Genomic DNA, 165,131 nt, shown 5'->3' with positions numbered 1-165,131 from the left:
CTTCTCGCTTCTCGCTTCTCGCTTCTCGCTTCTCGCTTCTCGCTTCTCGCTTCTCGCTTCTCGCTTCTCGCTTCTCGCTTCTCGCTTCTCGCTTCTCGCTTCTCGCTTATTTATCAGCGAGCTTTTCTTCAAGCTCAGCCAATTTCTTTTCCATCTCTGTCAGCTTTTGACGAGTACGCAGCAGAACTTGAGTTTGTACATCGAATTCTTCGCGGCTAACTACGTCTAGCTTGTTTAGCTGACCTTGGATTACTTGGCGAACTTTTTGATCAACATCCGCGCCTAGTTCTTTTACTGGCTGTGGCATTGATTCGTGAATTTGTTTAGCGATTTGCTCTAATTTCTTTGGGTCAAACATAGTGGCTAAAACTCCTTTTGATTTGCCCACATTCTATGTAAATGATACGGGAAAGTCGCCATTTAGATGGCAAAAAAGAGAGAAGCAATAAAAAAGGTCACCGAGGTGACCTTTTTCTTAGTGCTTTATGCTTACTTGTTATCAGCTAATTCGCGATGAGCAGCTTTTGCTTCATCCACTCGAGCTAGCTTTTCCAAGTCTTTGTCTTCAACAAATACTGGCAGTGGCTTGTGTTTCTCAGCTAGGTAGCTGTAAATCACAGGAAGTACGAATAGCGTAAACAGTGTACCGATCGCTAGACCAGCAACGATTACGATACCGATACTGAAGCGCTGAGCCGCACCTGCACCCGTTGCATACATCAGTGGGATCAGACCTGCAATCATCGCCGCCGTTGTCATCAGGATCGGACGTAGACGAACTTTCGCCGCTTCCATTACCGCATCGATACGAGACAGTTTGTTGTGTAACTGCTCTTCCTTCGCTACCTCACAGATCAAGATACCGTGCTTGGTAATCAGACCAACCAGAGTAATCAAACCAACCTGCGAGTAGATGTTCATCGAGGCCGTACCCCACGCCAGAGCAATCAATGCACCACATACTGCTAGTGGTACCGATACCATGATTACAATTGGATCGCGGATAGATTCAAATTGAATTGCCAGTACCAAGAAGATGATTGCCAGTGCCAAACCAAATGTGGCGTATAGTGCGCTACCTTCCGTTACAAACTGACGAGCCTCACCCATGTAGTCATGGTTGTAGCCTGCAGGTAGCTTGCTCTGTGCGATATCTTCGAACCAATTTATGGCATCACCCATCGCAACACCTGGTGATGGTACTGCACCAACTGTAGCAGAGTTCAACTGGTTGAAGTGAGGTAGAGAGCGAGGCTCTGCGACCACATCAATAGTAATCAAGCTACCAAGTGGCACAGCTTTACCATCAACAGAACGTACGTAGTAGTTCTTCATTGACTCTGGGTTTAGACGCCATTTACGTTCAACCTGAGGGATTACCTCATAAGAACGACCATTTAGGTCGATACGGTTTACGTAACCATCCGCCATCATAGTGCTTAGCGTTACACCAATATCTTGCATGGTCACGCCGTACGCGCCAGCTTTGTCCTTATCAATGCTGATCTTCATCGTTGCTGAATCGTAGTTTAGATCCAAGTCCGAGTAGACAAACATAGGGCTAGTTGACACATTCGCTAGAATATCACTTGCGATCGTAAACAAGCTTTCAAAGCTATTTGGCGTAGTAATAACGAACTGAATAGGCAGACCTGAACCTGCACCAGGAAGTTCTGGCATCTGGAATGCAGTAACAGACATACCCGGCACCTGAGAAACTAGCCCACCTACGCGTTTGGTTATCTCTGCTTGGCTTGCCTCACGTTCACTCCAAGGTTTTAGAGTCGCAAGACCGAACGCTTGGTTAGAGTTTGGTACACCGTTAAACACCTGAGCGTATTCCACTTCTGGTTGATCAGACAGAATCTTGTTTACGTCATTCATGGTATTTTGGATGTAATCCAAGTTCGCGTTCGATGGTGCAGTGCCCATCAGTACGACAACGCCTTTATCTTCTGAAGGAGCTAATTCACTTGGAATGAACTTAAACAGAATTGGGAGCGTTGCGAATACGATGATCGCGAAAGCGATGATCACTGGGCGGTGCGCCATAACAGCGGTCAGCATTTTCTCGTAGCGGTTGGTCATGCCATCCAATACGTGATGCACTTTTTGTTCAAACTTGCTTGGCTCTTCATTTGCCTTAAGCATTTTTGAACACATCATCGGCGACAGAGTCAGAGCGATGATACCAGACACAAACACCGCACCCGCTAGGGTTAACGCGAACTCTTTAAATAGTGAGCCTGTGATACCGCCCATTAGCGCGATCGGTGCGTATACCGCACCTAGTGTCAGTGTCATTGCAATTACTGGTACGGCAATCTCACGTGTACCGATGATGGCTGCGCGGAACGGCGATTCCCCTTCCTTGATGTGGCGGTCGACGTTCTCAAGAACCACGATCGCATCATCCACCACCAGACCGATGGCGAGTACCATTGCCAGAAGTGTCATCAAATTCCACGAGAAGCCCATCGCCTGCATTACCATCGCAACACCAATCAATGATAGTGGGATAGTAACGATAGGGATAATTACCGCTCGGAATGAACCAAGGAATAGGGTGATAACCACCAGTACGATGACCGCCGCTTCAAGAATGGTTTTCACAACTTCGTGAATTGACTCGTTGATAGCGATAGTAGAGTCGTACATCACGTTCATTTTGATGTTGCTTGGCAAGTTACGCTCTAACTGAGGCAGTAGCTCTAGCACATCTGCAGCGATGTTGATCGGGTTAGCACTTGGTGCCGCGTTAATCGCAGCAACCACCGCTTCCTGACCGTTTGCACTTGCGCGGTAAACATCGTGGCTCTTCTCTAGCGTTACTTTTGCAATATCGCCAAGACGAATTACGTCACCGTCACCCGTTTTTACAACCAGTGCTTCTAACTCGGCAACATTCGATACCTGAGTATCAGCACTACCGTTGTAAAGAACGAATTCACCTGTTGCTTGACCGGTCGCTGATTGGTAGTTATTGGCATTTAGAACGCCCATCACATCGGTTGCGGTCAGCTTAAGTGCACCCATTTTCGCTGGATCTAGCCATACGCGTAATGCGTATTTCATACCACCGTATAGGTCAACTTTTGATACACCGTTAACCGTGAATAGCTGTGGGTTGATTACACGTTCAAGGTAGTCGGTGATCTGGCTTGAAGACAGCTCATCACTAGTGAAACCAATATACAGAACCGCCGTTGTTGAACCCGTAGACATGGTTACTGTTGGATCTTCCGCTTCTTTTGGAAGCTGTGAACGAACCGAGTTGGTTTTGGCCAGAATATCAGATAGTGCTGCATTCGGATCGGTGTTCAACTTCATGTTGACGGTAATGGTTGATTTACCAAGTACCGACTGTGAAGTCATGTAGTCGATATTATCGGCCTGAGCCACCGCTTGCTCCAAAGGCTGGGTAATAAAGCCTTGGATCAAGTTGGCGCTAGCACCGTAATAGCTAGTAGTTACTGTAACTACCGTGTTTGTCATTTCAGGGTATTCACGAACCTGCATTTTGAAAACGGCTTGTAAACCAAGTAACGCAATCAAAAAGCTGATCGATACCGCTAAAACTGGACGTTTAATAAAAACATCAGTAAAGCGCATGATGCCTCCAATTAAAGCATTGGTGTTTCAGCAGGTGGTGTCAGTGCCGAATCTTCAACGATGGTCACTTTCGCATGGTTACTTAGACGGATTTGCCCCGAAGTTACCACCACATCACCTGGTTTCACGCCTTCTAGAATATGCGCGATGTCTTTAGTGCGTTCGCCAACTTTTACTACGTGTTGTTTAACGCGTTTTTCACCATCTTCTTCAGTCACGATGTACACGTTGTCACCGTAAAGCGTAAACGTGATAGCCGTTTGCGGTAGCGTTACTTGGTTCTCTAACTTAGGCAGAATAATGTTTGCACGCGCAAACATACCGCTGCGAAGTTTGCCATCGCTGTTTGGAATGTCAGCTTGAACTTGGATCAGACCACTTTGAACGTTAACCGCAGGTTCGATTGCCGAGATAGAACCTTTGAAAGGTCTGTCTGGGTAAGCATCAACGAAGATATCCACTTCTTGATCAAGTGTGATACGAGAGATATCTGTTTGCGGCACAGTGAAGCGCAGACGCATGACGCTAGTGTCTTCAAGGCGTACGATATCGGTACCTGCTTGTAGGTACTGACCAAGGTAAACGTTACGAATACCAACAACACCAGCAAAAGGTGCTTTGATTTCACGGCGGTCGATGGTTGCCTTCAGGCTCTCGATATCCGCTTTAAGTGAGAAGTAGTTTGCTTCAGCTTCGTCATACGCTTCTTTAGAGATAGAGCCTTTCTTGAAAAGACCTTGGTAGCGTTTGTACTTCGCTTGAGCTGCTGGTAATTTTGCTTGAGAGCTCTTAAGGTTAGCCTTTTCTACCTCAGAATCTAGGTGTACTAGAGGTTGGCCTTCTTCAACTTGAGTGCCTGAATCGAAAGAAATCTTATCAATGACACCGCTGGTTTCATTCGCAACAGTGACACCTTGGTTCGGCTCGATAAAACCAATCGCTTCGATCACCGGAATCCAATCAACCGCTTTTACATCTGTGACGGTTACTGGAAATTCTGGCTCTGGACGATTCGCCATGTATTCAGCAATTTTCTGTTGCTTGAATAAGTTGAAACCTATCACGCTTCCGAACAGAAGAATCGCGATAAGCAACATAAAGAAAGTCCACTTTTTCATTCTATTAAGAACTCCAAGTTAGTGTTTAATAATTGCATCCCAGCTGGCTTCAACGGCTGCTTCCAGCGCATCGTCATCCAGCTGATAAAATCCCAAAGCATGTTTTCTAGCAAGCGCAACACTAGCTTCGAAACTCAACCCTGAAAGAATTTCGTTATCAAGAGGTTTGAATACCCCTTCCGCTTTGCCTTGATTAAAAAGACGATCTACTTGGGCAAACATTTGTCGTTCAAGTTCCCTAGTATTTCCACGACTTGCACAAGGCAGTGATTCATATTGGACACGATTGCTTAAAGTGTCTAAGTTTGAACCAGCAAGGTGCCAAATGTTGAGCCACATAGTGCGGTAACGCTCTTTCAATGGCATATCGTCAGTCACATCTGCTTGAACGGCGTCCGCAATACGTTTGGTAACAGTAAGACGAACTTCTTCCAAAAGATGTTCTTTATCTGAGAAATATCGGTAAATCGTGCCTGCAGCGACACCGGCTTCAGTCGCAAGTTTTTGCATGGAAAGACCATGAAAACCTGACTCAGCGATTAAGCGTTCAGCAGCTGTAATGATTTGCTGGTATTTATCTCCAGTAGTGTTATTGGTCATAACCCCACCACCCAATGAATGAACGTTCATTCATTATAGCGTAAAGACTGGTCACTTATGCAACAAAATGTTGCAACTATCCGTGTAAAATTTACGTGAAAATCAGCGTAGCTTTCACAAGGACACCCCTTTATCATAGGCGCCACTATTTCCACCCGCAGAGAATTTTTATGAAGCTGAACCCTAGACAAGACGAAGCCGTTAAGTACGTATCAGGCCCATGCTTGGTGCTTGCTGGGGCTGGTTCGGGTAAAACTCGTGTAATTACCAATAAAATTGCTTATTTGGTTCAGCAGTGTGGCTATAAGGCTCGCAATATTGCTGCGGTAACCTTTACTAACAAGGCGGCGCGTGAAATGAAAGAGCGCGTTGGCCAGACGTTGGGTAAGAGTGAGTCGAAAGGTCTGATGGTCTCGACCTTCCACACCTTGGGGCTTAACATTATCAAGCGTGAGTACAAACATCTCGGCTTGAAAGCCGGTTTCTCACTGTTTGATGATCAAGACCAGCTTGCGCTTCTTAAAGAACTGACAGAAAAGCAGCTAGATGGCGACAAAGATCTGCTGCGCCAGTTGCTAAGTTGTATCTCTAACTGGAAGAACGACATGCTGACACCAGAGCAAGCCAAAGCGTTGGCTCAAGGTGAGCAACAACAGCTATTTGCGTTCTGTTTTGAAATGTATCAGAAGCAGATGAAGGCGTACAACGCGCTCGACTTTGATGACCTGATTTCTCTGCCAGTGCAATTGCTACGTAACAATGAAGAAGTGCGTCAACGTTGGCAGAACCGCATTCGTTACCTATTGGTGGACGAATATCAAGATACCAACACTAGCCAATATGACTTGGTGAAGTTAATCGTTGGCGAGCGTGGTCGTTTGACCGTAGTAGGCGACGATGACCAATCTATCTATTCATGGCGTGGTGCTAAACCGCAAAACTTAGTATTGCTTGGTGAAGATTATCCAAATTTGCGCTTGATTAAGTTGGAGCAGAATTACCGCTCGACCAGTCGTATTCTGCGTGCGGCAAACATCTTGATTGCCAACAACCCTCACGTGTATGAGAAATCACTGTTTTCGGAAATTCCTGACGGTGAAAAACTCAAAGTGTTGCTGGCGAAGAATGAAGAGCACGAAGCAGAACGCGTAACGGGTGAATTGATTGCGCACAAGTTCCTAAACCGCACCGATTATAAAGACTACGCGATTTTATACCGTGGTAACCACCAGTCACGTCTGATTGAAAAGTCACTGATGCAAAACCGTGTGCCATACAAGCTATCTGGTGGCACGTCTTTCTTTGCTCGTGCGGAAATCAAAGACATCATGGCTTACCTACGCGTGTTGGTGAACCCAGATGATGACAATGCATTTCTACGTATTGTGAATACGCCCCGTCGTGAAATTGGTCCGGTCACACTAGAGAAGCTAGGCAGCTACGCCAATATGCGTGGTAAGAGCCTGTTTGAAGTCAGCTTTGAGATGGGGCTGGAGCAGCACCTTACCGGCCGTGGCTTAGAAAACCTGCGCCGTTTCACGCAATGGTTGGTGGCGATTGCTGATCAAGCAGAGCGTGGTGATACGGTCGAAGCGGTGCGTTCGCTTGTGCGTGATATTCATTATGAAGATTGGCTATACGAAACCTCAGCAAGTCCGAAAGCGGCAGAAATGCGCATGAAGAACGTTTCTGATCTCTACTCGTGGATTGTGGCGGATTTAGAAGGCGACAACTATGACCAAGAAGAGAAAACGTTAAAAGAGGTCGTTCAACGCCTTACTCTGCGTGACATGATGGAGCGTGGTGAGGAGGATGAAGACAGTGATGCCGTTCAGCTAATGACATTGCACGCGTCGAAAGGTCTAGAATTTCCTTATGTTTACTTGATTGGTTCGGAAGAAGGTATCTTGCCGCATCAAACCAGTATTGATGAAGACAACGTTGAAGAAGAACGTCGACTAATGTACGTGGGCATCACTCGAGCTCAGCGTGAGCTTACCTTTACTATGTGTAAAGAGCGTCGACAGTTTGGTGAGCTGCTTAAACCAACTCAAAGCCGCTTTTTGGATGAACTGCCATTTGATGATGTTGAATGGGAAGCAAACAAGAAGCCAGTGTCGGCAGAAGAACGCATGGCAAAGGGCCAAGCACACATCGCCAATATTCGAGCAATGTTTAAGAAGTAGAACAACGTTGTTCTAACTTGCTAAAAACAAAAAGGCTTGCCAAGTGGCAAGCCTTTTTCGTTGATGTCTTTATTATAGACCTTCAATCATGTGGTCGATTGCCGCGATGATTTCGTCATCAGAACAATCCATACACGTGCCTTTTGCAGGCATTGCATTGAAGCCTTGGATTGCGTGGTTGTTCAACACGTCTTTGCCTTGTGCAATACGCGGCGCCCAATCTCCAGCATCACCAGTCTTCGGTGCGCCGTTTACGCCAGATGCGTGACAAGCAATACAGAAAGTACCATAAACTGACGCGCCATCGCGGGGACCAGTTGGTTCTGCTTTTACTGGTTCTGCACCTGCTAGATAAACATCACCGACAGGCTTGATGCGTTCTGCGATCGCATCGTATTCAGTTTGGCTGATGTCAGAAGCTAAAGCTGCCGTAGAAAAAGTTAAGGCAGCGAACAAAACGCTAATCATTCGTCGAGACATATCCATTAAACCCACTTCACATTCCAAAGGTAAGTGACTTACCTATTTATATAGTTAGAGTATTTAGCGCGGTTAGAGACAGTTTCGATGCATGGCTTGAATACTATGCAGAATACCATCTCTAACAGTCTAAAGTGATTGAACAATCTGGTTGCGACTGTTAAATCAATGTAAATAATGGGTGATTATATCCCGATAAGTTGTTGCAATAAACAACAAGTTATCCATGACAGGGCGTGAATCACATCAAAAATTCACTTTAAAGGCAGATAACTGTCGAAAAAGAGACCAAACGAGAAAAAAAGTAAAAAAAGTACTAGACGGCATAGTGTGATATCCGTATTATTCCTCTCCGCCGATGGGGCATGCGCCCGTAGCTCAGTTGGATAGAGCGTTGGCCTCCGGAGCCAAAGGTCGAAGGTTCGAATCCTTTCGGGCGTGCCATTCCGGAATACAAATTAACGGCACAAAATAGTGGTGGCTATAGCTCAGTTGGTAGAGCCCTGGATTGTGATTCCGGTGGTCGCGAGTTCGAATCTCGTTAGCCACCCCATTATTTAGGTCACTCATTAAATTAATGAAGTTTCCAGTTTTGATTCAGATATCCCAAGAGTCGAAACAAAATTCGTCGGTGAATAGCGCAGCTTGGTAGCGCATCTGGTTTGGGACCAGAGGGTCGGGGGTTCGAATCCCTCTTCACCGACCACTATTTAGTTTATGGCTATAATAGAGCGGTAAACAGTAAAAATTGATGGTGGCTATAGCTCAGTTGGTAGAGCCCTGGATTGTGATTCCGGTGGTCGCGAGTTCGAATCTCGTTAGCCACCCCATTAATTTAGGTGACTTCTTAGTTGAAGTATCCAGTCTGATTTGAGAGAATCAGCAAATACAGTTCGGTGAATAGCGCAGCTTGGTAGCGCATCTGGTTTGGGACCAGAGGGTCGGGGGTTCGAATCCCTCTTCACCGACCACTATTAGAAAGCCTGCTTTTTAGCAGGCTTTCGTCGTTTTATAGCTTATGATCTCGCTTGGACTAGATAAGTCGGCAGTATTTCAATGGGTTTGAACTCAAGTGGGGTTCGCCTGAAGCTAGAATATGGCTCTCCATCGACCGCTATTTGAAGCCTCAGTCGAAAGACTGGGGCTTTTGCATTTCTTACTCTCAAAAGCTCTCACTTCATTTTCAATTCCACCAAAATGTACAGCTCTGGGAGCTTTTGACCACCCATGATCCAAATGCTTTTCGAGCTGACAAAAGAAACCCCAGCACGGTGGCTGGGGCTTTGTATTTCTTGAGTTGAACGCTTTATTGAGCGAGCGTTTTTAAAATTTCTTTGAGCTCAACCGTCTCTTTCACTTCATAGTTTGGCTTGATATCGGTGGGATTTGCTGCGCCTGCCTCGTTGACCCATACACTCAGAATGCCCATATTGTTGGCACCCGCAATATCGGCTGGTAGAGAATCACCAATATGAATCGCTTCTTCTGGTTTCGCGCCAACAAGGTTGAGTGCTTTATGGAAGATACTTGCAGCAGGTTTCTCTTCAGGCTCTTCGCCACCAACGATAATGTGATCAACCCATTCGCTCATTTGTGTTGCTTTGAGTTTTGGATGCTGGGAGAAGATAGGGCCGTTAGTGATCACCACCAATTTGTAGTGTTGGCGTAGCTCAGTCAGCATTTCCTTCACGTTTGGGAAGAAGGTAAAAGCACCCATTCGAGCTGAATCGAAGAAGCTTTGTGCCTGCTGAGCTTGTTCTGCATCGATCTCGATACCTTGTTCTGCCAAGATGGTTTGGATTAAACCGCAGCGGAACGCATTTTCATCTGGCAGTAGAGCAATAAGCTGAGGGAATTCGTCGTTTAGCTTCTTATACACACCTTGTAAGTAGCGTTGCACGAAGGCCGTGGAGTCAGCGACCTGAGGGTAAGTTTGAGCAATCCAATCGGCAAACTCTTGTCCTGCTACTTTATCGGCTTGAGATGTGCCACATAAAGTCTCGTCCATATCAAAAAAAATCGCTTTAAGCACAGGGGCTCCTTCATTCACTACTCGACGTTAGAGTTTGATTATCTCTTATCTCACTCAAAATGACAGTGGAAAGCGCAAAACTGATGGCTGATCTTTTCTTTTCCCCCACCAAAGCCCCCAGTTCAGAGAGCGTTTTCAATCGATAGAAAATTAGCTTAATCACAAAATCGCATAACTGACGCATAACCTAGGTTAGGTGACAGATTTCATTTGTTTTGCAGATCTGCTCACGTTTTCACCTCTATGTGTGTAGGGGAATTTTGGCTTTTTATGTATGCAGACTATTTTGTTAGTAACATTTTATGTCGAAAAATCCTAATAAGAACGGAATATTGTTTGGTAAATGTTAATAATGGCGTGTGAATAATAGGGATACTATCAATAGTGAGTTTATGCGTAAATTTAGAGCATTTTTCTGTTTTTATTGGTGCGTAACGCACAAAAATGGTGTGCTATGAAAATGGTTAAATACTTGTTAATGCATTTCTATTCGCTCATTGTGCGTGTAAATAATGTTTTTTAGGCGGAATATACTTTAATTGTTGCTTTTTTGTGTAATTTTTGCCAAATTGTCTCCGCATTAAGATTTCAGAGTATTATTCTGAATTTGAACGGATTCATTCAGGTGATGAATGGCGCTTTTATTGCGCGATTCGATACCACAGACAAGGCAGTAGAGGTCTGAAATGTCACTATTAGAGGTGAAAAACCTTCGTATTGAATATCCATCCCGTCACGGTGTCCATGCGGCCGTGAAATCGCTTTCTTTTCATATCGATCGTGGCGAAATTGTGGGTGTTGTTGGCGAATCAGGTGCGGGTAAATCCACCGTTGGTAACGCCGTTATTGATTTGCTTAGCCCTCCGGGTCGTGTTGCCAGTGGCGATGTGTACCTTGATGGGGAGAAAATTTCTGGTTTAACACCGGAAGCGATGCGTAAGGTTCGCGGCTCTAAGATTGGCTTTATCTTCCAAGATCCAATGACCTCGCTTAACCCTCTATTCACGGTTGAGCAGCAACTAAAAGAGACCATCCACGCCAACATGAAGGTGTCGGATGAAGAGGCGTATCAACGCGCGCTTTCTCTAATGCAGCAGGTTGGCATTCCGCAACCTGAAAACCGTCTTAAACAGTACCCACACCAATTCTCTGGCGGTATGCGTCAGCGTGTGGTTATTGCTATCGCACTGGCTGGTGAGCCAGATCTGATCATTGCCGATGAGCCAACTACGGCACTCGACGTATCAATCCAAGACCAAATCCTAAACCTTATCCGTGAACTGTGTATCAAGAACAACGTAGGTTGTATGTTGGTGACGCACGACATGGGCGTGGTTTCAAACGTGACTGACCGCGTTGCGGTAATGTACCGTGGTGATTTGGTTGAATTTGGCCCAACCGCTAAGGTATTGGGCGATCCTGACCACCCATACACACGCAGCTTGATTTCTGCGGTTCCTCGTTCTGACATTAAACTCGATCGCTTCCCACTAGTGAGCTACATCGAAGAAGCGACAGAGCTACAAGAACTGGATATCAAGAACCACTGGCTAGGTCAAAGCCAAGACCAACGCGACTACACTGGCCCTCTATTGGATGTGAAGAACGTAAACCTACGCTTCGTGACCAAAGATTCGTTGTTTGAAAGCCGCCGCGAATACGTGCAGGCCTCGAACAATGTCAGCTTTGAAGTACACGAAGGCGAGACGTTTGGCTTGGTGGGTGAATCTGGCTCAGGTAAATCGACCATCGCACGTGTGATTGCTGGTTTGTACGAACCAAACTCAGGCCAAGTAAGCTTTGAAGGCATTGACCTAACGGCGCTGAAATCAGAAAAAGCGCGTCGTCCACTGCGTCGTCAAATGCAGATGGTCTTCCAAAACCCATACACTTCAATGAACCCGCGTATGAAGATTTTCGACATCATCGCGGAGCCAATTCGTTTCCATAAGCTCACTAAGAATGAAGCGGAAACGCGTCAGATTGTGAATGACCTGCTTGATCACGTAGGTTTGGGCAAAATGGCGGGCGTGAAATACCCTCATGAATTCTCCGGTGGTCAGCGTCAGCGTATTTCTATTGCGCGTGCACTGGCGACCCGTCCTCGATTACTGATTTGTGACGAACCAACATCAGCGTTGGATGTATCGGTACAGGCACAAATTCTGAACTTGCTAAAAGATCTGCAAAGTGAGCTCAACCTCACCATGTTGTTTATCAGCCACGACTTACCGGTTATTCGCCAAATGTGTGACCGAGTGGGTGTGATGCAGATGGGTACGCTACTGGAAGTGGCGCCAACTGAGCAGCTATTTACCGCTCCTCAGCATGAATACAGCAAGAAACTGATTTCTCTGATGCCTGAATTCACAGGTTTGAGAGAAGAAATCAAAACGGCATAAACCAAGTTTTTCGCTTGGCTGACCATCAAGGTCAACAAACCTTAGTCATAACAAAGACGCAAACACAACAAGGGATTCGAATTCCCGCATGAAGGAGTTATGCAAATGAAAACCATGAAAAGCAAATTAGCAGTGGCGCTAATGGCAGCGGGCCTAAGCTTTAACGCAATGGCAGCAGATATCAAAGTTGGCTACGCAGCTGACCCAGTATCGCTAGACCCGCATGAGCAGCTATCAGGCGGTACGCTGCAAATGTCACACATGGTATTTGATCCACTAGTTCGTTTCACACAAGACATGGACTTTGAACCTCGTCTAGCAGAAAGCTGGGAACGTGTGAACGATACAACGGTACGTTTCAAGCTACGCCAAGGTGTTAAGTTCCACTCTGGTAACGACATGACGGCGGACGACGTAGTATGGACTTTCGAGCGTCTACAAAGCTCTCCAGATTTCAAAGCTATCTTCGACCCGTACGAAAAAATCGTGAAGGTTGACGACTACACAGTGGATCTAGTGACTAAAGGGCCTTACCCGCTTGTGCTGCAAACGGCGACTTACATCTTCCCAATGGACAGCAAGTTCTACTCTGGTAAGACAGAAGATGGTAAAGACAAGTCTGAGCTAGTGAAGCACGGTAACTCATTTGCATCGACTAACGTATCTGGCACGGGTCCATTCATTGTGACTTCTCGTGAGCAGGGCGTAAAAGTGGAATTCGAACGCTTTAAAGACTACTGGGATAAAGAGTCGAAAGGTAACGTTGATAAGCTAACGCTTGTACCAATTAAAGAAGACGCAACTCGTGTAGCTGCGCTACTTTCTGGCGGCGTTGACATGATTCACCCAGTAGCGCCAAACGATCACAAACGTGTGAAAGATGCAGACGGCATCGACCTAGTCACGCTACCTGGTACTCGTATCATCACGTTCCAACTAAACCAAAACAGCAACGAAGCACTGAAAGACGTTCGCGTTCGCCAAGCGATTGTTCACGCAATCAATAACGAAGGCATCGTGAAGAAAATCATGAAAGGCTTCGCAACGGCGGCTGGTCAGCAAAGCCCTGCAGGTTACGTAGGTCACGATGACAAACTGGTTCCTCGCTACGATCTGAAGAAAGCGAAAGAACTGATGAAAGAAGCGGGCTACGAAGATGGCCTAACGCTAACGATGATCGCGCCAAACAACCGTTACGTGAACGATGCGAAAGTCGCGCAAGCGGCGGCGGCAATGCTGTCTAAGATCGGCATCAAGGTTGATCTGAAGACGATGCCTAAAGCGCAATACTGGCCAGAGTTCGACAAGTGTGCGGCAGACATGCTGATGATCGGTTGGCACTCAGATACGGAAGATTCAGCGAACTTCAACGAGTTCCTAACTATGACTCGTAACGAAGATACAGGCCGTGGTCAGTACAACTGTGGTTACTACTCAAACCCAGAAATGGATAAAGTGGTTGAAGCAGCGAACGTAGAAACGGATCCAGCGAAACGTGCAGCAATGCTGAAAGGTGTAGAAGCGACGCTATACAACGACGCAGCATTCGTACCGCTACACTGGCAAAGTGAAGCGTGGGGCGCGAAGTCTAACGTGAAAGCGGCAGACATCGTTAACCCAATGGTAATGCCTTACTTCGGTGACCTAGTGGTTGAATAATCACGGTTAGTCGATTTTGAGGAGGGATAGGTGTCCCTCCTCAACTTAAAGCACTCGACTCAGTTTTGTTTCAGTCGGACTGAGTTGGTTTTACAGACTGAATTTTCTCTCTGAATAGAGATCTATGGATAGTTAAGGGGCAAGGAATGTTTTCGTTTCTGGTCAAGCGCCTGTTTCAGGCACTGATAGTGATGTTTGTGATCAGTTTGGTGGCGTTTGCCATTCAGGATAACCTGGGTGACCCGCTGCGTGAGCTTGTAGGTCAGTCGGTTTCAGAATCGGAGCGCCAAGCGCTGCGTGACGAACTGGGCCTGAACGATCCCTTTATCACAAAGTACACTCGCTTTGTGGGCAATGCACTGCAAGGTGATTTAGGTACATCTTACTTCTTCAAGCGACCTGCGGTTGAGGTGATTCTCGATAAGCTGGTGGCTACGCTAGAGCTCGTGTTTGGTGCGACGCTCATCATTATTGTTTTTTCTATACCGCTTGGGGTGTATTCCGCGATCCATCCTAAGAGTATTTTTACGAAATTCGTCATGGCGATGAGTAGTGTGGGTATCTCGATTCCGGTGTTCTTAACCGCAATCATGCTGATGTATGTCTTCTCCATAGAACTCGGTTGGCTACCTTCCTACGGACGGGGCGATACCGCTAATGTGCTTGGTTGGGAATCTGGCTTCTTTACCATTGATGGTATCAAGCACCTTATCCTGCCGTGTATTGCGCTAGCGTCTATCATGCTGCCGTTGTTCATCCGTCTGGTACGTTCAGAAATGCTGGAAGTACTGAGCTCGGAATACATTAAGTTCGCCAAAGCAAAAGGCCTGAACTTACAAAAGATTTATTACCAACATGCACTTAAGAACACCATGTTACCTGTATTGACGGTCGGTGGTGTGCAGATTGGTACTATGGTGGCTTACACCATTCTTACTGAAACCGTGTTCCAATGGCCGGGCACTGGCTTCCTTTTCCTAGAGGCAATCAACCGTGTAGATACACCGCTGATCACTGCCTACGTTATCTTTGTTGGTCTGATCTTTGTGGTAACCAATACCATCGTTGACTTGCTGTACGGCATCATCAACCCAACTGTGAACCTAACTGGAAAAGGAGCTTAATCATGAGCCAATCAAATGTAACACCAGCTCCTGCACCGTCAGCGTGGCAGCGTTTCAAAGAGTCAGATTTTCTGTATTACTTCAAGCGCGACAAAGTTGCGATGGCAAGTTTTACCGTCTTTATGATGTTCTTAGTGTTGGCGTTGGCCGCACCAATTCTGGCACCGACAGACCCGTACGATCTGACGTCCATCGACATCATGGATTCTGAGTTGCCACCGTCTTGGATGGAAGATGGCGATGAGCGCTTTGTGTTAGGTACCGATGAGCAAGGCCGCGATATTTTATCGACCATTCTTTACGGCTCTCGCTTGTCTCTGACTATCGGCTTTCTTGCGGTTGGTCTTCAGTTAGTACTGGGCATCATCATTGGCTTGTCTGCGGGTTACTTCGGCGGCCGTATTGATAGCTTCTTGATGCGTTTTGCTGATGTGCAGTTGTCGTTCTCGACCATGATGGTGGCGATCATTGTCTCGGCAATCTTCAAAGCCAGCTTTGGCAGTGATTTTTACAGCCAATACGCGGTGGTCATGCTGGTGGTGATCATCGGCGTGGCAGAATGGCCGCAATACGCACGTACCATTCGTGCTTCGGTATTGGCAGAGAAGAAGAAAGAATATGTCGAAGCGGCGCGTGTGATGGGCTTTAAAGCGCCGCGCATCATGTTCCGTCACATTCTGCCGAACTGTCTATCGCCAATCTTGGTTATCTCGACAGTACAGGTAGCGAACGCGATCATGTCGGAAGCGGCACTGTCATTCCTAGGCTTAGGTCTTCCGGTAGACCAGCCGTCTCTAGGCGCGCTAATCAGCATTGGCTTTAACTACATCTTCTCTGGTGCATGGTGGATTACGGCCTTCCCAGGTATCGTGCTAGTAACGCTGGTACTGGTTATCAACCTATTAGGCGACTGGTTGCGTGACGTGTTCAACCCGAAAATCTACAAGGGTTAATCACTAAAATACGCACTTATACGTTGCCTATTTCATAAAATTCTTTCTAAACTGAGAGCCGGATGCAATTCCGGCTCTTTTTTTGCTTATCACTTTTTATTCATGTTTTATTGACGCTTTGTCGCGATAATTTCATCACCTACTGTTCAGAGTGAAGCGTATGGAAATGAAGAAGGCACAACATTCCTCTCGTATCGTCCAATCCGGCTTGAGCCTTGGATTGCTGTTGGCGTGCGCCCAATTTTCGACACCGGTACTTGCGGAGGGTTTTCTTTGCCAAGCCTCTCAAGCGAGTAACAAAGAACTGCCAGTACTTGAGCAATCTTGTCCGATCGGGAAAGGGGTATGGGGAAAGAAAGTGCCGCAGGGAGGCAATGATTTCTTCTGGATCCAGTGTGGTCTATTGCCAAAACCGATGTCTTTAGCCAAAGCCAAGCCGATCTACGGCAAAATCACCACCGATGTTTGGATGAAGCCAGAGCAAAAAGGCTACCGATGTCTTATTGGTCCTTATACTGAATTTGCCAAAGCCTCGCAGGATTTACAGCGAGTCAAAACCTTGTCGACCTATAAAGAAGCCTTCATTCGTGTGGTTGGCAAAGGTACGTCAGAGCCGGTGAAGCAAACTAAGCCAATGCCGAAGCCTGCCGCGAAGGCAAAGCCTGTGACACCCGTTGCTCCAGTAGCCGCGACTCGCCCGAATACGGACGCTTTCAAAGCTAAAGAGACGCCTGCTAAGGCAGCACCGAAGCAAGCTTCTCAACCAGCGGCGAAACCGACTCAAGCGCCTAAACCTGCTCAGCCTATTATCAGTAACGATACAGTGCAGGTACGATTGAAGACGATTCTGCAAGGTAAAACGTTTGTGGTGCCTTACTTGGTCGAGAACAACAACCAGTTCTACATGGAACATGGAAAGCCTTGGAACCGCTTAAACTATGCGAGCTCGAAAAAGGTCTGTCAGCAACTAAGTATGGACTTGGCGAGTGTCTCGGACTTCAAAACACTGCGTGCATCAGGGGTGATGGAGAAAGACAATTGGCCGCTGCAGTTGCCTTACTGGGGTAAAGATAAAAAGGGCTTGTTTGCTGACCGAGAGCCAAATCAGCTCACGGGCACTTCGTTACTTAACGTGATTTGCGTTAAGTAATTAAACGGATACAAAAGAGCCCCGCAAGAGCGGGGCTTTGTGTTTATTGGGCTCAAAGGTTATTCGTTATCGCCTTCGCCAGTCCACTCGATACTGAATTTCACTGCTTCGACGTATTCTGCATTTTCGTCTTTGGTTTTGCCGATGAAGCTATATACGTTGCCAATCTCTAGGTTCTGAATTCCTGACAAATCAAAGTATACGCTTGCGTACTCGACTCCATTTTCAAACTGCGTACTACAGCTGCCACCGATGTAATGTTGGCTGTACGGCGTTGTTAGATCATCACCAGAGAACGTAAAACTTCTGTAGAATTCGTTGATGGTATCGCAGTTAAAGTCTTTACCTTCTACGTCAAAATTCATGTACGCCTTGTAGCTTTGTGGGCCCTCAACTAAAGCAAAGCTCACCATGCCTAGATCGTAAGTGTTGTCTTGTTCTGCTGGTAGGTACATGTAGCCAAAACGTTTGTCGTAGCTATCATCCGATTTCACTTGAATGCGAGCTTCTGCATCAGACTCATCAGCAAAGTATGTGTAGCGTTCAGCCGTCTCGTTTAATGCGATAGGGCGATGAACGATGGTCTTTGCGCCTTGAGCTAGGTCATCGGCATTACCAGCAACATCAACTTCAAAAGATTCTGTCAGTGACTCACCATCTTCTTCAAATTTAAATGTTGCGATCAGGCGTCCATTTTCAACTTTGTAGGTCGCATCTTCCATTTGGGTGTCGGCATCAGTACATTCTGTGCGGTTTTCTGAACTGCGAACGTTACCGTAAACAATACCGCCTTCAAACTTGATTGATTCACACCATACACGAGAGTAGTCGAACTCATCGTTATCATTACCATCATCAGAGCCGTGCTCTAAGTAGTACCAAGTTTTGCCTTCTAGTGGGTGAGCTGCTGGCGGCGGCGTAGTGCCTTCTTTCACTTCTGGTAGTTTAAAGGTTACGCGAGCCTTGCCATCTTCGTTATCTTCTACGTTAACGGTAAAAGTTTGGCCTGCAGCGTAAGCTTTTTCTGGTGTACCTTCGATAGTGATGATTGCGTTGTCGTTTTCATCGATAGACAAGCCGTCGATAGAGATCGATTCCGCTGTATACTCTTCTAGTTGGCCATCTTCGTCTTTAAATAGACCAGAGATATCAAGAGTTTGCTCGAAAGCTTCACCTTGTTGTAGCTGCCAGCCATCAACGATAGTTTGAAGGCGTTTTTGCTCTTCTTCAATGACGATTGGTGCTTGGTTTGCTGTTTCGATGTCCAGCTCAAATACAGTGCTTACAGTAGAAAGCGCTTTGCCTGCAGAATCTTTATCCTCCGCTGTTAGGATGATTTCGAACTCACCTGCTTTGGTGACTTCAGCAGCTGACAAAAGAATCAATTGGTTGCCTTCAATGCGAACTTCGATACCAGTTCCACCTAGGTTGTGAGACAGTTTAGGCGTCACCAGGTTTTGGTCTTTGTCTTTAAATAGACCTTCAATGTTCAGTTCAACACCATCGAAGCTCGCGCCTTTTACGATTTCAGGTAGGTTATCTAGCTTCTCTTCGGCTGCTTCTTCAACGTCTTCGTTAACAACAAGCTTGTTGTTGACTACGGTTTCTGGCGCTAGGTTTTCGCTTTCTGGTGTGCTGTCAGTGATCACTGGGCGTAGGTTTGGATCATTGATATCTGCACCAGACTCCACCAGACGGTCTACTTCTTGATCAGCAGCTTGCGCGAATTCAGTCGCTTTTTTCTCGTAGTTCGCAGGGTTTTGCGCTTTAGATTCAGTCAGAATCTGAGCGGTTTTATGTAGTTCGGCACTTTTATCTACACCCGAAACGAAATCGCTGTATAGGTCGATAGGTGCTTCTTCCGTACCACCAAGTGCTTGGTTTACTTTTGCTACTGCTTCTTCTTCCGTTAGCGCACTGTCGTTTGCCATTTCAATTGCAACAAGGTCAGTGATTGGTGAGATAACGTTAGAAGAGTTTGGTGCGCGGAAAACCAGTTCGTGAGCCATCGCTTGGCTTGGGTGATCCATATCTACAGTGTAAGTACCTGCGTAAGTCGGATCTAAAGCGATAAGCTGTTTCTGTTTTGCACCGTTTGGCGTGATAGTTTGCAGTGCCAGAGTACTCTCTGGTTTTGCTTTGATTTTAAGCTGACCTTTCTCATCGGTTAGACCAAGGAATGTATCATTGGTGTCCCATTGACCATTGTTGTTCAGATCTTCAAACACAACTGCATTTTTGAAGTAGCCATCAAAGCCTGTGATCACTACGCCAGCATTACCGCCGTTTGAGCCACCATCTGAACCACCACAACCTGTTAGCGCGATAGCCACTGACGCTGCTAGTAAACTCACCTTATTCATTGTTTTAATCCTTGTTTCGTTTCCGAATGAGAAAGTCGCTTTTTATTGTTTTATCTTCAAATCTCACTAGTGAGATTGGAAAAGCAGCGCATTTTGGATCGTTTTTGGAAGCAGCTTCAAGATACGAAAAACCGAAAAAAAACCGTAAAAAAACTTTGAATATTTTTTTGTTGATCAGATTAATTGTTTAAATTGTCAATAAGAGTGCTAATTATGGAATACAAAGACTTATTTTGAGTTTTTAGTTAATTTCTGAGTGGTTTTTGTCCCAATCGGATCGTGATAAATCATATTGATTTTAAACTCTTCAACTTCACTGGCGTATTGAGGGAGCGGGCGCAAAATGTAGCTATACGTTTCGCCGTGGAGAAATACATCATTGGGGTGATACTCATTATTAAATATGACGAATGCGTACGTAGACAGTTTGGGAGCCGTCTGACAATCGGCCTTATCGGAGTAGGAGATGATATCACTGAACATACCTTCTCCTGCGATGATAGAGACATCCCAAAATGGGCACATTTCATGACCAAATAGGTCGCTGTATGACGTCACTACGTTGAGATCCGAGTCAAAGCTGTCATACCACTCACCATCTTGAGCGAAGTTTCGGTCAAAAATGTAGTTGCTAGCGGTAGCAAGACGGTAACCTCCCGCAGTAGGGATAAGCAAATCAAATAGTGTGGTTTGATATAGCTTCTCCCCTGTATTGACGTTCAAACGTTCTTCCATTGAGCGTTTGTTTTTTTGCATGGTGTAGCTTTCGAAACGATTATCATCGAAGACGGTAATGAAATAGTTTTCGGTCTCTTTATGCACTCGTGAGGTGTAGACCTTTTTCGTGGTCCAAATTTGTTGTGAGCCGTTTGCTTGCACTATTAATGATTCATCGCTGATCTGATACTGGCCGACTTTCTTTAGTTCCTGCTCTTCAGGACAACGAGTTTTGTTGTTGGAAGCCGCATAAAAGACCTCTTCTTCGACAAATTTAAATGCCTCACAGTACACCACTTCATAGGCATATTTCTTTCCACCAAGCAATGTTGTGGATTCAAGACGATACACAATGCCATCGATCAGAGGGTGCTCTGTATCATTTTGTTCTTCGGCTACTGCTGGCAGTTCAAAGCGCGTGGTAACCCAAGCATGGTCTTCTGTACCATGATGGTCATCGCGCGCAGATACCGCTAAGTAAGTGGTTTGATCGAACGCTTTTGGTGCGCCTTGCAACATGATCTGCCCTTGATTGAGAACACTCAGTCCATTGGCGTTTTCCAACCAGATTCGGGTCGTGAGAAGGTCTCCCTCGGGATCTTCAAACAGTTGCTCCAATCCCAATGAGTAGTTGATAGGGTTGTTTTGCGTCAGTTCCCAACCAAAGATGATGGTTTGTAATTGCTGCTCTACCGCAAGGTTAATGATCGGTTTGCCATTGTTAGTTGCATCATTGTTTATGTTGCTACTCACGTAGGTTTGAGTCAGGTCTCCGGAGTAATTGACCACCGATGATCCAAAAGCATCTTGAACCTGTTCAGGCTGATCTGACAAGGTCGATTCGAGCGCTTTTTCAAAGGCAAGATCGTTGTTTCTTTCTAGTACAGAGGAGGTTAAGGCTTGCTTTACTTCAATCAACGAAGTGCGTTCACCTTGGGACGTTTTTCTCTTATCTAGGCCATTTTGTGCTGGCTCTATATTGGCAGCCGCAGCGGCTGTTTGTTCATCTGAAAGCCAGTAGCTTGCCATCAAGCAGACACCCAGTGCGCCTGCAATCCAGTATTTTTTCGTCATGATATTACGCGTGCGCCATTCTTGATTGCAGCCAACTGCGCGAGAACTTAAGGTCTTTTTCAATCAAACTGGCGCTGCATTCGAGCAGTTCACAGATCTCTTGGTTTTTCATGCCCATCAGGTACTTGAGCTTTAGCGCGTTAGATTGGCGTGGATAGCGCACACTAAAGTTGTCGAGCGCTTTGTCCATGATGATGAGTTGCTCGAAACGATCTTCTTCCTCCTTCATCAAGGTGATGTGTTGTCGCTTCTGCGCTTGATGGGCGCGTGCATTGTCGATCAGGATCTGGCGCATCACTTTGGCTGCCATTAAGAAGAAATCACGCTTGGTTTCAATCTCACTCATGTCGCAGCTAGACATTTTTAAATACGCATCATGAATGAGCGCCGTGGTGCTGTTTACGCTATCGGCCAGTACCTTGTTGTCGGTGCCGTATTTCTCTGCGTTGCGCTCACGTTCTTGCTGAGCAATCTTACGCAGTTGTAGGTAAGCGAATTGGTACAACTCACTTTCCGCTTTTTTATCGCCGGCTTGCCACTGTTGGATAATTTGCGTCAGGGTAGATTTAGAAGCCATGGCTATACGTCCTCACTTACTTTTACAAACTCAGAGATAGAGTGGGTTTCAATGCGGTCAGACCCATCACGATTACGGCTGATGTCTTGCTGGTAGCGATACAAAATACCTTGCTCCCAGCTCTTGCCAGCAGGCAGGTATTCCCATGTGGTGTAGTTGATTTCAGAAGGTTTTGGCGACCAACGCACCATCACGTTCATTTGCGCCAACTCGGCGCTCGCCTGATCATTGTTGACCCACCACATATCCAAATACTCGTTGGTGACATCTTGGGTGTATAGGCTGGTATCTGTCGGGCAGGTAACGGCATCAACTGGTAGACGCAAGACTTGATTGTGACGCATCAGTAGACACGATTGTTTCATCGAGTCTTGTAGGTATTGAGTTTGTTGCCACACGCCTTGGTAGGCAATTTGGCTATCGATGGAGTCAGGGTAAGTGAACCACAACATTTCAGTGCGGTTGTGGTGTTTAACATGCTCGTTTTGCCCCAAACCTTGCACTTTTTCCATCAAAAGCTGGGTACTAGGGTCGAAGTTGAGCGCGACAGAGCGATATTTCCAGTCACCATCATCGTTGTAATCTTCTAATGAGAAGCCATTGAGATCATTACGAGTACAGCCTTTATCCGCGCAGCCAACCAAGCTTTCCCATTCTGAAAACTTTTCAATCGGTTCGACAATTTCTTCGGTTACGCTCTGGTTAAGTGCTAGGAAACAGCCTTGGAAGTAGTCGCCAACACTTGGATGCTGAATCAGGCTCTCTTTAGTGATGGTGAAGTTAATCTCGCCAATTGGTGGGCGGTAACGCGGGTGGTGTTGATAGCGAATATCGAATGCACAGGCGCGACCCTGCCAATCCTTTTTCTTGATAATGATGTTCTTAAAGCGCACATCACGAGGCTCGAAAATGATTTCATCTGAGGCGAAGTTCTTTTCGATGTAGCGTTGGCTTTCATTCAGGTGTTCAACCGCTTCTTGTACCGAAACCCAATCCAAGTTGAATTGGTGTTTAGCGTCATCTAAGAAGTTGAGGTCAAGACGCTTGAGCTGCGCTTGGAAGGCAGGGTCGGATAACACCTTGTTAGCTAGTACGATTTCTTGGCGATTTTCTGGTGTGCTGTCGAGAGAGAGCAACAAGCGGGTCATGTTGATGCTGCGACTTGGCTTGGTGGTCGCCATCGTCGGAGTAAGCACTTCTTGGCTCGACATCGTGGTGAGCAAGTAGCCGTTATCGTCATTGCCTAGGAAGAAGCTGATGACATCGCCAGGACGATACTGAAATGCGCCTTTGTTTGTGTGACCAGACAGGTTGGAACTGGTTTTGTAATACAGACCAGTTACCGGTGAATCGATGAAGAAACCTTGTTTTATGGTAGGCGCTGTCGCTTCTGCCGACGGAGTCGTAGAAGTAGAGTTCGCCCATGCTGGTGCTATCGCTAACGCAGACAACCAGATCGCAATGGAACGTGTGTACATTTTAATTTTTAAGCCTTTCTTATGTTTAGCCTTACTGTTGAGTGCGGTCCTTTGGTGCACAATTTGGCTGACAACTTATTGATTTAGTGAGGTGCTTCTCTGGCACCGGTGTCATCATCGCCAACAGCATTTTCTGTTTTATGTGTTTGGGGATATCTGGGTTAGACAGAATCCGCCTGCGTGTCAGTTCCATCATGGCACTGACGGACATATGCTCGACGTTTTGCCCTTTGGCATGAAAGACAAGGCGCGTCACTTCGTACATGATGTCTTCTGCAATCTTCTTCTCTTGTTGCAGTTGTATGTTCTTTTGAATCAGAGTGTTACCAAACAGCAAACCAGATAACACTAAGATTGCGGACAACAGCGACGGCAGCGGTCGGCGTTGTACTAAACGAAGCGTACTGTACAGTGGCCAGTGCTTCTTTTGCTCTATTGGGCGTCGTTCTAAAATACATTCAATATCTTGGCGCAGTGTCCGAACATTGAGGTAGCGCTGCTTTGCTTTGGTCCGCGTTGCGCGTCTCACCACCCAATAAATATCCGTCCACATTGGCTGATCAGGAAACATCAGCGCCAGAATCTTACCCAGTGAATACACATCACTTTGCTCAGTCAAAAACGCTCCGGCTTGCTGTTCTGGACTGGCGTATTTTTCACTGAAGGCGATCAATACTGGAGACGCATCATCACTGCTTGATTGCACTTTTTGTGTCAGGTTGAAATCGAGCAGTTTTGGTCGTTTATTGCGATCAATTAGGATGTTTTCTGGTTTGAGATCCGCATGCAGGACTTGATGCTGGTGGGCGTGTTCCATTGCCTGACAAATCTGCTTAAACAGCAACAACTTGTCATCGTCTTCCATTGGCGTGAGCAACAAATACGAGTCTAAGGTCTGACCAAAAACGCGTTCCATCACGATGTAAACCGAATCACCGTGCAAGCCGCCATCAAACACTTTGGCAATGTAAGGATGGTTCAAACGAGCCAGAAGCTGAGCTTCATCAAACAGCGCGCGTTTGCCTAATACATTACTGAGATTGGTTTGAATGAACTTGATCGCAAGGTCTTGCTCGAACGTCTCGTCAGCGCGCAGTGCCGCATACACCACCCCCATACCTCCACGCCCTAACTCGTGGGTGAGTCGGTACTTGCTAACTTCTTCGCCCGTTAGGTCGACCTCTTGTTTGGTTGCCAAATTCGCACCGAAGCCGAGCAACTGTGTCAGTTGTTCTTCTTCGTTTTCACTTGCTAAAAGAGGGGCAACTTGGAGGTAAAGCTCAGGTTGACTCTGCTGCAATTCGTTGAGGTATTGCTGCTTTTGAGAGTCGTCCAGATCAAGCAGGTGATAGTAAATCTGGGTTTCGCTAGAGCCTAACTGCACTGTACTTCGTATCTTATTGTTTTAGGTACGCTATTTTATAAGAAACTCAATATTAATGTCATTTATTTATTCAGCTTTGAATCACAATGTTGGAATTGCAATTTGATGGTTATTTGAGCGGTAAGATTATGATTTTATTAATGATGTAGCAGATGGATTTTGCCGAGCTTGTCGACGAGGAGTCTATTCGTCATAATGTTACTAGTAACATTACTGATAAATTAGATATTTATGGCTCAGCAGAATAAGAAAGCACGAACGACATTGCAGGATGTCGCAGACAAAGTTGGCGTAACAAAAATGACCGTCTCGCGTTACATGCGCAATCCAGACTCAGTGGCAGAAAAAACGCGAGTGAAAATTGCCGCTGTAATTGAAGAGATGGGCTACATCGAAAACCGTGCTCCGGCGATGCTGTCGAAGTCTTCCAGTAAAGCGATTGGTATTTTACTGCCTTCACTGTCCAACCAAATTTTTGCGTCTTTTGTTCAGGGCATTGAAACGGTCACTAAAGCTAATGGCTATGAAACACTGCTTGCGCACTTTAGTTATGACGAGCTGGAAGAAGAACGCAAAATCGCGTCGCTGCTCTCTTATCAAGTTGACGGCTTAATTCTAACTGAAAGCCATCACACTCAACGCACTTTGCAGATGATCAAAAACGCTGGCGTTCCTGTGGTAGAGACCATGGAACTACCAGAGCAGCCGATTGATATGGCGGTTGGCATGGATCACGAAGACGCTTCTTACAGCGTCGTAAAGCGCATGTTGGAATCGGGTAAACGTACGATTGTTTACTTCGGTGCTCGCTTGGATACGCGTACTAAATTGCGTATGCAAGGCTACGATCGCGCGATGACGGAAGCAGGGTTGGAGCCAAAACATGTGCTAACAGGTGATCACTCAAGCTTTTCGCTAGCGCATGATTTACTGGAGCGTGCACTGACAACCTACCCAGAACTTGATGGCGTATTTTGTACCAACGACGACATCGCAATTGGTACCTTGTTGAGTGCTCAGCAGCGCGGCATCAAAGTGCCAGATCAACTTGCGGTGGTGGGTTACAACGCATTAGACATCGGACAAACTATCAGCCCGAAACTGACCAGTGTGGATACACCGCGTTTCGAGATTGGTGAGAAAAGTGCCGAGCTACTGATTGCGCGCCTCAAGGGTGAAGAGCAAGCCGAGACGGTCGTGAACATGGGCTATCAAATTACGGCGGGCGAAAGCGTCTAACTCACTCACGTTTATCTTTCATCATTCGTTTCTGATAAGGACACGGGCATGCCACATCAACTTGATGCGTTAGATCTGAATTTAATGCGCTTACTTAAAGCCGTGGTGGATAACCGCAGCATCAAGTTGGCTGCGATGCAGCTTGGCATTTCGCAACCCAGTGCCAGCCGTGGGGTGATGAAACTCAAAGACGTGTTTGATGATCCGCTGTTTGTGCGTAAAGCCCATGGGGTAGAGCCATCCCCAATGGCGATTCGCTTAGCGGCGGAGTTCGATAACATGCTGTCGCCGCTAGAAAAAGTAGTGCAGGAGTTTTCGGACTTTGACCCACTCGAATACCAAGGTCAGATTGCGATTGTGACCGACCCTTATTTGATGGACGAACAAGGTCAGCGTTTATTGCGTGGTTGCCATCAGGCGTTTCCTCAAGCCTCGTTTGCCTTCTCAAGCTGGAACATTTATTCCCAAGACGAGATGCTAGAGGGCGAACACGATTACTGCATTCTCGACCAAGAAACCGAGTTGTCGAAAGACATCTACATGCGCCCTCTATTTGTTGAAAAGCGCGTGATTTTGGCGCGTAAAGACCATCCGACGTTGTCGCCAATCAGCAATGATTGGGATACGGTGTCGAAATTGCCACTGGTTTCTTTGCCTGCACCAGCATCCTACAACCCGTTGTGTACGGTGGAATCGGAATATCGCCGCATGGGTTACGAACCCGTTGTATTGCTCAAGTCCTACAACTTGCGCGTCGCTTGCCAAATGTTGCTTGAGACCGATGCCATCATGTATGCCAGCCAAAGTACTGCACATTTGATGCACGAGCTTGCCTCTTATCCAATGCCGATGGTCAACCGCGAGTTCAGCCAATTTGTTGTTTCGGGCGGTTATTTACAGACCTACCGTAATCATCCATTGCACCGCCATTTGCACCACGTGGTGCAGCAAACCCTCAATACACCATTAACGTGATCGGATTAGCAAACTGTCCTTTAAGATATTCAAAAATGAATATCTCAATTACCTGTCTGTTTCGCTGAAGAAGGGCTAATCTGACTACAAATAGTCAGGAGAAGCGGCTCTTTTTATCTTATCAATTCTTTGAATGTCTGATTCTTAAAGGACATTCACCATTCTCCGTTATGCAGTTTTTTAATTTCTGGGGAGGATGAATCATGCTCATTGCACGTCTATTTTTATTGCTCGCCATCGTTGCCGAAGTTGCTGGTACTAGTACGATGTCGTTTATTGGTGAAAGTAATGCGTGGGAAGGCTATCTGGTGATGTATGTTCTGATCGCCATTTCCTATTACTTCTTGTCGAAAGCGGCAAAGAAAATCTCTATCGGTGTCGCGTACGCAACATGGGAAGGTTTGGGTATCGCCTTGATTACCCTGGTTTCTATCGTTTTGTTTGACGCCAACTTAAGCACGCAGCAGTTGCTTGGTTTGGCGCTGGCAGTCGTCGGTATTGTGTGTGTGACGCTCGGCGAATCACACGGTCAGCCTCAACAGAAAGATGAGTTGCCAAGCTCATCGAATGCGAGGTGTTAATCATGAGCCAATTTTTCACTGTTTCATTTGGATTTGTTGTTATGGCGGCGTTGGTCGACATCATGGCGAACATGGCGCTGACTCGCTCTAAAGGCTTTAAGCACAGAGGGTGGGGCATCACTGCGATTGTATTGGTGATGGCGGCGTTTACCTTGCTTGCTCAAGCAGTAAAAGAGATCGACCTTGCGATCGCATACGCCTCTTGGGGTGCAATAGGTATCTTAGGTACCGCGATTGGTGGCGCTTTGCTGTTCAAACAAAAGCTTAAGCCGATTGGCTGGTTTGGTATCTTTGTGGTGATTGCGGCGGTTGTGGTGATGAAGACGGCTTGATGTTCTTTGCCTGAATCCTAGATATCGTCATTCTGAGCATCGAGGGATGAGCGCGATTCAGAATCTACCAACAAAAAGTGCTGTGGCAGAGGTGTTTCCTCTTGCTTCACAGCACTTTGATATTAGATTCCTGATCTCGCCTAGGCTCGTCGGAATGACGGGGTCTTTCTTCCCGTCTTAAACAATAAAGCTTGCGCCTTCTTCTGCGCTCGAAACGCTCTGACGAATCACGCTAAAGAAACCACGACCCCAAGTCTGTTGTTTCGCTTCAGTATCCATCTCTAACAATTCACGACCCGTAACGTCGCTTAGGTTATTCAGCTCGCCAGTTTGGCAATCAACGCGGATGATGTCGCCATTGCGCACCAAGCCAATCGCGCCGCCACGAATTGCTTCTGGAGAAACGTGGATTGCCGATGGAATCTTACCGGATGCACCTGATAGTCGACCGTCCGTCACCAGCGCGACTTTAAAGCCCGCTTTCTGCACGTTGCCAAGAATTGGCATCAGTTTATGCAGCTCTGGCATGCCGTTCGCTGCAGGACCATTGTGCGTCACAACCACGATGCAATCTTGGTTTAGCTCACCACGTTTGTACGCCGCTTCCACTTCGTGTTGGCATTGGAATACGATTGCCGGCGCTTCGGTGATGCGCTGATCTTCTTTCACCGCAGAGACTTTCACTACTGCTTTACCCAAGTTACCGTTAAGTACGCGAGTACCACCGGTGTTTTGGAAAGCTTGCGTTGATGCAGCGATCACTTCGCCGTCTTGGCTGCCACCACATGGTGTCCAAGTCAGTTTGCCGTCGACTAGTGTAGGTAGCGTCATTTGGTCTTCGAATTCGCCGAATGCCGGTTTTACGTCACGGTGAAGCAAGCCTGACTCGTTCAAACGATGCAATAGCGCAGGTACGCCACCCGCTTCTTGGAACGCGTTCATGTCTGCTGGACCGTTCGGGTAAACGCGCGCCAACAGTGGCACGACTTCAGATAGGTCACTGATGTCTTGCCATGTCAGAATCAAACCTGCTGCACGCGCCACTGCCAACATGTGGATAGTGTGGTTGGTACTGCCGCCCGATGCCAACAGCGCAATAATACCGTTGATCAGGCTCTTTTCTGTGACAACTTCAGACAATGGACGGAAGTTGGCTGAACCTGCATTCATTGCCGCGATTTTCAGAGCCGCGTGATCGGTTAATGCCTTGCGCAACTCAGTATGTGGATGGATGAATGCCGAACCTGGCAGCATCAAGCCCATTGCTTCAAACACAAGTTGGTTGGTGTTTGCCGTGCCGTAGAAAGTACACGTGCCAGCTGAGTGGTAAGCTCGACACTCCATATCAAGTAGCGCGTCTTTGCCTACTTCGCCCGCTGCGTATTTTTGGCGAACGTCGACTTTCTCTTCATTGCTGATGCCTGTTGCCATCAAACCTGCTGGCACAAACGCCGTTGGTAGGTGTGCGTAAGACAGCGCGCCCATCAATTGTCCTGGTGCGATTTTGTCGCAGATACCCAGAAGCAAGGTCGCGTCGAACACGTTGTGGCTCAGTGAAAGTGCTGTCGATTGAGCAATTAAGTCACGAGAAAACAGTGACATGTCCATGCCCGCTTGACCTTGAGTCACGCCATCACACATTGCCGGAACACAGCCAGCAACTTGCGCAGTGTGACCGTAACCAGACAGCACTTGCTTGATTTGATCAGGGTAGTGTTGGTATGGCTGGTGGGCACTCAGCATATCGTTGTAAGCACTGATCAGCGCTACATTCGAATGCGTGAAATCCAGAATGCTTTTCTTTTCTGAAGAACAAGATGCCGCAACAGCGTGAGCCAAGTTACCGCAAGACAGACCGACACGACCTTTGCCTGCTTCAGCTTGGACTTCAGTGCGAGCAAGAAACGCCGCACGCGCCTCTTTGCTGCGCTCAACTAAGCGCTGGGTAACGTCTAAAATTACTTGATGAGTCATGCCATTGCCTCGTCTTGCACTAGGATTAACTCAGCGGCATTCGACACAACGTCTTCGATGGTTGCATCAATGCTGACGAAAATGGTGCGAGGCTCATCTTCTGGGCGTTCTAGAGCTTCGAACTGGCTGTTGACCATGTTCTCTTTCATGAAGTGACCTTGGCGAGCACGCATACGCTCAAGGATCAGTTCTTTGCTGCCGTCTAGGAAGAGGAAGGTCACGTTCTCGTTGCCTTCGCGGATTTGGTCACGATAAATCTTTTTTAGTGCCGAGCAGACAATAATGCCGTGCTCATTTTTGCTTTCTAAGCTATAAGCAGCGTCGCGGATACGTTCTAGCCAAGGTTTGCGGTCGTCGTCGTTCAGAGGCTGACCTGATGCCATCTTCTGAATGTTTGCTCGTGGGTGAAGATCATCACCATCAATGAATTTACGTCCCAGCTTTTTCGCCAAGTGCTCACCAATTGTGGTTTTGCCACTCGCACAAACGCCCATAACGACGACACTACTACCAGCCATAACTTATCCTCATAACAAATTTGCGCGTGATCTCAATTTTTGAATTCACTTTAAAATATGGGTTTATCTTATTCATGTTATCGGTAACATGTTACCGGTAACTCAAATAAATGTGAACCACAACACAAACAATAATTTTTAAAGGTGAACCCATGGAACAGCTAACCCAAGCTCCAGACCCTACGTTCCTATTAACGATTGCAGTCCTCGCGATTGCGGCGTTACTTGTATTGATTATTAAGCTAAAAGTGCACGCTTTTGCTTCCCTAACTATGGTGAGTTTAGGTACTGCGATTGCGACTGGCGTTTCTTCTGACCAAGTTGTTCCAACCATGATGAGTGGTTTTGGTGGCACGCTGGCTTCAGTAGCATTGCTGGTTGGTCTTGGCGCAATGATCGGTAAGATTTTGGAAGTAACTGGCGGTGCGCAAGTGCTGGCAGATACTTTGATTGGACGCTTCGGTAAAGAGCGCGCACCATTTGCATTGGGTGTGGCTTCACTACTGTTCGGTTTCCCAATCTTCTTTGACGCTGGTCTCGTGGTCATGATGCCAATCATCCTAAGTGTGGCAGCACGCTTTGGTGGTTCGCCAATCAAATACGCACTACCAGCAGCGGGTGCATTTGCAGTAATGCACGGCTTTGTTCCTCCGCACCCAGGTCCAGTTGCAGCAGCAGAATTCCTAGGCGCAAACATTGGTCTACTGCTTGTTGTTGGTATCCTAGTGGCTATCCCAACTTGGTACCTAGGCGCTTACCTATTTGGTCTGTACGCAGGCAAGAAGTTCGATATCCCACTATCAAAAGCGTTCTTCAACGGTGAAACACAAGTTGATGAATCTAAGCTGCCAAAATTTGGCACAGTAATGACCATCCTAGTGCTGCCTGTACTGCTAATCTGTTTAGACACAGTACTGAACACGCTAGCGGTTGCGGGTGTGATTGATGGTAAAACAGCACTGGTTGAGTTCCTACGTATGCTAGGTAAAACACCGGTAGCCCTTCTGATTACTTTGCTAGTGTCTCTTGCGGTATTCGCGAAAGACTACGGCATGGCAAAACTTGAGAAGCTGTGTGGCGACTCATTGGCTCCGATCTGTGGCGTTATCCTAGTAACGGGTGCGGGCGGCATGTTTGGTGGCGTATTGCGCGCAAGTGGTATCGGTGATGCACTAGCAGACGTATTAACTGATACAGGTATGCCAGTGATCGTAGCAGCGTTTGTTATCTCTACCTGTCTGCGTGTTGCTCAAGGCTCAGCAACCGTGGCACTAACGACAACTGCAGCACTTATCGCGCCAGTAGTGGCAGCATCAACAGGTTTGAGCGAGCTAGACCTATGCTTTATCGTTATCGCGATTGCAGGTGGTGCAACAGTGCTTTCTCACTTCAACGACTCTGGTTTCTGGCTAGTATCTCGTCTACTAGAGATGGATGAGAAAGCAACGCTAAAAACTTGGACGGTAATGGAAACTTTACTTGGTGGTATCGCGTTTATTATCGTAGCAACATTAAGCTTTATTCTTTAGAGGTTACCCATGACAACACTTGAACAACGATTAAGAGAAATCAAAATCGTCCCAGTTATCGCAATCAACGATGTAGCACACGCTCTGCCACTGGCAAAAGTGTTGGTAGAAAACGGTTTACCATGTGCGGAAGTAACATTCCGCACTGAAGCGGCGGCTGAGTCGATCCGCATCATGCGTGAAGCGTACCCAGAACTGCTGATCGGTGCTGGTACAGTACTGACAACAGAGCAAGTGGACATCGCGATTGAAGCGGGCGTGGACTTTATCGTGAGCCCAGGTTTAAACCCAACCACAGTGAAATACTGTCAGCAACGCAACGTGACAATCGTACCGGGCGTGAACAACCCAAGCCTGGTTGAGCAAGCAATGGAAATGGGTCTACGTACCCTGAAGTTCTTCCCTGCTGAGCCTTCAGGCGGCGTAAACATGCTTAAAGCACTAACGGCAGTTTACCCAGTGGAATTCATGCCGACAGGTGGTGTAAGCCCATCTAACGTGGAAGACTACCTAGCGCTGAAATCGGTTGTCGCTTGTGGCGGTACTTGGATGGTGCCAACCGCTATGATGGACAACGGTGATTGGGAAGGTATTGCTGAATTGGTTCGCGCAGTTAAGTAAAACGCGCAAACGGCTCCGAAATACCCCCGAACGTTTTAAAACGTGAATAGAAAAAGGGTCATCAAGTAATTGATGACCCTTTTTGTTTATCTGCTTAAATCGCAAAGTGATTAACGCATCGTCACGAACTCTTCAGAGCCTGTTGGGTGGATAGCCACAACAGAGTCGAAGTCTGCTTTGGTTGCGCCCATCTTCATTGCTACGCCGAAGCCTTGAATCATTTCATCAACCGTGAAGCCGATGCCGTGTAGACCAACAACCGTTTCTTCTTCGCCAGCACATACTAGCTTCATCTTACATGGTTGACGGTGCTTAGTAACCGCGGTGTACATCGCAGTAAAGCCAGACGTGTAGACTTTGATGTTGTCTTTGCCGTACTTCTCTTCTGCTTCTTGAGTCGTTAGACCGATAGTGCCGATTGGTGGGTGGCTGAATACCACAGTTGGTACCAATTCGTAGTCCATCTTCGCGTTTGGTTTGTTGTTGAACAGACGTTCAGAAAGTTGACGACCCGCTTTCACAGCCACTGGGGTTAGCTCGATACCACCTTCCATGATGTCACCTACACAGTAGATGCCTTTCACGTTCGTTTCTTGGTATTCGTCTACCTTGATGTAGCCACGATCGTTCGTTGCAACGCCAGTTGATGCTAGGTTGATAGCGTCAGTTGCTGGGTGACGACCGATTGCCCAGATTAGGGTATCAACGTTTTGGCTCTCACCGTTTTCTAGGTGTAGAGTTAGGCTGCCGTCTGCTTCTTTTACCACTTCTTTTGGAACAGAGTGGGTGTGCAGAGTTGGACCTTCAGCGTCCATCACTTCTACTAGCGTTTCAATGATCATTGGATCGAAGCTACGTAGCGGTGATTCTTTACGAACGAATAGGTGTGTTTCTGTGCCAAGCGCATGCAGTACGCCAGCGATTTCAACCGCGATGTAACCTGCACCGATCACTGCAACGCGTTTTGGCTGCTCAGCAAGCTCGAAGAAGCCGTTTGAATCGATGCCGTATTCTGCGCCTGGGATGTTTGGAGTCGTTGGACGACCACCCACTGCGATCAGGATGTGATCCGCTGTGTAGTGTTCACCGTTTACTTCAACCGTTTTCTCGTCAACAAACTTAGCAAAGCCTTTGATAACGTTTACTTTGTTGTTGCCAAGAACGCGGTCGTAAGATTGGTGGATACGACCAATGTAAGCCTGACGACTCTCAACCAGTTTGCTCCAGTCGAAACCTTTTACATCTACATCGAAGCCGTAGTCTTCTGCGTACAGGTTCATTGCTTCTGCAACTTGCGCGCCGTGCCACATCACTTTCTTAGGCACACAACCAACGTTTACACAGGTACCGCCAAGGTCTTGAGCTTCGATAAGCGCTACTTTAGCACCGTACATTGCTGCACGGTTTGCTGATGCGATACCGCCGCTGCCGCCGCCGATACAGATATAATCAAAATGAGTCGCCATTACTTTCTCCAAGAGCTTATTAATTTTGTCTGACAATAATTACATTGGGGTGGTGGGTGATGAACTCAACAGCCCAACGGAATTGTTGTTAATTCCATGTCCCTATCATAAATCGAGTCTAGCAATTTCCTAAATGGGAAAAAGTGACATTGCTTATGACAAATAGCGATGAAAGGATAGTAAAGCGGAATAAGGCGCTATTCCGCTTGGTGTTTTTCATCCTCAGGGGAAGGGAAAACCATTAGCCGCAGCAGCTTGATGTGCCACAGCCAGACTGGGCTTGCACGTCTTTGCCGTCCGCAAGATAAGTGTTGGTGAGGTAGAAATCACTAAACAGCTGCACGAAGTCTTCCGATACGGTCTTCTCTACCAATCCTGATTCTAGGATGTGCTTTTGCCACGCCTGCATTTTTGGCAGACCACAGAAGAAGTCGTAACCAGAATGCGCTTTGACGATGGCAGCGCGGTGCAGAAGCGGCAGCCAAGCCATGTCTACATTGCTTAGTTCATCGGATTTAAAGAACTTGGTTTCACCAGACAGTTGGTTTTCTGCTTTTTGGAACGCTTTGATCAGCTTCTCTGTACGTTCTTCAAAGGTTGCTTGGTCTTTGCTGCCCATGGTGCCGCATTGTGCCAAGTAGTGTTTAGAACCTAGGTAGCTCCAAGCTCGGTCTAGTGCGCGTTGTTCGTTTGTCACGCCTTGCTCTAACGGACCATATTCGTCTTCGATGTATTCGATGATGGCATCCGATTCAAACAGTGCGGTGCCAGACTCTGTCACCATCACCGGTACTTGACCGTTTGGTGAGATGTCTAGGAACCATTGTGGCTTGTCTTTTAAGCTGATGTATTCAATCTCGTAAGGGATCTGTTTTGCTTCTAGTGCCGCAGTTACGCGTTGAACAAATGGGCAAATTTTAAAACTGATAACTTTAAGCATGGTCATTTCTCTCTATGTTTTAGCTTGTTTACATCCCTAAGACGCAGGCAAAAAAGAAAAGACGAAGCGAAGACGAAAATTTTTAGAAAATAAATAAAAAAAAGCGCAACGAGGTCATCGTTGCGCTTTAAGGTTCTGAAATTCAGTGTCTTTTATTCTGGAACGATCCAGTCGACTTTCCAGTGACCCGTTGCTGGCGCGATCGCTTCTTGTAGGAATGGCAGAATTTCTTTCATCTGGCTTTCCAGTTTCCAGGGCGGGTTAATCACGATCATGCCTGATGCCGTCATGCCGCGCTCGTTGGTATCTGGAGATACGCCCAATTCGATTTGCAGAATTTTGCGAATGCCAAGCCCTTCTAAACCTTCAATCATGTCTTCGATGTCATGGCGGTTTACTACTGGGTACCAAATCGCGTAGATACCCGTTGCCCAACGTTTGTGGCTTTGGTAAATCGCTTGTACGACGTCGCGGTACTCTTTCGCTAGTTCGTATGGTGGGTCAATCAGCACCAAACCACGACGCTCTTGCGGTGGCAGGCTGCCTTTCAGGCGCTTAAAGCCATCTTCTTTGTAGATGCTCACTTGACGATCGCGGTGGAACTCTTGCTCTAGTAGCGGGTGATCGGCTGGATGCAGCTCAGTCAGAACCATACGATCTTGTGGGCGGATTTGCGCACGCGCAACACGCGGTGAGCCTGGGTAGTAACGCAGCTTCTCACCGTTGTTCAACGTTTTGATTGAATCGATGTAGCTTGCGATCTCTTCAGGGATGTTTGAGTTATCCCAAATGCGCGCGATGCCTTGTTTGTATTCGCCCGTTTTCTCAGACCATTCGTGAGTCAGATCGTAGCGTCCCACACCCGAGTGGGTATCGTGATAAACAAACGGCTTATCTTTCTGCTTTAGTGCATCAAGAATGAGGCTTTGAACGATGTGTTTTACCACGTCAGCATGGTTGCCAGCGTGGAAGCTGTGGCGGTAACTTAACAAATTAAACTCTCGAAACACTCTTTGACTGAGTGTGGTCTGTGATTTTCGCGATATGGCGGTATTATACTCAAGTAACTTGAAGAAGTAGAACTTCGATTCAAATCAGTATCACTGATAGGGATTCGCTATTGAAATTTCTTTAAGTCACCCATACTTAGTATGAGTAAACAAATTGAACCTAAGTGGGATTGCGCCGCTCCAATAGAGTGCCAAACCGAACTTAGGCATAACAAGACTCAAGGACAGAGTAAGCGCTCTTTGACCCATTCGGTCATTGCTGCATCGAGAAAGGGAACGGAAATCCCCCCATCCATGTTGTCGGCTTGCCTGTGCATTGAGTTCGCCTACTGTTTTGCAAACACCAATAGGTTCTTTGCAAATGCGAATAGGCAAATACAGAGCCAAAACACAAAAGGAATTATTCATGTCTAATCCACTTCTTACGTTTACGGATCTTCCTCCGTTTTCGCAAATCAAACCTGAACACATTAAACCTGCAGTGGAGCAGGCGATTGCGGATTGTCGTGCCAAGATTGACGAGGTACTTAAAGACAACGCAAACCCAAGCTGGACCAGTGTGATCGCGCCAATTGAAGAAGCGGATGACCGCTTGAGCCGCATTTGGTCACCAGTGGGTCACATGAACTCAGTAGTGAACAGCGAAGCGCTACGTGAGGCTTACGAAAGCTGTCTACCAATCCTGTCTGAGTACGGTACTTGGGTTGGTCAGCACAAAGGTCTTTACGAAGCGTACAAAGCGATCAAAGCCAGCGAAGAGTATGCGACGCTAACGCGTGCACAGCAGAAGACCATTTCGGATTCACTACGCGACTTCGAGCTTTCGGGCATCGGTCTACCATCAGACGAGCAACATCGCTACGGCGAAATCAGCAAGCGCATGTCTGAGCTGAGCTCGAAATTCTCTAATAATGTGCTAGATGCAACCATGGGTTGGACCAAGCACGTTGCCGACGAAAAAGACCTAGCGGGTATGCCAGAATCTGCACTTGCAGCAGCAAAAGCGGCAGCAGAAGCAAAAGAGCTCGATGGCTACCTAATCACGCTAGATATCCCATCTTACCTACCAGTTATGACGTACTGTGATAACCAAGACCTACGTAAAGAAGTGTACGAAGCGTACGTAACGCGCGCTTCTGATCGTGGTCCAAACGCAGGCAAGTGGGACAACACAGAAATCATCACTGAGCAGCTAAAACTGCGTCATGAAATCTCTCGTATGTTGGGCTTCAACACTTACAGCGAGAAATCTCTGGCAACTAAAATGGCAGAGAACCCAGCGCAAGTTCTTGGCTTCTTGAACGATTTGGCAACCAAAGCGAAACCACAAGGTGAGCGCGAAATCGAAGAGCTACGCCAGTTTGCTAACGCAGAATTTGGTGTTAGCGAGCTAAACGTATGGGACATTGCGTACTACAGCGAGAAGCAAAAGCAGCACTTATTCCAAATCTCGGATGAGGAACTGCGTCCTTACTTCCCTGAATCAAAAGCGGTAAGTGGTCTGTTTGAAGTGCTAAACCGCGTGTTTGGTATGACAGTGACAGAGCGTGAAGGCGTGGATACTTGGCACGAATCCGTGCGTTTCTTCGATATCTTCGATGGCGAAGGCACACTGCGCGGCAGCTTCTATCTAGATCTATACGCACGCGAACACAAACGTGGCGGTGCGTGGATGGACGATTGCCGTGGTCGTCGCGTAACGCTATCTGGCGAGCTACAAACACCGGTTGCTTACCTAACGTGTAACTTCAACCGTCCTGTGGGCGACAAGCCTGCACTGTTTACGCACGATGAAGTGGTGACTCTGTTCCACGAGTTTGGTCATGGTATCCACCACATGTTGACGCAAGTAGAAACAGGCGCGGTATCGGGTATCAACGGTGTGCCTTGGGATGCGGTTGAGCTACCAAGTCAGTTCCTAGAAAACTGGTGTTGGGAAGAAGACGCGCTGGCGTTTATTTCTGGTCACTATGAGACTGGTGAACCACTACCAAAAGCGATGCTAGATAAAATGCTAGCCGCGAAGAACTTCCAGTCGGCGATGGGCATCCTACGTCAGCTAGAGTTCGGCTTGTTCGACTTCACTCTGCACACAGAATACGATCCAGAAGTGGGTGCTCGTGTGCTTGAAACCTTGGCAGAAGTGAAAGAGAAAGTGGCAGTTGTACCAGCGGTAGAGTGGGCGCGTTTCTCACACAGCTTTGGTCACATCTTCGCTGGTGGTTACAGCGCAGGTTACTACAGCTACCTATGGGCAGAAGTATTGTCTTCGGATGCGTTCTCTCGCTTTGAAGAAGAAGGCATCTTCAATAAAGAAACTGGTCTAAGCTTCTTGAACAACATCCTAGAAATGGGTGGCAGTGAAGAACCAATGGAGCTATTTAAGCGCTTCCGTGGTCGTGAGCCAGAAATCGATGCGCTATTGCGCCATTCAGGTATCGCAGCGTAATCTCGATTGAGAATGAAAATGGGCAGCCAAGTGGCTGCCCATTTTTTTATTCATAGATTCAGCTTTTAGTATCTGATTCAGACTGTTATGGATTTACGCTGCGATTGATCGGGTTTTGCAGCGAAATCAGTGTCTCGGTGGATTGCACTTCGTCGATCGCTTGAAGCTTATCAATCAATACAAATTGCAGCTCTTCAATCGACTTGCACATCAATTTGACGAATATGTTATACGCGCCAGTGGTGTAGTAAGCTTCTACCACTTCATCGAGGGCATTGAGCTTTTCTAGCGCTGAATGATAGTCGCGCGCGGCATTCAAGTTGATGCCGATAAAGCAACATACGTCATATCCTAGCTTTTTGGTATTGACGATTACCTCAGTACCTTCGATGATGTCTGCCGCTTTCATTTTCTCGATACGAACGTGGATGGTCGCTGGGCTGACATTAAACTGTTTTGCCATTTCCGCGTAAGGCTTACGCGCATCCGCCATCAGAGTTTTGAGAATCGCGCGATCGAGATCGTCGAGTTTAGGCAAGCTCGCATTCATACAATTATTTCCGTTGGGTATGAGGTTTAAAGTTCATTTTATACTCACAGCGGACAGGATTCACAAGGTTTACGCAGGGATAACCGCGAGGTAGCTCTGAAGTCATGGAGTTGATGTGCCATTTTTTCTGTTTTGCATAGCGATCATGTTCAGTGCTGTCGCTTCGGCGCAAGAGCAAAAAGTCCTCGTTGTTCACTCTTACCATCAAGGTTTCTTCTGGACTGATTCTATCCAGCGTGGTTTCACCCAGCAGCTTGAGGGGCGACAGCTTGATACGCGCGTGTTGTATCTCGATTCTAAGCGCAGTCAAAGCCAGCACTTCTTTAATCAGCTGGAGTCCCTTTATCGCACCAAACTGAGCGAAGAGCATTTTGACGCGATCGTGGTCAGCGATAACAATGCACTTGCTTTGATGCAGCGTTTGTCTTCGGTTATCAAAGATACACCGGTGATTTTCAGTGGTATCAATAACTATCATCCTGCACTGCATCAGGGGTTGAAGGCGACGGGCGTGATTGAAGACGTCGACCTGTCCGCCAACCTCGCCTTGATTGAGCGTCTGCATCCGACCCACAAACAAATCCTTATTGTCAGTGACCATTCTGTTACTGGTGCGGCACTTCGTGCTCAGATCGAAGACTTTCTTGATGATAACTCAGCATATCGCGACAAAATCCTTCATTTAGTGCCGGAAACGGTCGATGACTTAAAACAACAAGTGTCGCAAATGAACATCGATAACGTAGTGCTGTTTTGGACTTACTACCGCGATATTCACGGTAACGTTGCGACCGATAAAGACTGGCGGGATATCAACCAAGCCTCTAACGCACCGCTGTTTATGGTGCACGATATTGGACTTGGGCACGGTGCGGTTGGTGGTGTGATTCAAACTGGCTATCGCCAAGGTTTTGAAGCTGCGAAGTTATTGGCACAAGTGCTGGATAACCCGCAGCAACCTTTACCTGCGATTGTGCGTGCAGAATCGGACATCAAACTCGACTATCAATCGGTTGTGCGCTGGGGCTTAGGCGCAGAGCAAGAAGCTTCATCAGTGTTCTTCAATAAGCCAGTGGAATTTACTGAGCGTTACGCCCGAGAAATTAAACTGTTTGGCAGTGTGCTGGTGGCGATGACCATCGTGATTATGCTGCTTAGTTACTACTTACATCGCATTCGTCGCAGCGAAAGTATTGCTCGCGAGAGCCAGACGATTTTAGAGTCAGTGTTTGACCAGAGCATGCAGTACATGGGCATTCTCGACCAACATGGTTTGCTTAAATCCGGTAACGATCGTCTGCAATCGTTACTCAATCATCAGGATATGCGTCTCGATCGTCCGCTTTGGCATCATAAAAACTGGAGCGAAGAAGCACGCCAGTTACTTGCCAATTACTTCCAATCCAGTCATCGCCAAGTCTCCACTTTTGAAACAGAAATCTGGAGTAAAGAACATGGCGCTATGGTGCTGGAAGTGTCCCTCAAACCGTTTTCTCAGCAAGTGGCAAACCAAGAGCAATACTTGTTTGAAGCGCGTGACATTACCAGTCGTAAGGCGATGGAAGACAAGCTCTACCAACGTGAATCGAGTTTGCGTAACTACTACGAGCAGCAGCCGGTAATGATGGTGACGTTAGATAACAATAACCGCATTCAGGAAGTGAACCGTTTTGCTCAGCAGCTTTTGGGTTATCAACCGTTGGATATGCTGGGGCATCGCCTACGTGAGTTCTATTCGGACGAAAAAGCACTGATCCCGCGCCAAGTGTTATTGCAACCTCAGCAAGTGATGCACGGCGTTTGGCGTCGCGAAATCGAATATCGTCATGCGGATGGTCATCGCGTTTGGGTGCGTGAAAACATTCGCCCATTAAGAGATTCCGACCAACTGCTGATCGTTGGTGAAGACATTACTGAGACTAAGAAGCTCGCCAAACAGCTAGAGTACCAAGCACGCTATGACTTGCTGACTGACACCTACAACCGCAACTATTTCGAGTTAGAGCTACAAACCGCACTGCGAGAAGTAGAAAGCCACCGTCGTGTGCATGCAATGTTGTACCTCGATCTCGACCAGCTAAAAGTGCTTAACGATACCGTGGGTCATGATGCCGGTGATGCGGCTATTCAGTTCTGTGCCAGCATGTTGGAAGAGGTGCTCCCATACAATGCAGTCTTGGCGCGCATGGGCGGTGATGAGTTTGCCGTGCTGTTGAAAGATTGCGATGAGCACGGTGCTATTAACGTGGCGAAGCAAATTATCACGACCTTGAGCGAACAGCTTTTCCGTTGGGAAGACACGCAATTGTTTATGAGCTGCTCGGTGGGCATTCGTATTATTGACCACACCGCCGAAACGCCACAAATGGTCCACGCTCAAGCAGACTCGGCGTGTCATGTTGCCAAAGAGCAGGGGCGGAATCGCTACAACCTATTCAGCTTAGATAATGAAGAGCTGCAACGTCGCCAGTTAGAGATGCAGAGCGTTAATCTAGTGCATGAGGCGCTATCGAGTAAGCGTCTTGAATTGTTTGCTCAGCGCATTGTTAACTTGAGCGGAGAAGGCTCACCATTGTGCTTTGAGATTCTGGTGCGTATTCGTGATGCACAGGGCAATTACTTGTCTCCTGGTGTTTTTATCCCAGCTTCTGAGCGCTACAACATTGCGCACTGGATTGATAAACAAGTGATTACTCAAACCTTAGAGTGGTTTGAAGCTCGCCCAGAGATAGTAGAAAAACTCGGACGCTGCGCGATCAACTTGTCCGGTCAGTCGATGGGGAATCAAGAGTTTATCGACTTCCTGTTAGAGCGCCTGCAGTCGTCCTCGATTCCTTGTGAGAAGATCTGTTTAGAAATTACTGAAACTGCAGCGATGAGCAATATCGACCAAGCGCTCGGTTTCTTTACTCGCGTGCGCACACTGGGCTGTTTGATTGCGTTGGACGATTTTGGTTCTGGCTTGTCTTCTTTCGGCTACTTAAAGCAGCTTCCTGTCGATATCGTGAAAATTGATGGTCTTTTCGTGCGAGACATCAACGTAAACGAGATGGATCGCGTGATGGTGCGTTCAATCAACGACTTAGCCAAGCAGATGGGTAAAGTCACGGTGGCGGAATTTGTTGAGAATGACCAAGTCAGAGAGCTGCTGATCGAGCTGGGTGTCGACTATGGGCAAGGTTATGGCATTGGGCATCCTAAACCTCTAGCTGAGCTGGTCGACGAACTTCAGCAACTTTAACCATCCAGACGAACGTCATCTAACTTCTCCCCAACCTAGCAATTATAGGCGGGTTGGGTATACACTCAGCGCCAGTTAAACCGATTTTTACTGGAGCCTCCTTTTGCAACTGCAATTGATTTGTGAAGACCCATCTCAACAGTCTCACCTTGATGAACTCGCTGCGCGTTGGCAGCTTTCTCACACTGATGACAGTGACTTTGCTTTAGTCCTCACGACAGAGCGTTTAGAGCTGCGTAAAGTGGATGAGCCAAAGCTGGGTGCGATCTTTGTGGATTTGATTGGTGGTGCAGTAGGGCATCGTCGCAAGTTCGGTGGTGGTAAAGGTCAAGCAATCGCGAAAGCGGCGGGTTTGAACAAAGGCGCAACCCCAACTGTGCTTGATGGCACCGCGGGCTTAGGGCGCGATGCGTTCGTATTGGCGTCGTTAGGCTGTAAAGTCCAAATGGTTGAGCGTCACCCTGTAGTCGCTGCTTTGCTGGATGACGGTTTGGCTCGTGCGAAACACGATCCAGAAATCGGCACTTGGGTATCAGAGCGCCTGTCTTTGATTCACGCTTCTAGCCATGATGCACTGGAGCAATTGGCGCAAGATAAAGACTTTATCCAGCCCGATGTGGTTTACCTCGACCCGATGTACCCACACCCTGAAAACAAAAAGAAATCGGCATTAGTGAAAAAAGAGATGCGCGTCTTCCAATCTCTGGTTGGTGCAGATCTTGATGCGGATGGCTTGCTGGCGCCTGCAATGGCATTGGCGAGTAAGCGTGTGGTGGTCAAACGCCCTGATTACGCCAACTGGCTTGATGAGCAAAAGCCGAGCATGGCAATTGAAACCAAAAAGAACCGTTTCGATGTGTATGTGAAGGCATCAATGGCGTAATTCAACTAGGCTACAAACCTCTCGCCGCGATTAAAACGCTTTTATCTCGAACAAAATTTAACCGCAAAAGGTCAACAGACCCTAAACGCCTGACGACAAAAAATTTCTTCTCACAGCGTCTAATTTGGCGCTGTGTTTGTATCTGGTGTTTGCTCTGCTTGTTGATACTTTTCTCTTGCTAATTCGGCATACTGACTGTATATCTAACTAAGAATTATTATTATTTCACTTGTGTGATGCCGTAGAGTAAAACAGTCGAGAATTGGGAAGTTGGAGTAGTAGCATGGCGAAACGTTTATGTAAGATGAGCCGCAAACAGATTGCTGAGAGTTTGGGTGATATTCACCGCTTGGTGGTAGCACCTAAGTTTGTCTGCCGCTCTTGTGCTCGTTCTTCTGTCTCGAAAAACACCTTGTGTAAGCCTGCCGCGATTCCACCTCAAAAGTGCCAAGACAAACCGCTGTCCGAGCAACAGGCTTGTGGTCTATTGGCGGAAGCACTGCCAACCCCATCTCTAACTCAAGATACCCCAATCATCATGACGCCAGAGCAAAGCGCTGAGAAAGCCGCGATCGTTAAACGTGTTGTGGAACGAGTGAAAGAGAAGAAACTAGCAGCAAAAGTCGCAGCCGTAACCTCAACCACTAAGCTAGAGGCGCCAGATATGTTTGATTTATCAGATAAGAAAGCGCTGATAAAGGCGAAGAAAGCGGTTAAGAAACATTACAAGCAGCAGAAAAAGTTGCTTAAGTTAGCCAAAAAGCAGCAAAAATTGCTCAAACGCCAGCGTAAGCTTGAAGCGCGAAATGCCAAACTAGAGGTGTTGCTGCCAACGCCACCAAACACGTTGTTGAGCACAAGCTCGCAAGCCAAAGTGCATTAATCGAATCAAAAAAAACGCTCTCCAGTTGGAGAGCGTTTTTTATTGTCGAAATGTTTGTAGGATTAGCTGTGTTACTTGTTGGCGTAACTCATCTCTACGCGTTTTTTCACCCAAGTTTCGTTAATCCACAGCGATAGCATGATGATTGCACCACCAATGGCAAGTCGTGTCACATCAACATCGCGGTTCCAAATTACGATATTCACAATCAAACCAGCAGGGACGAGCGCGTTGTTCATTACCGCAAGTGCACCCGCGTTGACCATGGTTGCGCCTTTGTTCCACGCAAAGTAACCAAAGCCTGATGCAATCAAACCAAGGTAAGTCAGAATGCCCCATTGTGTTGCTGTGGTTGGCATCTTGTCTAAGTTACCCATCAGAGCAAAGGCGACGGTTGCCACGCACAATGCGCCCAAGTAGAAGTAACCAAATACCGTGTGCTGTGGCAGTTCAACCGATTCGGTTTCCATAATGTACTTATAGCCGACCTGACCGATGGCAAAACACAGGTTCGCTCCTTGTACGACCAAAAAGCCCATCAAGAAGTTTTCATTGATACCCGCAAACTTAATCCACGCCGCGCCCAGCACAGCAATTGCCGCCGTAACCAAATACCAAGGTGAGAATCGACCTTTCAAGAAGTCATAAATCAAGGTGACGTAAATAGGGGTAAACACGGTGAATAGCAGCACTTCTGGTACAGAAAGGAGTAGGAAAGACTGGTAGTAGAAGCAATACATTAAGCCGAGTTGGAAGCCGCCCACGATCATCAATTTCGCGATCAGAGATTTGCTTACGCCACGGAATTTTAAGAAAGGAATGAAGACTAGGCTCGCCAGCGCAACGCGCATGAAAACTGAGAACCAAGAGTCAACCTGACCGGCAAGGTAAACGCCGATCAGGCTAAATGAGAATGCCCAAAGTAGGGTAACTGCGGATAGATAAGCCATGGATGAGAATCTTTATCAACAACAAATGTGCCCGCAGTCTAACCAAGTTTTAAGGTCACGCCAACGCAAATCAGTCTTTTAGCGGTACGACCAGCATATCGACGGGTGAGCAGTTAATAAGCTGACGCGTCGACGAAAGAATCTTGCTCCAGAAATCTTGGTGATGACCACAAACCACCAAATCAATATTGTAGTCCTGAATGGTATCGCACAGCTCGTTACTCAAATCACCGCTACCAACTAACGTATGCGTGATTGGGTACTCTGCGTATTCTTCAAAATTCGCTAACTGTGTACGAGACGCTTCCATCGCTTGGTGTTGCGCCTCCGCCATGTTGATGTCGATAAGCCCGGTGTAAAGCTCGGCGTAATTCACATCGATATGAATGAAAGAGACTTTCGCATCCAGAGGTTTAGCCAGTGACACGGCTTTCTTAATCAACACTTTACTGTCGTCTGAGAGGTCGACTGCCACAAGTACGTGTTTGTAACTCATATTGCTATCTCCTTGATAAGGTCATAGTGTCAGATTAGCACTAAGTCTCAGATAATTTTGCTGAAGTGATCTCATATCAATATCGTAGGTACAAAGTGTTGCCACTGTAATCATGTTATAGTGGCGTTATACCCAAGTGACTTTGTTGTCTTTGAACCATCTCTTTTGAGGTTACTTGGGTATATTGCATGCACATAAATAGGAGTTAACATGCTGTCTCAAACTATGGTTGAACAATTGAATGAGCAAATTAACCTAGAATTTTTCTCATCCAATCTATACTTACAAATGAGTGCTTGGTGTGAAGACAAAGGTTTTGAAGGTGCGGCTGAATTTTTACGCGCTCACGCCGTAGAAGAAATGGAGCACATGCAACGTCTTTTCACTTATGTAAGTGAAACTGGCTCAATGCCAATCCTAGGTGCGATTGAAGCACCTAAGCATGACTTTGCTAGCCTTGGCGATGTTTTCCGTGAAACCTACGAACATGAGCAAATGATCACGGAAAAGATCAACAAATTGGCGCATGTTGCATTTACAAGCCAAGACTACTCAACGTTTAACTTCCTACAGTGGTACGTGGCTGAACAGCACGAAGAAGAGAAGTTGTTTAAAGGGATTTTAGATAAGATCGAATTAGTTGGTGAAGACGGTAAAGCATTGTTCTTCATCGATAAAGATCTAGCACAAATGGCAAAAGAAGGTTCATCTTCAATTATGGGTGCTCCAGCTGCATAACGTGTTCCCGACGCGGTAAGCAGCGGGTTAAGGACGAAGCATTGATCGTCTTTATCTCTTGAGCATCGTTGAAGATGTAGGGAGGAAAAGATGATCAGTGGAGACACAATCTTATTTGCGCTAATGGTAGTAACGGGAGTAAACATGGTCCGTTATCTCACCGCTCTTCGTTCTTTAATTTACATCATGCGTGAAGCGCATCCTTTGCTTTATCAGCAAGTGGATGGCAATGGATTTTTCACCACCCATGGTAACGTCACCAAACAGGTTCGACTGTACCATTACATTAAGAGTAAAGAGTATCACCATCATCACGATGAGATCTTTACTGGCAAATGCGAAAGGGTGCGCGGGTTATTCATTTTATCGACCGCTTTACTTGGTGTGACCCTACTGGCTGCCTTCATTCTTTAAGCCAGCAAGCTGTGCTTGGAATTTAAGCGCTTTTCCCGCTCGACTTTTGTCGTTAGAATAGCGCCCGTAGAAAGCAAGGATGTGCATTACGCACATCCTTTTTTATTTTTGGACTTATATACCCAAGCATCTCGAGGTTACTTGGGTATAAACCAATCTAAATAAGTAATTGAGCGTTACCCATGAGTAAGAAATTTGATGTTGTTGTAATCGGCGCAGGTGCGGCGGGTTTGATGTGTGCAGCAGAAGCTGGCAAACGCGGACGCAGTGTGCTCGTACTGGATCATGCGAAAAAGCCAGGACGTAAAATCCTTATCTCAGGTGGTGGTCGTTGTAACTTCACTAACTACGACGTCTCAGCGAGCAACTACTTATGTCAAAACCCACACTTCGTGAAGTCGGCGTTGTCTCAGTACACCAACTGGGACTTTATCTCGATGGTCAGCAAGCATGGCATCGAGTTTGAAGAGCGCGATCACGGACAGTTGTTCTGTGTTGATGCGTTTACTGCAAAAGACATTGTTAAGATGCTACTAGCAGAATGCGACATGTCAAACATCCAACAACGCTACCAATGTGATGTACATTCGATTGAGAAAACCGATGCGGGCTTCCGTCTGCATGCCGGTACTGAAAACATCGAATGTGAATCTTTGGTGGTGGCTACCGGCGGTCTGTCGATGCCTAAACTGGGCGCGACGCCATTCGGCTACAAGATTGCTGAACAGTTCGAGATCCCGGTGATTACCACTACAGCAGGTCTGGTGCCATTTACGCTGCATAAAGAAGACAAAGAAGATTTCGCTGAGCTATCGGGCATCGCGATCCCGGCGGAAATCACCGCGCAAGACGGTACTATGTTCAAAGAAGCGTTGCTGTTTACTCATCGCGGTTTGTCTGGTCCATCGGTTCTGCAGATCTCGTCATTCTGGAAAGCGGGTCAGAAGGTGACGATTAACCTTGTACCAAACGACGATATCGCCGAGCTACTAGAGCGCAGCCGCGAGAAGCATCCGAACCAATCGTTGAAGAACACGCTAGCAAAAGTGCTACCAAAGCGTTTGGTTGAAGTGCTGATTGAACGTAAAGAATTGGCAGACAAACCACTTAAGCAGTTCAACCCGAAAGAGATGGCAACCATCGTTGAGCGTCTAGAAAACTGGGCAGTCGCACCGAATGGCACAGAAGGTTACCGCACTGCAGAAGTGACTCTAGGTGGCGTAGATACCGATCACCTGTCTTCAAAAACCATGGAATGTAAGAACATCAAAGGTTTGTACTTCATCGGTGAAGTGATGGACGTAACCGGCTGGTTAGGTGGCTATAACTTCCAATGGTGCTGGTCGAGCGGCTTTGTTGCGGGTCAGTGGGTGTAAGCAAAATTTTCTTCAGGCTGAGCGTTGTCTCAGCTCAGCCTATCCTTCACTTCAAAACACCATATAGTCTCGTGGGCATGTTGCTTTGGTCGGGAACTTTTTTTCTGAGTTATGCAACTGTACATCGATGTGTGATATCAACGCCCAGCTATTTTCTATCTCATATTCAATATTGAACGTGATGGGCTCATCGTTTGAGTTTTTGCCATTCACGCTAAGGCAGCCATAGTCGTTGAAATGCACCTCATAGACACTGCTTGTTGACCTCATCAACTGTTTGAACATTTGTTATTGGAGAGCTTATCTCGATACCTGTGAGTGCCTCCTTCGAGAAATACTGCCAATAAGTCTCTGAGATATTTTCCTCTGATGCGTTTGCCAAATAGTTAGCATAGGTTGCGAGCAATGAGGGCGATGTTGGTTGGGCGTGCACAATGGTAAAGCCCATGATACTGAGCAAGAGTAATATTGAGTTCTTCATTTTTTGCTTCTTCCCCTTCGCAATTCAACAAGCCTGTGCAGTTTGGGCTTGGATGTCGAATTAATCAGAAGAAGTTTCGAGAAAGCCCAGATAAAACATGCTGATGTTTTATCCGAGCAGATTACTTTTGCGAACGATCTCTAACGAAACAACTTCTCTGCGCGAACTGGGGCGCTAAAGCGGAAGCCTTGTCCGTAGATACAGCCGCGCTCGAATAGGTATTGAGCTTGCTCGTCAGTTTCGATGCCTTCGGCGACTACTTTCAATGACAGGGTTTGTCCCATCGCGATGATGGCATTCACGATCGCATTGCTGTCGGTATTGCTTGGCACATCGCTTACGAAAGAGCGGTCGATCTTCAATTTGTTGATTGGCAAACCTTTGAGGTAAGACAGTGACGAGTAACCGGTGCCAAAGTCATCAAGGGAGATCTCAATGCCGAGCTCGCGCAGCAAGTTGAGTGATGCGATGGCTTGTTGTGGATCGATAAGTAGGAAGCTTTCGGTGATTTCCAGCTCTAGGCGGTGCGCCGGGAATTCAGTCTCTTTTAGAATAACCCCCAATTTGCTGATGAAGTCTGATTGTTGTAACTGAAGAGCCGATACGTTTACCGCGAGCTTGCCAAATTCAATGCCGTTATCTAACCATGCGCGACCTTGCAAACAAGCTTGCTCCAAGACCCATTTACCAATGCTTTGAATCAGGCCCGTTTTCTCTGCAATCGGGATAAAGTCCGCTGGAGAAATCATTCCAAGATCGGGATGTTGCCAGCGTAGCAGGGCTTCTACGCCCACCAGTTCGTTGGCGCTTAAGTTGTATTGCGGTTGGTACGCTAGGTGCAGTTGATTCTTCTCAATCGCTTCATGCAGAGCAGACTGCATACGCACGTGAGACACGGATTTATCAGTCAAATCTGGTGAGTAGAACGCGTAGCCGTTACGGCCGTTTTTCTTCGCTAAGTACATAGCGGTATCGGCGTTCTTGAGTAAGGTTTCGCTGTCTTGTCCGTCTTGAGGGTAACGTGCCACACCTACGCTGGTGGAAATACGTAAAGATTCGTTCTTGCTGACTTCAAAAGGACGGTTGAACAGGCAGAGTATGTCCTCAATGGTGTCGATCAGCTGTGAATCCGATTCGATATTCGGCAATATAATGACAAACTCATCGCCACCGATACGTGCCACATGAGCGCGCAAGTGCAGCACATCTTGCAGACGTTCAGCGAGTTTAGTTAGTAACTGGTCACCACAGAAGTGCCCCATGCTGTCGTTGATGTGCTTGAAGTGGTCGATATCGAGGAACAGAGTCGCAAACGCGTGTTGATGCTTCTGACCGTTCTCAATGTGCTGTTCTAGCAAGCTGATCAAATGAGTACGGTTAGGAAGGTTGGTCAATGGATCGTAAAACGCCATGCGTTGTAGCTTTTCTTCGTGCGCTTTTCGTACCGAGATGTCTTCGAATACACAGATGTAGTTGATCAGATGGTTCTTATCGTCCATCACCGCGCTGATGGTGGCGAGCTGTGGGTAAATGCTGCCATCTTTTTTGCGGTTGATGAATTCGCCTTTCCACTGACCTTTGCTTTCTAGTTGACGCCACAACTGTTGATAAAATTCGCGGTCGTGATGCCCAGAACGCAAGATATTCGGGTTCTTACCGATCACTTCTTCTGCTGCGTAACCAGTGATATGGGTGAAGGCACTGTTTACATCAAGAATGTTGGCTTTACGGTCGGTGATCACCATTCCTTCGTGGGAGTTATCGAAGATTTTCGACGCCAATGACAACTGAGTTTCCACCATTTTTCGACGAGTGACGTTGCGTGTCATACCCAAAATACCAATCAGCTCTCCGGTTTGATTGCGGATTGGCGATTTGATGGTTTCCAACCAGGTTGGGTTGTTGTTGTCATCAATGAGAGTGCACTCTTCCACCGTGTTTTGGCTGCCCGTAGCGATCACCAACTGGTCGGTATCAATGAACTTCTTCGCTCGACGGCTGTTGAACAACTCGAAGTCATTCTTGCCGACGATTTCACTGCCGGTCATTTGCCAAGAGTCCTCAACGCTGCGGTTGGTCATCGCGTAACGACCATCAGTGCTCTTTATCCACGTGTGATCTTCTAAGCAATCAATGAATTCTTGTAGGGATGGCAGTAACTCTGGCAATTGAACATCGTGACGCTGCTGCTCTCTATGGTAAGTCTGTGCAACATCAAAGCCGATACGTCCCGCTAATGCGCTTAACCACCCGGAAATAACAGTATTTTGGTTAGTTGGATGAACCAATGCGAAGGCAGCAAACAGCTCACCGCTCGGCAGCCATACCGGGCAGTAACTCAAGGTTTGGTTTTGAAAGGGTGTTTGTTCAACAACAAGCTGAGGATAGATAAAGTGCTCAGTGGCGGGTTCGAGAATTGCGACGACTTCACGATGATGTTGCGGTGACGTCGCCACCTCACTCAAGTGCCATTGGCGAGTGTAGCTGAAAGTATAAAGCTGACCGTGCGCCTGTGTGGCATCACAGCATTGTTGCAGAGCCTGTTTCCAGTCTGTCATCAATGCAGGGGAGATAGCGAAGCGAAACATAGTTAATAAAGCATCCTGAGCGCCCTTGGGTTTGTGTTGTTAACATCTAATTAGACGTTCATATCGGGCTTTGGCTATATCGTATCCAAAGCCCGAACAAATCCAAGCAAGGAACACTTCATTAATCGAGTAAACTGTTAGCTAGCTCTCTTTTTTATAAATCGCGTCTCATTTTTGCAATGGTTTCGGACGTCATCATTGAACGGTGTTCGCCTGTTTTTGCTTTTTGCCGAACTTCACTTGTTGAATCACCAAGCCGCTGATGATCAGCACTAAGCCAATCAAAGTGGATGGGTGAATCTCTTCACCAATGATGGTCGCAAGCAGCATGAGCGAGATGAATGGTGAAGCAAAAATCAGGTTGCTGATGCGTGCGGTGTTCTCGGTGAGCTTGAGTGCCGTTAGCCACAACACGAAGGTTACGCCCATCTCAAACAGACCAACATAAGTCACTGCCGCCCAACCTTTCGCGGTGATTTGGCTCCAGTCTGCGCCTTCATAAATGCTTAAGCCAATTGCAAACGGAATTGCGACCAGAAAGCCCAATAGTACGCCCATTACAGGGTCGGCTTTGTTTTTGGTGTTGAGAATCCAGTAACTTGCCCAAAGTAGTGTTGAAAGCAGTGCTAATCCCACACCAAGCGGACTTTCGAATTCCAGTCCGAGCACATTGCCTTTGGTGGCAATTACGATGACACCCAAGTAACTAAAGCCACAAGCAATCCAGTCTTTATTGCGGATCTTTTGACCCAAGAAAACTGCCGCCATCAAGGTTAGCGTGATCGCCCAACTGTAGTTGATCGCCTGCGCTTGGGAGGCTGGCAATAAGTCGTATGCTTTAAACAAGATAAGGTAGTACGCCAGTGGGTTAATCAATCCGAGCAGTAAGTAGTACCAAGGATTGGCAAGAAACGTTGAACTGAGTTGATTCAACTTGCCCTGCACGCCACATACCACGATGAGCGCGATGGCTGAGACAATACTCGCCATGGTCAGCATCTGAATCGGTGAGAATTCCGCCAAAGTCAATTTAAATGCGGTCGCTACTGTTGACCAAAGTAATACCGCTGATAGCCCAAATCCTAGGGCGCGACGCTCGTTCATGATGCCTCTGTGTGATGATGTACCGCTCATCGCTGTTGGTTTGAGCAGGTGTGAGTATGTTGTACGGAGCGCCTAGTGTATGCGAGGATTTTTCATCCAACAAACTGGACATTTATCCAGTATGTAAATACCATTATTAAAGATAAAAAACACAGGCTAACTCGCTATTATGCAATGGATTCTTGAGCATCAATCTCTCATTCTGTCTTCTCTTTTTACCGCGACCATCAGCGGTGTTGCAGTGGGTTGGTGGGTTAAACAACGCTTTGCCACACAAACTCAATTGCTCGAACAACAGCTCTTCTCTGAAAAACAGCTTCATCAACAACAACTTGAACAGTTGAAGCAAAGTCTCGCCGAAGCGCAGCAAGAATTGGATGAGCTTGATGACGAGCGCGATAAAGCGGCATTCGAGGTGCGCCAAACTCACGGTAAATTGATGGCGGCGATGGAAAAGCTACGCTATTTCGAAGCAGTGAAGCAAGAACGTCAGCAGTATTTTGATGAGCTAGGGCAGATGCGAGAGCATAAATCGCGTCTTGAAACCCAACTTGGTGAGCAGCAAGCACGCCACGAGCAAATTAACCAAGCTAATGCAGAAAAGCTGCAAATTCTTGAGCAAGCAGAAGTGCGTTTGAAGCAGCAATTTGAGCACTTAGCGAATCAGTTGTTCGAAGAGAAAACTGCCAAAGTCGATATGCAAAATCGTCAGAGTTTGGAAGGTTTGCTGTCTCCACTAAAAGAGCAGTTAGAAGGGTTCAAAAAGCAAGTCAACGACAGCTTTAGCCAAGAAGCCAAAGAGCGTCACACCTTGGTGCATGAGTTGAAGAACCTGCAACGCTTGAACGAGCACATGACCCGAGAAGCGGTCAATCTGACTCAAGCTCTGAAAGGTGACAACAAGCAGCAGGGCAACTGGGGGGAAGTGGTTCTGGCTCGTGTATTGGCAGAATCTGGCTTACGTGAAGGGCACGAGTACCAAACTCAGGTGAGCTTGCAAAATGAAGCAGGCAAGCGCTATCAGCCGGATGTGATTGTTCACTTACCGCAAAACAAACAAGTGGTGGTCGATTCGAAAATGGCGCTGGTGGCGTACGAGCGCTACTTCAACGCAGAGAACGACATTCAACGTGAACAGGCGCTGAGCGATCACCTAGCCGCGCTGCGCGCGCACATCAAAGGCTTGAGCCTTAAGGATTACCATCAGTTAAAAGGTATCCAGAGCTTAGACTACGTGTTGATGTTTATTCCGGTGGAGCCTGCATTCCAAGTTGCGATTCAAGCTGACCCAAGCTTGGTTAAAGATGCGATGGAACAAAACATTATTTTGGTCAGTCCTACCACTTTGCTGGTGGCGCTACGTACGATAGATAATTTGTGGCGTAACGAGCGTCAAAACGAAAACGCCCAATTGATCGCGGAACGAGCGGCGAAGCTGTACGACAAACTACGCTTGTTCATTGACGACATGGAAGGGCTGGGTGGCGCATTAGACAAAGCCAACCAAACGTACCAAGGGGCAATGAATAAACTGGCGACAGGGCGTGGCAACGTGATTCGTCAGGCGGAAAGCTTCAAGCAATTAGGAGTGGAGGTAAAACGTCCAATCTCGCCAGATCTTGCCCAGTTAGCGCAGAGTGAGTCATTTTCGGAAAATGCTTCTTTAGTAGAAAGACATCCGGCTGAGGATAAAGTAAACTAATCGCCCGCAGTACAGTGGGCGACCCTATTTGTTATCAACCGCCCCGAAGTGAGAAAGTGCTGCCCAAGAGGAATCAGAATGACGGACACAAGTGTGCAATCAAATACAGCGTTAGATAACGACACTACCCACTTTGGTTTTACCACAGTGGCAAAAGACGAAAAAGTGACCAAAGTTGCCGAAGTTTTCCACTCAGTGGCAGCAAAATACGACATCATGAATGACTTGATGTCAGGTGGCGTTCATCGCCTTTGGAAGCGTTTTACTATTGATTGCAGTGGCGCTCGTCCAGGTCAACGTGTTCTTGACCTAGGTGGTGGTACTGGCGACCTAACGGCGAAATTCTCGCGCATTGTTGGCGATCAAGGCCACGTGATCCTAGCGGACATCAACAACTCAATGCTGAATGTGGGTCGTGACAAACTGCGCGACAACGGTATTGTGGGTAACGTGCATTACGTTCAAGCGAACGCAGAAGAACTGCCGTTCCCAGATGATTACTTTGACGTAATTACTATCAGCTTCTGTCTACGTAATGTAACTGATAAAGACAAAGCGCTGCGCTCTATGTTCCGCGTATTGAAGCCAGGTGGTCGTCTGTTGGTGCTTGAGTTCTCAAAACCAATCCTAGACCCGCTATCAAAAGTGTACGACGCATACTCATTCCACCTATTGCCAAAAATGGGTGAACTAGTAGCGAACGACGCAGACAGCTACCGTTACCTAGCTGAATCTATTCGCATGCACCCAGATCAAGACACGCTGGAAGGCATGATGAAAGAAGCGGGCTTCGAAAACACCAAATACTACAACCTAACGGGTGGTATTGTGGCGCTGCACCGCGGCTACAAATTCTAAGGATAAGCGGTATGCCATTTGAACCTCTTATCACTGCCGTTATTGAAACGACACTAAATACGCTGATTAAAGACGATCCTGAATTGGGTCGTCGTTTGTCACGTCTTAAAGGTCAGGTGATTCAAATTCATCTGAAAGAAATCAATAAGACGCTGACGTTTATCTTCAGCCAGCAAATAGATGTTTTGGGCAATTACGAAGGTCAGCCAGATTGTTATCTGTCGCTGAATCTAAGCGTACTGCCTGAGTTGCGCGATCAAGCCAACATCACTCGCCTCATCAAGCAAGACAAACTTGAGCTTGAAGGTGACATTCAATTGGCGCAGAAATTCTCTCAATTGATGGTGGATTGCAAACCCGATATCGAAGAATGGTTGTCTCGCGTGACGGGTGATGTCGTGGCACATACTTTTGTGCAAGGCACCAAAAACGTCGGCGGTTTCTTTGCTTCTCAAGCAGAAAAACACCAGCGTCATCTTGCTCAAGTAGTAACAGAAGAGTGGAAACTGGCGCCAGCACCGCTAGAAATTGCCCACTTCTGTGACCAAGTGGATGACGTTCGTAGCCAAGCTTCTCGCGTTGAAGCGCGTCTAAACGCATTACTAAACAAATTCGATTCGGATAAGCCTGCGCTGGAGAACTCATGACTCCAGCAGAAATAAAGCGCTTATACCACATCATTAAAGTTCAGCTGGAATACGGCTTGGATGAGTTGTTGCCCGATCATCAACTGACCAAAGCGCCGCTTTTGATGCGCAAAAGCCTATTCTGGATGAAGAACAAGCACCCAGAAAAACCACTGGGTGAACGCCTTCGTCTCGCTCTGCAAGAACTTGGTCCTGTTTGGATTAAGTTCGGTCAGATGATGTCGACTCGCCGTGACCTTTTCCCTCCGCATATCGCTGATCCTCTTGCGCTTTTGCAAGACCAAGTTGCGCCATTTGATGGGCAGTTAGCGAAAGAACAAATGGAACTCGCTCTGGGCGGTCCATTAGAAAACTGGTTTACTGAATTTGATATCAAACCGTTAGCGTCTGCGTCGATTGCTCAGGTGCATACGGCTCGATTAAAAGACACTAACCAAGAAGTGGTATTAAAGGTCATCCGTCCAGATATTCGTCCGGTCATTGATTCAGATCTAAAACTGATGCACCGAATGGCGCGTATAGTCGCTGGAGCGATGCCTGAAGCACGTCGTTTGAAACCAGTTGAAGTGGTTCGTGAGTACGAGAAAACCTTACTTGATGAACTCGACTTGCGTCGTGAAGCGGCGAATGCGATTCAACTGCGTCGCAACTTCGAAGGCAGTGAAGAGCTTTACGTACCAGAAGTTTTTCCTGACTTTAGTAATGAAACTGTCATGGTTTCTGAGCGAATATATGGCATCCAAGTCTCTGATATTGAAGGCTTGGAAGCGAATGGCACCAATATGAAATTGCTCGCGGAACGCGGTGTGAGTGTGTTCTTCACTCAGGTGTTCCGAGACAGCTTTTTCCATGCCGACATGCACCCGGGCAACGTGTTCGTTAAACCGGAGCATCCAGATAATCCTATGTGGATTGGGCTGGATTGCGGGATCGTTGGTACACTTAACACTGGAGACAAACGCTATCTGGCGGAAAACTTCCTCGCTTTCTTCAATCGTGATTACCGCCGCGTAGCGGAATTGCACGTTGATTCGGGGTGGGTACCTGCCGATACCAATGTCGATGAGTTTGAATTTGCGATTCGCATCGTGTGTGAACCAATCTTTGCTAAACCACTGTGTGAAATCTCTTTCGGTCACGTATTGTTGAATCTGTTCAACACTGCGCGTCGATTCAATATGGAAGTGCAGCCGCAGCTTGTATTGCTACAAAAAACGCTGTTGTACGTCGAAGGACTGGGTCGCCAGTTGTACCCGCAACTAGATTTGTGGGAGACCGCGAAACCTTTCCTTGAAGAATGGATGATGAACCAAGTCGGTCCGCAAGCTTTAGTGAATGCCATTAAAGACCGTGCGCCGTTTTGGGCAGAGAAGCTACCGGAACTGCCGGAGCTGCTTTACGATAGCCTTAAACAAGGTAAAGTTATGAACCAACGTATGGATCAGCTTTATCAAGGTTACCGTCACAGCAAGCGTCAGCAGGCGACAGGAAAGTTTTTATTTGGTGTTGGAGCCACTTTAGTCGTATGCTCGGCAATATTGGTGGATAACGCTTATGAGCAGCTATCGATGGCCAGCGGTATCGCAGGTGTCACATTTTGGCTGCTTAGTTGGCGAGCTTATCGTCGATAGACGTTAAACTCTTGAAATAATTTTGTTTAAAGACCCGAGGTAAAAAGAATGGGTGGTATCAGTGTTTGGCAACTTTTAATCATTGCTGTAATTGTTGTATTGCTATTCGGAACTAAGAAACTGCGCGGTATCGGTGGCGATCTGGGTGGTGCCGTTAAGGGCTTCAAGAAAGCGATGAGCGAAGATGATTCTGCGAAGAAAGAAGACAAAGACGCAGACTTCGAGCCAAAAAGTTTAGAAGAGCAGCAAAAGAAAGAAGCTGCTCCTGAAACGAAAAAAGACAAAGAGCAGGCGTAAAACGTGTTTGATATCGGTTTTTGGGAACTGGTATTAATATCTGTTGTTGGTCTGGTCGTTCTTGGTCCCGAGCGTTTGCCACATGCCATCCGCAGTGTCTCTCGTTTTGTCGGAGCAGCGAAGAGTATGGCAAATAGCGTCAAAGACGAATTGTCACACGAGCTAAAAGTCCAAGAACTGCAAGAAAACTTGCGTAAAGCTGAGCAAATGGGGATGGATGATCTGTCTCCTGAGCTAAAGTCTTCTGTTGAAGAACTGAAGAAAGCCGCGCAATCTGTAAACCGCCCTTACGCGGAACCAACCAAATCAGACGCAGAGCCTAAACAAGAGGCACCTGCGACTGAAACCGTTGAGAAAGCGGAAGAGATTAAGGTTACAGCGGCAGATAAGAAAGCCGAATAGTCTCATTAGGAGGAGCTACTAGTGATTGGTAGCTCCTTTTTGATCAGGTTTTAAAAAAGAGGTTTGCCATGTCTACCGTCGAGCAGACACAACCTTTAATTAGTCATTTATTAGAACTTCGCAACCGACTGCTTAAAGCCATTGCTGCAGTATTGGTGGTGTTTGTTGGACTAATTTACTTCTCTAACCACATCTATGAGTTTGTCTCAGCCCCTTTGGTAGAGCGTCTACCTGAAGGTGCCACGATGATTGCAACCGATGTGGCTTCACCGTTTTTCACGCCTTTGAAGCTAACCTTGATTGCTTCGGTGTTTATTGCGGTGCCGTTTATCTTGTACCAAGTGTGGGCATTTGTTGCTCCGGGCTTGTACAAGCATGAACGTCGATTGATCATGCCACTGCTGTTCTCGAGCTCACTGTTGTTCTATTGCGGCGTGGCGTTTGCCTACTTCGTGGTATTCCCGCTGGTGTTTGGCTTCTTTACTGCTATCTCTCTTGGTGGGGTAGAATTCGCAACCGACATCTCGAGTTACCTTGATTTTGTTCTGGCGCTGTTTATGGCGTTTGGTATTGCGTTTGAAGTGCCTGTAGCAATTATCTTGCTATGTTGGACTGGCGCAACCACACCACAAGATCTGAAAGAGAAGCGTCCATACATCATCGTGTGTGCGTTTATTGTCGGCATGCTATTGACGCCGCCGGATATGATCTCGCAAACCCTACTGGCAATCCCGATGTGTTTGCTGTTTGAGGTAGGCTTGTTCTTCGCTCGTTTCTACACACGTAAAGATGAAGCAGAAGAGACGGAAGCTGAAGAATAACCTTTGCTTCGTACTATAGAAAAGCGGCTTTGTTAGCCGCTTTTTTTGTGTTTTTAAAACCTAGCCAAATTATTTCACGCGCTTGATGTATCCACATCGTGAGCAAACATACACCTCTTTAATCCCCACTAATTTCTCCCAAAGCCTGCGCTGACGACGTTGTAGGTAACCCCCATGTTCGCACATACATATCCCTATTTTTATTGTTGCTTATTTGGGGGGGGGGCTTTATGTGATGTTAGTTCCAATGTTAAATGGAGCTTCTATATGCGATTCAGTAGGTTACCTATCTAATCAATACGGTCATATTTAACGGAATAAAGTTCTAAATAGCTGGGGTGGAAGTATGGTGCACGTTTGAAACGAGTTTAAGGGTTATTAGTTGGAGTGAGTTTGACTGTGTAACGACTTGTAATTGTTGAAGGTGTGAGGGCGCGGGAAAGGCGACCCATAAAGAGTAGCCTTATTGCGGTTGGATTGGACTGAGCCAATTATCTCAGCTTAAGGACATGCCCACATTTAGAGCAGACATAAAGTTCTTTAATTCCGAACAGTTTTTGCCAAAAAGTTCGTCTGTGGCGCTGTAGATAAATATTGTGTTTGCACTGTTCCATAAATTGCCCACCTTGTTGAATGTGTGGGCAATATTTTAAGAAGGGCAGGAGTTACATCTCAATAGCATGTCATTTATACTTTCAAATATAATGCCATGAAATATAAGAAGTTGTTTGATTGTAACTTATATAAGTGTGGGTATTAGCTTAGGTTAAACAGCACCTCTGCGTTTTTGGTTGTCAGAGCATCAATTACTTCAACGCTCTCTTCGCGTAATTCCGCTACTCGTGCTGCCACCAAAGAAGTGTAAGCCGGCTCGTTGCGTTTACCACGATGCGGTACCGGTGCAAGGTAAGGACAGTCTGTTTCTAGGATCACCCAATTCATGTCCAGATGTGGGATAACCTTATCCATACCGCCGTTTTTGAAGGTTGATACTCCGCCCAGACCTAAGTGGAACCCAAGCTCGTTGATCGCCTGTGCTTCTTCTAAACTGCCACCAAAACAATGGAATACACCACGCAAGCGACCATCTTGTTCTTGACGAAGTAAGGTCAGTGTTTCTTCAATTGAATCACGAGTGTGGATAACGACAGGCAAATCCATCTCTTTAGCCCAGGTTAACTGAGTCACAAACGCCATCTCTTGTTCTGCTCGGAAGGTTTTATCCCAGTACAGATCGATACCGATTTCACCCACTGCAATAAAGTTATGCTTTTCAAACCAGTCACGAATGATTGCCAGTGTTTGCTCAACATTGCCATCGACGTAACATGGATGCAGCCCCATCATTGAACGACAAATCTCAGGATAAGCCGCTTCGGTTTTTAGCATCGGCTCAATAGACTCAAGATCGATGTTCGGCAGCAGAATTTTATCAATGCCTTGTTCTAAAGCGCGCTTCACTACCTCGTTGCGGTCGTTATCAAATTCGCTAGCGTAAATATGAGCGTGAGTATCGATCATGGTTGGTCTCTATGGTTCATCGGTGTATGGAATTAGTGAGAAGTATACTTGAGTGTGAGTGCGGGGTCATTTTCGGTTTTTTTCATGCCGTTTTTCCATATTGCTGCTCGCAAGGTGCATCAAGAGTGATATGATTTTGCCACCAGATGATTTGATCATCGTAACCTTCCAGACAAGGAGAAAGTGGTGTCTGTATCAATTCAAGGTCCATTCCCTGCACGCCGTATGCGTCGTATGCGTAAGCACGATTTTAGTCGTCGTCTGATGGCTGAAAACCAAGTTTCAGTAAACGATTTAATTTACCCAATGTTCATTCTGATGGGTAAAGATCGTCGTGAAAGTGTTGAATCGATGCCGGGTGTAGAACGTTTGTCGATTGATTTAATGCTAGAAGAAGCACAATACCTAGCAAACCTAGGCGTACCAGCAATCGCGCTTTTCCCTGTCGTAAACCAAGACGCTAAAAGCTTATGTGCTGCTGAAGCTTACAACCCTGAAGGTTTGGTTCAGCGCGCAGTGCGTGCATTAAAAGAGCATGTACCTCAAATCGGTGTGATCACAGATGTGGCTCTCGACCCGTTCACTACTCACGGCCAAGACGGCATCATCGATGAAGATGGCTACGTGATGAATGATGAGACAACAGAAGTACTTGTAAAACAAGCGCTGTCTCACGCAGAAGCGGGCGCAGACGTGGTTGCACCATCAGACATGATGGATGGTCGTATCGGCAAAATCCGTGAAGCACTAGAAGAAGCGGGTCACATCCATACTCAAATCATGGCTTATTCTGCTAAATACGCATCAAACTACTACGGCCCATTCCGTGATGCAGTTGGTTCATCAGCGAACCTAAAAGGCGGCAATAAGAAAAACTACCAAATGGACCCTGCGAACACAGATGAAGCGCTACACGAAGTGGCTCTTGATATCAATGAAGGCGCAGACATGGTGATGGTTAAACCAGGCATGCCTTACCTTGATGTGGTTCGTCGTGTTAAGACTGAGCTTCAAGTTCCAACGTTCGCTTACCAAGTTTCTGGTGAGTATGCGATGCACAAAGCTGCCATCATGAATGGTTGGCTGAAAGAGCGCGAGACCGTGATGGAATCTCTGCTTTGTTTCAAACGCGCAGGTGCGGATGGCATCCTGACTTACTTCGCGAAAGATGTAGCAGAGTGGCTAGCGGAAGAAAACGCGCAAACTGCAGAGCACCTAGTAAAGACTCAAGAAGCGACAGACGAGTAATTATCGCTCAATGAGAAAAACCAGACCGACAATTGTTGTCGGTCTGAATATACCCAAGTAACCTCAAGACCGAATACACACGGCTTGAAGTTACTTGGGTATATTTATTTCTGGAGAGTAAGACAATGACAATGCTGATTCGTGAAGGCACGCTGGAAGAAGCGATCCAAGTGGTGGCTCGTGTTACTGAGTTTGCACGTGGTGAGACGGTTGAATCCATGGCGGAGCGCCTTGGAGAGAAAAAGAACCTAATCTTAGTGGCTGAGAAAGCTGGGGCGATCCTTGGTTTTAAAATTGGCTATGAGTTAGATGATTACACCTTTTACAGCTGGTTTGGTGGCGTTGCGCCAGAAGCGCGCAATGAGGGTGTGGCTCAGATGTTATTGGAAGCGCAAGAAGAATGGGTCGCAGAGCAGGGCTACAAAACGTTAAAAGTGAAATCACGCAATCAATTTCCTGCCATGCTTCGTTTGTTGCTAAGAAACGACTATATCATTGAAAAGTTTGAAGAAAAACCGAACCTACGTGAGTCTCGAGTCCACTTTATTAAGGCACTATAAAAAATAAATGAGATTTTTTCTCATTTAGGTGTTGACTGTTAAATGAGAATCATTATTATCAAACCTGTCTTAGGGAATGAGGAAAGTTCACAAGGACGTTGAATTGCTAATTAACTGAGTGTTGAGAAGGTAATGAAACATTTTCCCAGAACTTGCACGAATTCTTTTTGACACGACATTGCTCACATTGCTTCCAGTGTAATTTATAGCTTCTTGGTTAAGCTGCCATACAAATGGAAATAGCTTCACCACTTCTGCTAGGCGACCCAATTGGGTCGCTTTTTTCTTTTCAGAGATTTCTAATTGACGCCTCTCTTGGCAACTTTTCCACATGTCATGATCATTTTATGATCGTTGATCTTCTCACCTGTTGGTATTTATTTTCTTTAATAACAGTGTCTTACTGTCGTTGTTTGAAGGTTTTATTTCCGTTGGATAACCAGTGGATAATTTCTATAAACAGAGTTATCCACAAGAAGGTACAAATTTCGTGAATAACATCGGAAAATTTCCGCGACCTCGATCGAGCGAACAAGATAGATTCAGATCAGCAGTCATGGCATTCTAAGCAGATCTATTAAGTACTGATTTGGATACAGACAATTATGGCAAGTATTCCTGAAAATCCGTTGATTCTGATCGACGGCTCTTCTTACCTATATCGCGCTTTTCACGCTTACCCAGGCACGATGAGTAACGGTGAAATTCCAACTAACGCAGTTTACGGTGTAGTCAACATGTTACGCAGCATGATGCGTCAGTTTGCTTCTGATCGTATCGCAGTGGTTTTCGATGCGAAGGGTAAAACCTTCCGTGACGATATGTACCCGGAATACAAAGCGAATCGTCCACCAATGCCGGACGATCTTCGTTGCCAGATTGAACCTCTGCACAACGTTATTCGCGCTATGGGTCTGCCATTGATCTGTATTCCTGGCGTAGAAGCCGATGATGTGATTGGTACTCTGGCTTATCAAGCATCGCAGCAAGGCATGCCTGTTTTGATCAGTACTGGCGATAAAGATATGGCGCAGTTGGTGGATGACAACGTTACCTTGATCAACACCATGACCAACGTTGTGATGGATCGTGAAGGTGTGGTTGAGAAGTTTGGTATCCCACCAGAATTGATCATCGACTACCTAGCGTTGATGGGCGATAAAGTTGATAACATTCCTGGCGTCCCGGGTGTGGGTGATAAAACCGCTACTGCTTTGCTACAAGGCATTGGCGGTCTGACTAAGCTGTATGAAAACCTCGACGATATCGCTGCGCTTGGCTTCCGTGGTTCAAAAACCATGGCTAAGAAGCTAGTCGACAACAAAGACAACGCAATGCTGTCTTACGAGCTAGCGACCATCAAGTTGGATGTGGAGCTGGAGGAGACGCCAGAATCATTGCTAAAAGCAGAACCAAACACAGATGAACTGATCAAACTGTACGGTCAGTTGACGTTTAAGTCTTGGTTGAATGAGCTATTAGAAGGCGGCACAGGTGTAGTAGAAGCGGATGAATCAACCGGCGCTGCGCGTGGTGGTTCTGCTTCATCTAAAGCAGATATGGACACTTCAGCAGTAAAAATCGACCGTCGCCAGTACGAAACCATCCTAGATGAAGCTTCATTTAATGCTTGGTTAGACAAGCTAAAAGCGTCTGAATTATTTGCGTTTGATACCGAAACTGACAGCCTAGATTACATGGTGGCAAACTTGGTTGGTTTGTCATTTGCAACTGACGAAGGCATTGCTGCTTATGTACCAGTGGCTCATGACTACCTAGATGCGCCTCAGCAGCTGGATCGTGATTGGGTACTGGCACAGCTAAAGCCGATTCTTGAAGATGAGGCTCAGGCGAAAGTCGGTCAAAACCTAAAATACGATGCGTCTGTGCTGGCTCGCTACGGCATTGAGATGAAGGGCATCAAGCACGACACCATGTTGGCGTCTTACGTCTACAACAGTGTAGGCGGCAAGCACGATATGGACAGCTTGGCACTGCGCTTCCTACAGCACAGCTGCATTTCATTCGAGCAAATCGCAGGTAAAGGTAAAAACCAACTGACCTTCAACCAAATCGATCTGGATGAAGCTTCACCATATGCTGCAGAAGATGCAGATGTGACACTTCGTCTACATAACCGTTTGTTTGCTAACATCGAACAAGATGAAAAGCTAAAAACCGTATACGAAGAAATCGAAATGCCACTCGTGCCAGTACTGTCTCGCATTGAACGTACTGGTGTATTGATTGATGACATGAAGCTTAGCGCACAGTCTGTAGAAATTGCTGCACGTCTGGACGAGCTTGAGCAAAAGGCGTACGAGATTGCAGAACAAGAGTTCAATATGAACTCACCGAAGCAACTGCAAGCGCTTCTGTTTGAAAAAATGGGTCTACCAGTTATCAAGAAGACGCCATCAGGCACACCTTCTACAAATGAAGAAGTGCTGCAAGAACTGGCTTTGGATTACCCACTACCAAAACTGATTTTGGAATACCGTGGTCTGGCGAAGCTAAAATCAACGTACACCGACAAACTACCGAAGATGATCAACCCATCAACGGGTCGTGTGCATACTTCTTACCACCAAGCGGTGACAGCAACGGGTCGTCTATCTTCAACCGATCCTAACTTGCAGAACATCCCAATTCGTAATGAAGAAGGTCGTCGTATTCGTCAGGCATTCGTTGCACCTACGGGTTATAAGATTCTGGCAGTCGACTACTCTCAGATTGAATTGCGTATTATGGCGCACCTATCTGGTGACCAAGCGCTGCTTGATGCGTTCCGTGACGGCAAAGATATCCACGCAGCAACCGCAGCAGAAATCATGGGCGTTTCTATTGAAGACGTTTCAAGTGAGCAACGTCGCCGTGCGAAAGCGGTTAACTTCGGTCTAATCTACGGCATGAGTGCATTTGGTTTGGCGAAGCAACTGGGTATTCCTCGTGGTGAAGCACAAGCGTACATGGACAAGTACTTCGAGCGCTATCCAGGCGTGATGCAGTACATGGAAGACACGCGCAGTGCAGCTTCAGAGCAAGGCTTCGTCGAGACCATCTTTGGTCGCCGTCTACACCTTCCTGAAATTCAATCTCGTAACGGCATGCGTCGTAAGGCGGCAGAACGTGCAGCGATCAATGCACCGATGCAAGGTACCGCTGCGGACATCATCAAGAAAGCGATGTTGTTAGTTGATCAGTGGATTCAAGAAGAAGGCAACGGTCGAGTGAAACTTCTGATGCAAGTACACGATGAACTGGTATTTGAAGTTGAAGAGTCGTCTTTGTCCGAAATTGAAAGTAAAGTACAGAATTTGATGGAATCTGCAGCAGAGCTGAAAGTGCCTCTAGTGGCAGAAGCAGGTCACGGTGACAACTGGGATCAAGCGCACTAGTCATTTTTAAGCCAATTTAGCTCATTTAGTATGAGCCAGCGCACAAACGCTGGCTTTTTTGTGTCATTAAAAAAGCAAATCAGATCTGAGATTTAATGTTGCTTAATAAAACTTTAATGAAAAAAAACTACAAAAGTTCTTTGCAAATCTGACCAATTGTTGTACATTATCTCTCGTAGGGTACAGAGGTAAGATGTTCTATCTTTCAGACCTTTTGTTTCACGTTATTGGATTAGGCTGATTCAGCCGCCCCAGTCAGTTTTTGACTGGGGCGTTTTTTATTGGGCGAAAGAAAAATTTTCTTTTTGATCAGCAAGTTAAGCTAAACCCTCAAAAACCTTCTTTTTTGACCTCTCTAAGTCACTGCAAAATCTCGATTTTTCCTTCAAATTTATTGCGTTATTCATCCTGTAAATTTACGCCAGTCACATTATTATTTTTTCTTGAAAGAAACTAAGTTACGTCTTTTTGATGATTTGTTTAACTTAACTATCTGAATATTAAAGCTATTGAGGGGTGTGGGAGGAACTATTTGTCGGTGGGCAGGAAATAAGATTGCTTTTTAACCTATTGAAATCGAATCTCAGTTCAGTAATGCTTCGCCACATAACAATAATTACCAATTTTTCTCTCCCGTTATCCCTGCCAGGAAGGTGGGGATTTTTATTGCCTGAAATTCACGGTTTTGGATTACGGATAAACAAAAGCCCCACCAAAAGGCAGGGCTGTGTCGAAAAAATTTAACAAATTTTGTTAATTATTCTTCGCCGCTCTCGTGAGCGTCTTGCTCGTCTTCTTCAAGCAAGTGTGCAAATGCTGGTGCAAACCACGTGTCGAGTTTGGCACGTAGCTGATCTACGCCTAGGCCTTTTAGTGAAGAGAACACATCAACCGATACGTCACCACCAAAAGTTTCTACTTGCTTGCGGATTTTCAGTAGCGTTTGTTTGCGAGCACCGCTTTTCAGTTTGTCTGCTTTAGTCAGAAGAACTTGAACAGGGATGCGGCTGTCGATCGCCCAGAAAATCATTTGCTGGTCGAGATCTTTCATTGGGTGACGGATATCCATCAGAACCACCAAGCCTTTTAGGCACTCGCGTTTCTGTAGGTATTCACCTAATGATTTTTGCCATTTGTTCTTCATCTCAATCGGTACTTGAGCGAAGCCATATCCTGGCAAATCGACAATGTGACAACCTTCTTCCACTTTGAAAAGGTTGATCAATTGAGTGCGACCTGGGGTCTTTGATGTCTTCGCTAAGCTTTTTTGGTTAGTAAGACGGTTAAGTGCACTCGATTTACCAGCGTTTGAGCGTCCTGCAAACGCAATTTCGACACCTTCGTCCTCAGGTAAGTGACGAATATCGGGTGCGCTGGTGATGAAATGCGTGTTTTGGTAATGAATTTTTACGCTCACTGTTAACTCCATCTCGACTTTGTGTAGTCGATTGATTACTTTTTTGTGAAATTGTGTAAAATAACCGTGCTCGGCATAAGGTCGCCTATTGTACCATGAGTGTACGCGGTATGTTCACATTCCGTGGTACTGGAAGCTTGATAATTATAATGGAATGTCATGAAGAAATTAGCGCTAATTTTGAGTCTTTTAGCCAGTTGCTCAGTATGGGCCCAAGGTAATATTGAAGCTGGTAAAGCAAAATCACAAACTTGTGTCGCCTGTCACGGAGCGGACGGTAACAGTGCAATCGCAATGTACCCGAAACTTGCAGGCCAACACGCTAAGTATCTTGAGAAGCAGTTAAAAGATCTAAAACTAGGTATGACTAGTGGTGGTAAACAAGGTCGTTACGACCCTGTAATGAGTGGTATGGCAATGCCACTGAGCGATGAAGATATCGCTGATCTGTCTGCATACTACGCCTCTCTACCAATCTCAGAGAGCTCAACACCAGAAGACGTTGTTGAGAAAGGTAAAGTACTGTACACCGCTGGTGATGCAGAGCGCGGTCTAACCGCATGTATCGCATGTCACGGCCCTCGTGGTAACGGCACTGAGCTTTCAGGTTTCCCTAAAATTTCTGGTCAGCACTCTGACTACATCAAAGCTCAGCTAGAGAAGTTCCGTGATGGTAACCGTGGTAACGACATGAATGCCATGATGCGTGACATCGCGAAGAAAATGACAGACGAAGACATCGAAGTTCTGTCGAAATACGTTGGCGGTCTGCACTAAACCCCTACAAAGTTCGAGCACAGTTACACAAAAATGCCCTAGCGTTTTCGCTGGGGCATTTTTGTTAGTGACCTTACTTAATCACGGTCTTATTTTTTTAATACCTATTTATTAGTGATATCAATCACACATGGTTTTTGGGTATGAAGAGATAGTTAGCTCGGTGCTTTGTGAGACATTTGCCATACTTGGTCGATACTATTTCTCTCTTTTGTTTTTAAGTTATTGATAAAAATAGTTAATTATTTTTGGCGAAAAAATCCTATCAATAATTTCTTTCAATGACTTGTTGGTTTTTATCCAATCCGTAAAGTAGAAGCTGTTCACAAGGAGTGAATCTAAGGAATTTAGACCATGGATATAAGGTCTCCAAGGACGCAAACGAAGGACGTTTGGTAGTCGGAAAAGGGACTTAGATAGGCAAGGAGCCTATCAGATATGGATGGTCATCTAGTCTAACGGTTAAGACAGCGAAACGGATCAGGCTTCAGGAAGTAGCTCTGTAAACAGGAAGTGAAAGGATAGCCAAAACTCATCAGGACGATGAAGAACAACACTTTTTGGCAGGGAAAGCTCGAAAAACAAAAGGATTCTTGGTGCACCAGATGTGTGCAACACAGTTTCGCCACTTATTGGTGGCATTCAGAAAGCGACAGTCTCACTGTCGCTTTTTTTATATTCATTTTTGCCAATCAAAGTTTTTTAACAAAAACTGCTGAAAAAGTATCCAACAACACTCCAATCTGTGTCCACTTTCTGGTATGTTTCGCATCCCTGTTTGAGGAAGTCAGCATGCACACCTGTCCTTTATGCCAGAATCAGCGCACTCACCACTTTTTTGAAGACAAGCGACGCGAGTATCTTCAGTGTGAGCAGTGCAGTTTGGTATTCGTCAATCCAGACCAACGTTTGGATGCGAAAACTGAAAAAGCTCACTATGATCTGCATGAGAACAATCCCGAAGATGTGGGATATCGACATTTTTTGTCGCGAATTGCTGACCCAATCGCAGAGCGAATTTCACCACAATCGAACGGAATCGACTTTGGTTGTGGTCCAGGCCCAACGCTTTCATTAATGTTAGAAGAGGCGGGGCACAACATGGCGTTATATGATCTTTACTATCACCCTGATACATCGGTGCTAGAAAGGCAGTATGACTTCATGACAGCAACAGAGGTGATCGAACACCTCTACCACCCTGATATGGTGTGGAAGCAATGGTTGAATTTAGTTAAGCCTGGTGGCTGGATAGGCCTGATGACGAAAATGGTCATCGATGTTGAAGCCTTTCAATCATGGCACTACAAGAACGATCCAACTCATGTGGTGTTCTTTAGCCGTGAAACGTTCCAGTTCCTAGCTGAGCGGGATAAGCTCGAACTCGAATTTATTGGTAATGATGTAATTTTACTGAGGAAAGCCCAGTAATGAGCCGTAGTAAAAAATCTAGAAAGCCAGGTGCCGCTGGCGCACCTGAGTTTGTTGTAACTCGTAACCGTACAGAATCTGACGTTCAAGGCCGTCTGCGCAAGCGCGCTAAAAAGCGTAAAGGCTTGAAGACCGGTAACCGTAACTCAGAAGTAAACGAACAGAAGAAGCAATCTGCTGCACAAAATCGCGATCCGCGTTTAGGTAGTAAGAAGAAGATTCCTCTGATCGTTGAGCCTGTGAAGAAGCAAACGAAGCAAGAGCGTCGTCTATCGGCTGCACAAGAGCTAGAGATGCTAGAAAACGATGCGCAATTGAACGTGTTGTTGGATCGCATTGAAGCGGGTGAGAACCTAGGCACAGGTCTACAGAAATACGTAGATGAGAAGCTAGATCGTATCGAAAAACTGATGGACCAACTGGGTCTGCTTGAGCCGGAAGAAGAGGAAGACTTTACCGCTCCTGCTGCTAAAGGAACTCGTAACGACGATGACCTGCTAGCAGACTTCGATGACATCAACTTCGACGATTACAAAGGATAAATAACTCATGAACGTAACCTTATTAGCGATTGCAGGTGCAGTGATCATTATCGCGCTGGCTTCTTATGCAGGTTACCTTCTGCTTCAATTGAAAAAGCAAAAGGAATTGCAGCTGAAGCACAAAAAATTGGCGATCGATAAACGTAACGCCAACATTTTTGAAAACGTGCATACCTTATGTCAGGCAGGCATCCAAGGTCAGTGTGATTTGTCTGAAATCAGCATCCGTGTTTACAACATCATGGACTATGTTCAGGGTGAAGACCGTGTTGATTTTGATAAAACATACCCTGCGATTTCTGAGCTGTATCATGTTGTGAAAGATATGGCGCGCGGTGAAGACCGTCAGAACCTTGCTAAGAAAGAGCGTATGCAACAAAACTTAGATCGCCATAAAGCGGAGCAGCGCTTAACGGATGCGATCATAGAAGAACTCAAAGTGTTGCAAAAAAACGTCCAGCCACTGAATAACCAAATCAATATTCAGATGATCTAATTCGTACCCCTGATGGTTTCCTTATCACCATTGGGGGTATCGTGATCACGCTAGCACTTCTTTGGTTTTATACTTAAAAAGCCACCAACGGCTACCGTAGTTGCCATCGTCGTATGGCAAAATAGCGGTTTCTGAATATCGGGTGGCGATATACGTCTCCCTAGCATTTAACGGAAAGTACCACCATGTCGAATCAACATACTGAATCGAAACAGCAAATCGTCTGGGATCAAGCGGTGTTGGATAAGTACAACTACTCTGGTCCGCGCTACACGTCGTACCCGACTGCGCTGGAATTTCATGAAGCGTTTACCATCTCGGACTACGATATGGCATGCACTCATTACCCAGAACGCCCGCTATCTCTGTACGTTCACATTCCGTTCTGTCATAAGCTTTGCTACTACTGTGGCTGTAATAAAGTCATTACTCGCCATTCGCACAAAGCAGACGAATACCTAGATGTGCTTGAGCACGAGATTCGCCAACGCGCTTCGTTGTTGGGTGAGCGCACTGTGACTCAATTGCATTTTGGTGGTGGTACACCAACTTTCCTATCTGAAAAACAAATCACACGTGTGATGGACTTGCTACGCCAAGAGTTCACCTTTAGTGCGGATGCGGAAATCAGTATTGAAGTTGACCCTCGAGAAATTGAGCTAACCATGCTGGATCACCTTCGTGGTGAAGGCTTCAACCGTCTGAGCATTGGTGTGCAGGACTTCAACAAAGAAGTTCAGCAGCTTGTGAACCGTGAGCAAGATGAAGAATTTATTTTTGCTATGGTCGCACGTGCGAAAGAGCTTGGCTTCCGCTCGACTAACCTTGATTTGATTTACGGCTTACCGAAGCAAACTAAGGCGTCTTTTGCGAAAACATTAGAGCAAGTGCTAGAAATGCAACCGGGTCGTTTGTCAGTGTTTAACTACGCACACATGCCGCAATTGTTTGCTGCGCAGCGTAAGATTAAAGACGACGATTTGCCAAAAGCAGAAGAGAAGATGGCGATTCTGCAAGACACCATCGCGACGCTAACAGGCGCTGGTTACCAGTTCATCGGCATGGACCACTTTGCAATGCCAGATGATGAGCTTGCTGTCGCTCAGCGCGAAGGCATCTTGCACCGCAACTTCCAAGGCTACACGACGCAAGGTGAGTGTGACTTGGTTGGTTTTGGTGTTTCTGCGATTTCAATGATTGGTGATGCGTACGCGCAAAACCAAAAAGAGTTGAAGAAATACTATGCACAAGTGAATGAATCTCGCCATGCATTGTGGAAAGGCGTATCACTGGATGCGGATGACTTATTGCGTCGCGAAGTGATCAAACAGCTTATCTGTAACTTCAAGCTGGATAAGACAGCGATTGAGTCTGAGTTCGGTGTGAAGTTCGATCAATACTTCAAAGAAGACTTAGGTCTACTGCAAACCTTCATCAATGATCAGTTGGTGGAAGTGGATGACAGCGAAATTCGCGTAACACTGCGTGGCCGACTTCTGATTCGCAACATCTGTATGTGCTTCGATAAGTACCTGCGTGCGAAAGCGCGTCAGCAGCAGTTTTCTCGCGTTATCTAACCTCTAAGCAGATTTCGAATACAAAAAATGCCAGCAGATGCTGGCATTTTTTTATGTTTTTTCGCGGCAATTAAATACGATCTTTCACTTTTTCTTTCAGCTCAGTTTTCTCTGCGTCTGACAGGTAAGCGATATCTAGGCCGTTGATTTGCGCTTGGCGAATCTGTTCTTGAGTCAGGCCTGCTGCTGGTGCCGCTACTTCGTATTCGTAAGGCAGTTCAATACCTTCCACTGCTGGATCGTCCGTGTTTAGACACGCAAGTACGCCGTGATCTAGGAACTGTTTCAGTGGGTGATTTGCCAATGACTCAACCGTACTTGTTTGGAAGTTAGACGTTAGGCACGATTCAATACCAATGCGGTTTTCTGCAAGGTAGTCCATCAGCTTAGGGTCGTGAATTGCTTTCACGCCGTGACCGATACGTGTCGCACCAAGTTCTTGGATCGCTTGCCACATGCTTTCTGCACCCGCAGCTTCACCAGCGTGGACCGTCACATTCAGGCCTGCGTCACGCACTTGTTTGAAGTGAGAAACAAAACGATCACCCGGTTGACCAAGCTCATCACCAGCTAGGTCAACAGCAACCATGTGGTCTTTTTGGCTTAGGATCGCATCCAGCTCTTGTTGGCAAGCATCAGTGCCGAAAGTACGGCTCATGATACCGATTAGGTTTGCTTTGATACCGAAGTCGCGCATACCCGCTTGTACGCCATCAACCACGGCTTCTACCACGCCTGCTACAGGTAACTTGTGTTTCATTGCCATGTAGTAAGGTGAGAAGCGAAGTTCGGCGTAGTCGATTTGTGCGTTCAGTGCGTCTTCTACGTTTTCGTAAGCAACACGGCGACATGCGTCTAGATCGCCCAGTACCGCCACACCCCAATCAAGCTTAGAAAGGAAGGCTACAAGAGATGGCTCAGCTTCAACAATTTGAACGTGTGGTGTTAGCGATTCGATATCGTAAGCAGGTAGAGCAATACCAAATTGCTGACCAAGCTCAAGAATAGTCTTAGTACGAATGTTACCGTCAAGGTGACGGTGCAAATCAGTTAGGGGAAGATTCTTAGTTATCATTATGTCGATCCGGGTTGTTTGTTGTGAACAGGAACTCAGCCCAAACATTATCAATGACAATACATGGGGAAGATTTGCAGTTAAGTATAAATAACAGTTAGGTAGATTGTCAGTAGAGGATGACTAGGAATTCAACGATTTCCGTTGTTTTCTACTTCATGTTAACCAAATGTGTTGGCCATTCTTCCATCGGCATAGGACGGCTATAATAGAAGCCTTGCACTTGATTACATCCAAGCGAGCTGAGCAATTGTGCTTGCGCAGCGGTTTCTACCCCTTCTGCCACAACGTTGGTTTTCATGCCCTTGGTGATGTTGATGATCGCCGCAACTACAGAGCTGTCGAGGTTCTCTTTGGTGAGGCGATTAATAAAGGTGCGATCTATCTTCAAGCAGGTAAACGGCAACGCATGTAAGTAAGCTAATGACGAATATCCCGTACCGAAATCATCAATCGCAATACCCAGTCCCATCTCTCTTAGTTTGAGAAGGTTATCCAACGTTGTTGGTGCACTGTCGATGATGCGCGACTCGGTAATCTCTAACGTCACGTTGTTTGCTGCAAGGCCAGTTGTGTGCAGAACTTTTGCAACGGACTCAACGAAGTTAGGGCTCGACAACTGATGAACTGACACATTCACGTGCAGTTGGAAGTCTTGCGGCCATTGCTTATTGTCGATGGCTTTACGAGTGTCACTACAAGCTTGGAAAAGGATTTGCTGACCAATGGTTTTGATCATACCGCTTTCTTCCGCGATAGGGATGAAGTCGAGTGGTGAAATCATGCCAGACTCACTGTGCCAGCGTGCCAAAGCTTCTGCTCCGCAAATATTGCCCGTCGCGAGGTCAATAATCGGCTGATAGAAAGGCACAAACTCCCGGTTATCAATACCCGTCTGGATCTTCGCTAGCATCTGAGTTCTGAACTTAGAAGCACTTGCCATCTCTGGGCTGTAATGGCAAACGCTGGTGCGGGAATCCTGTTTGGCATAGCTGAGCGCAATACTGGCGTTACGCAACCATAGCGACATGGTTTGCTCTGGTTGTGTGCGAACGACACCAACAGAAATCTTGACGACAACGGTTTCACCATCAAGCATAAATGGGGCTGCCAGCAGTTGTTGTAGGCGTCGCTCCATCAAACTGATGTCTTCATCTGAGTGTGTCGTTGGCATGAATACCGCAAATTCGTCACCACCAATTCGAGCGAGTGTCGCTTCGTCATGAAGTTGCTGTTTGAGTCGCTCTGCAATATGAATCAGCAACTGATCGCCATTGTGATGGCCGATGCTGTCGTTGATATCCCTAAATTTGTTGATCCCGATAAGATACAAGCTACCTTGGCTAGAATGTGGCAGTGTTTCACTTATTTCGATCAATCCTTGACGGCTGTATAAGCGGGTAAGAGAGTCAAATTCAAGCTGTTCACGCAGCGCTCTAAATGACGCTTTTAGATTTCTTGTCATTTCATTAAAGGCTTGCACCAGAACGGTTGTTTCGTACACGTAGCCCGGCTTAGGCATAGTGCTATCCCAATCCCCTTTTGCTAAATGCTGTGCGGCTGTTGCGGTAGCATTGATGGGACGAGTAACCCGATTGAATATCAGCATGCTAATAACGATGCCAAATAAACTGACTAAAAAGCCGACTATCCAACTCTTTTGTTGGCTTTTCGGTAGCGTACCGAGTAACTCTGTTTCTGAGATTGAAGTGCCAATAAACCAAGTTAAGCCATTGGCATCGTAGTACGGTGTGATGCGGCTAAAGGTACGTTGACCGTTGAAGTCGAACTCGAATGTGTAAGGTTTGTCGCTGTGGCTGAGGTCTTGGCCCATTAGGCGAGACGCACTCATTTGGATGATAGGATCTGCACTTTCCGAAGCCAGTAAACGCTGTCCCTTTTCTGAGAACTTTGTTCCCCAAGAAATCACACTGCCTTGCCCTGAGTGCGCCACTAAGCGGTGTTCTTGATCTATGATGTAAACGGATGCGCTGGTATCTCGCTTGAGATCTTGTAAGAACAAGTTAAAGGTGTTGATGCGAATGTCGGTAACGAGAACACCTGCAAACTCGCCTAGCTCGTAAATGGGAGTCATGGCCGAAAGGGTGATGTCTTGGCGCTCATCGGCATTGGCGTAAATCGGTGACCAACGAGCTCTTTGCTCTTGAGCGACAGGCTGATACCACGGGCGGGTACGAGGGTCGTAAGGAGCAATCACAGTACGAATATCATCACTGACGTCTTCACTGCCGTAAATAACCAAATTACCATCAGTACGATGGTCTTGAACCATCAGCGTGTAGCTGTCACCCGCTTCGCGTCGGAAGCCGGTAAAGTCACCGGATTCAGATCCAAACGCAATCACATCCAGCTGCGGTATTGAGTGGTACAAATCTTTAAATGCACTCAACAAATAAGCTTGGATATCTTTGGTGTCGTTAGGATGATATAAGTTGTGGTAGCTAACGTTGTGCCCCAGCGCATTGACTGCGGTGAAAGGTTTACGCAGGTAGTCATTGAGGTGGTCGTGAACACTTTCAGTCAATACTGAAAGCTGTTTGTCACTGATGTCGGTGACGACTTCTTCGTAGCTCTGTTTTTGGACGTAGACAATCACACCGATAGCCAGCAAAAAAATCATCACAAATGGGATGAGAACAGCAGTGCGTAGTGTAATTTGAGTCGTTGTGTTTGACATTGCCTAGTCACATAAGGTGTGTCGTACCATAATTGTACTGACACTTAGGTTATCAAGCGAGCGAAAAAGTGTGCGCTTGATAACCATTTGTCAAACTCGTAACCGCTCGAGGTCAGTACAATTCTTTTAATTTCCGGGTTAGGGTATTGCGTCCCCATCCAAGTACTTTAGCGGCATCTTGCTTGTGACCTTTAGTGTGTTCTAACGCCGCTTCCAATAAAATGCGTTCAAATTCTGGTAAAGCGTAGGAAAGCAGTTCTTTATCCCCGGCTTCTAGCGCATGGCGTGCCCAATCCGCTAATTGTTCTTGCCAACTGCCGCTGGTGGCTTCGGTGATGATTTTCTTCTCTTCTAGCAATTCAGCGGGCAAGTCACTTGGCAAGACTTCGCTACCGCTTGCCATCACTGTCAACCAACGACAGATGTTTTCTAACTGACGCACGTTACCCGGCCAATCGAGACGGTTAAGAATTTCGACCGAAGAAGGATGCAGTGTTTTGGTTTCGACACCGAGCTCATCAGCCGCACGAACCAAGAAGTGCTGCGTCAGTTTTTCGATGTCTTGTTTACGTTCTCTAAGCGCTGGGATCTGCACACGAATGACGTTCAAACGGTGGAATAAATCCTCGCGGAAATCGCCTTCGTGAACCAGTTTTTCTAGGTTTTGGTGGGTTGCCGCTACGATGCGAACATCCACGCGAATTGGCGAGTGGCCGCCGACTCGGTAGAACTGACCGTCCGCCAAAACACGCAATAAACGCGTTTGGATATCCAGCGGCATGTCGCCGATTTCATCCAAAAACAGGGTACCGCCATTGGCTTGCTCAAAACGACCTTGACGGACACTATTCGCACCAGTAAACGCGCCTTTCTCGTGACCAAACAACTCCGATTCAATTAAGTCTTTTGGGATCGCGGCCATATTGAGGGCAATAAAAGGTTTATTGGCGCGCGGGCTGTGGCGGTGCAGGGCATGAGCAACCAGTTCTTTACCGGTACCTGACTCTCCGTTGATCAGAACAGAAATCGAAGAGCGCGATAAACGACCGATGGCGCGAAACACTTCCTGCATCGCAGGAGCTTCACCAATAATTTCAGGTGTGTCGGTTGGGATATCATCAGGTAGAAGTTGTTCGCGTTTGTTCTCTTGGCTATGGGCTATCGCACGTTCTACTAGCGTTAGAGTTTCATCAATATCAAATGGCTTTGGTAGGTATTCGAAAGCGCCTTTTTGATAAGCGTTCACCGCCGCATCCAAATCGGAGTGCGCCGTCATTATGATCACGGGAAGGTCGGGGTAATCGCGCTGAACTTGCTTTAGTAGCTCCAAGCCATCGATACCCGGCATGCGAATGTCAGAAACTAAAACGTCTGGTACTTCACGCTCTAGCGCCATTAACACGCTTTCTCCGTCCGCATAGGTTTCGCATTTTATGTTGGCAGAGGAGAGGGTTTTCTCCATTACCCAGCGAATCGAACTGTCGTCATCGACGACCCAAACATATCCTTTACTCATGTAATAAATCCTTGCAGCAAAAGCCTAAAAACTGACGAATCGAAAAGCCATTTAATCAAGTCAGATTGGCAAATAAATTGTAAAAGTGGTGTGACCTGGCCAGCTCTCGACATCAATCTTGCCGTTGTGCTGGTCGATCAAATTTTGTGAAATAGACAAGCCAAGTCCCGTTCCGCCCTCGCGGCCACTGACCATCGGGTAGAAGAGCGTGTCTTGTAGTTCTGGCGGGATACCTGGACCGTTATCGGTGATCTCGACACGCGCCGCGAGTTTGCAACGCTGACCATGAATATTGGCTTGATGCACCGTTCTGGTGCGTATGGTTATTTTGCCATGCTCTTGGTGAGAGAGAATTTGCGCCGCATTGCTAACAATGTTGAGCATCGCCTGTTCGATTTGGTCAGCATCCATCAAAATCTCTGGCAAGCTAGGGTCGTAATCGCGCTCAATCACAACCGAATGCTGAGATTCTAACTCAACCAATTGACGCACCTTTTCAAGCACTTGGTGTAGGTTCTCTTGGGTCTTTTTGCCCGGTTTTTGAGGGCCTAGCAAGCGATCGACTAATGCTCTCAAGCGGTCGGCTTGTTCAATAATGATGTGGGTGTATTCCGTCAAAGAAGGATCAGGCAGCATTTTCTCTAGCAGCTGTGCTGCACCGCGTAAACCGCCGAGTGGATTTTTGATTTCATGTGCCAAACCACGCACCAACAGTTTCGCCGCCTGCTGTTGGGCGTGTTGGTTAAGCTCTTGAGTGAGGCGGCGTTGTTGGTCAATTTTACGCATCTCAACCAGCAGCATTAGCTGCTTCTGCCATGTGATCGGGCTGACAGTCACTTCCAGCATCAAAGGGCGGCCATCAACCACAAAGGTCACGTCACTGTCCGTGATGCTTTGTCCGCTCTGTAGAGGTTGCGTAAGTAGCGCGAGATCCAATGACGCATGCTGAATCAGCTGAGACAACGACTGCTCGACAATACGCTTGGCGCTTTGTGAGAACAATAACTCAGCTGCAGGGTTGGCGTAGCGAACGGCTAATCCATCATCGAGAATCAGCGTTGCTGTCACCATGTTGTTGAGAATGGCACTGGAGAGACTGGTATCCACATTACGTCCTTGTTTGCGTTGTATTTGTGCGCTGCACTATATTGGTGCAATAGAACGTAAGTATGGCGAATAAACCTAAGAAGAAAAAGTGAAAAGCGCCATCAGAGTGCGGTTTTTTCACTTAATATTCTACTTTGCCCCTTTAATGGTCGGCTTGATACTCGCTCTATGTAAATGCACCGTTATAGGGCTAGTAGATGCAATAAGCTTGCCGCTTCTTTTGGCTTGTACCGCAAGGGTGTGTGTACCACGATCGATGTTCTTCAATTGCCAAGTTAAACGGCTTTGTGGCGCCCCATATGGCTTACCATCAAGGAAGAGTTGCAACTGCTCGCCAATCCCCAATTTACGGTTGGCTTCGAGTTGGATATTGATAGCGCCAGGGTTGCTGCGAATGGTTTCATCATGCTGTGGCGTGAGCATAGAAAGGGAAAGAGGCAGTGGCTTTTCTGCCTTTGTTTGCTCATCTGTTGTGGGCTCTGATGTCGTTTTTGCTTGTGGTGCCAGAGACTCGGTACTTTCTACTTTTGGTGCTGGCGCACTGGATTCTAGATTAGGTAGCGAGATGGCTTTTGCGCCTTGGTTTGGAGTATCGCTAAAATGCACAACGCCGTCTTTATCGACCCAAGTGTAAGCGACTTGAGCAGAGACTGTTGTGGCGATCAGTAAGCCACTTAAGGCGCATAGCGATGGTAAAAGCTGAACTTTCATTGCTCACCTTCTTTTGATAGATGATTTCACGTTTGGATTGCTTAGCTCTTTGACTTATCAAGTAAAAGAGTTTGAGCGTATTTTAGTTATCCCTCCATGTTAAACGCCCATATAGGGCGAGCGAATACAAAAAAGGCCCGCCTGCGAGGCGAGCCTAATATTTTGTTTCTGTGTTTACATTTTACACAGTTGAGACCTTATACAGAGTAGTAAAGTTCGAACTCAAGTGGGTGAGTTGTCATGTTTACTTTCTCTACATCTTGAGACTTAAGACCGATGTAAGAATCGATGAAGTCATCAGAGAATACGCCGCCTGCTGTTAGGAACTCACGGTCAGCATCTAGTTCTTCTAGAGCATCTTTCAGTGAGTATGCAACGGTTGGGATTTCTGCTGCTTCTTCAGCTGGTAGGTCGTAAAGGTCTTTATCCATCGCTTCGCCTGGGTGGATCTTGTTCTTAATACCGTCAAGACCAGCCATTAGCATTGCTGCGAACGCTAGGTATGGGTTAGCCGCTGGGTCACCAAAACGAACTTCGATACGACGCGCTTTAGGACTTGGTACCACTGGGATACGGATAGAAGCAGAACGGTTACGTGCTGAGTAAGCTAGCATAACTGGCGCTTCGAAGCCTGGTACAAGACGCTTGTACGAGTTAGTTGATGGGTTAGCAAATGCGTTGATTGCGCGAGCGTGCTTGATGATACCGCCGATGTAGTAAAGTGCAGTTTCAGATAGGCCGCCGTACTTGTCACCAGCAAATAGGTTTACACCGTCTTTTGCTAGAGATTGGTGAACGTGCATACCGCTACCGTTGTCACCAACAAGTGGCTTAGGCATGAATGTCGCTGTCTTACCAAACGCGTGAGCAACGTTGTGTACAACGTACTTGTAGATTTGGATTTCGTCAGCTTTGGTTGTTAGTGTGTTGAAGCGAGTTGCGATTTCGTTTTGACCCGCAGTTGCTACTTCGTGGTGGTGCGCTTCAACAACTAGGCCCATCTCTTCCATTACTAGACACATAGCAGAACGGATGTCTTGAGATGAATCTACTGGAGCTACTGGGAAGTAACCACCTTTAACGCCTGGACGGTGACCTTTGTTACCTTCTTCGTAATCAGAGCCTGTGTTCCACGCTGCTTCTACGTCGTCAATCTTAAAGAAAGAACCAGACATGTCAGTCGCGAACTTAACGTCGTCAAATAGGAAGAACTCTGGCTCAGGGCCGATAAGTACTGTGTCTGCAATACCAGTAGAACGCATGAAGTCTTCAGCACGCTTAGCGATAGAGCGAGGGTCGCGGTCGTAGCCTTGCATTGTTGCAGGCTCAAGGATGTCACAACGGATGTTTAGCGTTGCATCTTCAGTGAATGGGTCAAGCACTGCAGAAGATGCGTCTGGCATCATAACCATGTCTGATTCGTTAATGCCTTTCCAGCCAGCAACTGATGAACCATCGAACATTTTACCTTCTTCGAAGAAGTCTGCGTCGATTTGGTGAGCAGGGATAGAGATGTGCTGCTCTTTACCTTTTGTATCAGTGAAGCGTAGGTCAACAAACTTAACTTCGTTTTCTTGGATCAGTGATAAAACGTTTTCTACTGACATCTTGGATAACCTCCAGTGTTAATAAAGCGGTAAGCTCGATTTATGAAAATTTGATTAAATCCAGCATTGATTAATCTGTTTGACATTTTATTAATCGATGCTGGTTTCTCTAAAGCCAAAACCGTGCCAAAAAAATTATTCCATTAATTTCAAGGAATTAAGTTTTTAGATGCTAGTTTGGTGCAAACGTTTGCACCAAAATGATCTCCGAATGCACCATAATGGTGCTAATTTAAATTATTGCACCACAATGTGACAATCACGTTGCTTATCTAGCCCAGATTTTGAGCAAGAGTCAATTTGTAATAAGCAATGATTGGAATAAAATTGCGTTGAATCAATTCGAGTAACGGAAGAAAGTGGGCGCTAAGCGTAAAATTGATAGAAAAGCTAAGGAGTAGATCACATATTTCTAGGCTTTTTGCTAAAATCTGGTACATTATGGCCGTTTTTTTAATCAGCAAATGTCGCCAGAGAGCACCCGTTCTCGGCATGGGGGCATTTCATCTATCTAAGTGAATCAATATCCATGGCTACTCCACAGATTGATAAATTAAGAAATATCGCGATTATCGCGCACGTTGACCACGGTAAAACAACGTTGGTTGACAAGCTGCTACAACAATCAGGCACGCTAGAGTCTCGCGGTGAAGCTGAAGAGCGAGTCATGGACTCGAACGACATTGAGAAAGAGCGTGGCATTACCATTCTTGCTAAAAACACAGCAATTAACTGGAATGACTACCGCATCAACATCGTAGATACTCCGGGACACGCGGACTTCGGTGGTGAAGTAGAACGTATCATGTCGATGGTAGATTCAGTACTACTTATCGTTGACGCAGTTGACGGCCCAATGCCGCAAACGCGTTTCGTAACTCAAAAAGCATTCGCGCACGGTCTTAAGCCAATCGTTGTAATCAACAAGATTGACCGTCCTGGTGCTCGTCCTGATTGGGTTATGGACCAAGTATTCGACCTATTCGACAACCTAGGTGCAACTGACGAACAGCTAGACTTTAAAGTAGTTTACGCTTCTGCACTTAACGGTTGGGCTGCGCTAGAAGAAGGCGAAACTGGCGAGAACATGGAACCACTATTCCAAACTATCGTTGAAGAAGTAACTGCACCTCAAGTTGACCTAGACGGTCCTCTACAGATGCAAGTTTCTCAGCTAGATTACAGCTCTTACGTTGGTGTTATCGGTGTTGCTCGTGTAACTCGTGGTAGCGTTAAGCCAAACCAACAAGTAACAGTTATCGGTGCTGACGGTAAAACTCGCAACGGTAAAGTGGGCACAGTAATGGGCTACCTAGGCCTAGATCGTCACGAAGTTGAGCAAGCGAACGCGGGTGATATCGTTGCAATTACTGGCCTTGGTGAGCTAAAAATCTCTGACACTATCTGTGCACAAAACCAAGTAGAAGCACTACCTGCGCTTTCTGTTGATGAACCAACAGTAACGATGACGTTCCAAGTAAACACGTCTCCATTCGCTGGTAAAGAAGGTAAGTTCGTGACTTCACGTAACATCCTTGAGCGTCTAGAGAAAGAATTGGTACACAACGTTGCACTACGCGTTGAGCAAACAGACGATCCAGACAAATTCCGCGTATCAGGTCGTGGTGAACTTCACCTTTCTATCCTGATCGAAAACATGCGTCGTGAAGGCTTTGAGCTTGCTGTATCTCGTCCAGAAGTAATCATCAAAGAAGAAGATGGTCAGCTAATGGAACCGTTCGAGACTGTAACGATCGACGTTATGGAAGAGCACCAAGGCGGCATCATGGAGAACATTGGCCTACGTAAAGGTGAGCTGAAAGACATGTCTCCAGATGGTAAAGGTCGTGTACGTATGGACTTCGAAATGCCATCACGTGGTCTTATCGGTTTCCAAACTGAATTCATGACACTGACTTCAGGTTCTGGTCTTCTATACCATACATTTGACCACTACGGCCCACACAAAGGCGGTAACATCGGTCAACGTGTTAACGGTGTACTAATCGCGAACGCGATGGGTAAAGCGCTAACAAACGCACTGTTTAACCTACAAGAACGTGGTCGTCTATTTATCGGTCACGGTGTTGAAGTTTACGAAGGCATGGTTATCGGTATTCACAGCCGCGACAACGACCTAACAGTAAACGCACTGAAAGGTAAGCAGCTAACTAACGTTCGTGCATCTGGTACAGATGACGCACAGGTTCTTACTCCGCCAATCAAGATGACTCTTGAGCAAGCACTAGAGTTCATCGATGATGACGAACTAGTAGAAGTAACACCTGAAAGCATCCGTATCCGTAAGAAATTCCTAACGGAAAGCGATCGTAAACGTGCTTCACGTTCAGCAAAATAATCTGCTGTAACGGATTCTATTAAGAAAAACCCGAGTTTCGCTCGGGTTTTTTTGTATCTAAAGGAACAAGGCTATGCAGCCAATCGTGATTACGGGTGGTCCCGGAGCGGGTAAAACCACTTTACTGAATGCGTTGGGTGAGTTGGGGTATGCCACCTTTGCTGAGGGCTCTCGCACCTTGATTGAACAGCAAAGCCAGCTGGACAACGGTGTCTTGCCTTGGACTAACCTACCTGAGTTCGCTAACTTATGCCTTGAGTTGATGGGCAAGCAAAAGCAAGACGCACTGAGTCATGAGGTCGCCTTCGTGGACCGCGCTATCCCAGACATCGTGGCATACCTACAAGTAGGCGGTTGTCCTGTTGAGCAAGCCTTCTTGATTGAGAGTGTTGGGTACCAGAGTAAGGTGCTCACTTGTCGACCTGAGGCCTCTATCTATGTTCAAGACGATGTGCGCCCACATAGCTTTGAAGAGGCCCTGCAAATCCATCAAACCCTAGTCGATACCTATGTGGAACTGGGTTATGAAGTCGTCGAAGTACCATGGGGAGGTGTGGGAGAACGAGTGGCGTTTGTTCGACAAGTGATGGGGTTAGTGGCCGAGGTAGAAGATGAAAAAGGTGAATAGAGCTCGGTAGATACTCAGCTAGCTAAGTGAAGAACTGAATAGCTTGGTCGCTAGATAGCAAAACCTCCTCACGAGGAGGAGGCTTTATCAAATTACTTTTGGTTCAGCTGTTGTAAGAACTTATCTGACTCAGCAATCGCGGCATTCATTTGCTTAATTGCGTATTGGATGTCTTTCTCTAGGCTAGAGAACTCGCCTTTCAGTGAGCCGATCGCGCTTGCGTTCAAGTTATGCTTGAGGTAAAGCGTGTTGTCACGCAGCGTATTCAACACCGGCGTCATCTTGTCTTCTGCACGCTTCATCGCGCTTAGCATACTTTTGTAAGAGGCTTTGGTTTCACGCAGCTTCTGTTCGCTAGAGCGACGAAGTTTGGCGCTGGTGTACAGGTCTAGCTCGCCTTGCCACTCTTCAAATAGAGCATCCGACACATCTTCAATTGCAGCAATACGGTCGCGCACATCTTGCGCCGCTTTTTCGCTGTCTTCGTATTTGTCGTTAATGTTGTTGTAGACGCTTTCTAGCTCACCGCCGTCAAAGTTGGTCAGTGCCGAAAGGGCTTCTAGCGCGCTGGTAAACTCTTCTTGTGCATCTTGTTGAGACTCTTTGGCGTCTTCCACGCGGTCAACCATAATGTCGCGTTTGTGGTATCCCACTTGCTCCATTGCTGAATAATATGCGGATTGACATCCTGTCAAAGTGAAAATTGATAGTACAATTGCTAATAAATAAGGCATTCTTATGTCCTCGACGCTAATTTATGGGATGAACTATGAACCAGTTATCAGAGAGTTACAAGGTGAGATTGAGCAAGCTCGTGCCGGGGAGCGTCGCGTTTTTCCAATATTTGCTCAAGCGCATGACGCACGATCGCGTCAATGTTAACGCAGGCTATTTAGCTTACATCACATTGTTGTCTATTGTTCCGATGTTGACGGTATTGCTGTCGATATTGTCGAAGTTTCCGGTATTTGAGAATGTGGGCGAAACCTTGCAAGGGTATATCATTGATAACTTCGTCCCCGCTTCTGGTGATGCGGTAAGAACCGCATTGCAAGAGTTTGTATCGAATACAGGCAAGATGACCGCCGTGGGGGGGGCATTCTTGTTTGTTGCTGCCTTGATGCTGATTTCCAACATCGACAAAAACTTAAACTACATTTGGCGAGTGAAAGACAAACGTCGCCCAGTATTCTCATTTTCTATGTACTGGATGGTGTTGACCCTTGGTCCGATTCTGGTCGGCGCGAGTATTGCCGCAACCTCTTACGTAACATCGCTTAAGCTGATTGAAAACGAAACCTTGTCGGGCGCTTATAACCTGTTTTTGCGCTGGCTGCCTCTGCTGCTGTCATTCTTCGCATTCATGGGGTTGTACTTCTTAGTGCCAAACAAGAAGGTTTATCTGTCCCACGGTGCTATCGGTGCTGCCATAGCTGCGGTGTTGTTTGAATTGAGTAAGAAGGGCTTTGCTTTCTACATTACTCAATTCCCTTCTTACCAATTGATTTACGGCGCGCTTGCTGCGATTCCGATTCTGTTTGTGTGGGTGTATTTGTGCTGGTTGATTGTGCTCATTGGTGCGGAAGTCACGGCCGCTCTGGGTGAAAGAGAGCACTGGAGTGACGACTTAGAAATGATACACTCGACCGCTGAATTACAATTAACAGATGAAGGAAGCGAGAGTCGTGATAGCGCTAATTCAACGAGTCAGTGAAGCCGCCGTTCGTGTAGACGGTGAAGTTGTCGGTGAAATCGACCAAGGTCTACTTGTCCTACTTGGTGTAGAGAAGGACGATGATGAAGCAAAAGCAAAACGTTTGATGGAGCGTGTAACCACTTATCGTGTGTTTGAAGACGACGAAGGCAAAATGAACCTCAACGTCAAACAAGTGAACGGTCAGGTTTTGGTGGTGTCTCAATTTACGTTACCAGCGGATACCAAAAAGGGCACTCGCGCAGGCTTTTCTCGCGGCGCGCACCCTGCGGATGCAGAACGTTTGTATGACTACTTCTCGGACTTGTGTGAGCAAGAACTGCCAACACAACGCGGTCGCTTCGCGGCAGATATGAAAGTGTCATTAATTAATGACGGTCCAGTGACTTTTTGGCTACAGGTCTAATCTGGCAACCATAACATCATGGTCTAAGCTTTAAGCCCAAGTAAATTGAATTTGCTTGGGTATTTTCTCCTAAAGCTTTCATTTGATTTGTACTTTCAAAGGATTGATATGTTCAAACTCATAACTCCAAAAACAGAAAATCAGCTCAACAAGTACTATCAATTTCGTTGGCAGTTGCTACGCGAACCTTGGCGTATGCCTGTAGGTTCCGAGCGTGATGAGTACGATGGCATGAGCCATCACCGCATGATTACCGACAGCCGTGGTCGTCCGATGGCGATTGGTCGGTTGTACATTACCCCAGATAACGATGGTCAGATCCGCTATATGGCGGTGAAGAACAACCGTCGCAGCAAAGGCATGGGCTCATTAGTGCTGGTGGCACTTGAGTCGTTAGCTCGACAAGAAGGGGCGAAGCGTCTGGTGTGTAATGCCCGTGAAGACGCGATTGCCTTCTATGAGAAGAATGGTTTTGAGCGTCGCGGTGAGCTGACCGATGAACGTGGTCCCGTGCGTCACCAACAAATGGTTAAACAGCTTGACCCAATGGCGGATGTGCTACGTCGCCCGGATTGGTGTACTGAGCTACAACAACGTTGGGAAGCGCAGATCCCGATCGCGGATAAAATGGGGATCAAAATCAACCAATACACGGGTTACCAGTTTGAGTGTAGCGCGCAGCTTAACCCAAACTTGAATCCACATAATACGATGTTTGCGGGCTCTGCTTTTACTCTGGCGACACTGACTGGGTGGGGCATGACGTGGCTGTTGATGAAAGAGCGCGGTTTGCACGGTGACATCGTATTAGCAGACAGTTCAATTCGTTATCGTCATCCGGTCGAGCAGAACCCAGTAGCGAGTACCTCGCTTGATGGTATTAGTGGTGATTTAGACAGGCTCGCATCGGGGCGTAAAGCGCGTATTGTTATCCATGTGGTGATTTACAGTGGAGACGTACCAGCGGTTGATTTTGTCGGCACGTACATGCTGTTGCCGAATTACTCTCAGTTACTTAGCTGTTAGGCTGGCTGAGTCTGGTATTTCTTGTGGCGCATCTTGGTTAGCTGATGTGCCTTGTTCCGTCGCTGAATGGTTCGCCTCTGGAGTATTGTGTTCTTCTGGAGACGGTTCTTCGTTAATCGAGTCGTTCGCTGAGACCTCTCGGACAGAGATAAGCTGCTCTTCGGAATGTGATGTTGCGGTTGGCTCTTCCTCCTCTCTCACTTCCTCACTTATCTCTTCTTCATGCTGTTCTAAGTTGATTGCCGCAATGCGTGTAACCTTGCCTGGTTCGGGAGTGCTTTGCTCTGGCTCCACTTGCTCAGTCTGTTCTGGCTTATGTTGGCACTCATTTGTTTCGATTTCGCCACTCAGCACATCACCTTTAATCACTCCACACGTGTCCTTGAGTTGATAAATCACGCCAGAAAGCGGGTTGTTTGCCATATCAAATTCACCAGACAAGTTACCCGAAATAGCCTTGCCTGAAATGGTCACTGGTTGAAGTTTTACTTCACCACGCTGAGCACGTAAACGTAATGGGCTGAAGGTGATCGCCTTGAGTGAATCATCCGCTTGTGACTTCAGGGTGGTATCGCGTAGGTTAGCTTCCACTTCTCCCGACAAGCTGTAAGCAAGCATATTTTGATCACCCGCCAAGCCTTTTAAATCGAGGCTTAAATCAGAGAAGCCATTGACCGCGAGTGCTGTTGGTAAGTGCGGATGAAGCAACTGCAGAGGGATTCCATCCGCATTGAGGTTAAGCGTCCAAGGTTGGCTGGTGGTACTGAGGTCGATTTGACCTAAACCTTCAATATAGCCTTGCTCCAGAGGTGCAAACAAACGCGTTAGCTGCCAGAGTCCATCGTCACTTTGTGTTGCAATCGCAGCGTGTGATGTGATGACTTGGTCGTAACTCGCGTTTACCACGCTGGCATCAAGCTTGCCACTCCAAATGCCCCAATGACCGTTGTTGTGCGTTACTTCGAGCTGGTCACCTTCCAAATTCAAGCCAGAAAGCTGCCAGTAAGGCTGTTTGGATAACTGGATAACTTGGCTGCGTTCTATCTCTAACTGCTTTACATCTACTTGCTGGAGCCTCTCCGTGGCTTCTTGCCACCAATCCACTTTGTCATCTGGTTGGATCGCCCATTTCAATCCACTGATAGTCGCGTTGTTGATTTTCCAATGCTCAGGCTCAAACTCACCAGATACCTGCACACGACCTTGTTGCCAATCCAAACTCAGTTCTTTTAGTTGAATCGAACCTGGCTTGAGCGTGGCATTTAAGCGAGGTTCAATCGCAGTTTGATCTTGAAAACTGACGTTGTCTGCCTGTAGAGAAAGCTGCGCTGTTGTCCCCCACAGTGATAACGGTAAAGAGGCGTTTTCTAGCGATAGCTCTAGGTTTTGCCAATGCCAATCTCCGTATTCGATATCTGCATTCAACAGATCGAGACTGTTGATATGGCTGATATGAACGGGCAGGGCCTGCCAAGGCTTAGCAAGCAAAGATTGTAGCTGTAGGTTGTCGATTTTCAGTTTATCGACGGTCATGTTTATGATTGACCAACCTTGTGGGTATTGTTCGCCTTGACCCGATACTTCGCTGCCATGCCAGTTGAATGAGGCGCCGTAAAGTGTGCTGTCTTGCGCTTTGTAATCCACGTCGATGAGTAACTTATCAAAGGCTTCACCATTCCAATGCAATTGTTCGGCAGAGAGCTGAATCTCACCGTATGGCACTTGCTGAGTGTCGCTCGACCATATTGGATCTTGGATTTGCACATCTACCCCCGTAATGCTGAATGCATCATCGGCGTAATCGATGTTCTTCAAGGCGATTTGGTGGAAGTAAACATTGCCCAGCGCCGGCAGTGTTGGCATACCTTGCTGTAGACTCAACCCATCAATCAGCAAGCTGTCGACAATCCATTTTCCATCGCGACGAACATCTGGGTTCAGCCAGAGATCGACTTGCTCAATGAAGGGTATATTTTGTTGTTTGGTCGCTACGCCATTGAGGGTGAGGTGGTAAGGAAACTCGTATTGAACGTTATCCGCTTGCAGTGGCAAATCGACTAAATCGGAAAACAGATTCCACGTTTGGCGAGAATGCGAGGTGGTCAGCATGCCTACAAAGACGGCCGGAACGGCGATCGCCAGTATGAGTATTAGAAGTAGAACTCGACTTGCTGTTTTCATCCCTGCCCAAACCTGTACATAAATTGGAGTAAGTGAATATTGAATTACTTAGATAGGCTTAAGCTTGTATCAATCTTGGGCTGGATTCAATAAAAAGCCCCTCAAAAGAGGGGCTTGAAGATTGTTTTTGTAGCTAGGTCACTAAGGTCTAGTGAGTGGCTCAATCCAGCTGAGGACCTGCTGCCACTAGTGATTTACCTTCTGCGTTGTCAGTGTACTTATCAAAGTTGTTGATGAAGCGCTCTGCCAAGTCTTTCGCTTTGCTTTCCCATTGTAGTGGGTCAATGTAGGTATCACGAGGGTCAAGGATGCTTGGATCGACGCCTGGAAGTGAAGTTGGTACTTCTAGGTTGAAGATTGGAATGTGTTTGGTTTTCGCATCTTCAATAGAGCCATCAAGGATTGCATCAATGATGCCGCGTGTATCTTGGATGGAGATACGTTTGCCGCTACCGTTCCAGCCGGTGTTGACTAGGTAAGCTTCTGCACCTGCTGCTTCCATACGTTTCACTAGCACTTCAGCGTACTTAGTTGGGTGTAGGGTTAGGAACGCTGCACCAAAACACGCCGAGAAGGTTGGTGTCGGCTCAGTGATGCCACGCTCTGTACCCGCTAGCTTAGCGGTAAAGCCAGACAAGAAGTGGTACTTAGTTTGCTCAGGCGTTAGTTTTGAAACTGGAGGTAACACGCCGAACGCATCTGCCGATAGGAAGATCACTTTGTCTGCGTGACCGCCTTTCGACACTGGCTTCACGATGTTGTCGATGTGATGCAGTGGGTAAGACACGCGGGTGTTCTCTGTCTTAGAGCCATCATCAAAGTCGATAGAACCATCGCTACGAACCGTCACGTTCTCTAATAGTGCATCGCGGCGGATTGCGTTGTAGATATCAGGCTCGGCTTCTTTCGATAGTTTGATGGTCTTCGCGTAACAGCCGCCTTCGAAGTTGAATACGCCGTCGTCGTCCCAGCCGTGCTCGTCATCACCAATCAGTGCACGTTTAGGATCGGTAGATAGGGTAGTTTTACCTGTGCCAGACAGGCCGAAGAAAATCGCTACGTCGCCTTCTTGGCCCATGTTTGCACTACAGTGCATCGATGCGATGTCTTTCAGCGGAAGGAAGTAGTTCATCATTGCGAACATGCCTTTCTTCATTTCGCCGCCGTACCAAGTACCGCCGATCAGTTGCATGCGCTCTGTTAGGTTGAACACAGTAAAGTTTTCAGAGTTCAGACCCTGTTCTTCCCACTTGTCGTTCGTGCACTTCGCGCCGTTCATTACCACGAAGTCAGGTTCAAACGTTGCCAACTCTTCTTCTGTTGGGCGGATGAACATGTTTTTCACGAAGTGCGCCTGCCACGCTACTTCGGTGATCACTCGAATGCTCAAACGAGTGTCTGGGTTTGCACCACAATAACCGTCAATCACAAATAGACGCTTACCTGAAAGCTGGTTGGTCACTAGCTCTTTTAGGTCGTCCCATACTTCTTTGTTGATTGGTTTGTTGTCGTTTTTCACTGCGTCAGAAGTCCACCACATGTGCTCTTCTGTCGTTGCATCTTTAACAATGTACTTATCTTTTGGTGAGCGACCAGTAAAGATACCAGTGTCTACGGCAACCGCGCCGAGTTCTGTAACCACACCACGTTCATAACCTGTTAGGTCAGCACGGGTCTCTTCCTCAAACAGCATTTCGTAGCTTGGGTTGCGAACAACCTCTTTAACGTTATGCAGTCCGTGTTTGGTCAGATCAATTGTTGCAGCCTTTGTATGTTCCATAACGGTCATAGGTGCTCCTTATAAGGATTTTTGTAGGGATTTTGTAAGAATGTTTTAATTTTTATCTGCTCACCATGCTAGCAACGGGGTGGGGATAAAACAGGGATATAGCTCAAAAAATACCCATGATTTAAGTAAGGTTTTAGGTAACCCGTCACATATTGGTGCGAATAGTTTATCGTGGGCGCAAACCTTTGCGCTAGGGGAAAAGAATTATTAATTATTTAAAATTAAGCGGTTGCTTTATTACGTCTGAGGCTAGGTAATTAGAGGGTTTGATCACAAAAAGGCCAGCATGATGCTGGCCTTTTGAAGGGTAAATTACAAGCTTGTTAAGCTATGAAAATTAATGCAGTGTTTTCTTCTCTGGAGCGGCTTGTGCATAGAGCTCAGTGATCTCCGCTTCGTCAAATGAATATGACGTGCCACAGTAATCACAATGTAAAGAAACTGATCCTTCTTCCGCTAAAATGTCATTAATTTCAGCACGCTCAACGGTAATGATCGCTGCACCACTACGTTCACGAGAACAGCCACAGTGGAACTCCACTGGTTGCGGTTCGTATAGACGAACAGAATCTTGGTTGTACAAGCGGTAAAGCAGTTCGTTTGCCGGTAGAGTGAACAGTTCTTCGTTCTTCACGGTTGCTGTTAATTGCTCTAGGTGCTCGAAGTCTTCGGGTGTACCCGTGCCGTCTGGCATTACCTGAATCATCATGCCTGCTGCGTGAGCTTTACCTTCGTGTTCACCAGTACGGATCCACAGACGCGTCTTCAACTGCTCTGAGTTTGCGAAGTAGCCTTCGATAACGTCAGCCAGTGTCTCACCTTCTAGGCCAACGACACCTTGGTAACGTTCGCCTTTCTTTGGCTCGATAGTGATCACTAGGTAGCCTTTACCCATCATGTCGTGCAGGCTTGCGTCATCCGCAATGTCGCCTTCCCAACGTGCAACGCCACGGATCTTCTGAGCGTGATCGCCATTGATTACAGCCAGTGATACAGGACCATCACCTTGTAGTTGGATAGTGATTGAGCCTTCGAACTTCAAAGTTGCCGTTAAAAGAGTGGTTGAAACGAGTAGCTCACCCAACAGTTTTTGCAGTGCTGCCGGATATTCCTTGCTGGAGATAATACGTTGGTATGCTTCATCCAATTGAACCAACTCGCCACGTACTGAAAGATCTTCGAATAGGTAGCGGTTTAAAACATTATTTGCCATGGAGTGCTTTCCTCGTCGGTAATTCCGGCTTTTATTGGTGTTTGAACTTAATGATGTCACGGCGCTGCTTCTTATCTGGGCGGCGTTCCGGACTTGGGTTGTGGGCGTTGAGTTTACGCTGTTTCGCGAACTCTTCGCGTTGGCTGACGCTTTCGTCAGTTTCACGATAGAGCGTTTGAGCGATTGGTGCGCCCATGCGACGATCAGAGATTTTCTCGATAATCACCGTCTTCTCTTCATTACCTTGGCGAAGACGAATCTCAGCGCCCAACTCAACGATTTTGCTTGGTTTGCTTCGTTGCCCATTATAGTGGACTTTACCGCCATCGACCATATTGCGTGCGATGGAGCGGGTTTTATAAAATCTGGCAGCCCATAGCCATTTATCTAGCCTTACGGCTTCATTTGCGGAACTCATACGACTCTACACTATCTAATCACTGCAATAATAAGGCAGTGACTGGTGGATTATTCACCTACAGATGGAGCCAAGGCTGTTTTTTTTCAAGGGAGTTGGCAAAAACTGCATAAGAAAAAGGTATGAAAAGGAACTTGTGATATAGTTCACTGCTCTTTGTTGAGTAGTAATTTTATTGCAAATTTAGCAAGATAGAGTCGACAATCTTTACTTATACTTAAGGTCGACCGACGTCAGAATAAAGGAATCAATTCAGTGAAGCGTTTAGAGCTAAGTGCAGGATTAGCAAGCAGCCCGCTACTGGCTCAGATTAAGTCCAACAATCACACCATACAAGCGAAACTCAGTTTGTTGTTAACTTGTCTATTTATAGCAATGACAGGTTGGATATTGGGTAAAGTGGTGTGGCTAGCAATGCCTCAAACTTCTGATGTGACTCAATGGAAGCCATCAGCAGGTGCTGTTGCGTCTACGAATAAAAAGGACGCGATTGATTTCAATGCCCTTCAAAATGCGAACTTGTTCGGAAAGTACACCGAGCAAAAGCCGGTCGTAGTAGAACAACCTGTCGTGCAAGATGCGCCTAAAACTCGCTTAAACCTAACACTTGTTGGTGCAGTTGCGAGCAGCAACGCAAAAACGAGCCTAGCGGTGATCGCCAATCGAGGTAAGCAAGCCACTTATGGTATCGGCGAAGAAATTGATGGCACACGTGCAGAATTAAAAGCGGTATTGGTCGATCGTGTGATCATCGACAACCAAGGCCGTGATGAAACCCTAATGCTCGAAGGTATCGAGTACAGCAAACTGTCTGAAACACGTCCAGCAGCCCGCCCGAAAGCGGCGAAAGCGGATAAATCATCAGCGGTGAGTGAGAAGGTCGACCAAATTCGTGCGGAGATTTCCAAAGATCCGCAAAGCGTATTCAAGTACATCAACATTTCTCCAGTCAAAAAGGATGGAGGAATCGTCGGTTATCGCGTCTCACCAGGTCGTGATGCGGCGTTGTTTAATGATGTCGGTCTAAAACCTGGTGATATTGCGGTGCAATTAAATGGGATCGATTTAAGTGATCCTTCATCTTCAGTAGAACTGATGCAAGTGATGAACGATCCGCAAGAACTGAATTTGACTGTTGAGCGCGATGGCCAGCAGTACGACATCTATATCCAATTGTAATACTTAGGCAAGCTGCGTAAGTTCAGGGAGACATACGTGAAACATTGGTTTAGCAAAAGTACTTGGTTACTTGCAGGGACACTACTCTGCGCTCCGGGTGCAATGGCGAACGAGTTTAGTGCCAGCTTCAAAGGCACTGATATTCAAGAATTCATCAATATTGTTGGTCGCAATCTAGAGAAGACCATCATCGTTGACCCGTCTGTACGCGGTAAGATTGACGTACGTAGTTACGACGTTCTTAACGAAAAGCAGTACTACAGTTTCTTCTTGAACGTTCTGGAAGTGTACGGTTATGCCGTTGTCGAAATGGACAATGGTGTGTTGAAAGTCATCAAAGCGAAAGATTCAAAAACGTCAGCAATCCCGGTTTTGGGTGATGACAGTGCGCAAGGCGACAGCGTGATTACCCGTGTGGTTGCGGTGCGTAATGTGTCGGTTCGTGAACTTTCTCCGCTACTGCGTCAACTGATTGATAACGCAGGTGCCGGTAACGTGGTGCACTACGATCCAGCTAACATCATCTTGATCACGGGTCGCGCTGCGGTAGTAAACCGCCTAGCGGAAATCATCAAGCGCGTTGACCAAGCGGGTGACAAAGAAATCGAAGTCGTAGAGCTGCGCAATGCGTCTGCTTCTGAGATGGTGCGTATCGTTGATGCCCTGAACAAAACGACCAATCAAAAGAGCACGCCTGAATTCCTAGAACCAAAAATCGTAGCGGATGAGCGTACTAACTCCATCCTGATTTCTGGTGACCCTAAAGTTCGTGCACGTCTGAAGCGTTTGATTCGTCAACTAGACGTTGAAATGGCGACCAAAGGCAATAACCGCGTGGTTTACCTAAAGTACGCGAAAGCGGAAGACCTAGTTGATGTACTAAAAGGCGTATCTGATAACCTACAGGCTGAGAAGCAAGCAGGTCAAAAAGGCACATCAAGTGCACAGCGTGGTGAAGTGGTGATTGCCGCTCACGAAGCAACCAACTCGCTAGTTTTGACTGCGCCGCCAGATATTATGATGGCACTGCAAGACGTGATCGCTCAGCTCGATATTCGTCGTGCACAGGTTCTGATTGAAGCGCTTATCGTGGAAATGTCAGAAGGCGACGGCATCAACCTAGGTGTCCAATGGGGTAACCTAGAAACTGGCGCAGTGATCCAATACGGCAATACTGGCGCACAAATCGGTAATGTTATGGTTGGTCTTGAAGAAGCGAAAGACACAACTAAAGAAGAGAGTTATTGGAATAGTGACACCAATAAATGGGAAACCCGAAACTACACGGAAGAGGGCGACTATTCGACACTAGCCGCTGCACTTGGTGGTGTTAATGGTGCGGCAATGAGCATCATGATGGGTGACTGGACGGCGTTGATTACCGCTGTGTCATCGGATTCAAACTCAAACATCCTATCTTCTCCAAGCATTACGGTAATGGATAACGGTGAAGCGTCATTCATCGTTGGTGAAGAAGTACCGGTAATTACGGGCTCGACAGCAGGCTCAAACAACGATAACCCATTCCAAACGGTCGATCGTAAAGAAGTCGGTATCAAGCTGAAAGTGGTACCTCAAATCAACGAAGGTGATTCTGTTCAGCTAAACATTGAGCAAGAAGTGTCTAACGTTTTAGGCGCCAATGGCGCGGTGGACGTACGTTTTGCTAAGCGTCAGCTAAACACCTCTGTGATGATCCAAGACGGCCAGATGTTGGTGCTTGGTGGCCTCGTCGATGAACGTGCTCTGGAGAGTGAATCTAAAGTACCGCTACTGGGTGATATCCCAGTGATTGGTCAACTGTTCAAATCAACCAGTACGCAAACTGAGAAGCGCAACCTGATGGTATTCATCAAGCCAACCATCATCCGCGATGGTATGACGGCAGATGGTATTACTCAGCGTAAATACAACTTCATTCGTGCAGAGCAGTTATACAAAGCACAAGAAGGCTTGAAGTTAATGGACGACTCAAATATCCCAGTGATTCCTGAGTTTGGTCAAGATCGTAAGCATCCTGCTGAAATCCAAGCGTTCATTGATCAGATGGTAAAGAATAATGGTTGATATGTTAGACACAGCGCCAAGTATGCGCCGTCTGCCATTCAGTTTTGCCAACCGCTTTAAACTGGTTTTGGAGACGGAGCACCCTGAGCGCCCTCCAATTCTGTATTACGTAGAGCCGCTTAACCCTGCGGCTCTGGTTGAAGTACGTCGAGTACTGAAACAAAACTTTATTCCTCAAGTGATGGACAAAGAAGCGTTCGATAAAAAGCTCACTGAAGCTTATCAACGTGATTCTTCTGAAGCCCGTCAGTTGATGGAAGACATTGGCGCAGACAGTGATGACTTCTTCTCATTAGCAGAAGAGCTGCCTCACGACGAAGATTTGTTGGAATCGGAAGATGATGCGCCAATCATCAAATTGATTAACGCCATGTTGGGTGAAGCGATCAAAGAAGGGGCGTCGGATATCCATATTGAGACTTTCGAGAAAACCCTTTCGATTCGTTTCCGCGTCGATGGTGTATTGCGTGAAGTCTTAACCCCGAGCCGCAAGCTAGCCCCTTTGCTGGTTTCTCGTGTGAAGGTCATGGCGAAGCTGGATATTGCGGAAAAACGCGTACCTCAAGATGGTCGTATTTCACTGCGTATCGGTGGTCGTGCGGTGGACGTGCGTGTATCGACCATGCCTTCATCGCATGGTGAGCGTGTGGTAATGCGTCTACTGGACAAGAACGCGACTCGTCTTGATCTGCATAGTTTGGGTATGACCCCTTCAGTGCATGACAACTTCCGTCATTTGATTGGTCGCCCTCACGGCATCATCTTGGTAACCGGTCCGACAGGTTCGGGTAAGTCGACGACCTTGTACGCGGGCTTGCAAGAGATCAACAGCAACGAACGCAACATTCTGACTGTTGAAGATCCTATCGAATTCGATATCGATGGCATCGGCCAAACACAGGTAAACCCTAAGGTTGATATGACCTTTGCGCGTGGTCTACGTGCGATTCTTCGTCAAGACCCGGATGTAGTGATGGTTGGTGAGATCCGTGACTTGGAGACTGCACAAATTGCCGTGCAAGCCTCTTTGACTGGTCACTTAGTGATGTCAACGCTACACACCAACACCGCAGTTGGCGCAATCACGCGTCTGCGCGACATGGGTATTGAACCCTTCCTGATCTCTTCTTCGCTATTGGGCGTGCTAGCACAGCGCCTAGTTCGTACCCTTTGTTCTGACTGTAAAGAGCCATACGAAGCGGATAAAGAACAGAAGAAACTGTTCGGTCTGGAAGAACACGAATCGCTGGTTCTGCATCGTGCAAAAGGCTGTGAAGTGTGTAACCAAAAAGGTTACCGCGGTCGTACTGGTATTCACGAACTTCTAATGGTGGATGAGAAAGTTCAAGAACTGATCCACAGTGAAGCGGGCGAACAAGAAATTGAAAAAGCCGTACGAGCACACACACCAAGCATTCGTAGCGATGGCCTAAGCAAAGTCAGTCGTGGTATCACTTCTCTTGAAGAAGTCATGCGAGTGACCAAGGAAGCGTAATGGCAGCATTTGAATACAAAGCGCTGGACGCGAAAGGCAAGCAGAAGAAAGGCACCATCGAGGGTGATAACGCTCGTCAGGTGCGCCAACGCCTAAAAGAACAGGGCATGATCCCTGTTGAGGTGATGGAAGCCAAAGCCAAAGCTGCGAAGTCTTCAGGTGCATCAGTTGGATTCAAACGTGGTATCAAAACCGCAGAGCTCGCCCTAATTACGCGCCAGCTATCAACGCTTGTGCAATCTGGCATGCCATTGGAAGAGTGTTTGAAAGCTGTTTCAGAGCAGGCTGAAAAACCACGTATTCGCTCAATGATTGCGGCCGTGCGCTCGAAAGTCACTGAGGGTTATCCGCTTGCAGACAGTTTGGGTGATTATCCACATGTGTTTGACGAGCTATTTCGTTCTATGGTGGCGGCTGGTGAAAAATCCGGCCACTTAGATGCGGTACTTGAGCGTTTGGCGGATTATGTAGAAAACCGTCAGAAGATGCGCTCTAAACTGCTTCAAGCCATGATTTACCCAGTGGTGCTGGTGGTGTTTGCGGTGGGCATTGTGTCATTGCTGCTTTCTTCAGTGGTGCCGAAAATCATTGAGCCAATCATTCAAATGGGGCAAGAGCTACCACAGTCTACGCAAATGCTATTGTCTGCGAGTGAGTTTGTCCAAGAATGGGGCTTAATCATTTTTGTTGTCTTTGTGGTGTTCTTTTACGGTTTAAAACTGGCACTACAGAAACCAAATTTTCGCTTGGCTTGGGACCAAAAAATTCTTAGCTTACCGCTAATTGGCAAGATTTCTCGCGGTCTGAACACATCGCGATTTGCTCGCACCTTATCGATTTGTACTTCAAGTGCGATTCCTATTCTTGAAGGCATGCGTGTGGCAGTTGACGTTATGTCGAACCGTTATGTAAAACAACAAGTGTTAGTGGCGGCAGACAACGTACGTGAAGGTGCAAGTCTGCGTAAAGCCCTTGATCAAACTCGCTTGTTTCCACCAATGATGCTACACATGATTTCCAGTGGTGAGCAAAGTGGTGAGCTTGAAAGCATGTTGACACGTGCGGCGGACAACCAAGACCAAAACTTTGAATCTACAGTGAATATCGCTTTAGGGATCTTCACTCCAGTGCTGATAGCATTGATGGCTGGTCTCGTTCTTTTCATCGTAATGGCGACATTGATGCCAATGTTGGAAATGAATAACTTGATGAGCGGATAAAATTCGAGTTAAGTCGTGTCTACTAATGTCATGGCTTGAATCTAACTTTCGGAGAAAATAATGAAATTTAAACGCAGTAAACAACAAGGCTTTACACTTCTAGAAGTGATGGTTGTTGTCGTTATCCTAGGTATTTTGGCAAGTGTGGTTGTTCCTAACCTACTAGGCAACAAAGAAAAAGCAGACCAACAAAAAGCGATTACTGACATCGTGGCGTTGGAGAATGCGCTGGACATGTACAAGTTGGATAACAGCGTTTACCCAACGACTGACCAAGGTCTAGATGCATTGGTGAACAAACCTTCTAACCCAGAGCCGCGCAACTACCGTGACGGTGGTTACATCAAGCGTCTTCCATCTGATCCATGGGGTAACGAGTACCAATACCTAAGCCCTGGTGACAATGGCACAATTGATATCTTCACTCTAGGCGCTGACGGCCAAGAGGGCGGTGAAGGTCCAGCTGCAGATATCGGCAACTGGAACATGCAAGATTTCCAATAAGCGCTAGCTGAAACCAGCACTAATGAAGCAAATGCAAAAACATCTCGGTTTTACATTGATAGAAATTCTATTGGTGCTGGTTTTGTTATCTCTTACCGCCGTGGCGGTGATCGCTACCTTGCCTACTAGTCAGAAAGACCTTTCCAAACAATACGCGCACAGCTTTTTTCAACGCTTACAACTACTTAATGAAGAAGCCGTGTTAAGTGGCAAAGACTTTGGTCTGCGCGTTGATGATGTTAAATCCACCTACACTTTGTTGAGCCTGACCCAAGATGGTTGGCAACCACTTGAGTTAAAGCAAATCCCAAGCGAAACAAAGCTTGAAGGGGATATCTCAGTGCAATTGGAATTAGGCGGTGGCGCCTGGAGTGACGATGACCGATTGTTCGAGCCCGGCTCGCTGTTTGATGAAGACATGTTTGCCGAGGAAGAGGACAAGAAAAAGAAGAAAGTGAAACCACCTCAAGTGTTCATTTTCTCAAGTGCTGAGATTACGCCATTCACCTTATCTTTCTTTCCTGAAGAAGGGGATGCATTCAATGATGGCTGGCGAATCATTGGTAAAGAAACAGGTGAAATCAAATTGTTAGCACCTGGGGAAGAAGCGGAAGACGATGACAATTCAATATTCTAAGCCAAGCCGTATTGGTTCATCGCACCGCAATGCTCGAGGTATGACGCTACTTGAGGTGCTAGTCGCACTGGCGATTTTTGCTACTGCTGCGATCAGTGTGATTCGCTCAGTGAGTCAGCACATCAATACCGTCAGTTATTTAGAAGAAAAAATGTTTGCAGCCATGGTTGTGGATAACCAAATGGCCAATGTGATGCTCTCGGCGGAAAAACTCAAAGCTAAAAAAGGCACTGAAGAGTTGGCGGGGCGTACTTGGTATTGGAAGGTCACTCCTGTTGCCACCGCGCAGCCATTGCTGAAAGCATTTGATGTCAGCGTCGCAACTGAGAAAGAAGCGAGCCCTGTTGTCACGGTGAGAAGTTATGTTGCTGAGTAATAAGCGATATAAGGCGCCAACAATGAAATCAAATCGAGGTTTTACCTTGATTGAGGTACTGGTTTCGATTGCGATTTTTGCCAGCATGAGCGTGGCAGCTTACCAAGTCGTATCGCAAGTGCAGCGCAGTAATGTTCTGTCGCAAGAACGCACCCAACGCTTGAATGAACTGCAGCGTGCGATGGTGATGATGGATAATGACTTCCGTCAGATGGCCATGCGCCAGGTGCGCACCAATGGCGAAGAACCATCAAAGCAGCTGCTGTTTTGGTCCGAATACCTGCTGGATTCGGATGCGAAAGGCGTGCTGTTTGCGCGTTTGGGTTGGCACAACCCACAACAGCAATTTCCACGTGGTGAAGTCACGAAAGTGGGCTACCGCATTAAAGATGAAGTGCTGCAACGTGTGTGGTGGCGCTACCCAGATACGCCAACAGGGCAAGAAGGCATTGTGACGCCATTGCTTACCAATGTCGAAGAATTCGATATGCGCTTCTTTGATGGAAAATCGTGGAAGAAAACGTGGGAAAACGGCAGTGAGTTACCTAAAGCTGTGTCTGTTATATTGAAGCTGAAAGACTACGGAGAGATCTCTCGTACCTACCTGACACCAAATGGAAAACTGGTATCAAGTGGTCAAGATAACTCTGGTGGTGGTAATTCATCAGGAGACAGCAACTCATCCGGTGGTAACAGTTCATCTGGGGGGAGCGATTCATCTGGAGGCAGTAATGGCTAGTCGTCAACGTGGGGTCGCGCTCCTTATCGTGCTGATGTTACTTGCCATCATGACCACGGTAGCCGCAAGCATGTCAGAGCGATTGTTTCTGCAGTTTCAGCGTGGTTCGAATCAAATTAATTACCAACAAGCTTACTGGTATAGCTTGGGGGTAGAAGCGTTGGCTGAGATTGGTATCGAACAGAGCTATGAAGACGACGATAACATCAACTTAAGTCAGCCTTGGGCGATAAAAGAGCAGGTCTACCCGTTGGATTATGGTCAAGCCGCTGGCCGCATCATCGATAAACAAGCCTGCTTCAATTTGAACGTGTTAGCGAGTGTACAACCCTCCGGGGATTCGACAAATCGTCCATACTTAGTACAAGTCTTCCAACGATTGATGGAAGAGAAAGACGTTGAACCTTATCAAGCTGAAGTGATTGCAGACTCGACTTGGGAATATGTCGATAGTGACAGCACGGTACGTTCTACGGCTGGTGTTGAAGACAGCACTTATGAAGCAATGAAACCGCAATACTTACCACCAAATGGTTGGATGGCCGATGCGAGTGAGTTACGTGCGGTTTACCAAGTGAGTGGCGATATCTACCAGAAGATAGCCCCAATGGTTTGTGCGCTTCCTAGCGATGATTGGCGTTTGAACGTAAACACAATTGACGTTGAACAAGCTCCTATCTTAGTTGCGATGTTTACGCCGGGCCTTAGCAGCAGCGATGCGGTGCAGTTGATAGAAAAGCGTCCTTTTGATGGTTGGGACAGCGTAGATGAATTTTTGTCTGAGTCAGAATTAGCTGGCTTAAGCGATGACGTAAAGAAAAATGCCAAAGGTTACTTAGGAGTCGACAGCGCTTTCTTTGAGCTGGATGTTCAAGTACTGGTGGATGAATCCCGAGTACGCCTCCGTAGCCTTTTACAAAGTACAGATAGAGAAACGGTGACTGTCGTTCGCCGTCGTTTTGGAGGAATCAGTGAGCGAGTTTCTGACCGTTCGGCTGAGTAGCGAACAACAAAGTACCATTCCATGGTTGGTATGGTCGACACAACAGCAAGAAGTGATTGCCAGTGGTGAGCTTGCCGGATGGGAACATCTGGACGAACTGGTTGCTTACGCCGATCAGCGACAAATTGTGGCGCTACTGGCGAGTAATGATGTTGTGTTAACAAAAGTGGATATTCCACCAGGTGCTGCGCGTCAGTTTGACAGCATGCTGCCTTATTTGGTGGAAGATGAAGTCGCGCAAGACGTGGACAACCTGCATTTCACAGTATTAGACAAGCAAGCGGAAGCTGCACAAGTGTGTGCTGTCGAGCGTGCTTGGATTCAAACCATTTTGCAGCGTTTCTCCAGCCAAGGCCTTGTTATCAAGCGTATGCTGCCTGATGTTCTGGCGATGCCTGTTGATGAAGAAAGCAGTTCTGCCGTCCAATTGGGTGAGCAATGGCTGATTCGTCATTCTCAAACTCAAGGTGCGGTTGTCGATGCGTCTTGGCTTGACCTGTACTTATCCTCTTACTTACAAAGTCATGAAGGCTGGAAGCTCGATTGCTACAGCTCTGTGCCTGAATCTGCAGTGTCAGATATCTGGATCGCCAAGCCAGAAGAAATGGCGATGGCTCTTCTGGCGAAAGGAACGACAGAAAGTAAGGTCAACCTACTGACCGGTTCTTTCAAGCCAAAATCCTCTTGGGGTAAGTACGTTAAGGTTTGGCAAAAGGCCGCGATTGCTGCGGGTGTATTACTTGTCGTGTTGGTTGGTCAGCAGTTGTTGATGGTGTATAAGTACGAAGCACAGGCCCAAGCGTATCGTGAAGAGAGTGAGCGCATCTTCCGCCAAGTTTTCCCGAACAAAAAACGCATTCCTACCGTTAGTTACTTGAAGCGTCAGATGACCGATGAAGAGCGTCGTCTGTCTGGTGGTTCGAGTGATGTGGCGATGCTATCTTGGATTGCTGCACTGCCTTCGACATTAGGTCAGGTTAATGATCTTCAGATCACTAGCTTCAAATATGATGGTCAACGTGGCGAAGTTCGTATTCAAGCGAGCAGCTCTGACTTCCAGCCATTCGAGCAAGCTCGTGTGAAATTGGCAGAGAAGTTTAACGTTGAACAAGGTCAGCTGAACCGCAACGGCAATGTTGTGATGGGCAGCTTCGTGTTGAAGCGTCAGTGAGGTGATGATGAAAAACTTAATCGCACAAGCTCAAACTTGGTGGAGTCGCATCTCACAGCGTGAACAACGTTTGGTGATGGGCTGTGGCGCAATTGCTGTGCTAGGTATCATTTATTGGGGCATCTTGCAGCCAATGAATCAACGTGCAGAGCTAGCGCAGTCTCGAATTCAAAGTGAAAAGCAGCTATTAACGTGGGTGCAAAACAAAGCCGATGATATTACCGCACTACGTAAAAGCGGTGGTGTCAGCTTCTCTAATCAACCATTGAACCAAGTAGTCTCCTCATCGGCTCGCCGTTACAAAGTTGAGCTCATTCGCGTACAGCCGCGTAATGACAGTGTCCAAGTGTGGATCAAACCATTGGCGTTTAACCAGATGGTGGATTGGTTGCGTTATCTAAAAGAACAACAAGGGATTGAGGTGGAATTCCTAGACATCGACCGTACCGACCAAGCCGGTATGATTGACGTAAACCGCCTGCAATTTAAGCGAGGTTAAGGTGAAGAAAGCCGTTCTTTATGTGGTGATTTTTATTGCCTTTTTCTCGACCAGTTTGATCGCTGGCTTGCCAATCTCTTGGGTATTGCAACAAGTGCCGACGGTAAGAGGTTTGGATATTCAGGGTGCGCAAGGCACGGTTTGGCAAGGCAGTGCATCCAATGTGCGTTGGCAGCGTCAAAACTTAGGTGAAGTGAACTGGGACTTCCAACTTTCAGGTCTATTTACTGGTAAAGCGGAATTCGCGGTACGTTTTGGTCGTGGGAGCGATATGGACGTGCGTGGACGTGGCTTGGTTGGCTACAGTCTTACCAGCGGTCCATACGCAGAAAACTTAGTTGCGTCGATTCCAGCGGCCAAAGTGGTGGAGCAAGCTCGCCTTCCTGTACCTGTTGGTGTGGATGGCCAGCTCGAGTTGAACATCCGTCATGCGACGTACGCAGCACCTTGGTGTAAGACGGCTGAAGGCACGCTAGTTTGGAGTGCAAGTGGTATTCAAAGCCCACTTGGCAGTCTTGAACTAGGCCCCGTCATTGCTGATTTAAACTGTAAAGACAGCGTGCTTTCGGCATCGGGTGAGCAAAAGAGCAAGCAAGTATCGGCGGCGTTTTCTGCTGAGCTAATGCCAAATCAACGTTACTCTACCAAAGCGTGGTTTAAGCCAGGAGCAGAGTTCCCATCAGGCATGAGTGACCAGCTGAAATGGTTAGGTAATCCAAACGCTCAAGGGCAATACGAGTTTGATTACAAAGGGCGTTTCTAGCCAAATCTGTCATTCAGAACATTATCAAAGAGCTGCCAGTGTGCAGCTCTTTTTGCTTTTGGGTCATGGTAGGCCAAACCCTCTATTCGCTGTACAAGAAATCCAGCTGATTATGGGTTTTGGAGTAAATTGTTGATTTTTAATTGAATAATTTAAGTGTGTACAGCTAAGGAAGCATTTAGATCATAGTAGGCCAAATACTTATATCGCTGTACAAGAAGAAAAAAGAAAGGCCACGAACTCGATTCGTGGCCTTTTAAAATCTAGCAATGGGGCTGATTGGGTTGGGGTTAATCTTTGTGCTGTAGAATCTCATCCCAAGGTAAATCCGCGTCACCCAGTACGATGAAGTTCGGGTTCTCCAACGTCTCGCGCTCATTGTAAGACAGCGGTTCAAGCTGCGTACTGAGAATTCGTCCGCCCGCTTCCTCAACAATGCACTGCGTAGCAGCGGTATCCCACTCGCCAGTTGGACCTAGACGTAAGTAACAGTCCACTGCACCTTCAGCAACAAGGCATGCTTTAAGTGCGGCAGAGCCGAGTGGAATCAAATCGTAATTCCAAGCGCTACTCATGCGGTTCGTGATGCGGTTGATGTCTTGGCGACGGCTGATTGCGATAGCGATGTTTTGCCCAGGTTGTTCATGTTTGTGAGTGTGGATTTTCACGCTCTCAGACATGTCTGGAATCTTCCACGCGCCCTTGCCGTTGTAAGCATAATAAGTCACGCCAGAAACCGGACCGTAAACCACACCCATAGTTGGCTTGTTGTTGTCGATAAGGGCGATAATGGTCGCGAAGTCACCGCTGCGCGCGATGAACTCTTGTGTACCATCAAGTGGGTCAACCAGCCAGTAGCGTTCCCATTGCGCACGTTGCTCTAAGCTGATGTCCGCGGCTTCTTCAGAAAGCACGGGGATATCTGGCGTAAGCTCGCTTAAACGCTCGGTGATCAGTTTGTGCGCGGCGATATCAGCACTGGTGACTGGGGTCTCGTCACTTTTGGTGTAAGCTTCGTACTGCTTTTTCTCGTAAATATCGAGAATCAATTGTCCCGCGCTGCGAGCAATTTCGATGACTTGCGGGAGCAGGTGAGATAAATCTTTTGTCATTGGCATAAGTAATGGTCCTTTCTCACAATTATGGTCCAGCTCTTCGGCTGCGATTAGTTTTGTTTGTGAGTGGTGTTTTGTAAGTGTTTCAGTGCCAACATCAACGCTGTGATGCTTCGTGCTTCACAAAAATCTAAGTGCGTTAATAGTTCTTCCGCTTGCGCTAATGGCCAGCGAACGATTTCTAATGGTTCTGGCTCGTCACCTTCTTGTTTCTCAGGGTATAGGCTCTGTCCCAAGAACAGCGTCATTTTGCTGGAGAAGTAAGAAGGTGCAAGGATCACCTGTTTTAATGGCGTTAGCTCATGAGAGCCAAAACCAATTTCTTCTTTTAACTCTCGATCGGCCGCTTGTAATGGTGTCTCTCCTGGGTCGATAAGACCTTTCGGAAAGCCCAGTTCGTAGCGTTCTGTGCCTGCCGCGTACTCGCGTACTAACAGTAAGTCACCTTGCTCAGTGACAGGCACAACCATCACGGCATCGCGACCACTTGGTTTCATGCGTTCATAAGTACGCAGTTCGCCATTAGAGAAGCGAAGGTCGAGGGCTTCCACAGCAAACAGCTTAGATTGTGCGACCGTCTGACAAGAGAGAATCTCTGGTGGGGTCCTTTTCGACATAACGCTGGCTCCTTAGTATCGTTAACTCATCGAGGGAAATGAGATTTCTTAATATATGAGAAGAAAGCTCGAGTTTCTAGCGTGATGATTCAGCTTAACTCAATTGAAAACAAAAATGGGAGGCAAACGCCTCCCATTTCTCGTCGATATGCATTACTAGCAAGCCATCAGCGACTTAGTAGTAAGAGTGATCACCACGATCGTGCTCAGTTGCATCGCGAACTGCTGTCAGTTCACCAACGAATTGATTAAGAAGCTCTTTTTCAATGCCTTCTTTTAGTGTCACATCGACCATTGAACAGCCGTTACAACCACCGCCAAATGCAACGATAGCAATACCATCGTCCGTGATTTCAACTAGGTTTACGTGACCACCGTGACCTGCAAGTTGCGGGTTCACTTGAGTTTGGATCACGTACTCAACACGCTCTACAAGCGGTGCATCGTCAGACACTTTACGCATTTTTGCGTTTGGCGCTTTTAGCGTTAGCTGAGAGCCCATTTTGTCTGTCACAAAGTCGATTTCAGCGTCTTCTAGAAACGGTAGGCTTAGCTCGTCAATGAATGCCGAGAAACCGCTGTAAGGGATTTCTGTGTCAGTGCCTTCAACCGCTTCTGGTGGGCAGTAAGATACGCCACACTCTGCGTTTTGGGTTCCTGGGTTAACAACGAAAACTCGGATGTTAGTACCTTCAGGTTGTTGGCCTAAAAGGTTGGCGAAATGCGTTTGCGCAGTTTCTGTAATAGTAATATTTGACACGACGAATACCTGAGTAAATTTGTAGGCTATTGCTGCTATTCTACTCCTGTTACCGCCTCGGTCTAGTCTTTTTGATGCTAAGACATGGCGAAGCGATCTAGAGCGAACCGGGCGCAGGAGTTCTGCAGATGCAGTAAATATCGATGCTTTCTACGCCAACTTCAAGTAGTAAATGACATAATTGTCGGACCGTACTACCTGTTGTAACCACATCATCCACAATCGCGACGTGGGAAAAGTCCACCTCACCTTGTAGGGCAAATGCCCCTTGCAAATTTTGCTCGCGACTGGCTTTTTTGTTTCCTCGTTGTGATTGGACGTTTTTGACGCGTTTAAATACCTTGTTTTCATAGCGCACATCTAAATGATGGGATAGGTGTTTGGCCAAGATGTGGCTTTGATTGAAACCTCGTTTTAAGAAGCGCTGCCAGTGAACGGGCACACTTGTAATCACTGGGGCAGGCTGCTCAACTCGCTCTGCTAATAATTGAGTGAGCGCGCCCACATGCCAGACTTCGCCGTGATCTTTAAAACGCTGTACTTGTTGAGAGAGCGGGAAGTCATAATCCCCCAAGGTATACAAACGCCGCCATGGTGGTGGTTCTTTCAGGCATTCTCCACACTCTGTGGCGGCTTGTGATTCCTTTTCTGTCATTTTTAAACCACAACGCATGCAGCGTTCAATTGGTGTGAGGTGGTCAAAACAGTTGTCACACCAACGCATTAGGTTGGGCGTTTGGCGGTGAGGCATGGGAAATCGGCATAATCCGCATTGGCTACTGAGTACGTGATGCATGATGTTTTGCCATTGATGAGATAACATACAATCCATCCGAGGTGAGCGAGTCACCAGACTAAAGCTTGGATTCCTTGGTAAGGAATAAGATAAGTGGGAGAGAACGAGAGCATGAGCACGAATTTACACTGGCAGTCATTTGGTCAAGGACCTGATTTGGTGTTGCTTCATGGTTGGGGCATGAATGGTGCGGTATGGCAGCAGACCGTAGAGTCTCTTCAACCTTATTTTCGAGTGCATGTGGTCGATCTTCCTGGATACGGACACAGCGCAGAATCCCACGCCGAAGACTTAGCAAAAATCGCAGACCTTGTTCTGCAAGACGCACCAGAGAAAGCGGTCTGGCTTGGCTGGTCATTAGGTGGCTTGGTGGCAACCCACATTGCACTTAATGCTCCGCAGCGTGTAAGCAAGTTAATCACGGTAGCAAGTTCACCAAAATTCGCCGCTGAGCGTCCTTGGCGTGGCATTCAACCTAACGTGTTAACCGCATTCACCGATCAATTGCTGGAAGACTTCTCTGTCACTATTGAGCGTTTTATGGCGCTGCAAGCGATGGGCAGCCCTTCTGCGCGCAAAGACGTGAAGCAACTCAAACAAGCGGTGCTATCGCGTCCGCAGCCGAATCCTGATTCATTGTTGGTTGGCTTGAATATTCTTGCCGATGTGGACTTGCGCGATGCGCTGACTTCTCTCTCTATGCCGATGCTGCGTCTTTATGGTCGACTTGATGGTTTAGTGCCAATCAAAGTGGCAAGTGACTTAAGTGAGCAGTTGCCAAGCACTCAGCAGTTCGTTTTCAACCAATCTTCTCATGCGCCGTTCATGACCGAACATGAAGCGTTTTGTCTCCAAGTGCGAGAATTTGCCGCTTAATTAGCGAGTCTACAAATCTAAGCGAATAAAACCCTAAAGCTGCTTAAAAATTGGTCGATATAAGTTTTGGCGAACTCTTCTTTTGGGAGGAGTTTGCTGTATTGACGAGTTGGGCGACTCTGAGGAGGGTTCGCAATGATTGTGTCACCGGCTAACGTAAGCGTGCCACTGATCGCCCCATCCGTTAATGTGCAGACGGAACAAGCTGCTCGTGACAATAAAGTCCGAGAACCTGTGACGCCAACAGTCGCACTGGCGAAAACCAATGCGGAGCGCAAAGTAAAAAGTGATGAGAAGCGGCGACGCCAATCCTCGTGGGACCCATCGGAGCATCCAGACTACGAAGTGGAACCCGAGGTGGATACCCGTTATCACGAAGAACCGGAAGACACGCTAGAACGTCTCTTCGGCTTGCTTGCCCTAAAGAGTTACAGCGAAGATCAGGGTAAGGGCTACGCGATACGCTTTCGACTACCTAAGCGCATTTTGGATGCTGCGGTCAAAGAGGGATTGATGGAAAAGCGCAGGAAGGTGATTAAGTTTCATTATGGTCACTCGGTCGCGCCCCATACACCGTCAGAAGTGATAGCAGTATTATGACGACTCAATATCCTACTCAAATAAAAACGCTCCAAGCAGATCTACTGATTGGAGCGTTTTCTTTTTAGCTATGAAAACGAGCTAGCGGTGAAGCCTAGGCGAGATTACTTTTTCGCTTTAGCAAACGCCGCCGCAAACGCACCGCCCATTGCGCTGTTAGATGACGAGTCATCACGGCGAGGCTGACGACGTTGCGGTTGGTCATTACGACGCGGCGCTGCTGATGAGCGTTGGCTGCGGTTGTCTTGACCCGGCTCGTCGTTCATACGCATCGACAGTCCAATGCGCTTACGCTGCACGTCCACTTCCATCACTTTGACTTTGACGATGTCGCCCGCCTTCACCACTTCACGTGGATCCGACACAAAGCGATCTGTCAGTGCAGAAATGTGTACGAGACCGTCTTGGTGAACGCCGATATCCACGAAAGCACCGAAGTTGGCTACGTTAGACACCACACCTTCTAGAATCATGCCCGGTTCCAAGTCAGAAACTGAGTTTACGCCTTCTGCGAACGTTGCCGTTTTGAATTCTGGACGCGGGTCACGACCCGGCTTATCTAGCTCTTTGATGATGTCTGTAATGGTTGGAACACCAAAGTTATCGTCGGTGTAATCGACCGCATGCAGACCTTTTAGGAAGTTTGAATCACCAATCAGTGCTTTGATGTCTTTGTTGTTCTTCTCAGAAATCGCTTTTACCACTGGGTACGCTTCTGGGTGAACCGCAGACGCATCAAGTGGGTTCTTACCATCCATAATGCGTAGGAAACCTGCACACTGCTCGAATGCCTTAGGACCCAAGCGAGGTACTTTCTTCAAGGTTGTACGAGCTTCGAAGCGACCGTTTTCATCGCGGAAGTCGACAATGTTCTGCGCGATGGTGCTCGACAAGCCCGCTACGCGCGCCAGTAGTGCTGCAGAGGCGGTGTTTACATCAACACCGACCGCGTTTACACAGTCTTCCACAATCGCATCAAGGCGTTTTGCTAGCATTGATTGACTAACATCGTGCTGGTATTGGCCCACACCGATCGACTTAGGATCGATTTTCACTAGTTCAGCCAGTGGGTCTTGTAGACGACGAGCAATCGACACCGCACCACGCAGAGATACGTCCATATTTGGGAATTCTTTCGCTGCAAGCTCAGACGCTGAGTAAACGGAAGCACCCGCTTCACTTACGATGATTTTCTGAACTTTCAGGTTGCCACGTTTGATGACATCTGCGACAAAGCTGTCGGTTTCACGTGAAGCCGTGCCGTTGCCGATAGCAATCAAATCGACGTTGTATTTGCGCACCAACTGATCAACGATTTGCGCTGATTTGTCGTATTGTTTTTGTGGTGGATGAGGGTAGATGGTTTCGGTTGCAAGCACTTTACCAGTCGGATCAACAATTGCGATTTTTGAACCGGTACGCAGACCCGGATCGAGACCAAGTGTTGCACGAGGACCTGCCGGTGCTGCCATCAACAAGTCTTTTAAGTTGGTGGCGAATACTTCAATCGCTTCGATTTCTGCGCGCTCTTTCATTGCGCCCATTAGCTCGGTTTCCATGTGCATCGATACTTTGATGCGCCATGCCCAGCTGATCACTTGCTTACGCCATGTATCCGCAGGTGCGCTGCTGAGAGTCACGCCATAGTGATCAGCAATAATGGTTTCGCAGTAAGACTGGCGAACGCCTTCTTCCTGTTCTGGATCGGCATTCATTGCCAATGTCAGGAAGCCTTCGTTACGACCACGTAGCATTGCCAGTGCGCGGTGCGATGGTACTTTGCTTAATGGTTCGTTGTGGTTGAAGTAATCTTTAAACTTCTCACCTTCTTGCTCTTTGCCTTCAACCACGCGAGCGCCCATTTCCGCATTGCGGTTTAGGTGACCACGGATTTTCTCTAGCAGGTTTGCGTCTTCCGCAATGCGTTCCATGATGATCGCGCGAGCGCCATCCAGTGCGGCTTTGGTGTCAGCCACGCCTTTGTCTGCATCAAGGTATTTGCTAGCTTCGCTTTCTGGCTCAGTTTGCGGATGATTCCAAAGCTGGTCTGCAAGTGGCTCAAGACCGGCTTCAATCGCGATCTGACCTTTGGTGCGACGCTTTGGTTTGTAAGGTAGGTACAAGTCTTCAAGACGAGTCTTGCTGTCTGCCTGAGTGATCTCTTGTTCTAGCTCTGGCGTAAGTTTGCCTTGCTCTTGGATCGATTTCAGGATGGTCTGACGGCGATCGTCCAGTTCACGAAGGTAAGACAGACGGCTGTCTAGAGTACGCAGTTGGGTGTCATCAAGGCCGCCCGTCACCTCTTTACGGTAACGTGCAATAAATGGGACCGTGTTACCGTCATCAATAAGGGTTACAGCAGCGTTGACTTGCTCAGGGCGAACATTCAGCTCTTGAGCAATCATGCGACAGATAGCTTGGCTCATCCGTGTATTCTCTTTAATTCTGTTTGGGTATTGGTTGTGTATAGAACATTGGGGTCATTCATGGAATTTGCAATGTTTTAAACTAGTCACGCGAAAATTTACCGAGCGCTGGTGGACATCAGTCAGATTTGTGTCAAAACTGTAATTAAATTGAGAACTTATACATTTGGTTATCGACTAACCCCTGTACCTTAGCTCATACGGAAAACAATGATGAAGAAAATGTCTTTGGCTTTGGCGCTCTCTAGTGCCTTATTAGCGACGCCGTTCGCTTGGTCGCAACCCCTTTCTGCGACCACTCAAGATCCTATCTATCAACTTGATGACAAACTGGTTTTAGGTCGTGTAGAAAGTGTTTACTACAGCGACATACCTGAGCTAAGCGATGTGCCATTTATCGGTAAGATTGATACTGGTGCAGATAGCACCTCGATGCACGCAGAAAACATCCACGTTAGCAGCAGTAATCCCGAATACAAAAGTCTCAAAGATGACAAGCTGATGTGGGCCATTATTGATGATCTTGGTGGCACCAAAGCTAAATGGGATTCAGACAGCTTCAAACCCTACCAAGTGACTGTGAGCTTTACGATTCATCATCCGTACACGGGGAAAGAAATTAAGATCACCGATGATCTTGAACGCATCAGTGCGATCCGCAGCCGTACCAGTGAAAAACCAATTTTGCGTCCGACAGTGAAAATGCCGATGACCATCGCAGGGCACACTGTGGATACCGTGGTCAACCTGACCAAACGTACTCAATTCTCAGCACCTATCTTGATTGGTAAAACTTACCTCGACAACAACGCGTGGGTGTTTGCTGGTTACGATTACCTGCAAGAGCAACAAAAGGCGCAGATGATCGGTAAAAAAGAAACGGTTAATGTTGAGGGCGTGCCATACAAAGTAAGCATTTCGACCACCAGTCGTTACACCAACGTGCATGCGCTGAACATCAAGGTCGATAAGAAGAAAAAACAAGTCTCTTTCACTTTAGAGGGTGAGAACGGTAAGCGTCATCCAATGACACTGCCGCTCGTCCGTATGCTGAAAACCAGTAAGAGTGAGCGTCCTTTGGTTTACCTTCCGGTGCAAGTGAGTGAAACCGAGACTCAGCAATGGTTGGTCTATCTGCGTGATCGCAGCGGTTTTAGTTCGCAAATCCGTTTGGGCAAAGATGTGACAAGTCAGCACTTCGTGATTGATACCGACAAAGAAAATTTGCTCGGAGGTGTTGAAAAGTCATTTAAGAGCGCGCTGAAATCTAAGCCATTGGTTATCTCGCCAGAAGAGTCAGTCAACATTGATGGCCACGTACTGCCTGCTTATCCAACTTTCGCGGTGAAAACGCCGCTGTTGCGTGTGGATGGCTTTGAATTGACGGAAAAAGACAAGAAAGAAGTGGTGACCTTCTACCTGCCAAGCGCGAACGGCAAGGAAGAGAAAATTACTAAACGCGTATTGAAGAAGCTCAAAGTGGGTGATTCGGTTCGCCCAGTAGTGGAAGGTGACTTCCTATTTGGTGATGAAGAGAAGAGCATCGAATTTGCCATTGATGTTTTAGAGAAAGATGATCAAGAGCAGCCGTTCTTTGTGTTTGGTCACAACATGGCGAAAGGCGGTGTGCTGTTGAACACACGTGCTGAACACTTACTCGATGCGCGTCCACTGTTTAAAGCCGGTCACATTGAAGTGGCGGAAGTGGAAGGCATGTCTTTCCCGGTGAAGCTGGATACGGGCGCGGATGTGAGCTCAATTAATGCCAAGAACATCAAACAATTCAAGAAAGATGGCAAAGACATGGTGAGCTTCACTTACGAGAACGACAGCGGTATGAAGAAAGAGTTTACCAAGCCCGTTGTCGACGTGATGCGCGTTAAAGCCAAGAAAGGTGAAAAAGCCAACGTACGCCCTGTAGTGGAAATGCACGTCAAGTTGGGTGAGTTAGAGAAGAAGATTCGCGTTAACCTGCAAGACCGCAGCCGCTTCCATTACAGCATGATTCTGGGTAAGAACTTCTTGAAGCACGGTGCGATCGTTGCCAGCGATACCAACTACATTGTGACCGAGAAGCCAGACTACGAAGAGTAATCCTCAAGATTGGTATCTTAAAACGCAAAAGCCGCACTAAAAAGTGCGGCTTTCTTTTATCCGGTCGCAGAATCAATGTTCTTCGGCTTGGTAGCGAATGCTGTTGATAAACCATTCTTTGTAGCCTTCCGGCGTTCTTACTGCGAATTCGTCATCGACTTCTTTTTTTAGTAGTGCACGAGCCATTGGGGAATCAATCGAGATATAGCCTTTCGCATCACCATAGATTTCATCGGGACCAACGATGCGGAAATTCTTCACATCGCCCGCTTCATTCTCAATTTCCACCCAAGCACCAAAGAACACTTTGCCTTCTTGCTGAGGTGAGTAATCCACCACTTTGACTTGCTCTAGGCGCTTACGTAAGTATCTGACACGGCGGTCAATTTCACGCAGGCGTTTTTTGTTGTACTGGTAATCTGCATTTTCACTTCGGTCGCCCAAGCTTGCTGCCCAAGTGACTTTTTTGGTGACTTCTGGGCGTTCTTCTCGCCATAAAAAGTCGAGTTCGGTTTTTAGGCGATTGTAGCCTTCACGGGTAATTAAATTGGTTTTCATTAGAAGTAAATCAGCCGTTATTGGATTCTGTTGATCATATTAGCCTTGATTTTGTCTGACTGTAAATTGTTGTGATGAGGAGAAAAATAATGCGAAACGTCGAAATAATTCATCAAAACCGTGGCTAAGATAAAAAGAGTAACAATTTGAACAAGCACGTTTGAAAAAACAGTGATACATTTTTGACTATAGATGCCTCTGAAAGGATGTTTCAATGCAGGAAAATCATAAAATATTAGTGGTTGATGACGATGCTCGTTTGCGTGCTCTGTTGGAGCGTTACCTTTCTGAGCAAGGTTTTCAAGTGAGAAGTGTCGCTAACGGCGAGCAGATGGACCGTCTTCTGACCCGTGAAAACTTCCACCTTATGGTGTTGGATTTAATGTTGCCGGGCGAAGATGGCTTATCGATTTGTCGTCGTCTACGTCACGCCAACAACATGCTACCTATTCTTATGCTGACAGCGAAAGGCGATGAAGTCGATCGTATCGTTGGCCTTGAAGTGGGTGCAGACGATTACCTACCAAAACCGTTTAACCCGCGTGAACTGCTTGCTCGTATTAAAGCAGTACTTCGCCGCCAAACGGTTGAACTACCAGGTGCGCCAAGCACGGAAGAGAAAGTGGTTGAATTCGGTGACTTCCGTCTGAACCTAGGTACGCGTGAAATGTTCCGTGGTGACGAAGCGATGCCACTGACTTCGGGTGAATTCGCGGTGCTGAAAGCGCTTGTAACTAACGCTCGTGAGCCAATGTCGCGTGATAAGCTGATGAACATGGCTCGTGGTCGTGAATACTCAGCGATGGAGCGTTCTATCGACGTTCAAATCTCACGTCTACGCCGTATGCTAGAGGATGATCCAAGCAAGCCGCGCTACATCCAAACGGTATGGGGCTTAGGTTACGTGTTCGTCCCAGACGGCAAAGAAGCGTAATTACCTCTAAGGTCTGCCGATAATACTCGGCTGCTCATATTCCACCCTCAAACCCCCTTCCTGTTTGAGGGCTGGAAACTCGCAATTAATGTTGTTCACTAGGAACAGTCCATTAGGAATTCTCCATGCGAATCCGAAGTTCATTTACACAATCCATTCTGCTGTTCATCTCTTTGCTTCTCGCTAGCCAAGTCTTTTCTTACTACGCCGTTTTTAACTACGCGTTGATGCCAAGTTTGCAGCAGTTCAACAAAATTCTCGCTCACGAATTGAATCTAGTGCTCGATGAAGATGGTTTACTCAAGTCCGATGCGCCACTCCGTCATCAACTGCTGGAAAACTTGGGCGTGACGGTACATAGCGTCGATAGCGAGATGATGAATGAGTTCAATCATGCGATGTCGATTGATTTGATGTCGGAAGAGATGACGCAAGAGCTCGGTTCTCCAACGGAAGTGCGTTTGCTGCTTGGCAGTGAAAGCTACATTCTGTGGATGCGTATCGATCAGTTGCCGAACTCCATCATCCGTATTCCGCTCTCTGAACTGCAAGAAGAAGATTTTGCTCCGCTGTTCCGCAACAGCTTGATCATGGCGCTTCTGATCATTGCTGGTGGCTGGTTGTTTATCCGTTTGCAAAACCGACCTTTGATTGCGCTAGAAAAAGCCGCGAAAGGAGTAGGTCGAGGTGAAATTCCGCCGCCATTGCCAGAGAAAGGTGCTTCAGAAATCCGCTCTGTAACTCGCGCATTCAACCAGATGTCGAAAGGCATTCAAGAACTGGAAGAAGATCGTGCGCTACTAATGGCAGGCATCAGCCACGACTTACGCACGCCGCTGACGCGTATTCGCCTTGCGACAGAAATGATGTCACCTGAAGACAGTTACTTAGCCGAAGGCATCATCAGTGATACCGAAGAGTGTAACGAGATCATCAGTCAGTTTATGGACTACCTCAAGCCAGTAAATAAAGAGTCGTTTGAGCAGGTGGACATCAATACCATTACCAGCGATGTAGCAACGTCGGAAGGGGGTTATGAAGTCGAAATCGAAACTGACCTCAACCTTACGATGCCAACCGCGAAAGGCAGTCCAATTGCGATTAAACGCGCGGTGAGTAACCTTGTAGTCAACGCTCTACGATACGGTAATGGCTGGGTGAAAATCAGTACGGGCGTCACTGCCGACAAACAGTTGGTGTGGGTGTGCGTTGAAGATAATGGTCCGGGCATCGAGCAATCGCAAATCGCACGCTTGTTTGAACCTTTCACTCGTGGTGATACGGCACGTGGCAGTGAAGGGACGGGCTTAGGATTAGCCATTGTGAAGCGTATCGTTAGCCAGCATTCTGGCTCGGTTGTGGTACGTAACCGCAGTGAAGGTGGGTTAAGTGCGCAAATCAGTTTCCCAACCAAGTAAGCTTTCTTCGCTCAACTGATTCCAATAAAAAAGCCCAACCAAAGTCTGGTTGGGCTTTCCGATCATCCTAGTGCAAGGTTAGGATTCTTTTACCTCTTGAGCAACCAGCTCGTCTTCCTCTTCCAGTTTCTCTGGAAGCAGTAGGTTCAATACGATAGCGGTGATGCCGCCTGCTGCCACACCCGTGGAGAAAATGCTCTTAATAAACTCAGGCATGAATTGCAGAATTTCTGGTTTTTGTGCAATGCCCAAACCCATTGAGAATGACAGCGCCATAATCAGGATTGCGCGGCGATCGAGGTCGACACGAGAGATGATGCGCACGCCCGCTGCAGCAATGGTACCGAACATCACGATAGTCGCGCCGCCCAGAACTGGCTCAGGAATCAGCTGAACAAAGCTTGCCACACCCGGAAACAGCCCCAAAATTACTAGCATGCCTGAGATGAAGTAACCCACGTAACGACTTGCTACACCAGTGAGCATAATGATGCCGTTGTTTTGGCTGAAGGTAGAGTTTGGGAAGCTGTTGAAGACCGCTGCAATCGCTGAGTTTAGACCATCTGCCAATACACCACCTTTAATGCGCTTCATGTAAACCGGACCTTTCACCGGCTCACCGGAAACTTCAGACGTTGCGGTAATGTCACCGATCGCTTCTAGTGCTGTGATAAAGAAAATCAGAACCAGTGGAATAAACAGAGACCAGTCAAAGCTTAAGCCGTATTGCATTGGAATCGGCAATGCGATGAGGTCAGTTTCGCCCAGTGTTGAGGTGTCGACCATGCCCATGAAGTACGCCATGACGTAGCCAACCAGCATTGCAATTACAATTGATGCAACACGTAGGTATGGGTTCTTTGAGCGGTTAAGAATTACGATTAGGCCAAGTACTGTGCCAGCGAGAGCTAACTTGTCTAGGCTACCGAAAGATCCATCGCCCATTGCCGCGTAGCCACCACCCATTGATACCAAACCCACTTGAATTAGGGTCAGGCCAATAAGCGTCACGACAATGCCAGATACCAATGGTGTAATGATGCGGCGTGCGTGTTCTAGGACGCGAGATAGCAGGATTTCAGCAAAAGACGCCACCAAGATAGTACCGAAAATCGCTGCCATCATGGTGCTGATGTCCGCGCCTCCGGCTTTAAGAGAAAGACCCGCACCAATGATTGGACCAAGGAAGTTGAAGCTGGTGCCTTGCACTGAAAGCAAGCCAGAGCCGATAGGTCCAAAGGTACGAATTTGAATAAAGGAAGACACGCCAGATGCAAACAGCGACATGCTGATGATGGTGTTGGTTTGGTCAGCAGGCACACCCAAAGACTGACAAATGATCAGAGAAGGGGTGATAACGGCTACGAACATCGCCAATAAGTGCTGAAGTGCAGCAAAAATGGTCTGAGGTAGTGGTGGACGATCGTTTAACTGATAGACCAGTTCCGAAGTTCGGTTTGAAGTTGTCATGTTTGTCTCGCTAGTCGCAATAATTCTTGCCCCAGAGCTCGCTGAATGGGAGTGCTGGGTGGAGTTGACGTTATGACCTGTGATTGCTGTTAATCAGTGTCAACTCAGGTTGGTTTGATGTGACAAGGCGCACACCATAAATTTTGTGCGCGATTATAGATGGATTTATTCAAAAAGCAAACGTTTGCTTTAGTGTTGATAGAAAAGGCGAACTAAATTGCTCGCCTTAATCTCTTATGCTTTGGAATAAATGTCGCGTTCACCTAACCAATGGTCAATAATTGCTGTCGCATTCGTTGGGTAGTTGTCATGAATGTAACGCGCGATGCGTTGAACTTCTGGAATTAAGCGCTGATCTCGCACTAAGTCGGCAATTTTAAAATCTGCCAAGCCAGTTTGTTTGGTACCAAGAAGCTCACCCGGTCCACGAATCTCTAAGTCTTTCTGTGCAATCACAAAGCCGTCGTTGCTTTCACGTAATACGCCTAAACGTTTTTGCGCAGTTTTTGATAGTGGCGAGTGATACAGCAACACACAATGGCTCGCCACTGAACCTCGACCAACACGACCTCTAAGCTGGTGCAACTGAGCCAAACCTAAACGCTCTGGGTTCTCGATGATCATCAGGCTGGAATTGGGTACGTCTACGCCTACTTCAATCACTGTCGTTGCGACCAGTAAATGCAGCTTGTTGTCTTTGAAATCCTGCATCACCGCTTGCTTCTCAGCGGGCTTCATTCGTCCGTGTACTAGACCAATTTTTACGTCAGGCAGTTTACGTTGCAGCTCTTCTGCAGTGTCGGCGGCGGCTTGAGCCTCCAAGACTTCGGACTCATCAATCAAGGTACATACCCAATACGCTTGTTTGCCTTCGTTTAAGCAGGCATTGCGCACTCGTTCGACGATATCATCGCGTTTGGTGTCTGGAATCGCGACGGTCTGGATTGGTGTTCGACCTGGCGGTAACTCATCAATCACCGACGTTTCTAAGTCAGCATAAGCTGTCATGGCTAATGTTCGCGGAATTGGCGTTGCTGTCATGATGAGTTGGTGTGGATAAGCGCCTTGTTTCGCGCCTTTCTCGCGTAGCTCTAAACGCTGGTGGACACCAAAGCGGTGCTGTTCATCAATAATGACCAAAGCAAGATGATGGAACTCAACATGTTCTTGGAAGAGGGCGTGAGTGCCCACGACCATTTGCGCTTCACCACTGGCAATACGCGCCAATTCGGCTTCTTTGGCTTTACCTTTTAATTTGCCCGCCAGCCAACCGACTTGAATGCCCATTTTCTCAAACCAATTAGCGAAGTTAATCGCGTGCTGTTCGGCGAGCAGCTCGGTCGGTGCCATTAAAGCGACTTGATAGCCGTGTTCAATGGCTCTGACGGCAGCAAGCGCAGCAACTAGAGTTTTCCCCGAGCCTACGTCACCTTGAACAAGGCGCATCATTGGGTGCGTTTTTTCTAAGTCAGCTTCAATTTCTTTAACGACTCGTGCTTGAGCATTGGTCGGCGAGAAGGGCAATTGAGCCAGTAGTTGCTTTTTCAGCGAGTCACACGACGCCAAAGGCAACGCAACGTCCAGTTGTCCTTTGCTGCGCACTGCCAACATAGAGAGGTTCTGCGCCAGTAATTCTTCCATAATCAAACGAATTTGAGCTGGGTGTTTACCTTCATCAAATTCATCCAAATTAATGGTTGGAGGCGGTCGATGAATCGTATGCAGCGCTTGCGACATAGTGATCTGGTGATTGTACAAACCAGAAGGCAGCAACTCTTGTACAGCAGCTTTGTCGAGGAGTGTTAAGGCTTGTTCCGTCAGGTTACGCAAAGTGATTTGGCGTAACCCATCGGTGGTTGGATAAACGGGGGTTAAGCTCTGTTCCACATCCGGCTTTTGCTCACTTACATAAAACTTGTAGTCAGGGTGAACAATTTCTAAGCCCATACCGCCACGCTTAATTTCACCGTAAGCGTTTACTAACTTACCATTCGAGAAATTGTTCTTCATCGCGGCAGTAAAGTTAAAAAAGCGTAGGGTAATGGTGCCATTGCCGTCGCTGATTTTTACTGTCAGCATTTTGCGTTTGCCGAAAGTAGTATCGACAGCCATGACTTTACCCTGTACCGCCGCCCAAAGCCCAGCATGCAACTTGGCGATTGGGTAGATACGAGTGCGATCTTCGTAACGAAGAGGAAGGTGGAACAGTAGATCTTGAACGCTATGCAAGCCAACTTTGGCGAGTTTTTCTGCGACTTTAGCGCCAACTCCAGACAGAGAAGTTAAAGGAACAGCAGATAACATTTGGGCAGACATAGTGGGCTCAAGAAAATAGTTAACATAGCAGTATGTTAACCACTAAGCTGTGTTTTTGTACAGGATTAAGTTAGAGAAAGGGGTATGGGAACGCTTACGCTCCGAGATTCGAGAACGCTTCGCTTTGGGAATCGGGATGTGTGCACTGGGGTATGGACTGAAAGAAGCTTAAGTATAGAAATTGTTGACAGAACTTGTCCCCAGGAAGGCAAAATCGAATCCCGAATCCCGAATCCCGAATTTATTTCTTCTGCATCTCTTTCCACCATGATTCGTCAGCCACAATTTGGCCTTCGTCATCAAGTTGTGGATATTCTAGCCCTTTGCGTTTCGCTACCTTTGCTAAGACCGGATGTCCTCGTTCAAACAGGATGCGGTTGATGGTCTCTTTTGGCAGAGCGCTTTCCTCACGTTCGTACATACCAGCGGCTTCACGCTGACGCTGCGCTTCATAAAGAATCACAGCACTGGCGACTGATACATTCAAAGACTGCACCATACCGATCATTGGAATAATGATGTCTTGGTCTGCGAGTTTCTTTGCTTGCTCTGAAGCGCCAATTTTTTCGCTACCAAGAATGATCGCCGTTGGCTTGGTGTAGTCTATTTCACGAAAGTCGACCGCGGTGTCTGAAAGGTTAGTGACCAGAACTTGCATGCCTTGCGCTTTGAGCTCGGTAATCGCAGTTTCAATCGAATCGTGAGTATCCACTTCTACCCAGTTGCGTGCCCCGGCTGAGGTGTGGGTAAGTGTGCGCATTTTGTCTGGCCAAATTGCATGAACTTTGTGTAAGCCTGTTGCGTCTGCTGTGCGGATCACGGCGGAAACATTATTCGGCTTATGAACTTCTTCAAGGCACAGAGTGAGGTCGGTTTGGCGTGCTTTTAGCACCTGATGGATGCGGTTGTAACGTTCTAAATTCATAATCAATAGGGATATAAAAAAATCGCCACCCAGAGTGTGGGTGGCGATAGAGTTTAGTTCTTTCTTCGTCTGACTCGAGTCGCCTGTGGCATGGTCTTAATCTTACGCATGATGCCAGCAAGGTGAACACGATCTTTGGTGGTTAGCAGAACAGTAACGGTGTACAAGCGACCGTCGCGTTCTTCGGTTGAAAGACCATGAATGTTCGAACCGGTTTTCGAAATCACATTGGTCAATTCCGCTAACGCACCTTGGTTGTTGAGCATATCGACTTTCAGTTCAGCAATGAACTCTTTGTCGTACTCTTCAGACCAAGCGACTGCCATGTATTTGTCTGGTTCTTTCTGGTATCCGCGAACGTTTGGACACGTTTCACGGTGAACCACAAGACCACGACCTGGTGATACGTGAGCAATGATGTGGTCATCCGGAATAGGGTGACAACAATTTGCGAAAGTCAGTAGCAGGCCTTCTGCACCACGGATTGGCAGCTTCTTGTTAGATTCGTTTGGAATCGAGCTTGTGGTGGTCAATTCATCAGTGTCACCCAATAAGCGACGTGCGATGACGATACTCATCAACTCACCCAAACCAATGGCTGCTAGCAGATCATCGACGCTTTCTAGGCGCAGATCAGTCAGCACTTCTTGGATGTTTTCTGGGTAGATTGAATCAATCGAATGACGACCCAAAGCGTGATTCAGTAGACGACGACCTAAGGTAATCGACTCTTCACGACGCATGGTCTTCAATACTTGACGAATCTTAGTGCGAGCGCGAGAAGTCACGACATAGTTCAACCAAGCTGCGTTTGGACGCGCACCTGGTGCACTGATGATTTCTACTGTTTGACCGTTCTTCAGTGCCTTACTTAGTGGGTAAGGGTTACGGTCAACACGAGCACCAACACAAGAGTTACCGACATCAGTATGTACGGCATAGGCAAAGTCGACAGCCGTTGCGCCTAATGGCAGTTCAACGATACGACCTTTTGGTGTGAAGACGTAAATCTCATCTGGGAAAAGATCCGATTTTACGTTTTCAATGAATTCGAATGAGTTACCAGCGCTTTGCTGTAGCTCAAGTAGGCTTTGCATCCAACGCTGAGCTTTCACCTGCGCTGTAGTGCCAGACTTGTCGCCTTTGTCTTTGTATGACCAGTGTGCAGCTACACCTTTGTCCGCCATTTGATCCATATCTTCGGTACGAATCTGAACTTCAACTGGCACGCCATGTGGGCCAACCATAGAAGTGTGTAGCGATTGGTAGCCGTTCGCTTTTGGTACCGCGATGTAATCTTTCATGCGACCAGGACGCGGCTTATACAAGCTGTGTACTTGGCCTAGAACGCGATAACAAGTATCGGCAGTATCAACAACCACTCTGAAAGCGTAGATGTCCATGATGGTGTGGAAACGCTGTTCTTTGGTTTTCATCTTGTTGTAGATGGAGAACAGGTTTTTTTCACGACCTAACACGCGCGCATTCAAGCCAACATCTCCGAGTCGACCTTCAATTTCGCTGTGAATACGTTGGATCATCTCTTTACGATTACCACGTGCCGCTCTTACCACTTCTTTTAGAACGCGGTAGCGGTTCGGGTAAAGCGCTTCGAAGCCAAGCTCCTCAAGTTCCGTTTTGATATTGTGAATACCAAGACGGTGAGCCAGTGGTGCGTAGATTTCCAGTGTTTCGCGAGCAATACGGCGTTTTTTATCGGGGCGCAGGGCTCCTAACGTGCGCATGTTGTGCGTACGGTCAGCCAGTTTGATCAGGATAACGCGAATGTCTTGCACCATCGCCAGAACCATCTTACGGAAGTTCTCGGCTTGTGCCTCTTTCCTATCGCGGAATTTGAGTTTGTCCAGTTTAGATACACCATCAACCAGCTCAGCGACGGTATTGCCGAATTTCTCTTCGAGATCTTCTTTTGTAACGTCACAGTCTTCGATGACGTCATGCAGCAAAGCAGCTTGGAGGGTTTCGATATCGAGGCGCATTTCGGCCAAGATTCGAGCCACAGCGACTGGGTGGATGATGTATGGTTCACCGCTTGAGCGGGTTTGCCCTTCATGGGCATCTCTTGCTACCACATAAGATTGACGCAGAGCCTCAATTTGAGGCTCTGTTAGGTATTCTTGGGCAACGTCTTTGAGGCTATCGAATAGATACAAATTATAGGCCCGGGAGGTTGTTGAATTCTAAAGTCAGAATTAACGGTTGTGAGCGATGCTGCTTACTGCCGCTAGCTCTGCCGCTTCTTGCTCTTGCTGTTCTTGACGTTCACGAGCGTCTAGAACTTCTTTAGTAATTAAACCTTCTTCGATTTCGCGTAGAGCGATAACCGTTGGCTTATCGTTCTCTTCTGGCACTAGTGCATCTTTACCGCCAGTTTGCATTTGACGAGCGCGGCGAGCCGCAATCAGTACTAGGTCGAAACGGTTGCCAACTTTTTCAACAGCGTCTTGAACAGTTACGCGTGCCATGAGGACTCCAAATAGTTAACTAAATTTTGAATGACGAGAAAGTATACAGTCTCAGCGTAATATTTACTAGCGATAAGACGTGCAACAACATGACTTTCTATATAAGCAATATAAGCTTCCTTACCGTAATAAAGAAGCGAAAATTTGTGTTTCAGTGCAGAATTACTCTGCTAGAAGCGCGTCAAGCATACCTTTATATTTAGCAGCTTGCTTTTCTTCCTTCAATCTTTCCGCACGTAGGATGGCTTTAAAGTCCATCAATGCAGTATCGAAATCGTCGTTTACGATCACATAATCGTACTCGTTGTAATGCGAGATTTCTGACTTTGCTTCTGCCATGCGTTTTGCGATAACGTCATCGCTGTCTTGACCACGAGTGGTTAGGCGGCGCTCAAGCTCGCCATTTGATGGCGGCAAGATAAAGATGCTTTTCGCTTCTGACATTTGCTCGCGGATCTGACGCGCGCCCTGCCAGTCGATGTCTAGGAAAACGTCGATGCCTTTGTTTAGCGTTTCTTCAATCCATACGCGTGATGTGCCGTAGTAGTTACCGAACACTTCTGCGTATTCTAAGAAGTCGCCTTGTGCAATCAGAGCTTCAAACTCTTCTTTGGCAACGAAATGGTAGTGGACACCGTTTTCTTCACCTGGGCGCATGCCACGGGTTGTATGAGACACAGACACTTTCATTGCATATGTTGGGTTACGCTCCAACATTGCTGAGATCAAGCTAGATTTACCTGCGCCGCTAGGTGCAGATACGATATAGAGAGTACCTTTGCCCATTGTACTGTTCCACTATTGGTTGGATTGAGTGAATGCCGAAAGAAAGTATCGACATCGTTAACGATAGCACTGGCGTTGATGATTTCCTCATCAAACTGCTTGAGATTGGTGATAAACCCGCCAGAAAAATGGAGGCGAAGAGTATCATGATCTCCCTGAGGTTGCTAGCCGATCTTTTGGATCTTTGAGGTGTGGTATGAATTCGCCTTCTTTATACAGAAATGAAAAAAGGGGAAGCTTTCACTTCCCCAGGCGTGCGACTGACTCACACTTAATTTTCGGAGTAACCACAACCACTTTGGTTACTACTTTGCAGATGTTGGTTTCCTGTTAGCCTTGGGACTCTAGGAAGTTGATCCAAGGGCTCGCGACAGGCTTCATGTCAGGCGATTGCGCTGCACTCTTCATTGCTTTTAGTGCATTACTTGGCTGATTTAATTCGAAGTACGCCATACCTCGAATGTAGTTCAGTTCACCTTTATCATCACGCTTGGCGTCTGGCGCAGCATTCTTGGCAAACTTGGTTGCTGCAGAGTACTGCTTATCTAAGATCATCAAACGAGCAATCTTGATCTGCGTTTTTGCTTTTGGCGCTAACTTATAAGCCGCAACATAGGTTTCAATCGACTTATCGAGCTCCTGTGCTTGCTGCCAGAAAGAAGCCAGCTTCTCCAAGTTTTTAGCATTACGCGTGATCTTACCTTCATCCATCGACACTTGCATTGTCTTGGCTGCACGGAAAGGTACACCTTGATAAGCTTGGAAGTTCACTAAACGTAAGTACTCTTTTTCTTCCTCTAGAAGGCCTAATTTATGAGCCATCTCCAAAGTAGAAAGTGCATTTCGTTCTTGATTTAACTCCATATAAATACCAGACAATTGAGTCCAGTAGCGCTTATTTTTTGGATACTTGGTGGTTAAAATTTTCAGTACGCCAGCAACACTTTTGAATTGCTTAAGTTCATAGTGCGCGGACATCAGCAATTGATACCAAGACTCACTTGGGTTCTTACTCATTGCGATTGCTTTTTTGGTCGGTGGAATCGCATTTTTGTAATCAGACAACTGAACATAAGCACTCGCTAATGTTATGTATGCGTGTGCTTGTGGCTTTTCTTCCGTCGTTTCAGCAATCTTGAACCATTCCTTCATCGTAACAACAGACTTTTTAAACTGGCCTTCTGCTAGATAAAGCTGAGCTAAGCTATAACGTACTTGTTGTGCTACTGGTACCGGTAGAGCGTCTAAACTCAAAGCTTGAGCAAAGTACTTCGCGGCCTTGGGATAGTCGTCCTTTAATGAATATAGGAACCCCATTTGTTGTAGCAAAACGGCTTTGTCATATTGCTTCTTGCCAGAGCTTTCCAGCGCTGAGTTAATCTTTGAAATCGCTTTAGAGTAATTTTCTTCGGCGATAAGTTCTTGAACTTTATTTACCGTTCGAAACGTTCTGTCAGACAACTCTGGTGTTTTTGCTAGGGCAGGTGCACTGTACGCACCTGCAATAACCAATAGAGAAGCTAACAATTTTGTATATGTTTTCATGTTGCAACTCCTTAGTTTGTAGAGAACTCAATTTCTTGCGATAAGCGTGAAGTAACCGGCTTTCCATCAACCATTTTTGGTTTAAAGGTCCACTTTGATACGGTTTTTCTTGCTGCTTTACCCAAGCCTAACTTACGTGGAGTTTCTTTTAAGACTTTGACATCTTGAACACTGCCACGCTCGTTAACAGTAAACTCTACTAAAACGATACCTTTCTCAATCCCTGCTCGTGCCGCTTTACGTGGCATTTGAGGTTGGAATGTTGCAAGAGGAACAGGGCCTCCGCTTCCAGCCAGTTGAGCACCACCACCTTGCGAGTAGTGACCGAGTACGGAACCACCTGTAACATTGACTGGTAAGTCAAGTTTTGGCATGTCCATCGGGATTTGATCCATCACCGGCTTGACCGTCGCTGTCACCTTCATTTCAGGTGGTGGCGGTGGGCGTTTCGGTGGTGGTGGTTTCGGGAGTTCGCGCTTTTTCTCCTGTATTTTTTCGTCCGGTTTAATGCGAATGAATTCAACCATACGGAGATCATCATTCGACACTAGCTCGTGGCGCTCTTTGTTTACTAGCTTGTCCATCCCCCAGAACAATCCGAGGGAGACAATGAGCGCCAGTGCAATTGAGGCCAGATACCGCATAGGCTTAATCCTTATTGGTTGCGGCAATGGAGATGCTTTCTACACCTGCCATCTTAATCTGGTCCATAACCTTCACGACTACACCAGCGTTAGCTTCAGTATCCGCTTGGATAACAACCGCACCGTCTGGGCTTTCTGCACGTAGACGTTCGATGTTGGCACGTACTGCATCTACTTCGATGCGACGTTTATCAACCCAAACATCACCCGCAGCGCCGATGGCAACCATGATGTTACCTTTCTTCACGGTTTGCGCTGAGCTTGCCGTAGGGCGATTTACTTCTAGACCGGCTTCTTTAACGAACGATGTTGTTACGATAAAGAAGATCAACATGATGAAGACGATGTCGAGCATCGGTGTCATATCGATAGCAGCTTCATCACTGCTGTCATTGCTATAGCGTCTCTTCATGACCTATACCTCTAATTCCGTTTACTCAGGCAATATGCTTTAGCTTGTCTTCAAGCTTCTGCGTGGTGACTTTGGCTAAATGATCAAGACGAGTACTAAAGAACAGTCCTGATAGAGAAGCCACCATTCCCGCTAATGTTGGGATTGTTGCCTTTGAGATCCCCGAGGCCATTGCTCGAGGGCTTCCTGTACCTGTAACCGCTAAGATATCGAATACTTGAATCATGCCGACAACGGTGCCGAGTAGACCAAGTAGGGGACAAAGTGCAATCAGTACTTTAACGATTGGTAGTCCCTTTTTATTCTCAATATCCTGACGAGAAACGATTTCTTGTCGGATCATCTTAGCGTTCCAGCTTTTATGTTCTGAGCGCTCTTCCCAAAAGCTAACGGCTTTTTTCATTGCTTTTGGAGCGACGGCAGCGAAGTAAAACCAACGTTCTAGCAATACTGCCCACAACATGAAGCTGAGGATAAAGATGACGACAAGCACGTCGCCACCCATTCCCAAGAAGCGCCTAATTGATTCAAGTTCTCCAACTAACCACCACATAACGCCTCCTTAGCTTTCGGCTTTATGCAGTTTTTCCTGATAGCGAGCGATGAAGCCTGCACTCTGTTCTTCAAGAGTTTGAACCAAACGACGACCTTTACTGTGTACGATGGTGTACAGGAACAGTAGAGGAATTGCGACAACCAGACCAAGCATCGTAGTAACAAGTGCTTCTGAGATACCGCCAGCCATTAGCTTCGGATCACCTGTACCAAATAGTGTGATTGCTTGGAACGTACCGATCATACCCATAACCGTACCCAGTAGACCTAGAAGTGGTGCCACAGAAGCGAACAGTTTGATTGAGCTGATAAAGCGTTCAATGCTCGGTGCGTTACGAAGGATGATTTCATCCAGTTTCGCTTCAAGATCTTCAAGGTTGTCACCTTTGTGTTCTTGGTAAGCTTGGATAACTTCACCTAGAGGGTTGCCAGGAATAACAGTGTCGGATTTCGCTTGTTTGCGCATTTTGCCACCGATAACCAATAGGCGTAGGTAACAAGCGAGTGCGATAAGTGCACCAACTGCACCCATAGCTAGGATTACGTAGCCAACAATACCACCTTGGTCAATACGTTCCTGAACAGTAGGGCTTTGTACAAGTAGAGACAGAATCACACCACGAGATGGGTCGATAAACAGTGGTTCGTATGTGCCGTCTGCTGCTTCAAAACCGCCAACTAGGCGAGTGATGTTTTTGCTTGGTTGACGTGATAGCTCTTCGAACTTACCAGTTTGAGGTACGTAAGTTACATATTTGCCATCTGCAATTGCGTTAAACTCACCTACTAGGGTTACGTCACGTACCGCTTCTTTACCTTCACCATATACAACGGTTGCCGGTGCTGTTGTGGTATCACCTGATGCAACTACCTGTTGTAGAATAGTGTGCCAAAACGCTTCAAGTTCTTGCGTTGATGGCAGTTCTTTACTTTCTGCTAGTTTAGACAGCAGAGCATCACGCTCAGGGAAAAGAACGGCGTTTTGCGAAGCGGCAAATAGACCTTTAAACTCACCAGCATACTGGCGAACCACACCAAACATCTCACCTAAAGTACCAGAACGAACGCGCAGTGTTTCAGTAAGTTCAGTTAGCTGCTTGTCGTTTTCATCAAACGTGGCTTTTAGCTCATCACCAAGTGCTTGTTGCGATGCAAGTTCTGCACGAGCTTTTTCAAGAAGTGCAGCTTGTTGGTCACGGTTGTTTTTGAACTCAGCTTCACGAGCTTTGTTCTCTTTTGATTCAACGATACTTTCTGATTTTACGTTTTTCAGTAGCTCAGATAGGTTCTGAGGTGCCTCAGCTTGAGCACCAGAAATCATGAATAAGCTCGCTAGTAAACCAGCGGCTAGAGTTTTGAATCCTTTCATTTCTTATTCCTCCCCAGCAAATACAGGCAGTTTGATCAGCGCTGGTGGCGCTTGTTTCTTAGCGATACGAAGGCCTTGCTGTACAGCGATACGGTAGTTTTCAGGTAGTGACTCCCATTGACGGGTTTGTTGATTCCACATACCTGTTTCACCGCCATCCGGAGATTGGAATAGAAGCGCAGTACGACCAATACGTAGGAAGTCGTAAGTCACGGTCTCACCGTTGCGCTCTAGGCTAGCTTTGTAAGATTCAATTGAGCGAGAGAAGCCTTCTTCGATTTGATACGCTTCCATCACTTTACGGAATTTTTCTGAAGTCGTTACGTCTGCACGGTCCATTAGGTCACGCAGTTCATTGACACGCTTGGTACGCTCTTCTTTTTGGAAAGGAAGGTCGAGTACGACGAATTCATCAAGTGCATCAATCATTTTCAGCGTCAAAGGTACAACCTCAGTCGCCGTTTGGTCGATTTGAGCAATCTGACTGTTCAATGAATCCAGCTCTCCCTGCTGAGATTGAACCATGCGATTGATTTGTTCGTTGTAGACTTTCATGCTGTCGATTTGGCGAAGCAAGCCTTTGTATTCAGCTAGCATGCTTTCCGCACTTTCAGCATATCCGTCGATTTTTTGTTGTGAAGCCTGAGAAGACTTCGTTGTCTTTGCTTGGTTAGCGACAACAGTACCGGAGTCTGCAGCAATAGCTGCTCCACTTACCGTTAGAATCGCGGCAGTAATTGCACTTACGCCAAATTCCTTTAACGTCATAGTAGCATCCTTGTCAGTGTATAAAGTCAGTCGAATAGGGCGCAGGAAAAGCTCCTGCGCCAAAAGGTTTAATTAAAAGTTCTGAGAGTATTTCAAGAAGTACACGCGGCCTTGAATGCTGTATAGGTCAGCATTGTAAGTAACGCCATCAGACTCAAATGCTGGATCTTCATCTGTTAGGTTACGTACACCGGCAGTTAGCTTCGCATCCCAAGGTGCTAAGTAGTTATACGCAAGGTTCCATGTTGTATGTGATGGAATAGAACCGGTCTTATTGTAGTTCTCGTCAACATCTTGAGCTTGGCCTGCAATGTGGTCAGCAGATAGGTATAGATCGTGTTCACTTAGGAAGTTAACACCCACACCTGTGTTGAAGCGGTACTCTGGTAGACCATTACGGCCAACTTTGTTGTTTGAAGGTCCGTCAACGTACTCTGGAGCTGTGTAATCAAGAACGTACGTACCAGTAAAGTCGTAGCGCAATGAGAATGCATCAAAGTCGTAGATGTAGTTTGCTTTTAAGTCTAGGCCTGATGTCTCTAGTGTGCCGCGGTTAACCATTGGTACATAAGCTTCTACAATACGCCCGCTCGCGTCACGAACGATATTTTCGTTTTCAGTGCCACTATTACGTTCTTCGTTGATCATGCTTTGAAGAGTATTTAGCGTGATCATGTCGTCGATAGTGATGTTGTAGTAATCCAAACCAAGAGATAGGTCTTCGATTGGTGAGTAGCTTGCACCTAGGTTGAACGATACGGATGTTTCAGCGTCAAGATCTTCGTTTGAAGTACGGTAAGCATCGTATTGTGTCTCAGGACAATCCGCATCTGAGATGCCATTTGCTTCACAGTAAACGTAATCTTTAGCGTAGTCAGAAGAGAACGAGTCAGCACCGTATAGGTTAGCTAGTGTTGGTGCTCGGAAGCCCATACCCGCGCCAGCACGGAACATCAAGTTATCCAATGGTTGGTAACGGAAAGATACCTTTGGAGAAACTTCGCTACCAAAATCACTGTAGTGGTCATAACGAGCTGCTAAGTTCATTTCTAGTTCGTCAGTGAACATAACTAGTGACTCGGCATAGAAAGCGTAAGTTTGGCGATCACCAGAGGCTGAGTTACCAGCACTACCGATGATGTTGCCTGCTTCACTTTGCGAGTCGTAGATGTCAGAGAAGTCGTAAGTTGTGTATTCCATACCTAGGTATAGAGGGATGGTAACATCACCAACTTCGGCTAGGTCGAACTGTAGGCCGCCATAAACTTGGTGCATTTCCATTTCACTTTCACGGCTTGTTGTCGCTGAAAGATCGTTAGTTGCATCTTCGCTAAACTCGCCGTTTACAAACTCACCATTGTTCGCAAGGCTTTCTGCTGGTGAACGGAATACATAGCCTGTGCCACGTTCGTTACTGTTTGAGTAGTTTAGGTGGTAGCCTGTTTCCCAAATCATTTCACCAAAGGAGTCTGTGTCGAATGTGCCATCAAGACCGGCTTTGATGTCTGCTTGGAAGTCAGTTACGTTAGTGTCGCGAGTTCCTACGTTAGTAAAACGGTAGTAAACGCGAGCAGGGCCTGCCGCCGGATCTAAGCCGTTTTCGGTAAAGAAATCTTCGCCACCTGATGTTGTTGGATCAACCTCAAACCAACCTGCTGCAGGAGCATAACGACCAAAACTGGTATTACGACTCAAAAGAATTTGAGAGTTGAAAGTCGTCGTATCAGTTAGGAAAAGGTTACCGTTGATGAATACGTTGTTACGCTCTAGAGAAGAAGTCTGTGCCGCTTCAGCCGTGTAGTCGTAACCACAGATATCACCAAGGCCTGGGTAATTAGTTAGACCAACAAAGCCAGATTTGCCTTCACAATCGGCATCAGAATCGTAACCTTTAAGCGCTTTCAGTTCACCGTTATGGTAAACGTTTCGGCCATAAATACTTACGCCACGCATATCAAAGTAATTTGCAGAATCAGTATTTTGTGAAGATAGGTAGTCGCGATCGCGTAGATAAATCTCATCTTTGCTATCGTGTTCGAATGAGAAATAAATATTACCCTTCTCACTTGATGTACCAGCGACTACTGAGAAGTTTTTCTCGTCACCACCTTCTTGGCTTGGGATACCAACACCACCTGTGATGTTTAGACCTTCAAACTCATCCTTCAAAATGATGTTAACTACACCCGCAACCGCATCAGAACCGTATACAGCTGAGCCGCCATCTGCCATCACTTCAACACGTTCCACAATTGCTGCTGGGATTACGTTGATGTTAGCTGGGCCACCACCCATTGATGCTGAACCAGGTAGTCGTTTACCGTTAATTAGTACAAGAGTTCGAGAGTCACCGATACCACGTAGGCTGATAGTTGCTTGGCTCTGTGCTGAACTGCCTGAGCGTTCACTAAATGAACCGAAAGTGTTCAGTGATGAGCGACGTAATACGTCAGCGATTGAAATGTCACCAGCACGTTCGATTTCTGCACGGCCAATAACAGCTACAGGAGTGCTACCTTCCATTGACTGACGTGTTAGACGTGAGCCAGTCACTTTCATCTTCTGTAGTTTTTCAACTTGCTGCTCTTCTGCCTGCGCTGCTAGAGGGGCCACTGCTGCCGTCCCCAGTGCAAGGCTGATCGCAACAGATAAAGCGGTTGTGTTTTTATACATCCTTGTTGCTCCGATTATTATTATTCCTATGTCTGGCCATAACGGCCAATTATGACGTTAATATTTCGTTAACGTTCCGGACATGTATACCTGAGATGAAAAAAGGAAGTCAAACCAGTGGTAAACAGAGATAAAGAAATGTAAAAAAGATGTAAAAAACCAAAAGTGACATAAATCACAGAATAATTTACTGCATGACGTTTATAAATTGAGATTAAATTTTAATAAAACACCGTATTTTGTGTTTCTTGTAAAGTCTAATGACTTATATCGTCTATACTTTTTAAGTGGGCGATTGGCACTGAATTTAAACATTAATCTAGATGATTGTTCTGCTTGAGGGTTTTTATGGAATGCTCTGTATGTTAACTCGATCGCATGGGGTGGTATCAGAATATGATACCCACCGTTATAAAAGGGCTCACTCGTATTTTTAGGTCAAATGGAAGTTAGGTTGTTTTGGCTATTTATTCTTCAGAACTGCATGTTTATATGGGGTTTTGGCTCTAGAGTGCCTAGATTGATATTCTGTGTGAATTGGTTTTGTGGTTTTTTATAATTATTTACAAAAACATTTCTATTTTTCGACATCGGAAGAAGTTTGTCATGTTTTGGATTCAAACACTTGAAGCTTACTCAGATTCAAGATAAATATGACGCTGAAATTATTGCAGTAGTGGAAAAAACTAGCTTTTGAAACTCAGGGAGTGTGTTTCAACAGCTTTAGTTACTACGGGATAGAGATGCACCATTTTGGGCCGGAATTCTCCTCTCCAAACCCGCCTAATAATGGACAGTAGACAAGGAGCAAGTTGTATATGCTGTCGTACTTTTTACGCCGTTTAGCGTTGGTAATTCCAACGTTTCTCGGAATTACCATTCTTATCTTCGCGATCACTCGATTTGTTCCCGGTGGGCCAGTAGAGCGCATGCTGTCACAAATGCAGGCGCAAGGTGATGGTGCCGCGTCTATGACATCAGCTGGTGGTAACACCGCCTTATCTGATGACCAAATTGCAGAGCTAAACGCTTTTTACGGACTGGATAAACCAGTCATGGAAGCGTATGTTGAGTGGTTAAGCCGTTTGGTGACGTTAGATTTAGGTGAATCGACTCGATATTACGAACCTGTATCTGACATGATTGCAGAGCGCTTACCTGTGTCTTTGTTTTATGGCGGAATGACCTTCTTTATCAGTTACTTTATTTCGATTCCGCTCGGCTACTATAAAGCGCTTAAACACGGCTCCGTATTTGACTCCGCTTCTTCTATTCTTATTTTCGTTGGCTACGCCTTACCGGGTTATGTGGTTGGTGTTTTGCTGATTACGCTATTCAGTTATCACCTAGAATGGTTCCCAATGGGGGGCTTTGTTGGCGATGATTTTGATGATTACGAAACCTTCTTTGAGCGCGCTAAAGACATTATGTGGCATGCGGTATTGCCTCTGATCTGTTACTTGATTGGTGACTTTGCAACGCTGACGATGACGATGAAAAACAACCTGATGGAAAACTTATCGTCAGATTACATTCGTACTGCGATTGCTAAAGGTTTACCGTTTAAGAAAGCGGTACGTAAGCACGCTTTGCGCAATAGCTTGATTCCTATCGCTTCTCACTTTGGTAATTCGCTGTTGTTCTTCATGACGGGTGCTTTCCTTATCGAAGTAATCTTTAACATTGATGGTATCGGTCTGCTTGGCTATGAATCCATCATGGAGCGCGATTACCCAGTGGTAATGGGCATCGTAGCTATCAACGCGGTATTGCTACTGATCGGCAATATCATTTCAGATATCTGTGTTGCTTTAGTCGACCCACGTGTGAAGTTTGGAGCGTAATATGATTAAAGTTAGCCCATTAACTCAAAAGAAAATCCGTCACTTTAAAGAAATCAAACGTGGTTACTGGTCGTTTTTGATCTTATCTACCATGTTGATCCTTTCTCTGTTTGCAGAGCTGTTGATCAACAGTAAAGCTTTAATGGTGAAATACGATGGCAGTTACTATTTCCCAGTCGTCAGTGATGTACGTTTAGGTAGCGAGTTTGGCCAAGCTTCTTCGAGTGAAGCCGATTATCGAGAGCTGCAGAAAGTATTTGAAGCTGAAGGCGGCGATAACTTCGTGATTCTACCGATTGTTCCTTGGAACCCATACGAGCAAGACTTTAGTGGTGATTTCCCTCCAACGGCACCCGATGCTGAAAATAAACACTACCTAGGTACGGATGTAATCGGTCGTGATATTTTGGCTAGATTGGTTTACGGCTTCCGTACTGCGATGGGATTTGCGCTACTAACAATGGCAATCTCTTACGCGATTGGTACTGCTGTTGGCTGTGCGATGGGCTTCTGGGGTGGTAAGTTCGACCTGTTTGTTCAACGCTTGATCGAAGTGTGGTCTATGGTGCCGTTCTTGTACGTCATCATGATCTTGGTATCCATTGTGCAGCCCACCTTTACCTTGTTCGTCGCCATTAACGTACTGTTTGGTTGGATGGGGATGACTTGGTACATGCGTACCATGACCTATAAAGAATCGGCTCGCGAATATGTGATGGCAGCGCGTGCGCTAGGAGCATCAACAGGTCGTATTTTGTTTAATCATATCCTCCCAAATACCATGGTGATGATCGTGACGCTTGCACCATTTACTATCGCAGCAAACATCACAGCGCTAACGGCTCTGGACTACCTCGGCCTTGGCTTGATGCCACCAACTCCAAGTTGGGGCGAGCTGTTGCAACAAGGTAAGTCGAATTTAGACTCACCATGGATTGTTTCATCAGTTGTGGCTTCGATTGTACTGGTATTGGTCATGGTGACCTTTATTGGTGAAGCGATTCGAGCGGCGTTCGACCCGAAAAAATTCACACGCTATGTTTAAGCAAGCATTGTGAGCAAAACATAAAAAAGGGAAGTTTTATGAAAAAATTATTTTTAGCGTCCACGCTGAGCGCCCTAAGTTTTGGTGCGATGTCAGCAACGCTACCGACTGACTTAAACTGGCAAACAAACTGGGATGAGCCGCAATATGGCTCGCCTGAAGCGAAACGTGGTGGTACTTATCGTACTTACATGTCGAGCTTTCCGCAGACTCTACGTAGCGTCGGCCCGGATGCGAACTCTGGCTTGCGTTCGTTCATCTTGGACGAGACGCCAGGGTTGGTGGTTCGCCACCCAGACACCCTAGAATTTATCCCTGAACTGGCCAATGAGTGGGCACTAGCCGGTGATAATAAGACGGTTTACTTCAAACTAAACCCAGAAGCGAAATGGTCCGATGGCAAACCAGTCACGGCAGACGATTTTGTTTTCATGCTTAAGTTCTATCGTTCGAAAGACATTCTTGAGCCTTGGTATAACGACTACTACAACAAAACTGTCGCTGATGTGATTAAGTTTGATGATCATACGTTCGCCGTGAAGGCAGCGAAAGAACTTAATCCCGAAGAGTTGTTGTTAAGAATGGGGGCGCTGCGTCCTCGTCCTGCTCATTTCTATGCGAATCCAAAGAAAGATGAGAACGGTGATGGTATTCACGACAACTTTGTCCGCTATTACAACTTCAAGAGCGAGCCTACGACTAGTGCTTACTACCTAGACGATATCAAAAAAGGTAAAAGCGTAACCTTTAAGCACGTCGGTGAAGACTGGTGGGGTTACACCAATAAGTACTACGAGAACCGCTATAACGTAGACAAGATTCGCATCACGGTTATTCGTGATAACGACATCGCCAAGAAGCACTTTGAGAAAGGCAGTTTAGATGCGTTTGGCCTTGTGCTACCAAGTTTATGGCATGACAAGTCCAATACCGCACCTTATCAAAAAGGCTACATCCAGAAGTTTTGGGGTTACAACCAATACCCTGTTGGCGCTGGCGGCGTTTGGATGAACACCGCAATGCCATTATTGGATGATTTAAATATACGTAAGGGTATTACATACGCGATCGATTTTGATGGCATGATCGAAAACATCATGCGCGGTGATTACAGCCGTAAGCCAAACCCAACAGGCTATGGCCACGGTAAATACACACTACCAGATGCGAAAGCACCAAAGTTTGACCCAGAAAAAGCGGCTGAAGCATTTGCAGCAGCTGGTTTCGATAAGATTGGCTCAGACGGTATCCGTGTTAACGACAAAGGCCAGCGTTTGAGCTTTGAGCTGACCTACGCGACACCTGTTCATACACCACGAATTGCCTTTGTGCGTGAGCAAGCCAAGTTGGCTGGCTTGGATATTGAACTTAAATTGATCGATGGCTCATCGATGTTCAAATACGTACGCGAGAAAAAGCACGATTTAGCGTTTTTAGATATGGGTACGTCTGAGATCCCAACCTATTGGGAGTACTTCCACTCAGTGAATGCCAATAAGCCACAAACTAACTCTTTCACGAACTACAGCACACCAGAGCTTGATGAGAAAATCATTGAGTACCGTTTCAACATGGACATGGATAAGAAGATCCAACTGGGACATGAAATCCAACGTGACATCATTGATGCACATGTGATTGTTCCGGGTTACATGGTGCCTTACGTTCGTTACGGCCATTGGCGTTGGTTGAAGTTGCCAGAGAAACCAATGAACCGTATGACCGAAGCACTATTTAGCGGCGGCATTATTGGCGATGGTACTTACTGGATTGATAAGGACGCTAAGAAACAAACCCAAAAGGCGATGAAGTCGGGTAAAACCTTTGAACCGGTTGTTGTCGTTGATGACACGTATAAGCTGTAAGGATGTGTTATGGAAAACGATGTAATCCTGAGTGTTAAAGACCTAGAAGTCGAATTCACTACTGATGACGGCCCAGTGAAAGTACTGCATGGCGTGAACTTTGATGTTCGCGCTGGGCGTACGCTTGGCCTTGTAGGCGAATCGGGCAGTGGTAAGAGTGTGACCTCCATGTCTATCATGGGTTTGCTGCCGAAACCTTACGGTAATATCGTCAATGGTGAGGTTGATTACCGCGGTACAAACTTGGTGACACTGCCGGCAGAAGAAATGTATGCCATGCGCGGTGATCGCATTTCAATCATCTTCCAGGATCCAATGACGGCGCTTAACCCAGTGCACTCTATTGGTCGTCAGCTTTGTGAGGTGCTAGAGCTACACCGTCCTGAGTTGGATAAGAAAGAACGTGAGGCTTACGCCATTGAAATGTTGGCGAAAGTGAAAATCCCAATGCCAGAAAAGCGCTTGAACGAGTACCCGCATAATCTATCCGGCGGTATGCGTCAGCGTGTGATGATCGCCATGGCGTTGGCGTGCAAACCCGACATTCTGATCTGTGATGAGCCAACCACTGCACTGGATGTAACGGTTCAGGCGTCTATCCTTGAACTAATGAACGAGCTTCAAGAAGAAACGGGCATGGCGATGATCTTCATTACCCACGATCTAGGTGTAGTTGCTGAAGTGTGTGATGACGTGGCGGTGATGTACGGTGGTCGTATTGTTGAAAAGGCAGAGATTTTCGAGCTATTCGATAATCCGCAACACCCATACACTGAACGTTTGATGGGCTTGATGCCAAGCTTAGATAACGAGCCCAAGCAAATGATCGACATTAAACCGATCGACGCCAGCATGTTTGCTAGCTAACTGGTGCAAAGTGAACAAGTCATAAAAGAGGATGTTATGGCCAAAGAAGTATTAAGAATTGAAAATCTTAAGCAGCACTTTGTATCTGGTAAAGGACTGTTTAAGAAAGGCTACACCATCAAAGCGGTGGATGGTGTATCGCTGTCAGTGGGTGAGGGGGAAACCCTTGGCCTAGTAGGTGAATCTGGTTGTGGTAAGAGTACCCTTGGCCGCACGATTCTCAAGTTGTACGAGCCAACGGAAGGCAAGATTTTCTTTGAAGGTAAAGACATCACTAAGTTTTCTGTCAAAGAAATGCGTTCATTGCGTAAAGACATGCAGATTGTCTTTCAAGACCCAATGGAATCACTCAACCAACGTCATACCATTGGCATGATTCTCGAAGAGCCGTATGTGATTCACAATATCGGTACTTCTGCAGAGCGTAAGCAGTGGGTGAAAGAGCTACTGGTTAAAGTTGGTTTGCCAAAAACTGCAGTGAACCGCTATCCGCATGAGTTTTCCGGTGGTCAGCGTCAGCGTATTGGTATCGCTCGCGCGATTGCACTTAAGCCTAAGTTGCTGATTTGTGATGAATCGGTGTCGGCACTGGACGTATCGGTTCAGGCGCAAATCCTAAATTTACTGCTTCAACTGCAACAAGAGATGAATTTAGCGATTATCTTTATCTCCCATGACTTGTCTGTCGTGAAGCATGTCTCTGACAAAGTGGCGGTGATGTATTTTGGTAAGGTAGTCGAAGCAGGTAACGCGAAAGAAATCTACGCGAACCCTCAAAATGACTACACCAAGAAGCTCCTCTCTGCGATCCCAATTACTCATCCGAAGTATCGCAAGAAAAAGCGCTTAGCAGAAAAAAAGCAGCAAGTGGCGTAATGCCATCCGCCGAGTAAAATCATCATCGAAAACGCTCCACTTAGTTGGAGCGTTTTTATTATGAGCGTATTTTTATAACTGGAGGGAGAACGCGTCTTCAGCTTCTTGAAAAGAGCGTGCTACACTGCAAGCTTATTCCTTTGATTTGTTTGGATAGTTGACTATGCCGTCGCATTTACCTAAATCATTCAGTCGTCCATTTCTGAAGCTGTTTCATCTGCTTGAAGCCGTGCTTTTGGTTGCCATCACGATGGCGACGGTGTGGGCGATGGTTGAAGAGTTTGTCCATATATATGTGCAAAAGCGCGTGTCACTTGATGACATCCTATTAATGTTCATCTATCTGGAAGTGCTGGCCATGGTCGGGCAGTTTGTGATGAATGGTAAAATACCGGTTCGATACCCGATCTACATTGCCATGATGGCGATTGCTCGCTATATCACCTTAGGTATGAAAGAGCTCGATTCAGTGATGATCGTGTGGTTATCTTTAGCGGCATTTATTCTGGCGGCTGCAACCTTGGTTATTCGAGTTGGTCACCATTATTGGCCGTATATCGATAATCAAACCGCCGAAAAAGACGAATGATGTTAAGCCTCGCTCAGTGCGAGGCTTAATTTTTTGTGTGAGGGGGAATCACATCCAAATGGCATTGGGGTAAAAAAGTGTAAAGTCATCTCAAGCCATCTTGTTTCTTGTCTAATTGATGAGTATCTTCATAATAACCTTTTTACCTGTTCTGATGAGATATTGTGATGTTGGCGAAAAGCACATCGACAATTTATTTTCTGTTGAGTGTCTTGATTGCATTTGCGCTTTCAAGCGGTATCGCTCGTGCAGAAATATCATCAACAGTGAGCCACATCACGACGGCTGAGTCTCTGCATATTAGCTACTGTGATTTAACCTTTGGTTCAGCTAAACAGGACGAACCGGGTTGTTGTGAACCTGGCGGAACATGCTTTGAAAAGCAGTGTTGCTCCCATGGCCACGCATCGGGTACGGCTGTTGTTGAAACTCAGCCAAGATCTTATGAGGCTCCATTCCGAGATGAAATGGCGGTAAGTAAAGCCGCGCTCTACACCAGTGCAGACATGCACCCTCACTATCGTCCTCCGATAGCTTAATTCCTATCTCGCAGCGTATCGCTGCCAACAATGTTACTGCACGAATTGCCGTGTGAATTTGTTATGCGTGTGAATAGCTCTCTATTTGCACCATCCTGTGATGGGAATGAAAAATGAAAACTAATCTAATTGCTCGTACCGAGCACCTTGCTGCGCACCTACCAAACCTTGTTATCAACCGACAAGCGGGAGGTCGCCATGACGCATAAGCATTTACCGATCATCTTGTTTGTGTCTGTGTGTTTAATTTGGGGCACCACGTGGTTTGCGATGGAAGTGGCGGTGCAGACTATTCCGCCCATTTTTGCTACCGGACTTCGCTTTTTGATCGCAGCGCCGCTATTAATCATGTTGGCGAAACACCTCAATCAGCCCCTGTTCTTTCCTAAGGGAAAAGTATTTTGGATGTTCGTGGTCGCGATTTTCTATTTCGCGATTCCATTTACCTTGATGATTTTTGGCGAACAGTACATTTCATCAGGTCTTGCTTCGATCATCTTCGCCAATATGCCGATCGCAGTGATGGTGACATCGAGCTTGTTCCTTGGGCTTAGGTTGCGGAAATTGCAGATTGCTGGTCTTTTGGTGGCGGTTCTGAGCTTAATTCTGATTCTGGCTAAAGAGATGAGTTTAGGTGGCGAGGATTATCTACTGGGCTTTCTCGCTTTAGGTGGGGCGGTCGCAATTCATTCGGTGATGTATGTGTTTGTCGAAAAGTTCTGCAAGGGCATTCCTGTACTGACTTACAACGCCTTTCCGAGCTTTGTCGCTTCCGTACTGTTGTTTATCACCTCATTGCTTGTTGAACGGCCAGACATTTCTCAGTTCTCAATAGATTCGATTACCGCGGTGATTTACCTTGGTATGTTTGCCAGCGTAGGTGGCATTGTGGCGTACTTTAAACTTGGGCAAGTGTCGACGCCGTTTACCGCTTCGATCTGTTTTCTGTTTTTCCCGTTGATTGCGCTGAGTCTTTCAACATGGATCGCGGGTAACAGTTTGTCGTTGGTTTCTCTTGCCCTACTACTGCCATTACTCGGGGGTATTTTTGTAACGAAAGCCGAGCCTGCTTTCTGGCAGCGCTTTCGCGTTAAATCTGCAGAGTCAAAGCCGGTGCTATGTGAGCATTGTATGAAGAACATCAATGCTTAACACAGACTAAAGGTCATTAAAAAAGCCCTGCAATGCAGGGCTTTAGAAGATAAATCGAAAGGTCTGTTATTCGATGTTCTGGATCTGTTCACGCATTTGCTCAATCAGAACTTTCAGTTCAACACCTGATGCGGTGATGTCTGTGCTGATCGACTTTGACGCTAGCGTGTTCGACTCACGGTTGAACTCTTGCATCATGAAATCTAGACGACGGCCAACTGCGCCACCTTTCTTCAGGATGTTTGTGGTTTCTTTCACGTGAGAATCAAGACGATCTAGCTCTTCTGCTACGTCTGATTTCTGTGCCAGAAGGATAAGCTCTTGCTCAACGCGAGATGGGTCTAGCTCTACTTTCGCATCTTCAAACTTCGAGAACAGACGCTCACGTTGCCACTCGAGGATTTCTGGCATGCGTGCGCGCACTTTCACAACTTCTGATGTGATCGCTTCTAGGCGTTGCTCGATAAGCGCTTTCATGTTGTCGCCTTCACGGCCACGCGCTTCGATGAACTCGCTGATTGCTTCGTCAAAAGCAGCAAGCAGTTCTTTGTTAACTTCATCCATGTTTTGCTCTGGCGTTTCCATCACGCCAGGCCATTGCATTACTTGGAATGGGTTGATGCGGCTAAGCTCGCCAGTCATGTGCATCACTTGCTCTGCGGCTTTGATCACTTGGTTTGCCAGTGTTTCATTGATGCTTAGTTCAGCTTTTGCTGCTGGGTTAGCTTCAAAACGCAGGCTACATTCTACTTTGCCGCGTGCTAGGCGCTTACGAAAACGCTCACGTAGTACTGGTTCAAGAGCACGGAACTGCTCAGGCATACGGAAGTAAGTTTCTAGGTAGCGTTGGTTTACACTGCGGATTTCCCACACTGCGCTACCCCAATCGCCTTTCACTTCTTTACGCGCGTACGCTGTCATACTGTAAATCATTGAATTTTCCTGTCTTCTAATTTGCTGAAAATTACCCCGCAATAGTAGCACAGCAAGATGGCAGTGGCTTTGCTATTCTGAGTCGAGATTGTCCAGATAGCTTTATTTAATCGATTCCGTTATAATCTGCGCCCAACCAAATCGTCTTCTCCTCATTACTTAAGGTAGATGCCCATGCGTCCAAACGATCGCAAGGCGGATCAAGTTCGCCCAATCAAAATTACTCGTAACTACACAGCTTACGCTGAAGGCTCAGTGTTAGTTGAATTTGGTAACACCAAAGTGTTGTGTAATGCGACCGTTGAAGAATCTGTGCCTCGTTGGCTAAAAGGTCAAGGTAAAGGCTGGGTAACGGCTGAATACGGCATGCTACCTCGTGCGACTCACTCGCGCACTCGTCGTGAAGCAGCGAACGGTAAGCAAGGCGGTCGTACAATGGAAATCCAACGCTTGATCGCACGCAGCCTACGCGCTGTGGTTGATTTACAAGCGATGGGTGAGTTCATGATCACAGTTGACTGTGATGTTATCCAAGCAGACGGTGGCACTCGCACTGCATCTATCAGCGGCGCAAGCGTTGCAATGGCAGATGCGTTCCAACACCTAGTGGATAGCGGTAAGCTAAAAGCAAACCCAATGAAAGGCCACGTAGCGGCAGTTTCTGTTGGTTTGCTAGGTGATGATGTTCTGTGTGACCTTGAGTACGTTGAAGATTCAGCGGCAGACACAGACATGAACGTTGTGATGACAGAAGAAGGCAAGATGATTGAAATTCAGGGCACCGCAGAAGGTGAACCGTTCAGTCATGAGCAGCTGATGGCTCTGTTAGAGTCGGCGAAAGCCGGTATTACGGAAATTGTCGCAGCGCAGAAGGCGGCGTTAGCCAATTGATTTAGATAGCTCCCATTATGGGGGCTATTTTTTTATCTCGACAATAGAGAAATGAATGATTGTCGAGAAGAGACACAAGAAACCAAGGACATAGAGAGAAAATAATGAAAGCATACCAGCGTGAATTTATTGAGTTTGCACTTGAGAAAGAAGTTCTTAAGTTTGGTGAGTTTACTTTGAAATCTGGCCGTAAAAGCCCGTACTTCTTTAACGCTGGTCTTTTCAATACTGGTCGTGACCTAGCGCGTCTTGGTCGCTTTTACGCAGCAGCGCTAGCGGATTCAGGCATTGAGTTTGATGTACTGTTTGGCCCTGCGTACAAAGGTATCCCAATCGCGACGACAACAGCAGTAGCGCTAGCGGATCACCACGACATCGACACGCCTTACTGCTTCAACCGTAAAGAAGCAAAAGACCACGGCGAAGGCGGTAACCTTGTAGGCTCGGCGCTTGAAGGTCGTATCATGCTAGTAGATGACGTAATCACAGCAGGTACCGCGATTCGCGAATCAATGGAAATCATCCAAGCAAACGGTGCGGACCTAGCAGGTGTGTTAGTTGCGATTGACCGCCAAGAAAAAGGCAAAGGTGAGCTGTCTGCGATTCAAGAAGTGGAGCGTGATTTCGGTTGTGCAATCATCTCAATCGTTAGCCTGACAGACCTTGTGACTTTCCTTGAAGAGAAAGGCACTGACAAAGAGCACCTAGAAGCAGTAAAAGCGTACCGCGCGGAATACGGCATTTAATTGTTCTTTCATCATTAAAGAAAAAGGGGCTGGTGGATATCCATCAGCCCCTTTCTTTTATCTTTATCACTTACTTGTAGCGAATGCCTTTTGGCGCAGTTTCATCAGCCATGGTCTTGTAGCGTTTGTGCAGCCACATCCACTGCTCTGGTGCGCGCAGAATCACTTCTTCCACAAAGGTGTTCAGGTAAGCCGCTGCTGCAACTTCGTCTTTTTTCGGATAGTCAGCTTCAATACACTTATCAGCGATGATTTCGTACTTGCCATCTTGATTACGGAAGCCTGAGCCCGGAATAATCGAGCACTTAGACGTGTAAGCCAGAATGCTGGTGCCTGTCGTGGTACAAGCGTCTTCAACTGCGAAGAAAGGAACGAATACCGACTTGTTACGACCGTAATCGTGGTCTGGTAAGTAGAACAAACGCTCACCGCTACGTAGAACACGAATCATCTGTTTAACGTCTTTACGATCAATCAGCTTATTACCGTTGTGTGTGCGTCCCCAGTACTGAATGAAGTTGTACGCAGGGTTGTTGTGCGGACGAAATGCGCCGTAACCCGCCACGCCAAGCACTGCAAAGGCACGCGCCGTGATTTCAAGATTAAGTGCGTGCACGCAGCACAGCAGTACGCCTTTGCCTTCTGCATTTTTCTCACGCAGTGCGCCCAGGTCTTTCTCGACAATCAGAGTTTTGAAACGCCACGTTGGCCAGAACCAAGTGATACCGGTTTCGATCAGCGCCATACCGGTGTTCTTAAAGTTCTCTTCAACGATGTGTTGGATCTCTTCAGGCGTTTTATCTGGGAAAGCCAACTCAAGGTTACGTGTCGCAACATGGACACGACCTTTGCCGTAACGCATACCAAGATGGCCAAGCGTGCGACCTAGCGACAGCAACATGCGATATGGAAGGATATTGACCACGATAGCCAAAAAGCCAAAGCCGAGCCAAACGCCCCAGTTACGAGGGTGGAGAAGGGAAAGAGAAAACTCCGGCTTAGTGAATTTGTCTTTACTCATAATCTCTACTTAATTTGTGCGCTAAGAAGTGCCCAATACTCGTCAAAGTTCGCGGTTGGTTGGTATTTGAAATCACTACGAACAAAGCGGTTCAAGCTGCCTTCAACTTGTCCAAGGATTTGAGCGGCTAGAATGCGTTCTTCGACTGGGAAGGATTTACCCTCACGGATCTTACGTTCACGAAGGATCTGACGAAGCTGTGTTTCAATACGCTCAAACAGTTGGTTGATACGTTCACGTAGGCGCTCATTTTCAAACATTAGAGCATGGCCAGAAAGAATGCGTGTCAAACCTGGGTTACGTTCTGAGAATGCCAGAATAAGGTGCATTACCATGCGAATGCGCTCTAGCGTGTCTTTCTCATCATCCAAAATGCGGTTGATGCGTGTCATGAGTGCTTCTTCGATGAACTCAATTAAGCCTTCAAACATGCGAGCTTTACTTGGGAAGTGGCGGTAAAGGGCCGCTTCTGAAACACCGACCTGCTTCGCCAATTTTGCCGTAGTAATGCGTGAAGCGCCTTCTGTAGATTCAAGCATCTGCGCGAGCGCTTGCAAGATTTCTTCACGACGATTGGATTTTTTACTGCCGGCCATTTAGTTACTTCCTTTCAAAATACAAAGTTGAGCGGAGGGGATTATAAGACGCTATTTGGCATCAAACTAGACCAGTGAGGGTGTAATGGGAGCTTTAACACCCTCAGTTGTCATGTTTGTACCAAATTTGTGCCAGTTTTCGATGAAAGCCGCGTGGTATTTTCAACCGTTATGGCATCAACTCGTGCATTTTTTCCAAAATTCTGAAACTTAGTGCTTCTTTGGATTCTAAGGCCAACGCCTGCTTGCCTTGTGGCCAGAATAGAGTGATGGCGTTGTCGTTACTGTTAAAACCTTGGCCTTCAACAGAAACATCGTTCGCACAAATCATGTCGAGGTTTTTCTTTACCAGTTTACCGCGAGCGTAGGTCTCGACATCGTTGGTTTCAGCTGCGAACCCAACTGTGAATGGACGTTGCTCTACCATATTGGCGACGGTCGCTACGATATCAGGATTTTTGACCATGTTGATGGTCATCTGATCGTTGTTTTCGGTCTTTTTCAACTTTTGAGACGCCACATGTTCTGGACGGTAATCGGCTACGGCGGCGCAGCTAATGAAAGCGTCGTGGCTAGGCGCTTGAGCCATTACTGCATCACGCATCTCTTGTGCACTTGCAACATCGATACGCTCAACACCCGCTGGCGTATTTAAGCTTACAGGTCCACTGACTAGCGTGACTTTTGCACCCAATTGCGCTGCTGCATTTGCTAGTGCAAAGCCCATCTTTCCTGAGCTGTGGTTAGAAATGTAACGCACTGGGTCAATCGCTTCACGAGTTGGACCTGCGGTGATCAATACCGATTTTCCTGCCAACAGTTTCGGTTGGAAGAACTGCTCACACAGGTGCACTAATTGCATTGGCTCTAGCATTCGACCTGGACCAACATCACCACATGCTTGCTCACCGGCCGCAGGGCCCCAAATGTGCATACCACGGCGTGCCAGCGTCGCTATGTTTTCTTGAGTTGCGACATTGCGGTACATCTGTTGATTCATCGCCGGAGATACCGCTACTGGTGAATCTGTCGCAAGTACTAACGTGGTGAGCAAATCATTACCCATGCCTGCAGACATACGTGCAATCAAATCTGCGGTTGCAGGCGCAAGAAGAACCAAATCTGCCCATTTTGCCAGTTCAATGTGACCCATCGACGCTTCTGCTGCTGGGTCTAACAAGCTGTCCGACACCGGACGCCCAGAGACTGCCTGCATGGTTAAGGGAGTAATGAACTCCTTCGCCGCTTTGGTCATCACTACTTGAACTTGCGCGCCTCTTTCTATTAGGCGACGGGTTAGCTCCGCACATTTATACGCGGCAATACCGCCACTGATGCCGAGTAGAATTTTCTTTCCTGCTAGTGTTTGCATGTGAGATCTCCAATTTTTCTGGCGACGAGTTTAGCACAACTGAATCTCTCATCGCCCAAGCAAATCTGATGAGAAGCTAATCCATATCAAACTACAGAATATTAATTGCTGAGCCTTATATAAAACTTTTGCTTACTTCACAGACAATCTTTGCCCGCTCTGCAAGATAGAGGGGGAAAAATAACAATAATGAGGTAGTGGAATAAGATGGTGCTGAAAAGTCGAAGTAAATTGCTGCTGGTGACTCTGATCCCTTTGTTGTTGATCACCACATTGATCTCGGTGGTCTATTACATCAACGGCAGTAATAGCTTAGAAGCTGAGTTAGCTCGGGATAGACAAGAGTTAATTGATACACGCAAGAAAGAGCTGCAAGCCTACATGATGATGGGGGTTACAGCGATAAAGCCGCTTTACGATACGGACGTAAACGGCAATAACAAACAAGCGGCAAAAGAAATTCTCAAAGCGATGCGTTTTGAAAGTGACGGTTATTTCTTCGCTTATGATTCGAAAGGGGTCAACACGCTACATGCGATTAAGCCGTCTCTAGAAGGTAAAAACCTTATCGGTTTGAAAGATGAAAATGGCGTAGCAGTGATTGGCGGGCTGATTGATGCATCTAAGAACGGCGATGGCTTCCTTTATTTCTCTTGGCATAAACCAACCATCGATGCGCAAGCACCAAAATTAGGTTATGCCGAGTACTTGTCTAAGTGGGACTGGGTGCTGGGTACGGGCATCTATATTGATGATATTGATCAGCAAGTAGCGATGCAACGTGAACTGCGCACACAAGAGTTGAATGAACATACGCTATCTGCAGTTACGATCTCAGTTATTGGCCTTATCATCACAAGTATTCTAACCAGTATCGCTGTGACTAAAGGTATTCAACCATTGCAACACATTGCGGCGTCCTTACAAGATGTGGCAGCGGGGGGCGGTGATCTGACGGCTCGTCTGAAAATTGAGAGTAAAGATGAAGTCGGTGAGGTGGCCTCGGCATTTAATGAGTTCATGGATAAGCTGCATCCGCTAATGCAGGACATTCAACGTTCTGCCAATACAGTCCAAAGCGTCTCTGGGCAATTGGATCAGCAAACCTCGCAAGCCAGCGATCAAATGCAAAACCATTGTCTGGAAACCGATAAGGTGGTGACGGCCGTAACGCAAATGAGCATGACGGCAAAAGAAGTCGCGAGTAATACCAATGCAACGGCGCAGGCGATTGATGATGCGAACGGGCAAGTTACCGAGGCGCAGCGCGAAGTCGATCAAGCGATTGATGGCATTAGCAAGTTAGTCGATGAAGTGAACAGTACCTCTGAGGCGATTGCCGAACTGAGCCAACAAACCGAGCAAATTACCAAGGTGCTCGATGTGATTGGAGAAATTGCGGAGCAGACCAACTTACTCGCATTGAATGCAGCGATTGAAGCCGCACGAGCTGGCGAGCAAGGTCGTGGCTTTGCCGTGGTGGCTGATGAGGTTCGCTCGCTAGCAAGTCGAACGCAGAACAGTACTCATGAAATTGGCGATATGCTCAAGCAGTTACAAACGGGCGTATCAAGAGCGGTCACTACCATGGCGGCGAGCCAAGATCGTGGGGCTAAGACGGTTGAGGAGTCCTCTATGATTCAGCAATCGCTGTCTGGCGTGCACCATTCTATTGGTACCATTCGAGATATGGGTATCCAAACCGCTTCTGCAGCAGAGGAGCAGAGTGCGGTCGCTGAGGACATCAACCAGAATCTAGTGGCGATTCAACAAATCGTGAATCGTATTAATGACACGCTTCAGCACGCGGAAGGCATCAGCACTCAGCTGTCGCAGTCAGGATCTGAAATTCACGATCTGGTTGGAAACTTCAAGCTTTGATGGATCGCTTGATTACATAGAAAAGCAGTGGCTAACGAAAAAAGCGAAAGTCAGGTTCGACTTTCGCTTTTTATTTTGTGCAATAGGCGCTCACTCATCAATCGAGCCGACTAATGACACTGAAAACCTTGCCTAACGAGTCCATGCCAAGAGAGAAGTTGCTGCAACGCGGTCCGCAAGCGCTATCGGATGCGGAGTTACTTGCAATTTTCCTACGTACAGGCACGCAAGGCATGAACGTTATCGAATTAGCGGATTTTCTGATCCAAGATTTTGGATCGCTTCGCCAGTTGTTTTCTGCCTCAGAGAAAGAATTTTGCCAACATAAAGGGTTGGGGCAAGCGAAATACGTCCAGTTACAAGCCGTTTTGGAAATGACGCAACGCTATTTAGCCGAGACATTAAAACGTGGTGACGCGTTAACCAGCCCAGAACAAACCAAACTTTATCTTTCTTCTATATTAAGAGACCGACAAAGAGAGGCTTTTTACATTCTTTTCTTAGATAACCAACATCGGGTAATAAAAGATGAGATTTTATTCGAAGGTACACTCGATGCTGCATCGGTTTATCCGAGAGAAGTCGTCAAACGCGCCTTACACCACAACGCTGCTGCATTGATTCTGGCCCACAACCACCCGTCAGGTGTGGCGGAACCTAGCCAAGCAGATAGAAGGATTACCCGGCGTTTAATCGACGCTTTAGCGCTGGTGGATATTCGAATTTTGGACCATTTCGTTATCGGAGATGGGGAAAGCGTCTCTTTTGCCGAAAGAGGTTGGATATAACTGTGCGTTTTTTAGGTTGTTAGTTGCTAAAAATCTGCTATCATCCTCGCCACTAAATTTTTAACTGAATTCAGCTTGGACTGCTAGAAAAAACCTGCTGTCTAAAAAAAGATCACGAAAACCTGTAAAAAGGATCTGTTCGGGTCTTGAGCAATGCATATCAAGTTAGTATAATGCGCGACCTTTGATAGCCTTGTATGGATTTTCCATAGCGGTTCTTAACCTCTAACTTCTTTCCAAGAAATAGAGAGGTTCGGCCACCAAGGTTGATATCGAGCTGAAACGATTTTGGAGAAGACATTCATGTCACGAGTATGCCAAGTAACTGGTAAGCGTCCAGTAACGGGTAACAACCGTTCACACGCACGAAATGCTACTAAGCGTCGTTTTCTGCCGAACCTACAAACTCATCGTTTCTGGGTAGAGAGCGAAAAACGTTTTGTTAAACTACGCCTATCTGCAAAAGGTATGCGTATCATCGACAAGAAGGGTATTGATACTGTTCTTGCTGATATGCGTGCACGTGGCGAAAACGTTTAAGAGGAAATAGGCAATGGCAAAGAAAGGCGTTCGTGAGAAAATCCGTCTAGTATCTTCAGCAGGTACAGGCCACTTCTACACAACTGATAAGAACAAGCGTAACATGCCAGGCAAATTTGAGATCAAGAAATTTGATCCAGTTGTACGCCAGCACGTTATGTACAAAGAAGCTAAAATCAAATAATTGGTTTTATCTCTTTGATGATTTGAAAAACCCAGCTTTCGAGTTGGGTTTTTTATTACCTAAAATTTCTCCATCTCTCCTTCATTTCCATCCTCACCACGTTTGCATACAGATGTTCTAGTCAAGATTGATGAGCTTTGATAGTTTGTCTCTAACTACTTGAGATTAGGAACCACTATGCGTGTAAGTCCGGCTCGCCGCCGCCGTTGGAACAACATTCTTATCCTAGGCATCATCGTATTTATGCTGATCCTCAATGCACCAACATGGATCAAATCTTACCTTATTGAAGAACCCGCGGATCCTTATCCAAATTTGCTGCGCTCCGATCATGACGTCAGTGCTATCTACTATGCAGGTTGGGAATTAGATAAGCAGAATGGCCAATGGCAATCGAACATTAAAGCCAATATACCCGTACAAGAACTTGTTACTCGTTGGCAGTCATTGGAAGGTACTGAGCTGACACTAGAGCAATACGAGCAGTTAAAGCCGCGTTTATCATCACCGGAAAGCATCGAAATTTGGTATCAAGGTTTGGAAGAGCCACAGCGAGTGACGTTCTATCGCCTTGACGATTTTTGGTTGTTTAAAAACTGGCAAGGGAAATGGATTGCGATTTCTGTCGATGGCAACTACATCATGCCCAAGTAACGTTATCGCCAATAACCCTTTGCATCACCAGTATTTGTCTTAGCTTTTTTCGATTATGCTAGCCACCCAGTATCAAAGTTCTTAGCGTTGCAAGGAGAATCAAATGCCTGAATTACCTGAAGTTGAAGTAAGCCGAATGGGCATCAGTCCACATATGATTGGCCAAAGGATCAAAGCATTTGTATTCAGAACTCCAAAGCTGCGTTGGGATATCCCACAAGAACTTAAAAAGCTAGAAGGGCAGGTGATTCGTAATATCAGTCGCCGCGCTAAGTATCTGTTGATAGAAACGGACGAAGGCACCGCGATTGTTCACTTAGGTATGTCGGGTTCACTGCGTGTGCTTGATGCTGATTTTCCTCCAGCAAAGCACGATCATGTGGATCTCAAACTGAGCAATGGCAAAGTGCTGCGCTATAACGATCCGCGTCGTTTTGGCGCATGGCTGTGGAGCGCGCCCAATGAGCCACATGCAGTTTTAGGTCATATGGGACCAGAGCCTTTAACTGAAGAGTTCAACGCGGACTACGTAGCAGAAAAAGCCAAAGGTAAGCGTGTTGCGGTTAAGCAGTTCATCATGGACAACAAAATTGTCGTCGGAGTCGGAAACATCTACGCCAACGAATCATTGTTTAAATCACGCATTCATCCCACTCGCCCTGCAGGTAAGCTAATCAAGAGAGAGTGGCAATTGCTGGTGGAGAACATCAAAGCCACGCTAGAGATTGCCATTCAGCAAGGCGGAACCACATTGAAAGACTTCGCCCAAGCAGATGGCAAGCCTGGTTACTTCGCGCAAGAGTTATTAGTTTACGGAAAAGCCGGAGAGCCATGCCCAGAATGCGGCGAAGCTCTCCAAGAACAAAAGATAGGCCAACGCAATACCTTCTTTTGCGGGGAATGTCAGAAGTAAACTGCGTTAGTTATTAAACTTCTTTGGGCCGTATTCTCGGCCCATTTTGATGAGGTGGTAACCATTCATCACTAAATTTAGCGTCATACTTTTTGCTTTATTAAGCAGCTTCATTGTAGCTACTAGGTAATCTTTATCGCCTTGGCGTTTTCTATTACCAATAACTGATGGCTTATTGCCTCCACGTAAGCCAGCCTGCCTTACTCCAAACATTGCCTGCTTGTGCAACCAAGTATTACGCAGGAAGACGTCTACAGGGAATTGGAACGTTTTACTTGCATCAATAAATGCTCGTGCCGCCGAAGGGCTGATAGCATAAGAGGTTGTACATTGTGGTACTTTTAGATACTTAACTAATCTTTGAGAACCATATTGTTTCACATCGTAGAACATGCCGCGACTACTAGTGTTTTCCGTACGAATATACCCACAGTTTTCGATATTTTCGGCAACGGCCTTCAATGTGTTTAGGAATAACTCGTCTTCAATGCTGAGATCATCTTCAAAAATGATGATAGGTTCGTTTAGCTCAACGCATTTTTGCCAGAGTAGGTAATGGCTCGCATAACATCCCGCCTCACCGATGATGCATGGGCGTCCCATGTTGAATTCAAACTGTCGGCTATCTAAATGACCCAATAAAGGATGAGTGTCTTTACGTGCATCGACGCCGTAGAAAACCTCACAATCTAAACCGATTCTCTTTAGGGTGTTTAATGTTGTCTCTTGCCTGTCTTCACAGCCTTTTAAAGTGATACAAAATGCTTTCATAGTGACTCAAAATTGGTGTTCTATCTAAAGTAAGGTAATTTTTTTATTTGTTTTACTGGCTCAGAAAGAAACTGATTCAGAGCTTCTCCATTGAGTACTTTTTCGTACTTCTCTATGTAAGCCTTAGCCATTGAAATATGATCAAACGTGTCTTGAGCGTATTCGTGACACAGTTTGGGATTATAGCTTCCATGTTTAATAGCGTCCGCTAGTTCATCTTCAATATTTGATAATGAGCCAAACTCTGGCGCGTTAATTAACTCTGGCAGTGAACCATATGGTGTGGCAAACACGGGTGTACCCATAAACAGGCTTTCTGTAATGGCTAAGCCAAATGGTTCTTCCCAAGTAACAGGAAAGATCAAGCCTTTAGAGCGCTCAAGTATTGCACACTTCTCTGTGTTGTTAACCATGCCGTGAAATTTAACATGGCGATCTAAAGTGAGGCGAAACCCCATTTTAAAATTCAATCGATGTCCACCTAAAACATCCAAAGCGACATTGGCTTTTTTCGTAATATCTATTGCGCCTTGCACGTTTTTTAAACGCCAAGCGGCTTTGCCAAGGAAGTGATAGCGGTTATCTCTTTTATTCAGTTCTAAATTGGGCTGATGATAATCACTCCAATCTAGGCCATTGTATACAAAGGCTTCACAACCATGGTTCAGAGCGTGTTTTTGAGAAACGAAAATTGAATTAGGATCGTTTTTTTGGGCCACGGTGTTGTTACCGTGACGAGTGATGACATAAGGCTTTTTAGTGCAACTGCCACCGACATGGAAGTGAACGACATCAACCTCATCGGGAATTTGTTCATCAATAGATAAGTTTGGTTGCTGGGTAATACATGTCGCCCATTCGCATGTCATAGGTTCAGGGTTAAGAATGTAAACGCTATGACCCAGTTGATGAAGCGCTTTCATTAAGCTCCAAACAACGCGTTCAGTACCACCATAAGTTACTGGGGGTAGCGTGCCTTTACACACAATTAATACGTTCATAGAAATTCTTTTCTTTTATTCGAGTAATTATTTCTTGGCTTTTTGAGCAAGTGCGAGTTCAACGGGAGCAGGGACAAATCGGCTAATCTCACCACCATGTAAAGCCACCTCTCTCACAATCGTAGAGGATAAGAATGCGTACTCATCATCTGGGGTAAGGAAAACACTTTCTAGGCCCGGCAATAGCTTTCGATACATACTGGTTAAGCCGAACTCATATTCGAAATCGACGGTGGTTCTTAAGCCTCGAATTAGAATGTTCGCGTTTTGCGCTTTTGCAAAATCGACTAGTAGACCAGTAAAGCCTTCTACATTGACATTTGAAAGGTGGTTAATAGAGCGCTCTACTAGCTGTACACGCTCTTCTAGCGTGAACATCGTTTTTTTAGAAGGACTAGCGGCAACACCAATAGTGATAGAGTCGAACATTTTGGCTGCGCGCTCTATGAGGTTCAGATGGCCGTTTGTAATAGGGTCGAAAGTTCCCGGATAAATGACGTGTGTGGCACTATGACCTTGTTGTTTCATATGCAGCTCGTTGTGTTTGTCAAAAGTGTCAAAAAACGCTTAAAAGTAGTAGTATGATACATCATCGACTCGAGAATAGATAACATCTACAAACATAGGTGTGATAAGGGCATAACGTTTTAATGAAACTTTTTTACTATATAAAAAACCTGCTGTTGACCATTGCTCCACAAGCGTATTTTGCTTACAACAAAAACAAACTAGAAAAGAAGTTTCAAGGTCAAATGGAGTTAGTCCAAGAGCGAGTGGATTACTATTGTAAGATAAATACTCCGAGCGAGCTGGATTCCAGTAAATCGACCAGTTTGAGTCATTTCTCACATAAAGGTCAAAGTGCATATACGTATGATCTTAAAGAGTTCCTCCGTTATTTCCCTGATACTAATCCGTTTTGTTATTACTTTGGGGATGAAGTCGCCGTAGAAGATTGCCCAACGCTTTATAAGGCTAGGCCGATTGAGGGTAACAACGACAATTCAGTTCTGTTCAAACTCAACAAGCGTAGACACTTCCAGTTTGTAAACGACGCATTAGGCTTTCACGATAAGAAAGATATGGCGGTTTTCCGTGGTTTTGTGAAACGGGTTCATCGTATTCGATTTATGGAAGCCATGTTTGAGAACCCTATGATGGATGCTGGTCAATCCAACCCTTCTCAAGAGCACCCTGAATGGCAAAAAGAATTTATGTCCATTCAAGATCAATTGAAGTACAAGTTTATCATTTGTCTTGAAGGTAACGATGTTGCAACCAATTTGAAGTGGGCAATGTCTTCGAATTCTGTCGTAGTGACGCCTAAGATGCGTTTTGAAACGTGGTTTATGGAAGGTACGCTACAACCAGGAGTTCATTATGTTGAAGTGAAAGATGATTGGTCTGACTTTGACGAGAAAATTAATTATTACCTTGAAAACCCAGATAAAGCAGAAACCATGATTGAAAATGCGCATCGACATGTGGCCCAATTTCAGGATGAACAATTGGAAAGCTTAATTTGTATCAAGACGCTCGAGAAATACTTCAAGCTATGTCAGTAATGCTCTTAAACCAAAAGCCTAAATTATCATGAGTTTATTCACTTCACCTCCGTCTCATTTGTGTGTATTGCGTTTGTCGGCCATTGGCGATGTTTGCCATGCGATCGCAGTGGTTCAAGCTATTCAAAAGCATTGGCCGCAAACCAAGATAACTTGGATTACCGGCAAAATAGAGGCGCAACTGATTGGTGATTTGCCCGACATTAATGTGATTGTTTTTGATAAGTCACAAGGCCTTAAAGGGATGAAGGCTGTGTGGAAGCAGCTAAAGGGCACTAAGTTTGATGTTTTGCTGCACATGCAGGCAGCCTTGAGATCGAGTGTTTTGTCTTTGGGCATTCAAGCAAAATACAAAGTGGGCTTTAGCAAGAATAGAACGAGAGAGGGGCAGTGGTGGTTCACTAATCGTCACTTACCCAACACAACGGCAATGCACGTGTTAGATAACATGGCTGAATTTGCTAAGTATATTGGTGTTCCATTCAGCCAGCCAACGTGGAATATCCCCTTACCCAGTGAATCAGTCGATTACGCTAAAGGCATTACCCAAGGTCGAAAGTGTGTCGTGATTTCTGCTGCGGCAAGTAAGGACTCTCGTAACTGGTTAGTGGAGCGATACGCAGCTATCGCCGATTACGCATCGTCTTTGGGACTTCATGTGATCCTATGTGGCTCACCAGCGGAAAGAGAAAAGCAATTAGCACATAAAATTGAGTCACTGTGCGAGCAGCCCGTCACTAGTATCGTCGGTGAAACAAGTTTAAAGCAACTGACCGCTGTATTGCGTGAAGCTACGGTTGTTATTAGCCCTGACTCCGGTCCCGCTCACTTGGCTACGACTCAAATGACACCTGTGATTGGTTTATATGCGCATAGTGATCCTAGACGTACTGGACCTTATAACGATTTGGAAAATGTCGCGAGTGTCTATCAACAACATGTTGAAGAACAAAAAGGCAAGTCCGTAGACTCACTCACGTGGGGCACACGTGCGAAAGGGGATAACTTAATGGCTGCAATTACCGTAGAGCTGGTGCAAGAGAAGCTCGATAAAGTGTTAGAGAATCTCTCTTAGCCAACAATAATAGGCTAAGAGAGTAATACGATTTTACAATTGCGTCAGCTAAACCCAAATTAGGTGTTTGCTGACTGCTGCTTCATTTTGTATACCGCCAACAGCTGTTGGTAGTTTTTCTCCAATACAGTGTCGACATCCATTGTTAAGGCCAATGCTCTGCATTGTTCACTCACATTGGTCGTACGTTTTTTATCAGCCCAGAACTCCATCGCTTTTGCTAGTTCATCTGGGTTCACTTCAGCTCCAATGACGCTCGACACTTCTGGATTGAGAACCTCTTTCGCACCACAGTTTTCAGTGGTAATAGATGGTGTGCCACATGCGAGAGATTCGATTACCGTAAAGCCAAAAGGTTCATAGAGAGTTGGCAGGACATAGCAATCAGCCATCGTAAAGTAGAGCTCTGGTCGTTTGTCTTCGCCCATAAACTTACATTTGTCTTGTATCCCAAGGTTTTCCGCAAATTTAATGTACTCGCCCTCGTGAGTCTCTCGACCAACAATCACCAATTGAGCATCAATGTTCAGTTTGGAAAATGCAGTTAGAGTTTGTTTTAGCCCTTTCCTCTCGTAGCCAGTACCTAAAAATAAGAAAACCGGCTTGTTAGGAGCAAGTTCCATTTGTTGCTTAAGCTCTAAAGCCTCTTTTTCGATTCGTTGTGCGTCAAAGCGCTTCGTATCGACAAAGTTGTGGATTACCGTGATTTTGTCTTTGGGTACGTGATGCGCTTCTTGGATTTCCTGAGCACTCTTATGTGAATTACTAATGACATGGTAGTAGGCGCCAGGAGCCATTGCTTTTTGCTCAATCAGATGTGTCACTCTATCTTTGATTCGCATTGGCTTATTTAAGGACCGTGCCATATGAAGGCTTGTACCTGCTCCAATTCTCAACACATCGTGTGTCCACGCGTGAGCTAGGCCGTACACCAAGTCATAATCAGACTCTTTAACGTGTTTCTCTACCGCTTTCGCAAACTTCCAAAGGCGATGGCTTTTACCAATACTAAAACCGCGCAACTTCACAAACTTAACGTTAGGGTGCGGAGGTGTATCAGCATGAGAGCGGCAGATTATAGTGACTTCTTCCCCTTTTTCTGCCATGTATCTCGCCATTTGATTGAGGTACAGCTCTACTCCGCCTGAGTATGCGTGTCTTAAATGGACCAATGCAATCTTCATAAGTAATCCAGTAATTCGTTTGGTATTGGTTATTATGTTACTTGAAGCCTTCATTTTCTGAAAGAAGCCAATCAAAAGAGGTGTCGTGTCATTGAAGAGCGGTAAAAGAGGCTTACTAGATTGTTCCTCAAATAGAACAATGTAAAATGACGCTATTATGTGATCACGAGACATTCAAGTGGGTAAGGACAAGCAGAAAACAGGAACCGTTTCAGGAAAGCATGGAAACACGGGCATTCAACGGATTTTAAAAGCCAGTATCTATTCACTTCAAGGCCTAAAGGCCGCCTTAAAGCATGAAGCCGCGGTTCGACAAGAGTTGGCACTGCTCATTGTCTCTGTATTGCTGCTTTGCTGGTTAGATGTTTCTCAGATAGAACGTATAGTGATGCTCGGCACTGTCGTTTTGGTGTTGATTGTTGAACTGATTAACTCTGCAATTGAGGCGGTTGTAGATAGGATTGGTGTGGAAAGACATGAGTTAAGTGGTCGAGCAAAAGACATCGGTTCTGCCGCTGTCTTTGTAGCATTACTGTTTGCTGCCTTTGCATGGTCTTATATTCTCTTTTTCTGAGGGGCGTGATGAAGCACTATCAAGAAAATAATACGCATGTATGGTACGACGAAAGCTTGATCACTGAGCCCATTGAGAGTTTGTTTGATATCGACTACTGGCGCAGTTGTAATGCCATTGTTGGCAGTGCGAGTGGGCGAGACACTACGTGGTTTATCAAGCTTCAGAGTACGATTGCTGCATTACGACATTATCACCGCGGTGGTTTGTTCGGAAAGGTTGTCCGGGACCAATATTTGTTCCTAGGCTTAGAGCGAACTCGCAGTTACGCTGAGTTCGTTCTGCTCCAAAAACTACGTAGCGCTGGCGTTAATGTTCCTCGGCCTATTGCCGCTAAAGTAGAACAAATAGGTTTGTTATATCGAGCAGACTTATTGAGTGAAAAAATATCAGAGGCAAGCGATCTCGTTGATAAGCTACAGGTGGAAAACTTATCTAATGAAGACTACCAAAAAATCGGCCTAGAAATCCGTAAAATGCACGATGTTGGTGTTAATCATACCGACCTGAATATTCATAATATCCTTCTAGATAGTGAAGGTAAGGTCTGGATTATCGATTTTGACAAGTGTAAGCAGCAATCTGGGGAACAATGGAAAGAACGAAACTTAAATCGTCTTCTTCGCTCATTTAGAAAAGAGCTTGGTAAACGGAAAATTCATTGGTCTGAAGATGACTTTGAATCCTTGATGTTAGGTTACAATCAGTCTTAAGTGAAACAAAAAGGGCTAAGGTAAGTTTGTCGTAATCGCTCAGCTTAATTCGACTCAAAACGTTCTGCCGTGCTATCGAGAGATTGGTGCCGAGGCCGAATAGCCCGTAAATGTGGATATAAATTTAAAATGAAAATCTTAGTGACAGGTGGTGCAGGGTTTATTGGCTCTGCTGTTGTACGCCATATTATTAATCATACGCAAGACTCAGTGATTAACTTAGACAAACTAACCTACGCAGGTAACCTAGAATCTCTTAGCCAGGTGTCCAGTCACGCGCGCTATGCTTTTGAACAAGTGGATATCTGCGACCGTGTCGCACTAGAGCGTGTGTTTTCAGAACACCAGCCTGATGCAGTTATGCATTTAGCGGCAGAATCTCACGTCGATCGTTCTATTGATGGCCCTGCTGCTTTCATTGAGACCAACATTGTCGGTACTTATACCTTATTAGAAGTAGCTCGTGGATATTGGAATCAGCTTGATGACGCTAACAAAGCGGCCTTTCGTTTCCACCATATCTCAACAGATGAGGTATATGGCGACTTAGAGGGAACAGATGATTTGTTTACAGAGGAAACCTCGTATGCACCATCTTCACCATACTCTGCCTCGAAAGCGTCGAGCGATCACCTTGTTCGCGCTTGGCTAAGAACTTATGGTTTTCCGACCATTGTGACTAACTGTTCCAATAATTATGGACCATATCACTTTCCTGAAAAACTGATTCCTTTAATGATCTTAAATGCATTAAAAGGTTCACCATTGCCAGTATATGGCGATGGCATGCAGATCCGCGATTGGTTGTTTGTAGAAGACCACGCCAAAGCGCTCTACAAAGTTGTGACAGAAGGCGTTATTGGGGAAACATACAATATTGGTGGTCACAATGAAAAAGCAAACATCGATGTTGTTAAGTCAATTTGCGAAATTCTAGAAGAACTTGTGCCCAACAAGCCTGAAGGCATTGCGCATTACCAAGATTTAATTACTTATGTAAAAGATCGACCAGGGCATGATGTTCGATACGCTATCGATGCTTCTAAAATTGAACGTGAATTAGGCTGGATACCAGAAGAAACCTTTGAGACAGGCTTACGTAAGACCGTTGAATGGTATTTGACGAATAAAGAATGGTGGCAACGTGTTCTAGACGGTTCTTATAGCTTAGAGCGTCTTGGTCAATAATTTTAGAATAAGGTAAGAAAATGAAAGGCATTATCCTTGCTGGTGGCTCTGGAACGCGTCTATATCCAATTACTCGTGGTGTCTCAAAGCAACTGCTTCCGGTCTATGACAAACCAATGATTTATTACCCGCTATCAGTTTTAATGTTATCGGGAATTAGAGAAATATTAATCATCACGACTCCTGAAGACCAAGAAGGATTTATGCGTTTACTTGGTGATGGATCTGATTTTGGTATTGCTTTGACCTATGCAGTTCAAGAAAAACCAGAGGGATTAGCACAAGCATTTATCATCGGCGAAGAGTTTATCGGAAATGATTCGGTTTGCTTGGTTTTGGGTGACAACATCTTTTACGGCCAAGGTTTTACACCAATTCTTCAGAAGGCAGCAAAATCGGTTGATGCTGGAGAAGGGGCAACCGTTTTCGGGTACAAAGTAAAAGATCCAGAGCGTTTTGGCGTTGTAGAGTTTGATGAACAGATGCGAGCTGTGTCAATTGAAGAAAAACCAGAACAGCCGAAATCCAACTATGCCGTTACGGGGCTTTATTTTTATGATAACGACGTGATCGAGTTGGCCAAACAAGTTAAGCCTTCAGCAAGAGGTGAACTAGAAATATCGACTTTGAATCAGATGTATTTAGATAGAGGTCGTTTAAACGTTAAGGTCTTCGGCCGCGGTTTTGCTTGGCTGGACACCGGTACTTATGCAAGTTTGCTTGAGGCATCCTCATTTGTCGAAACCATTGAAAATGTTCAAGGCTTAAAAGTGGCTTGTTTGGAAGAGATCGCCTTCAATAATGGTTGGTTAACGAGAGAGCAGCTGCTAGACCTAGCAAAAGGGTTAGAGAAAAACTCTTATGGCCAATACTTAAAAGCGTTGGTGAGCTAAATGAAGTTTGTAAATATCATCAATGACGATAAGTTTACAGCCGACTACATAAACTTTGTTGAAGATAATTTGGACATGAGTGAGCAGGTCTTTTTCGTGTTTAAAACTCATGACAAATTCCCTATCAAAGAGAGGAGTAACATCTTTTCTTATGATAAAAAGAAGCACAATTACTTCGACTACTTGGTGTTTCTAAAAAACTTGGTCAAGCATGGTATCAAGGCAGAGAAGATCATTATTCATGGTCTTTTTAAAATCAAGATAACCCAAATTTTATGGGTGCTGAGGTTTCTACTACCAAAATGTTACTGGGCAGTTTGGGGAGGAGATTTGTACAGCCGAGATGAGAACTTGTTAACTCGCCGCGGTCGATACAAAGAATTTTTCCGAAAAAAAGTGATAAAAGACATGGGATATATCATTACCAGCATTAAAGGTGATTATGAAAATGTTGTGAAATGGTATGGGACGAAAGCGCCTCACTTACCTTATTTTATGTATCCTGCGAGCCTGTATCACGATATCCCTATCGCGGATAAAAAAGATAACAAGCTCAACATTCTTGTTGGTAACTCCGCAGATCCAACCAATAATCATGAAGAGGCGTTTGCCAAAATTGCCCCATTTGTAAATGAAAATGTTCGTGTTATCTGCCCTTTGAACTACGGCTCTAAGAAGCATGCAAGCGCCATGGTGGAGCTTGGGAATAAGATGTTTGGCAGTTCATTTGAGCCAATCCTCGATTACATCAAGTACGATGAATATATGTCGCTACTCACTACGATTGATATTGCAGTTTTCAACCACAATCGCCAGCAAGCTATGAGTACCACTCGTGTGTTGCTTGGTATGGGTAAGACGGTTTATTTAAGAAAAGAAACCTCATCGTTTGAAACTCTTGAAGCTCTGGGGGCGAGGGTATCTAACATTGATGATTTCAGTTTAGAGATTGACGCAATGAGCGGTATTGAAAGTGCTTCAGCGATTAAAGAGTATTACTCGAAACAGAATCTTGTAAATAACCTCAATGTTATTTTTAGCTAACTTGGTGAACTGATAATGAAAAAAATTGTGATCTTGGGTATTGGCAATGCACAAGTTGATATCTTGAAATTGCTACATAACAGCGGTAACTATGAGGTGCATGCTCTGAGCTATTCGGATGATGGGCGGGGCTTAAAGTATGTAGATCAGTTCGCTTTAGTCGATATCACTGATAAAGAGAAAGTTAAGAAGTATTGTCAGGATAAGGCCATTGATGTTGTATATTCTGTCGGTTCAGATGTGGCAATGCCAACCGTTGCTTATGTTAGTGAGCAACTAGGACTTCCTCACTTTGTGTCTTACGAAACAGCATTAAGCTGTAATAACAAAGATCTCTTCCGAGAAAAGCTGAAGCATTGTGTGGGTTCAGTACCTTTTATTGTCATGGAAAATGAAAGCACCAACGTCGATCTCTCATTTCCTCTGTTCGTGAAACCTGTTGATAGTCAGGGGCAGAGAGGTGTGACAACTGCACATAATGAAGAAGAATTAAAAGCGTCATTTCGTAATGCTATTCAATACTCAAGAGCAGGAAAAGTCATTGCTGAAAAGAAAATTGAAGGGGAAGAAATCTCGGTAAACGCTTATGTAGTGGACGGTGAATTGAAATTCTTCTTGCCGTCTGGACGTGTTTCTTGGGCTATGTTTGATGGTGGTATTATTCACAAGCATATACTTCCGTCTGCGCTTTCTACTTTAGCTAATGAAAATGTGAAAGCATTGGTTTTAGATACTGTTCAAGCACTTCAGATCACCAATGGTCCAGTCTATTTTCAAATAAAAATGGAAGAAGAGACGCCTTATTTGATTGAGGTAACACCGCGACTCGATGGTTGCCATATGTGGAGGCTGATAAATGAGTCTTGCGGCGTTAACCTATTAAATATTGCTTTGGAGCATTTGCTAGAAGGTGATGTAACCATCCCTACAACGTATGAAACGAAAAATATGTGCCTAGAGTTTTACTGCCAACCACCCACTGAGACGTTCGAAGTGCCTGATATAACAGGGAAAGAGGTTTATCGAGAGCTCTACTATGGTGCCGGCGACGCGGTAAAAAGGATGAATGGTAAAATGGAAAAGTGCGGCTATTGTATCTTTCCTCTAGTTTAGTAATACAGGGTAGGTAGTATGTCGATGAAACTTGTAATTACTGGAGCTAATGGTCTTATAGGTAAGCGCTTTTTGGAAGCTTATGCAGATAAGTACGAGATCCTTGCGCTAACGAGGAGCAAGAGCTTGCCGAGTGATGAGTCAAGAGAAGTTGTCTGGCAGTCTACGGATTATAGTGTAGTTTCATTAGTCGATATCTTCTCAAATGCTGATGCGGTATTACATTTAGCTTCCATGAGACCTTATGCTAAAGGAGACTGCTACTTAGACAATGTTACTCTTGATCGAGCAATATTTAAGGCAGCCGCTGAAGCTCAGTTAAAGAATATTACTTACCTCTCTTCTTGCTCCGTTTATGGGCGAATGAATGCTCCTTGGTTAGAGTCTGATGAGGTTATCCCAGATACGGAATACGCACTTTCCAAAGCAGCATCGGAAATGATGGCTAAGTTCTTCAATGAAAAAGCAGGTTTAAAAATAAAAGTAATTCGCTTAGCTCAAGTGTTCACTCACGACGAATATGAAGGCGGGCTACTGAGTACATTCTTCCAGAACGCTTCATTGGGATACCCCTTATCAGTATCAGTGAAAGGGTTGTCTAGAGAATATATATATATTAAAGACGTGATCAGTGCGTTACACCAAGTTGTTCAAAGCAATAAGACTTCCGGCGTGTTTAATCTGGGTAGTGGAGAGCTAGCTAGTGTTAGAACCATAGGCGAAGTTATTGTAAATGCATTTGATAATAATGAACTACTTCAGGTTGATAGCAATCGAAGAGTTATTAATAGCTTGTCTTTAATGTCATCTGAGAAGTTTTATCGTGAATTCAATTGGTCGCCAACGTTTTCATTGCAAGACGCTGCGCACGATATTTATACAAACTTTTATGAAGAAGCTGATGTATGAAAATACAGCAAAAGATTAGCTCTATCCCAGATTCATGTGTTGTATACCAAGGCGCGAGAGTAAAAGAGTCTCAACTTGGTGAGCGCTGCAGTGTTGGCAATTTTAGTCGAGTTGATTATTCAGCATTAGGAGATTTTGTCAGGGTTGATAGAAATAACCAGATATACTCCAGTAAGCTTGGCAGATACAGTTACACAGGGATGGGGACTGTAATCATGTGTGCTGAAGTAGGTGCATTCTGTTCAGTTTCTTGGAATGTTTCTATAGGTGGTGCTGAGCATGACTACACGAGGATGACACAGCATTCGTTTTTATATAATGAGCATGATGGAATTAGACCCAATGGTGTTGTGTGCCCTTATGAGCGTTTTGAGAAAAAGGTGGTGCTGGGAAGTGATGTGTGGATTGCTACTGGCGCAGTGATTACACGTGGTGTCACGATTGGGCATGGGGCGGTTGTAGCAGCTAATGCTGTTGTGACTAAGGACGTTCCACCATACGCTATTGTCGCTGGTTCTCCGGCCAGAATCATTAAGTATCGATTTTCCAAAGAAGTAATTGAGTTATTATTGAACATTGAATGGTGGAACTGGCCGATAGAGACGATCAAGGAAAACTACAGTCTCTTGTCTGAAAAGCCAACTGTGCATTCATTAGAGTGTTTATTAGAGAAAGTTAAATGATTGAGTTTAATCGCAAGCCATACACTGGTAACGAAGACCAGTACATTCAAGAAGTGATGCAAAAACACTCCATTTGTGGTGATGGAGAGTTTACGAAAAAGTGCCATGAGTGGTTTCAGAATCACCTAGGTTGTGAGCGCAGTCTTTTGACTCCTTCTTGTACACATGCTCTAGAGTTGGCCGCTTTGCTTATTGATGTTAAGCCGGGTGATGAAGTCATCATGCCAAGCTATACCTTCGTGAGTACAGCAAACGCATTTGTTCTAAGAGGGGCAAAAATTGTATTTGTTGATATTCGTCCAGACACAATGAATATCGATGAAACGCTGATAGAGCAAGCAATTACTGATAAGACGGTTGCGATTGTACCTGTGCATTATGCTGGTGTGGCTTGTGAAATGGATACGATCATGGCAATTGCGCAAAAGCATCAATTGTTTGTTATTGAAGATGCGGCTCAAGGCGTTATGTCCAGCTACAAAGGGCGCCCTCTTGGTACGATTGGTGATATTGGCGCATTCAGTTTTCACGATACGAAAAACTATACAAGTGGCGGGGAAGGTGGCTTGCTCGTCGTTAATAATCCTAAATTTGTTGAACGTTCAGAGATCTTACGCGAAAAAGGGACAGACCGTAGTAAGTTTAAGCGTGGAATGGTTGATAAGTATACTTGGATCGATCTCGGCAGTAGCCTGCTACCAAGTGAGCTACAAGCTGCTTACTTATGGGGGCAGATGGAAGTCGCTGAAAAAATCAATGAAAACCGATTGGCCTCTTGGAATCGATACTACAAACTGCTTTCTGAGCTTTCTCAACAAGGCAAAATTGCACTACCAAGTATGCCTGAGGGATGTCAACACAACGCTCATATGTTCTATATAAAAGTAGCGGACATTGAAGAAAGAACAGACCTTATTAATTTCCTGAAAAAAAAGGAGATTATTAGTGTGTTCCATTATGTTCCATTGCATAGTGCACCAGCTGGTGAGCGATTCAGTCGCTTCTCAGGGGAAGACAATTTCACGACGCAAGAGAGTGAAAAAATTATTCGATTACCACTTTGGTATGGAATGGAAGAGCACAAAGTCGATACAGTTGCTGGAGCAATAGAGTCGTATTTTGCTTGCAATAACGAATAAGCTAAAAAGTTTATAGCTCTGACCCGTCCTGATATGGGTTGACACTTTTTAGTTAAAACGCTCGATGTACTTCATCGGGCGTTTTGTATTTTAGCGCTGTATGAGGCCTCATCTGATTATAGATTTCTACAGACTCTGCGACCATTTTTCTCGCCTGAACTATATCT

147 protein-coding genes and 5 tRNA genes are annotated in these 165,131 nt (G+C 46.3%); 90 read left to right on the top strand and 62 right to left on the bottom strand.

Going from position 1 to position 165,131, the window contains the following annotated elements; all coding sequences use genetic code 11:
- Nucleotides 1-106: 106 nt before the first annotated feature.
- From ubiK to QTO06_RS05340, 4 genes are all read right to left on the bottom strand, one after another.
- The gene (gene ubiK, locus QTO06_RS05355; RefSeq protein WP_005427244.1) at nt 107-358 is read right to left on the bottom strand and encodes a ubiquinone biosynthesis accessory factor UbiK; all 252 of its coding nucleotides are present in this window, start codon (nt 356-358) and stop codon (nt 107-109) included.
- A gap of 131 nt (nt 359-489) precedes the next feature.
- Nucleotides 490-3,612, bottom strand: a complete 3,123-nt coding sequence (gene vmeD / locus QTO06_RS05350) for a multidrug efflux RND transporter permease subunit VmeD (protein WP_010444837.1) — start codon at nt 3,610-3,612, stop codon at nt 490-492.
- A gap of 11 nt (nt 3,613-3,623) precedes the next feature.
- Nucleotides 3,624-4,730 (bottom strand): multidrug efflux RND transporter periplasmic adaptor subunit VmeC, encoded by a 1,107-nt coding sequence (gene vmeC, locus QTO06_RS05345; protein WP_010444839.1) that lies wholly within the window; start codon nt 4,728-4,730, stop codon nt 3,624-3,626.
- An 18-nt stretch (nt 4,731-4,748) separates the two neighbouring features.
- On the bottom strand, nt 4,749-5,330 hold the full coding sequence (locus QTO06_RS05340; RefSeq protein WP_010444841.1) for a TetR/AcrR family transcriptional regulator: 582 nt from the start codon (nt 5,328-5,330) through the stop codon (nt 4,749-4,751).
- A gap of 170 nt (nt 5,331-5,500) precedes the next feature.
- Between QTO06_RS05340 and rep the strand changes: the two genes are divergently transcribed.
- The gene (gene rep, locus QTO06_RS05335; RefSeq protein WP_045392445.1) at nt 5,501-7,516 is read left to right on the top strand and encodes a DNA helicase Rep; all 2,016 of its coding nucleotides are present in this window, start codon (nt 5,501-5,503) and stop codon (nt 7,514-7,516) included.
- A 72-nt stretch (nt 7,517-7,588) separates the two neighbouring features.
- Here the strand turns inward: rep and QTO06_RS05330 are convergent, their stop codons facing one another.
- Nucleotides 7,589-8,002 (bottom strand): c-type cytochrome, encoded by a 414-nt coding sequence (locus QTO06_RS05330; RefSeq protein ID WP_010444846.1) that lies wholly within the window; start codon nt 8,000-8,002, stop codon nt 7,589-7,591.
- Between the two features lie 361 nt (nt 8,003-8,363).
- Here QTO06_RS05330 and QTO06_RS05325 point away from each other — a divergent pair.
- The 5 genes from QTO06_RS05325 (at nt 8,364) to QTO06_RS05305 (ending at nt 8,967) form a co-directional block, all read left to right on the top strand.
- Nucleotides 8,364-8,440: transfer RNA gene (locus QTO06_RS05325), tRNA-Arg, on the top strand.
- Nucleotides 8,441-8,473: 33 nt separating this feature from the next.
- Nucleotides 8,474-8,549: transfer RNA gene (locus tag QTO06_RS05320), tRNA-His, on the top strand.
- Between the two features lie 76 nt (nt 8,550-8,625).
- Nucleotides 8,626-8,702 (top strand) — tRNA-Pro (locus QTO06_RS05315).
- Between the two features lie 48 nt (nt 8,703-8,750).
- Nucleotides 8,751-8,826, top strand: a tRNA-His gene (locus QTO06_RS05310).
- A 64-nt stretch (nt 8,827-8,890) separates the two neighbouring features.
- Nucleotides 8,891-8,967 (top strand) — tRNA-Pro (locus QTO06_RS05305).
- A gap of 335 nt (nt 8,968-9,302) precedes the next feature.
- On the opposite strand, the gene QTO06_RS05300 is transcribed toward QTO06_RS05305, so the two are convergent.
- Nucleotides 9,303-10,028 carry an HAD family hydrolase gene (locus QTO06_RS05300; RefSeq protein WP_331407073.1) on the bottom strand — a complete coding sequence of 242 codons (726 nt, stop codon included), beginning with the start codon at nt 10,026-10,028 and terminating at the stop codon, nt 9,303-9,305.
- A 686-nt stretch (nt 10,029-10,714) separates the two neighbouring features.
- On the opposite strand from QTO06_RS05300, the gene QTO06_RS05295 reads away from it, so the two are divergent.
- The 5 genes from QTO06_RS05295 (at nt 10,715) to QTO06_RS05275 (ending at nt 17,316) form a co-directional block, all read left to right on the top strand.
- Nucleotides 10,715-12,430, top strand: a complete 1,716-nt coding sequence (locus QTO06_RS05295) for an ABC transporter ATP-binding protein (RefSeq protein WP_132698458.1) — start codon at nt 10,715-10,717, stop codon at nt 12,428-12,430.
- Nucleotides 12,431-12,535: 105 nt separating this feature from the next.
- Nucleotides 12,536-14,089, top strand: coding sequence for an ABC transporter substrate-binding protein (locus QTO06_RS05290; protein ID WP_331407072.1), 1,554 nt, complete (start codon nt 12,536-12,538; stop codon nt 14,087-14,089).
- A gap of 146 nt (nt 14,090-14,235) precedes the next feature.
- Nucleotides 14,236-15,213, top strand: coding sequence for an ABC transporter permease (locus QTO06_RS05285; protein ID WP_331407071.1), 978 nt, complete (start codon nt 14,236-14,238; stop codon nt 15,211-15,213).
- Between the two features lie 2 nt (nt 15,214-15,215).
- Nucleotides 15,216-16,166 (top strand): ABC transporter permease, encoded by a 951-nt coding sequence (locus QTO06_RS05280; RefSeq protein WP_103410377.1) that lies wholly within the window; start codon nt 15,216-15,218, stop codon nt 16,164-16,166.
- 160 nt (nt 16,167-16,326) lie between these two features.
- Nucleotides 16,327-17,316 (top strand): SPOR domain-containing protein, encoded by a 990-nt coding sequence (locus QTO06_RS05275; protein ID WP_054823185.1) that lies wholly within the window; start codon nt 16,327-16,329, stop codon nt 17,314-17,316.
- A 59-nt stretch (nt 17,317-17,375) separates the two neighbouring features.
- Here the strand turns inward: QTO06_RS05275 and QTO06_RS05270 are convergent, their stop codons facing one another.
- The 5 genes from QTO06_RS05270 to QTO06_RS05250 form a co-directional block, all read right to left on the bottom strand.
- The gene (locus tag QTO06_RS05270; protein ID WP_331407070.1) at nt 17,376-19,679 is read right to left on the bottom strand and encodes a hypothetical protein; all 2,304 of its coding nucleotides are present in this window, start codon (nt 19,677-19,679) and stop codon (nt 17,376-17,378) included.
- A 228-nt stretch (nt 19,680-19,907) separates the two neighbouring features.
- The gene (locus QTO06_RS05265; RefSeq protein ID WP_331407069.1) at nt 19,908-21,470 is read right to left on the bottom strand and encodes a hypothetical protein; all 1,563 of its coding nucleotides are present in this window, start codon (nt 21,468-21,470) and stop codon (nt 19,908-19,910) included.
- A 4-nt stretch (nt 21,471-21,474) separates the two neighbouring features.
- Nucleotides 21,475-22,047 (bottom strand): sigma-70 family RNA polymerase sigma factor, encoded by a 573-nt coding sequence (locus tag QTO06_RS05260; protein ID WP_005434622.1) that lies wholly within the window; start codon nt 22,045-22,047, stop codon nt 21,475-21,477.
- Between the two features lie 2 nt (nt 22,048-22,049).
- On the bottom strand, nt 22,050-23,525 hold the full coding sequence (locus QTO06_RS05255) for a chromosome partitioning protein ParA (RefSeq protein ID WP_331407068.1): 1,476 nt from the start codon (nt 23,523-23,525) through the stop codon (nt 22,050-22,052).
- 31 nt (nt 23,526-23,556) lie between these two features.
- Nucleotides 23,557-24,909, bottom strand: a complete 1,353-nt coding sequence (locus QTO06_RS05250; protein ID WP_331407067.1) for a serine/threonine-protein kinase — start codon at nt 24,907-24,909, stop codon at nt 23,557-23,559.
- Nucleotides 24,910-25,140: 231 nt separating this feature from the next.
- On the opposite strand from QTO06_RS05250, the gene QTO06_RS05245 reads away from it, so the two are divergent.
- The 4 genes from QTO06_RS05245 (at nt 25,141) to QTO06_RS05230 (ending at nt 28,036) form a co-directional block, all read left to right on the top strand.
- The gene (locus tag QTO06_RS05245; RefSeq protein ID WP_009699063.1) at nt 25,141-26,148 is read left to right on the top strand and encodes a LacI family DNA-binding transcriptional regulator; all 1,008 of its coding nucleotides are present in this window, start codon (nt 25,141-25,143) and stop codon (nt 26,146-26,148) included.
- 48 nt (nt 26,149-26,196) lie between these two features.
- Nucleotides 26,197-27,123: a LysR family transcriptional regulator gene (locus QTO06_RS05240; RefSeq protein WP_331407066.1), complete on the top strand. Its 927-nt coding sequence runs from the start codon at nt 26,197-26,199 to the stop codon at nt 27,121-27,123.
- Nucleotides 27,124-27,326: 203 nt separating this feature from the next.
- Nucleotides 27,327-27,704 (top strand): SMR family transporter, encoded by a 378-nt coding sequence (locus QTO06_RS05235; protein WP_005430013.1) that lies wholly within the window; start codon nt 27,327-27,329, stop codon nt 27,702-27,704.
- A gap of 2 nt (nt 27,705-27,706) precedes the next feature.
- Complete coding sequence (locus QTO06_RS05230) at nt 27,707-28,036, top strand: SMR family transporter (RefSeq protein ID WP_005434604.1); 330 nt, start codon at nt 27,707-27,709, stop codon at nt 28,034-28,036.
- Between the two features lie 177 nt (nt 28,037-28,213).
- On the opposite strand, the gene edd is transcribed toward QTO06_RS05230, so the two are convergent.
- Both edd and QTO06_RS05220 read right to left on the bottom strand, forming a co-directional pair.
- Nucleotides 28,214-30,010 (bottom strand): phosphogluconate dehydratase, encoded by a 1,797-nt coding sequence (edd, locus tag QTO06_RS05225; RefSeq protein WP_331407065.1) that lies wholly within the window; start codon nt 30,008-30,010, stop codon nt 28,214-28,216.
- The gene (locus QTO06_RS05220; protein ID WP_005449047.1) at nt 30,007-30,528 is read right to left on the bottom strand and encodes a gluconokinase; all 522 of its coding nucleotides are present in this window, start codon (nt 30,526-30,528) and stop codon (nt 30,007-30,009) included. Before QTO06_RS05220 ends, edd begins: the two co-directional genes overlap by 4 nt.
- Nucleotides 30,529-30,680: 152 nt before the next feature.
- Between QTO06_RS05220 and QTO06_RS05215 the strand changes: the two genes are divergently transcribed.
- Together QTO06_RS05215 and QTO06_RS05210 are read left to right on the top strand one after the other, a co-directional pair.
- Nucleotides 30,681-32,057, top strand: a complete 1,377-nt coding sequence (locus tag QTO06_RS05215; RefSeq protein WP_331407064.1) for a GntP family permease — start codon at nt 30,681-30,683, stop codon at nt 32,055-32,057.
- Between the two features lie 9 nt (nt 32,058-32,066).
- Nucleotides 32,067-32,678, top strand: a complete 612-nt coding sequence (locus tag QTO06_RS05210; protein WP_331407063.1) for a bifunctional 4-hydroxy-2-oxoglutarate aldolase/2-dehydro-3-deoxy-phosphogluconate aldolase — start codon at nt 32,067-32,069, stop codon at nt 32,676-32,678.
- A 110-nt stretch (nt 32,679-32,788) separates the two neighbouring features.
- Here the strand turns inward: QTO06_RS05210 and gorA are convergent, their stop codons facing one another.
- The 3 genes from gorA to QTO06_RS05195 all read right to left on the bottom strand — a co-directional run bounded on the left by gorA (nt 32,789) and on the right by QTO06_RS05195 (nt 36,076).
- Nucleotides 32,789-34,144 carry a glutathione-disulfide reductase gene (gorA, locus tag QTO06_RS05205; RefSeq protein ID WP_331407062.1) on the bottom strand — a complete coding sequence of 452 codons (1,356 nt, stop codon included), beginning with the start codon at nt 34,142-34,144 and terminating at the stop codon, nt 32,789-32,791.
- A 241-nt stretch (nt 34,145-34,385) separates the two neighbouring features.
- The gene (locus QTO06_RS05200; protein WP_331407061.1) at nt 34,386-35,090 is read right to left on the bottom strand and encodes a glutathione S-transferase family protein; all 705 of its coding nucleotides are present in this window, start codon (nt 35,088-35,090) and stop codon (nt 34,386-34,388) included.
- 146 nt (nt 35,091-35,236) lie between these two features.
- Nucleotides 35,237-36,076, bottom strand: a complete 840-nt coding sequence (locus QTO06_RS05195) for a 23S rRNA (adenine(2030)-N(6))-methyltransferase RlmJ (RefSeq protein ID WP_050909721.1) — start codon at nt 36,074-36,076, stop codon at nt 35,237-35,239.
- A gap of 424 nt (nt 36,077-36,500) precedes the next feature.
- On the opposite strand from QTO06_RS05195, the gene prlC reads away from it, so the two are divergent.
- Entirely contained in the window at nt 36,501-38,543 is a 2,043-nt protein-coding gene (prlC, locus tag QTO06_RS05190) for an oligopeptidase A (RefSeq protein WP_038893748.1), read from the top strand.
- Between the two features lie 85 nt (nt 38,544-38,628).
- On the opposite strand, the gene asnC is transcribed toward prlC, so the two are convergent.
- A complete protein-coding gene (gene asnC, locus QTO06_RS05185) occupies nt 38,629-39,093 on the bottom strand; it encodes a transcriptional regulator AsnC (RefSeq protein WP_005430014.1) in 465 nt (154 codons plus the stop codon).
- A gap of 115 nt (nt 39,094-39,208) precedes the next feature.
- Between asnC and QTO06_RS05180 the strand changes: the two genes are divergently transcribed.
- The 3 genes from QTO06_RS05180 to QTO06_RS05170 all read left to right on the top strand — a co-directional run bounded on the left by QTO06_RS05180 (nt 39,209) and on the right by QTO06_RS05170 (nt 44,100).
- Complete coding sequence (locus QTO06_RS05180) at nt 39,209-42,334, top strand: EAL domain-containing protein (RefSeq protein ID WP_331407060.1); 3,126 nt, start codon at nt 39,209-39,211, stop codon at nt 42,332-42,334.
- A gap of 103 nt (nt 42,335-42,437) precedes the next feature.
- Complete coding sequence (locus QTO06_RS05175; RefSeq protein WP_331407059.1) at nt 42,438-43,217, top strand: class I SAM-dependent methyltransferase; 780 nt, start codon at nt 42,438-42,440, stop codon at nt 43,215-43,217.
- Nucleotides 43,218-43,500: 283 nt separating this feature from the next.
- A complete protein-coding gene (locus QTO06_RS05170; RefSeq protein ID WP_331407058.1) occupies nt 43,501-44,100 on the top strand; it encodes a hypothetical protein in 600 nt (199 codons plus the stop codon).
- A gap of 71 nt (nt 44,101-44,171) precedes the next feature.
- Here QTO06_RS05170 and QTO06_RS05165 read toward each other — a convergent pair whose 3' ends face one another.
- Both QTO06_RS05165 and uspA read right to left on the bottom strand, forming a co-directional pair.
- Entirely contained in the window at nt 44,172-45,050 is an 879-nt protein-coding gene (locus QTO06_RS05165) for a carboxylate/amino acid/amine transporter (protein ID WP_005434580.1), read from the bottom strand.
- Between the two features lie 70 nt (nt 45,051-45,120).
- Nucleotides 45,121-45,546 carry a universal stress protein UspA gene (gene uspA / locus QTO06_RS05160; RefSeq protein WP_005434578.1) on the bottom strand — a complete coding sequence of 142 codons (426 nt, stop codon included), beginning with the start codon at nt 45,544-45,546 and terminating at the stop codon, nt 45,121-45,123.
- Between the two features lie 210 nt (nt 45,547-45,756).
- On the opposite strand from uspA, the gene ftnA reads away from it, so the two are divergent.
- From ftnA to QTO06_RS05145, 3 genes are all read left to right on the top strand, one after another.
- Nucleotides 45,757-46,284: a non-heme ferritin gene (gene ftnA, locus QTO06_RS05155; RefSeq protein WP_005434576.1), complete on the top strand. Its 528-nt coding sequence runs from the start codon at nt 45,757-45,759 to the stop codon at nt 46,282-46,284.
- A gap of 90 nt (nt 46,285-46,374) precedes the next feature.
- Nucleotides 46,375-46,698, top strand: coding sequence for a universal stress protein UspB (gene uspB, locus QTO06_RS05150; RefSeq protein WP_005448571.1), 324 nt, complete (start codon nt 46,375-46,377; stop codon nt 46,696-46,698).
- 182 nt (nt 46,699-46,880) lie between these two features.
- A complete protein-coding gene (locus QTO06_RS05145; protein WP_331407057.1) occupies nt 46,881-48,074 on the top strand; it encodes an NAD(P)/FAD-dependent oxidoreductase in 1,194 nt (397 codons plus the stop codon).
- A gap of 621 nt (nt 48,075-48,695) precedes the next feature.
- Here QTO06_RS05145 and QTO06_RS05140 read toward each other — a convergent pair.
- Complete coding sequence (locus tag QTO06_RS05140; protein ID WP_331407056.1) at nt 48,696-51,143, bottom strand: sensor domain-containing protein; 2,448 nt, start codon at nt 51,141-51,143, stop codon at nt 48,696-48,698.
- A gap of 195 nt (nt 51,144-51,338) precedes the next feature.
- The gene (locus QTO06_RS05135; RefSeq protein WP_331407055.1) at nt 51,339-52,247 is read right to left on the bottom strand and encodes a DMT family transporter; all 909 of its coding nucleotides are present in this window, start codon (nt 52,245-52,247) and stop codon (nt 51,339-51,341) included.
- Nucleotides 52,248-52,416: 169 nt separating this feature from the next.
- On the opposite strand from QTO06_RS05135, the gene rmuC reads away from it, so the two are divergent.
- From rmuC to tatC, 7 genes are all read left to right on the top strand, one after another.
- A complete protein-coding gene (rmuC, locus tag QTO06_RS05130; protein ID WP_331407054.1) occupies nt 52,417-53,949 on the top strand; it encodes a DNA recombination protein RmuC in 1,533 nt (510 codons plus the stop codon).
- Nucleotides 53,950-54,027: 78 nt separating this feature from the next.
- The gene (ubiE, locus tag QTO06_RS05125) at nt 54,028-54,807 is read left to right on the top strand and encodes a bifunctional demethylmenaquinone methyltransferase/2-methoxy-6-polyprenyl-1,4-benzoquinol methylase UbiE (RefSeq protein ID WP_005434558.1); all 780 of its coding nucleotides are present in this window, start codon (nt 54,028-54,030) and stop codon (nt 54,805-54,807) included.
- An 11-nt stretch (nt 54,808-54,818) separates the two neighbouring features.
- Complete coding sequence (locus QTO06_RS05120) at nt 54,819-55,454, top strand: ubiquinone biosynthesis accessory factor UbiJ (protein ID WP_005448553.1); 636 nt, start codon at nt 54,819-54,821, stop codon at nt 55,452-55,454.
- Nucleotides 55,451-57,085 (top strand): ubiquinone biosynthesis regulatory protein kinase UbiB, encoded by a 1,635-nt coding sequence (gene ubiB, locus QTO06_RS05115; RefSeq protein WP_331407053.1) that lies wholly within the window; start codon nt 55,451-55,453, stop codon nt 57,083-57,085. The genes QTO06_RS05120 and ubiB overlap by 4 nt, the downstream gene beginning before the upstream one ends.
- A 48-nt stretch (nt 57,086-57,133) precedes the next feature.
- On the top strand, nt 57,134-57,382 hold the full coding sequence (tatA, locus tag QTO06_RS05110) for a Sec-independent protein translocase subunit TatA (RefSeq protein WP_038870001.1): 249 nt from the start codon (nt 57,134-57,136) through the stop codon (nt 57,380-57,382).
- 3 nt (nt 57,383-57,385) lie between these two features.
- Nucleotides 57,386-57,784, top strand: a complete 399-nt coding sequence (tatB, locus tag QTO06_RS05105; protein WP_331407052.1) for a Sec-independent protein translocase protein TatB — start codon at nt 57,386-57,388, stop codon at nt 57,782-57,784.
- Nucleotides 57,785-57,852: 68 nt separating this feature from the next.
- Nucleotides 57,853-58,605: a twin-arginine translocase subunit TatC gene (gene tatC / locus QTO06_RS05100; protein ID WP_005434551.1), complete on the top strand. Its 753-nt coding sequence runs from the start codon at nt 57,853-57,855 to the stop codon at nt 58,603-58,605.
- Nucleotides 58,606-59,361: 756 nt separating this feature from the next.
- Here tatC and QTO06_RS05095 read toward each other — a convergent pair.
- Entirely contained in the window at nt 59,362-60,126 is a 765-nt protein-coding gene (locus QTO06_RS05095; protein WP_331407051.1) for a TatD family hydrolase, read from the bottom strand.
- A gap of 186 nt (nt 60,127-60,312) precedes the next feature.
- On the opposite strand from QTO06_RS05095, the gene hemB reads away from it, so the two are divergent.
- The 4 genes from hemB (at nt 60,313) to QTO06_RS25525 (ending at nt 65,573) form a co-directional block, all read left to right on the top strand.
- Nucleotides 60,313-61,374 carry a porphobilinogen synthase gene (gene hemB / locus QTO06_RS05090; protein ID WP_009707990.1) on the top strand — a complete coding sequence of 354 codons (1,062 nt, stop codon included), beginning with the start codon at nt 60,313-60,315 and terminating at the stop codon, nt 61,372-61,374.
- Nucleotides 61,375-61,499: 125 nt separating this feature from the next.
- Entirely contained in the window at nt 61,500-61,934 is a 435-nt protein-coding gene (locus QTO06_RS05085) for a GNAT family N-acetyltransferase (protein ID WP_331407050.1), read from the top strand.
- A 605-nt stretch (nt 61,935-62,539) separates the two neighbouring features.
- Nucleotides 62,540-65,332, top strand: a complete 2,793-nt coding sequence (gene polA, locus QTO06_RS05080; RefSeq protein ID WP_331407049.1) for a DNA polymerase I — start codon at nt 62,540-62,542, stop codon at nt 65,330-65,332.
- 193 nt (nt 65,333-65,525) lie between these two features.
- Entirely contained in the window at nt 65,526-65,573 is a 48-nt protein-coding gene (locus QTO06_RS25525) for a hypothetical protein (protein ID WP_438356636.1), read from the top strand.
- 516 nt (nt 65,574-66,089) lie between these two features.
- Here the strand turns inward: QTO06_RS25525 and yihA are convergent.
- A complete protein-coding gene (gene yihA / locus QTO06_RS05075; protein WP_009707987.1) occupies nt 66,090-66,749 on the bottom strand; it encodes a ribosome biogenesis GTP-binding protein YihA/YsxC in 660 nt (219 codons plus the stop codon).
- A gap of 159 nt (nt 66,750-66,908) precedes the next feature.
- Between yihA and QTO06_RS05070 the strand changes: the two genes are divergently transcribed.
- The 5 genes from QTO06_RS05070 (at nt 66,909) to hemN (ending at nt 71,572) form a co-directional block, all read left to right on the top strand.
- Entirely contained in the window at nt 66,909-67,526 is a 618-nt protein-coding gene (locus tag QTO06_RS05070) for a c-type cytochrome (RefSeq protein WP_005430024.1), read from the top strand.
- 792 nt (nt 67,527-68,318) lie between these two features.
- Complete coding sequence (locus QTO06_RS05065) at nt 68,319-68,957, top strand: class I SAM-dependent methyltransferase (protein WP_331407048.1); 639 nt, start codon at nt 68,319-68,321, stop codon at nt 68,955-68,957.
- The gene (yihI, locus tag QTO06_RS05060; RefSeq protein ID WP_005434538.1) at nt 68,957-69,499 is read left to right on the top strand and encodes a Der GTPase-activating protein YihI; all 543 of its coding nucleotides are present in this window, start codon (nt 68,957-68,959) and stop codon (nt 69,497-69,499) included. Before QTO06_RS05065 ends, yihI begins: the two co-directional genes overlap by 1 nt.
- A gap of 7 nt (nt 69,500-69,506) precedes the next feature.
- Nucleotides 69,507-69,995: a DUF2489 domain-containing protein gene (locus QTO06_RS05055; RefSeq protein WP_005434536.1), complete on the top strand. Its 489-nt coding sequence runs from the start codon at nt 69,507-69,509 to the stop codon at nt 69,993-69,995.
- Between the two features lie 185 nt (nt 69,996-70,180).
- Entirely contained in the window at nt 70,181-71,572 is a 1,392-nt protein-coding gene (hemN, locus tag QTO06_RS05050) for an oxygen-independent coproporphyrinogen III oxidase (protein ID WP_005434533.1), read from the top strand.
- Nucleotides 71,573-71,642: 70 nt separating this feature from the next.
- On the opposite strand, the gene add is transcribed toward hemN, so the two are convergent.
- The 6 genes from add to glnA all read right to left on the bottom strand — a co-directional run bounded on the left by add (nt 71,643) and on the right by glnA (nt 80,286).
- A complete protein-coding gene (gene add, locus QTO06_RS05045) occupies nt 71,643-72,647 on the bottom strand; it encodes an adenosine deaminase (protein WP_331407047.1) in 1,005 nt (334 codons plus the stop codon).
- A gap of 151 nt (nt 72,648-72,798) precedes the next feature.
- Nucleotides 72,799-75,345: a bifunctional diguanylate cyclase/phosphodiesterase gene (locus QTO06_RS05040; RefSeq protein WP_331407046.1), complete on the bottom strand. Its 2,547-nt coding sequence runs from the start codon at nt 75,343-75,345 to the stop codon at nt 72,799-72,801.
- Between the two features lie 112 nt (nt 75,346-75,457).
- Nucleotides 75,458-76,861 carry a nitrogen regulation protein NR(I) gene (glnG, locus tag QTO06_RS05035; protein ID WP_005434528.1) on the bottom strand — a complete coding sequence of 468 codons (1,404 nt, stop codon included), beginning with the start codon at nt 76,859-76,861 and terminating at the stop codon, nt 75,458-75,460.
- Between the two features lie 60 nt (nt 76,862-76,921).
- The gene (glnL, locus tag QTO06_RS05030) at nt 76,922-77,992 is read right to left on the bottom strand and encodes a nitrogen regulation protein NR(II) (RefSeq protein WP_032803151.1); all 1,071 of its coding nucleotides are present in this window, start codon (nt 77,990-77,992) and stop codon (nt 76,922-76,924) included.
- A gap of 105 nt (nt 77,993-78,097) precedes the next feature.
- Entirely contained in the window at nt 78,098-78,679 is a 582-nt protein-coding gene (locus tag QTO06_RS05025) for a DUF4124 domain-containing protein (RefSeq protein ID WP_045368277.1), read from the bottom strand.
- 197 nt (nt 78,680-78,876) lie between these two features.
- Entirely contained in the window at nt 78,877-80,286 is a 1,410-nt protein-coding gene (glnA, locus tag QTO06_RS05020) for a glutamate--ammonia ligase (protein ID WP_005529054.1), read from the bottom strand.
- A 529-nt stretch (nt 80,287-80,815) separates the two neighbouring features.
- On the opposite strand from glnA, the gene typA reads away from it, so the two are divergent.
- Complete coding sequence (gene typA, locus QTO06_RS05015) at nt 80,816-82,645, top strand: translational GTPase TypA (protein WP_331407045.1); 1,830 nt, start codon at nt 80,816-80,818, stop codon at nt 82,643-82,645.
- Nucleotides 82,646-82,718: 73 nt separating this feature from the next.
- The gene (locus QTO06_RS05010; RefSeq protein WP_331407044.1) at nt 82,719-83,273 is read left to right on the top strand and encodes an AAA family ATPase; all 555 of its coding nucleotides are present in this window, start codon (nt 82,719-82,721) and stop codon (nt 83,271-83,273) included.
- 92 nt (nt 83,274-83,365) lie between these two features.
- On the opposite strand, the gene QTO06_RS05005 is transcribed toward QTO06_RS05010, so the two are convergent.
- Nucleotides 83,366-84,007, bottom strand: a complete 642-nt coding sequence (locus QTO06_RS05005) for a DUF2959 domain-containing protein (RefSeq protein ID WP_005529068.1) — start codon at nt 84,005-84,007, stop codon at nt 83,366-83,368.
- A 35-nt stretch (nt 84,008-84,042) separates the two neighbouring features.
- Here QTO06_RS05005 and QTO06_RS05000 point away from each other — a divergent pair, with 35 nt between their 5' ends.
- The 3 genes from QTO06_RS05000 to QTO06_RS04990 all read left to right on the top strand — a co-directional run bounded on the left by QTO06_RS05000 (nt 84,043) and on the right by QTO06_RS04990 (nt 86,419).
- Nucleotides 84,043-84,987 carry a virulence factor BrkB family protein gene (locus QTO06_RS05000; protein WP_005529070.1) on the top strand — a complete coding sequence of 315 codons (945 nt, stop codon included), beginning with the start codon at nt 84,043-84,045 and terminating at the stop codon, nt 84,985-84,987.
- Nucleotides 84,959-85,393: a D-aminoacyl-tRNA deacylase gene (gene dtd / locus QTO06_RS04995; RefSeq protein WP_010650498.1), complete on the top strand. Its 435-nt coding sequence runs from the start codon at nt 84,959-84,961 to the stop codon at nt 85,391-85,393. Before QTO06_RS05000 ends, dtd begins: the two co-directional genes overlap by 29 nt.
- 108 nt (nt 85,394-85,501) lie before the next feature.
- Complete coding sequence (locus QTO06_RS04990) at nt 85,502-86,419, top strand: bifunctional GNAT family N-acetyltransferase/hotdog fold thioesterase (RefSeq protein WP_038890206.1); 918 nt, start codon at nt 85,502-85,504, stop codon at nt 86,417-86,419.
- On the opposite strand, the gene QTO06_RS04985 is transcribed toward QTO06_RS04990, so the two are convergent.
- From QTO06_RS04985 to hslR, 4 genes are all read right to left on the bottom strand, one after another.
- A complete protein-coding gene (locus QTO06_RS04985) occupies nt 86,405-88,600 on the bottom strand; it encodes an AsmA family protein (protein ID WP_331407043.1) in 2,196 nt (731 codons plus the stop codon). The two genes, QTO06_RS04990 and QTO06_RS04985, sit on opposite strands and share 15 nt — an antisense overlap.
- 160 nt (nt 88,601-88,760) lie before the next feature.
- Complete coding sequence (pckA, locus tag QTO06_RS04980; RefSeq protein WP_331407042.1) at nt 88,761-90,389, bottom strand: phosphoenolpyruvate carboxykinase (ATP); 1,629 nt, start codon at nt 90,387-90,389, stop codon at nt 88,761-88,763.
- Between the two features lie 337 nt (nt 90,390-90,726).
- A complete protein-coding gene (gene hslO / locus QTO06_RS04975) occupies nt 90,727-91,602 on the bottom strand; it encodes an Hsp33 family molecular chaperone HslO (protein WP_331407041.1) in 876 nt (291 codons plus the stop codon).
- 31 nt (nt 91,603-91,633) lie between these two features.
- The gene (gene hslR, locus QTO06_RS04970; protein ID WP_005430076.1) at nt 91,634-92,020 is read right to left on the bottom strand and encodes a ribosome-associated heat shock protein Hsp15; all 387 of its coding nucleotides are present in this window, start codon (nt 92,018-92,020) and stop codon (nt 91,634-91,636) included.
- Between the two features lie 255 nt (nt 92,021-92,275).
- Between hslR and gspC the strand changes: the two genes are divergently transcribed.
- Genes gspC through QTO06_RS04910 form a run of 12 tightly spaced genes read left to right on the top strand, consistent with a single transcriptional unit; the run spans nt 92,276 to nt 103,673 of the window.
- Nucleotides 92,276-93,199, top strand: a complete 924-nt coding sequence (gspC, locus tag QTO06_RS04965; protein ID WP_331407040.1) for a type II secretion system protein GspC — start codon at nt 92,276-92,278, stop codon at nt 93,197-93,199.
- Between the two features lie 36 nt (nt 93,200-93,235).
- Nucleotides 93,236-95,266, top strand: a complete 2,031-nt coding sequence (gspD, locus tag QTO06_RS04960) for a type II secretion system secretin GspD (RefSeq protein ID WP_331407039.1) — start codon at nt 93,236-93,238, stop codon at nt 95,264-95,266.
- The gene (gene gspE, locus QTO06_RS04955; RefSeq protein ID WP_038890212.1) at nt 95,259-96,761 is read left to right on the top strand and encodes a type II secretion system ATPase GspE; all 1,503 of its coding nucleotides are present in this window, start codon (nt 95,259-95,261) and stop codon (nt 96,759-96,761) included. The genes gspD and gspE overlap by 8 nt, the downstream gene beginning before the upstream one ends.
- Nucleotides 96,761-97,981 (top strand): type II secretion system inner membrane protein GspF, encoded by a 1,221-nt coding sequence (gspF, locus tag QTO06_RS04950; protein ID WP_005430086.1) that lies wholly within the window; start codon nt 96,761-96,763, stop codon nt 97,979-97,981. Before gspE ends, gspF begins: the two co-directional genes overlap by 1 nt.
- A 60-nt stretch (nt 97,982-98,041) precedes the next feature.
- Nucleotides 98,042-98,485, top strand: a complete 444-nt coding sequence (gspG, locus tag QTO06_RS04945) for a type II secretion system major pseudopilin GspG (protein ID WP_005434493.1) — start codon at nt 98,042-98,044, stop codon at nt 98,483-98,485.
- A 31-nt stretch (nt 98,486-98,516) separates the two neighbouring features.
- Nucleotides 98,517-99,122, top strand: a complete 606-nt coding sequence (locus QTO06_RS04940) for a prepilin-type N-terminal cleavage/methylation domain-containing protein (RefSeq protein WP_331407038.1) — start codon at nt 98,517-98,519, stop codon at nt 99,120-99,122.
- Nucleotides 99,103-99,498, top strand: a complete 396-nt coding sequence (gspI, locus tag QTO06_RS04935; RefSeq protein ID WP_331407037.1) for a type II secretion system minor pseudopilin GspI — start codon at nt 99,103-99,105, stop codon at nt 99,496-99,498. The genes QTO06_RS04940 and gspI overlap by 20 nt, the downstream gene beginning before the upstream one ends.
- Before the next feature lie 22 nt (nt 99,499-99,520).
- Nucleotides 99,521-100,237, top strand: coding sequence for a type II secretion system minor pseudopilin GspJ (gene gspJ / locus QTO06_RS04930; RefSeq protein ID WP_103410352.1), 717 nt, complete (start codon nt 99,521-99,523; stop codon nt 100,235-100,237).
- Nucleotides 100,230-101,240 carry a type II secretion system minor pseudopilin GspK gene (gene gspK, locus QTO06_RS04925; RefSeq protein WP_038890215.1) on the top strand — a complete coding sequence of 337 codons (1,011 nt, stop codon included), beginning with the start codon at nt 100,230-100,232 and terminating at the stop codon, nt 101,238-101,240. Before gspJ ends, gspK begins: the two co-directional genes overlap by 8 nt.
- On the top strand, nt 101,209-102,411 hold the full coding sequence (gene gspL / locus QTO06_RS04920) for a type II secretion system protein GspL (RefSeq protein WP_331407036.1): 1,203 nt from the start codon (nt 101,209-101,211) through the stop codon (nt 102,409-102,411). The genes gspK and gspL overlap by 32 nt, the downstream gene beginning before the upstream one ends.
- A gap of 7 nt (nt 102,412-102,418) precedes the next feature.
- Complete coding sequence (locus QTO06_RS04915; RefSeq protein WP_331407075.1) at nt 102,419-102,910, top strand: type II secretion system protein M; 492 nt, start codon at nt 102,419-102,421, stop codon at nt 102,908-102,910.
- Nucleotide 102,911: 1 nt separating this feature from the next.
- Nucleotides 102,912-103,673, top strand: a complete 762-nt coding sequence (locus QTO06_RS04910; RefSeq protein ID WP_010650510.1) for a type II secretion system protein N — start codon at nt 102,912-102,914, stop codon at nt 103,671-103,673.
- 290 nt (nt 103,674-103,963) lie between these two features.
- On the opposite strand, the gene cysQ is transcribed toward QTO06_RS04910, so the two are convergent.
- The 4 genes from cysQ to QTO06_RS04890 form a co-directional block, all read right to left on the bottom strand.
- Nucleotides 103,964-104,791, bottom strand: coding sequence for a 3'(2'),5'-bisphosphate nucleotidase CysQ (cysQ, locus tag QTO06_RS04905; RefSeq protein WP_331407035.1), 828 nt, complete (start codon nt 104,789-104,791; stop codon nt 103,964-103,966).
- A 47-nt stretch (nt 104,792-104,838) separates the two neighbouring features.
- On the bottom strand, nt 104,839-105,405 hold the full coding sequence (nudE, locus tag QTO06_RS04900) for an ADP compounds hydrolase NudE (protein ID WP_005430103.1): 567 nt from the start codon (nt 105,403-105,405) through the stop codon (nt 104,839-104,841).
- A 175-nt stretch (nt 105,406-105,580) separates the two neighbouring features.
- Nucleotides 105,581-106,165, bottom strand: a complete 585-nt coding sequence (nfuA, locus tag QTO06_RS04895) for a Fe-S biogenesis protein NfuA (RefSeq protein ID WP_005430072.1) — start codon at nt 106,163-106,165, stop codon at nt 105,581-105,583.
- A gap of 97 nt (nt 106,166-106,262) precedes the next feature.
- Nucleotides 106,263-106,988 carry a ComF family protein gene (locus QTO06_RS04890; protein WP_331407034.1) on the bottom strand — a complete coding sequence of 242 codons (726 nt, stop codon included), beginning with the start codon at nt 106,986-106,988 and terminating at the stop codon, nt 106,263-106,265.
- Nucleotides 106,989-107,072: 84 nt separating this feature from the next.
- On the opposite strand from QTO06_RS04890, the gene bioH reads away from it, so the two are divergent.
- Together bioH and QTO06_RS04880 are read left to right on the top strand one after the other, a co-directional pair.
- Nucleotides 107,073-107,837: a pimeloyl-ACP methyl ester esterase BioH gene (gene bioH / locus QTO06_RS04885; protein WP_005448476.1), complete on the top strand. Its 765-nt coding sequence runs from the start codon at nt 107,073-107,075 to the stop codon at nt 107,835-107,837.
- 135 nt (nt 107,838-107,972) lie between these two features.
- The gene (locus QTO06_RS04880) at nt 107,973-108,437 is read left to right on the top strand and encodes a hypothetical protein (protein ID WP_005430182.1); all 465 of its coding nucleotides are present in this window, start codon (nt 107,973-107,975) and stop codon (nt 108,435-108,437) included.
- A gap of 104 nt (nt 108,438-108,541) precedes the next feature.
- On the opposite strand, the gene QTO06_RS04875 is transcribed toward QTO06_RS04880, so the two are convergent.
- Nucleotides 108,542-110,863: a Tex family protein gene (locus QTO06_RS04875; protein WP_331407033.1), complete on the bottom strand. Its 2,322-nt coding sequence runs from the start codon at nt 110,861-110,863 to the stop codon at nt 108,542-108,544.
- A gap of 210 nt (nt 110,864-111,073) precedes the next feature.
- Between QTO06_RS04875 and QTO06_RS04870 the strand changes: the two genes are divergently transcribed.
- Nucleotides 111,074-112,957 carry a putative ATP-dependent zinc protease gene (locus QTO06_RS04870; RefSeq protein WP_331407032.1) on the top strand — a complete coding sequence of 628 codons (1,884 nt, stop codon included), beginning with the start codon at nt 111,074-111,076 and terminating at the stop codon, nt 112,955-112,957.
- A gap of 72 nt (nt 112,958-113,029) precedes the next feature.
- Here QTO06_RS04870 and greB read toward each other — a convergent pair whose 3' ends face one another.
- Complete coding sequence (gene greB / locus QTO06_RS04865) at nt 113,030-113,515, bottom strand: transcription elongation factor GreB (protein WP_005448472.1); 486 nt, start codon at nt 113,513-113,515, stop codon at nt 113,030-113,032.
- Nucleotides 113,516-113,729: 214 nt separating this feature from the next.
- Between greB and ompR the strand changes: the two genes are divergently transcribed.
- On the top strand, nt 113,730-114,449 hold the full coding sequence (gene ompR, locus QTO06_RS04860; RefSeq protein WP_005430151.1) for an osmolarity response regulator transcription factor OmpR: 720 nt from the start codon (nt 113,730-113,732) through the stop codon (nt 114,447-114,449).
- A gap of 125 nt (nt 114,450-114,574) precedes the next feature.
- A complete protein-coding gene (gene envZ, locus QTO06_RS04855; protein WP_010445027.1) occupies nt 114,575-115,867 on the top strand; it encodes a two-component system sensor histidine kinase EnvZ in 1,293 nt (430 codons plus the stop codon).
- 78 nt (nt 115,868-115,945) lie between these two features.
- On the opposite strand, the gene QTO06_RS04850 is transcribed toward envZ, so the two are convergent.
- The 6 genes from QTO06_RS04850 to gmk form a co-directional block, all read right to left on the bottom strand.
- A complete protein-coding gene (locus QTO06_RS04850) occupies nt 115,946-117,337 on the bottom strand; it encodes a uracil-xanthine permease family protein (protein ID WP_009698969.1) in 1,392 nt (463 codons plus the stop codon).
- A gap of 234 nt (nt 117,338-117,571) precedes the next feature.
- Entirely contained in the window at nt 117,572-119,653 is a 2,082-nt protein-coding gene (recG, locus tag QTO06_RS04845) for an ATP-dependent DNA helicase RecG (protein WP_331407031.1), read from the bottom strand.
- A gap of 241 nt (nt 119,654-119,894) precedes the next feature.
- On the bottom strand, nt 119,895-120,578 hold the full coding sequence (gene trmH, locus QTO06_RS04840) for a tRNA (guanosine(18)-2'-O)-methyltransferase TrmH (protein WP_005430068.1): 684 nt from the start codon (nt 120,576-120,578) through the stop codon (nt 119,895-119,897).
- A gap of 53 nt (nt 120,579-120,631) precedes the next feature.
- Complete coding sequence (gene spoT, locus QTO06_RS04835) at nt 120,632-122,752, bottom strand: bifunctional GTP diphosphokinase/guanosine-3',5'-bis pyrophosphate 3'-pyrophosphohydrolase (RefSeq protein ID WP_331407030.1); 2,121 nt, start codon at nt 122,750-122,752, stop codon at nt 120,632-120,634.
- A gap of 39 nt (nt 122,753-122,791) precedes the next feature.
- On the bottom strand, nt 122,792-123,064 hold the full coding sequence (gene rpoZ, locus QTO06_RS04830; RefSeq protein WP_005379346.1) for a DNA-directed RNA polymerase subunit omega: 273 nt from the start codon (nt 123,062-123,064) through the stop codon (nt 122,792-122,794).
- 162 nt (nt 123,065-123,226) lie between these two features.
- Nucleotides 123,227-123,850: a guanylate kinase gene (gene gmk, locus QTO06_RS04825; protein ID WP_331407029.1), complete on the bottom strand. Its 624-nt coding sequence runs from the start codon at nt 123,848-123,850 to the stop codon at nt 123,227-123,229.
- A gap of 32 nt (nt 123,851-123,882) precedes the next feature.
- Between gmk and QTO06_RS04820 the strand changes: the two genes are divergently transcribed.
- A complete protein-coding gene (locus QTO06_RS04820) occupies nt 123,883-124,038 on the top strand; it encodes a hypothetical protein (RefSeq protein WP_331407028.1) in 156 nt (51 codons plus the stop codon).
- A gap of 142 nt (nt 124,039-124,180) precedes the next feature.
- On the opposite strand, the gene QTO06_RS04815 is transcribed toward QTO06_RS04820, so the two are convergent.
- From QTO06_RS04815 to QTO06_RS04785, 7 genes are all read right to left on the bottom strand, one after another.
- Nucleotides 124,181-125,395 (bottom strand): tetratricopeptide repeat protein, encoded by a 1,215-nt coding sequence (locus tag QTO06_RS04815; protein ID WP_103413690.1) that lies wholly within the window; start codon nt 125,393-125,395, stop codon nt 124,181-124,183.
- 11 nt (nt 125,396-125,406) lie between these two features.
- Nucleotides 125,407-126,039 (bottom strand): energy transducer TonB, encoded by a 633-nt coding sequence (locus QTO06_RS04810; protein ID WP_005529132.1) that lies wholly within the window; start codon nt 126,037-126,039, stop codon nt 125,407-125,409.
- A gap of 4 nt (nt 126,040-126,043) precedes the next feature.
- Nucleotides 126,044-126,451 (bottom strand): ExbD/TolR family protein, encoded by a 408-nt coding sequence (locus tag QTO06_RS04805; protein ID WP_005430119.1) that lies wholly within the window; start codon nt 126,449-126,451, stop codon nt 126,044-126,046.
- A 25-nt stretch (nt 126,452-126,476) separates the two neighbouring features.
- Nucleotides 126,477-127,004 (bottom strand): MotA/TolQ/ExbB proton channel family protein, encoded by a 528-nt coding sequence (locus QTO06_RS04800; protein WP_005430146.1) that lies wholly within the window; start codon nt 127,002-127,004, stop codon nt 126,477-126,479.
- 9 nt (nt 127,005-127,013) lie between these two features.
- Complete coding sequence (locus QTO06_RS04795; protein ID WP_167425066.1) at nt 127,014-128,375, bottom strand: MotA/TolQ/ExbB proton channel family protein; 1,362 nt, start codon at nt 128,373-128,375, stop codon at nt 127,014-127,016.
- 3 nt (nt 128,376-128,378) lie between these two features.
- Nucleotides 128,379-129,143 (bottom strand): DUF3450 domain-containing protein, encoded by a 765-nt coding sequence (locus tag QTO06_RS04790; RefSeq protein WP_331407027.1) that lies wholly within the window; start codon nt 129,141-129,143, stop codon nt 128,379-128,381.
- A gap of 72 nt (nt 129,144-129,215) precedes the next feature.
- Complete coding sequence (locus QTO06_RS04785) at nt 129,216-131,816, bottom strand: TonB-dependent receptor plug domain-containing protein (protein WP_331407026.1); 2,601 nt, start codon at nt 131,814-131,816, stop codon at nt 129,216-129,218.
- Nucleotides 131,817-132,634: 818 nt separating this feature from the next.
- On the opposite strand from QTO06_RS04785, the gene QTO06_RS04780 reads away from it, so the two are divergent.
- From QTO06_RS04780 to QTO06_RS04745, 8 genes are all read left to right on the top strand, one after another.
- Nucleotides 132,635-133,660, top strand: a complete 1,026-nt coding sequence (locus QTO06_RS04780; protein ID WP_005434432.1) for an ABC transporter permease subunit — start codon at nt 132,635-132,637, stop codon at nt 133,658-133,660.
- A gap of 1 nt (nt 133,661) precedes the next feature.
- Entirely contained in the window at nt 133,662-134,705 is a 1,044-nt protein-coding gene (locus QTO06_RS04775) for an ABC transporter permease (RefSeq protein ID WP_331407025.1), read from the top strand.
- Between the two features lie 38 nt (nt 134,706-134,743).
- On the top strand, nt 134,744-136,570 hold the full coding sequence (locus QTO06_RS04770) for an extracellular solute-binding protein (protein ID WP_331407024.1): 1,827 nt from the start codon (nt 134,744-134,746) through the stop codon (nt 136,568-136,570).
- 9 nt (nt 136,571-136,579) lie between these two features.
- Nucleotides 136,580-137,437, top strand: a complete 858-nt coding sequence (locus tag QTO06_RS04765; RefSeq protein ID WP_005430191.1) for an ABC transporter ATP-binding protein — start codon at nt 136,580-136,582, stop codon at nt 137,435-137,437.
- Nucleotides 137,438-137,473: 36 nt separating this feature from the next.
- Nucleotides 137,474-138,313 carry an ABC transporter ATP-binding protein gene (locus QTO06_RS04760; protein ID WP_331407023.1) on the top strand — a complete coding sequence of 280 codons (840 nt, stop codon included), beginning with the start codon at nt 137,474-137,476 and terminating at the stop codon, nt 138,311-138,313.
- Nucleotides 138,314-138,476: 163 nt separating this feature from the next.
- A complete protein-coding gene (locus tag QTO06_RS04755) occupies nt 138,477-138,902 on the top strand; it encodes a phosphate-starvation-inducible protein PsiE (RefSeq protein WP_005430195.1) in 426 nt (141 codons plus the stop codon).
- 167 nt (nt 138,903-139,069) lie between these two features.
- Nucleotides 139,070-139,441 (top strand): hypothetical protein, encoded by a 372-nt coding sequence (locus tag QTO06_RS04750; RefSeq protein WP_331407022.1) that lies wholly within the window; start codon nt 139,070-139,072, stop codon nt 139,439-139,441.
- 198 nt (nt 139,442-139,639) lie between these two features.
- Nucleotides 139,640-140,593: a DMT family transporter gene (locus tag QTO06_RS04745; protein ID WP_331407021.1), complete on the top strand. Its 954-nt coding sequence runs from the start codon at nt 139,640-139,642 to the stop codon at nt 140,591-140,593.
- Between the two features lie 66 nt (nt 140,594-140,659).
- Here QTO06_RS04745 and QTO06_RS04740 read toward each other — a convergent pair whose 3' ends face one another.
- Nucleotides 140,660-141,526, bottom strand: coding sequence for a YicC/YloC family endoribonuclease (locus QTO06_RS04740; RefSeq protein WP_039841297.1), 867 nt, complete (start codon nt 141,524-141,526; stop codon nt 140,660-140,662).
- A 174-nt stretch (nt 141,527-141,700) separates the two neighbouring features.
- Here QTO06_RS04740 and rph point away from each other — a divergent pair, with 174 nt between their 5' ends.
- Both rph and pyrE read left to right on the top strand, forming a co-directional pair.
- Nucleotides 141,701-142,417: a ribonuclease PH gene (gene rph, locus QTO06_RS04735; protein WP_331407020.1), complete on the top strand. Its 717-nt coding sequence runs from the start codon at nt 141,701-141,703 to the stop codon at nt 142,415-142,417.
- A 104-nt stretch (nt 142,418-142,521) separates the two neighbouring features.
- The gene (pyrE, locus tag QTO06_RS04730) at nt 142,522-143,163 is read left to right on the top strand and encodes an orotate phosphoribosyltransferase (RefSeq protein WP_005379384.1); all 642 of its coding nucleotides are present in this window, start codon (nt 142,522-142,524) and stop codon (nt 143,161-143,163) included.
- Between the two features lie 70 nt (nt 143,164-143,233).
- On the opposite strand, the gene QTO06_RS04725 is transcribed toward pyrE, so the two are convergent.
- The 3 genes from QTO06_RS04725 to coaBC all read right to left on the bottom strand — a co-directional run bounded on the left by QTO06_RS04725 (nt 143,234) and on the right by coaBC (nt 146,152).
- Nucleotides 143,234-144,184, bottom strand: a complete 951-nt coding sequence (locus QTO06_RS04725; RefSeq protein WP_331407019.1) for a Kdo(2)-lipid IV(A) acyltransferase — start codon at nt 144,182-144,184, stop codon at nt 143,234-143,236.
- Nucleotides 144,185-144,189: 5 nt separating this feature from the next.
- Complete coding sequence (gene slmA / locus QTO06_RS04720; RefSeq protein WP_043046348.1) at nt 144,190-144,780, bottom strand: nucleoid occlusion factor SlmA; 591 nt, start codon at nt 144,778-144,780, stop codon at nt 144,190-144,192.
- Between the two features lie 169 nt (nt 144,781-144,949).
- The gene (coaBC, locus tag QTO06_RS04715; RefSeq protein ID WP_331407018.1) at nt 144,950-146,152 is read right to left on the bottom strand and encodes a bifunctional phosphopantothenoylcysteine decarboxylase/phosphopantothenate--cysteine ligase CoaBC; all 1,203 of its coding nucleotides are present in this window, start codon (nt 146,150-146,152) and stop codon (nt 144,950-144,952) included.
- A 207-nt stretch (nt 146,153-146,359) separates the two neighbouring features.
- On the opposite strand from coaBC, the gene QTO06_RS04710 reads away from it, so the two are divergent.
- From QTO06_RS04710 to mutM, 6 genes are all read left to right on the top strand, one after another.
- Nucleotides 146,360-148,033: a methyl-accepting chemotaxis protein gene (locus QTO06_RS04710; RefSeq protein WP_331407017.1), complete on the top strand. Its 1,674-nt coding sequence runs from the start codon at nt 146,360-146,362 to the stop codon at nt 148,031-148,033.
- A 113-nt stretch (nt 148,034-148,146) separates the two neighbouring features.
- Nucleotides 148,147-148,821, top strand: a complete 675-nt coding sequence (gene radC / locus QTO06_RS04705) for a RadC family protein (RefSeq protein ID WP_103410327.1) — start codon at nt 148,147-148,149, stop codon at nt 148,819-148,821.
- Between the two features lie 303 nt (nt 148,822-149,124).
- Complete coding sequence (rpmB, locus tag QTO06_RS04700) at nt 149,125-149,361, top strand: 50S ribosomal protein L28 (RefSeq protein ID WP_005384783.1); 237 nt, start codon at nt 149,125-149,127, stop codon at nt 149,359-149,361.
- Nucleotides 149,362-149,374: 13 nt separating this feature from the next.
- Entirely contained in the window at nt 149,375-149,545 is a 171-nt protein-coding gene (rpmG, locus tag QTO06_RS04695) for a 50S ribosomal protein L33 (protein WP_004410866.1), read from the top strand.
- A 177-nt stretch (nt 149,546-149,722) separates the two neighbouring features.
- Nucleotides 149,723-150,199, top strand: coding sequence for a hypothetical protein (locus tag QTO06_RS04690; RefSeq protein WP_331407016.1), 477 nt, complete (start codon nt 149,723-149,725; stop codon nt 150,197-150,199).
- Between the two features lie 103 nt (nt 150,200-150,302).
- Nucleotides 150,303-151,112: a bifunctional DNA-formamidopyrimidine glycosylase/DNA-(apurinic or apyrimidinic site) lyase gene (mutM, locus tag QTO06_RS04685; protein ID WP_331407015.1), complete on the top strand. Its 810-nt coding sequence runs from the start codon at nt 150,303-150,305 to the stop codon at nt 151,110-151,112.
- A gap of 6 nt (nt 151,113-151,118) precedes the next feature.
- On the opposite strand, the gene QTO06_RS04680 is transcribed toward mutM, so the two are convergent.
- The 3 genes from QTO06_RS04680 to coaD are packed head-to-tail and all read right to left on the bottom strand — an operon-like array spanning nt 151,119 to nt 153,412.
- Entirely contained in the window at nt 151,119-151,883 is a 765-nt protein-coding gene (locus QTO06_RS04680; protein WP_331407014.1) for a glycosyltransferase family 25 protein, read from the bottom strand.
- 20 nt (nt 151,884-151,903) lie between these two features.
- Nucleotides 151,904-152,884 (bottom strand): glycosyltransferase, encoded by a 981-nt coding sequence (locus tag QTO06_RS04675; protein ID WP_331407013.1) that lies wholly within the window; start codon nt 152,882-152,884, stop codon nt 151,904-151,906.
- A 27-nt stretch (nt 152,885-152,911) separates the two neighbouring features.
- A complete protein-coding gene (coaD, locus tag QTO06_RS04670; RefSeq protein WP_104975757.1) occupies nt 152,912-153,412 on the bottom strand; it encodes a pantetheine-phosphate adenylyltransferase in 501 nt (166 codons plus the stop codon).
- A 122-nt stretch (nt 153,413-153,534) separates the two neighbouring features.
- Between coaD and QTO06_RS04665 the strand changes: the two genes are divergently transcribed.
- On the top strand, nt 153,535-154,449 hold the full coding sequence (locus tag QTO06_RS04665; protein WP_331407012.1) for a glycosyl transferase family 90: 915 nt from the start codon (nt 153,535-153,537) through the stop codon (nt 154,447-154,449).
- 28 nt (nt 154,450-154,477) lie between these two features.
- Nucleotides 154,478-155,524: a glycosyltransferase family 9 protein gene (locus tag QTO06_RS04660; RefSeq protein WP_331407011.1), complete on the top strand. Its 1,047-nt coding sequence runs from the start codon at nt 154,478-154,480 to the stop codon at nt 155,522-155,524.
- A gap of 59 nt (nt 155,525-155,583) precedes the next feature.
- Here the strand turns inward: QTO06_RS04660 and QTO06_RS04655 are convergent, their stop codons facing one another.
- On the bottom strand, nt 155,584-156,708 hold the full coding sequence (locus QTO06_RS04655; protein ID WP_331407010.1) for a glycosyltransferase family 4 protein: 1,125 nt from the start codon (nt 156,706-156,708) through the stop codon (nt 155,584-155,586).
- A 178-nt stretch (nt 156,709-156,886) separates the two neighbouring features.
- On the opposite strand from QTO06_RS04655, the gene QTO06_RS04650 reads away from it, so the two are divergent.
- From QTO06_RS04650 to rffA, 9 genes are all read left to right on the top strand, one after another.
- The gene (locus QTO06_RS04650; RefSeq protein WP_331407009.1) at nt 156,887-157,282 is read left to right on the top strand and encodes a diacylglycerol kinase; all 396 of its coding nucleotides are present in this window, start codon (nt 156,887-156,889) and stop codon (nt 157,280-157,282) included.
- 5 nt (nt 157,283-157,287) lie between these two features.
- Nucleotides 157,288-157,995 (top strand): 3-deoxy-D-manno-octulosonic acid kinase, encoded by a 708-nt coding sequence (locus QTO06_RS04645; protein ID WP_331407008.1) that lies wholly within the window; start codon nt 157,288-157,290, stop codon nt 157,993-157,995.
- 129 nt (nt 157,996-158,124) lie between these two features.
- Nucleotides 158,125-159,183 (top strand): dTDP-glucose 4,6-dehydratase, encoded by a 1,059-nt coding sequence (gene rfbB, locus QTO06_RS04640; RefSeq protein ID WP_331407007.1) that lies wholly within the window; start codon nt 158,125-158,127, stop codon nt 159,181-159,183.
- Nucleotides 159,184-159,203: 20 nt separating this feature from the next.
- Nucleotides 159,204-160,076: a glucose-1-phosphate thymidylyltransferase RfbA gene (gene rfbA / locus QTO06_RS04635; RefSeq protein WP_050910394.1), complete on the top strand. Its 873-nt coding sequence runs from the start codon at nt 159,204-159,206 to the stop codon at nt 160,074-160,076.
- Nucleotides 160,077-161,120, top strand: a complete 1,044-nt coding sequence (locus QTO06_RS04630; protein ID WP_331407006.1) for a TDP-N-acetylfucosamine:lipid II N-acetylfucosaminyltransferase — start codon at nt 160,077-160,079, stop codon at nt 161,118-161,120.
- Nucleotides 161,121-161,135: 15 nt separating this feature from the next.
- On the top strand, nt 161,136-162,233 hold the full coding sequence (locus QTO06_RS04625; protein WP_331407005.1) for an ATP-grasp domain-containing protein: 1,098 nt from the start codon (nt 161,136-161,138) through the stop codon (nt 162,231-162,233).
- Between the two features lie 18 nt (nt 162,234-162,251).
- A complete protein-coding gene (locus QTO06_RS04620) occupies nt 162,252-163,142 on the top strand; it encodes an NAD-dependent epimerase/dehydratase family protein (protein WP_285377178.1) in 891 nt (296 codons plus the stop codon).
- Entirely contained in the window at nt 163,139-163,825 is a 687-nt protein-coding gene (locus QTO06_RS04615) for a hypothetical protein (protein WP_331407004.1), read from the top strand. The genes QTO06_RS04620 and QTO06_RS04615 overlap by 4 nt, the downstream gene beginning before the upstream one ends.
- Nucleotides 163,822-164,964 (top strand): dTDP-4-amino-4,6-dideoxygalactose transaminase, encoded by a 1,143-nt coding sequence (rffA, locus tag QTO06_RS04610; protein ID WP_331407003.1) that lies wholly within the window; start codon nt 163,822-163,824, stop codon nt 164,962-164,964. Before QTO06_RS04615 ends, rffA begins: the two co-directional genes overlap by 4 nt.
- Nucleotides 164,965-165,016: 52 nt before the next feature.
- Here rffA and QTO06_RS04605 read toward each other — a convergent pair.
- Nucleotides 165,017-165,131, bottom strand: a 115-nt coding sequence (locus QTO06_RS04605; protein WP_331407074.1) for an integrase core domain-containing protein, incomplete at its 5' end; no start/stop codon positions are given.

Source organism: Vibrio sp. M260121 (assembly GCF_036533715.1).
Classification (GTDB): domain Bacteria; phylum Pseudomonadota; class Gammaproteobacteria; order Enterobacterales; family Vibrionaceae; genus Vibrio.
This window is presented reverse-complemented; position numbering and strand designations above follow the sequence as displayed.

Excerpts from the sequence above, each read along its gene's own strand:
- ubiK (WP_005427244.1), bottom strand. The coding sequence starts at position 358 with ATGTTTGACCCAAAGAAATTAGAGCAAATCGCTAAACAAATTCACGAA.
- vmeD (WP_010444837.1), bottom strand. The coding sequence starts at position 3,612 with ATGCGCTTTACTGATGTTTTTATTAAACGTCCAGTTTTAGCGGTATCG.
- vmeC (WP_010444839.1), bottom strand. The coding sequence starts at position 4,730 with ATGAAAAAGTGGACTTTCTTTATGTTGCTTATCGCGATTCTTCTGTTC.
- QTO06_RS05340 (WP_010444841.1), bottom strand. The coding sequence starts at position 5,330 with ATGACCAATAACACTACTGGAGATAAATACCAGCAAATCATTACAGCT.
- rep (WP_045392445.1), top strand. The coding sequence starts at position 5,501 with ATGAAGCTGAACCCTAGACAAGACGAAGCCGTTAAGTACGTATCAGGC.
- QTO06_RS05330 (WP_010444846.1), bottom strand. The coding sequence starts at position 8,002 with ATGGATATGTCTCGACGAATGATTAGCGTTTTGTTCGCTGCCTTAACT.
- QTO06_RS05295 (WP_132698458.1), top strand. The coding sequence starts at position 10,715 with ATGTCACTATTAGAGGTGAAAAACCTTCGTATTGAATATCCATCCCGT.
- QTO06_RS05290 (WP_331407072.1), top strand. The coding sequence starts at position 12,536 with ATGAAAACCATGAAAAGCAAATTAGCAGTGGCGCTAATGGCAGCGGGC.
- QTO06_RS05285 (WP_331407071.1), top strand. The coding sequence starts at position 14,236 with ATGTTTTCGTTTCTGGTCAAGCGCCTGTTTCAGGCACTGATAGTGATG.
- QTO06_RS05280 (WP_103410377.1), top strand. The coding sequence starts at position 15,216 with ATGAGCCAATCAAATGTAACACCAGCTCCTGCACCGTCAGCGTGGCAG.
- QTO06_RS05275 (WP_054823185.1), top strand. The coding sequence starts at position 16,327 with ATGGAAATGAAGAAGGCACAACATTCCTCTCGTATCGTCCAATCCGGC.
- QTO06_RS05270 (WP_331407070.1), bottom strand. The coding sequence starts at position 19,679 with ATGAATAAGGTGAGTTTACTAGCAGCGTCAGTGGCTATCGCGCTAACA.
- QTO06_RS05265 (WP_331407069.1), bottom strand. The coding sequence starts at position 21,470 with ATGACGAAAAAATACTGGATTGCAGGCGCACTGGGTGTCTGCTTGATG.
- QTO06_RS05260 (WP_005434622.1), bottom strand. The coding sequence starts at position 22,047 with ATGGCTTCTAAATCTACCCTGACGCAAATTATCCAACAGTGGCAAGCC.
- QTO06_RS05255 (WP_331407068.1), bottom strand. The coding sequence starts at position 23,525 with ATGTACACACGTTCCATTGCGATCTGGTTGTCTGCGTTAGCGATAGCA.
- QTO06_RS05245 (WP_009699063.1), top strand. The coding sequence starts at position 25,141 with ATGGCTCAGCAGAATAAGAAAGCACGAACGACATTGCAGGATGTCGCA.
- QTO06_RS05240 (WP_331407066.1), top strand. The coding sequence starts at position 26,197 with ATGCCACATCAACTTGATGCGTTAGATCTGAATTTAATGCGCTTACTT.
- QTO06_RS05235 (WP_005430013.1), top strand. The coding sequence starts at position 27,327 with ATGCTCATTGCACGTCTATTTTTATTGCTCGCCATCGTTGCCGAAGTT.
- QTO06_RS05230 (WP_005434604.1), top strand. The coding sequence starts at position 27,707 with ATGAGCCAATTTTTCACTGTTTCATTTGGATTTGTTGTTATGGCGGCG.
- edd (WP_331407065.1), bottom strand. The coding sequence starts at position 30,010 with ATGACTCATCAAGTAATTTTAGACGTTACCCAGCGCTTAGTTGAGCGC.
- QTO06_RS05220 (WP_005449047.1), bottom strand. The coding sequence starts at position 30,528 with ATGGCTGGTAGTAGTGTCGTCGTTATGGGCGTTTGTGCGAGTGGCAAA.
- QTO06_RS05215 (WP_331407064.1), top strand. The coding sequence starts at position 30,681 with ATGGAACAGCTAACCCAAGCTCCAGACCCTACGTTCCTATTAACGATT.
- QTO06_RS05210 (WP_331407063.1), top strand. The coding sequence starts at position 32,067 with ATGACAACACTTGAACAACGATTAAGAGAAATCAAAATCGTCCCAGTT.
- gorA (WP_331407062.1), bottom strand. The coding sequence starts at position 34,144 with ATGGCGACTCATTTTGATTATATCTGTATCGGCGGCGGCAGCGGCGGT.
- QTO06_RS05200 (WP_331407061.1), bottom strand. The coding sequence starts at position 35,090 with ATGACCATGCTTAAAGTTATCAGTTTTAAAATTTGCCCATTTGTTCAA.
- prlC (WP_038893748.1), top strand. The coding sequence starts at position 36,501 with ATGTCTAATCCACTTCTTACGTTTACGGATCTTCCTCCGTTTTCGCAA.
- asnC (WP_005430014.1), bottom strand. The coding sequence starts at position 39,093 with ATGAATGCGAGCTTGCCTAAACTCGACGATCTCGATCGCGCGATTCTC.
- QTO06_RS05170 (WP_331407058.1), top strand. The coding sequence starts at position 43,501 with ATGGCGAAACGTTTATGTAAGATGAGCCGCAAACAGATTGCTGAGAGT.
- QTO06_RS05165 (WP_005434580.1), bottom strand. The coding sequence starts at position 45,050 with ATGGCTTATCTATCCGCAGTTACCCTACTTTGGGCATTCTCATTTAGC.
- uspA (WP_005434578.1), bottom strand. The coding sequence starts at position 45,546 with ATGAGTTACAAACACGTACTTGTGGCAGTCGACCTCTCAGACGACAGT.
- ftnA (WP_005434576.1), top strand. The coding sequence starts at position 45,757 with ATGCTGTCTCAAACTATGGTTGAACAATTGAATGAGCAAATTAACCTA.
- uspB (WP_005448571.1), top strand. The coding sequence starts at position 46,375 with ATGATCAGTGGAGACACAATCTTATTTGCGCTAATGGTAGTAACGGGA.
- QTO06_RS05145 (WP_331407057.1), top strand. The coding sequence starts at position 46,881 with ATGAGTAAGAAATTTGATGTTGTTGTAATCGGCGCAGGTGCGGCGGGT.
- QTO06_RS05140 (WP_331407056.1), bottom strand. The coding sequence starts at position 51,143 with ATGTTTCGCTTCGCTATCTCCCCTGCATTGATGACAGACTGGAAACAG.
- QTO06_RS05135 (WP_331407055.1), bottom strand. The coding sequence starts at position 52,247 with ATGAACGAGCGTCGCGCCCTAGGATTTGGGCTATCAGCGGTATTACTT.
- rmuC (WP_331407054.1), top strand. The coding sequence starts at position 52,417 with ATGCAATGGATTCTTGAGCATCAATCTCTCATTCTGTCTTCTCTTTTT.
- ubiE (WP_005434558.1), top strand. The coding sequence starts at position 54,028 with ATGACGGACACAAGTGTGCAATCAAATACAGCGTTAGATAACGACACT.
- QTO06_RS05120 (WP_005448553.1), top strand. The coding sequence starts at position 54,819 with ATGCCATTTGAACCTCTTATCACTGCCGTTATTGAAACGACACTAAAT.
- ubiB (WP_331407053.1), top strand. The coding sequence starts at position 55,451 with ATGACTCCAGCAGAAATAAAGCGCTTATACCACATCATTAAAGTTCAG.
- tatA (WP_038870001.1), top strand. The coding sequence starts at position 57,134 with ATGGGTGGTATCAGTGTTTGGCAACTTTTAATCATTGCTGTAATTGTT.
- tatC (WP_005434551.1), top strand. The coding sequence starts at position 57,853 with ATGTCTACCGTCGAGCAGACACAACCTTTAATTAGTCATTTATTAGAA.
- QTO06_RS05095 (WP_331407051.1), bottom strand. The coding sequence starts at position 60,126 with ATGATCGATACTCACGCTCATATTTACGCTAGCGAATTTGATAACGAC.
- QTO06_RS05085 (WP_331407050.1), top strand. The coding sequence starts at position 61,500 with ATGACAATGCTGATTCGTGAAGGCACGCTGGAAGAAGCGATCCAAGTG.
- polA (WP_331407049.1), top strand. The coding sequence starts at position 62,540 with ATGGCAAGTATTCCTGAAAATCCGTTGATTCTGATCGACGGCTCTTCT.
- QTO06_RS05070 (WP_005430024.1), top strand. The coding sequence starts at position 66,909 with ATGAAGAAATTAGCGCTAATTTTGAGTCTTTTAGCCAGTTGCTCAGTA.
- QTO06_RS05065 (WP_331407048.1), top strand. The coding sequence starts at position 68,319 with ATGCACACCTGTCCTTTATGCCAGAATCAGCGCACTCACCACTTTTTT.
- yihI (WP_005434538.1), top strand. The coding sequence starts at position 68,957 with ATGAGCCGTAGTAAAAAATCTAGAAAGCCAGGTGCCGCTGGCGCACCT.
- QTO06_RS05055 (WP_005434536.1), top strand. The coding sequence starts at position 69,507 with ATGAACGTAACCTTATTAGCGATTGCAGGTGCAGTGATCATTATCGCG.
- hemN (WP_005434533.1), top strand. The coding sequence starts at position 70,181 with ATGTCGAATCAACATACTGAATCGAAACAGCAAATCGTCTGGGATCAA.
- add (WP_331407047.1), bottom strand. The coding sequence starts at position 72,647 with ATGATAACTAAGAATCTTCCCCTAACTGATTTGCACCGTCACCTTGAC.
- QTO06_RS05040 (WP_331407046.1), bottom strand. The coding sequence starts at position 75,345 with ATGTCAAACACAACGACTCAAATTACACTACGCACTGCTGTTCTCATC.
- glnG (WP_005434528.1), bottom strand. The coding sequence starts at position 76,861 with ATGAGTAAAGGATATGTTTGGGTCGTCGATGACGACAGTTCGATTCGC.
- QTO06_RS05025 (WP_045368277.1), bottom strand. The coding sequence starts at position 78,679 with ATGAAAGTTCAGCTTTTACCATCGCTATGCGCCTTAAGTGGCTTACTG.
- glnA (WP_005529054.1), bottom strand. The coding sequence starts at position 80,286 with ATGTCAGTAGAAAACGTTTTATCACTGATCCAAGAAAACGAAGTTAAG.
- typA (WP_331407045.1), top strand. The coding sequence starts at position 80,816 with ATGGCTACTCCACAGATTGATAAATTAAGAAATATCGCGATTATCGCG.
- QTO06_RS05010 (WP_331407044.1), top strand. The coding sequence starts at position 82,719 with ATGCAGCCAATCGTGATTACGGGTGGTCCCGGAGCGGGTAAAACCACT.
- QTO06_RS05005 (WP_005529068.1), bottom strand. The coding sequence starts at position 84,007 with ATGCCTTATTTATTAGCAATTGTACTATCAATTTTCACTTTGACAGGA.
- QTO06_RS05000 (WP_005529070.1), top strand. The coding sequence starts at position 84,043 with ATGAACCAGTTATCAGAGAGTTACAAGGTGAGATTGAGCAAGCTCGTG.
- QTO06_RS04990 (WP_038890206.1), top strand. The coding sequence starts at position 85,502 with ATGTTCAAACTCATAACTCCAAAAACAGAAAATCAGCTCAACAAGTAC.
- QTO06_RS04985 (WP_331407043.1), bottom strand. The coding sequence starts at position 88,600 with ATGAAAACAGCAAGTCGAGTTCTACTTCTAATACTCATACTGGCGATC.
- pckA (WP_331407042.1), bottom strand. The coding sequence starts at position 90,389 with ATGACCGTTATGGAACATACAAAGGCTGCAACAATTGATCTGACCAAA.
- hslO (WP_331407041.1), bottom strand. The coding sequence starts at position 91,602 with ATGGCAAATAATGTTTTAAACCGCTACCTATTCGAAGATCTTTCAGTA.
- hslR (WP_005430076.1), bottom strand. The coding sequence starts at position 92,020 with ATGAGTTCCGCAAATGAAGCCGTAAGGCTAGATAAATGGCTATGGGCT.
- gspE (WP_038890212.1), top strand. The coding sequence starts at position 95,259 with ATGGTTGATATGTTAGACACAGCGCCAAGTATGCGCCGTCTGCCATTC.
- gspF (WP_005430086.1), top strand. The coding sequence starts at position 96,761 with ATGGCAGCATTTGAATACAAAGCGCTGGACGCGAAAGGCAAGCAGAAG.
- gspG (WP_005434493.1), top strand. The coding sequence starts at position 98,042 with ATGAAATTTAAACGCAGTAAACAACAAGGCTTTACACTTCTAGAAGTG.
- QTO06_RS04940 (WP_331407038.1), top strand. The coding sequence starts at position 98,517 with ATGCAAAAACATCTCGGTTTTACATTGATAGAAATTCTATTGGTGCTG.
- gspI (WP_331407037.1), top strand. The coding sequence starts at position 99,103 with ATGACAATTCAATATTCTAAGCCAAGCCGTATTGGTTCATCGCACCGC.
- gspJ (WP_103410352.1), top strand. The coding sequence starts at position 99,521 with ATGAAATCAAATCGAGGTTTTACCTTGATTGAGGTACTGGTTTCGATT.
- gspK (WP_038890215.1), top strand. The coding sequence starts at position 100,230 with ATGGCTAGTCGTCAACGTGGGGTCGCGCTCCTTATCGTGCTGATGTTA.
- QTO06_RS04915 (WP_331407075.1), top strand. The coding sequence starts at position 102,419 with ATGAAAAACTTAATCGCACAAGCTCAAACTTGGTGGAGTCGCATCTCA.
- cysQ (WP_331407035.1), bottom strand. The coding sequence starts at position 104,791 with ATGCCAATGACAAAAGATTTATCTCACCTGCTCCCGCAAGTCATCGAA.
- nudE (WP_005430103.1), bottom strand. The coding sequence starts at position 105,405 with ATGTCGAAAAGGACCCCACCAGAGATTCTCTCTTGTCAGACGGTCGCA.
- QTO06_RS04890 (WP_331407034.1), bottom strand. The coding sequence starts at position 106,988 with ATGTTATCTCATCAATGGCAAAACATCATGCATCACGTACTCAGTAGC.
- bioH (WP_005448476.1), top strand. The coding sequence starts at position 107,073 with ATGAGCACGAATTTACACTGGCAGTCATTTGGTCAAGGACCTGATTTG.
- QTO06_RS04880 (WP_005430182.1), top strand. The coding sequence starts at position 107,973 with ATGATTGTGTCACCGGCTAACGTAAGCGTGCCACTGATCGCCCCATCC.
- QTO06_RS04875 (WP_331407033.1), bottom strand. The coding sequence starts at position 110,863 with ATGAGCCAAGCTATCTGTCGCATGATTGCTCAAGAGCTGAATGTTCGC.
- QTO06_RS04870 (WP_331407032.1), top strand. The coding sequence starts at position 111,074 with ATGATGAAGAAAATGTCTTTGGCTTTGGCGCTCTCTAGTGCCTTATTA.
- greB (WP_005448472.1), bottom strand. The coding sequence starts at position 113,515 with ATGAAAACCAATTTAATTACCCGTGAAGGCTACAATCGCCTAAAAACC.
- ompR (WP_005430151.1), top strand. The coding sequence starts at position 113,730 with ATGCAGGAAAATCATAAAATATTAGTGGTTGATGACGATGCTCGTTTG.
- envZ (WP_010445027.1), top strand. The coding sequence starts at position 114,575 with ATGCGAATCCGAAGTTCATTTACACAATCCATTCTGCTGTTCATCTCT.
- QTO06_RS04850 (WP_009698969.1), bottom strand. The coding sequence starts at position 117,337 with ATGACAACTTCAAACCGAACTTCGGAACTGGTCTATCAGTTAAACGAT.
- recG (WP_331407031.1), bottom strand. The coding sequence starts at position 119,653 with ATGTCTGCCCAAATGTTATCTGCTGTTCCTTTAACTTCTCTGTCTGGA.
- trmH (WP_005430068.1), bottom strand. The coding sequence starts at position 120,578 with ATGAATTTAGAACGTTACAACCGCATCCATCAGGTGCTAAAAGCACGC.
- rpoZ (WP_005379346.1), bottom strand. The coding sequence starts at position 123,064 with ATGGCACGCGTAACTGTTCAAGACGCTGTTGAAAAAGTTGGCAACCGT.
- gmk (WP_331407029.1), bottom strand. The coding sequence starts at position 123,850 with ATGGGCAAAGGTACTCTCTATATCGTATCTGCACCTAGCGGCGCAGGT.
- QTO06_RS04820 (WP_331407028.1), top strand. The coding sequence starts at position 123,883 with ATGCCGAAAGAAAGTATCGACATCGTTAACGATAGCACTGGCGTTGAT.
- QTO06_RS04815 (WP_103413690.1), bottom strand. The coding sequence starts at position 125,395 with ATGAAAACATATACAAAATTGTTAGCTTCTCTATTGGTTATTGCAGGT.
- QTO06_RS04810 (WP_005529132.1), bottom strand. The coding sequence starts at position 126,039 with ATGCGGTATCTGGCCTCAATTGCACTGGCGCTCATTGTCTCCCTCGGA.
- QTO06_RS04805 (WP_005430119.1), bottom strand. The coding sequence starts at position 126,451 with ATGAAGAGACGCTATAGCAATGACAGCAGTGATGAAGCTGCTATCGAT.
- QTO06_RS04800 (WP_005430146.1), bottom strand. The coding sequence starts at position 127,004 with ATGTGGTGGTTAGTTGGAGAACTTGAATCAATTAGGCGCTTCTTGGGA.
- QTO06_RS04795 (WP_167425066.1), bottom strand. The coding sequence starts at position 128,375 with ATGAAAGGATTCAAAACTCTAGCCGCTGGTTTACTAGCGAGCTTATTC.
- QTO06_RS04790 (WP_331407027.1), bottom strand. The coding sequence starts at position 129,143 with ATGACGTTAAAGGAATTTGGCGTAAGTGCAATTACTGCCGCGATTCTA.
- QTO06_RS04785 (WP_331407026.1), bottom strand. The coding sequence starts at position 131,816 with ATGTATAAAAACACAACCGCTTTATCTGTTGCGATCAGCCTTGCACTG.
- QTO06_RS04780 (WP_005434432.1), top strand. The coding sequence starts at position 132,635 with ATGCTGTCGTACTTTTTACGCCGTTTAGCGTTGGTAATTCCAACGTTT.
- QTO06_RS04775 (WP_331407025.1), top strand. The coding sequence starts at position 133,662 with ATGATTAAAGTTAGCCCATTAACTCAAAAGAAAATCCGTCACTTTAAA.
- QTO06_RS04770 (WP_331407024.1), top strand. The coding sequence starts at position 134,744 with ATGAAAAAATTATTTTTAGCGTCCACGCTGAGCGCCCTAAGTTTTGGT.
- QTO06_RS04765 (WP_005430191.1), top strand. The coding sequence starts at position 136,580 with ATGGAAAACGATGTAATCCTGAGTGTTAAAGACCTAGAAGTCGAATTC.
- QTO06_RS04760 (WP_331407023.1), top strand. The coding sequence starts at position 137,474 with ATGGCCAAAGAAGTATTAAGAATTGAAAATCTTAAGCAGCACTTTGTA.
- QTO06_RS04755 (WP_005430195.1), top strand. The coding sequence starts at position 138,477 with ATGCCGTCGCATTTACCTAAATCATTCAGTCGTCCATTTCTGAAGCTG.
- QTO06_RS04750 (WP_331407022.1), top strand. The coding sequence starts at position 139,070 with ATGTTGGCGAAAAGCACATCGACAATTTATTTTCTGTTGAGTGTCTTG.
- QTO06_RS04745 (WP_331407021.1), top strand. The coding sequence starts at position 139,640 with ATGACGCATAAGCATTTACCGATCATCTTGTTTGTGTCTGTGTGTTTA.
- QTO06_RS04740 (WP_039841297.1), bottom strand. The coding sequence starts at position 141,526 with ATGATTTACAGTATGACAGCGTACGCGCGTAAAGAAGTGAAAGGCGAT.
- rph (WP_331407020.1), top strand. The coding sequence starts at position 141,701 with ATGCGTCCAAACGATCGCAAGGCGGATCAAGTTCGCCCAATCAAAATT.
- pyrE (WP_005379384.1), top strand. The coding sequence starts at position 142,522 with ATGAAAGCATACCAGCGTGAATTTATTGAGTTTGCACTTGAGAAAGAA.
- QTO06_RS04725 (WP_331407019.1), bottom strand. The coding sequence starts at position 144,184 with ATGAGTAAAGACAAATTCACTAAGCCGGAGTTTTCTCTTTCCCTTCTC.
- slmA (WP_043046348.1), bottom strand. The coding sequence starts at position 144,780 with ATGGCCGGCAGTAAAAAATCCAATCGTCGTGAAGAAATCTTGCAAGCG.
- coaBC (WP_331407018.1), bottom strand. The coding sequence starts at position 146,152 with ATGCAAACACTAGCAGGAAAGAAAATTCTACTCGGCATCAGTGGCGGT.
- QTO06_RS04710 (WP_331407017.1), top strand. The coding sequence starts at position 146,360 with ATGGTGCTGAAAAGTCGAAGTAAATTGCTGCTGGTGACTCTGATCCCT.
- radC (WP_103410327.1), top strand. The coding sequence starts at position 148,147 with ATGACACTGAAAACCTTGCCTAACGAGTCCATGCCAAGAGAGAAGTTG.
- rpmB (WP_005384783.1), top strand. The coding sequence starts at position 149,125 with ATGTCACGAGTATGCCAAGTAACTGGTAAGCGTCCAGTAACGGGTAAC.
- rpmG (WP_004410866.1), top strand. The coding sequence starts at position 149,375 with ATGGCAAAGAAAGGCGTTCGTGAGAAAATCCGTCTAGTATCTTCAGCA.
- QTO06_RS04690 (WP_331407016.1), top strand. The coding sequence starts at position 149,723 with ATGCGTGTAAGTCCGGCTCGCCGCCGCCGTTGGAACAACATTCTTATC.
- mutM (WP_331407015.1), top strand. The coding sequence starts at position 150,303 with ATGCCTGAATTACCTGAAGTTGAAGTAAGCCGAATGGGCATCAGTCCA.
- QTO06_RS04680 (WP_331407014.1), bottom strand. The coding sequence starts at position 151,883 with ATGAAAGCATTTTGTATCACTTTAAAAGGCTGTGAAGACAGGCAAGAG.
- QTO06_RS04675 (WP_331407013.1), bottom strand. The coding sequence starts at position 152,884 with ATGAACGTATTAATTGTGTGTAAAGGCACGCTACCCCCAGTAACTTAT.
- coaD (WP_104975757.1), bottom strand. The coding sequence starts at position 153,412 with ATGAAACAACAAGGTCATAGTGCCACACACGTCATTTATCCGGGAACT.
- QTO06_RS04665 (WP_331407012.1), top strand. The coding sequence starts at position 153,535 with ATGAAACTTTTTTACTATATAAAAAACCTGCTGTTGACCATTGCTCCA.
- QTO06_RS04660 (WP_331407011.1), top strand. The coding sequence starts at position 154,478 with ATGAGTTTATTCACTTCACCTCCGTCTCATTTGTGTGTATTGCGTTTG.
- QTO06_RS04655 (WP_331407010.1), bottom strand. The coding sequence starts at position 156,708 with ATGAAGATTGCATTGGTCCATTTAAGACACGCATACTCAGGCGGAGTA.
- rfbB (WP_331407007.1), top strand. The coding sequence starts at position 158,125 with ATGAAAATCTTAGTGACAGGTGGTGCAGGGTTTATTGGCTCTGCTGTT.
- rfbA (WP_050910394.1), top strand. The coding sequence starts at position 159,204 with ATGAAAGGCATTATCCTTGCTGGTGGCTCTGGAACGCGTCTATATCCA.
- QTO06_RS04630 (WP_331407006.1), top strand. The coding sequence starts at position 160,077 with ATGAAGTTTGTAAATATCATCAATGACGATAAGTTTACAGCCGACTAC.
- QTO06_RS04625 (WP_331407005.1), top strand. The coding sequence starts at position 161,136 with ATGAAAAAAATTGTGATCTTGGGTATTGGCAATGCACAAGTTGATATC.
- QTO06_RS04620 (WP_285377178.1), top strand. The coding sequence starts at position 162,252 with ATGTCGATGAAACTTGTAATTACTGGAGCTAATGGTCTTATAGGTAAG.
- QTO06_RS04615 (WP_331407004.1), top strand. The coding sequence starts at position 163,139 with ATGAAAATACAGCAAAAGATTAGCTCTATCCCAGATTCATGTGTTGTA.
- rffA (WP_331407003.1), top strand. The coding sequence starts at position 163,822 with ATGATTGAGTTTAATCGCAAGCCATACACTGGTAACGAAGACCAGTAC.